General features: G+C 66.2%; 202 protein-coding genes, 3 tRNA genes and 6 pseudogenes (2 of these 211 cut by a window edge). 121 read left to right on the forward strand and 90 right to left on the reverse strand.

Features of this window, described 5'->3' with window-relative positions; genetic code table 11:
• The 16 genes from rpsB to KX816_09520 all read left to right on the forward strand — a co-directional run.
• A protein-coding gene (rpsB, locus tag KX816_09445) for a 30S ribosomal protein S2 (protein QXQ08167.1) crosses the window boundary here: on the forward strand, nt 1–78 show its end. The gene continues 834 nt to the left of window position 1, outside the view; only the last 78 of its 912 coding nucleotides appear in the window; its start codon lies beyond the left edge, outside the window; it ends in the stop codon at nt 76–78.
• Nucleotides 79–186: 108 nt separating this feature from the next.
• Nucleotides 187–1116: a translation elongation factor Ts gene (tsf, locus tag KX816_09450; protein QXQ08168.1), complete on the forward strand. Its 930-nt coding sequence runs from the start codon at nt 187–189 to the stop codon at nt 1114–1116.
• Between the two features lie 118 nt (nt 1117–1234).
• Nucleotides 1235–1948, forward strand: a complete 714-nt coding sequence (gene pyrH, locus KX816_09455) for a UMP kinase (GenBank protein ID QXQ08169.1) — start codon at nt 1235–1237, stop codon at nt 1946–1948.
• Between the two features lies 1 nt (nt 1949).
• Nucleotides 1950–2519 carry a ribosome recycling factor gene (frr, locus tag KX816_09460; GenBank protein QXQ08170.1) on the forward strand — a complete coding sequence of 190 codons (570 nt, stop codon included), beginning with the start codon at nt 1950–1952 and terminating at the stop codon, nt 2517–2519.
• Entirely contained in the window at nt 2516–3262 is a 747-nt protein-coding gene (locus tag KX816_09465; protein ID QXQ08171.1) for an isoprenyl transferase, read from the forward strand. Before frr ends, KX816_09465 begins: the two co-directional genes overlap by 4 nt.
• Nucleotides 3263–3287: 25 nt before the next feature.
• Nucleotides 3288–4061 (forward strand): phosphatidate cytidylyltransferase, encoded by a 774-nt coding sequence (locus tag KX816_09470; GenBank protein ID QXQ08489.1) that lies wholly within the window; start codon nt 3288–3290, stop codon nt 4059–4061.
• On the forward strand, nt 4058–5221 hold the full coding sequence (locus tag KX816_09475) for a 1-deoxy-D-xylulose-5-phosphate reductoisomerase (GenBank protein ID QXQ08172.1): 1164 nt from the start codon (nt 4058–4060) through the stop codon (nt 5219–5221). Before KX816_09470 ends, KX816_09475 begins: the two co-directional genes overlap by 4 nt.
• A gap of 5 nt (nt 5222–5226) precedes the next feature.
• Complete coding sequence (gene rseP, locus KX816_09480) at nt 5227–6357, forward strand: RIP metalloprotease RseP (protein ID QXQ08490.1); 1131 nt, start codon at nt 5227–5229, stop codon at nt 6355–6357.
• Between the two features lie 88 nt (nt 6358–6445).
• The gene (gene bamA / locus KX816_09485) at nt 6446–9013 is read left to right on the forward strand and encodes an outer membrane protein assembly factor BamA (GenBank protein ID QXQ08491.1); all 2568 of its coding nucleotides are present in this window, start codon (nt 6446–6448) and stop codon (nt 9011–9013) included.
• Nucleotides 9014–9021: 8 nt separating this feature from the next.
• Nucleotides 9022–9588: an OmpH family outer membrane protein gene (locus KX816_09490; protein ID QXQ08173.1), complete on the forward strand. Its 567-nt coding sequence runs from the start codon at nt 9022–9024 to the stop codon at nt 9586–9588.
• Nucleotides 9500–10090 carry a 3-hydroxyacyl-ACP dehydratase FabZ gene (gene fabZ / locus KX816_09495; GenBank protein QXQ08174.1) on the forward strand — a complete coding sequence of 197 codons (591 nt, stop codon included), beginning with the start codon at nt 9500–9502 and terminating at the stop codon, nt 10088–10090. The genes KX816_09490 and fabZ overlap by 89 nt, the downstream gene beginning before the upstream one ends.
• Nucleotides 10091–10563: 473 nt before the next feature.
• On the forward strand, nt 10564–11004 hold the full coding sequence (locus tag KX816_09500; GenBank protein ID QXQ08175.1) for a MerR family DNA-binding transcriptional regulator: 441 nt from the start codon (nt 10564–10566) through the stop codon (nt 11002–11004).
• A gap of 45 nt (nt 11005–11049) precedes the next feature.
• The gene (locus tag KX816_09505; GenBank protein ID QXQ08176.1) at nt 11050–12876 is read left to right on the forward strand and encodes an acyl-CoA dehydrogenase C-terminal domain-containing protein; all 1827 of its coding nucleotides are present in this window, start codon (nt 11050–11052) and stop codon (nt 12874–12876) included.
• A gap of 90 nt (nt 12877–12966) precedes the next feature.
• On the forward strand, nt 12967–14178 hold the full coding sequence (locus tag KX816_09510; protein QXQ08177.1) for an acetyl-CoA C-acetyltransferase: 1212 nt from the start codon (nt 12967–12969) through the stop codon (nt 14176–14178).
• A gap of 125 nt (nt 14179–14303) precedes the next feature.
• A complete protein-coding gene (locus KX816_09515) occupies nt 14304–16493 on the forward strand; it encodes an enoyl-CoA hydratase/isomerase family protein (protein ID QXQ08178.1) in 2190 nt (729 codons plus the stop codon).
• A gap of 25 nt (nt 16494–16518) precedes the next feature.
• On the forward strand, nt 16519–17355 hold the full coding sequence (locus KX816_09520) for a metallophosphoesterase (protein QXQ08179.1): 837 nt from the start codon (nt 16519–16521) through the stop codon (nt 17353–17355).
• Nucleotides 17356–17361: 6 nt separating this feature from the next.
• Here the strand turns inward: KX816_09520 and cysK are convergent, their stop codons facing one another.
• Nucleotides 17362–18282, reverse strand: coding sequence for a cysteine synthase A (gene cysK / locus KX816_09525; GenBank protein QXQ08180.1), 921 nt, complete (start codon nt 18280–18282; stop codon nt 17362–17364).
• Complete coding sequence (locus KX816_09530; GenBank protein QXQ08181.1) at nt 18279–19607, reverse strand: MFS transporter; 1329 nt, start codon at nt 19605–19607, stop codon at nt 18279–18281. Before KX816_09530 ends, cysK begins: the two co-directional genes overlap by 4 nt.
• A gap of 377 nt (nt 19608–19984) precedes the next feature.
• Here KX816_09530 and KX816_09535 point away from each other — a divergent pair, with 377 nt between their 5' ends.
• A complete protein-coding gene (locus KX816_09535) occupies nt 19985–20443 on the forward strand; it encodes a PEPxxWA-CTERM sorting domain-containing protein (protein ID QXQ08182.1) in 459 nt (152 codons plus the stop codon).
• A 49-nt stretch (nt 20444–20492) separates the two neighbouring features.
• Here the strand turns inward: KX816_09535 and KX816_09540 are convergent, their stop codons facing one another.
• The 7 genes from KX816_09540 to KX816_09570 form a co-directional block, all read right to left on the reverse strand.
• Nucleotides 20493–22769 carry a UvrD-helicase domain-containing protein gene (locus tag KX816_09540; GenBank protein QXQ08183.1) on the reverse strand — a complete coding sequence of 759 codons (2277 nt, stop codon included), beginning with the start codon at nt 22767–22769 and terminating at the stop codon, nt 20493–20495.
• Between the two features lie 95 nt (nt 22770–22864).
• Nucleotides 22865–23374, reverse strand: a complete 510-nt coding sequence (locus tag KX816_09545) for a PEPxxWA-CTERM sorting domain-containing protein (GenBank protein QXQ08184.1) — start codon at nt 23372–23374, stop codon at nt 22865–22867.
• A 152-nt stretch (nt 23375–23526) separates the two neighbouring features.
• Nucleotides 23527–24063, reverse strand: coding sequence for a hypothetical protein (locus KX816_09550; GenBank protein QXQ08185.1), 537 nt, complete (start codon nt 24061–24063; stop codon nt 23527–23529).
• Complete coding sequence (gene rsmD / locus KX816_09555; protein ID QXQ08186.1) at nt 24060–24644, reverse strand: 16S rRNA (guanine(966)-N(2))-methyltransferase RsmD; 585 nt, start codon at nt 24642–24644, stop codon at nt 24060–24062. The genes KX816_09550 and rsmD overlap by 4 nt, the downstream gene beginning before the upstream one ends.
• Nucleotides 24641–25822: a pseudouridine synthase gene (locus tag KX816_09560; GenBank protein ID QXQ08187.1), complete on the reverse strand. Its 1182-nt coding sequence runs from the start codon at nt 25820–25822 to the stop codon at nt 24641–24643. The genes rsmD and KX816_09560 overlap by 4 nt, the downstream gene beginning before the upstream one ends.
• A 151-nt stretch (nt 25823–25973) precedes the next feature.
• Nucleotides 25974–27395 (reverse strand): hypothetical protein, encoded by a 1422-nt coding sequence (locus KX816_09565; protein ID QXQ08188.1) that lies wholly within the window; start codon nt 27393–27395, stop codon nt 25974–25976.
• A gap of 425 nt (nt 27396–27820) precedes the next feature.
• Nucleotides 27821–28477 carry a response regulator transcription factor gene (locus KX816_09570; GenBank protein QXQ08189.1) on the reverse strand — a complete coding sequence of 219 codons (657 nt, stop codon included), beginning with the start codon at nt 28475–28477 and terminating at the stop codon, nt 27821–27823.
• Nucleotides 28478–28726: 249 nt separating this feature from the next.
• Between KX816_09570 and KX816_09575 the strand changes: the two genes are divergently transcribed.
• The 5 genes and pseudogenes from KX816_09575 to def all read left to right on the forward strand — a co-directional run bounded on the left by KX816_09575 (nt 28727) and on the right by def (nt 32323).
• Nucleotides 28727–29146, forward strand: coding sequence for a hypothetical protein (locus KX816_09575; protein ID QXQ08190.1), 420 nt, complete (start codon nt 28727–28729; stop codon nt 29144–29146).
• 54 nt (nt 29147–29200) lie between these two features.
• Nucleotides 29201–29341 (forward strand): annotated as a pseudogene (locus tag KX816_09580) (hypothetical protein).
• A gap of 27 nt (nt 29342–29368) precedes the next feature.
• Nucleotides 29369–31495, forward strand: coding sequence for a hypothetical protein (locus KX816_09585; protein QXQ08191.1), 2127 nt, complete (start codon nt 29369–29371; stop codon nt 31493–31495).
• Nucleotides 31496–31609: 114 nt separating this feature from the next.
• A tRNA-Leu gene (locus KX816_09590) sits at nt 31610–31694 on the forward strand.
• Nucleotides 31695–31774: 80 nt separating this feature from the next.
• A complete protein-coding gene (def, locus tag KX816_09595) occupies nt 31775–32323 on the forward strand; it encodes a peptide deformylase (protein QXQ08192.1) in 549 nt (182 codons plus the stop codon).
• 145 nt (nt 32324–32468) lie between these two features.
• Here the strand turns inward: def and KX816_09600 are convergent, their stop codons facing one another.
• Together KX816_09600 and purF are read right to left on the reverse strand one after the other, a co-directional pair.
• Entirely contained in the window at nt 32469–33179 is a 711-nt protein-coding gene (locus tag KX816_09600) for an SDR family NAD(P)-dependent oxidoreductase (GenBank protein QXQ08492.1), read from the reverse strand.
• A 167-nt stretch (nt 33180–33346) separates the two neighbouring features.
• Complete coding sequence (gene purF, locus KX816_09605; protein QXQ08493.1) at nt 33347–34804, reverse strand: amidophosphoribosyltransferase; 1458 nt, start codon at nt 34802–34804, stop codon at nt 33347–33349.
• 94 nt (nt 34805–34898) lie between these two features.
• Here purF and hisI point away from each other — a divergent pair, with 94 nt between their 5' ends.
• Nucleotides 34899–35267 carry a phosphoribosyl-AMP cyclohydrolase gene (hisI, locus tag KX816_09610; protein ID QXQ08193.1) on the forward strand — a complete coding sequence of 123 codons (369 nt, stop codon included), beginning with the start codon at nt 34899–34901 and terminating at the stop codon, nt 35265–35267.
• Here hisI and KX816_09615 read toward each other — a convergent pair.
• From KX816_09615 to KX816_09625, 3 genes are all read right to left on the reverse strand, one after another.
• Nucleotides 35264–35644 carry a VOC family protein gene (locus KX816_09615; protein ID QXQ08194.1) on the reverse strand — a complete coding sequence of 127 codons (381 nt, stop codon included), beginning with the start codon at nt 35642–35644 and terminating at the stop codon, nt 35264–35266. The two genes, hisI and KX816_09615, sit on opposite strands and share 4 nt — an antisense overlap.
• A 25-nt stretch (nt 35645–35669) precedes the next feature.
• Entirely contained in the window at nt 35670–36551 is an 882-nt protein-coding gene (locus KX816_09620; protein ID QXQ08195.1) for a DMT family transporter, read from the reverse strand.
• Nucleotides 36552–36629: 78 nt separating this feature from the next.
• On the reverse strand, nt 36630–37796 hold the full coding sequence (locus KX816_09625; protein QXQ08196.1) for an isovaleryl-CoA dehydrogenase: 1167 nt from the start codon (nt 37794–37796) through the stop codon (nt 36630–36632).
• Nucleotides 37797–37915: 119 nt separating this feature from the next.
• Here KX816_09625 and KX816_09630 point away from each other — a divergent pair, with 119 nt between their 5' ends.
• Nucleotides 37916–39151 carry an MFS transporter gene (locus tag KX816_09630; GenBank protein ID QXQ08197.1) on the forward strand — a complete coding sequence of 412 codons (1236 nt, stop codon included), beginning with the start codon at nt 37916–37918 and terminating at the stop codon, nt 39149–39151.
• Here KX816_09630 and KX816_09635 read toward each other — a convergent pair.
• From KX816_09635 to KX816_09650, 4 genes are read right to left on the reverse strand one after another with little or no spacing between them, the layout of a single operon-like run.
• On the reverse strand, nt 39148–41139 hold the full coding sequence (locus tag KX816_09635; GenBank protein QXQ08198.1) for a methylcrotonoyl-CoA carboxylase: 1992 nt from the start codon (nt 41137–41139) through the stop codon (nt 39148–39150). The two genes, KX816_09630 and KX816_09635, sit on opposite strands and share 4 nt — an antisense overlap.
• Nucleotides 41129–41440: a YbbC/YhhH family protein gene (locus tag KX816_09640; protein QXQ08199.1), complete on the reverse strand. Its 312-nt coding sequence runs from the start codon at nt 41438–41440 to the stop codon at nt 41129–41131. The genes KX816_09635 and KX816_09640 overlap by 11 nt, the downstream gene beginning before the upstream one ends.
• Nucleotides 41437–42213, reverse strand: a complete 777-nt coding sequence (locus KX816_09645) for an enoyl-CoA hydratase/isomerase family protein (GenBank protein ID QXQ08200.1) — start codon at nt 42211–42213, stop codon at nt 41437–41439. Before KX816_09645 ends, KX816_09640 begins: the two co-directional genes overlap by 4 nt.
• Before the next feature lie 4 nt (nt 42214–42217).
• Nucleotides 42218–43804 (reverse strand): methylcrotonoyl-CoA carboxylase, encoded by a 1587-nt coding sequence (locus KX816_09650; protein ID QXQ08201.1) that lies wholly within the window; start codon nt 43802–43804, stop codon nt 42218–42220.
• A 146-nt stretch (nt 43805–43950) separates the two neighbouring features.
• Between KX816_09650 and rpmE the strand changes: the two genes are divergently transcribed.
• On the forward strand, nt 43951–44187 hold the full coding sequence (rpmE, locus tag KX816_09655; GenBank protein ID QXQ08202.1) for a 50S ribosomal protein L31: 237 nt from the start codon (nt 43951–43953) through the stop codon (nt 44185–44187).
• A gap of 67 nt (nt 44188–44254) precedes the next feature.
• Here rpmE and KX816_09660 read toward each other — a convergent pair whose 3' ends face one another.
• On the reverse strand, nt 44255–45829 hold the full coding sequence (locus KX816_09660; protein QXQ08203.1) for an AMP-binding protein: 1575 nt from the start codon (nt 45827–45829) through the stop codon (nt 44255–44257).
• Nucleotides 45830–45906: 77 nt separating this feature from the next.
• Here KX816_09660 and KX816_09665 point away from each other — a divergent pair, with 77 nt between their 5' ends.
• Both KX816_09665 and KX816_09670 read left to right on the forward strand, forming a co-directional pair.
• Complete coding sequence (locus KX816_09665; GenBank protein QXQ08204.1) at nt 45907–46872, forward strand: NADPH:quinone oxidoreductase family protein; 966 nt, start codon at nt 45907–45909, stop codon at nt 46870–46872.
• Nucleotides 46873–47016: 144 nt separating this feature from the next.
• Nucleotides 47017–47460 carry an ester cyclase gene (locus KX816_09670; protein QXQ08205.1) on the forward strand — a complete coding sequence of 148 codons (444 nt, stop codon included), beginning with the start codon at nt 47017–47019 and terminating at the stop codon, nt 47458–47460.
• On the opposite strand, the gene KX816_09675 is transcribed toward KX816_09670, so the two are convergent.
• On the reverse strand, nt 47457–49271 hold the full coding sequence (locus tag KX816_09675; protein QXQ08206.1) for a DUF885 domain-containing protein: 1815 nt from the start codon (nt 49269–49271) through the stop codon (nt 47457–47459). The two genes, KX816_09670 and KX816_09675, sit on opposite strands and share 4 nt — an antisense overlap.
• Before the next feature lie 274 nt (nt 49272–49545).
• Here KX816_09675 and kdpF point away from each other — a divergent pair, with 274 nt between their 5' ends.
• Genes kdpF through KX816_09705 form a run of 6 tightly spaced genes read left to right on the forward strand, consistent with a single transcriptional unit; the run spans nt 49546 to nt 57338 of the window.
• Nucleotides 49546–49635 (forward strand): K(+)-transporting ATPase subunit F, encoded by a 90-nt coding sequence (gene kdpF / locus KX816_09680; protein QXQ08207.1) that lies wholly within the window; start codon nt 49546–49548, stop codon nt 49633–49635.
• 16 nt (nt 49636–49651) lie between these two features.
• On the forward strand, nt 49652–51355 hold the full coding sequence (kdpA, locus tag KX816_09685) for a potassium-transporting ATPase subunit KdpA (GenBank protein QXQ08208.1): 1704 nt from the start codon (nt 49652–49654) through the stop codon (nt 51353–51355).
• Nucleotides 51356–51368: 13 nt separating this feature from the next.
• Nucleotides 51369–53378 carry a potassium-transporting ATPase subunit KdpB gene (gene kdpB / locus KX816_09690; GenBank protein ID QXQ08209.1) on the forward strand — a complete coding sequence of 670 codons (2010 nt, stop codon included), beginning with the start codon at nt 51369–51371 and terminating at the stop codon, nt 53376–53378.
• Nucleotides 53379–53389: 11 nt separating this feature from the next.
• Nucleotides 53390–53983, forward strand: a complete 594-nt coding sequence (gene kdpC / locus KX816_09695; protein ID QXQ08210.1) for a potassium-transporting ATPase subunit KdpC — start codon at nt 53390–53392, stop codon at nt 53981–53983.
• The gene (locus tag KX816_09700; protein QXQ08211.1) at nt 53980–56664 is read left to right on the forward strand and encodes a sensor histidine kinase KdpD; all 2685 of its coding nucleotides are present in this window, start codon (nt 53980–53982) and stop codon (nt 56662–56664) included. The genes kdpC and KX816_09700 overlap by 4 nt, the downstream gene beginning before the upstream one ends.
• Nucleotides 56661–57338 (forward strand): response regulator transcription factor, encoded by a 678-nt coding sequence (locus KX816_09705; protein ID QXQ08212.1) that lies wholly within the window; start codon nt 56661–56663, stop codon nt 57336–57338. The genes KX816_09700 and KX816_09705 overlap by 4 nt, the downstream gene beginning before the upstream one ends.
• Nucleotides 57339–57492: 154 nt before the next feature.
• On the opposite strand, the gene KX816_09710 is transcribed toward KX816_09705, so the two are convergent.
• The 9 genes and pseudogenes from KX816_09710 to KX816_09750 form a co-directional block, all read right to left on the reverse strand.
• Nucleotides 57493–57798 (reverse strand): (2Fe-2S) ferredoxin domain-containing protein, encoded by a 306-nt coding sequence (locus KX816_09710; protein ID QXQ08494.1) that lies wholly within the window; start codon nt 57796–57798, stop codon nt 57493–57495.
• Between the two features lie 48 nt (nt 57799–57846).
• Entirely contained in the window at nt 57847–58425 is a 579-nt protein-coding gene (locus KX816_09715) for a DNA starvation/stationary phase protection protein (GenBank protein QXQ08213.1), read from the reverse strand.
• A gap of 169 nt (nt 58426–58594) precedes the next feature.
• Nucleotides 58595–58963, reverse strand: a pseudogene (locus tag KX816_09720) (hypothetical protein).
• A 4-nt stretch (nt 58964–58967) separates the two neighbouring features.
• Nucleotides 58968–60356: a DUF1800 domain-containing protein gene (locus tag KX816_09725; GenBank protein QXQ08214.1), complete on the reverse strand. Its 1389-nt coding sequence runs from the start codon at nt 60354–60356 to the stop codon at nt 58968–58970.
• 84 nt (nt 60357–60440) lie between these two features.
• Complete coding sequence (locus tag KX816_09730; GenBank protein QXQ08215.1) at nt 60441–60887, reverse strand: periplasmic heavy metal sensor; 447 nt, start codon at nt 60885–60887, stop codon at nt 60441–60443.
• A gap of 3 nt (nt 60888–60890) precedes the next feature.
• Entirely contained in the window at nt 60891–61289 is a 399-nt protein-coding gene (locus tag KX816_09735) for a hypothetical protein (protein QXQ08216.1), read from the reverse strand.
• A complete protein-coding gene (locus KX816_09740; GenBank protein ID QXQ08495.1) occupies nt 61286–61843 on the reverse strand; it encodes an RNA polymerase sigma factor in 558 nt (185 codons plus the stop codon). The genes KX816_09735 and KX816_09740 overlap by 4 nt, the downstream gene beginning before the upstream one ends.
• A 35-nt stretch (nt 61844–61878) precedes the next feature.
• Complete coding sequence (locus KX816_09745; GenBank protein QXQ08217.1) at nt 61879–62316, reverse strand: EF-hand domain-containing protein; 438 nt, start codon at nt 62314–62316, stop codon at nt 61879–61881.
• A gap of 70 nt (nt 62317–62386) precedes the next feature.
• Nucleotides 62387–62641, reverse strand: a complete 255-nt coding sequence (locus KX816_09750; GenBank protein QXQ08218.1) for a hypothetical protein — start codon at nt 62639–62641, stop codon at nt 62387–62389.
• 462 nt (nt 62642–63103) lie between these two features.
• On the opposite strand from KX816_09750, the gene KX816_09755 reads away from it, so the two are divergent.
• The 12 genes and pseudogenes from KX816_09755 (at nt 63104) to KX816_09810 (ending at nt 80913) form a co-directional block, all read left to right on the forward strand.
• Nucleotides 63104–63955 carry a helix-turn-helix transcriptional regulator gene (locus KX816_09755; protein ID QXQ08219.1) on the forward strand — a complete coding sequence of 284 codons (852 nt, stop codon included), beginning with the start codon at nt 63104–63106 and terminating at the stop codon, nt 63953–63955.
• 62 nt (nt 63956–64017) lie between these two features.
• Complete coding sequence (locus tag KX816_09760; GenBank protein ID QXQ08220.1) at nt 64018–64977, forward strand: beta-lactamase family protein; 960 nt, start codon at nt 64018–64020, stop codon at nt 64975–64977.
• A gap of 727 nt (nt 64978–65704) precedes the next feature.
• Nucleotides 65705–66793: a D-alanyl-D-alanine-carboxypeptidase/endopeptidase AmpH gene (ampH, locus tag KX816_09765; protein ID QXQ08221.1), complete on the forward strand. Its 1089-nt coding sequence runs from the start codon at nt 65705–65707 to the stop codon at nt 66791–66793.
• Between the two features lie 19 nt (nt 66794–66812).
• Nucleotides 66813–72926 (forward strand): hypothetical protein, encoded by a 6114-nt coding sequence (locus KX816_09770; protein QXQ08222.1) that lies wholly within the window; start codon nt 66813–66815, stop codon nt 72924–72926.
• A 100-nt stretch (nt 72927–73026) separates the two neighbouring features.
• Complete coding sequence (locus KX816_09775) at nt 73027–73497, forward strand: hypothetical protein (GenBank protein QXQ08223.1); 471 nt, start codon at nt 73027–73029, stop codon at nt 73495–73497.
• 30 nt (nt 73498–73527) lie between these two features.
• Nucleotides 73528–74970 carry a D-alanyl-D-alanine carboxypeptidase/D-alanyl-D-alanine-endopeptidase gene (gene dacB / locus KX816_09780; GenBank protein QXQ08224.1) on the forward strand — a complete coding sequence of 481 codons (1443 nt, stop codon included), beginning with the start codon at nt 73528–73530 and terminating at the stop codon, nt 74968–74970.
• A gap of 151 nt (nt 74971–75121) precedes the next feature.
• Nucleotides 75122–76333, forward strand: a complete 1212-nt coding sequence (locus KX816_09785; protein QXQ08225.1) for a beta-lactamase family protein — start codon at nt 75122–75124, stop codon at nt 76331–76333.
• 135 nt (nt 76334–76468) lie between these two features.
• Nucleotides 76469–76758: pseudogene (locus tag KX816_09790) on the forward strand (integrase core domain-containing protein).
• A gap of 221 nt (nt 76759–76979) precedes the next feature.
• Nucleotides 76980–78092, forward strand: coding sequence for a hypothetical protein (locus tag KX816_09795; protein QXQ08226.1), 1113 nt, complete (start codon nt 76980–76982; stop codon nt 78090–78092).
• Complete coding sequence (locus tag KX816_09800; protein ID QXQ08227.1) at nt 78089–79102, forward strand: phosphotransferase family protein; 1014 nt, start codon at nt 78089–78091, stop codon at nt 79100–79102. Before KX816_09795 ends, KX816_09800 begins: the two co-directional genes overlap by 4 nt.
• On the forward strand, nt 79099–79485 hold the full coding sequence (locus tag KX816_09805; protein QXQ08228.1) for a hypothetical protein: 387 nt from the start codon (nt 79099–79101) through the stop codon (nt 79483–79485). The genes KX816_09800 and KX816_09805 overlap by 4 nt, the downstream gene beginning before the upstream one ends.
• A gap of 138 nt (nt 79486–79623) precedes the next feature.
• Entirely contained in the window at nt 79624–80913 is a 1290-nt protein-coding gene (locus tag KX816_09810) for a cytochrome P450 (protein QXQ08496.1), read from the forward strand.
• Nucleotides 80914–81347: 434 nt separating this feature from the next.
• Here KX816_09810 and KX816_09815 read toward each other — a convergent pair whose 3' ends face one another.
• From KX816_09815 to KX816_09840, 6 genes are all read right to left on the reverse strand, one after another.
• On the reverse strand, nt 81348–81584 hold the full coding sequence (locus tag KX816_09815) for a DUF3253 domain-containing protein (GenBank protein QXQ08229.1): 237 nt from the start codon (nt 81582–81584) through the stop codon (nt 81348–81350).
• Between the two features lie 205 nt (nt 81585–81789).
• Entirely contained in the window at nt 81790–82026 is a 237-nt protein-coding gene (locus KX816_09820; protein ID QXQ08497.1) for a glutathione S-transferase C-terminal domain-containing protein, read from the reverse strand.
• A complete protein-coding gene (locus KX816_09825; GenBank protein ID QXQ08230.1) occupies nt 82002–82319 on the reverse strand; it encodes a glutathione S-transferase family protein in 318 nt (105 codons plus the stop codon). The genes KX816_09820 and KX816_09825 overlap by 25 nt, the downstream gene beginning before the upstream one ends.
• Nucleotides 82320–82663: 344 nt before the next feature.
• Nucleotides 82664–84118 carry a peptidase S41 gene (locus KX816_09830; protein QXQ08498.1) on the reverse strand — a complete coding sequence of 485 codons (1455 nt, stop codon included), beginning with the start codon at nt 84116–84118 and terminating at the stop codon, nt 82664–82666.
• A 59-nt stretch (nt 84119–84177) separates the two neighbouring features.
• The gene (locus KX816_09835; GenBank protein ID QXQ08231.1) at nt 84178–85284 is read right to left on the reverse strand and encodes an AraC family transcriptional regulator; all 1107 of its coding nucleotides are present in this window, start codon (nt 85282–85284) and stop codon (nt 84178–84180) included.
• 637 nt (nt 85285–85921) lie between these two features.
• The gene (locus KX816_09840; protein ID QXQ08232.1) at nt 85922–88099 is read right to left on the reverse strand and encodes a penicillin acylase family protein; all 2178 of its coding nucleotides are present in this window, start codon (nt 88097–88099) and stop codon (nt 85922–85924) included.
• A 49-nt stretch (nt 88100–88148) separates the two neighbouring features.
• On the opposite strand from KX816_09840, the gene KX816_09845 reads away from it, so the two are divergent.
• Entirely contained in the window at nt 88149–89402 is a 1254-nt protein-coding gene (locus tag KX816_09845; GenBank protein QXQ08233.1) for an amidohydrolase family protein, read from the forward strand.
• Nucleotides 89403–89570: 168 nt separating this feature from the next.
• Here KX816_09845 and KX816_09850 read toward each other — a convergent pair whose 3' ends face one another.
• A complete protein-coding gene (locus tag KX816_09850; GenBank protein QXQ08234.1) occupies nt 89571–90254 on the reverse strand; it encodes a PEPxxWA-CTERM sorting domain-containing protein in 684 nt (227 codons plus the stop codon).
• A gap of 236 nt (nt 90255–90490) precedes the next feature.
• Here KX816_09850 and KX816_09855 point away from each other — a divergent pair, with 236 nt between their 5' ends.
• The 7 genes and pseudogenes from KX816_09855 (at nt 90491) to KX816_09885 (ending at nt 95171) form a co-directional block, all read left to right on the forward strand.
• Nucleotides 90491–90739, forward strand: a complete 249-nt coding sequence (locus tag KX816_09855; protein QXQ08235.1) for a glutaredoxin — start codon at nt 90491–90493, stop codon at nt 90737–90739.
• A 7-nt stretch (nt 90740–90746) separates the two neighbouring features.
• Nucleotides 90747–91251 (forward strand): annotated as a pseudogene (locus KX816_09860) (DUF427 domain-containing protein).
• A gap of 43 nt (nt 91252–91294) precedes the next feature.
• Nucleotides 91295–92348: pseudogene (locus KX816_09865) on the forward strand (MBL fold metallo-hydrolase).
• A 239-nt stretch (nt 92349–92587) separates the two neighbouring features.
• Nucleotides 92588–93601 carry a hypothetical protein gene (locus tag KX816_09870; GenBank protein QXQ08236.1) on the forward strand — a complete coding sequence of 338 codons (1014 nt, stop codon included), beginning with the start codon at nt 92588–92590 and terminating at the stop codon, nt 93599–93601.
• 326 nt (nt 93602–93927) lie between these two features.
• Nucleotides 93928–94122, forward strand: coding sequence for a ribbon-helix-helix domain-containing protein (locus tag KX816_09875; GenBank protein QXQ08237.1), 195 nt, complete (start codon nt 93928–93930; stop codon nt 94120–94122).
• 22 nt (nt 94123–94144) lie between these two features.
• Entirely contained in the window at nt 94145–94654 is a 510-nt protein-coding gene (locus tag KX816_09880; GenBank protein ID QXQ08238.1) for a hypothetical protein, read from the forward strand.
• A 58-nt stretch (nt 94655–94712) separates the two neighbouring features.
• Nucleotides 94713–95171: a hypothetical protein gene (locus KX816_09885; GenBank protein ID QXQ08239.1), complete on the forward strand. Its 459-nt coding sequence runs from the start codon at nt 94713–94715 to the stop codon at nt 95169–95171.
• Between the two features lie 548 nt (nt 95172–95719).
• Here the strand turns inward: KX816_09885 and KX816_09890 are convergent.
• The 3 genes from KX816_09890 to KX816_09900 form a co-directional block, all read right to left on the reverse strand.
• Nucleotides 95720–97360 (reverse strand): IS66 family transposase, encoded by a 1641-nt coding sequence (locus KX816_09890; GenBank protein ID QXQ08240.1) that lies wholly within the window; start codon nt 97358–97360, stop codon nt 95720–95722.
• 70 nt (nt 97361–97430) lie between these two features.
• A complete protein-coding gene (gene tnpB, locus KX816_09895) occupies nt 97431–97778 on the reverse strand; it encodes an IS66 family insertion sequence element accessory protein TnpB (protein QXQ08241.1) in 348 nt (115 codons plus the stop codon).
• Nucleotides 97775–98128, reverse strand: a complete 354-nt coding sequence (locus tag KX816_09900) for a transposase (GenBank protein ID QXQ08242.1) — start codon at nt 98126–98128, stop codon at nt 97775–97777. Before KX816_09900 ends, tnpB begins: the two co-directional genes overlap by 4 nt.
• A gap of 487 nt (nt 98129–98615) precedes the next feature.
• Here KX816_09900 and KX816_09905 point away from each other — a divergent pair, with 487 nt between their 5' ends.
• The 7 genes from KX816_09905 (at nt 98616) to KX816_09935 (ending at nt 105278) form a co-directional block, all read left to right on the forward strand.
• On the forward strand, nt 98616–99239 hold the full coding sequence (locus tag KX816_09905; GenBank protein QXQ08243.1) for a terminase family protein: 624 nt from the start codon (nt 98616–98618) through the stop codon (nt 99237–99239).
• A complete protein-coding gene (locus tag KX816_09910) occupies nt 99230–99928 on the forward strand; it encodes a hypothetical protein (protein ID QXQ08244.1) in 699 nt (232 codons plus the stop codon). Before KX816_09905 ends, KX816_09910 begins: the two co-directional genes overlap by 10 nt.
• A gap of 201 nt (nt 99929–100129) precedes the next feature.
• On the forward strand, nt 100130–101623 hold the full coding sequence (locus tag KX816_09915) for a hypothetical protein (GenBank protein QXQ08245.1): 1494 nt from the start codon (nt 100130–100132) through the stop codon (nt 101621–101623).
• A gap of 183 nt (nt 101624–101806) precedes the next feature.
• Nucleotides 101807–102517, forward strand: coding sequence for a recombinase family protein (locus KX816_09920; protein ID QXQ08246.1), 711 nt, complete (start codon nt 101807–101809; stop codon nt 102515–102517).
• Nucleotides 102518–102706: 189 nt separating this feature from the next.
• Nucleotides 102707–102928: a transposase gene (locus KX816_09925; protein ID QXQ08247.1), complete on the forward strand. Its 222-nt coding sequence runs from the start codon at nt 102707–102709 to the stop codon at nt 102926–102928.
• The gene (locus KX816_09930) at nt 102925–104799 is read left to right on the forward strand and encodes an SAM-dependent methyltransferase (GenBank protein ID QXQ08248.1); all 1875 of its coding nucleotides are present in this window, start codon (nt 102925–102927) and stop codon (nt 104797–104799) included. The genes KX816_09925 and KX816_09930 overlap by 4 nt, the downstream gene beginning before the upstream one ends.
• Complete coding sequence (locus KX816_09935; protein ID QXQ08249.1) at nt 104796–105278, forward strand: hypothetical protein; 483 nt, start codon at nt 104796–104798, stop codon at nt 105276–105278. Before KX816_09930 ends, KX816_09935 begins: the two co-directional genes overlap by 4 nt.
• A 120-nt stretch (nt 105279–105398) precedes the next feature.
• Here the strand turns inward: KX816_09935 and KX816_09940 are convergent, their stop codons facing one another.
• On the reverse strand, nt 105399–106841 hold the full coding sequence (locus KX816_09940) for a site-specific integrase (GenBank protein ID QXQ08250.1): 1443 nt from the start codon (nt 106839–106841) through the stop codon (nt 105399–105401).
• Between the two features lie 243 nt (nt 106842–107084).
• Nucleotides 107085–107174, reverse strand: a tRNA-Ser gene (locus tag KX816_09945).
• 39 nt (nt 107175–107213) lie between these two features.
• On the opposite strand from KX816_09945, the gene KX816_09950 reads away from it, so the two are divergent.
• From KX816_09950 to mazG, 10 genes are all read left to right on the forward strand, one after another.
• On the forward strand, nt 107214–108329 hold the full coding sequence (locus KX816_09950; protein QXQ08251.1) for a lytic murein transglycosylase: 1116 nt from the start codon (nt 107214–107216) through the stop codon (nt 108327–108329).
• Complete coding sequence (locus KX816_09955; GenBank protein QXQ08252.1) at nt 108316–109182, forward strand: septal ring lytic transglycosylase RlpA family protein; 867 nt, start codon at nt 108316–108318, stop codon at nt 109180–109182. The genes KX816_09950 and KX816_09955 overlap by 14 nt, the downstream gene beginning before the upstream one ends.
• Before the next feature lie 3 nt (nt 109183–109185).
• A complete protein-coding gene (locus KX816_09960; GenBank protein QXQ08253.1) occupies nt 109186–110364 on the forward strand; it encodes a D-alanyl-D-alanine carboxypeptidase in 1179 nt (392 codons plus the stop codon).
• The gene (tmk, locus tag KX816_09965; GenBank protein QXQ08254.1) at nt 110361–111074 is read left to right on the forward strand and encodes a dTMP kinase; all 714 of its coding nucleotides are present in this window, start codon (nt 110361–110363) and stop codon (nt 111072–111074) included. Before KX816_09960 ends, tmk begins: the two co-directional genes overlap by 4 nt.
• 99 nt (nt 111075–111173) lie before the next feature.
• Complete coding sequence (locus tag KX816_09970) at nt 111174–112136, forward strand: DNA polymerase III subunit delta' (GenBank protein ID QXQ08255.1); 963 nt, start codon at nt 111174–111176, stop codon at nt 112134–112136.
• Between the two features lie 23 nt (nt 112137–112159).
• Nucleotides 112160–113713 (forward strand): methionine--tRNA ligase, encoded by a 1554-nt coding sequence (gene metG, locus KX816_09975; protein ID QXQ08256.1) that lies wholly within the window; start codon nt 112160–112162, stop codon nt 113711–113713.
• Nucleotides 113713–114492, forward strand: a complete 780-nt coding sequence (locus KX816_09980) for a TatD family hydrolase (GenBank protein QXQ08500.1) — start codon at nt 113713–113715, stop codon at nt 114490–114492. Before metG ends, KX816_09980 begins: the two co-directional genes overlap by 1 nt.
• Nucleotides 114489–115262, forward strand: a complete 774-nt coding sequence (locus tag KX816_09985; GenBank protein ID QXQ08499.1) for an MBL fold metallo-hydrolase — start codon at nt 114489–114491, stop codon at nt 115260–115262. The genes KX816_09980 and KX816_09985 overlap by 4 nt, the downstream gene beginning before the upstream one ends.
• 111 nt (nt 115263–115373) lie before the next feature.
• A complete protein-coding gene (locus KX816_09990) occupies nt 115374–115955 on the forward strand; it encodes an SAM-dependent methyltransferase (GenBank protein ID QXQ08257.1) in 582 nt (193 codons plus the stop codon).
• Nucleotides 115952–116713 carry a nucleoside triphosphate pyrophosphohydrolase gene (mazG, locus tag KX816_09995; GenBank protein ID QXQ08258.1) on the forward strand — a complete coding sequence of 254 codons (762 nt, stop codon included), beginning with the start codon at nt 115952–115954 and terminating at the stop codon, nt 116711–116713. Before KX816_09990 ends, mazG begins: the two co-directional genes overlap by 4 nt.
• Here mazG and gph read toward each other — a convergent pair.
• Nucleotides 116703–117377 (reverse strand): phosphoglycolate phosphatase, encoded by a 675-nt coding sequence (gene gph, locus KX816_10000; protein QXQ08259.1) that lies wholly within the window; start codon nt 117375–117377, stop codon nt 116703–116705. The genes mazG and gph overlap by 11 nt on opposite strands.
• A gap of 57 nt (nt 117378–117434) precedes the next feature.
• On the opposite strand from gph, the gene glmU reads away from it, so the two are divergent.
• The 9 genes from glmU to KX816_10045 all read left to right on the forward strand — a co-directional run bounded on the left by glmU (nt 117435) and on the right by KX816_10045 (nt 127680).
• Complete coding sequence (gene glmU, locus KX816_10005) at nt 117435–118784, forward strand: bifunctional UDP-N-acetylglucosamine diphosphorylase/glucosamine-1-phosphate N-acetyltransferase GlmU (GenBank protein ID QXQ08260.1); 1350 nt, start codon at nt 117435–117437, stop codon at nt 118782–118784.
• Nucleotides 118785–118787: 3 nt separating this feature from the next.
• The gene (glmS, locus tag KX816_10010; protein QXQ08261.1) at nt 118788–120611 is read left to right on the forward strand and encodes a glutamine--fructose-6-phosphate transaminase (isomerizing); all 1824 of its coding nucleotides are present in this window, start codon (nt 118788–118790) and stop codon (nt 120609–120611) included.
• Nucleotides 120608–122254 carry an FAD-dependent oxidoreductase gene (locus tag KX816_10015; GenBank protein ID QXQ08262.1) on the forward strand — a complete coding sequence of 549 codons (1647 nt, stop codon included), beginning with the start codon at nt 120608–120610 and terminating at the stop codon, nt 122252–122254. The genes glmS and KX816_10015 overlap by 4 nt, the downstream gene beginning before the upstream one ends.
• Nucleotides 122255–122263: 9 nt before the next feature.
• Entirely contained in the window at nt 122264–122635 is a 372-nt protein-coding gene (locus tag KX816_10020; protein ID QXQ08263.1) for a tRNA-binding protein, read from the forward strand.
• Between the two features lie 128 nt (nt 122636–122763).
• Nucleotides 122764–124101, forward strand: coding sequence for a glutathione-disulfide reductase (gene gor, locus KX816_10025; protein QXQ08264.1), 1338 nt, complete (start codon nt 122764–122766; stop codon nt 124099–124101).
• Nucleotides 124102–124214: 113 nt separating this feature from the next.
• Nucleotides 124215–125588, forward strand: coding sequence for a 3-deoxy-7-phosphoheptulonate synthase class II (locus KX816_10030; GenBank protein ID QXQ08501.1), 1374 nt, complete (start codon nt 124215–124217; stop codon nt 125586–125588).
• Nucleotides 125589–125630: 42 nt separating this feature from the next.
• Nucleotides 125631–125705: transfer RNA gene (locus KX816_10035), tRNA-Glu, on the forward strand.
• A 194-nt stretch (nt 125706–125899) separates the two neighbouring features.
• Nucleotides 125900–127156, forward strand: a complete 1257-nt coding sequence (locus KX816_10040) for an integrase arm-type DNA-binding domain-containing protein (protein ID QXQ08265.1) — start codon at nt 125900–125902, stop codon at nt 127154–127156.
• Nucleotides 127157–127431: 275 nt separating this feature from the next.
• Nucleotides 127432–127680: an AlpA family phage regulatory protein gene (locus KX816_10045; protein ID QXQ08266.1), complete on the forward strand. Its 249-nt coding sequence runs from the start codon at nt 127432–127434 to the stop codon at nt 127678–127680.
• A gap of 353 nt (nt 127681–128033) precedes the next feature.
• Here KX816_10045 and KX816_10050 read toward each other — a convergent pair whose 3' ends face one another.
• From KX816_10050 to KX816_10075, 6 genes are all read right to left on the reverse strand, one after another.
• Entirely contained in the window at nt 128034–128273 is a 240-nt protein-coding gene (locus KX816_10050; GenBank protein ID QXQ08267.1) for a hypothetical protein, read from the reverse strand.
• Entirely contained in the window at nt 128270–128446 is a 177-nt protein-coding gene (locus KX816_10055; protein ID QXQ08268.1) for a hypothetical protein, read from the reverse strand. The genes KX816_10050 and KX816_10055 overlap by 4 nt, the downstream gene beginning before the upstream one ends.
• Nucleotides 128447–128448: 2 nt before the next feature.
• Nucleotides 128449–129459, reverse strand: a complete 1011-nt coding sequence (locus KX816_10060; GenBank protein ID QXQ08269.1) for a phage major capsid protein — start codon at nt 129457–129459, stop codon at nt 128449–128451.
• A gap of 91 nt (nt 129460–129550) precedes the next feature.
• Complete coding sequence (locus KX816_10065) at nt 129551–129955, reverse strand: helix-turn-helix domain-containing protein (GenBank protein QXQ08270.1); 405 nt, start codon at nt 129953–129955, stop codon at nt 129551–129553.
• A 27-nt stretch (nt 129956–129982) separates the two neighbouring features.
• On the reverse strand, nt 129983–130990 hold the full coding sequence (locus KX816_10070; GenBank protein ID QXQ08271.1) for a YdaU family protein: 1008 nt from the start codon (nt 130988–130990) through the stop codon (nt 129983–129985).
• The gene (locus KX816_10075) at nt 130987–131334 is read right to left on the reverse strand and encodes a hypothetical protein (protein ID QXQ08272.1); all 348 of its coding nucleotides are present in this window, start codon (nt 131332–131334) and stop codon (nt 130987–130989) included. The genes KX816_10070 and KX816_10075 overlap by 4 nt, the downstream gene beginning before the upstream one ends.
• A 707-nt stretch (nt 131335–132041) precedes the next feature.
• Here KX816_10075 and KX816_10080 point away from each other — a divergent pair.
• The gene (locus KX816_10080; GenBank protein QXQ08273.1) at nt 132042–133067 is read left to right on the forward strand and encodes a hypothetical protein; all 1026 of its coding nucleotides are present in this window, start codon (nt 132042–132044) and stop codon (nt 133065–133067) included.
• A gap of 90 nt (nt 133068–133157) precedes the next feature.
• Here the strand turns inward: KX816_10080 and KX816_10085 are convergent, their stop codons facing one another.
• Complete coding sequence (locus KX816_10085) at nt 133158–133484, reverse strand: P27 family phage terminase small subunit (protein ID QXQ08274.1); 327 nt, start codon at nt 133482–133484, stop codon at nt 133158–133160.
• Nucleotides 133485–133760: 276 nt separating this feature from the next.
• A complete protein-coding gene (locus KX816_10090) occupies nt 133761–134060 on the reverse strand; it encodes a hypothetical protein (GenBank protein ID QXQ08275.1) in 300 nt (99 codons plus the stop codon).
• Nucleotides 134061–134216: 156 nt separating this feature from the next.
• On the opposite strand from KX816_10090, the gene KX816_10095 reads away from it, so the two are divergent.
• On the forward strand, nt 134217–135524 hold the full coding sequence (locus tag KX816_10095) for an ATP-binding protein (GenBank protein QXQ08276.1): 1308 nt from the start codon (nt 134217–134219) through the stop codon (nt 135522–135524).
• A 1060-nt stretch (nt 135525–136584) separates the two neighbouring features.
• Here the strand turns inward: KX816_10095 and ggt are convergent.
• The 4 genes from ggt to KX816_10115 form a co-directional block, all read right to left on the reverse strand.
• Entirely contained in the window at nt 136585–138297 is a 1713-nt protein-coding gene (gene ggt, locus KX816_10100; protein QXQ08277.1) for a gamma-glutamyltransferase, read from the reverse strand.
• Nucleotides 138298–138385: 88 nt separating this feature from the next.
• On the reverse strand, nt 138386–141070 hold the full coding sequence (locus KX816_10105) for a TonB-dependent receptor (GenBank protein ID QXQ08278.1): 2685 nt from the start codon (nt 141068–141070) through the stop codon (nt 138386–138388).
• Nucleotides 141071–141567: 497 nt separating this feature from the next.
• Complete coding sequence (locus KX816_10110) at nt 141568–142041, reverse strand: BLUF domain-containing protein (protein QXQ08279.1); 474 nt, start codon at nt 142039–142041, stop codon at nt 141568–141570.
• Nucleotides 142042–142354: 313 nt separating this feature from the next.
• Complete coding sequence (locus KX816_10115) at nt 142355–143851, reverse strand: SulP family inorganic anion transporter (GenBank protein QXQ08280.1); 1497 nt, start codon at nt 143849–143851, stop codon at nt 142355–142357.
• Here KX816_10115 and KX816_10120 point away from each other — a divergent pair.
• A complete protein-coding gene (locus tag KX816_10120; GenBank protein QXQ08281.1) occupies nt 143835–144191 on the forward strand; it encodes a hypothetical protein in 357 nt (118 codons plus the stop codon). The genes KX816_10115 and KX816_10120 overlap by 17 nt on opposite strands.
• A gap of 31 nt (nt 144192–144222) precedes the next feature.
• Here KX816_10120 and KX816_10125 read toward each other — a convergent pair whose 3' ends face one another.
• The 5 genes from KX816_10125 to KX816_10145 form a co-directional block, all read right to left on the reverse strand.
• On the reverse strand, nt 144223–145500 hold the full coding sequence (locus KX816_10125; protein QXQ08282.1) for a DUF2254 domain-containing protein: 1278 nt from the start codon (nt 145498–145500) through the stop codon (nt 144223–144225).
• A 10-nt stretch (nt 145501–145510) separates the two neighbouring features.
• Nucleotides 145511–146725, reverse strand: a complete 1215-nt coding sequence (locus KX816_10130; protein ID QXQ08283.1) for a hypothetical protein — start codon at nt 146723–146725, stop codon at nt 145511–145513.
• Between the two features lie 195 nt (nt 146726–146920).
• On the reverse strand, nt 146921–148639 hold the full coding sequence (locus KX816_10135) for an SLC13 family permease (GenBank protein ID QXQ08284.1): 1719 nt from the start codon (nt 148637–148639) through the stop codon (nt 146921–146923).
• Nucleotides 148636–149913: a sodium:proton antiporter gene (locus KX816_10140; protein QXQ08285.1), complete on the reverse strand. Its 1278-nt coding sequence runs from the start codon at nt 149911–149913 to the stop codon at nt 148636–148638. The genes KX816_10135 and KX816_10140 overlap by 4 nt, the downstream gene beginning before the upstream one ends.
• A complete protein-coding gene (locus KX816_10145) occupies nt 149910–151472 on the reverse strand; it encodes a DUF389 domain-containing protein (protein QXQ08286.1) in 1563 nt (520 codons plus the stop codon). The genes KX816_10140 and KX816_10145 overlap by 4 nt, the downstream gene beginning before the upstream one ends.
• Before the next feature lie 609 nt (nt 151473–152081).
• On the opposite strand from KX816_10145, the gene KX816_10150 reads away from it, so the two are divergent.
• Nucleotides 152082–153248 (forward strand): acyl-CoA dehydrogenase family protein, encoded by a 1167-nt coding sequence (locus KX816_10150; GenBank protein ID QXQ08287.1) that lies wholly within the window; start codon nt 152082–152084, stop codon nt 153246–153248.
• Nucleotides 153245–154021 carry an enoyl-CoA hydratase/isomerase family protein gene (locus KX816_10155; protein ID QXQ08288.1) on the forward strand — a complete coding sequence of 259 codons (777 nt, stop codon included), beginning with the start codon at nt 153245–153247 and terminating at the stop codon, nt 154019–154021. Before KX816_10150 ends, KX816_10155 begins: the two co-directional genes overlap by 4 nt.
• Here the strand turns inward: KX816_10155 and KX816_10160 are convergent.
• The gene (locus KX816_10160; protein ID QXQ08289.1) at nt 154018–155676 is read right to left on the reverse strand and encodes a Na+/H+ antiporter; all 1659 of its coding nucleotides are present in this window, start codon (nt 155674–155676) and stop codon (nt 154018–154020) included. The two genes, KX816_10155 and KX816_10160, sit on opposite strands and share 4 nt — an antisense overlap.
• A gap of 25 nt (nt 155677–155701) precedes the next feature.
• Nucleotides 155702–155905, reverse strand: a complete 204-nt coding sequence (locus KX816_10165) for a hypothetical protein (GenBank protein QXQ08502.1) — start codon at nt 155903–155905, stop codon at nt 155702–155704.
• 63 nt (nt 155906–155968) lie between these two features.
• On the opposite strand from KX816_10165, the gene KX816_10170 reads away from it, so the two are divergent.
• Complete coding sequence (locus KX816_10170) at nt 155969–156646, forward strand: peptidylprolyl isomerase (GenBank protein QXQ08503.1); 678 nt, start codon at nt 155969–155971, stop codon at nt 156644–156646.
• Nucleotides 156647–156766: 120 nt separating this feature from the next.
• On the opposite strand, the gene KX816_10175 is transcribed toward KX816_10170, so the two are convergent.
• From KX816_10175 to KX816_10185, 3 genes are all read right to left on the reverse strand, one after another.
• Entirely contained in the window at nt 156767–157495 is a 729-nt protein-coding gene (locus KX816_10175) for a PEPxxWA-CTERM sorting domain-containing protein (protein ID QXQ08504.1), read from the reverse strand.
• Between the two features lie 196 nt (nt 157496–157691).
• Entirely contained in the window at nt 157692–158837 is a 1146-nt protein-coding gene (locus tag KX816_10180) for an acyltransferase (GenBank protein ID QXQ08290.1), read from the reverse strand.
• Entirely contained in the window at nt 158834–160297 is a 1464-nt protein-coding gene (locus tag KX816_10185; protein ID QXQ08291.1) for an undecaprenyl-phosphate glucose phosphotransferase, read from the reverse strand. Before KX816_10185 ends, KX816_10180 begins: the two co-directional genes overlap by 4 nt.
• A gap of 170 nt (nt 160298–160467) precedes the next feature.
• On the opposite strand from KX816_10185, the gene KX816_10190 reads away from it, so the two are divergent.
• Entirely contained in the window at nt 160468–160734 is a 267-nt protein-coding gene (locus tag KX816_10190) for a hypothetical protein (protein QXQ08292.1), read from the forward strand.
• 69 nt (nt 160735–160803) lie between these two features.
• Here KX816_10190 and KX816_10195 read toward each other — a convergent pair whose 3' ends face one another.
• The 6 genes from KX816_10195 to KX816_10220 form a co-directional block, all read right to left on the reverse strand.
• A complete protein-coding gene (locus tag KX816_10195) occupies nt 160804–161502 on the reverse strand; it encodes an EpsI family protein (GenBank protein QXQ08293.1) in 699 nt (232 codons plus the stop codon).
• Nucleotides 161499–162413 carry an exosortase V gene (gene xrtV / locus KX816_10200; protein QXQ08294.1) on the reverse strand — a complete coding sequence of 305 codons (915 nt, stop codon included), beginning with the start codon at nt 162411–162413 and terminating at the stop codon, nt 161499–161501. The genes KX816_10195 and xrtV overlap by 4 nt, the downstream gene beginning before the upstream one ends.
• 2 nt (nt 162414–162415) lie before the next feature.
• Complete coding sequence (locus KX816_10205; GenBank protein QXQ08295.1) at nt 162416–163282, reverse strand: P-loop NTPase; 867 nt, start codon at nt 163280–163282, stop codon at nt 162416–162418.
• 30 nt (nt 163283–163312) lie between these two features.
• A complete protein-coding gene (locus KX816_10210) occupies nt 163313–164707 on the reverse strand; it encodes an exopolysaccharide biosynthesis protein EpsF (protein ID QXQ08296.1) in 1395 nt (464 codons plus the stop codon).
• Nucleotides 164708–164810: 103 nt separating this feature from the next.
• On the reverse strand, nt 164811–165677 hold the full coding sequence (locus tag KX816_10215) for a polysaccharide export protein (protein ID QXQ08297.1): 867 nt from the start codon (nt 165675–165677) through the stop codon (nt 164811–164813).
• On the reverse strand, nt 165677–167035 hold the full coding sequence (locus KX816_10220) for an outer membrane beta-barrel protein (protein ID QXQ08298.1): 1359 nt from the start codon (nt 167033–167035) through the stop codon (nt 165677–165679). The genes KX816_10215 and KX816_10220 overlap by 1 nt, the downstream gene beginning before the upstream one ends.
• Before the next feature lie 202 nt (nt 167036–167237).
• Here KX816_10220 and KX816_10225 point away from each other — a divergent pair, with 202 nt between their 5' ends.
• From KX816_10225 to KX816_10285, 13 genes are all read left to right on the forward strand, one after another.
• Nucleotides 167238–168611: an AAA family ATPase gene (locus KX816_10225; GenBank protein ID QXQ08299.1), complete on the forward strand. Its 1374-nt coding sequence runs from the start codon at nt 167238–167240 to the stop codon at nt 168609–168611.
• Nucleotides 168612–168637: 26 nt separating this feature from the next.
• Complete coding sequence (locus KX816_10230; GenBank protein QXQ08300.1) at nt 168638–169573, forward strand: glycosyltransferase; 936 nt, start codon at nt 168638–168640, stop codon at nt 169571–169573.
• The gene (locus tag KX816_10235) at nt 169570–170580 is read left to right on the forward strand and encodes a glycosyltransferase family 2 protein (GenBank protein ID QXQ08301.1); all 1011 of its coding nucleotides are present in this window, start codon (nt 169570–169572) and stop codon (nt 170578–170580) included. Before KX816_10230 ends, KX816_10235 begins: the two co-directional genes overlap by 4 nt.
• A gap of 50 nt (nt 170581–170630) precedes the next feature.
• On the forward strand, nt 170631–171599 hold the full coding sequence (locus KX816_10240; protein ID QXQ08302.1) for a hypothetical protein: 969 nt from the start codon (nt 170631–170633) through the stop codon (nt 171597–171599).
• A gap of 22 nt (nt 171600–171621) precedes the next feature.
• Nucleotides 171622–172791 (forward strand): polysaccharide pyruvyl transferase family protein, encoded by a 1170-nt coding sequence (locus tag KX816_10245; protein QXQ08303.1) that lies wholly within the window; start codon nt 171622–171624, stop codon nt 172789–172791.
• Nucleotides 172788–174041, forward strand: coding sequence for a Coenzyme F420 hydrogenase/dehydrogenase, beta subunit C-terminal domain (locus KX816_10250; protein QXQ08304.1), 1254 nt, complete (start codon nt 172788–172790; stop codon nt 174039–174041). The genes KX816_10245 and KX816_10250 overlap by 4 nt, the downstream gene beginning before the upstream one ends.
• 11 nt (nt 174042–174052) lie before the next feature.
• Nucleotides 174053–174934 carry a 2OG-Fe(II) oxygenase gene (locus KX816_10255; GenBank protein QXQ08305.1) on the forward strand — a complete coding sequence of 294 codons (882 nt, stop codon included), beginning with the start codon at nt 174053–174055 and terminating at the stop codon, nt 174932–174934.
• Nucleotides 174931–175815: a glucose-1-phosphate thymidylyltransferase RfbA gene (rfbA, locus tag KX816_10260; GenBank protein QXQ08306.1), complete on the forward strand. Its 885-nt coding sequence runs from the start codon at nt 174931–174933 to the stop codon at nt 175813–175815. Before KX816_10255 ends, rfbA begins: the two co-directional genes overlap by 4 nt.
• A gap of 139 nt (nt 175816–175954) precedes the next feature.
• Nucleotides 175955–176497 (forward strand): dTDP-4-dehydrorhamnose 3,5-epimerase, encoded by a 543-nt coding sequence (gene rfbC / locus KX816_10265; protein ID QXQ08307.1) that lies wholly within the window; start codon nt 175955–175957, stop codon nt 176495–176497.
• Nucleotides 176494–177354: a dTDP-4-dehydrorhamnose reductase gene (gene rfbD / locus KX816_10270; protein QXQ08308.1), complete on the forward strand. Its 861-nt coding sequence runs from the start codon at nt 176494–176496 to the stop codon at nt 177352–177354. Before rfbC ends, rfbD begins: the two co-directional genes overlap by 4 nt.
• Nucleotides 177347–178435: a dTDP-glucose 4,6-dehydratase gene (rfbB, locus tag KX816_10275; protein QXQ08309.1), complete on the forward strand. Its 1089-nt coding sequence runs from the start codon at nt 177347–177349 to the stop codon at nt 178433–178435. Before rfbD ends, rfbB begins: the two co-directional genes overlap by 8 nt.
• Before the next feature lie 45 nt (nt 178436–178480).
• The gene (gene nhaA, locus KX816_10280; GenBank protein QXQ08505.1) at nt 178481–179626 is read left to right on the forward strand and encodes a Na+/H+ antiporter NhaA; all 1146 of its coding nucleotides are present in this window, start codon (nt 178481–178483) and stop codon (nt 179624–179626) included.
• On the forward strand, nt 179623–180252 hold the full coding sequence (locus KX816_10285; GenBank protein ID QXQ04710.1) for a DUF1345 domain-containing protein: 630 nt from the start codon (nt 179623–179625) through the stop codon (nt 180250–180252). Before nhaA ends, KX816_10285 begins: the two co-directional genes overlap by 4 nt.
• A gap of 323 nt (nt 180253–180575) precedes the next feature.
• Here the strand turns inward: KX816_10285 and KX816_10290 are convergent, their stop codons facing one another.
• The 4 genes from KX816_10290 to KX816_10305 form a co-directional block, all read right to left on the reverse strand.
• Nucleotides 180576–181331 carry a TlyA family RNA methyltransferase gene (locus KX816_10290; protein QXQ04711.1) on the reverse strand — a complete coding sequence of 252 codons (756 nt, stop codon included), beginning with the start codon at nt 181329–181331 and terminating at the stop codon, nt 180576–180578.
• 39 nt (nt 181332–181370) lie between these two features.
• Complete coding sequence (gene dxs, locus KX816_10295) at nt 181371–183299, reverse strand: 1-deoxy-D-xylulose-5-phosphate synthase (GenBank protein QXQ04712.1); 1929 nt, start codon at nt 183297–183299, stop codon at nt 181371–181373.
• 95 nt (nt 183300–183394) lie between these two features.
• Nucleotides 183395–183856, reverse strand: coding sequence for a transcriptional repressor (locus tag KX816_10300; protein QXQ04713.1), 462 nt, complete (start codon nt 183854–183856; stop codon nt 183395–183397).
• A gap of 37 nt (nt 183857–183893) precedes the next feature.
• Nucleotides 183894–184259, reverse strand: coding sequence for a MerC domain-containing protein (locus KX816_10305; GenBank protein QXQ04714.1), 366 nt, complete (start codon nt 184257–184259; stop codon nt 183894–183896).
• Nucleotides 184260–184370: 111 nt separating this feature from the next.
• On the opposite strand from KX816_10305, the gene KX816_10310 reads away from it, so the two are divergent.
• From KX816_10310 to KX816_10330, 5 genes are all read left to right on the forward strand, one after another.
• Nucleotides 184371–184790 carry a low affinity iron permease family protein gene (locus KX816_10310; protein ID QXQ04715.1) on the forward strand — a complete coding sequence of 140 codons (420 nt, stop codon included), beginning with the start codon at nt 184371–184373 and terminating at the stop codon, nt 184788–184790.
• A 71-nt stretch (nt 184791–184861) separates the two neighbouring features.
• The gene (locus KX816_10315) at nt 184862–185890 is read left to right on the forward strand and encodes a COX15/CtaA family protein (GenBank protein ID QXQ04716.1); all 1029 of its coding nucleotides are present in this window, start codon (nt 184862–184864) and stop codon (nt 185888–185890) included.
• Nucleotides 185891–185986: 96 nt separating this feature from the next.
• Nucleotides 185987–186502, forward strand: coding sequence for a 50S ribosomal protein L13 (gene rplM / locus KX816_10320; protein QXQ04717.1), 516 nt, complete (start codon nt 185987–185989; stop codon nt 186500–186502).
• Nucleotides 186502–186999 (forward strand): 30S ribosomal protein S9, encoded by a 498-nt coding sequence (gene rpsI, locus KX816_10325; protein QXQ04718.1) that lies wholly within the window; start codon nt 186502–186504, stop codon nt 186997–186999. Before rplM ends, rpsI begins: the two co-directional genes overlap by 1 nt.
• Nucleotides 187000–187197: 198 nt before the next feature.
• On the forward strand, nt 187198–189261 hold the full coding sequence (locus KX816_10330; GenBank protein ID QXQ04719.1) for a thioredoxin family protein: 2064 nt from the start codon (nt 187198–187200) through the stop codon (nt 189259–189261).
• Nucleotides 189262–189356: 95 nt separating this feature from the next.
• Here the strand turns inward: KX816_10330 and KX816_10335 are convergent, their stop codons facing one another.
• The 4 genes from KX816_10335 to KX816_10350 all read right to left on the reverse strand — a co-directional run bounded on the left by KX816_10335 (nt 189357) and on the right by KX816_10350 (nt 193943).
• Nucleotides 189357–191105 carry an amidohydrolase gene (locus KX816_10335; protein ID QXQ08506.1) on the reverse strand — a complete coding sequence of 583 codons (1749 nt, stop codon included), beginning with the start codon at nt 191103–191105 and terminating at the stop codon, nt 189357–189359.
• 191 nt (nt 191106–191296) lie between these two features.
• Complete coding sequence (locus KX816_10340; protein QXQ04720.1) at nt 191297–192187, reverse strand: NAD(P)-dependent oxidoreductase; 891 nt, start codon at nt 192185–192187, stop codon at nt 191297–191299.
• A gap of 76 nt (nt 192188–192263) precedes the next feature.
• Complete coding sequence (locus tag KX816_10345) at nt 192264–192893, reverse strand: PEPxxWA-CTERM sorting domain-containing protein (protein QXQ04721.1); 630 nt, start codon at nt 192891–192893, stop codon at nt 192264–192266.
• A 36-nt stretch (nt 192894–192929) separates the two neighbouring features.
• A complete protein-coding gene (locus KX816_10350) occupies nt 192930–193943 on the reverse strand; it encodes a hypothetical protein (GenBank protein QXQ04722.1) in 1014 nt (337 codons plus the stop codon).
• A 241-nt stretch (nt 193944–194184) separates the two neighbouring features.
• Between KX816_10350 and KX816_10355 the strand changes: the two genes are divergently transcribed.
• Complete coding sequence (locus KX816_10355; GenBank protein QXQ04723.1) at nt 194185–194358, forward strand: hypothetical protein; 174 nt, start codon at nt 194185–194187, stop codon at nt 194356–194358.
• An 87-nt stretch (nt 194359–194445) separates the two neighbouring features.
• Nucleotides 194446–195720, forward strand: a complete 1275-nt coding sequence (locus KX816_10360) for a threonine ammonia-lyase (protein ID QXQ04724.1) — start codon at nt 194446–194448, stop codon at nt 195718–195720.
• Nucleotides 195721–195781: 61 nt separating this feature from the next.
• Here KX816_10360 and KX816_10365 read toward each other — a convergent pair whose 3' ends face one another.
• The 3 genes and pseudogenes from KX816_10365 to KX816_10375 all read right to left on the reverse strand — a co-directional run bounded on the left by KX816_10365 (nt 195782) and on the right by KX816_10375 (nt 197034).
• On the reverse strand, nt 195782–196297 hold the full coding sequence (locus KX816_10365; protein ID QXQ04725.1) for a PEP-CTERM sorting domain-containing protein: 516 nt from the start codon (nt 196295–196297) through the stop codon (nt 195782–195784).
• 221 nt (nt 196298–196518) lie between these two features.
• Entirely contained in the window at nt 196519–196821 is a 303-nt protein-coding gene (locus KX816_10370; GenBank protein QXQ04726.1) for a hypothetical protein, read from the reverse strand.
• 114 nt (nt 196822–196935) lie between these two features.
• Nucleotides 196936–197034, reverse strand: a pseudogene (locus tag KX816_10375) (PEPxxWA-CTERM sorting domain-containing protein).
• Nucleotides 197035–197813: 779 nt separating this feature from the next.
• Between KX816_10375 and KX816_10380 the strand changes: the two are divergent.
• The 3 genes from KX816_10380 to nudC all read left to right on the forward strand — a co-directional run bounded on the left by KX816_10380 (nt 197814) and on the right by nudC (nt 200375).
• Nucleotides 197814–198416 (forward strand): DUF1772 domain-containing protein, encoded by a 603-nt coding sequence (locus tag KX816_10380; protein ID QXQ04727.1) that lies wholly within the window; start codon nt 197814–197816, stop codon nt 198414–198416.
• A gap of 110 nt (nt 198417–198526) precedes the next feature.
• Nucleotides 198527–199261, forward strand: a complete 735-nt coding sequence (locus KX816_10385) for an arginyltransferase (protein ID QXQ04728.1) — start codon at nt 198527–198529, stop codon at nt 199259–199261.
• A 211-nt stretch (nt 199262–199472) separates the two neighbouring features.
• Nucleotides 199473–200375, forward strand: a complete 903-nt coding sequence (gene nudC, locus KX816_10390) for an NAD(+) diphosphatase (GenBank protein QXQ04729.1) — start codon at nt 199473–199475, stop codon at nt 200373–200375.
• Between the two features lie 195 nt (nt 200376–200570).
• On the opposite strand, the gene KX816_10395 is transcribed toward nudC, so the two are convergent.
• Entirely contained in the window at nt 200571–201221 is a 651-nt protein-coding gene (locus tag KX816_10395) for a hypothetical protein (protein ID QXQ04730.1), read from the reverse strand.
• Nucleotides 201222–202499: 1278 nt separating this feature from the next.
• On the opposite strand from KX816_10395, the gene KX816_10400 reads away from it, so the two are divergent.
• A complete protein-coding gene (locus KX816_10400) occupies nt 202500–202610 on the forward strand; it encodes a PEPxxWA-CTERM sorting domain-containing protein (GenBank protein QXQ08507.1) in 111 nt (36 codons plus the stop codon).
• 7 nt (nt 202611–202617) lie between these two features.
• Here the strand turns inward: KX816_10400 and KX816_10405 are convergent, their stop codons facing one another.
• Nucleotides 202618–204951, reverse strand: a complete 2334-nt coding sequence (locus KX816_10405) for an EAL domain-containing protein (GenBank protein ID QXQ04731.1) — start codon at nt 204949–204951, stop codon at nt 202618–202620.
• A gap of 220 nt (nt 204952–205171) precedes the next feature.
• Here KX816_10405 and KX816_10410 point away from each other — a divergent pair, with 220 nt between their 5' ends.
• The gene (locus tag KX816_10410; GenBank protein ID QXQ04732.1) at nt 205172–205579 is read left to right on the forward strand and encodes a BLUF domain-containing protein; all 408 of its coding nucleotides are present in this window, start codon (nt 205172–205174) and stop codon (nt 205577–205579) included.
• A gap of 43 nt (nt 205580–205622) precedes the next feature.
• On the opposite strand, the gene KX816_10415 is transcribed toward KX816_10410, so the two are convergent.
• Nucleotides 205623–206513 (reverse strand): prephenate dehydratase, encoded by an 891-nt coding sequence (locus KX816_10415; GenBank protein QXQ04733.1) that lies wholly within the window; start codon nt 206511–206513, stop codon nt 205623–205625.
• A 207-nt stretch (nt 206514–206720) separates the two neighbouring features.
• On the opposite strand from KX816_10415, the gene KX816_10420 reads away from it, so the two are divergent.
• On the forward strand, nt 206721–207377 hold the full coding sequence (locus KX816_10420; protein QXQ08508.1) for a cytochrome c family protein: 657 nt from the start codon (nt 206721–206723) through the stop codon (nt 207375–207377).
• 205 nt (nt 207378–207582) lie between these two features.
• On the opposite strand, the gene dnaE is transcribed toward KX816_10420, so the two are convergent.
• Nucleotides 207583–211062, reverse strand: coding sequence for a DNA polymerase III subunit alpha (gene dnaE, locus KX816_10425; GenBank protein ID QXQ04734.1), 3480 nt, complete (start codon nt 211060–211062; stop codon nt 207583–207585).
• 91 nt (nt 211063–211153) lie between these two features.
• Between dnaE and KX816_10430 the strand changes: the two genes are divergently transcribed.
• The gene (locus KX816_10430; GenBank protein QXQ04735.1) at nt 211154–212158 is read left to right on the forward strand and encodes an ATP-dependent DNA ligase; all 1005 of its coding nucleotides are present in this window, start codon (nt 211154–211156) and stop codon (nt 212156–212158) included.
• A 25-nt stretch (nt 212159–212183) separates the two neighbouring features.
• Nucleotides 212184–212960, forward strand: a complete 777-nt coding sequence (locus KX816_10435; protein QXQ04736.1) for an NUDIX domain-containing protein — start codon at nt 212184–212186, stop codon at nt 212958–212960.
• Here KX816_10435 and KX816_10440 read toward each other — a convergent pair whose 3' ends face one another.
• Nucleotides 212961–213821, reverse strand: coding sequence for a class I mannose-6-phosphate isomerase (locus KX816_10440; GenBank protein ID QXQ08509.1), 861 nt, complete (start codon nt 213819–213821; stop codon nt 212961–212963).
• Between the two features lie 200 nt (nt 213822–214021).
• Between KX816_10440 and KX816_10445 the strand changes: the two genes are divergently transcribed.
• Nucleotides 214022–214699 (forward strand): extensin family protein, encoded by a 678-nt coding sequence (locus KX816_10445; protein ID QXQ04737.1) that lies wholly within the window; start codon nt 214022–214024, stop codon nt 214697–214699.
• Between the two features lie 19 nt (nt 214700–214718).
• Here KX816_10445 and KX816_10450 read toward each other — a convergent pair whose 3' ends face one another.
• Together KX816_10450 and KX816_10455 are read right to left on the reverse strand one after the other, a co-directional pair.
• Complete coding sequence (locus KX816_10450; protein ID QXQ08717.1) at nt 214719–214988, reverse strand: hypothetical protein; 270 nt, start codon at nt 214986–214988, stop codon at nt 214719–214721.
• 75 nt (nt 214989–215063) lie between these two features.
• Nucleotides 215064–217145 carry an acyltransferase gene (locus tag KX816_10455; GenBank protein ID QXQ04738.1) on the reverse strand — a complete coding sequence of 694 codons (2082 nt, stop codon included), beginning with the start codon at nt 217143–217145 and terminating at the stop codon, nt 215064–215066.
• Nucleotides 217146–217193: 48 nt separating this feature from the next.
• Between KX816_10455 and uvrA the strand changes: the two genes are divergently transcribed.
• From uvrA to KX816_10475, 4 genes are all read left to right on the forward strand, one after another.
• Nucleotides 217194–220061, forward strand: a complete 2868-nt coding sequence (gene uvrA, locus KX816_10460; protein ID QXQ04739.1) for an excinuclease ABC subunit UvrA — start codon at nt 217194–217196, stop codon at nt 220059–220061.
• A gap of 193 nt (nt 220062–220254) precedes the next feature.
• Nucleotides 220255–221412, forward strand: coding sequence for an ATP-binding protein (locus tag KX816_10465; protein ID QXQ04740.1), 1158 nt, complete (start codon nt 220255–220257; stop codon nt 221410–221412).
• The gene (locus tag KX816_10470; protein QXQ04741.1) at nt 221402–222073 is read left to right on the forward strand and encodes an RloB family protein; all 672 of its coding nucleotides are present in this window, start codon (nt 221402–221404) and stop codon (nt 222071–222073) included. Before KX816_10465 ends, KX816_10470 begins: the two co-directional genes overlap by 11 nt.
• A 95-nt stretch (nt 222074–222168) precedes the next feature.
• On the forward strand, nt 222169–222927 hold the full coding sequence (locus tag KX816_10475) for an SOS response-associated peptidase family protein (protein QXQ04742.1): 759 nt from the start codon (nt 222169–222171) through the stop codon (nt 222925–222927).
• 194 nt (nt 222928–223121) lie between these two features.
• On the opposite strand, the gene KX816_10480 is transcribed toward KX816_10475, so the two are convergent.
• Nucleotides 223122–224471, reverse strand: a complete 1350-nt coding sequence (locus KX816_10480; protein ID QXQ08510.1) for an FAD/NAD(P)-binding protein — start codon at nt 224469–224471, stop codon at nt 223122–223124.
• A gap of 377 nt (nt 224472–224848) precedes the next feature.
• On the opposite strand from KX816_10480, the gene KX816_10485 reads away from it, so the two are divergent.
• Together KX816_10485 and KX816_10490 are read left to right on the forward strand one after the other, a co-directional pair.
• Nucleotides 224849–227254: a TonB-dependent receptor gene (locus KX816_10485; protein ID QXQ04743.1), complete on the forward strand. Its 2406-nt coding sequence runs from the start codon at nt 224849–224851 to the stop codon at nt 227252–227254.
• A gap of 98 nt (nt 227255–227352) precedes the next feature.
• Nucleotides 227353–228261, forward strand: a complete 909-nt coding sequence (locus tag KX816_10490) for an aliphatic sulfonate ABC transporter substrate-binding protein (protein QXQ04744.1) — start codon at nt 227353–227355, stop codon at nt 228259–228261.
• Between the two features lie 3 nt (nt 228262–228264).
• Here the strand turns inward: KX816_10490 and ligD are convergent, their stop codons facing one another.
• On the reverse strand, nt 228265–230686 hold the 3' portion of the coding sequence (gene ligD, locus KX816_10495) for a DNA ligase D (protein QXQ04745.1). It continues 164 nt past the right edge of the window; 2422 of the gene's 2586 nt are visible here — the last part of the coding sequence; its start codon lies off the right edge, out of view; it ends in the stop codon at nt 228265–228267.

Consider the following 230686-nt stretch of genomic DNA (forward strand, 5'->3'; position numbering starts at 1 on the left):
AACCTCGTTCTCGAGACCCCGCCGGTTGTCGAGGCTGCGGTTGCCGCCGATGCGCCTGCCGAAGACGCCGCAGCGTAACAAAACATCGTCATCCCGGCGCACGCCGGGACCCATCACCCGCATTTCGAGAGATGGGTCCCGGCTTTCGCCGGGATGACGCCGCTTATTCGAATAAGGACAACGACCATGGCCGAGATCACCGCCAGCATGGTGAAGGACCTCCGCGACCGTACCGGCGCGGGCATGATGGACTGCAAGAAGGCACTGTCCGAGACCGCCGGCGAGATGGAGCCGGCCGTCGACTGGCTGCGCACCAAGGGCCTTGCTGCCGCCGCCAAGAAGGCCGGGCGCACCGCCGCTGAGGGCCTCGTTGGCGTTGCCGTTTCGGGCACCCGCGGCGCTGCGGTCGAGGTCAATTCCGAGACCGACTTCGTCGCCAAGAACGAGCAGTTCCAGGGCTTCGTCAAGACCGTCACCGACATCGCGCTGGCGAGTGGCGACGACTTGGCAGCGCTTGCCGCCGCGCCCTATCCCGGCAGCACCGGCAGCGTGCAGGACCAGTTGACTCACAACATCGCGACGATTGGCGAGAACCAGTCGCTGCGCCGCGCCAAGCTGATCGAGGTCAACCAGGGCATCGTCGTCAGCTATACCCACAATGCGATCACCCCGGGCCTCGGCAAGATCGGCGTGCTCGTCGGGCTCGAGTCGGAGGCGGATGCGTCGGCGCTCGAGGCGCTCGGCCGCCAGATCGCGATGCACATCGCCGCCGCCAACCCGCTGGCGCTGGACGAGAACGGCCTCGATGCCGAGACCGTCGAGCGTGAGCGCAACATCGCCCGCGAGAAGGCCATTGCCAGCGGCAAGACCCCCGAGATCGCCGAGAAGATGATCGAGGGCGGCGTCCGCAAGTATCGCCAGGAGAACAGTCTGCTCACCCAGGTGTTCGTCATCGACGGCAAGTCGAAAGTCGGGGATGTCGTTGCCGCTGCCGCCAAGGCAGCGGGAAAGCCGATCGTCGTCACCGAGTTCGTCCGGCTCCAGCTTGGCGAAGGCATCGAGCGCGACGAGAAGGACTTTGCCGCCGAGGTCGCCGCTGCAGCCGGACAGGCTTGAAAATAACCTCCGCCGGTTCGGGTTTCACGGGCCGGTGGGGGATGACGGCGCGCAATTATGGCCTTAGGACAGGTCTGAATGGCGTTCGGGTCGCGTCATAAAAGGGAAAGCCCGACACATGCCTGAGCGATTCCGGCGCATCTTGCTTAAATTGTCGGGCGAAGCCCTTATGGGCTCGGGATCTTTCGGGATTGATCCGCTAGAGACCTCGCGCATCGCCGGCGAAGTCAAGCTGGCGCGCGATGCCGGCTTCGAGCTGTGCGTCGTGGTCGGCGGCGGCAATATCTTCCGTGGCCTGTCCGCCGAGAAGGCCGGCTTCGACCGTGCCAATGCCGATTACATGGGCATGCTGGCGACGGTGATGAACGCGCTGGCGGTTCAGAACGCGCTCGAGAAGCTCGGCGTCGACACCCGCGTCCAGTCGGCGATCCCGATGCCGAGCGTCTGCGAGCCCTACATTCGCCGCCGCGCCGAGCGCCACCTCGAGAAAGGGCGGATCGTGATCTTTGCCGCCGGCACCGGCAATCCATACTTCACCACCGACACCGGCGCGGCGCTCCGTGCCGCCGAGATGAAGTGCGATGCGTTGTTCAAGGGCACCAGCGTCGACGGCGTCTACGATGCCGACCCGAAGAAGGTGCCGGGCGCCAAGCGTTACGAGGAGGTGAGCTTCTCCAAGGTGTTGGCGGACGACCTCAAGGTTATGGATGCAAGCGCGGTGTCGATGTGCCGCGACAACGACATACCGATCGTGGTCTTCAACATCCGCGAGGAGGGCAATCTGGCGCGGGTATTGGCGGGCGACGGCGTCTCGACGATGGTAAGGAACTAGGATGGCGGATTTCGACCCTGCGGCCTTCAAGACCGATCTCGACCGCCGGATGGCGGGTGGCCTCGACGCGCTCAAGCACGACCTCGGCGGGCTGCGCACCGGGCGCGCCTCGGTGTCGTTGCTCGATCCGGTCCAGGTCGAGGTCTACGGCTCCAACATGCCGCTGAACCAGTTGGCGACGGTGAGCGCGCCGGAATCGCGGATGCTGTCGGTGCAGGTCTGGGACAAGTCGAGTGTCAATGCCGTCGACCGCGCCATCCGCGCCGCGGGGCTCGGTCTCAACCCGATCGTCGACGGCACGACATTGCGCCTGCCGATCCCCGACCTGACCGAGGAACGCCGCAAGGAACTCGCCAAGCTCGCCAGCAAGTACGCCGAGGCCGCCCGCATCGCGGCGCGCAACGTCCGCCGCGACGGCATGGAGACGCTGAAGGCGGCCGAGAAGAAGGGCAAGATCAGCCAGGACGACCAGAAGCGCCTCGAGACCGAGGTCCAGAAGCTGACCGACAAGTCGGTCGCCGACATCGATGCGACCAGCGCCGCCAAGGAAAAGGAAATCCTCGGCAAGTGAGCGTCGCGCGCGCCAGCACTTCGGGGGTCGGCTCGACCCGGGCCGTCAAAGCCGGTTCCGAAACCGGGGCGCGCCACGTTGCGATCATCATGGACGGCAATGGCCGGTGGGCGAAGTCACGTCACCTGCCGCGCGTCGCCGGGCACCGCGCCGGGGTCGAAGCGGTCCGCAAAGTCGTCGAGGCTGCGCCTGATCTCGGCATCCAGTTTCTGACGCTCTACGCCTTCAGCTCCGAGAACTGGAAGCGCCCGGCCGACGAGGTCGGTGACCTGATGGGCCTGCTCCGCCACTACATACGCAGCGAGATCGCCGAACTCGACGGCAACGGTGTCCGCCTGATGTTCATCGGCAACTACAAAGCGTTGAAGCCCGATCTTGTCGCGATGCTCGAGGATGCCAAGCGCCGGACCGAGCACAACACCGGGCTGACCCTGGCGATCGCGCTCAATTACGGCGGGCAGGATGAGATCGTCCGGATGGCGAAGGCGCTCGCCGCCGAGGTCGCTCCGGACGCCATCGACGCCGCCGCAATCGAGGCGCGTCTCGACACCGCCGGCATGCCCGCCCCCGACCTGGTGGTGCGCACTTCGGGCGAGCAGCGGCTGTCGAATTTCCTGCTGTGGCAGGCCGCTTATGCCGAATTCGTCGTCACTGAGCGGCTGTGGCCTGACTTCGACGGAGCCGCGCTTGCCGAGGTCGTCGCCGAGTTCGCAACCCGGGAGCGTCGATTTGGCGGACGCTAGCGCGCTGCCCGGCGGCGGCAGTCGGATGACCGCCCGGGTCCTGACCGGGGTGGTGCTGATCGCCGTCGCGCTCGCCGCGGTCTGGGCTGGCGGGCTGGTGTTCAGCGCGCTGGTCGCGGTCGCGGTGCTGCTGATGTTCGCCGAATGGTCGGTGATGCACGATATCAGCCGGCGTTTCCGCCTCGCCGGCCTCGCCATCGTTGGCGCCTCTATCTTCTTCGCGATCTACGCGGCCGTCGACCGGGCGCTGCTCGTGGCCGTCGGCGGCGCGATCCTGCTCGGCATCTTCGCGCGTGGCTACGACCGCCAGCGCGCGGCCTGGATCGCGGGTGGCGTCCTGTATTGCGCGCTCCCCGGCATCGCGCTGATCGTATTGCGCGGCCTGCCTGGCGGTCTCGAACTGACTGCTTGGACACTCGCCATCGTCTGGGCGACCGACATCTTCGCGTTTTTCGCCGGACGCACCATCGGCGGCCCGAAGCTCGCCCCTGCGCTCAGCCCGAACAAGACCTGGGCGGGTCTGGCAGGCGGTGCGATCGGTGCGGCATTGACCTCGTACATCGTCGCAAGGATCGCCGGCATCTCGCTGGCATTGTTCGATTATGCTCTGATAGCGGGCCTTGTTCTCGCGGTTGTCGCGCAGGGCGGTGATCTGTTCGAAAGCTGGATGAAAAGATTGACTGGCCTCAAGGACTCCGGACGCTTGCTGCCCGGCCACGGCGGTATCCTCGACCGGCTCGACGGGCTCGTCCCGGTGGCGATCATCGTCGCGCTCGGCGCCGTGGCGATCCCACGATGAGCCCGCGTGGCATCACCGTGCTTGGCAGCACCGGCTCGGTCGGCAAGTCGACGCTCGACCTGCTCCAGCGCGCGCCGCAGGACTGGCGCGTCGACGCCCTGACCGCGAACCGCGACGTCGAGGGCCTCGCCGCCCAGGCGCGCGCCGTCGGAGCGCGCATCGCCGTCGTCGCCGACGAGAGTGCCTACGCCGACCTCAAGGCCGCGCTTTCAGGCAGCGGCATCGAGGCGGCCGCCGGCACCGCAGCCGTGCGCGACGCCGCCGCGGGTGATTCCGACATCGTACTGACCGCTATCGTCGGGGCGGCTGGCCTCGGCCCGACGATGGCGGCCGTGGAGCGCGGCGCGACCGTCGCCATCGCCAACAAGGAGACCTTGGTCTGCGCGGGTGATCTCGTCACCTCGACCGCGGCACGCACCGGCGCGACGCTGCTGCCCGTCGACAGCGAGCACAATGCGATCTTCCAGTGCTTCGACCACGAGCGCCCCGAGCGGGTCGCGCGGGTCATCCTGACCGCAAGTGGCGGGCCGTTCCGCACCGCGACCCACGCCGAGATGCGCGACGCGACCGTGGCGCAGGCCTGCAAGCACCCGGTCTGGTCGATGGGCGCCAAGATTTCGGTCGATTCCGCGACGCTGATGAACAAGGGGCTCGAACTGATCGAGGCGCACCACCTGTTCCCGGTGACCGCGTCGCAGCTCGAGGTGCTCGTTCATCCCCAGTCGGTGATCCACAGCCTGGTCGAGTACATCGACGGCTCGGTACTGGCGCAGCTCGGCACGCCCGACATGCGGACGCCCATCGCCTATACGCTGGCGTGGCCCGAGCGGATGGCGACGCCGTCGGCGCGCCTCGACCTCGCCGCGATCGGCAGCCTGACTTTCGAGGCCCCGGATTTCGAGCGTTTCCCGGCGCTTGGGCTGGCGTGGGACGCGCTCAGGGCAGGGGGCGCGGCGCCCTGTATCCTCAATGCCGCCAACGAGATTGCCGTCGCCGCGTTCATCGCCGGTCAAGTGTCTTTCCTCGATATCGCCGCAATCGTGGGGGAAACACTCGAACGGCTATCGGTCGGCCCGTGTGGATCGCTCGAGGAAGTCATCGCGGTAGACGGCGCAGCACGCGCGGCAGCAAGAGCCGCCATCGGACGGAGGCTCCACTGACGACGCTGGCGCAACCCGGACTGCCCTTCACGGTCGGCGTGTTCCTGTGCGTCATCGGCGTGCTCGTCTTCATTCATGAGGGCGGCCACTATCTGGTGGCGCGCTGGTGCGGTGTTCGCGCCGAGACTTTCGCGATCGGTTTCGGGCGTCCTATTGCCAGTTGGACCGACAAGCGTGGCACGCGCTGGCAGATCGGCTGGTTGCCCCTGGGCGGCTATGTGAAGTTCGCCGGCGACGCCAACGAGGCGAGCCAGCCTCGCACCGACATCGATGACATACCCGTGGCCGAGCGCGCCGGTCTGTTCCATTTTGCACCGTTGTGGGCGAAGGCCGCGATCACCGTCGCCGGTCCGCTGACCAACATGCTGTTCGCGATCCTGATCTACGTCGGGTTCTTCGTCACCTACGGCGCCCCGACCACACCCTCGGTGGTCGGCAAGCTCGATCCTGCCGGGCGGGCTGCGGCGGCGGGTGTGCTGCCCGGCGACCGCATCGTCGCTGTCGACGGGGCGCGGGTCGAGCGCTTCGACGAGCTGATCACCCACACCGCGTCCTCGGTCGGCGGCCCGCTGGTGCTGCGCATCGAGCGCGCCGGATCGATCCGGGTGATCGAGCTCACGCCGCGCGTAAGCCTCGAGAACGACGGCTTCGGCAACCAGGTCAGGGTCGGTCGCCTGGGGATTTTCAGCGGCCGTGTGCGCTATGAACAATTGCCGATGTGGCGCGCCATTCCCGAGGCAGTCTCGCATACCGGGACGGTGATCCGGTCGCAGGCGATCGGGTTGTGGCAGATCGTCAGCGGCCAGCGTTCGGTGAAGGAGATGGGCGGTCCGGTGAAGATGGCGCAGCTGACGGGGCAGGTCGCCTCGGTCGGTTGGCCGAATCTGATCGAACTGGTGGCTTTGATCTCGATTAATCTCGGTTTCATCAATTTGCTGCCCGTACCGATGCTGGACGGCGGCCATCTGTTCCTCTACGCGCTCCAGGCGGTGCGCCGACGACCGCTCGCGGCACGCGTCCAGGAATGGGCGTTCCTGTCGGGTTTCGCGGTGCTCGTGTCGCTGATGGTCTTGCTGACCTGGAACGATCTCGGGTCGATCGGGGTGTGGAAGCACCTGACCGGACTGCTCGGCTGAGGGGGTCCCTGAAGGGGTCTCGGCTGGGCGGTAAATGAAGCGACGGGGTTGAAGGGCGGGATAGCGCGTGAGTCATTTGTCTGGGTCGATGCTGCCGCGCCGGCTGGCCCCCATCTTGCTGCTCGGCACGGCTTTGGCCGGCATGCCGGCGTTCGCGCAGGACCCGGCACCGCCGGCGCCCGGCGCTGTCGCTGCGCCTGCGACCGAGGCACCGGCCGCCGTATCGGCGGTGAGCAGCACCGTGCGCGCTATCATCGTGCGCGGCACCGAGCGGCTCGAGCCCGAGACGGTGCGTTCGTATATCGAGCTCAATCCGGGTGACGCCTACGACCGCGAGCGCCTCGATAAGGCGCTGAAGGACCTCTACGCCAGCGAACTGTTCGCCGACGTCACCATCCGTGACGACGCGGGTACGCTGATCGTCGAGGTCAAGGAAAACCCGGTCATCAACCGGATCGTCATCGAGGGCTCGAAGCGGGTCAAGGAAGACAAGATCCGCGAAGAAATCCGCGTCGCGCCGCGCCAGATCTTCACTCGGTCCAAGGCCCGCGCCGATGTTGCGCGAATCCTCGAGCTGTACCGCCGCTCGGGGCGCTTTGCCGCCTCGGTCGAGCCCAAGATCATCCAGCTCGACCAGAACCGCGTCGACCTGGTGTTCGAGATCAACGAGGGTGCCAAGTCCAAGGTCCGCCAGATCAACATCCTGGGCAATTCCAAGTTCAAGGACGGCCAGCTGCGCGCCTCGATGGCAACGCGGCAGGCGCGGCCGTGGCGCTTCTTCGCCTCGAACGACACCTACGACCCCGACCGGCTGGCCTATGACCAGCAGAAGTTGCGCCAGTTCTACCTGACCCAGGGCTATGCCGACTTCCGCGTCGTCTCATCGACGGCGGAGCTGACGCCGGACCGCAAGGACTTCATCGTCACCTACGTCGTCGACGAGGGCGAGCGCTACAAGTTCGGGCGCATCGAGCTGGACAGCCAGATCCGCGACATCAAGGACAAGGAGTTCAAGCCGCTCATCAAGATCACGCCGGGCGACTGGTACAACGCCCAGAAGATCGAGACGACGGTCGACACCCTGTCGGAAACCGCGGGCCTGCTCGGCTACGCGTTCGCCGAAGTCCGCCCGCAGTTCGACCGCGACAAAGAAAAGCGCGAGATGAACGTGACCTTCGCGATCAACGAAGCGCCGCGCGTCTACGTCGAGAAGATCAACATCAACGGCAACACGCTGACCCGCGACAGCGTCATCCGCCGCGAGTTCCGGCTCGGCGAGGGTGACGCCTTCAACAGCTTCAAGGTCAAGCGGACCCGCGACCGCATCCAGGGCCTCGGCTTCTTCCAGGAGAAGTTCGACATCGAGCAGAAGCCCGGCTCGGCCCCCGACAAGGTCATCCTCGAGGCCAACGTCCAGGAGAAGCCGACCGGTGAGCTCCAGGTTTCCGCCGGTTTCTCGAGTCTCGAGCGCTTCATCCTCAGCCTGTCGATCCGCCAGCGCAACTTCCGCGGGCTCGGCCAGGAGTTGCGCGCGTCCGCAAACATCTCGAGCTACTCGAAGTCTGTCGAGCTCGGCTTCACCGAGCCGTATCTGTTCGGACGCAACCTCGCGCTCGGCGTCGACCTGTTCCGCCGCGACTACAATTCGTTCCAGTACACCGGCAACGGCAACGACCGTAAGACGACCTATTCGCAGACTACGACCGGCGGGCAGGCGCGCGTCGGCTTCCCGATCACCGAGTTCTGGGCCGCGTCGTTCCGCTATGGCCTGAGCCAAGACAAGATCTCGCTGGACGCGCAGTACAACGATCCGGCCACCGGCAAGTGCAGCCCGCTGATCGCAGGCCGTTACCTGTGCGACTCGATCGGCAACCGGACGACGTCGTCGGTCGGCTACAGCATCATCTTCGACAACCTCAACAACCGCCTGCGCCCGAGCGCCGGCCAGCGGATGACGTTCAGCCAGGACTTCGCCGGCGTCGGCGGCGGCGTCCAGTACCTGCGCTCGCGCGGTACCTACGACCATTATTGGGCGCTGTTCGGCAGCGGCTTCATCCTCAACCTGGGCGGCGAGGCCGGCTACATCTGGGGCTACGGCAAGGACCCGGGCAACGGCATCGACAAGATCCGCATCAACGACCGCTTCTTCCTTGGCGAGCCCGAACTGCGCGGCTTCGGCATCCGCGGCGTCGGCCCGCGGGTCATCCGCCGCTTGCTCGATGCGACCGGGACTGTGCTGCTGGACAACAACAGCAAGACCGACGACGCCATCGGTGGCCGCGCGTTCTACCGGGCCCGCGCCGAGGTGCAGATTCCGCTCGGCGCGGCCGGGGCGGAGCTGGGCTTGCGACCGTCGGTGTTCGTCGACACAGGTGCCGTGTTCGGCGTCAAGTCGCCGACCCTTACCTGCCAGCAACCGGCGGCGACGGCGACGCAACTTCCGGCATCGCTCAACTGCGCGGCAAACACCGCCGGGGCGTCGGGATTCCAGGAGTTCTTCCTGGGCAATTCGGCGAAGCCACGTGTCTCGGTTGGTGCCGGCGTGTCCTGGAATTCGCCGTTCGGGCCGTTCCGCTTCGACGTCGCGAAGGCGCTCGTAAAACAGCCGGGCGACAACACCAAGATCTTCCAATTCAACGTAGGGACTCAATTCTAATGACTAACATGCTGAAAGCCGTGGCATTCGCCACGGCGATGCTCGCCGCTCCGGTCGTCGCGCAGACACTGCCGCCGGCGGTCATCGTGATCGTCGACATGGACCAGGTGTTCCAGACGTCGACTGCCGGCAAGCAGGCCGCCGCCGAGCTCAAGACCCGCGCCGACGGTATCCAGGCGCGCGTCCAGTCGCTCCGCACCCAGTACGGCACCGAAGAGCAGAACCTCCAGAAGAGCGCCCCGCCGCAGACCGCGACGCCGGCGATCATCGCCGCCTTCCAGGCGAAGGTTAAGGACTACCAGACCCGCCGCCAGCGGGACGAGGCCGATCTCGAGAAGCGCAACACCGACTTCCAGGCTTCGCGCCAGGCGGTGCTGAAGCAGATCAACGACGCCGCCCAGCCGCTCATCACCACGGTAATGCGCGAGCGCGGTGCCTCGATCGCCCTCGCCGAGGGTGCGACGCTGCAGCATTCGAATGCGATCGATGTCACCACCGACATCGTCTCGCGCCTCGACAAGTCGCTGCCGCGCGTCTCGACCGCGACGCCGGCCGCCGCCGCTCCTGCCAAGTAAGGCAAACGGCGACGTGAACGACACGCCCGACACGTCGACTCCGCCTGGGATTAACCTGGGTGCAGTCGATGTGCGCGCGGTGATGGCGCTGATCCCGCATCGTTTCCCGATGCTGCTCGTCGACCGGGTCGAGGACATCGTCCCCGACAAGTCGGCGCGCGGCATCAAGGCGGTGACGATCAACGAGCCGTTCTTCGCCGGGCATTTCCCCGGCCGCCCGATCATGCCGGGCGTCCTGATCGTCGAGGCGCTGGCGCAAACCGCCGGCGTCCTCGCGATCAAGTCGATGAACCTCGAGGGTTCGAACAAGCTCGTCTATTTCATGGCGATCGAGGAGGCGAAGTTCCGCGCTCCCGTCGAGCCCGGCTGCTTGATGGAACTTCACGTCGAGTTTATCCAGCGCCGCGCCACCGTCTGCAAGTTCGCCGGGCGGGCCGTAATCAACGGCAAGACCGTTGCCGAGGCGAAGTTCACCGCGATGATCGCCGACGCTCCCGCCTGAGCCTTCCGGCGTTCCCGGTAATTTCCTTGACATTACGAACCTTTTCGGTTAGTCTTGGTGCTGGGTTTCGTATCCTTTGGTGAGGGCCCACCGGCGGACAGGGAGCGCTACCCTGGAACTCCGGTTACGCGTTCGCTGCATGGGCACCACGGGAAGCCGCCGCCGACAGGACACCACGCCGCCGATCCTGGCCTGTGAAGCCGGGATTGGGTGGCACCCTTCGAGTTTCAACACCAGCCGTTCCGTCGACGCCCGCCCCATGCAGCGATCACACGCCTCGCATTCAGCCTCGCGGCCCCACCCAGTTAGCGCCGGGCGGGAACCAGCCGGAGGCCGGACGGGCCAAGATTATCGCCCCCACGGTGTTGGAACACCGGAGGGGGCTTCGGCGCGCCCTGCAGCCTTCCCGAAGGCCGGCGCGGATCAAGCTCCAAGCTTGCACTTGACGTAAGCGTCAACTAAACTGTCCCTCCATGAACGATCACGTCCACGCCTTCGCCCACGCGCACGTTCCGGCCCATGCCGATGACGCTGAAACCTACACCATCACCGAGCTCGCGTCGGGCTTCAACGTCACCCCGCGCGCCATCCGCTTCTACGAGGACAATGGCCTGATCGCGCCCGAGCGGCAGGGGCAGAACCGGGTCTATTCCCGCCGCGACCGCGCCCGGCTGGCGTGGATCCTGCGCGCCAAGAATGTCGGCTTCAGCCTCGCCACGATCCGCGAGATGATCGACCTGTACGACGTCGGCGACGGCCGCGAGACCCAGCGCCGGGTGACTCTCGAAAAATGCCACGACCGCATCCTCGCGTTGCAGGAACAGCGTAACGATATCGACGCTACGATCGAAGAACTGCAGACATTCGTTGCGGTCGTCGAGAAGGAACTCGCCGACCACCCCGCGCAACACTAGGCCCGCGAAACACTAGGCCCCGCGAAACACTAGGACCGCCCACCGATGCCGAGCTACCGCGCGCCCGTGAAAGATACCGCCTTCGTCCTGTCGGCGATCGTCGGGCTCGACAAATATTCGAACCTGCCGGGCTTTGCCGACGCGACCCCAGACCTCGTCCAGGCGATCCTCGAGGAAGGCGCCAAGTTCTGCGAGAACGTGCTGGCGCCGCTCAATCTCAGTGGCGACCAAGAGGGTTGCACCCGCGCCGACGATGGTTCGGTGACGACGCCCAGGGGCTTCAAGGCCGCCTACGACCAGTTCGTCGAGAGCGGCTGGGGGACATTGACCGCGTCGCCCGAATACGGCGGCCAGGGCCTCCCTCATGTCGTCGGCACCGCGGTCGCCGAGTTCCTGTCGAGCGCCAACATGGCGTTCTCGATGTACCCGGGCCTGAACGAGGGCGCTCAGGCGGCGATCATGGCGGTCGGGTCCGACGCCCAGAAGCAGATGTACCTGCCGAACATGGTGCACGGCCGCTGGACCGGCACGATGAACCTGACCGAGCCCCAGTGCGGCACCGACCTCGGCCTGATCCGCACCCGCGCCGAGCCGCAGGATGACGGCACCCATAAGATCACCGGCACCAAGATCTTCATCTCGGCGGGCGAGCACGACCTCAACGACAACATCATCCACCTGGTGCTGGCGAAAACCACCGGCGCGCCCGACAACGTCAAGGGCATCTCGCTGTTCATCGTGCCCAAGTTCCTGGTCAACGCCGACGGCTCGCTGGGCGCGCGCAATGCCGTCAAGTGCGGCTCGATCGAGCACAAGATGGGCATCCACGGTAATTCGACCTGCCTGATGAACTACGACGGCGCCACCGGCTACCTCATCGGCGAGGAGATGAAGGGCCTGCGCGCGATGTTCATCATGATGAACGCGGCGCGCCTCGGCGTCGGCGTGCAGGGCCTCAGCCAGGGCGAAGTCGCCTACCAGAACGCCGCGATCTATGCCCGCGACCGGGTGCAGGGCAAGGCGCTCAGCGTGGCGGGCTCGGCCACGGTCGCGCCGGGCCCCGGTGCCGACGTGGTCGCCTCGAAGGCCGACCCGATCATCGTCCATGCCGACGTCCGCCGCATGCTGATGGACGGCCGCGCCTTCAACGAGGGTGCGCGCGCGCTGATCCTGTGGGGTGCGCTGCAGGTCGACCTCGCGCACAAGGCCGAGACGCCCGAGGAGCGGCAACTGGCCGACGACCTGATCGGGCTGCTGACCCCGGTCATCAAGGGCTATTGCACCGACAAGGGCTACGAGATCGCGACCAAGTCCCAGCAGGTCTATGGCGGCCACGGCTACATCGTCGAATGGGGCATGGAGCAGTTCGTCCGCGACGCGCGCATCGCCCAGATCTACGAGGGTACCAACGGCATCCAGGCGATGGACCTGGTCGGCCGCAAGCTGGCGATGAACGGCGGCCGGGGGCTGCGCGCGTATCTCGCGCTGGCGGGGCAGGCGGTCGCCGATGCCGCCGCCGATCCGCGCCTCGACGTGGTCGCCAAGCCGCTGGAGAAGGCGCTCGGCGAGCTGCAGACGGCGACGATGTGGCTGATGCAGAACGGCATGGCGAACCCGAACAACGCCGGGGCCGGGGCGGCCGCGTACCTCGACATCCTCGGCATCGTCAGCCTCGGCCACATGTGGCTGCTGATGGCGAAGGCCTCGCACGAGGCGATCGACGCCGGCACCACCGACCGCGAGTTCTACGACGCCAAATTGATCACCGCGCGTTACTACGCCGAGCGCTATTTCCCCGATGCGGGGGCGTTGCGGCGGAAGCTCGAGGCGGGCAGCGAAGCCATGATGGCGTTGCCCGCCCATTTGTTTTGACCGTCATCCCGGCGAAAGCCGGGACGCAATCGATGCGGAATAGGTCCCGGCTTTCGCCGGGATGACGAAACGAGAAGTAGGAGATCGACCATGGCCGAAGCCCTGATCTACGATGCCGTCCGCACGCCCCGCGGCAAGGGCCGCAAGGACGGCGCGCTCCACGAAATCAGCCCGATCCAGCTCGCGACTCAGGTCCTCCAGGCGATCCGCGACCGCACCGGCATCGACACCGCCGATGTCGACGACGTTGTGCTCGGCTGCGTCGCTCCCGTCGGCGAGCAGGGCAGCGACATCGCGCGCGTCGCCGTCCTCAACGCCGACTATGCGGAGACCGTCGCCGGCGTGCAGATCAACCGCTTCTGCGCTTCTGGGCTCGAGGCCGTGAACATGGCCGCCGCCAAGGTCATCTCCGGCGAAGCGATGTTCGCCATCGGCGGCGGCGTCGAGAGCATGTCGCGGGTGCCGATGGGGGCCGACGGCGGCGCCTGGGCGATGGACCCGGCGGTCGCCTACAAGACCTATTTCACCCCGCAGGGCATCGGCGCCGACCTGATCGCGACCAAGTGGGGCTTCAGCCGCGCCGACGTCGATGCCTACGCCGTCGAGAGCCAGAAGCGCGCCGCCCGTGCCTGGAGCGAGGGTCGCTTCAAGAACTCTGTAATCGGCGTCAAGGACGTTATCGGCGAGGTCGTGCTGGCCCATGACGAGCACATGCGCCCGCAGACCAACATGCAGTCGCTCGGCAGCCTCAACCCGGCGTTCGAGGCGATCGGCGAGGGCATGCCCGGCTTCGACGCCATCGCCCTGATGCGCTATCCCGAGATCGAGAAGATCAACCACGTCCACCACGGCGGCAACTCGAGCGGCATCGTCGACGGCGCGTCGGCGGTCCTCGTCGGCAACCGCGAGATGGGCGAGAAATACGGCATCAAGCCGCGGGCCCGCATTCTCGGTATGGCCTCGATCGGCTCCGAGCCGACGATCATGCTGACCGGCCCGAGCTTCGTCACCGAGAAGGTCCTGAAGCGCCTCGGCATGACCACCGCCGACATCGACCTGTTCGAGCTGAACGAGGCGTTCGCGAGCGTCGTGCTGCGCTACATGCAGGCGATGAAGATCGATCACGATAAGATCAACGTCAACGGCGGCGCCATCGCGATGGGGCATCCGCTGGGGGCGACCGGCGGCATGATCCTTGGCACGGTGCTCGACGAGCTGGAGCGCACCGGCAAGTCGACCGCGCTGGTGACGCTGTGCGTCGGTGCCGGGATGGGCACCGCGACGGTGATCGAGCGGATCTGATTTACTTCACCCCTCCCCATCAGGGAGGGGCCGGGGGTGGGGACTTGAGGCGGAGATGACGCCCGTACTCCCCACCCCTAACTCCTCCCCTGAAGGGAAGGGGGACCAAGATAGAAGGGCCACAAATGACCGACACCGCCATCCGCTCAGAGCTCGACGCCGACGGTATCCTGCTGCTCACTATCGACGTGCCGGGCCTTTCGATGAACGTCATCACCCCGCAGGTCACCATCGACCTGACCGCCGCGATCGAGCGGTTGAAGACCGACCCCGAGGTCAAGGGCGCGGTGCTGACCAGCGGCAAGGCGTCGGGCTTCATGGCGGGTGCCGACCTCAAGGGCATGGGCGGCATGACCGGCGGCGGGCGCGGCGACGCTGACGGCAAGTCGCGGATGGCCCGGCTGTTCGACAACGTCTACGGCCTCAACAAGATGCTCCGCGCGCTGGAGACCTGCGGCAAGCCGGTCGCGGCGGCGATCAACGGCCTCGCGCTCGGCGGCGGGCTCGAGTTCACGCTGGCGTGCCACTACCGGGTCGTCGCCGACAATCCGAAGATCCAGCTCGGCCTGCCCGAAGTCTTGGTCGGCCTGTTCCCCGGCGCTGGCGGCACGCAGCGGCTGCCGCGCCTGATGGGCGTGCAGCCGGCGCTGATGTACCTTCTGCAGGGCAAGAGCATGAGCCCGCAGGAAGCGCTCGGCCTCGGTGTCGTCCACGCGGTCGTGCCGGCGGACCAACTCGTCCAGGCCGCCAAGGACTGGGTCAAGGCCAACCCGACCAAAAGTGTGCAGCCGTGGGACGAGAAGAGCTTCAAGTTCCCCGGCGGTGTCGGGCAGTTCAATCCGGGCTTCGCGCAGACCTTCATGGCCGGCACCGCGATGACCGCCAAGACCACCAACCACAATATGAACGCCCCGATCACGATCCTGTCCGCGGTCTACGAGGGCTCGCAGCTGCCGATGGACACGGCGCTGAAGCTCGAGAGCAAGTACATGGCGAAGCTGGTGAGTGACCCGCAGGCCGGCAACATGATCCGCTCGCTGTTCGTCTCCAAGCAGGCGGCGGAGAAGGGCGCGCGGCGTCCCAAGGGCGTCGCTGCGGCTCCGGTCAAGAAGCTCGGCATGCTCGGCGCGGGGCTGATGGGCGCGGGCGTCGCGATGGTCAGCGCGCAGGCGGGCATCGAGGTCGTGCTGCTCGACCGCACCGTCGAGAATGCCGAGAAGGGCAAGCAGTACACCGCCGACAGGCTGGCCAAGAAGCGCACCAGCCCGGAGAAGACTGCCGAGTTGCTGGCGCGCATCCACCCGACCGCGGACTATGCCGATCTCGCGGGCTGCGACCTGATCATCGAGGCGGTGTTCGAGACGCGCGACATCAAGGCGGGCGTCACCAAGGCCACCGAGGCCGTCGTCGGTGCCGACACGATCTTCGGCTCGAACACCTCGACGCTGCCGATCACCGGGCTCGCCGAGGCATGGTCGAAGCCCGCCAATTTCATCGGCATCCACTTCTTCTCGCCGGTCGAGAAGATGCCGCTGGTCGAGATCATTGTCGGCAAGCAGACCGGGCCCGAGGCCATCGCGAAGGCGCTCGACTATGTCGCGCAGATCCGCAAGACGCCGATCGTCGTCAACGATTCCCGTGGTTTCTACACCTCGCGCTGCTTCGGCACCTATATCCAGGAGGGCCTGGCGCTGCTCAGCGAGGGCGTCACGCCGGCGTTGATCGAGAACGTCGGCAAGCACATGGGGATGCCGGTCGGCCCGCTCGCGGTCAACGACGAGGTCGGGCTCGACCTGTCGTACAAAGTCGGCCAGCAGACCAAGGCCGACCTCGGCGACAAATACGTCGAGCAGCCCGGCATCGTCGTCATCGAGACGATGCATGAACTCGGACGCCTCGGGCGCAAGAATTCCAAGGGGTTCTACGTCTATCCTGAAGCGCCGGGTAAGAAGTACCTCTGGCCCGAATTGTCGGCGACTGTCGCCGGTGGCGGCGAGCATCACCAGCCAACCCCCGAGGCGGTCCGCGAGCGACTCCTGTACCGGCAGCTCGTCGAGTGCGCGCGGTGCTTTGCCGAAGGTGTGCTTGAGACGCCGCAGGACGGCGACCTCGGCGCGATCTTCGGCTGGGGCTTCGCGCCGTTCACCGGCGGGCCGTTCAGCCACATGGACACGCTCGGGCTGGCCAACGTCGTCGCCATCCTCGACGGCCTGGCGCAGCGTCACGGTGAGCGTTTCACCCCGCCGCAGCTGCTGCGCGATATGGCGGCGCGCGGCGAAACCTTCTACGGGCAGGCCATGAAGGCGGCTGCCTGAGGCTCGCCACCCCGGGGTGCCCCGAATGAAGCTGCTGCGGATACTGGCGACGGTGCTGATGCTCGTCGCCGGCCTTGTGCTGGCCCTCGTTGTCTATGGCTATTACGAGGCGACACGCGATCCAGTCGTAGCCCATTATTCGGTCGGGTTTGCTAAGTGGCCGGCGGGCGCGCCGCCGCTTCGTGTAGTCCAGCTCACGGACATCCACGTCGCGTGGCCCGACATGCCGCTCAGCCGGGTCGCGCGCATCGTCGACCAGGTCAACGCGCTCCATCCCGACCTCGTCGTCATCACCGGGGACTTCGTCGGCGGCAAGCTGTGGGACCGCCAGGTCGCCAACTTCGACGAGGCGCTGGTGCCCCTGGTCAAGCTTTGCGCGCGCTACGGCGTCATCGCGGTACGGGGTAATCACGACAGCCCTTATTGGACGCCGATCGTCTTTGCGCGGACGCCGATCCGGATGCTGCAGAACCGCTGGATTTCGGTGGGGCCGATCACGGTCGCAGGCGTCGACGACCCGACCAGCCTGCACAATCCGGTGACCGACGCGCGGCTGGCGGTGGCGGGTGCGCCGACCGATCGCCCGCTGGTCCTGCTGTCGCACGTCCCCGACTTTTTCCAGTGGATCCCGCGCTCGGTCGACCTGCTGATCTGCGGCCACACCCACGGCGGCCAGATCGTGCTCCCGCTGCTCGGGACGCGGAGCACCGGCGGCGTGTTCAACGACCACCACCTACGCGGGCTGTTCAGCGAGCACGGCCAGCGCATGATCGTCTCGTCGGGCCTCGGCACCTCGATGGTACCGCTGAGGATCGGCGTGCCGCCCGAGGTCGCGATGATCACCCTCGGGCCGCAACGCTAGGCCGGCTTACTCCGTCGGCAGGAAGTCCGGGACCGACAAATAGCGCTCGCCGGTATCGTAGTTGAAGCCGAGCACGCGCGCCCCGGCGGGCAGCTCGGGCAGCTTCTGGGCGATGGCCTGCAGGGTCGCGCCGCTCGAGATGCCGACCAGCATGCCTTCCTCGGCCGCGGCCCGCAGCGCCATCTTCTTGGCGTCCGCGGGGTCGACCTGGATGACGCCGTCGAGCAACTGCGTGTGCAAATTGGCGGGGATGAAGCCCGCGCCGATGCCCTGGATGGCGTGCGGCCCGGGCTGGCCGCCCGAGATCACCGGCGACAGCGTCGGCTCGACTGCGAACACCTTCATTTCGGGGAAGTGGGGCTTCAGCGCCTGCGCGACGCCGGTGATGTGGCCGCCAGTGCCGACGCCGGTGATAAGCGCGTGCGGCGGGCTGTCGGCAAAGTCGGCAAGGATTTCCTGCGCCGTGGTGCGGACGTGGACGTCGATGTTGGCGGGGTTCTCGAACTGTCCCGGCGTCCAGGCGCCCGGCGTCGCGGCGACGATCTCGGCGGCGCGCTCGATGGCACCCTTCATGCCCTTCTCGCGCGGGGTCAGGGCAAAGCTGGCGCCATAGGCCAGCATCAGGCGGCGGCGCTCGAGCGACATCGATTCGGGCATGACCAGCACGAGCTTGTAGCCCTTGACTGCCGCCACCATCGCCAGACCGATGCCGGTGTTGCCGCTGGTCGGCTCGACGATGGTGCCGCCGGGCTTCAACGAGCCGTCGGCCTCCGCGGCCTCGACCATCGCCAGCGCAATGCGATCCTTGATCGACCCGGCAGGGTTGGCACGCTCCGACTTGATCCAAACCTCGGCGTCGGGGAACAGCTTCGACATCCGGATGTGCGGGGTGTTGCCGATAGTGGCGAGGATATTTGCAGCTTTCATCGTGTCGCTCCGGCTTCACATTGTTCGTCGGCAATAGCGGCTTTGGCGGCAGGATTCGAGTCGGGCGGGGCCACGAAGCGGTCGGCCTTGCGGAGCTGCGGAAAACCCCACGCCCAGATGACGGTGACCAGCACCGCACCGATGCCGCCGAGCACGACCGCCTCGACCGGGCCGAGCCATGCTGCGGTCAGGCCACTTTCGAACTCGCCCAGCTCGTTCGAAGCGGAGATGAACAGCATCGACACCGCCGACACCCGGCCGCGCATATGGTCGGGAGTGTGGAGCTGGATCAGCGACGAGCGTACGTAGACCGACATCATGTCGGCGGCCCCCAGCACGAACAGTGCGCCGAGCGACAGATAAAGGTTCACCGACAGGCCGAAGACGATGGTAGCAAGGCCGAACACCCCGACGCAGGCGAACATGATGACGCCGACGTTGCGGCTCAATGGCTTGCGGGTCAGGAACAGCGCGGTCAGCGCGGCCCCGGCGGCGGGCGCGGCGCGGAGCGGGCCGAGGCCCTCGACGCCAACGTGCAGCACGTCGCGCGCGAACACCGGCAGCATCGCGGTGGCGCCGCCGAGCAGCACCGCGAACAGGTCGAGGCTGATCGCGCCGAGAACGATCTTGTTGCGCCGAACGTAGCCGAGGCCCTCGACGGTCTGCGCCCAGGGTGACAATTCGGAGCGCGGCGGGCGCGGCACCGGTCCGATCAGCATCAGCGCGACGAACGATCCCGCGAACAGCACCGCCGCGACGAGATAGGGTGCCGCGCTGCTGGCGGCGAACAGGAACGCGCCGAGGGGCGGCCCAAGCACCGCTCCGGTCTGCCAGCCGATCGAGTTCCACGCGATCGCGGTCGGCAGCATCGCGCGCGGCACCAGGTTCGGGGCGAGTGCCTGGAGCGACGGGCCCGCGAACGCGCGGCCGACGCCGAGGAGCACCGCGACGGTGAACAGCGCCGGCAGGGTGACGGTACCGGTCAGCGACATGAACCCGAGCGCGCCGGCGCACAGCGTCTCGAGCGCGATCGCACCGCGCGCCAGGTAACGCCGATCGACCCGGTCGGCGACGTAGCCGACGACGAGCGTCAGCAGGAACAGCGGCAGGAACTGCGCCAGCCCGATCATCCCGAGCAGGAACGCCGCGTCCTTCGGCACCATCGTCTCGCGCGCGATCGCATAGACCTGCCAGCCGATGACGATGACCAGCATCATGCCGCCGATGGTCGACGCGAACCGCGCCAGCCAGAAGGCGCGGAAGTTCGGGATCGCGAAGGGGGAGGTCGGGGCGGCGGGGGCAGGGGAGGTTGGGACGGAGGCCATGCCCGGTGCTAGGGGGCGGGGCAGGGAAGGGCAAGCAAGCCCGCGTGTCCTCGGCGATAGCGACCCTATCCTGTCGGCGTGCGGGCGGCCCCACAGCGAGGCCGTGTTCAGACACGGCTTTCGAAATTGCAGCCGCTACCATCACCCGACATTTCTTTACGATTCCGAAATAAAGCTGATAGCTTTCTCTCCGCGAATGATCGATAGAAGCCAGGTTGTGTCGCTTTTGCGTAGAAAACACGCCGATTGGTTGGGGCCTGATCACCGGACCAGACTATCGGCCGCTTCCGAGAGGCATTTTAATGCGAACGCGCACTTTATTCTTGGTGGCCGCTGCGGCCACCCTATCCCTCGTCGCACCGGCGTCAGCGACTTTCGTGCTGGCGAATTCGGCAGGCGGCAACGGCTATGTCGGCCTCGGGCCGTCACCGTACCAGGTCACGCTTTATGGCTCGAACAATGGTGTCGCTCGCAACATCGTGACGTTCACCAATCTGGCGACCACGCCGCGTCTTTTCGTCGTCAACTATCGCTACCACACCGACGACACCGGCGGTGCCGCGTTCGACCGGGCCGGCGTCTTCATCAACGACATATTGTACGAATTCTCACCGGTCGAGTCCGACCCGGGCTTCACGTCCTACGGCAGCTTTACCTATGCGATTGCCGCTGGTGACAGCTACGGACTTTACATCAACAGCACGGACGGCGGTAACGGCGGTGCAACGCTGTCGCTCGGTGGCGTTCCGGAGCCCACCACCTGGGCCCTGCTGATCGCGGGCTTCGGCATGGTCGGCGTCACGATGCGCCGCCGGAACGCCGCGCTCGCGGCCTGATCCCCTTGCCCGTCATCCCGGCGAACGCCGGGATGACGGGCGTAGGTCCTCAGACCACTTCGATGAAGCTGTCCAGCACGCGCTTCTGGCCGGCCTTTTCGAAGTCGATCTCGAGCTTGTTGCCCTCGATCGCGGTCACCGCGCCGTAGCCGAATTTCGAGTGGAAGACCCGCGCGCCGATCGCCACGTCGGGCCGGCCCTTCATGCCGACTGAAACCGCGCTGGCGCGAGCCTCGATGACCGGGCCACCCCGTCCGGGGATGCCCGAGACACCGCTGCCCCTGGCGTTGAGGTACGAGGCGCGCTGCCAGCCCGGGCCGCGGCCGGTGCCCCGCTCGACATCTGCGAACGGGTCGCCGCCGCCGAGCGCGGCGCGCCACAATGACGGTCCGCCGCTCATCGTGCTGGTCACCTCGACGTTGTCCGCTGGCAATTCGCTGACGAAGCGCGAAGGGATCGAGCTTGTCCACTGGCCGTAGATGCGCCGGTTGGCGGCGTGATAGATCGTCGCCTGCCGCTTGGCGCGGGTGATCCCGACGTACGCAAGGCGGCGCTCTTCCTCAAGGCTGGCGTTGCCGCCTTCGTCGAGCGCGCGCTGCGAAGGGAATACGCCTTCCTCCCAGCCGACGAGGTTGACGTGGTCGAACTCCAGCCCCTTGGCGGCGTGGAGTGTCATGATGGTCAGGTATTCGGCCTCGTCGGACTGGTCGTTGTCCATGACCAGGCTGACATGCTCGAGGAAGCTGCTGAGCGATTCATACTCCTCCATCGCGCGCGTCAGCTCGGTGAGGTTCTCCAGTCGGCCATCGGCCTCGACGGTGCGCTGGGCCTGGTACATGCCGACCATGCCCGACTCCTCGATGATGATGCGCGCCAGCTCGGGGTGGGGCAGGGTGTCGACCTGGCCCCGCCACCGTGTCAGATCGGCGACGAAGTTGGCAAGCGCACGGCGGGCGGCGGCGGTCAGCTCGTCGGTCTCGATCAGCATCGCGGCCGCAGTCGACAGCGGCACGTCCCGCGCACGGGCGAGCGCGTGCAGGCTCGCCATCGCCTTGTCGCCGAGGCCGCGCTTGGGCAGGTTGACGATGCGCTCGAAGGCCAGCCCGTCATTCGGCGAGACGACGACGCGGAAATACGCCAGCGCGTCGCGGATTTCGGCGCGCTCGTAGAAGCGGAAGCCGCCGACGATCTTGTACGGCAGGCCGATCGCGATGAAGCGGTCCTCGAACTCGCGGGTCTGGAACTGGGCGCGGACCAGGATCGCCATGTCGTTGAGGCTGGCGCCCTGCCGCTGCAGGCGTTCCGCGCCCTCGCCGACGAGGCGGGCTTCCTCGGGGCCGTCCCAGACGCCGACGACCTTTACCGGGTCACCGAAGTTGCGCTCGGTCCAGAGCGTCTTGCCGAGGCGGCCGGAGTTCTTGTCGATCAGGCCGCCCGCAGCCGCCAGGATGTGCGGGGTGGAGCGGTAGTTCTGCTCGAGGCGGATGACCTTGGCACCCGGGAAATCCTGCTCGAAGCGCAGGATGTTGGCGACCTCGGCGCCGCGCCACGAGTAGATCGACTGGTCGTCGTCACCGACGCAGGCGATGTTCTTGCGCTCCTGCGCCAGCAGCCGCAGCCATAAATACTGGCTGACGTTGGTGTCCTGGTACTCGTCGACGAGGATGTACTTGAAGCGCCGCTGGTACTCGGCGAGCACGTCGGGGTGCTGCTGGAAGATCGTCAGCATGTGCAGCAGCAGGTCGCCGAAATCGCAGGCGTTGAGCTGGATCAGCCGCTCCTGGTAGCGCGCGTACAGCGCCGGGGCCTTGCCGTCGGCGTAGTCGCGGCCTTCGGTCGGCGGCAGCTGATCAGGCCGCCAGCCGCGGTTCTTCCAGCGATCGATCAGCCCCGCCAAACCTTTGGCCGGCCAGCGCTTTTCCTCGACCCCGGCCTCGCTGAGCACCTGCTTCAGCAGCCGCAACTGGTCGTCGGTGTCGAGGATGGTGAAATTGCTGTTGAGCCCGACCAGCGCCGCCTGCCGCCGCAGCATCTTCGCCGCAATCGCGTGGAAGGTTCCGAGGAACGGCATGCCCTCGACGACATCGCCGAGCAGCGCGCCCATTCGGTGCCGCATCTCGCGCGCTGCCTTGTTGGTGAACGTGACCGCCAGCACCTCCGACGGCCACGCCAGCCGGGTGAAGATGATGTGCGCGAGGCGGCTGGTCAGCGCGCGGGTCTTGCCGGTGCCGGCGCCCGCGAGGATCAGCACTGGACCCTCGGTGGTCAGCACGGCATCGCGCTGGGGGGCGTTCAATCCGTCGAGGTACGCGGGTTCGGCGGTCATGGCGGGGGCAGGGTGCACCGGGAACAGGTAAGGAACGCGGAGGCGTTTGTCACCTGCCCGGTGGAGTTGTTTCGGCCCTGCAATAGGCTGCTTCGTCAGACCGCGGCGGTCGCCGTCGTGCCGATGCGACGGCGGAGGGTGACGCCGGTGAGCCCGAAGCCGACGATCATCAGCGCCCAGCTGGCGGGCTCGGGTACCGTCGAGCCAGCGCCGCCATCCGACACCGCAGCGATGGTCAACGTGCTGCTGCCCGAGACGATGCTGGTCAATTGGTAGGTACCGGGCGTGAACATCGGGTTGTCGTTGGTGCCGGTGTAGAGAGCGGGCCCTGAAAACTGGGTGAAGCCGAGCGTCGTCCAGACGATGTTGAGGTCGGCGATGAACGATGTTGCGCTGAAATTGATCAGCGAGGCGGTCTGCGTCGTGCCGTCGAAGGTCCCGGTAACATTGGCGAAGTTGGTCTGGAAAAAGCTCGACGTGGCGTCCGCGGTGTCGAGCTGGAAGCTGGCATTGCGCGATCCGCTGAGATCGAAGCTGTAGACCGCGGCGCTCGCCGAGGAGACGGAAACGACCGCGGCAGCTGTAACAGCGAGAATCTTGAGCATTATGGCAACCCCTTGGCACGGCTTTCGGCGCGTTCGCCCAAGCCTTGCGTTAAGATACGTTGCCAAAAATCCATCGGTTGCGGCGGGTGCGAAACAGTTCGTCGAATATCAATGAGATGAGGACCGTGCCGAGCGGTCGCGGCGTGGCGATGTCAGCGGATCGGCACGACCGCTGGCGTCGCGACGCGGAGCGGGCCGGCGCGCACCATCAGGGCAGGCAGGCGGGCGAAGGCGAATTCCGCCGGTTTCACCGCTTCGACAATCAGGCGGAGCGGCGTCGCCGCGGCCCCGGAGGCGACCTTGATCGCGGCCTCGATAGCGCGGTCGGTGGGACGCGCCTCCGGGGGCATCGGCAGCAGCGGCGACTTGGAAAGCGCCTCGACGGCGACGCCGATCATCAGGTGCGCGAACAGCGGCAGGTCGGACTCGGCGGTGAGCAGCAGCGTCACTTCATAGGGCACCGTGGTCTCGCGGGCGCGGCGCGCGGGGGCGGCGTTCGCGGCGCTCGCATCGGGGTCGATGCCGACCATCCACAGCGTCAGGCCCTGCCCGGAAATCACCGAGTACGGCTGGACCTGGACCGCCGCAGGAAGCCCGGTCAGCTGCCAGCCGGGGTCGGCGACGAGCGCGTCGAACAGCATGTCGCGCAACGCGAGCGTGACCTGGCCGACCGCGATCGACAGGCTCACGGCGGCGTCACGGCAGGTGGTGCTTCGGCGGGCGCGGGTGCCTCGGGGCGGAGCAGGTGGATCGCCGCCTTGCCGTGGCGGCGGGTGACCTCGACGACATAGCCGGGGACTTCCAGCGCCTCCTTCGCCCCGGTCTCGACCGAGATCAGGGCGTGGGGAGCGATCCAGCCTTGCTCGTGAAGACGGGCGAGGGCGGCGGCGGCGAGGCCCTCGCCGTAGGGCGGGTCGAGGAGGATGAGGTCGCACGGCTGGCGGGACCGGCCGACCGTCGCCACCGAAGTCGCGGCGACGTCGGTCGCGGCCTCGGCCCCCAGCTTGGCGATGTTGGTGCGCAGGACCTTCACCGCATCGGCATCACTCTCGATGAAGCTGGCGTGCGCGGCACCCCGCGACAACGCCTCGAGGCCAAGCGCTCCGGTGCCGGCAAACACATCCGCCACGCGCAGGCCCTCGAAGCTGCCGAGGCGGCTGGTCAGCATCGAAAACAACGCCTCGCGGACCCGGTCGGCGGTGGGGCGGGTGGCGTCACCCGCAGGCGCGACGATCGCCCGGCCGCGCCATTTGCCCGCGATGATCCTCAAGTCCGGTCGGAGCTCTTGCCCAGACTCTTGCGGAGCGTGGCGATGGCATCGGCCGGGATCTCGTCGGCATCGCGCGGCGCCAGTTCGCCGAGCTCGAACGGCCCGTAGGCGGTTCGGATCAGGCGCGACACCTGCAGGCCGAGGAATTCGAGGACGCGGCGGATTTCGCGGTTCTTGCCCTCGGTCAGGCGCATCGTCAGCCACAGGTTCGCGCCGGTGCGGCGCTCGATGTCGGCATCGATCGGGCCGTAGCGCATGCCGTCGATGGTGATGCCCTCGATCAGCGATTCCAGCGCATTCTGGGAAATCTCGCCATAAGCGCGCACCCGGTAGCGGCGCGACACGGCGTTGACCGGCAGTTCGAGTGCGCGCTTCAGGCCACCGTCGGTGGTCATCAGCAGCAACCCTTCGGTGTTCATGTCGAGGCGGCCGACCGGGACCAACCGGGGCAGGCCCGGGGGCAGGGCATCGAAGATCGTCGGGCGGCCCCCGGGGTCGCGCGCGGTAGTCAGGAAGCCAGCCGGCTTGTGGAAGCGGAACAGGCGCGCGGCCTCGATCGGCTGGACTTCGCGGCCCTCGACGGTGATGCCGTCGAGCGTCGTGACGATGGTCGCCGGCGTCTCGAGGACCTTGCCGTGGAGGGAGATCTTGCCCTCCTCGATCATCCGCTCGATGTCGCGGCGGGAGCCGACGCCGGCGCGTGCGAGCAGCTTGGCGATGCGCTGGGGCTCGGCCTCGCCGGGCTTGAGGCCGGCGGCGGCGGTCGCGGCACGGACCTGGCCGCGGGCGCGGCGACCGGTCGGCATGTTGGGGTCGCGCGCGGCGGGCACCTTGGGCAGGCGGCCACCGGGAATGTGGCGGCGGACGTCGCGGGCATTGGTGCTGAGCTCGTTGAGTTCCAGGGCGCGGCCGAAGCGGGGTCCGGTCGCGGCTGGACGGCGGCGGTCACCGGCTGCTCCGGCTGCAGGGCGCGGGCCGAACGAGTTCGCGGGCGGGCGACCGCCTCCCGTGTTGGCGGGCGGGCGGCTGCCGCCGGCGCTGGCGGGAGAGCGCGCGCCGGGCGACTTGGCGGGGGGGCGGCCGGCGGGCGGGCGGGCTGGCGGGCGGTCCGAGCCGCGGCCGCCGGGTGGCCCGTCGGAGCCGCGGCCGCCGCTGCCGGGAGTACGTGGTGGTCTCATGCCATTGCCTTGGCGACATGAACGCAAAATGGCAAGTCGCGGCGTTGATTGTCATTCCGGCGAACGCCAGAACCCAGTTGCGCCAGGAGCTTGGAAATCGGAGCGCTGGGGCCAGCTGGGTTCCGGCATTCGCCCGAATGACAAGGGGGTCCTAGGCCGTTTCCACCGTTCCGATGACCAAGGGCAGCCATAACAACAGCTTGGTGCCCGACCCTAGCGCGCTCTCGTAACTGAAATTGGCGTTCAGGGCCTCGGCGCGCGCGGCGATATTGGCGAGGCCGCGGCCCTGGCGGCCCGATCCGTCGAAGCCGCAGCCATCGTCGGCGATGGTCACCAGCACGCCGTCAACGCCGTTGCGCGCGGCTCCGACGCAGTCGACCTCGACCTTGCTGGCCCCGGCGTGCTTGAGGACGTTGCCGATGCCCTCCTGCAGGATGCGCAGGATGTGGAGTGCGCCGACCGCGTCGAGCCACGGCAGCGGGGGCGCGAGCATGGTCTTCCAGACGAAGACCAGCCCCGCGTCGCCGAGTTCCCGGTCCATGCGGTGGCGCAGGCTGGCGAGCAGCATGACGACGTCGCCGTTGATCGGCTCCAGCGAGTCGACGCCGATGCGCAGGTCGGAGATCGAGCGCTGCAGCGTCGCGATGGTGTTGGGCGATTGGCGCTCGCGCTGTGCCACCGCCAGCGCGGTGATCAGGCTGGAGCCGATGCCGTCGTGGATCTCGCGCATCATGCGCTCGCGCTCGAGGTCGACGGCGTTGCCACCCTCCAGCCGGCGGCGCGCGGCCTCGCTCTGGCCGAGTTTCTCGGTGGCGTCGCGGACGCGGAGTTCGAGGGTCTCGTTGACGTCCTCGACCGCGGCCAGCGCGACCAGCACGCGTTTGCCGATGGCGAAGCCGAAGGCCAGGAACACCAGCAGCCCGCCATAGGGCTGGAGCTGGAAGGTGACGCCGCGCCACGTCGTCGAGAGCAGGATAAGGTCGGGGAAGCCGAACGCCGTCGACACGGTCATCGCGCTGAACATCGCGACGTTCTCGATACTCGGTGAGCGACGGATCGCGCCGCCGAGCAGGTACAGCGTCGCGAACGCCAACGGCCACATGATCAGGTAGCTCGGGGCCGGGTTGTTGCCGGTCGCGATCAGCCCGTGGCGAATGGCGATCGCGCCCGCGCAGACTGCCGCGGAGGCCAGGATGATGCGCCGGCGGTGGGGAACGTCGAGGAAGGTCGCGGCGAAACCGAACGCCGCCCAGAACACCGCGAACATCGAGTCGGCGTTGAGGGTCCAGAACACGCCGTCGTCGAACGGCACCGAGTCAGCGAAATACTGGAGGTTCCAGAAGCACCAGAACAGCCCGACCAGCGCCAGCCAGCCGAACACGCGCTCGGTGGGGCGCGAGATCCAGAACAGCAAGGCTCCCAGCGACAGCACCGCGATGACCCCGGAGATCAGCTCCGGCCCGGCAACATTGAGGAACCAGCGCAGCCGGTATTCCTCGCGAAGCTGCTGGTCGCTGCCGACGAGCATGCGGCCGACCGTGGTCGAGCGGCCGTTGTCGGCCTCGACCCGCATGGTGATTTCGTTGACCGGGGCCGCAGCAGCGTCGTCGGCAGACCGATGAACACCGGCCGGTGCCAGCCGAACGAGCGATCGGCCTCGTTGGCGTTGCTGCGGAAGATCTCGGTGCCGTTCAGGAAGACCGTGTAGCGCTCGCGGACGCGGTCACTGAACAGCGCCAGCGGTGCGTTGCCGGGCGGCCGTTCGAAGGGCAGGCGGACCCACGCCGAGGTGCCGCGCGCGTGGCCCGCCGCGCGCCCCCAGGTCATCGGCACCGTCACCGGCTGCCACCCTGAAAGCGGGATCGTCGCGGCAGCGGAGCGCGTCATCACGCCCCGATCGAGCTCGACCGGCTCGGCCGCCCGCGCCGCAGCGATGGCGATCAGCCCGGCCAGCAGCAGCAGCCCCGCGCCGATCATCCGCCATCGCCCCGGCACCGCCTAGTGCACGCCCATGATGCCGCGGCTCGACGCCTCGAATACCGCCTCCGAGCGCGAATTGACCTCGAGCTTGCGGTACAGGTTCTTGACGTGGGTACCGACGGTCTGCGGCGACAGCGTCAGCAACCCGGCGATCTCGGCATAGCTGAAGCCGCGCGCGAGAAGCCCCAGCACTTCGGCCTCGCGCGGCGACAGGCCCTCGCCCTCCGACACGCCCTTGCCGGTTCGCGACGGCTGCAGCTGCTGCAGCAATTGCCGCGCGATGATCGGGCTGATCGGCGAGCCGCCGCGGCGGATCTCGCGGATGCCGGCGACACAGTCGTCGAAGCGCTCGTCCTTGAGGATATAGCCGCGCGCGCCCGCCTTGATGCTGGCCAGCACATTGGCCTGGTCGGCGAAGATCGTGATCACGATGATGTCGGTGTCCGGATAGCGCCGCGAGGTCTCGGCGATCAGCGTGATGCCGGTGCCGTCGGGCAGGCCGAGGTCGCACAGCAGCACGTCGAAGCCGCCCTCCTTGACCAGCAGCAGGCCGCTTTGCGTGCTGCGCGCCACCGCGACGACGGTGATGTCGTCGGCGGCGGCGATCGCGGACGTCAGCATCTCCACGGTCACCGGGTCGTCTTCGATGATGGCGACGCGGATCATGTCGTTCATGTGGACACGCTTTCCCCCGGAATAGCGACTGCGGCTCCCGGCAGCGGGACAGTGTTTCGGCCGCCGATCAGTCGCCGCCGGCCCGGATATACCGGCAGGTCGTTACGGAGGCATACCCGATTCCCGGTAGGCGGGTCGCGCGTTCGCGGGATGCCCAGCCCTTAATGCCGCTTCTATCAGGTCGTTACGCCTCCAGACCGGAGGACCGCCCGGACCGGGCGGTGGACCACAGCACTCAGGGGCACTGCAATGAACATTTCCATGACCAATGGCCGGCGACTGCTGGCGATGACCGGTGCCAGCGTGCTGGCGATGACCGTCGGCACCAACGCCTGGGCCGGCTCGACCGCAGCGTGCGTCGTCGGCGCGGGCACCGACTCTACCGAGTGCGGCGTCGGTTCACAGGCGCAGAGCGCCGACGCAACGGCCATCGGTGACGATGCTCTCGCCAGTGCCAAGAACTCGTCGGCCTTCGGCTCCAGTGCACAGGCGACCGGGGTCAATTCGACGGCCACGGGCATGGTTGCGAACGCCGGCGGGACCGGTGCCTCCGCTTATGGTGCGGTTTCGACCGCGCAGGGCAACGACTCGTCCGCTTTCGGCTTCAACGCGGGGGCCTTCGACATCGGCGCTTCCGCATTCGGGTCTTCAGCGACTGCAAGCGGATAGGGTTCCTCGGCTTTCGGCTTTGAAGCAACGGCCGGCGGGTTCAATTCGGTCGCAATTGGCAGGGCAGCACTTGCAGACGACACCGGCGCGATCGCCATAGGCGAACAGTCGACCGCCAGCGCCGAATTCTCGTCGGCGATCGGCCAGGAGGCGTCCGCCACCGGTGCAGGCGCCGTCGCGATCGGTTACCAGTCGGCGGCCGGCGGCCAGCTTTCGACCGCGATGGGCTATCAGAGCACCGCAAGCCAATCGGGCGCGACAGCGGTCGGCGCGTCGTCGACCGCGATCTCCGACGCATCGGCTTTCGGTGTCTTCGCTTCGGCAAGCGGGGTCGAGTCGGCGGCGTTCGGTCACGAGGCTGCTGCCAGCGGGATTGATTCGTCGGCCTTCGGCAGCAACGCGCACGCCCTCGCCGAATACGCCACCGCGGTCGGTAACAGCGCGCAGGCCACCGGCAGCAGCGCCTCGGCCTTCGGCGACCTTTCGAAGGCGGCCGGCATCGAGTCGACGGCACTCGGCGGATCGGCGTTTGCGGAAGACAATTTCACCATCGCGATCGGGGCTGCCCATGCCGCCGGGCTCAACTCCTTCGCCGCCGGGCTCGGCGCGACGAGCACCGAACTCGACTCGATCGTGATCGGGCACGATGCCACCGCCTCGGGCGTCGGCTCGATCGTGCTCGGGCGAAATGCCGCCGCAATCGCTGCCGGCGGTATCGCCTTTGGCGACACTGCGAGCTCCAAGGGCCCCGGCTCGACCGCGGTCGGTCACAACACCAAGGCCGAGGGCGACGAAGCCACCGCGCTCGGCGACGGTGCGGAGGCGACACAGGACTTTGCCTTGGCCATCGGCGCCGGGGCAGCGGCTTCGGACGTCGACGCGATCTCGATTGGCCGCCTGTCCGTTGCCAGCGCCAGCAACGCGCTGGCATTCGGTCACGGCAGCCTGTCCACCGCTCAGTTTGCCACCGCCGTCGGCCACAACAGCCAGGCACTCGGGGAGAGCAGCGCGGCGTTCGGCGACGGGGCCTGGGCGACGGGCGTCCAGTCGACCGCCGCCGGTGCCGGCTCGCTCGCCTCGGGTGACCGATCAGCCGCCTTCGGCCTGAACGCCACGGCCTCGGCCGACAACGCCTATTCGTTCGGCGGCATCGCTGCCGGCAAGGGATCGACCGCACTGGGCTCGGAAGCGCAGGCACTCACCGATAACTCGACCGCCATCGGCAATAACGCGATCGCAAAGGGCGGCGCCGCAGTGTCGATCGGTTTCGGAAATATCGCCAACGGTGACGGCGCGGTCGCAATCGGTGATCCGAACTCGGCCACTGGCCTCGGTGCGGTCGCGATCGGCAAGGACAACACCGCGAACGGCATCGGCGCAGTCGCGATCGGCAACTTCTCGGCCGCGGTCGGGGACTCGGCGATTGCGCTCGGCAACGCTGCGGTCGCCATTGCGGACGGTGCGGTTGCGATCGGTAAGGGCACCAGCGCCAACTTCACGAACGCCGTCGCGCTCGGAGCCGGCGCTGCGGCGACCCGCGCCGGGCAGATCGTGCTGGGGGGGACCGGCAGCTCGGTGACCATCGGCGACCTCGCGTCCAGCACCGCGGCGCAGACCGGCGCGCTATCCATCATGAAGGTCGATGCGTCCGGAACGGTGGGCAGCAACAGCACCATCCTCGCCGACTTTGCGGCCGGGCAGGCGGTACAGGACGGTCGCCTGACCTCGATCGAGGGCGTCAACACCACCCAGGACACGCGCCTGACCGGTGTCGAGACCAAGAATACCCAGCAGGACACCCGCCTGACCGGTGTGGAGGCTAGGAACACCACGCAGGACACGCGCCTCGACGGTGTCGAAGGGGTCAACACGACGCAGGCGACGCAGATCGCCGCGATCCAGACGCTCGACACCACGCAGAACCAGCGGATCACGGCGACCGAGGCGGTGACCACGACGCAGGGCACCCAGATCACCGCGATCCAGGCGCTCAACACGGTGCAGGACACCCGCCTGACCGCAGTCGAGGGCGTCAACACGTCGCAATCGACCCGGCTGACGGCGCTCGAGGATGCGCAGGCGTCGACCTTCAACCTGATCGACCACAACCGCAACGAGGCGCGCCGGGGTATCGCGGCCGCTGCGGCGATGACCACCGCACCGCTGCCGTCCGCTCCGGGCAAGACCAGCTACGCCGCCAACACCGCGGTCTATCGCGGCAAGGTCGCCTTCAGCCTGTCCTTCGCCCACGCCATCGACATCGGCTCGCCGTTCGCTCTGACCGCGGCCGTCGCGCACAGTGGCGGCAGCGACACCGTCGGCCGCGTCGGCATCGCCGGCGAGTTCTGATCAGCCGGGGGCACTGATCGGAAATCTCCGCTTCAGGGGAGGGCTGGCCGGGTCGGGGGAGTTCCCTGGCCCGGCCATTTCCTTGCCGGAAACTGCAGTCTATAGGGGCGCGGCGCGGGCGTGGTGAAACTGGTAGACGCGCGGGACTCAAAATCCCGTTCCGCAAGGAGTGTCGGTTCGATTCCGACCGCCCGCACCATTTTTCACACGGCCAGCGTTCCCTCTCGCACGAAGCGCGGCTCCCTTGAGTTGCAAGCAACCGGATATTATCTGAATACCATGGCGATCCGCGACATCATCGAAGCACCCGACCCCTACCTTAGAACGATCTCGACTCCGGTCGAGGCGGTCGACGATGAGGTGCGTACGCTCGTCGCCGACATGTTCGAGACGATGTACGACGCGCCCGGCATCGGCCTCGCCGCGATCCAGGTCGGCGTCGCCAAGCGCGTGCTGGTCATCGACCTCCAGCCCGACCCGGAGCCCGTCGAAGGAGTCGAGCCCGCAAACCAGGAGCGCATCCGCGAGCCGCGGGTGTTCATCAACCCGGTGATCACCTGGGAATCGGACGAGTTGTCGAGCTACAACGAGGGCTGCCTGTCGGTCCCGGAGCTTTACGGCGACGTCGAGCGTCCCGCCAAGGTCCACGCGACCTGGCTCGACGAGACCGGCGCGGCTCACGACGAGGACATCGACGGCATGCTGGCGACCTGCCTCCAGCACGAGATGGACCACCTCAACGGCGTGCTGTTCTACGACCATCTGTCGAAGCTGAAGCGCGATATGATCGTCAAGAAGCTGACCAAGGCTCAGCGTAAGGCGGCGTAAGTCTTAACGCGTCGTCGGCCCGGCGATCCTACCCCGACATCCCGGGTAACCTCCCCCGTGATCCCGGCGAACGCCGGGACCTATCTCCCGGACTCAGGTGATGGGTCCCGGCGTTCGCCGGGATGACGGGGTAAAGGTTTGCCCCTCAGTTCCTCAGGTCGATCACCGCTCCGCTGGCGAAATCCCGCTCCAGCAGCCCGACCAGCGCCGCCGCGACGACCTCGGGCCCCTTCAGCGTCGACGCGTCCTCGCCCGGATAGGCGCGCGCCCGCATCTTGGTCGCTGTCGCCCGCGGGTTGACCACGGCGACCCGCACCGGCGTCGTGCCCGCGACCTCCTTGCCGTAGGTCTGGACGAGCATGTCGAGCGCCGCCTTGGTCGCGGCATAGGCACCCCAGAACGCCCGCGGCTCGCTGGCGACGGTCGAGGTCAGGCTGAGCAGGCGTCCGGCCGCGCTCGACCGGAGCAGCGGATCGAACGCGCGGATCAGCCGGAAGCTCGCGGTCAGGTTGAGGCTGACGACCTGGTCCCATTCCTTCAGGTCGATGTGCGGGACCGGTGTCAGGCTGCCGAGCGTCCCGGCGTTGATCACCAGCACGTCGAGCCGCCCCCAGCGCGTCGTCAGCGCTCCCGCCAGCCGGTCGATAGCATCGAAGTCACGCAGGTCGAGCGGCGCGATGGTCGCCTTGCCGCCCGCGGCATGAATGCGGTCCTCGACCTCGATCAGGCCCGCCTCGGTGCGCGCGGTCAGCACGACATGCGCGCCCGCCGCTGCCAGCGCTTCCGCCGTCGCCGCGCCGATACCGCGTGATGCCCCGGTGACGAGTGCGACTTTACCAGCGAGGAAGTGCGGCATCTTGCTAACCTTCTGCGTCATGCTGGCGAACGCCAGGTCGACGCCTCATTGTCATCCCGGGCTTAGCCCGGGACCCAGCCAACGCCGGGTGGTCCCTGTGGGTAGCTGGGTCCCGGGTCGAGCCCGGGATGACAAAATCATCCAGAAAATGGATCCGGCAGGACCCGTTAGATCATCCGCTCCGACAGCATCGACAGTTGGTCGGGAACCTCGAGGTCCTCCTGGTCGGTCAGGCGCGTCGGATAGTCGCCGGTGAAGCAGGCGTCGCAGTATTGCGGCGCATCCTCCAGTCGCATGTCCTCGCCGAGCGCGCGGTAAAGGCCGTCGGTGGAGACGAAAGCCAGGCTGTCGACCTTGATGTATTCGCGCATCCGCTCGACGTCCATGTTGGCAGCGAGCAGCTTCGAGCGGGCGGGGGTGTCGACCCCGTAGAAACAGCTGTGCCGGGTCGGCGGCGAGGCGATCCGCATGTGGACCTCGGCGGCCCCGGCATCCCGCATCATCTGGACGATCTTGAGGCTGGTGGTGCCGCGAACGATCGAATCGTCGATCAGGATGATGCGCTTGCCGTCAATCATCGCGCGGTTGGCGTTGTGCTTGAGCTTGACACCGAGGTTGCGGATCTGGTCACCCGGCTGGATGAAGGTCCGCCCGACATAGTGCGAGCGGATGATGCCGAGCTCGAACGGCAGGCCCGATTCCTGTGCGTAGCCGATCGCGGCAGGGACTCCGGAGTCGGGCACTGGCACGACCATGTCGGCCTCGATCGGGCTCTCGCGGGCCAGCTCGACACCGATCTTCTTGCGCACCTGATAGACGCTGGAGCCGTCGACGACCGAATCGGGACGGCTGAAATAAACGTGCTCGAAGACGCAGGGGCGAGGCCGCACGGTGCCAAACGGGCGCAGCGAACGCAGGCCGCGGCCGGTGATGACGATCAGTTCGCCCGGCTCGACGGCACGGAGGAACGTCGCGCCGACGACATCGAGTGCCACCGTCTCCGACGCCAGGATGTACGAGTCGCCGAGACGCCCGAGAACCAGCGGCCGCACGCCGAGCGGGTCGCGGCAGGCGATCATGCCCTCCCCGGTCAGGCAGAGCAGGCTGTAGGCACCCTCAACCTGCTTCAGCGCGTCGATAAACTTGTCGAGCAACGTCCGGTAAGTGCTTGTCGCGACGAGGTGGATGATCACCTCGGTATCGCTCGTCGACTGGAAGATCGAGCCGCGGCGGATGAGTTCGCGGCGCAGCTTCACGGCGTTCGAAATATTGCCGTTATGGCACAAGGCAAAACCGCCTGACGCGAGTTCGGCGTACAGCGGCTGGACGTTGCGCAGCGCCGTCTCGCCCGTGGTCGCGTAGCGGTTGTGGCCGATCGCGATCTTGCCGCGGAGCGTCCGGATAACCTCGTCCGAGTCGAAATTGCCGGCGACATGTCCCATCGCGCGGTGGGTGTGGAAGTCCTGGCCATCGAAGGTGGTGATGCCCGCCGCCTCCTGGCCGCGATGCTGGAGCGCATGCAGCCCGAGCGCGGTCAGCGCCGCCGCGCCGTCTGAACCATAGACGCCGATGACCCCGCACTCTTCGTGGAGATGGTCCTGCTCCCAGGGGTCTGTGGTCAGCATGGTGTCCATGGGGAGACTTTCGCGCAGCGGCCTGCGGCGGCATATAGGGACAGGTGGGCGGCTTGTCGCCCCTACGTTACGATTTGAGGACTCCATGAGCGACACGGCGCGCGAGACCTCGTTGGTCCTCGACCCGAAATGGGACGAACGCGGACTTATCCAGGCGGTTGCCGTCGACGCCGACAGCGGTGCGGTACTGATGGTCGCGAACATGAATGCCGCGGCACTGGCGGCGACCTTGGCCACCGGTGAGGCGCATTATTGGTCGCGGAGCCGCGCCGAGATCTGGCACAAGGGCGCGACCTCGGGGAATATCCAGCGCGTCCGCGAGGTCCGCATCGACTGCGACCAGGATGCCGTCGTGCTGTCGGTCGAACCCGCCGGCCCGGCCTGCCACACGGGGGCGGCGTCGTGCTTCTACCGGGTCGTGGGCGTCGATGCGCGGCTGGCGCCCGTCACCTAGGCGGGCGGCTGCCAGAGCTCGATGGCGTTGCCCTCGGGGTCGTGGATGCGCGCGAAGCGGCCGGTTTCGGGCGCGTCCCATTCTGCGCGGGTCTCGACGGCGATGTCGGCGGCCTGAAGCTTTCCAAGGAGTTCGTCGATGCCGCTGACCCGGAGGTTGAGCATGAACTGCTTGTCCGCGGCGAAATAGTCGGTCGTTGCCTTGAACGGCGCGAAGATCGTCGGGCCGCCGACGGTGCTCCACTCCCATTCCCCGGCTTCTCCGGCACCTTCGGCCCGGCAACCCCCGCCGACGCCGAGATGGGTGACGTACCAGGCGCTCAATGCGTCGGGATCGCTCGCCCTGAAGAAGATGCCGCCGATGCCGAGGACGCCCATGCCCAGTTCTCCCTTGGGGGAGAGGCTACGTCGCCAGTGGCGCGGCGTCCATCGCGCGGCGGTCGGCCCGTGCCGCCCACAGGCACGCGCCTGCGATGATCGCCGCCCCGGCCCAGACCTGTAGGCGTACCGCCTCGCCGAACAGCGTCCAGCCGAACAGTGCCGCCCACGGCAAAGCGGTGAATTCGAGCACGCCGAGCACCTGGACCTCGACCTTGGCGTAGGCCCGCGCCAGTAGCTGGATGCCGAGGTTGCCGAACAGCCCGGCGGCGGCGAACCAAACCCAGCTCACCGGCTCCGGGAACGGCTGGCCCACCGCGAACGGGCTGAGCAGCAGCATCGGAATGACGGCGCCGGTCAGCGTAAGGAGGGTGGAGCCGTCACTGGCGGCCCGGGCCCGCATGACGATCGCGGCGAGGGCATAGGTCAGCGACGCCGTGATGATAGCGGCGAGGGCAGGACCGCGCTCGCCGGAGAACGAGGGTGCGCCCTGGACCGTGACCAGTACGCCGACAAAGCCCAGTGCCGCAGCGGCGAATACCGGGCCGCGCATCTTCTCGCCAAGGAACAGCTGTGCCAGCGGCGGGATCATCAGCGGCGCGGTGAACGACAAAGTGATCGCCTCGGCGAGCGTCAACCGGGTGATCGCGAAGAAGAACAGCGAGGCCGTGGCCGTGATCAGCACGCCGCGCAGCAGGTGCGCGCGGATCATCTCGGCCTTGAAGCGGGGCCGCCCATTCGCCCACCAGACCGCCAGCGCGATCACGCTCCCGGTGGCGTAGCGACCGAACACCACCAGCAGCAGCGCATGGCTCAGGCTGAGGTGTTTGACCGCCGCATCGAGCGCACACAGCGCCGCAATGCCCGTCGCGGCCTGGAGATAGGGAATGGCGGCGCGCGAAGACACCACCGGGGGTTAGCCCGGCGGTGTGATCAGCGCTAGTCGGCAGGCGGAGATCGCGCCCCTGGACTTTACCAGTCGCTTTCAGGCGGTCTCGGCAAACATCTCACGACCGATCAGGAACCTCCTGATTTCGCTCGTTCCGGCACCAATTTCATACAGTTTGGCGTCCCTGAGCAGGCGCCCCGTCGGATAGTCGTTGATATAGCCATTGCCCCCCAGCGCCTGGATCGCCTCGAGGGCCATCCAGGTCGCCTTCTCGGCCGAGTAGAGGATGCAGCCGGCGGCATCCTTCCGCGTCGTCTCGCCGCGGTCGCAGGCTTGCGCGACCGCATAGACATAGGCCCGCGCCGTCGAGGCGGCGACGTACATGTCGGCCAATTTGGCCTGCATGATCTGGAACTCGCCGATCGGCTGGCCGAACTGCTTGCGCTCGTGGACATAGGGCACGACCGCGTCGAGGCACGCCGCCATGATGCCGAGCGGGCCGCCCGCCAGCACGACGCGCTCGTAGTCGAGGCCCGACATCAGCACCTGTGCGCCGCGGCCGACGTCGCCGAGGACGTTCTCGGCCGGTACCTCGCAGTCCTCGAACACCAGTTCGCAGGTGTCGGATCCGCGCATGCCGAGCTTGTCGAGTTTCTGCGCGGTCGAGAAACCCGCCATGCCCTTCTCGATCAGGAAGGCGGTGATGCCCTTCGGCCCGGCCTCGGGGTCGGTCTTGCCGTAGACGACAAGCGTCTCGGCGTGCGGCCCGTTGGTGATCCAGAACTTCGAGCCGTTCAGCACATAGGCGTCGTTTCCCTTGCGCTCGGCCCGCAGCCGCATCGAGACGACGTCCGAGCCCGAGCCGCTTTCGGACATCGCGAGGCTGCCGACATGCTCGCCGCTGATCAGCTTCGGCAGGTACTTCGCCTTCTGCACGGGCGTGCCCCAGCGTGCGATCTGGTTGATGCAGAGGTTGGAGTGCGCCCCGTAACTCAAGCCGACGCTTGCGGAAGCCCGGCTGATCTCCTCGACCGCGACGACGTGCGCGAGATAGCCGAGGCCCGCGCCGCCGTCCGCCTCGCGCACCGTGATGCCGTGCAGTCCGAGCGCGCCGATCTTCTCCCACAGGTCGCGCGGGAAGGTGTTGGTCGCGTCGATCTCGGCGGCGCGCGGTGCGATCTCGGCCTGGGCGAAGGCGCGGACGCTGTCGCGGAGCATGTCGATGGTCTCGCCGTGGTCGAACTTGAGTGCGGACAGGGTCATTGGTCGCTTTCGTTGGGCGTATCTGGCGGTCTTAATGACTTTCGCGCAGGTCAGCCACCGGCGCTTGACGCGTCCTGTCGTCGCCGCTCTGATCGCCGTAGGGCTAGCCGGGGGCGACGATGCACACACCACTCCCGCGCCGACAGGTCGCCGCGGTCGTCGCGGGCAACGCGCTCGAGTTCTACGACTTCGTCACCTACGCGTTCTTCGCCGCACAGATCGGGCGGACGTTCTTCCCCGCGGCGACGCCCGCCGGCAGCCTGCTGGCCTCGCTCGCGACCTTCGGGGTCGGGTTCCTGACCCGGCCGCTCGGGGCGCTGGTGATCGGGCGGATGGGCGACCGCGTCGGGCGCAAGCCGGCGATGCTGCTGTCGTTCACGCTGATCGGCATCGCCATGGCGGGGATCGCGCTGACCCCGTCCTACGCCGCGATCGGCCCGCTCGCGCCGGTGCTCGTCGTTGGCTTCCGGCTGCTGCAGGGCTTCGCGCTCGGCGGCGAGGTCGGTCCGAGCGCATCCTACCTGATGGAGGCGTCGCCGCCGCTGCGGCGCGGGTTCTACATCTCGCTCTGGTCGATGAGCGCCGACCTCGCGGTCATGGTTGCCGGGCTGGTCGGGGTCGGGCTGAGCAGCGTCATGAGTGCCACGACGCTCGACGACTGGGGCTGGCGCGTCGCCTTCCTGATCGGCGTGGCGATCCTGCCGCTTGGCCTGATCCTGCGCCGCAGCCTGGTCGAGACGCTCCACAAGCCGGAAATCGCGGTGGCGCCGTCGACCGGGATCGCGCGCATCGTCGTCCTCGGCATTGCGCTGCTGGCGGCGGCGACGACGACCAACTACGTCCTCGAGTACATGACGACCTACGCCGGCCAGACGCTCGGCATGCGTGCGACACTCGCGTTCGGCGCGACCGCGGTGCTCGGGCTGTGCAGCGCCGCCGCCGACGTCGCGGGCGGCACGCTGTCCGACCGCTTCGGACGCAAGCGTGCGATGATCGTGCCGTGGTGCTTCCTGCTCGCGGCGGTGCTGCCGGCGTTCTGGGCGATCGCGCACTTCCGCAACGGCGCGGCGCTGTTCGCGGCGACCGCGACGCTGGCCGTGGCGAGTTGCCTGTCGAGCTCGGTGGTGCTGGTCGCGATCACCGAGTCCCTGCCCCGCGCGGCGCGGTCGGGTTCGCTGGCGCTGATCTATGCCGTCGCGATCTCGATATTCGGCGGCTCGACGCAGTTCATCGTGACGTGGCTGATCGCGGCCACCGGCAACCCGCTCGCGCCGGCATGGTACATGGGCGGCGCGGTGCTGGTGGGTCTCGTGGCGATGATCGCGATGCCGGAGACCGCGCCCGCGAAAGCCTAGGCGTCGATTTCCACGAGCAGAGTGCCGTCACCGACCTGGTCACCCTCGGCGATGTGGACAGCGGCGACGGTACCCGCGAGTTTCGCCACCAGCCGATGCTCCATCTTCATCGCCTCAAGGACCAGCAAGCGATCCCCGACAACGACTTGCTGCCCGACCTGGACGTCGAGCGCGAGGACGCGGCCCGGCATCGGGGCGGTGACCTTGGCATCGCTGGCGAGCCCCTTTGCATCGGCTCGGGGCGGGCGGGTCGACAGATGCGCGACACGGCCACCGAGGCGAACCTCGACGGCATCGCCCGCGATCAGGACAACGGCGCGGACCATGTGCCCACCGAGATCCGTCTCCAGGGTGATGTCGTCCAGCCAGCGGGCTTGCGCATCGGCGGGCTCGGCGAGACCTTCGATTAGCGTCCTGCCAAGCTCGTTCGAGACCATCAGCGAATGGCGGGTTTCGCCGGCGTAGAGCTCGAGGCTGCGCTCGGCCTTGAGGTTGAGGCGGAATCCGGCATGGCGCTCGAACATCGTCGCCGCCGGGCGGACGCCGTGGGGAGTGGTCAGCGCCAGCGCGGCGAGGATGACCGCCTCGTCCGACACCTCAGCCGGTGGGGCCAAGTCGTTGGCATGGCGGGCGATGAAGCCAGTATCGATCTCGGCGGCACGAAAGGCGGGGTGGCCGACGAGGCGCGCCAGGAAGGCCCGGTTCGACTTGACGCCCTCGACGACGCAGCCGTCGAGCGCCGCGACCAGCCGGTCGATCGCGGTGGCACGGTCGGGACCGTAGGCGATGACCTTGGCGATCATCGGGTCGTAGTTGACGGTGATCTCGCTGCCGGTCTCGACGCCGCTGTCGATGCGGATGCCGGGGCCGGCCGGGAAGCGCAGGCGGGTCAGGGTTCCGGTCGCGGGCAGGAACCCGGCGTCGGCGTCCTCGGCATACAGCCGCGCCTCGACCGCGTGGCCGGTCTCGGTGATCGCGATCTGGCTGGCGGGGAGCATCTCGCCGCGCGCGACGCGGAGCTGCCACTCGACGAGATCGAAGCCGGTGATCGCCTCGGTGACCGGATGTTCTACCTGAAGACGGGTGTTCATCTCCATGAAATAGAACGCCGGATCGCCATGCTTGTCGACCGCGTCGAGGTCGAGGATGAACTCGCAGGTGCCGGCGCCCTCGTAGTGGATCGCGGTGGCAGCGGCGACCGCGGCGACGCCCAAGGTGTGGCGCAGGCGGTCGCTTAGGCCCGGGGCAGGCGCCTCCTCGATGACCTTCTGGTGGCGGCGCTGGAGCGAGCAGTCGCGCTCGAACAGATGGACGACGTTGCCGGCGCGGTCGGCGAAGACCTGGACCTCGACGTGACGTGGCCGCGCGATCAGCTTTTCGAGCATCACGCCGGCGTTGCCGAAGCTCGCCTGGCCCTCGCGCTGCGCCGCCATCAAATTCTCGGCGAAGTCGGCCGGTGCCGTGACACTTCGCATACCCTTGCCGCCGCCGCCCGCGACTGCCTTGATCAGCAGCGGATAACCGATCTGCTGCGCCGCGCGCTCGAGCCGCACGAGGCTCTGGTCGCTGCCCTGGTAGCCCGGCGTGATCGGCACGCCCGCCTTCTTCATCGCGGCCTTGGCGGTGTCCTTGAGGCCCATGACCTGCATCGCCGCGACCGGCGGCCCGACCCAGGTCAGGCCGGCATCGATGACGGCCTGCGCGAACGCCGCATTCTCCGACAGGAAGCCGTAGCCCGGGTGGACCGCGTCCGCCCCGGTCTTCGCCGCAGCGTCGAGCAATTTGGCGACGACCAGATAGCTCTCGGACGCCGCCGCGGGTCCGATATGCACCGCCTGCGTCGCCTCGCGGACGTGCGGGGCCTGCGCGTCGGCGTCGGAATAGACCGCGACGGTCTCGATGCCCATCGCGTGAGCGGTGCGGATGATCCGCCGGGCGATCTCGCCGCGGTTGGCGATCAGGAGCTTTTTCATGTGGTTATTTGCCATGCATTACGTAGAGAATGGCACCGCTGCGTTGATCGATGCGCATCGTCATCACCCCGCCAACACCGGTGCCGTGGAATGTCCCCTCTACGGTCCAGATGCCCCTCTTTAGCGTCCCAAAAAGAGGCATCTCGCTTGATAGCGTCGCCGCCCCATAGATTGGAAGAGCGACCGCATAGGCTATTGCGACGGCCGCCTTGGCATCTGGCACATAGCCGATGGCAGGCTTGTAGCTCGCGGGTTCCGACGCGTCTGCGACGCACGCGATTGCAGTGAAGACGGCCGCTACAACCAGTCGATTCATGGGGTTGTCCAGGCCGGCTTGCGGCGCTCGATGAAGGCGGCGAGGCCCTCGCGGCCTTCGGGGGAGGCGCGGCGGGCGGCGATGCGCGCGGCGGTGTCGGTGCGGAGCTCGTCGGTGACTGGGCGGTCGGCGACGGCGCGGATCAGAGCCTTTGCGTCGGCGATTGCGCCCGGGGCACCCTGTGCGAGGGCGCCGAGCCAGGTGGCGATCTGCGCTTCGGGGTCGTCGCTCTCGACGTGGGCGAGCCCCATCGCGACGGCATCCGCGGCTCCGAAGTCCTCGGCGGTGAGGAAGTAGCGCCGCGCCGCGCTCGCGCCGATCTTGGCGACGACGAACGGCGAGATGGTGGCGGGGGTCAGCCCGAGCCGGACCTCCGAGAGCCGGAACTGCACCGATGGCCGGACGACCACGAGGTCGGCGCACGCGACCAGCCCAACGCCGCCGCCGAAGACGAAGCCGTGCGCGACGACGATCACCGGCTTGGCGCAGGTGTCGACCGCGAGCAGCATGTCGGACAGGCGGAGCGCATCGGCGGCGTTGTCCGTTTCGCTCAGGTCGGCGGAGGCGCGCATCCAGGCGGCGTCCGCCCCGGCGCAGAAGCTCGGGCCGTTGCCGGTCAGGACCACGGCGCGGACGCCGGTGTCGGTGCTCGCGGCGGTGAAGGCGGCGGTAAGTTCGGCGATCGTCGCGGCCTCGAAGGCGTTGTGCTTATCGGGCCGGTTCAAAGCGATACGGCGCGTTCCCGCGTCATCGGTGGAAGTCTCGAGGGTCATCCGGTTACATCCGGAACGTGCCGAAGCGCGTTTCCCGAACCGGTTGCTGGAGGCTCGCGGCAAGGCTGAGCGCGATCACGGCGCGGGTGTCCTCGGGGGCGATGACGCCGTCGTCCCACAGGCGGGCGCTGGCGTGGTAAGGGTGGCCCTCGCGGTCGTACTGCTCGCGGATCGGCGCCTTGAAGGCTTCCTCGTCGGCCTTGGTCTTGAAGCCACCCGACTTGACCGTGGCCAGCACCGACGCCGCCTGCTCGCCGCCCATGACGCTGATCCGGGCGTTGGGCCACATCCACAGGAAGCGGGGCGAGTAGGCGCGGCCGCACATGCCGTAATTGCCCGCGCCAAAGCTGCCGCCGACGATCACCGTAAGCTTCGGGACTGCGGCGCACGCGACAGCCGTGACCAGCTTTGCGCCATGTTTTGCAATGCCTTCGTTCTCGACCTTGCGACCGACCATGAAGCCCGAGATGTTCTGCAGGAACAGCAGCGGGATCTTGCGGGCACACGCCAGCTCGATGAAGTGCGCGCCCTTGAGTGCGGACTCCGAGAACAGGATGCCGTTGTTGGCGATGATCGCGACCGGCATCCCCTCGATGTGGGCGAACCCGGTGACCAGGGTCTCGCCATAGAGCGGCTTGAACTCGTGGAGCTGGCTGTCGTCGACGAGGCGCGCGATGATCTCGCGGACGTCGGAGGGGTGGCGGGTGTCGGTCGGGATCAGGCCGGCGAGATCGGTGGCCGGGAACCGCGGCGGGCGGCTTTCGACGGTCTCGGCGTGAGCTACCGGCGCGGGGAGGGTGGCGACGATGCTGCGGGCGATCCTGAGCGCGTCCGCGTCGTCGTCGGCGAGATGGTCGACGACCCCGGACAGGCGGGCGTGGACGTCGCCGCCGCCGAGGTCCTCGGCGCTGACCTCCTCGCCGGTCGCGGCCTTGACCAGCGGCGGTCCGCCGAGGAAGATCGTGCCCTGGTCGCGGACGATGATGCTCTCGTCCGACATGGCGGGCACATAGGCGCCGCCGGCGGTGCAGCTGCCCATGACGACGGCAATCTGCGCAATGCCTTGCGATGACATGTTCGCCTGGTTGAAGAAGATGCGGCCGAAGTGATCGCGGTCGGGAAACACCTCGTCCTGGCGCGGCAGGTTGGCGCCGCCGCTGTCGACGAGGTAGACGCAGGGCAGGCCGTTCTGCGCGGCGATTTCCTGGGCGCGCAGGTGCTTCTTGACGGTCAGCGGGTAGTAGCTACCGCCCTTCACGGTCGGGTCGTTGGCGACGACGACGCACAGTCGCCCCGAAACCTGGCCGACGCCGGCGATCATGCCGGCGGCGGGGACGTCGTCGTCATAGACTCCGTGCGCCGCGAGTTGCCCGATTTCGAGGAAGGCGGTGCCGGCGTCGCACAGCCGCTCGACGCGCTGGCGGGGCAGCAGCTTGCCGCGGGCGACATGGCGGTCGCGCGACGCCTGCGGGCCGCCGAGCGCGACTTTTCCGACGAGCGCGCGCAAATCGGCCACCAATTCCGCCATCGCGGTGCTGTTACGGCGCGTTTCGGGGGTGGCGAGCAGCGGCGAGCCGATTGTCTGGGGCATGAGCGAGGCTATAGGCGGGGCCATCGCCGACCTCAACAGCGCGCCAGCCTTGCTGCGCCCAAACCTTGCCGTAGAGGGCCGTGCCGTGTAGAGGCCGCGCTCTCCAAGGCTGGTCGGAACCAGCCGCCAAGGCAGGAACCGACGTCATGAAGCCCAATATCCATCCCGACTATCACGCCATCACGGTCCAGATGACCGACGGCAGCACCTACGAAACGCGTTCGACGTGGGGCAAGCCGGGCGACAAGATGACCCTCGACATCGACCCCAGCGTCCACCCGGCCTGGACCGGCGGACGCGGCACGATGCTCGACGCCGGCGGCCAGGTCGCGCGCTTCAACAAGCGCTTCGGTGGCATCGGCGGACTCGGCAAGAAGGCCTGAGGCCTCCCGAATTGTCATCCCGGGCTTGACCCGGGCCCGGGACGACATTTTAGCGGGTGGCAGTGCGCTACCCCGCCATCTCCTTCGCACGCGCGTAATCGGCCTTGCCGTTCGGCGCGCGGGGGACTTTTCGGACGACGACGATGCGTTTCGGCGCCTTGTAGGCCGCGAGGCACCCTCGGACGTGCGCGGTCAGCGCGGCGGTGTCGACATCGTGACCCTCGACCACCGCCGTCACCGCCTGTCCCCATTTCTCGTCGGGCGTGCCGAACACCAATGCGTCCTCGACCGAGGCGTGGGTCTTCAGCGCCTCCTCGACTTCTTCCGGGAAGACCTTTTCGCCGCCGGTGTTGATGCAGTGGCTGAGGCGACCGAGCAGCACGATGCTGCCGTCCGCGTCGACCGTTGCCCAGTCGCCCGCGATCGAGAAGCGCCGGTCCCCGACCTGCACGAAAGTCGCGGCGCTCTTTGCCTCGTCCTTGTAATAGCCGCGCGGGATCAGGCCGCTGCGCGCGACCCGGCCCATGGTGCCGGAGCCCGGCAGGACGGGCCGCATGTCCTCGTCGAGGACGACGGTGTTCTCGTCGATCATGAAACGCGTCGGGGTGCCGGCATCGGTCGCGGTTCGGACCGCGGCGCCCATGCCGATGCTCTCCGACGAACTGAACGCGTCGATGGTGATCAAACTCTGGTTGTGGGCGATCAGCCCGGCCTTGACTTCGGGGGACCACATCGTGCCGCTGGAGATCATCACGCCGATGGACGCGATCGAGCCACCGCCGGCATCGAGGGCACGCAGCAGCGGGCGGGCGAAAGCGTCGCCGACGATGGTCGCGTAATCGGGCGCGTGTCGGGCGCAGGCCTCCAGCGCCTCGACCGCGACGAAGCCGGGAGCGGTCAGGGTGACGACGCTGCCGCCGCGCGCCAGCGTGTAGATCGCGGTCAGGAAGCCGGTGCCGTGCATCAGCGGCGGCATGATCAGGCTGCGCAGCACGCCGACGCCCCCGCGGACGTTCGCGAACAGCGCGTCGAGGGTGGCGGTCGGGGCGATGCCGTGGACTGCCGAGCCGCCGCCGCCCGACAGCGCCCAGATCGCCGACTGGTCCCACATCACGCCCTTGGGCATGCCGGTGGTGCCGCCGGTGTAGATGAACATCATGTCGTCGGGGCGGTGGTCCTGCGGGGGCAGGGCGGCTCCCGAGGTCGTGGCGGCTTCGAACGAGCGGAAGGGCGCTGCAGGTTTGCCGCCGACCTGGAGGAACAGCCTGACCTTCGGCAGGTCGAGCGAGGCGACAAGGTCCGCGAACTCGGCATCGAAGACGACGACGGCAGCGTCGCTGTTGTCGAGGATGTAGTGCAGCTCCGGCCCAGTGTAGCGGTAGTTGACGTTGACGTGGACCAGCCGTGACTTGAACGAGGCGATCGTCGTCTCGAGGTAGGCGGGGCCGTTGCGCATCAGGTGCGCGACCTTGTCGCCGGGCTCGGCACCGGCGCCGAGGAAGGTGGCGGCGAGCGCGTCGGTGCGCCGGTCGAACTCGCCCCAACTGGTCGTGCGGTCGTCGTGGATCAGCGCCTCCGCGTCGGGGTCGACGACCTCGCCCAGCCGCGCGAAGATGGCACCGAAACTGAATCCGTCGGTCATTGCGACTCTCTCCCCACAGCCTTGATAGGCGCAATCCGGGTTGCCATGGTAGCCACCAGCAAAGCTTGGGGATGCGAATGCGCGCGCTTGTCTGCCACCGGCTCTCCGACGACCGCTCGGGGACGCGCGTCGAGACCGATTGGCCCGAGGCGGCGGTGCCCGGGCCCGACGAGATCACCGTGGCGATGACCGCAGCGGCGCTGAACTATCCCGACCTGCTGATGCTGTCGGGCGGCTACCAGATGAAGCCGGAGCTGCCGTTCGTGCCAGGCAGCGAGGGCGCGGGACACATCGTTTCGGTGGGGGAGGGCGTGTCGGGCGAGTTGATCGGCGAGCGCGTCGTGGTGGGCGCGCGGCTCGGCACGCTGGCCGAGCGGATGACGCTACCTCTGGCGGCGGTGCGCTCGCTGCCACCGGGAATGCACGACGAGCAGGCGGCGGCGTTTACCATCGGCGGGCTGACGGCGTGGGTCGGGCTGGTCGAGCGCGGGCGGCTGGCGGCGGGCGAGCGTGTGCTGGTGCTCGGCGCGGGCGGCGGCATGGGCTGGGCGGCGGTGCAGGTCGCGAAGGCCCGGGGCGCCTATGTCCTCGCGGCGACGAGCGATCCCGCGAAGGCCGAGTTGCTGCGCGGGTCAGGGGCGGACGAGGTGCTGCTCATCGACCGCGCCGCTCCCGATTTCGGGTTCAAGGACATCGACGTGGTGTTCGATCCCGTCGGCGGCGCGCTGGTGATGCCGGCGCTGAAGACCTTGTGCTGGAACGGGCGCTACCTGGTGATCGGGTTCACCGGCGGAGCACCGGTGCGGGTGCCGCTCAACCGCATGCTGATCAAGGGCATCGAGGTCGTCGGCGTGCGCGCCGGCGAGGCCGGGCGGCAGGATCCGGCGGCGGGGGTCCGCCACCTGCGCGAGATCGATGCGCTGGCGGCGGCGGGCAAGGTGACGCCGCATATCGGGATGGCGGTGCCGCTGGAGCGGGCGGACGAGGCGTTCGCGGCGATGGCTGCGGGGCGGGTGACGGGCAAGGCGGTGGTGGTGTTTTAGCGGGCGCGCCGGTCCCCTCGCACCCTGTTGTCATTCCGGCGAAGGCCGGAACCCGGTTACCCCAGCACTCGACGTTCAGAGTGTGTAGTGCAGCTGGGTTCGGGCCTTCGCCGGAATGACAACCAAGGGAACGGGACCGATTCAATGATCCTCGGCGAACGCAAGCGTCGGCTGGCCGAATTCCTGGAGACCGTGTGGTCGCTCGGCGACGTCGAGGCGTGCGACCATTTCGTCGGCGCGAACTACACCGTCCGGCACGATCCGGGCGATCCCTGGCACGGCAGGACCCTCGACCGCGAGGGCTTCAAGGACCGCGTCCGCACCTCGCGCGCGCCGTTCCCGGACCAGCGCTTCCATGTCGCCGCGCTGCTCGAGGACGACGGCAAGGTGGCGGTGGCGTGGACGTGGACCGCCACCCACCAAGGCGACATCCCCGGCTTTCCCGCCACCGGCCAGCCGCTCGCGATGTCGGGCCTGACCGTCTACGACTTCGACGCCGAGGGCCTGATCACCGGCCACTGGCAGGTGTCCGACCGGCTCGGCGTCTATGGCCAGCTGCAGGCGGCGCGGCAGGCCGGCCCCGCCTAGGCCGTCCCGAACCGCCGCTGCACGACCTTTGCCAGCACCTCGAGCGGCACGCCGCCCGTCATCACGACGGTGTCGTTGAAGTCCCGCACGTCGAACGCCGCGCCGGCCTTGGCCTTCGCCAGTTCGCGCAGGCGCAGGATCTCGTTGTGGCCGATCTTGTAGCCGCAGGCTTGGCCCGGCGAGGCGCAGTAGCGGTCGATCTCGCTGGTCACCGCGGCCTTCGAGCGGCCGGTGTTGGCGACCATGAAGTCGATCGCCTTGTCGCGGGTCCAGCGCTTCGCGTGCAGCCCGGTGTCGACGACCAGCCGCACGGCCCGGAAGCGCTGCGCCTGCAGGTAGCCGAGGCGGCTCCACGGGTCGTCATCGTAGGACCCGCTCTCGTCCACCAGCTGTTCGGCATACAGTGCCCAGCCCTCGACGAAGGCGTTGAAGCCGAGCAGCGAGGTCATGAGCGGCAGTTCCTTGGCGTGCTCGGCGAGGTAGGCACCCTGCCAGGCATGGCCCGGGATGCCCTCGTGCGCGGTCAGGGACGCGAGCTGGAAGCGCGGCCAGACGCTCATGTCCTTGAGGTTGATGTAGTAGATCGCCGGCCGTGAGCCATCGAGCGAGGCGAAGTTCATGTAGCCCAGCGCCGCGCCGTCCTGGATGTCGGGCGGCACGCGCTTGACCTGCACGTCGGCCTTCAACTTCAGCTTCGACAGCTTGGGCATCAGCGCGTGGACGATGTTCACCCGCTCCTGGCAAAAGGCGATGACCGCGGCGCGCCCGGCGTCGGTGGCAGGGTAGGTGAAGCGCGGGTCCTTCGCCAGCGTCGTCATGCGGTCGCTCACCGAGCCCTGGCTCAGACCCTGCGCCTTGAGCAGCGCGTCCATCTTCGCGTCGATCTCGGCATTCTGGCGCAAGCCGGTCTGGTGGATCGTCTCGGGGTCGAGGTCGGTCGTCGTCGAGGCCTTGAGCAGCCAACGGTAATAAGCGTCGCCGTTCGGCAGCTTCCACACCCCCGCGCGGTCGTCGGGCTTGAGTGCTGCCAGCGCCGCGGTCTGGCGGTCGAGGGCGGGGTAGATCAGCGTCGCGACGATCTTCGTCGCGCGCGCCGTCGGGTCGGGGGCGCCGACCTTGAGCGCGCGGGTCTTGAGGTTGGTGACGACACGCTGCTCGCCCGCGGGCACGGCCCGAAATCCGCGCTGCTGGGTCAGCGTGTTGGTCATCAGGAAGTCGGGCATGACGACGCCCTTCGCGGCATCGGCCTTGAGGGCTTCGGTCTCCTGGTCGAGTTGCTTCGCGACGCCGGTGAGGCGGGACAGGTAGGCCTCGACGTCGGCGGGGACCTCGATGTGCTGCTCGGAATCGAGGAACTCGGCGAACTGCGAATAGGTGCCGTTCTGCTGGCTGACGACGTACGGTCCGCCCCCGCTGATGCTGGAACTGCCGTAGCCGAAGCGATGGCCTTCGAGAGCGAGGTCGAGCGCGAACAGCAAGGTGTCGTAGCGGGTCTTGTCGATGTCCGAGAGCTTGGCTCGGTCGACCGCGACGAGATGCTTGCGGTAGCCGGCGGTGCGCGCGGCATCACGGGCGCGCTCGGCCAGCGACAGGTCGCTCGACCGGCCGGCAAGCGCCGCCAGCGCCCCGCGGTCGAGACCGAGGTTGGTCGCAGCCTCGGGTGAATTGAGCAGGATGTCGTCGGCGATCTTCTGGACCACCGGGGCCAGCGCCGAGGCGTTCGCCGTCGCGGCACGGGCGAGGCCGGGCAGGGTGGTGACCGCTCCGGCGGCGACGAGGGTGGCAAGCAGTTCGCGGCGGCTCGGCGTCATCGAATATCCTCATGGAATTGCGGCGCGACGCTAGCCGATGCCGCGCCCGGTGCAAGGGCGGTTAACGCACAAATCGCCGGCTGCGGTCCTTACGCGATCCTTACGCCTGCCGGCGCCCGCCGCATGGAACGCTTACGCAACGAGGCCTAGCTAGGAGGCTCAATGTTGGAGTGTTCATCATGCAGGATTTGATCGCAGTCGGGGCCATCATCGGGCTGACGCTCGCGACCCTGGTTTACATCGCGCTCGCCGACCGGGCCTGAGGAACCATCACATGACCCTCGATCTCTGGCTCGGCGCGCTGACCGCCGCCGGCCTTCTCCTTTATCTCGTCGCCGTGCTCGTCCGGCCCGAGCGATTTTGACCTCGGGACCCCGCACATGACCGTTCAGGGCTGGCTGCTGATCGCAGTCTTCACAGCGCTGGTGATCGCCATCACCAAACCGATGGGAGCGTGGCTGTTCGCGCTGTATGAAGGGCGTCGAACGCCGCTCCATGTCGTGCTCGGCCCCGTCGAGCGGGGCTTCTATGCGTTGTCCGGCGTCGATCCCGAGGCCGAGATGAGCTGGCGGCGCTACGCCGTGCACGTCATCCTGTTCAGCGTGTTCGGCGCACTGACGCTGTACTCGCTGCAGCGGCTGCAGGCCTTCCTGCCGCTCAACCCGCAGGGCTTTCCCGCGGTCAGCGAGCATTTGTCGTTCAACACGGCAGTCAGCTTCGTCACCAACACCAACTGGCAGTCGTACTCGGGCGAGTCGACGATGAGCCACCTGACCCAGATGGCGGGCCTCGCGGTCCACAACTTCCTGTCGGCCGCGACCGGCATCGCCATCGCGTTCGCGGTCATCCGCGGTTTCGCGCGCAAGGAAGCCAGCGGCCTCGGCAACTTCTGGGCCGACCTGACGCGGGTGACTTTGTACCTGCTGCTGCCGGCCTGCATCGTCTATGCAGTCGTGCTGGTCGCGCTCGGCGTGCCGCAGACGCTGGCCGGGTCGGTCACCGCGACGACGCTCGAGGGCGCGAAGCAGGTGCTGGCGCTCGGGCCGGTGGCCTCGCAGGAAGCGATCAAGATGCTCGGCACCAATGGTGGCGGCTTCTTCAACGCCAACTCGGCGCACCCGTTCGAGAACCCCAGCGCGCTCAGCAACCTGCTGCAGATGCTGTCGATCTTCTCCCTCGGTGCCGGCCTGACCTGGACCTTCGGCAAGGCCGTCGGCAACACCCGGCAGGGCTGGGCGATCTTCGCGACGATGCTCATCCTGTTCCTCGCCGGCACCACCGTTGCCTACATGAGCGAGGCCGCAGCCAACCCGCAGCTCGCGCACCTCGGCGTCGCCGGCGGCAACATGGAGGGCAAGGAGGTCCGCTTCGGCATCGCCGCGTCCGCCCTGTTCGCGACGATCACAACCGATGCCTCGTGCGGAGCGGTCAACGCCATGCACGATAGCTTCTCGGCGATCGGTGGCATGGTGCCGCTGTTCAACATCCAGCTCGGCGAGATCATCTTCGGCGGCGTCGGGTCGGGCCTGTACGGCTTCCTGCTTTACGCCATCCTCGCGGTGTTCGTCGCCGGGCTGATGGTCGGGCGGTCGCCGGAATACGTCGGCAAGAAGATCGAGGCGCGCGAGGTCAAGCTCGCGGTGCTGGCGATCGCGGTGTTGCCGCTGGTCATCCTCGGCTTCACCGGCATCGCGGCGGTGCTGCCCGACGGACTCGCGGGTCGCGCCAACATGGGGCCGCACGGCTTCTCGGAGATCCTCTATGCCTTCACCAGCGCAGTCGGCAACAACGGCTCGGGGTTCGCCGGACTGACCGCCAACACGCCATTCTACGACGGCTTGCTGGCAGTCGCGATGTGGCTCGGACGGTTCTTCGTGGTCGTGCCGGTGCTCGCCATCGCCGGGTCGCTCGCCGCCAAACGCGTCGTGCCGCAGTCGTCGGGGTCGTTCCCGACCACTGGCCCGCTGTGGGTCGGGCTGCTGATCGGCATCATCCTGATCGTCGGCGGTCTGACCTTCCTGCCGTCGCTCGCCCTCGGACCCGTGGCCGACCAGTTCGCCACCGTCCGCGGCCAGTTGTTCTAAGGGAATCAAGACCATGTCCCGCGCCACCACCCCATCGCTGTTCAACGCCGCCCTCGTCGGGCCCGCGCTGGGCGATGCCTTCAAGAAGCTTGCGCCCAACCAGCTGGTCCGCAACCCGGTGATGTTCGTCACCGCGGTCGTCGCCCTGCTGCTCACCGTCCTGCTGTTCACCGGCGGGGCCGGGCCGAGCTTCCCGTTCCAGGTCCAGATCGTCGTCTGGCTGTGGCTGACCGTATTGTTCGGGAATTTCGCCGAGGCCATCGCCGAAGGGCGCGGCAAGGCCCAGGCCGCCTCGCTCCGCCAGACCAAGGGGGAGCTCACCGCGACCCGCCAGTCCGGCGAGACGGTGGCCGCGTCGGAGCTCAAGGTCGGCGACATCGTCATCGTCGGCACCGGCGACCTGATCCCCGCCGATGGCGAAGTCGTCGAGGGCGTCGCCTCGGTCAACGAGGCCGCGATCACCGGCGAGAGCGCTCCGGTCATCCGCGAGGCCGGCGGCGACCGCTCGGCCGTCACCGCGGGCACCCGCGTCATCTCCGACCGCATCGTCGTGCGGGTCACCGCCGGCCCGGGCGAAGGCTTCCTCGACCGCATGATCGCGCTGGTCGAAGGCGCCTCACGCCAGAAGACCCCGAACGAGATCGCGCTGACCATCCTGCTCGTCGGCCTGACGATCATCTTCCTGATCGCGGTCGGCACCGTGCCGATGTTCGCCGCCTACGCCGGCGGCGCGGTCCCCGTCGTGCTGCTTGCGGCGCTTCTGATCACGCTGATCCCGACGACGATCGCGGCCCTGCTGTCCGCGATCGGCATCGCCGGCATGGACCGGCTGGTGCGCTTCAATGTGCTCGCCAAGTCGGGGCGGGCGGTGGAAGCTGCGGGCGACATCGACGTGCTGCTGCTCGACAAGACCGGCACGATTACCGTCGGCGACCGCCAGGCGACCGAGTTCCGCGCCGTCACGGGCGTCTCGATGAACGAGCTCGCCGAGGCCGTGTACCTCGCCAGCCTCGCCGACGAGACGCCGGAGGGCCGCTCGATCGTCGTCCTCGCCCGCGAGCAGCACGGCCAAACCGCAATCATGCCGATAGGCGCCGAAGTCGTACCATTCTCGGCCTCGACGCGGCTCTCGGGCCTGCGGTTCGACGACAGCTTCATCCAGAAGGGTGCGGTCGACTCCGTCCTCAAGACCGTCGGCGACAGCGCCCAGGCGACCGAGCTGCGCCGCATGACCGACGAGATCGCGCGCTCGGGCGGCACGCCGCTCGCCGTCATCCGCGACGGCCGCCTGCTCGGCGCGGTCCACCTCAAGGACATCGTCAAGGCCGGCATGCGCGAGCGCTTCGCCGAACTCCGCCGCATGGGCATCCGCACCGTGATGATCACCGGCGACAACCCGTTGACGGCCGCGAGCATTGCCGCAGAGGCCGGGGTCGACGACTTCCTCGCGCAGGCGACGCCTGAGGACAAGCTTGCCTACATCCGCAAGGAGCAGGTCGGCGGGCGCTTGGTCGCGATGTGTGGCGACGGCACCAACGACGCCCCCGCGCTCGCCCAGGCCGATGTCGGCGTGACGATGAACACCGGCACGCAGGCCGCGCGCGAGGCCGGCAACATGGTCGACCTCGGCAGCGACCCGACCAAGCTCATCGAGATCGTCGGCCTGGGCAAGCAGCTGCTGATGACCCGCGGCGCACTGACGACGTTCTCGATCTCGAATGACGTCGCCAAGTACTTCGCCATCCTGCCGGCGATCTTCGTCGTGCTCTATCCCGGCCTCGCGGCGCTCAACGTCATGCACCTCGCCAGCCCCGAGAGCGCGATCCTGTCGGCGGTGATCTTCAACGCGCTTATCATACCGGCGCTGGTGCCGCTGGCGCTCAAGGGCGTGAAGTACCGGCCGGCGGGGGCGGGCGCTCTGCTGTCGCGCAACCTCGCGGTCTACGGCCTGGGTGGCCTGATCGCGCCGTTCGTCGGCATCAAGCTCATCGACCTCGTCGTTTCCGGCGCCGGCCTCGCTTAAGGACCCCGCACATGAACTCCGATATCTCCAGCGCCCTGCGCCCCGCCGTCGTCATGCTGCTGCTGTTCACGCTGCTGACCGGCCTCGCTTATCCCGCGGTCATCCTCGGCATCGGGCAACTGCTGTTCCCGGCGCAGGCCAACGGCAGCCTCGTCCGCGACGCCAAGGGGGCCGTCGTCGGGTCCGAATTGATCGGGCAGGGCTTTGCCGCGGCGAAGTACTTCCACGGCCGGCCATCGGCGGCGGGCAAGGGCTATGACGGCCAGTCGTCGGGCGGCTCGAACTTCGGGCCGAACGCAAAGGGCCTGATCGACCGCGTCAAGACCGACGCCGCCGTGGCCCGCAAGGACGGCGCTACCGGTGCCTTTCCCGCCGACATGCTGACCGCATCGGGTTCGGGCCTCGACCCGCATATCTCGCCCGCTACCGCTTATGCTCAGGTCGATCGCGTCGCCAAGGCGCGCGGACTGGAGGCAACCAAGGTCAAGGCGATGGTCGACGCCGCGGTCGAGGGCCCGCTCGCCAACATTCTCGGCGAACCGCGCGTCAACGTACTGAAGCTCAATCGACAGCTGGACGCAGCCGGGGCACAATCGGCCGGGTGAGTAGTCCCGACCCCGACCGCCCAGCCCCCGAGGCGTTCCTGAAGGACGCGCAGGCGGAGGGGCGTGGCAAGCTCAAGGTGTTCCTTGGCGCGGCACCCGGGGTCGGCAAGACCTACGAGATGCTGACCGAGGCGTCGCAGCGCCAGGCCGCCGGAGTCGACGTGGTGATCGGCATCGTCGAAAGCCACGGCCGCGCCGAGACCGAGGCGCTGGCGCGACCGTTCGAGACCATCCCGCGCCGCGTCACCGAGCATAATATCCGCGCCCTCGACGAACTCGACCTCGACGCGATCCTGGCGCGGCGGCCCGGTTTGGCGCTGGTCGACGAGCTGGCCCACACCAACGCCACCGGCAGCCGCCACCCCAAGCGCTACCAGGACATCGAGGAGATGCTGGCGGCGGGGATCGACGTCTATTCGACGATCAACGTCCAGCACATCGAGAGCCTCAACGATGTCGTCGCCTCGTTCACCCGCGTCCGGGTCCGCGAGACCGTGCCAGATCGGGTCCTCGAGAACGCCGAGCTCGAGGTCGTCGACATCCCCCCCGACGAACTGATCGAGCGGCTCAAGGCCGGCAAGGTCTACGTCCCCGCCGAGGCGACCCGGGCGCTCGGGCATTTCTTCTCCAAGACGAACCTGCAGGCGCTGCGCGAACTCGCGCTGCGGCGGGCCGCGCAGGCGGTCGATGCGCAGATGCTCGACCATCTCAAGGCACACGCGCTCGGCGGCAGCTTCGCGGCGGGCGAGCGGGTGCTGGTCGCGGTCAGCGAGCTTGCGACGGCACCTGAACTGGTGCGGTCAGCCAAGCGGCTGGCCGATGCGCTCAAGGCACCGTGGACCGCGCTCCACGTCGAGACGCAGCGCAGCCGCGCCCTCGGACCCGCCGAGCAGGCGCGCCTGTCCGCGACGCTGGCGCTGGCCTCGCAACTCGGCGGCGAGACCGCGACCATCCCCGCGGTCACCGTTGTCGACGGACTGCGCAGCTATGCGATCGACTCCCGCGCGACCCAGATCGTCATCGGCAAGTCGGCCCGGTCATGGTGGTTCGAGCTGCGCCACGGCTCGGTCGTCGACCGCCTGGTGCGCGGCATGGGCGACGTCGCAGTCCACGTGCTGCCCTCGGGCACCGTGCTGGACAAGGCGGCCCGGCAGCCACGGATGCCCGCGACCGCACGGCCGATGGTGGCGGGCGACTATCTCCGCGCGACGCTGATGGTTGCGGCAATGACCGTGGCCGGGCTCGGCGTGGCGCGCTGGATCGGCTTCAACAGCGTCGACATGCTGTACCTGGTGCCGGTGTTCGCCGCGGCCAGCCTGTACGGCCTGCGCGCCGGGCTGTTCTCCGGCGTGCTGTCGGCTCTGGCCTACAACTTCTTTTTCCTGCCGCCGCTCTACACCTTCACGATCAATGATCCCGAAAACGCCGTGACCGTGATGATCCTGCTCGGCGTGGCGGTCGCGGCGAGCCAATTGGCAGCGAGCGTCCGCGTCCAGGCCGACCTCGCGACCCGCAGCGCCCAGCACAACGCCGCGCTCGCGGGTTTCTCGCGTCAGCTGACCGGGGTCGCGACGCTTCAGGAGCTGGGGCAGGCGATGTGCGCCGAGTTCGCTCGGCTGTTCGAGGTCCGCGCCATCCTGATGAAGGTGACCGATGGCGAACTGGAGATCGTTGCGGCGAGCCCTCCCGAGGACAAGCTTGGCCCTATCGAGATGGCAGCGGCACAATGGGTCGCCGACAAGGGGCGTCCGGCCGGCCGCGGCGCCGACACATTGCCCGCTGCCGACTGGCTGTTCCAACCGCTCGTTGCAGGCGGGATCACCCGCGCCGTGCTCGGTTTCAGCCGCGACGACGGGCGTGATCCGCTGCGCGCCGACCAGATGCCTTTGCTGTCGAGCCTGCTCGACCAGGCCTCGCTCGCGGCCGAGCGTATCAGGCTCGAGGGCGAGATGGTCGGCGTGGCGCAGCTCGAGCAGCGCGACCGGCTGCGCGCGGCACTGCTGTCATCTGTCGGCCACGACCTGCGTACCCCGCTGACGACGATCCTCGCCTCGGCGAACGAGCTTCGGCGCCGATTCGGCAGCCAGGACGATGCCGCGTTCGAGGCGCTCGAGGCGGAGACGCTGCGGCTGTCGCGGTTCGTCTCGAACCTGCTCGACATGGCGCGCATCGAGGCGGGTGCGTTGCGGCTGGCGGTCGAGCCGATCGACCTCACCGACGCCGTCGCCAGCGCCGTGCACGATGCGCGGGCAGCACTCGCCGGCCATGCGATCAAGCTCGAGGTGCCCTGCGACCTGCCGCTGGTGCGCGTCGACCCGCAGCTGTTCCACCACTGCCTGCTCAACCTGCTCGACAATGCGGGCAAGTACGGCGAGCCGGGGACGCCGGTGACGATCGCCACCAGCCGCAACCCGGATGAACTGGTCCTCAAGGTCCTCGATGTCGGCGACGGTTTGCCCGACGAGGCAACCGGGCGCATCTTTGAGACATTCACGCGTCTCGAAGGCTCGGATCGCGGTAAGACCGGCACCGGCCTTGGACTCGCCATCGTCAAGGGTTTTGCAGAGGCGATGGGTTTGAAGGTCAGCGCCGGCAACCGCGACGACGGCAGCGGCAGTTGCTTCGCGCTCCACATCCCTGCCCAGCTTTTGGTTCGCGTCGCGACCCCGGTGGCGGCATGACAGCGATCGGCAAGATCCTCGTCGTCGACGACGAACCCGCCATCCGCCGGCTCGTGCGTGGGGCGCTCGAGCGTGGCGGCTATACCGTCGTCGAGGGCGCGACCGGGCGCGATGCGCTCAACGCGCTGCCGATCGACAAGCCCGACCTGGTACTGCTCGACCTCGGGCTGCCCGACCGCGACGGGCTCGAACTGGTGCCGCTGATCCGCGCACGGTCGACGGCGCGGGTGATCATCATCTCGGCGCGCGACCAGACATCGGAAAAAGTCGCGGCACTCGACCTCGGCGCGGACGATTTCGTCACCAAGCCGTTCGACACCGAGGAACTGCTGGCCCGCATCCGGACCAGCCTGCGCCATCAGTTATCGAGCGAGTCCGATGCGCCGGTGGTCGAGGTCGGGGAAGTCCGCATCGACCTCGCCATGCGCCGGGTCGAGCGAGCTGGGGCAGAGATTCGCCTGAGCCCGAAGGAATACGGCTTCCTGGCCGAGCTTGCGAAAAGGCCGGGTCGGGTGCTCACCCACGTCCAGTTGCTTCGCGGGGTCTGGGGGCCGGCGCATGACGACGACGTCGAGTATCTGCGTGTCGTCGTGCGCAGCCTGCGCCAGAAGCTGGGCGAGGGCGGCATGGCGCTGATCCGGAACGAGCCTGGGGTGGGGTACCGGCTGGGGTAGGGTGCGGTGCATCCAATTTGACATCCCGGGTTTGACCCGGGACCCAGCTTACTTTGAGCGCAGAAGACGGGGTTAGCTGGGTCCCGGGTCAAGCCCGGGATGACAATTCGGGTTCCCGGGGTGGCAGTAAGCTCCCGCCAGTACAGTACAGCGCTTACCCGCTCTCACTAAGCCCCAACCGCGCCGCAACCACACTCACCGGGGTTTCTTTCACGACGACCAGGAACTCGTTCGGGCTATCACTGTCCACCAGCGCGACCGCGCCCTTCGGGCACAGGTCCATGCAACGCGTCTCGACAATGCGGATACGCCGTCGCTTGCCCTTGGTGTCGGCCACCCCGACACGAAGCGTCTTGACGAGCGACTTCTTTGAACCGCTGCCGAAGCCGCCGCCGAGCTTCTTGCCGCACTTGCCGCAGACCGCGATCAAGCGTTCTGCGGCAGTCGGCACAGTCCGGATGGCGACGCCGGGATCACGCTCGTTCTCGCTCACCCGACGCGCAGTCGCTTACTTGTCGCCACGAAGCAGCGGCGTCTCGGCCAGATGCTCCGCGATGAACCAGACCTGCGGCTCGTTGGTGCGGATAATGTTGCTGACCAGCAGGTCGTTGGTGCCGTCGTCGCCATTCTCGTTAGCGGCCTCGGCACCCTCATGCGCCTGGCGCAGGATGATCTCGTGAGCTTCGAGGAGCCGCGACAGCTGGGTTGGCACGTCCTCGCGCCCCTTCGGCGGGCGGGGAATCTTGGTCATCTCGGCGACATCTGGAGCCATTGCGATGCTGACACCGCCCAACGCCATGATGCGCTCGGCGATCATGTCGACGAGCGCGGCCTGTGCCTCGTAGTGCGTGTCGAGCAGCAGGTGGAGTTGGTAGAAGGTGACCCCCGACATCTGCCAGTGATGCTTCTTGTACAGGTCGCGGATCGTCATCGTGTCGGCGAGCATCTGGTTCAACGTCGCGACGCTCTGCGTGCGTGCATTGTCCTCAAGCGCGATCGGTAGCGACTTCAGCGTCCCGTAGGGCTGGATCTCGCGGTAATCGACCTTGTATTTCGGCTGTGCGGAATCGACTGGTTTGCGCGCCATTTGGTAATTCCTGTTGTGTAGCGTGATCAGATGATCGTGCGGTACCGTATCGAACGCCATGTTGCCACCGATGTTCCGGCCGTCAGCGACGCATGGCAGGCATGTCGCAATAGCGGAGAGGGTGTCCTCCATATCATCGACCTTCGGTACTGAGCTGTATCAGCAATGTGCCGCCGGTCTCGAGAGCGTACTGGCCGTCAAAGTGCGAACGATCGCGGTAGGGCGAGGCGACAGCATGGACGAACAGTGCCTGTCCCCGGCCGTACATCCTGCCGATCTCCGCCAGCGCCGGATGCAGGGTGAACATCCCGTCGAGCTTCGTGCCCGCTGCTGCATCGTCGATGAGTTGTCCGCGCAGGCCGGCGAACGCCGGATCGCCGGTCGGGCGCAGGATGTCGAGGCCGTCGGCGGCACCGCGCTGGATGATAAAGACGAAACGTCGCTCGGTCGGCACAGTCGCGAGAGCGAGGCTAGGGGCGACGAACAAGGTGCCGGCATCAAGCGCAGCGGCGGACAGGAACTGACGGCGCGGAATCATCGGATCATCTCCTCAGGAAGTCGGGAGAAACCAGCATCAGCGCGATGGCGCCTGCCGGACTTTCGGAGCGGGCAATCTGGTCCGCTGTGGCCGGGCTGAGCGCAGCCGGCATGATCTTGGGCGCGAGCAACCGCGCATCGATGCCGCCAGCTAGGGGTGCGGCCAGCCGCTGGGCTATCTCGACCCGCCGCAGCAGGGCGTCGGACCCCGACCAGCTAGCCGCGACATCGTCCCAGCCGGCAGGCGAACCCGGCTTCCACACGCGCTGGCCAAGCTGCGTCTGGAGACCGGCGACCTGGATGCCACCGACCGCGCGGTGACCGACGCCGCGCAGCGACGAGATCGTCCATTCCCATGGCGTCTTGAACTTGACCGGTGTCGCCACCCACGCCTCGGGTGAAGCGATCAAGGTGCGGTAGACCGTCGGCAGGTCGCCGTCGCTGCGGGTGAAGCTCTCTGCCAGTCGCGCGACCATCGCTGGCGGCGGATCATCACCGGCGAAGTGCCGTGCGAGCTTGGTGGCGACATGCGTCGCGGTTGCAGGCGAACGCCAGAAGTCCATCAACGCCGTGCGCGCCTGCATCTCGCCATCCTGCGGATAGCGCCGGCCGAGGATCATCCGGACGCCCGGCTCGTGCTGTCCCGGCCGGAAGGCAAACCGATCGGGATTGCCCTCGCCGACTTTACCGCCACCAAGACCATCCACCGTCCAGCCGGTGAGCGCTCGTGCGAACTCGGTCACGTCAGCCTGAGTGTAGCCCGAGCGGACGCCGAGCGTGTGCAGTTCCATGATCTCACGCGCGAGGTTCTCGTTGAGCCCGCGCTTGCGGTCGGGATTGCGCATCGCGGCCTGGCTGCCGGGACCGATCGACTGGACCTGGTTGAGATAGATCAGCATCGCAGGGTGCTGCTCGACAGCTAGCAACATGTCCGAAAACTTGCCCAGCACATGCGGGCGGATCGCGTCGCGCTCGAAGGCGGCGGCAAACGCGGTGACCTGGGGGTTGTCGGCCGAGACACAGAAATGGTTGGACCAGAGGTGGACCAGTCGTTCGACGAACGGTGCCTCGGTGGCAAGGGCGCTGTCGGCGCGTGCCTGGACGCCGGCACGATAGAGCGCCTGTACGTCCTGCCGGAAATCCTGCCGACCGGTCTTCAGCTCCGCGGTTGAGCCGGCTGCGCCGTCCTGCTTCGCCATTTGCCGCCTGGCTTGCTGCTCCTCCCGATACCGCATAACCGCGGTGCCGGGATCGTCGAGCGCAGCGAAGCCGGCGGGGCGTGGATCGAACAGCGTGAACTGGTCGACCAGCCAGCGCTTCGGATCAGTCGGGACAGCGTCGTCTGGCCGCACGCCCAGACCAAAGCGGTTCAGCGCAATTGCGGGAGGCGACATCGCGGGCTGGACGGGCAACGATCATACCTCGGTGGTGATCCACCTCCCGTTAAACGCCGACCCGCCGAATTTCCGTCGCTTCGCTCACGGCGCGACGGGGGACGCCGTGTCGGCACGCCTCTGCACCGCGTCGGCAAGCTTGGCGCGATCGGCGGGCGGCAGCGTCGCCGCAAAAGCCACGGCGCGCCGTTCGACCGCCGCGCGGACAGCCATATCGGCGAGGCGCGCCCGGTCGAGCGATGCGTTGACTGCAGCCTGGTCGACGTCGGATCGCCGCAGCAATGCTGCCGCTTCGACCTTCGCGGCACGCGCCTCGACGATCGTCGGTCGCATCGCGGCGCGCGCCTCGCGAAGCGCCATCCGAAACGGCCGCCGTTCGGACATCGGCAGTTCGGCACCGGCGACCCGCAGCGAACCCGCGTTGATCATGCGGGCTCCCGAACGGACCGACACGACACCGGCGACGAGCGCGCCGGCGAGGAACAGATTGAGGATGAGCGAGACGGCGAGCGCGACATGAAACTTGCGCATCGATCAGCGCTCCTGCTGGCCGACGTCGCCGAACGACGTACTGCTGGCTGATGTGTCGACTGGAGAAACCACCGCGACCGCCGCGGTCCCGGTAGCGGCACCGGCGAGCGCGGCCACGATACCGATGCCCGACCACCAGAGCCTTGCCCGGATCGCCCAGCCCCGCGACGGAGCCGGCGCATCACGGATCACGTTCTGGCGCAGTGCGTCGGTCGGCAACGGCACCGTCCAGGTGTCGAGTGCTTCGTCGAGCGCCGACGCCTGGGCGAGAATCCTCGCCGCGTCCGGCTGTGCTGCCATCCGCATCGCTGCCTCGCGAAACTGTTCGGGCCAGTGCGCGATGACACCACCGTATGCATCGGCGAGTGCCTCGAACCGGTCGAGGGTCAGGAATTCGTTCATGCGTCACCCTCCTGCGGCTGGACGAGTTGCCGACGCAACGCGCGTCGCCCCCGTCCCAGCAACGACTCCAGCGCCTCGACGCTGACGTCCAGCGCCGCGGCCGCCTCGGCTCCTGAAAGATCCTGATAATGGACCAGCAGGATAGCTTCGCGCTGGCGTTCGGGCAGCGCTGCGATCGCGTCGATAACCGCCGTTCCGCGTTCGGCCTCTATCAGCGCGGCTTCCGCATTCTGGGTCGGGTCGATCACCTCGTGGACCGCATTGCTCGCCACCTCGCGCCGCCGGCGCAGGCGGTCCCGGCACAAATTCAGGACGACGGTGTGCAGCCAGGTGTCGAAGCGCGCCCGGCCCGGCTGCCACGCACCGGCGGTTCGCCAGACGCGGACGAACGCCTCCTGCGCGACATCTTCCGCTTCCGACGCGTCGCTGAGCATGCGCGTCGCCAAGCCGAGGATGCGCGGCAGCTTCGCCGCGACGAGCAGTCTCGTCGCCGCCGGTTCGCCGCGACCGACCCTCTGGATCAGGCGTGTGTCGGGATCCTGATCGCTTAACAGCGTCTATTCCTACGCCCATCTCGACCGGTCCGGCATCAGAGCGTCGACCCGTCGTCGGCGGCCGGGGCCTGCTTCGCACGCGCTGCCGCTCGCTCATCGGCGCTGGCCACCCCGTCGCCATCGGTGTCGAGACGCTTGAAGCGACGCGCCAGCATCGCATCGATCTCGGACTTGTCGAGCATGCCGTCCCCGTTCGCGTCCATCTTTGCAAAGCGCCTGGCCGGATCGCCCTTGCCGGCCTTGGTGCCGGCAACAAACTCTGCCTGGCTGATTTTGCCGTCCCCGTCGGTATCGTTTGCCAGCAATCTCTTCTCGTTTCGCCGGATGAAATCCTGAAGCGTCAGTCCGGCGCTCGCCGTCGCGCGTGGCCCCGACGCCGCCTGATCGACCGGTTGCGCACACGCTCCGACGGACGACAGCAACAGCCCCAAGGCAATGGTCCGCAGCGCCGTGCCGGGCAGCATCATCGTCATCGTAGCACCTCTATGTTACGAGGATGGAGCCGGCAGGGACACCATCGTGCAGCCCTGCCGGCGGCAAAGACTAGCGGTAGCGCCAACCGCCATGCCAACGTTCGCGATGCCCCCAGTAGCGGCGGCCATCCCAATAGCCGCGGCCGGGATAGAATACGCCGACCCGCACGACGGGGGCGACGACCACCGCACCGCCGCGATTGGGCCGGCAATAGCCGGCTGGACCCCGGTGGCCGCCGACGCCGCAGCCGTCTCGTGCCTCGGCGGGCGTGACCGCCGTAAAGGCCGCTCCTGCGGCAATCGCGGCAAGCAGGATTACTCTCATGATACTCTCCTCGAATAACTGCCTGACGGCCTTTCTCAACCGCCAGGTCATCATTGAACGCAGGCCGCCGGTAATTCCGTCGCGAGATACGGAGATACGGAGATTGGACCATGGTTGCCATCAGTTTGCGGCCTGTGTCGCACTGCCGCCGAACAGGAAAGACTGCTTGTCGGACACTTGGCGCAGCTCCTGAACGACGTCTTTGGGGTGACAGCCGACCGGCAGCTCCGCGGTGGCACGGACCCACAAGTCGCCGTTAGGGATTCGATTTCAGCTCCCGAACTTCGGTCGCTCATTCATATCGGCCTAGCGCGGGTTTCGCGATTCTGACTCTGCTCGTTCTTGGAATTCGATCGAGGCGGGATTGGTCGGGCGGCTCTGAGCAGAGACGCCGCTAGCCGCCACTCGCCCGAAGGACCCTTATAAATGGCGCGTTGATCGCAGCCGGTGCAAATAACCCCGATGGTAGTCCGGCGCGCAAGGAAGGACTTTTGGGGTAGTGGCCCAGAGGGCAGGCAGGCCGGGGGCTTCAGCTTCCACCTGCTGAACGCCAATGCCCCCGAGGACGAGGTTCAGCGACATAGCCACGATGAAGCGCATTTTGTCCTGGTGCTCGCCGGTGGTTACATGTCGTCGGCCGTCGGCGCGCCGCTGGTGTCCGATACACCGGTCTTGATCTATAATCCGCCCGGTACCACCCATCAGGATCGGTTTCATCGTGGCTGGGGCCGCTTCCTCGCGGTATCGGGTGGGACCGGATCCGAAGCCACTGCACTCTGTCTGCGCGATCCCTATGCGCACCGGCTTGCCCACGGCATCGCGCACGCGCTCGATGAGGCACCCTTCAGGCTGGAAGCCTGCGCACTGCAGCTTCGTGGCATTGTGCTGCCGCTGTCGTCAGACGAGGCGCGGGGGGCACAACAGCCGCCCGGCTGGCTCAACCGCGCTGTCGAGATGATCGCGACCAGCGACGATCCCGACATGTCAGTCGCCATGGTTGCCGCAGACGCCGGGGTCCATCCGGTTCATCTCGCCCGCGTGTTTCGACTTTTTCTTGGCTGCTCGCCCGGCGAATATTTGCGCGGTCATAGATTGGAGCGAGCGGCGGCAATGCTGGGAAAGGGGGTAGCGTCGCTTGTCGACGTCGCGCAATCGGCAGGTTTTGTCGATCAGGCGCATCTGAACCGAACCTTCCGGTCGCGTCTCGACACAACGCCTGCGAAATGGCGAAAAGCTCGGAATGTTGCGCGGATGCAAGACGCGGACGCCAGCGCGCGTCAGGAACCGGCTGCATTCCCTAAGGAACCCAGCTAGTGATATCACTTAAAGCAGTCAGCATCGCGATCGGGACTGTCGCATTATGCGCTGCGGCTCCAGTGCCGAAGATCGATCTTGCCCTTGTTCAAGTTCTTGCGACCTTCGATCACGACGAGCATCCCGATCTGCGCGGCGTCGTCGTCCTTCGCGACGGCCAGGTCGTCGCGGAACGCTATTTCAACGGCGAGACGGCGGACGCCCTTCATGACATTCGGTCGGCCGGGAAAAGCGTGACCTCTCTGCTGGTAGGAATAGCGATCGACCAGGGCAAGATACATGGGGTCGGCGACACTGTGTCGACCTACTGGCCCGACGCTAACGGCACCGCGATCGGTGATGTCGCCATCAGGGATGTGTTGACGATGCGGTCCGGGCTGGCCGCTTTCGACGCGGACCCCGCATCGCCGGGCAACGAGGATAACCTCGACGCGGCAGCCGATCCGCTGGCGTTCCTCCTCGCCGTCCCGCGCGCCGATCCTCCGGGATCGCGCTATCGCTACAATTCGGTGACTGCCTACACCGCCGGGGTAGTGGTTGCGAAAGCGACGGGTCGAACGATGGCCGACTTCGCGCGATCGTCGCTGTTCGAGCCGCTGGGGATCGATCGCTGGCGCTGGGCACCGGATCGCGCGGGTTATACCAAGGGTCAGGGCAACCTATACCTCACCGCGCGCGATCTCGCGGCGATCGGCGAGTTGGTGCGCGGCGACGGCCTGTATCGCGGACGCCGGGTCGTCAGCGCAGCTTGGTTGCGCGATGCGCTCGCCCCGAAGGTGGCGATCTCCGACAGCGACACCTATGCGGACGGATACGGCTATTTCTGGTATTCCAAGGTCCAGCAGATCGATGGCAAGCCCGTCGCGGTGTCTTTCGCCTCGGGCAACGGCGGTAACAAGATATACGTCGTTCCAAGCCGCAATATGGTCGTTGCAGTTACCTCGAGCGCCTACAATCACGGCTATGGCCAACGGCGTTCGGAAAATATCCTGAAAGCGATTCTTTCCGCTGATCACTGGTAGTAGCAGGGCGTTTTGCATCGGGGTTTGGGAAGCCGATCACGATCGCCGAGGGAACGAAAGGAGTGGCCCGTCCTCGACCACTCGCCAACAGCGACGACCCAGAAGTGGACGCTGAAGCTACCTCGGCGACGGCCTAACACCGGACATTATGGGATGGCCCGCCCTTTTCCCCGGCATCGGATATGATGCCGGATTGGAGAGGAAGGAGCTGACCTATGTCTTTCGCGATCCTTGGAGTTGACCTGGGCAAGAACTCTTGCAGCATGGTTGGGGTTTATGAGCGCGGTACGGTTGTCATGCGTCGATCGCTGCGACGCCAGACGTTGATCGACATGTGGCGAAGCTGCCGCCCTGCGTGATCGGGATGGAAGCCTGTTGTGGCGCGCATCATCTTAACCGCATGTTTGCCACTCTGGGACACGAGGTACGGCTCATGTCACCGGAGTATGTTCGCCCCCACGTAAAGGCATAGAAGAACGATGACTCCTCGGATCAATGGGTCCTGTCCCTAGGATCGCGATGACCGGCAGCTTGCAGACCAGCGGCGTAGAGATGTCCGGTGAGGTGATGAAGGGGTCAGCGAGGTGTCAGAAACGATCACCAATAAACAACCACAATTCCGAGGTCGTCAGATAGATTATTTACAAACGGCTAATAATATGCGTCCGTGATCGCTCAATTTGGGGGGTGGATCATGACTTGGCGTTCGGATTTCCTAACATTGGCGATGTTAATATTGACGGCGCCGGTAACATCCTACGGCGCGGAGGCGTCCGATCCTGTCATCGAAGCCGCTGCGCTATCCGGCGATGTGATGTTCATGGAATCGGGCGCCCCCGGCATGGTGCTGACGATCGTGCGCAACGGGCAGAGCACCGTGCTCGGTTATGGTGAGACCGAAAAAGGCAATGGCAAGCAGCCGGATGACAAGACGCTATTAAGGCTCAACTCGATCACCAAACTGTTCCTCGGCGAAGTTGCGGCGGCGCTGGCGGCCGAGGGCAGGCTGAGCCTTAGCGACCCGCTGCAGAAATACAGCGGCAATATGAAGGTGCCGGCATCGGGTGGCCGCCAAGTTACCCTGCTCGATCTGGCGACGCACACGGCTGCCATGCCCCGCGAACTGGACGGCATGCCCGAGGGGGCCAACCCGCGCGCCTGGCCGACGCGGCTCGACCGCTGGAAGTGGCTGCCGGGGTATAAGCTGCCGTGGGTGCCGGGGAGCATCGCCTCCTATTCCAACGTCGGTTTCGACCTGCTGGCGGATGCCGTCGAGACTGCGACCGGCAAGCTCTATCCCGCCCTGCTGAGGCAATATGTGACCGGGCCGCTCGGCATGGCCGACACGGTGCTGACACCGACCGCCGAGCAATGCGCGCGGCTGATGACCGGATCGGGCCTTGGCGGGACCTTCCCGTGCGGGGACACCCGGGCGACGGGCGGCAGCGGCGGGCTGTACAGCACCGGCAGCGACATGGGGCGCTGGCTGGTGCACGAACTCGCCAATAGCGACGGCGCGCTGGATGTCGGCCACGCGGTGTATCGCCAGCGCCAGGCCCTGAAGGCGGCGATCGGTTTCGATGAGGCGGGGCCGATGGCGGGGCTCGGCATGGGCTGGGTCATGGTGGCGGGCGACGGGATCAACCCGATGCTGCTGGCCAAGAGCGGCGGTGGGCTGGGCTTCATGAGCTACATGGTGATGGCGCCCAGGCGCGACGTGGCGGTGTTCGTCGTCGTCAACCGCGCCGACTTCGTGATGTTCGGCGACATCACCCGGATGGTGAACGGGCTGGTCGCCAGTCTCGCGATACGCTGAGGCACTTGGGGGAAGCGTCATGAAACAGCGTCGCGGATCGCAGCGCGGGTATATGTTGGCACTGGGCGGCTGGGCGCTGGCGCAGCTATCGGTTCCGGCGGCCGCGAGCGCGCAATGTATTGGGACCGCAAATCCGGCACCGCCGCCGACGCTGACTAGCCACTATGCCAACCAGAGCTTTGGCGCGGGCGTTCCGTATGACCTCGTCAACGGCGGCACCATGGGCTGCGGTGGTGTCGACAACGAAGATGGCTTGGATGTCGACGGCGGTCCGGGCTTCGCCGGCCAGCCGGGCGGGGCGATCGCCAACACTGCCAGCGATGTCACCATAAGCGGCGCCTCGGTGTCATCGGAGGGTCTTCAAACCTTCGGCCTGCGGGTGTTGACCGCGGGCGGCAAGGGCGGCGGCGGCGGTCAGTCCGGCGAGGCGATCGGAGCCGATGTCCATGGTGGTGCGGGCGGCGCCGGCGGCGCATCGGGGCGGGTGGATGTTACCTTCAGCGGCATGATCGTCCCCGACGCGGCAAATGTCTCGCCAGACTATGGCATGGACATCGAAGCGCGCGGGGGCGATGGCGGCGGCGGTGGAACGACCGACGGTAGCTGGGGCTTTGACAAGACCGGCGGCGGCGGGGGAACCGGCGGCGCGGGCGGAACGATTGTCGTTGCCGGCAACGGCAATCTGACGGCTTTCGGCCAGGGCGTGCTGGTGCTGGGGAACGGCGGCAAGGGCGCCGATGGCGGCGGTGTCGACACCAGCGACAAGCTGAGCAGCATCTTTGGCGGCGGTGGCGGCGGCGGCGGTGCGGGCGGCAACGTCACGGCCAGCTGGAACAGCGGCGCGCTCAAGGCTGGATACGGCGGTCTTTTTGCCAGTGCCGATGGCGGCACTGGCGGCACTGGCGGCTATGTCGGCAGCGCCAACGATAACCAGGGCGGTAATGGCGGTGCGGGCGGTAACGGTGGCAGCACGGCTGTCTTGCTTGGCGGTGGCAGTATCACGATTTCGGCCGCCCAGGGCGCGACCGGCGGCGGCATCGTCGCCTCGGCCCTCGGCGGGGCGGGTGGCGTGGGTGGTTCCGACGGCTATGCCACCGGGGCGACGGCCGGTAGTGGCGGCAATGGCGGTGCCGGCGGCACCGCCACCGCGACGGTGCTCGGGGTGGTGGATGTCAGCGGGATGGTCGCTGTTGTCGGCCCCACGCCCCCCGCGCCGGTCGCGGCGGTGTTCGTCAATGCCAACGGCGGCGCCGGCGGCGCGGGCGGTAATGCCAACGCCTTGACCGGGAGTTCGGGCGGTGGGGGCTACGCCGGCGCGGGCGGCAGCGCGTCGCTGACGGTGGGTAGCGCAACCCAGGCCGGCCGCATCACCACGCACGGCGTTTCGACCAACGCGGCGCTAGTGCAAAGCGTTGGCGGCGGCGGTGGCAGCGGCGGGCAGGCGAGTTTCAATACCCAAGGCGGTGCGGGGGCGGCGGGCGGCAACGGTGGCGTGGTCAGCGCCAATATCGTCAACGGCATCCTGGTCGCGCATGGGGCATCGAGCAGCGCGCTGATCGTGCAGAGCATCGGTGGCGGCGGGGGGGTCGGCGGCGATGCCACCGATATCGCCCTTGGGTATAGCGTCGCGATCGGCGGCAATGGCGGGCTGGGCGGGGACGGCAATGCGGTGACGCTGAACCTCGGTGCCCACAGCATCTATGGCTCGCTCGACGTGCTGGGCGATGGCGGCGTCCTGGCGCAGAGCATCGGCGGCGCCGGCGGCGCCGGCGGCAGCGCGACCTCGACGGGTACCGGGTTCGTGATGACCATCGGCGGCGATGCGGGCAGCGGCGGCATCGCGCACGATGTGGTGGTCAACAGTGCGGCGCTGGTCGGTACTTACGGAGACCATGCGGCGGGGATCGAAGCGCAGTCGATCGGCGGCGGTGGTGGCAAGGGCGGTTCGGCAACGTCGTTCAGCCTCACGCTGGCGGTGCCGGCCGTGGCGATTGCCGTTGGCGGGCGCGGCGGCAGCGGCGGCGTCGCGGGCAATGCGACGATCATCAATTCGGGCGAGGTGACGACGTTCGGGCCGGATGCCTATGGGTTGAAGGCGCAGTCAATCGGCGGCGGCGGTGGCAGTGGCGGCGCGGCGGTGGCGCGGGCGATATCGATTTCGCCCGACAAGCGCATTCCGGCGGTCTCGATCTCGGTCGCGATGGGGGGCTCGGGGGGCTCGGGCAACCTCGGCGGGACGGCGTCGATTACCAACAGCGGCATCGTGTCGACGGCGGGCGACGGTTCGCATGCGATGATGGCGCAGTCGATAGGTGGCGGTGGCGGCACGGGCGGGGACAGCACGGCAGCGTCGTATTCGGGCGGTAATAGCGGCGCGGTCAAGATTTCGGTGGCGGTCGCTGTGGGCGGCACCGGCGGCGACGGCGGTATCGGCGGCCAGGCGAAGGCGACCAACAGCAATTTGCTGCTGACCTTGGGGACCGATGCCTATGGCTTGGTGGCGCAAAGCGTCGGTGGCGGCGGCGGCATCGGTGGCGGCGGCGACGCGACCGCGACGGCAGGCAAGGCCAAGGCGGGGTTCAGCCTAGCGATCGCGGTGGGCGGCGGTGGCGGCAAGGGTGGCAATGGCGGTGCTGCGACCGCGGACAGCAGCGGGGGCATCGCCACAGGCGGTGACGGCGCCGATGCGATTTTCGCGCAAAGCGTTGGTGGCGGCGGTGGCGCCGGCGGCGGCGGCGTGGGTACGGCGAACGGCCCGACCCTGTCGATCAGTGTCGGCGTGGGCGGATCAGGCGGTGCCGGCGGCGATGGCGGCCTCGTCACCGCGACCAATAGCGGCGGCATCGTCACGCGCGGTGCGGACGCGGTCGGGCTGTTCGCACAAAGTGTCGGCGGCGGTGGCGGCAAGGGCGGCAAGGGCGGCGCGACCTCGGGCGGGATCAATCCCACGAACCAGGCCAATGCGCTGTTCAACACACTGGCCGGCGGGTTCAATCTGGGCGGCAATGTCACCCAGCCAGTGGACGGAATCTTCAAGATCGCCGGCATCGGCAACGAGATATTGAAGTCGGCGGCGGAGCTGGAGGCGATCGCCAAGCAGCTGGCGGGCGGGCCGTTCAATGTAGGTGCGGCGGACAATCTCGACGTCGGCGTGTCGGTGGGCGGCAAGGGCGGCGCGGCGGGAACTGGGGGCGCCGTGCAGGTGACCAACACCGGGCAGATCTCCACCTTCGGGGCGCAATCCGACGGCGTGTTCGCGCAAAGTGTCGGCGGCGGCGGCGGCAAAGGTGGCGCTGCCAGCTCTACCGACAAGTCGGCGGACGATGGCCGCAACCAGGCAGCCATTGGCGTCGGCGGATCGGGCGGCGCTGGCGGTGACGGCGGCGTCGTGAACGTGAGCAATGCGAGTGGGTCGCTGGTCAAGACGGCCGGGGTGCTGGGCTTTGGCATCGTGGCGCAGTCGGTCGGCGGTGGCGGTGGTTCGGCGGGACTGGCGGGGACGGTGGCGGGATCGCTCAAAAGCCTGTCGGTCAGCGTCGGCGGCAGTGGCGGGGCGCAAGGCAGCGGCGGCGCGGTTACTATCGAGGACGCCGGCGTCATCAGCACCGGCGGCAAGCACGGCATCGGCATTTTTGCGCAGTCGATCGGCGGCGGCGGCGGGCTGGTGCGGACGATGACCACCGACATGACGTTCGATCCTGCCTTGATCGCCAGAAATCCGCAGGGCCGCGCCGGCGATGTCCACGGCCTGACACTGTCGTTCGGCGGGAGCGGCAATCCCCTAGGTAACGCCGGCGCGGTGGTGGTCGACGTCGCAGGCAGCATCACCACGACGGGACGCACCGCCCACGGCGTCGTGGCACAATCGATCGGCGGCGGCGGCGGCGCTGAATTCGGCGGGCAATTGCTGGACAACGATGCCGCTGCGAACACCGGCAACGGCAATGGTGGCACCGTTGGCATTAGCCTGACCGCCGGCGCCAGCATCTCGACGACCGGCGACGGGGCCTATGGCATCTTGGCGCAATCGATCGGCGGCGGGGGCGGGCTGGCGGGTGACCTAGCCAATGTCGGCAACGGCAGGGACGGGGTCGACGACAGCGGCATCATCGTGGCGGGCACAGGGTCGGGCGCAAATGTCACGGTCCACCTCACAGGTTCGAGGCTGAGCACCACGGGCAGCTTTGCGCCGGCCGTCTTCGCGCAGTCGGTCAGCGGCGGTGGCGGCTTACTGGGCTTCCAGGACGCGGTCTGGTTTGGAACGGCCGGCGGCAGCGGCGCGCCAGGGGGGACAGTGACGGTCAAGCTGGTTGGCACGACCATCACCGCCACGGGCGTACGTTCGCCGGGAATCATGGTGCAGAATGCCGGTTCGACGAGCGGCACCTCGGTGATCGACATCGATGCGGCAAGCGCGGTGACTGGCGGGCTGTCGAACGTCGCGGGGCCGCTGCAGCCGATAATGGGCGGAGCGATCTTTGTTGCCGGCGGCACGACCAATCTCATCAACAACGCCGGGCTGATCGCGGGCATCGACGGCACGGCTGCGGCGATCGCCGTCAATTCGATCGGCGGACCGACGACGCTCAACAACACCGGCAGTATCATCGGTTCGTTCCTGAACGGGGCCGGCGCCGGCATCGTCAATAACCAGGCGGGCGGCGTTTTCGATGCGCGCGACCTGATCAGCCTGGGCGTCGGCGGGCGGTTCAATAATCTGGGAACGCTCGAGGTCGGCGGCGCGGGACGGAGCGCGACGACGGTTCTCACCGGCGATTTCGTCCAGGGCGCGGGCGGCCGGCTGGTCATCGCCGCCGACCTGGCGGGCGGCAAGTCCGACCTGCTGGCCATCAGCGGGCGTGCCGATATCGCCGGGACCATCATCGTGCAGCCGACCAATTTCGGCAATCGCACCGTCACCGTGCTGACCGCGGCGCAAGGGTTGACGCTCGCACCGGACATGGTTGCCGCCCCGCGCCTTGCGCTTTACGACCTGCCGGTGACGGTCGTCGGCAACAGCTTGCAGATCACGCCAAAGGCCTTTTTCAGCGAAGGTGCCGCCGGCCTCGGGCGCAACCGGCAGGTGGTGGCGGACAATCTGCAGGCCCTGTTCGACGGCGGCGCCAGCTTCGGGGCGGGTTTCGGCGCCATGGGCAAGGTCAGCGACGCGGCCGGCTATGCGCGGGCGCTGACCAGCCTTTCGGCGGCGCCGCTGGGGGCCATCGCGGCGTTCCGGTTCGCCACCAGCCAAAGCTTTGTCGGCAACATGGCAAGCGGTTGCGCGGCGTCGCACGCGGTGGCGGAAGACTGCGCATGGGCCCGGGCGCTGGGCAGCACGACGGCGCAGGACAGCACCGCCGACGCGGCGGGATATGCAGTTCGCTCCTACTCGCTGCAGGCCGGGCGGCAGTTCCGTGTCGGCGATGACTGGTCGATCGGCGGGTCGCTGGCCTATGAGCACAGCCGTTTCAATGGCGACGGCAGCGATTTCCGGATCGACGGGGATAGTGCGCTGGTGGGCGCCCATGCGCGGTATCGTGCCGGGCCGTGGCAATTGTCCGGGGCGCTCGACGCCGGTTATGGCTGGTATTCCAGCACGCGCACGATTGCGGTCGCGACTACCAGTGCGACGGCAATCGCCTCGCCGCGCGCCTGGCATGTCGGCGTGCACGGCAATGCGGCCTATGAGCAGCCCGTGGGCGCGTGCGCGTTCGTCAAGCCCTTTGCCGACGTGCATCTGGTCTATGAGCGCAGCGGCAGTTATTCGGAAAGCGGTCCCTCGCCCTTCAATCTTGCCGTGCTGTCGCGCGGCCAGGTTGCGCCGGGCGGCGCGGTGGGGATCGAGGCTGGCGGGCGGGTCACTATCTCGGACGACAAGGTGCTGCGGCCCTTTGCCAGCGCCGCGGTGGCATTTCTCGGTAACGATTGGGCGGCGGCGGCGCGCTATGCTTCCCTGCCGGATTCGGCGCCGACATTTCAGGTCCGTACGGTGACCCCGGCGACGCTGGGCAGGTTATCTATCGGCGCCGAACTGTTTGGCAAGACTATGGATTTTCGTGTGGAGTACATGCCTGAGGTCGGAAACCACTACCTGACGCACGCCGGCATGATGCGTTTGTCCTTTTGGTTTTGATCGAAGCATTCGAGATTGCGCGCCTGGCCTACGGCGTGTGGCAACTGCCTGAGCAGCATAGCCTGTTACCGACGTTCACGCGTTCAACCGGGGGTCATCAATGCGAAGCCTGAAGCTCCTGCTGGTACTGGCTTTTGTCGATGCGTCGCCGGCTTTGGCTGATACGTTGCATCTTGTCTGCCGGGGCAGCGGCGTCGCCAGCGACAGCGACTATGTCCGTACCGAAACGCGCAACCACAACGGCAGGACCAGAGACTCCCGCACCTTAGTCGACACGTCGAAGAGCTTCAGCGGCGAATTGAAGATCGAGATTACCGAAGGCGCCGGGCGCGCCTTCCTGCCGCGCGTGTTCCTGCCGGCCCTAAGCCATGGCAAGGATGGCTGGTTCGACCTCAAGAACTTAAACGAGAGCGACAATCTCATTACCGCCAAGATCGCCGTCGGCATCATGTCCAAACCCGATCTGCGGATCGACAGGCTGACCGGATCGATTACCGTCAACGGCAGCATGGGGAACTTTGCCGGCCATTGCCGAAAATATGATCCGACTTCGTCGAAGCGCGCTTTTTAAGTGGCGCGACCCCGTGTTCCAGCTTGGCGGATGCATCTGGCCGCCCTCATTGTTGCGTTTGCGCTACCGGCTGCGCCGGCCGCAGGGTTGCCGTTGCAGACGGACATCGAGGCAATGCTGGCCAAAGGGCCGGCGGGTACACGCTATGGGCTCGTCGTCTCCACGTTGGATGGCACGGAACTGCTGGCGATCGCTCCCGACGAGCGCTTCATCCCCGCCTCCAACACCAAGATGTTCACGACCGCCACCGCCTATGCCGACCTGGTTGCCCTGCAGCAGGCAGCGATGGGAACCGGGGTGCGGCTGGCCCTGGAGCACAATCCGCCCGATGTCGTCCTCTACGGCCGCGGTGACGCATCGCTGTCCAGCCGGCCGGGGTGCACCACCAACTGCCTGCAGACGCTCGCCGATGCGGTCGCTGCAAAAACGCGACAGGTCGGCGACGTCATCGGGGACGATAGCTGGTTCCCAACCGAGCCCTGGGGCCAGGGGATGAGCTGGAACAATATCCAGTCCCGCTACGGCACCGGGATTTCTGCCCTGACGCTCGACGACAATGAAATGGCGATGATGGTCACACCCGGCTCATTCGGTGCGACGCCCGGGATCGCGGCGTCTGCCTATTACAGGATCGACAACCGCATCGTCACGGTGGCAGGCGCGTCGAACACCATCACAGCGGAACGCGCGCCCAACAACAACCTTGTCAGACTTGCCGGCACCATCGGGGCTCAGTCCAAGGCTGTCACCTTGTATTTCAGCATCGATGACCCGGCTTATTATGCCGCCTGGCGGATGCGCGATCTGCTGCGCGATCGCGGCGTCCGTGTGACCGGCGATGTCGGCACAGGGCATCGGCTACTGGGCCCATCCGATGATCCCGCCGTTCGCAGCGGGGCACCGCCGGCGCGACCACCGCTGCCAGACATGCTGATGGAGCTGCCGGCTCCGTCGCTGGCGGCCGACATGTCGGTCACAAACAAGCAGAGCCAAAACCTCCATGCCGAATTACTGCTGCGCCGCATCGCACGGCAAGCGGGTAGTGGCTCGGTCGCCGACGGCCGGGCGGCGGTGCGGAAAATGATGGCGCAAGCTGGCATCGCTGCCGAGAGCTACACCCTTGCCGACGGTTCCGGCATGTCGTCTTACAACCGTATCACGCCGCGCACGGCTGCCAGCCTGCTTGTATGGATCGCCCGGCAGCCCTGGGGTGAGGCTTGGCGTAAGACGCTGCCAATCGCCGGCGAGGATGGGACGCTGCGCGGCCGCTTCAAGGGCACCATCCTGAACAGCAAGCTGTTCGCCAAGACCGGTTCGCTGAACGCGGCGCGGGCGTTGTCAGGCTATCTCACTAGCAAAAGCGGGCGCATTCTGATCTTTTCAGCGCTCGCCAACGACATGCCCGACGGCACCGATGGCCAAGCCAGCGCCGCCGTCGACGAGGCGCTCGTCGCCGTCGCGGAGGCGTTTTAAGCCCGACGCTGTCGGTCGCGTTGAAGCCGTCAATTCTTGCGTTCATGATTTCCCATGGGAACCATAGCCATCCGATCGCTTGTCCTGCCTCCTTGCATAAGAGCGGCTGGTTGCTACCACAGATGACAATAAACCATCGAGAGGATCGCCTGTGAGAGCCTTCGCCGTTGTGGTTTGTGCACTGCTTGCATTCTCGGCACCCGCGCTGGCCCAGCCCGATCCGAAGGAGCAGGTCGAGGCGGCGCTTGCGCACTGGCTCGCCGAGCGCGGTCCGATCGAGAAAGCGACCGGGATATCCGCTTACGTCAGCTTCGGGGACGACGGACCGGTGGTCCAAGCGTTCGCGGGGAAGGTGGGCCGCGATCCGGGTGATGCGCCGATCACCGATACCACGCTGTTCCAGATGGGCAGCACGACCAAGTCGTTCACCGCGGCGGTGATACTGAAGCTCGAGGCCGCAGGCAGGCTGTCGCTCGACGATACGGTGGGCAAGTGGCTCCCCGAATACCCGGCGTGGAAGAACGCCACGATCCGCAGCCTGCTCAACATGACCAGCGGCATCCCGAACTATTCGGAGACGCAGGCGATGTCGCGGATCTGGATCGAACAGCCCAACCGCACGCTGAGCGCCGAGGACCTCGTCGGGCTAGCTTATCCTGCCCCGACCAACAATCTTCCGGCACCGGTCGGCTACGGCTACTCGAACACCGGCTATGTCCTGGCGAGCATGATCGCCACACGCGCGGCCAAGACGCCGTTTCGCGATCTCGTACACAAGCTGGTGATCGAGCGGCATGGGCTGGGGGCGACGTATTACGAGGAGGGGCCTTATCCGACCTCGGTGATGGCCCGGCTCGCGCACGGCTACTTCGCCAACCCGGCTTGCACCGACTTCCAGCCCGGTTGCAAGGTCAGCTGGAACCAGCGGCTGGTCAGCCGCGACGTGCGCACGCTGAACCTCAGCTGGGCGCAGGCCGCGGGCGGCGCGATCGCCACCGCCAGCAACGTCGACCGCTGGACCCGCGCGGTCTTCCAAGGGAAGGTGGTGCCGCCCAAGCAGCAGAAGGAATGGATGGAGCTGGTCTCGACGAAGACCGGCAAGCCGATCGGCCACGTCACGCCCGCCGATCCGGGCGGCTTCGCGCTCGGGCTCGGCCAAGCGCTGCACGGCTCTCCGCCCGCGCATTGGTTCTACGAAGGTATGACGCTTGGCTACCGTACGCTCTACGTGTGGTATGCCGAGGAGAACATCCTGATCACCGTCCAGACGAACTCGCAGCCGCCCGAAGGCGAGGACCGCATCGGCGCGGTGGTCGAGACGATCCATGACATCGTTTCGAAGGCGCGGCCTGTGGCGAAGTGATCGCATGGGTCCTTGGATAAACGCCTTCACGCCACCTTCACACGATCCTATTAGCAACACGCAGGCGTTGGTGGTGGACCCCCCGACGGCGGGGCGGTGCGTCTACAACTGTGCTCGACCTCAGGCTGCGACCAGGCCCACGTCCGCGGTGCGCCGTGTCATCCCCAGACCAGGCCGAGATCGAGCGCTGGCACCAGACCCTCAAGAACCGCACCTTGCGAAAACTACGTCCTTCCAGGCGACTTCGAAGGGCAGATCGACGTGTTCGTCGCGCACTACAACCACCACCGGTACCAAGAGAGCATCGACAACGTGACGCCAGCAGACCCTACTTCGGCCGCCGCCCCGCCATCACTGCCGAACGCGCCCGCATCAAGCCAAACACCATAGGTCGTCGGCGCTTGCTTCACCGCAAGCTTGCTGCCCAAAGCGCAGCCCTAGACGAGACCAGTACTACGCAAATCTCAGCTCGCAATTGTCCGAAATATTCTGACGACGCACACCGACTAGGGTTCGATCGGGGCTCGGCTGGCAGGCCCCCGAACCGCTTCTCCTGTTACTGTCATTGTTGACATGTTGCCTTGCCCGGGTCCAACCGCATGCACAGGCGGTGGCGCAAGACCACCCGTCGAGGGAGCAGTCGGCGATGGTTTTGACCAGGGGCGATGACTATCCGATCCACCAGACCGCGGACCCGATCGCCTATGCCGGCACTGACCGGAATTTCTACGATCGTTATTATTTCAACGGCTACGCGCCTGCCGTCGGCGTCGACGGCTTTTTTGCCGTCGCGTTCGGAGTTTACCCGCATATCAATGTGATGGATGCGAGCTTTTGCTGGTTGAAGAATGGCCGACAGGTCAATCTTCACACCAGTCGCGGGCTTGGTATGGAGCGAATGGACACCCAGGTTGGCCCGATCGTGATCGAGGTCGTCGAGCCGCTTAAGACGCTCAAGATCAGCGTCGACTCCCCCGAAGATAAACTGCGTGCCGAACTCGTTTTCACCGGCCGGGCCTTCCCGCTGGAGGAGCCCCGATTCACGCGGCGCAACGGGCCGCGCGTGCTGATGGACGTGACGCGGTTAACGCAAAATGGCCGCTACGAGGGCTGGGTTGAGGTCGATGGTGAGCATACCGACGTGACCGGCTGGCTTGGCACGCGCGACCGGTCTTGGGGCGTTCGCCCGATCGGTGCCCCGGATGCGCAACCCCCGAGCCCGGCGATCAACCCACAGTTTTTCTGGCTGTGGAGCCCGTGTGCGATGGAGGGTGGCGACCTGTATTTCCACACCAACGATGATGACCATGGTCGCTTCTGGAACCGCCGGGCTGCCTGGCGCCCGGAAGGCGGCGGCATCGCCGACGAACATCATTACGATGACGCTGCATTTACGGTCGAGTGGCAGCCCGGCACACGCTATGCCAAAACCGCAGCACTGACACTGACCGACGAGCACGGCGATACGACGGTGGAGTTCGATATCGGGCACAGATTTATGATGATCGGGCTGGGGTACGGTCATCCGCGTTGGGGGCACGGCGTCAGTCACGGCGAACAATTGAGCGTCGAGCGCGAGGACTTTGCCGTCAACGAACTCAATCCGATGTTGCCACACCATCTGCATATTCAAGCCTCGGTCGGCGTGACGATGACCGCTCCCGACGGCACGGTGCGCCGCGGCAAGGGGGTGCTCGAACAGCTTGCGATCGGTGCCCATGCACCGTCGGGCTTCACCGGTCTGCTTGATCCGGCATGACTGGGACACCGCTCGAGGCGGAGCAGGTCTCGGCCTATCTGTCGCGCATCTGGGGAGTGCCCGTAGCGGTCGCTGCGCTCGCCCGCATTCCGGGCGGCGCGAGCCGTGAAACCTATCGCTTCGATGCGACTGCCGACGGAGCCTTTCACCGGCTGATCCTGCGGCGCGACCCTGGCGGCGGCCTGATCGATACCGAGACCGAGACGGAGTTCTGCGCATACCAGAGTGCCTGGGGGGTCGTGCCGGTCCCTCGCGCGGTGGCACTTGAGCGTGACGGCGCTGAACTCGAACGACCGTTCTTCATCATGGAGCGGATCGAGGGCGGGGAAGTCGCGTCCCCTTTTGCGCAAGCACCGTTCGGGGAGCATGGCGAGGCCTTGGGTGGCGTGTTTTTCGCCGCGTTGGGAGGGCTTGCAGCGTTTGATCCCACCGGCACGCCGATCGCGGCGCACCTGCCGGCGCCCGCACCCGAAGCGGCGTGGCAAGTAGCGCTCGATTATTGGGAAAATGTGCTCGACGAAGACGAGCAGCGCCCGATGCCCGTCGTGCGCGCCGCAATCCGGCGACTGCGCGCTTGCCCACCGCCACCGGCCCAGAAAATTGCGATTGTCCACGGCGACTATCGCTCGGGTAATGTCATGCATGACGGGCACGGTGGCATGCTCGCGATATTCGACTGGGAAATGGCGCACCTCGGCGATCCGCTCGAGGATCTTGGCTGGGCACTCAATCCAATCTGGGATCACTTCGAAGCCGGCAAGGTTTGCGGCATGACCGACCGCGCAAACGCGCTCACGTCGTGGGAACGTACCAGCGGACTGACCGTCGATCCGCAAGCGATGCGCTGGTGGTCGCTGTTCAATTCAGTGAAGGGGCGCGCCATCTGGACTTCGGCGTTCAAGGCATTCGTCGAAGGCGGTCACACCGATCCGGTGCTTGGCGTGTCGGGCTGGTACACTGCGGTGCGCCAGGACGCGATCATCGCGGCACAGCTGGAGCCGTTCTCATGAGCGATTTGAAAGCCATTCTGACCGGGGCAGGACTTGTCGGCATGGGCGCAGGTGAAGCGGCTGCCGAGCATGATGCCTTTGCCGGTTCGACGCTGCTGGTCGCCGGATTGCTAGCGATACTTGGCGCCCAGGAGGCAGAGAAAGCAGCGGCTTGGCGCGTTGCCGATATCCGCGCGATGCAGGAACTGCTTGGTGACAGCGCGCCTGAGGTCGGCACCGGGTTGATGATCGGAGAACTCGACGCGGCGTGGGCAACGCTTTCCGCAGCGCTGATCCTGCACCATGCTCGCATTGAGACCGATGGCGATCGCGTCTCAGACGCCAATATCCTGAGCTTCTACCGCGACAGCTGCGCGCGACGGGAGTTAGTCTGGCCCATCTAGACGCGTCGGGAAAGCCGCCGGCACCAATATCCCATATCGCCACGTCCGGCGCCGGCATGGCGCGAGAAGCGATCGGGCGACGGTCGAAATCGTCAACCTGAGGAAGTCACAATGGCCACCGCCTTCGCCGATCCCGTGATGCCCTTCCCGGGTTTCGATCGCCTGAGCGACGACAATATTCTGGTCAACCCGGCGGCGACCGCCGACGACAGCGTCCACGAGATCTATACGCGACTGCGTAATGAGGACCCCGTCCACTGGTGCGAACCGACCGGGTATCGCCCGTTCTGGGCCATCACCCGCCATGCCGACATCACGACTGTCAGCAAGGCCAACAGCCGGTTCATCAACTCGAAGCGCACTTATCTCGCTCCCGCCGACGTCGAAAAATGGACACTGGACACGGTCGGCGACACGCATCTGCTGCGCACCCTGGTCGATCTCGATGACCCCCAGCACATGAAATTGCGCCGGCTGACCCATGACTGGTTCCTGCCGGCCAATCTTCGCAAGCTTGAACCGATGATCACCGCGGTCGCGCGGGACCATGTCGACCGCATGGCAGCGCTGGGTGGTGCCTGCGATTTCGTGAACGAGGTTGCGCTGTTTTATCCACTGCGGGTTATCATGCGGATCCTCGGCGTACCTGAGTCTGACGAAGCAGTGATGCTGCGGATGACGCAGGAAATGTTTGGAGCGCAGGACCCCGACGTGGTGGCGCGTTCGAAACTGCTGACCCAGGGTGCCGGCGGCATCGTGAATACCCAGGTCGACCTGTTCCAGCTGGTGCAGGAGTATTTCGCCTATTTCGGCGCCATCACCGCCGATCGCCGCGCAAATCCACGCGACGACCTGTCGACGATCATCGCCAACGGCATGATCGACGGCGCGCCGATCGGTGAACTTGAGGCGATGAGTTATTACATCATCATCGCTACTGCCGGCCATGATACCACGAGTTCCACCGCTGCCGGCGGCTTTGAACAGCTCATTCGCAATCCTGCCGAGACGGCCAAGCTGCAGGCCGACCCGTCGTTGCTGGGCTGCGCCGTCGAGGAGATGATCCGCTGGGTGACGCCGGTGAAGCATTTCATGCGCACGGCAACCGAGGACACCGAGTTCGGCGGCAAGACCATCCGCGCCGGCGATGGCCTGTGCCTGTTTTACGCATCCGGTAACCGCGACGAGCGCGCTTTTGCCGATCCCTTCCAGTTCAAGGCCGACCGCAGCCCCAACCAGCAGGTCGCCTTTGGCAACGGCGTCCACATGTGCCTCGGTCTGCACTTGGCGCGGCTGGAGCTCCGGCTTCTGTTCGCCGAGCTTTTACCGCGCCTCATATCGGTAACTCTGGCCGGCGAACCCTTAAACTCAATCGCCAATTTCGTGTCGGGTCGTAAGACGCTGCCGATCCGCTACGAAATGCGCTGAGGCAGGCGACACGCTCACTAGCGCGAGACCAAACCCGCGCGGACGGATGGCCCGAGGTCCTGCGCTTTCTAGCTGCTGGCGGGGCTCTGTCGACGAGCTGTGATCCCGCTTGCGCCCTGCTTTGTCTGATGAGGGCGCAATTACGTTTGTGTCCCATACGGATGCAACATCGTCCGGTTCGGTCGAGACGCTACCTGAAAGCAGCCGGACTGTTAGCGCCACTCCGTGCCATTCAGCCGGCACATTGGAGCGCCCGAAACTAGCCGTAGGACCGAGATGAACAGGCGTTCGGTTCAGAGAAACGACATAGCACTTCCGAACGTCGGCAACAGGGTCGTAATCACCTGCGACATCGTCGCGGTTAGGTACGCTTCTTCCCTGCCGTCACCGCGCGATAGCGCAGTGACGACGGATGCCGGATTGGTGGCCTGGCTTCAATCATCGCCGAGACGGCCGATCCTGTACGGTCCTGATCGCGTTGACAGAGGTCGTCCCTTCCAACTCAGCCGTACCAGCCCGTCGCGGACCAGCCCGTCGATCGCGGCGTGCACCACTGGCATCGCGTCGTGCCAGTCCAGCGCGATAGCGCGCGCCACCTCGCTCGGGCAGATCGTCGCGTCCGGTCTGCGGCGCGCGAGCAGAGACAGCGTCGCGGCCCTTGGATCGGTCATTCGAATTACGTCAGCCCCGCACATCACCCAGTCAAGCCGCGGAAGCAGCTAGCTGCCTTATTTAGTTGGTTCGTGTGACGCGATTTGACTGAAGGGGCTTGGCGGCCGCGTAGGACCAACATGAATGAGCGTCCGCTTGCACCGATCGCAAAGGCGATTTGACCGGCCGAATGTGGGTCTTCGTCGCCGCAGGACTGCTGGTTCGCTATCGGCCCGTTCTTCCGTCCGAACGCCTTATGGCGCGCTGGTAGGCGTCGCGCGCCGTGGCTTGGTAGAGGTAGGCCTGTTCAGCGTCGCCGAGGGTGATGCCACAGCTCCTTTGACCGAGACTCAGGGCGTAGGTTACTGAGATGTCGGCAGCGGTGAATGCATCGCCGGCGAGATAGAGTGAGCTGGCAAGCCGTTGGCTAACCAGCTTCAGCCGCTTCTTGAACGATTGCAGACACCAAGCCGCACCCCAGCTTTCCTCTCGGTCTCGGGCGCGGGGAAACGGCTGACGACGACGGGCATCATGAGGGTCGCCAGGCCGGCTTCACCCAAGTGCAGAAACTGCCGGTCGGCGGCGAAGCTCGGATCGTGCGGCGGTGGTGCCAGCGGCGTCGGCCCATAGCGCCGCATCAGATGCTCCATGATGGCGATCGACTCGACCATGACGACGTCGCCGTCCTCGATTGCTGGGATGTAGTCTGCAGGATTAACCGCCAGAAACGCGGGGTCCTGCTCGACGGCCAGCATGTCAACCTGCCGCACGCGGTAGGGAGACCCATCTCCTCCAGCACCCAGATGACCCGGATCGATCGCGAAGCCCGTCCGCCCCAAACGGTTATCACGCGCTGGGCCCTTCCGGGTTTGATTTAGGATCGAGTGTAGCGAAGCTTTTTGCTGTTGGCCGGTCAGACATACGAAGCTCAGCTTCAGGGAGGTCCGCTTGTCGCCCACAGCCGACGTTCAGGGCGTGCGGGCTTTCCCTAGAAAGCAGTCAGACCCACATTAACAAGTGTCGGCTTCAGAGCGCCTGCAGGGGGCCTTTCGACGTCTACTTGTGGGTCGTCCGCTGTTCGGTTTTCACTTGGATAAATTCATCGCCTCTCGATCCATTCGATGGCGCTCTGCAAGGCAGGGTCGCGGCCGGCGGCACTGTCGGCAATAGTCGGCTTGACCAACACATCCGGGAGCACGCCTCGGTCGGGTTGCGGGGTCTGGGCGAAATTGCCGATGATCGGGATATCGAACTCCAGCCCGCTGCCCGGCAGCCGCACGAAGAAATAGCCGTTGCCGTTGATGCCGCGTAAATTGCCGCCGCTCGGCTCGCCGAACAACCGGACCAGCCGCGACTCCTGCGCCCGGCGGGCGAACGAGAAGGTGGCGGAGCTGCAGATCGGTCCGATCAGCGCGGCAACGGGAAGGCCCAGGCCGGGGCCGACAGCGGGGATCGTGTCACTGTCTTCCCTACCGAGTTCGTAGAAACCGTTGCCGACGTCCGCGGCTGTCTCGCCGATCGTGCGGAAGCTCTCGTCCCAGGTATCGAGGTAGCGATCGAGAGCCTTCGATGTCCGGCGGTAACGGACCAACTGGCGGTACCCCTGGAAGGCGATGTCCTTGCCGGAGAGCCGAGCGAGGATGGCGTTCCCGCACTCGTTGCCGCCCTCGTTCTCGCGCAGGTCGATAACCAGGCCCGCAGCGCCTCCGAGCGAGTTCAAGCGTTCCGCCAGCCACGGCTCCCAAGCCCATTTGCTGTTGTACATGACCCAGCTTGGCATCGTCAGCACGGCAATCTTGCCGCGCATCTCCCAAGTCCAGAAGGGTTCCGAGGTACCGTCGGTCTCGAGGGTATGGCGGGTCGAGCGTCGCTGCTCCGGTGTTAGCGCGGCGACGGTGACGTTAGCTTTGCGTCCTGAGGTGGTGCCGTATCCGATGTGGAACATGCCGCCCTGCGGTGGATGCAGCAGCGACTGAAAAATGTCGAACGTCTCGAACTTGTCGCTGTTCTGCATCGCCATTTGCGCGACACGCTTGGCGTCGTTGCTGCCGTCGGCCCGTGCGTAGCCAACCAGCTTCTTCAGCAGATGCACGGGCGCCTCGCCGTCGATCGAGCGAATCTCGGTGCCGGGCTGCAGGCCGAGGCCGCTGCGATCCGCGCGAGCGACCATGCGACCGTCGATCCATTCGAACTCGAACGGCATCCGGGTGGGACGTTCGAACAGCGCCTGCACCACCGCCTTCTTCTGGTTGTACGGATTGCACTGGGTGTGCCCGCAGCGGATCGTCGCGGTGAAGGCAGAGAGCAGGAGGAACTGCTCGTCGAGCGTCGTCGCGGCAGCATAGTCGCGCTTGAGTTTCCGCACGCGCGCGTCCGCCTCGCGCGGGGTCTGGTAGCGATAGAGACCGGGATGGAGCGCCAGCGCGTCCCGGACGATATCGATATCGTCCGCCAGTTCGCCAGCGGACGGAGCGGCCCGCAGCCCACTGTACGGCGTGAGCATCGCGGCGGTGCCGCCCGCCAGTAGGCGGCGTCGTGTGAGGATCGTGTTCATGAGGGCGGTTGCTGACACGACCGGACCGTCCAATCGCCTCAAATTCGGCAAACCCGCGACTATTTCGGTTTTGAGCCGTGTGTTTGCCGATAGGCGGACGGGCTGCAGCCGAAGGCCGCACGAAAGGCCCGGTTGAAACTCGCCTTCGAGCTGAACCCGCAATCCAGCGCGAGGTCGAGCAGGTCGTCGTCGGTGCCGGCGCGAAGGCGGGCGGCGACTTCCTCGGAGCGAAGCCGGTTGATGAACGCCGCGAAGTTCTGGCCCAGGCCCTCGTTGAAGGCGCGCGAGATGTAGGCGCTGTTGGTGCCCAGTGTCCGCGCCAGGCTCGAGACGCTGAGCTCCGGGTCGGCATAAAGGCGCTCGCGGCGAACGCGCTCGGCCCACGCGTCCGCGCGCGTCTTCCAGCTGGGGGACGGAGGCAATGATGGCTCTGCATCCACCATCTGGGGAAACGGCAAGGCAGCATGCCGCCAGCCTTCGATCGCGATGAACAGCGCAATCGCCGCGATCCCGACATACAAGCCCATCAGGCCGCCATATCCTAGTGGCCGGACAAGATCGGTCACGCCATAGGCCGCCCATACCGCCAGCAGGACGAACAAGGCTGCGACCGCGCGGCTGAGCCAGGCCAGCGCGAACCGGTGGTCGTCGCTGCGCTGCCGGGGCAGCCAGGCGTCGTAGCGCCGGATCAACGACCGGCTTGCCGCGCCGTAGATCACCAGCCCCGCTACGACGCCTATGCCGGTGATGGCGTCGTAAGCGATCGACGATCGGTCGAGCCATTCGTTCTTGAACGGCTGCCGCAGCGAGACGAACGCCCCGCCGAGGTACGCAAACTGGACGCCGGCGGGCATGACATGGCGCCATCCAGCGACGGGCCACCGGCCATGTATCAAGGCATGGTTATAAAGGTAGGCGAGTGGCGCGATCGCCAGTGAAATGGCGAACGGCGCAAAGCTGAGCCAGCGCCACTTATCGTAAAATCCGGCAAAGCCGATCATCCAGGGCGTGATCATGCCGGCAAGAATGACGAGTAAGGCCGCCAGCGTGCGATTGGCTGGCCGGTTTCTAGTCTGCCGAGCTAACGCCGTGGCGAGCAGTACAAGCTGAATGGTGACGACTGCCAACAGCGCTGTCCGCCAACCGAAGACAAGCAAATTCTCCATGGCGGACGACTAGCATGACGATCGCTTACGGACGCAAGTATCATTGGTCGCCGAGCTGACGGCCACGCTCTGGCTGCTGCTGATTAACGAACGTCTGGAACTGGAAGCGGAAAACGACTGGTGGATGACTGCATTTGGGTCGTCGCAGTCGCGAAGCTGCCGGTTCGCAAACGCTCCAAACTCGGACGCTCAGGTTGGCGATCTGGGCCCTCGAAAGCCGCTATTCGTTGAGCGCGATCATTCCCGTTTTTCCATCTCCGAGCGGCAATTTCGGGAAAGAGCTACTGGGAACAGATTTCGGGAAAGCGGATGTCTTGGACGGCTGTCAGCGCGACCGACGAGGCAACGGTCTCGCTAAGGGTTCGTTTTCGGGAAAGCTGGTCACGCGGCCGACCGAGCGCCATCGTCTAGGTGTCGGCGCGCAGCCAGCATGAATGTATGACCGAAGTTGGGAAGCTGGGAACGGGACGCGGATGTCCGGCTATGGGGCTTGCCAACTTGAGTGCCATCCAACATGAAACTTGCTTGTCACTCTAGTCGGTCTCGAAGCACCCTGTGAATGGGGATTCATCTCGGACCACGATGCGGTGACAGCCTCATCCTACGCCAATTTGCCGCGATCCGCGATCACTCAGGATCATTCGCCGGGATGATAGCGGCGCTCGATATGGCCGTTCAGCTCGTCCGGCCAGAAATAGACCGGGCGCAGGTTGCCGGTGGCGTAGCGTTCGGCCTGGTCCGCGAAATCGCGCGAGGTCGGGTCGCCACTCTCGCCCCCAGCGGTGACCGCCCAGGCTCTTACCCTGTCGCCGAACTCGACGATCGCGACGAAGCTGTTGCCGCTGGAGCCATAGTAGTTCTTCGTGCTCGCGTACGGCCGCGCGCCGAACGAGGCGAGCGAGCCCCATTGCGCTGACGTGAAGCCGACGGGGATGCTTGGACGAGCATCGTCGAAATGCGGCTCGATGCTGTCGTCAAGGCGCTGGAAGCGGTTGATCCGGCCCCATGGCACCTGCCAGCCGCCGAAGTCGCGAGTCAGCCGGTCCGCCGCCCGCTGCAGCGCCGCGAGCTTGGCGTCGGGTGACACGCGGGTCAGGATGTAGTCGGGGACGTTGATGCGCTCCTGCTTGGCGAACGCACCGACCTCGCTCCACAGCGTGTCGCCCCAGAATACCGCCAGCGAGGTCGCGGCGCTGTCCGTCGCCCATCGGTCATCCCAGCTGCGTAGCAGCGCCACGGGTCCGGCCAGCGACGCGCGGCGCCGATCGGTCGCGGGCAGCGCGTCGAACGCGGCGATCAGGGGCGGGAGCAGGCGCGCGAAGCCCGGCAGGTAGCTGTCGTAGGCCGCGAGGCGAAGGCCCTCGGGAGTGAAATCGTGCTTGCCGGTCAGCAGCAGTGTCGCGTGGCGGCCTCGGTCGTTCTCACCTGCCTCGTCCATGTATTTCGGGAAAGCCGCGCGCTTCGGACTGTCCGGACCGGCCGCGCCCCACGGCTCGTTGTTGGAGTTAAAGGCCCAGCCGACCGGCGGGCGGATCGCGTTGGGCAGGGTGGCGACGTCGTGCAGGCCCTTCCAATCGGTCGCCGGATCGGCACCGTCGACGGGATGCGTGTAATCGAAACGGTCGGGCCGAACCGGCACGAACTGGGGATGGAGGTAGGCAATCTCGCCCTTGCGGTCAGCGAACAGCGTGGCGTTAGAGCTGTTGGCCTGCAGCGCGGCGACCTTCATGTACGAGGCGAGATCGGTCTGCTTGGTGCGCAGGAAGCTCTGCTCCAGCGCCGGGATCGGGCGCCACATCAGCGCCGCCGCGATCCATTTGCCGCCCTCGACGCGCACGACGGGGCCGTGATGCGTGCGGTAGGTGATGAAGGTCCGCGTCGCCATGGTGCCACCGGGAGTGCGGTAGCCGATGGTGACCGGTACGGCGACGACCGGGCGCAGCGCCTTGCCGTAGCGGTAGGAGCGCTTGCCGCCCGCTGTGACGATGGTCTCGGCGAATTCATCCACGTTATCCACGCCTGACGAGGTGTGCATCCAACCGGTCTGCGTGTTCCAACCCTGGTAGATGAAGAATTGCCCCCAGGTCGTCGCACCATAAGCGTTGAGGCCCTCGCCGCTGGTCATCTGCAGCTCGGAGCGGAAGTAGAAGCTGGTGTGCGGATTGATCAGCAGCAGTGCGTGGCCGTTCGCGGTGTTCACGGGCGCAATGGCGATGCCGTTCGAGCCCCGCGGCTCCTGCGGGCGCGCGCCGGTTTCTTCGGCGGATGCGGTCACCGGCGTCGCGCCGTAGAAGCTTTGCAGGCCGGACAGCGAGATTCGCTCGATGTCGCCGCCGATGCTGCCCTCCGTGAAGCTCAGCGCCATCCAGGGCTCGAAGCGGGTCAGGACTTTGGGATGCACCGCTGGATGCGTCGCGAGGTAGAAGTTCAGGCCGTCCGCCCAGGCATCCATCAACTTGCGCAGCCACGTGGGGCTCGCAGCGTACTGACGCTGCAGCTCGGGCGGATTGACGTACAGGCGCTGGCGCAGGTCCGCCCAGATCGCGCCCTCGCCCTCAGCCTCGGCAGTGCGGCCGAGCGCGGTCAGGTAGTTCGCCTCGATCCGGCTGAAGTCGTCCTCCGCCTGCGCGTAGATCGCCCCGAACACGACCTCGGCATCGGTGGCGGCTGCGACGTGCGCGATGCCCCAGTCGTCGCGGGTGATAGACACCGCTGCTGCCTGCCGTGCCAGGTCCGGCGGCGGCGCGGCGTGAGCAGCGGTAGCGGCCGTGCCGAGCAAGAGGCATTCCGCGACACGCCGGGCCAGTCTATTCATGGCCGCGACGATATCCGCCGCCCAGCGCGCTCGCAAGGAATCACCCGGTATGAAGTGGACCGCGCTCGCTGCCGCGCTGCTGATCACAGCCTCCCCCGCCACGGCGACGACGATCCTGTTGCGCCCGGCGCAGGTTTTCGACGGCGTCAACGCAACGCCGCATTTGGGCTGGCAGGTGCTGGTCGCCAATGACCGTATCGTCAGTGTCGGACCAAACCTTACCGCGCTTCCCGGGACCCGCATCATCGACCTGCCAGGTGCCACCCTGATGCCGGGCATGATCGAGGGGCACAGCCACCTGTTTCTCCATCCTTACAACGAGACACCGTGGGACGATCAGGTGCTGCACGAGGCACTCGCGCTGCGGACGGCGCGCGCGGTGGTGCAGGCGCGTGCGACGCTGATAGCGGGCTTCACCAGCGAGCGCGACCTCGGCACCGAGGGCGCGGGCTATGCCGATGTGGGCCTCAAGCAGGCTATCGACCTGGGAATCGTGCCCGGCCCCAGGCTGACCGTCGCGACCCGCGCCATCGTGGCGCGCGGCGCCTACGGACCGAAGGGTTACGAGCCCGGTGTCGCGGTGCCTCAGGGCGCGCAGGAGGTTAGCGGCGTCGACGAGATCGTCCGCGCCGTTCGCGACCAGATCGCCGGGGGTGCCGGGCTGATCAAGCTTTACGCCGACTATCACTACCAGGGCAGCGACGGCAGCCGGCCGACGCTGTCCCTGGCCGAGATGAGCGCCGCGGTCGCCGCAGCGCACGACGCCGGGCGGCTGGTCGCCGCGCATAGCGTCACCGAGGAGGGGATGCGCCGCGCCATCGCTGCCGGGGTCGACACGATCGAACACGGCTACGGCGGCACGGTCGCGATCTTCAAGGCGATGCACGATCACGGCATTGCGCTGTGCCCGACACTGGCGGCGTCCGACGCGGTGGCGCGCTATCGCGGCTGGAATGGCGAGGAGCCTGCACCGCCGGGTGTCCTGCTCAACCGCCGCTCGTTCCAGATGGCGCGCGCCGCCAGCGTGCCGATCTGCATGGGCGGCGACGTCGGTGTCTTCGCGCACGGCACGAACGCGCGCGAGATGGAGCTTATGCAGGCGGCGGGCATGCCCGCCGCGGCGGTGCTCGTCGCCGCGACCTCCGGCAACGCGCACATTTTCGGGCTTGAGAGCTCAATTGGCAGTATCAAGCCGGGTCTGGTCGCAGACCTTGTCGCCGTCGATGGCGATCCGACGCGCGCTATTGCAGCGGTTCGCAACGTCAAGCTGGTCATGAAGGGCGGATCGGTCATTGACCGCTAAGCCTTGGCAAGGCGGCTCTGTTCACTGAAAGCGCGCGCCGCTAAATTCGCGTGGTCAGCTGGGGAGGGAAAAGTCACATGAACGAACGACGGAAGTTGGGAAGCTAAGATGCGACCGTGAACGTCTGGATCTGGGTCAAAAGGTCATCAGCGCTTCAGACCGATCGGCTCAGGCTGCCTGCCCCATAAGGGGTTCGCCAGCAGTCGCCGGCATTGAGAAATAATGTCGGCGACGCAGACTGCTACCAGCTAGTCCAAAGCCCACGATGAACATTGTCCACAGCGTAGGCTCGGGAACGCCGGGTGTTGCGAAATCCTCATCATACATGGTGTCGGAAAATGCCGAGACCTGATACGCGAATGGCTCATCAGCAGCACCGACGCTGTTGAACACGAGCCGAAGCGCGCCGCCAGCAGGAACCAAGATGTCGAAGAAACTGGGATCGCCGGGGAAATAGTTTCCGGAGGATCCTTCGTCACCAAGATACCCCGCCTCGGGTGTGGCCGGATCGTAGGTTCGGCTGTACGCGGATGCGAAGATTACGGCGTCGGGGTCGTCGATCGTAATTTCATAGTAGACGTCTTGCGACGCATAGACCGCATCGACAGTACGGAATTCGTAGGTGACGCCGGGGTTCGTAATTCCAGGAAAAGGCGTCATTGTCGACCAGTCGCTAGGCGGCCTCGCCCGGGTCAGCCGTCCCTGCTGTGTCGCGTCCGAACCCGTCAGCGATATCGTGGTGTAAGGCAGCACTTCGGTGGCCCCTGCAGGTCCGACCGACAAGATCGCTGCGATGGCAGCACTCAACACCGCTGAACGATTCACTATCAAATCGCTGATTTTGAACGACAATAGACAACAGATTTAGAATGGCAACGGTCGGACGACTTCGCTGGGTCATCCTTTGATGGTCTTTGGATAGGCCCGCATTGGGGATCGCGATTGCCTCCCGCCTCCACCTCGCAAATCTGTACCAGGTGGCAGAGGCACCCGTAGCTCGTACTGATTACGTTTACAGTCGAGGTCCGGAACGCCCGGCCACGTGACGCGCTGTAGGCGGCTGGCGGGAAGCCCCAAGGAGATCCAGCATGACAGAAGACAATCGGGCGACGCTCTACCGAATGATCCTGCCCGACCACACCTGCCCATTCGGCGTCCGGGCGAAGGAGCTGCTCGAGGAGCGCGGGTTCGAGATCGACGACCGAATCCTGCGCTCGCGGCCGGAAGTCGATGCGTTCGAGGCAAAGCACGGGGTCGACACAACGCCGCAGGTTTTCATCGGCGATGAGCGTATTGGCGGCAGCGACGCTCTCGAGCGCTATCTCGAGACCGCCTGAACGATCGATGTTGGGGGTGGCCGATACCTTCCCCGAGGTTGCCGGTCCTGATCGCGAGAGCGTCTGGGCCTATCCCCGCCCCGCGATCGCCGAGCCGACGTCGCGGCATCTTCCGATCCGGCAGCGGGGTGTGGTCGTGGCGGACACCCATGCTGCCGTCCGGACGCTCGAGACAGCCATCCGCTCAGCTATTACATCCCGCCCGCCGATATCGTGATGACCGCGCTGCGCCGTTCGACGCGCCGCTCGTGCGCGAATGGAAGGGCGACGCGGTTTAGTACGATCTCCAGATCGACGGCGAACGGCTTGCCGATGTCGCCTTGAGCTATCCGGACTCGACACTGCCGTTCGCGATGATCCGTGACCACATCGCCTTCTATGCCGCGCCGCTCGAAGGCTGCTTCGTCGAGGGCGAGCGCGTCGTGCCGCAGCCGGGCGGCGTGTATGGCCGCTGGATCGCGTCCGATCTCGCCGGACCGTTGAAGGGAGTTCCGGGCAGCCGCTTTTGGTGAGTGTGCGCTCTACACGGTCGCGCCGGCCGCAGATGGGGTCGTGATGGCGACAAACCCATACTACCGAGGCCCTGTCACCGATCACTTCGACGGCACCCGCTTCTTTAATCCTAGACAGCCACCACCGACCGAACGCTGCGCGAGCTGCGCGGTTCGGTCCGCGGGGCGAGCAATGGCCGGTGTTGGTGCCGGTTACCCAGGCTAAGCCGGAGCATTGTATCGAGGCTCTCCGCATCACCATGGTCGGGCATGCAACGCTGCTGATCCAGGCGGCGGGCGTCAACCTGCTGACCGATCCAGTGTGGTCCTCGCGAGTCAGTCCGCACAGCTGGCTGGGTCCGCAGCAGGTCACGGAGCCGGGCATCGCCTTCGAAAATCTGCCGCCGATCGATGCGGTCCTGCTCAGCCACAACCACTATAGCCACATGGACCTCGCGACGCTGGCCCGACTCCACGCGGTGCACGCGCCACTAATGGTCATGCCCCTCGGCAACGACACGATCGTCCGCCGTGCTGTGCCGGGGGCACGGATCGCGATCGGCGACTGGCATGACCGGATGCTACTTGCCGGCGGCGTGGCGACGACGCTGACCCTGGCGACGCACTAGTTGGCGCGCGGTATGCGCTACCGCCGGATGGCATTGTGGGCCGGCTTCTACGTCGAGACACCCCCCGGCAGCGTCTGGTTCGGCAGCGACACCGGCTACGGCGACGGTGCGATCTTCCGTGATCTGCACGCGCGACACGGGCCCCCCGACGTCGCGTTGCTTCCCATCGGGACTTATGGTCCCCGCTGGTTCATGGCCCCGCAGCACACCGATCCGGCCGAAGCGGCCCAGATCATGCAGCACGTCGGTGCCCGGCACGCGCTCGGCATTCACTGGGGGACATTCCCGTTGAGCGAAGAGCCGCGCGAGGAACCGCCGGCCCTGTTGGCAACGGCGCTGGTTGCAGCGGGGTTGCCGGGCCGACGCTTCGTCGCGGCCCGGCCAGGCGAGGTATTTCATTATGCACTCGATACCGGACCGGACGTCGGTCAGCATGCGATGCCCCAGTTGCGCGGATCGCTGCCCCAAATCTGCCCCGAGTGGGCATGACATCGGCTGACACGGCCTGCTACTTCATGACGGCTTCATACCGCAAAAATATAGCAAAACCAACGTGGCGTGGCTCCGCCTGACACCCCCTGAGAGGGCAATTTGGCGGAGAGGGTGGGATTTTCCCGCAAAATTCTCAACCGCCTGAAACCAGAGACTTAAATTGCTGCTGCTACACCGAGGGGACTGCTGTTGTGTAACAGCGCTCTCGGGGAGCGACGAGGCGTTGTCAACATTCTGTGTCTTCCAACCAGCTCGTCGAGAAACCGGCGGCTGTCGGCGGCGTGGACTCTGCGCCGAATATCCGCAACAAATTGGCGCGGGTAAGTTTACGGCGGTGTCCTCGTCCAATGCGCAGAGGCTATCGGTACTTCGTTCTTGCGGCTTTCGGATGGCTGAGCCTCGGTGCTTCACCAAAGGAACAGACGCCCAAACCCCATCAGCCCCAAGCCGCCAAACAGGCTCAGAAGCCCGTCAAGCCTAGTCCTGCTCCAGCCGTCAAGGCCGTCGAAACCCCTAAATACCAGCCCCCGTGCCGCGAGCCACGAGACAAGGACCGCTGCGACCTTGAGGCTCAATGGGAAAGCGCCGATGCGTCGCGCGACGCCGCAAAGTGGGCCTACTGGCAATTCGTCGCGTCGACAGCGGGCATACTGGGACTCGGCTACAACCTGTATTTGACCCGGAAGGCCGTCCTGCTTGCTGGGGACGCCACGAAGGACGCCGATAATGCTCTCGCGATCGCGGCCAAGAGCGCCGATGCATCGGTTAAGCTGGCAGAGATTTCACAGTCGACTAGTGAGCGCCAACTTAGAGCGTATGTTTATCTTGACAGCGCCGATCTCACCCACGGTGAGATTGTCAAATCCGCTACCGGCGCTGGGCTCAACATATCCATAGTGATGAAGATCAAGAACTATGGCCTTACACCGGCAGTTAATGTCAGGATTAGCGTAGCTTTGGGAGTTGATACGTATCCTGAGCGATCGCTGGCTGTAAAATATGCGGAGGGCACGTCCGAAATTGATGTTCCTCCCCGTCATCACACCTTGAATAATCAGATTTTGAATCTTGCGGACAGGGATGTTGGCGAAATAAGGTCCGGTAGCGAAGCGGTTTACGTCTATCTTAGGGTAGCCTACGTCGATACCTTCGGGAGCGACAGGCTGCTGGAAACTTGTTTGGTCTGTAATAGGGGCGATTTCGATAAAGGCGTGATGCGTCCTTACCCGCAGGGACAGTATGCTGACTAGAATACTGTTAATCACACCCTGCACTCCGAACGATGACATGGGCCATCGCGGGCGGCGGTAAAAGCCTGCACGTTGGTGCGTTTGCTACATAATACAGTAAGTTTGGCCTTTTCCAAAAATGCTGATGCTACCTTTTGAACGAAAGAACTAACGCCAAGGTAGTCCTGGGCTAAATACTATAACAAACACTCAGCTAGCACCAGTAATCGATTGCACTGGTCAACGCAAAATGCACCAATTAACCATGTGTTATTAGGTTGTTGCGCTTCGCAATCAATTGACATATAAGTGTCTGCCTAGTCAGAATAGATGAGATGGTGACATAGATGGTTTTCGGCGTTTCAATCACGGCATCACTGCTGCAGGCGGTGGATACCGAAGTTGTTCGTCGTAATCTGGCCGTGGATGATGGAATGCATTTTAGCCGCAGTGCCTTTGTTCGAGAGGCGCTGTTGTCGCGCTTGCGAGAGCTGCAACGGGTTGCACCGGCCCCGGTTATCGTCATCGACCGCTGGATTTAACAACCCCCCAAGGATTACTTACATGGCCAAGCTATTTGACGACGGACACCGCTTGAAAGGTGACGACGGACCCAATGCCGCAGACCTCCGCCACGCCGATGCTGTCCGGCGCGCCGCAAATGTCGCTGCCGCCGGGAATGCCTTCTCGACGTCGCCCGCGCAAAAGGCTGAGGCACGCGCCGCAGCCAAAGCGAACTCTGGAACCACACACATACTGCTGAGCGATCTGCAGCGCGCCGCGCCCCTTGCTCGCAAAGCTGATGTCATTCCGCTGCACCCGAGCGTTGTAGCGCTAGCGCCGGGCCTGACGCCCAACGCCGAGCGCTTGCTCTCCCTCTTCCTTGAGGTCGAAGCTCAACATCCCAAAGGGGAGCTTCTCGACCTACTGCAGAACGATATCGCGGAGGCACTCAAAATTACTACCATAAAAGCGACGGAAGCGCGGAAAGAGCTGGTAGCCTCCGGCCTTATCGAACGACGTGACAATTTCTCTGGGCATTCCGGCTACGTCACCAAGCTCGGCAAGCGATAGGGCGCGTCGCGTCAGCTCGTCGCCCGTTAGCCCACGACTTACACCGAAAGCGACACCCATGTCCGACCATGACAGTGAAGATCACGACGATGCTACTTCAATGTATTCGCTTGGCGCGGAGGGCGGCATTGGCGGGGCGGGAGGCCCGCTGTTCAATCCGCATGTTGCGCGGCTATTCGCGGTTGCGGATGGCACTGACGCCGTCGCGGCTGATCCCATCGGTGTTGACGACGCTGATGTGCTCGAAGGCTTCATGTTGGATGAGGTGCTAAGATTAATGGCCGATCTGGCGGATTTCATGGTGGCCTCTAACGCAGCCGCTGAGCTTGGTGCGACTAACGTCCATCTGCTGCCCGCCAACCGCCGGGCCTTTCGCGCCACTGAGGCAGAACTGTCGAACGTACTAATCTCCATTGGCGCGGTAGCGGCGACACGACGCCTTCTGATGGCCAGCTCAACGGCAGTGGAAGCCTCATTCGTCGCCGCTGACGTTCGTCCTGACAACATGGCCCTCTAGCAACCCCCGAAGTGCGTCGCGGTTAATCCGCGACAATCTTACCTATCCACCCCCGCAACCTCGCTGAAGCCGCGACAGCAAACCGCGACAATCGAAACAGGCTCCTGAAATGTCGCGTGAATGCTCCATCTGCAGTTCGGAGCGTGTCGCGGCCATCGACGCTGCGCTTGTCGTCGGCGGGTCGTCGCGCTCTGTCGCAAAACAATTTGCTATCAATCATCATGCAGTGAATCGGCATGTCAAGAACCACCTCCCGGCGGCGTTGCGCCGAGCTGCCGAAGCTCATTTAGCAGAGGTGGACGGTATCCTGACAATAAGCCGCTCATGCCGTGTCTTGGATTTAGGCGACCCGCAGGCTGAGCCGCCTGTTCCTGTTGCCGTCGCCATTGTCGCGGCACCACCCATTGCACAAGCCCAGAGTGTGCCGGTGCTGCCAGTCCCGCCAGTCGGTCTGCTAGCTCTGGCACGCGATCTTCGTGACAGGGCCTTAGCAATCCTCAGCACATCCGTACGCATCCGGTGAGGGCCGCAGGGTCGCTGCGACACGCTCAGGCGGCTTGAGCGAGCGGCACGTCTGAGGTGTCGGGTCGCCAGTTCCACGGGAGCAGTTCGGCGAGGCGCTGCTGTGGGAGGTCGGCGATGCGGGCGAGGACATCGGCGAGCCACGCTTGCGGGTCGATATCGTTGAGCTTGGCGGTGACGATGAGCGAGTACATGAACGCAGCGCGCTGTCCGCCGCGGTCGGAGCCGGCGAACAGCCACGACTTCCTGCCGAGGGCGACACCGCGCAAGGCTCGTTCGGCGGCATTGTTGGTCAGGCAGATCCGTCCATCGGCAAGGAACCGGGTGAACGCGGGCCAGTCCTTGAGCATGTAGTTGATCGCCACCGCGACCGGATTATGCCGGGCAAGCGTCGCACGCTGCTGGCGCAGCCAGTGTTCGAGCTCGGTTACGATGGGCGTGACGAGTTCCTGACGCACGGCGAGCCGCCCTTCGGCGGTCTTGCCGCAGATCGCGCGTTCGATGTCGAAGATACGGTCGATCCGCGCCACCGCCTCGAGCGCCAATGGCGAGATCACCGGGGCAATGTCGGGCTTGCGCTTCACCTGGGTGGCGACGTCGGCGAGAACGAAGAACTTGCGCCGTGCGTGTGCCCAGCACAGCGCGCGGGTGACCTGCCCGGCTGAGCGCCCCGGCTTGAACAGCTCGTTGTACCCGGCATAGGCGTCGGCCTGCAGGATGCCGTTATAGTGGGCCAGATGATCACGCGGATGCTCACCGCGCCGGTCGCGCGAGTAGTGGAACAGCGCTGCTGGAGGGGCTGGGCCACCGAATGGCCGGTCATCGCGGATATAGGTCCAGATGCGACCGATGTCGGTCTTGACCTTGGCCAGCACGGGCACCGTGGTATCGTCGCCGTGCAGGCGCTCGGCGGCGAGGACGTGGGCCTCGATCAACCGATGCAGTGGTTTAAGCGCGGCGGTGCAGGCGCCGACCTGGTCGGCCAGCGTCGACAGGCTGAGATCGACACCTTCATGCGCATAACGGTCGCGTTGCCGGTTTAACGGCTGGTGCTGCCCGAACTTCTCGAACAACAGCATCGCCAGCATACTTGCGCCGAACAGCCCCCGCGGGGTGCCGTGGAACGGTGCCGGCGGCTGGCTGACGCGCTCGCAGGCCCGGCAGGCGAAGCGCTCGCGCACCGTCTGGATGACCTTCCACCGGCGCGGGATCACCTCAAGGGTCTCGGTGACATCCTCGCCGAGCTTCGACAGGCGGTCCGAGCCGCAGCCGGCGCAGCAGGTCGGGCTCGGGATCACGACACGCTCGCGCGGCAGGTGCGCGGGCAGCGGTTGCCGCGACGGTAGGGCGCGGACGAACGCGGTGACGGTCGTGGTCTTCGCGGCAGCACGTGCGGCGGCGGCTTCGTCGGCAGCGGCGGTCGCCTCGGCCTCCTCGAACACCAGCTCCATCTGGTCGATCAATCGCCGGCTGCGCTCCGAACGCTGGCCGAACCGGTCGCGCTTGAGCATCGCGATCTGGAGCGCCTGAAGGGCGATGCGGGCCTCAAGGTCGGAGTTGATCGCGCGAGCGTTGGCGGCGTCGGCCCGGGCGACGGCGGCATCGCTTCGTGCCTCGTCAAGCGCCTGTCGGAGCGCAATAATATCGGCGGGAGACAACGCTTCCATCGCCCCACAACCTAGCAAAATCGCGAGGAACCGTGAAGCGTTTTGGCGTCGTCTGGCTTGGGAAAAGACCCTATCCCGCAGCGCTTGGCCGCCATGTATGCTGCGGGTTACGCCAGTCGATGCCCTCCAACATGCACGCCATCTGCGACGCCGAGATCGCGACGACACCGTCGGTCGCGGAAGGCCAGACGAAGCGACCGCGGTCGAGCCGCTTCGCATAAAGCGACGTGCCGAGGCCGTCGTGCCACAGGATCTTCACTAGGCCACCGGTGCGTCCGCGGAAGATGTACAGGTCGCCCGCGTGCGGGTCGCGGCGCAGCCCCTGCTGCACCTGCAGCGCCAGCCCGTGCATGCCTTTACGCATATCGGTGTGACCGGTTGCGAGCCAGATCCGGACGCCACCCGGGACCGGGATCACCGCGCCAGCGACCGCAACACCGCCGTTACCAGCTTTGCCGGCGCGTCCGCCGCGATCCGCACGACCGAGCCACCGATCTCGACCAGCATCGCCGGCGGCGGTGATGATGCTGGCGCGACATCGCGGGGGTCGGCGCTGACAACGACCGGCGCAAAGCCCGCGCCCGCGTGGCCAGCGCCGTACAGGTCGCGACGCCACCGATAGATCTGGCTCGGTCGGACATCCGCGGCCCGCGCCACCTCAGCGACAATCGCGTCGGGCGCAAACGCCGCATCGATCAAGGCCCGCTTCTGCTCGTCGCTCCACTGGCGACGACGCTCGACACCCGAATATACCGTGACCTGGCCCATCGCACCGTCGCTAACACTGGTGCAAACACCGTCGCTTGCACCAGTGCTACGTCACCGCAGCCGTCAAATCACTCAAGGCGGCCCTCACCGGAAGCGTACGCACATCCGAGGCTACCGGTGACAACAAGGTGGCACTGGCGGCCATAAGGGAAGCCCGCGCGACATTAGACACGCTCGCGCGCCTTGAACCTCCAGTGGCTACCGACAACACCTCATCGCTGGCGTCGAGTACGGAATGGGCAATGACCCGCGCGGCAATCCTGGAGGCGCTTCAGCCTTTCCCCGACGCCCGTGTTGCGGTCGCAGCAGCCTTGCTCACAGCTTGCGCCCTATGACGCTCAGTCATGACCTTGCCTGCGCGTTAGACCCGGCCACATTCATGGTGTCGTCCAACTTCGCCCCGGACCCGTGGCAAGCGAAGTTCGTTCGCTCAGCCGCGCGGCGCTCGCTGATATTATGCGCTCGTCAAGCGGGGAAAAGCACTGTCGTGGCAGCGCTGGCCTCGCATGTTGCTGTCTACGGTGCGGGGTCGCTGGTGCTCGTGCTAGCGCCGTCCCAAAATCAGTCTTTCGAGCTGTATCGCAAAATCACTGCGTTCTATCGGCTCGCTGCGACGCCTGATGCAGACGCTGAAAGCGCCCGGCGAGTTGAGTTGGCCAACGGCTCGCGTATCGTCTGCCTCAGCGGCAACCCGACGACGGTCAGAGGTTACAGCGCCCCGGCGCTCATCATTGTCGACGAAGCCGCCTTCGCCGAGGATGACCTGTTCGGGGCAATCACGCCCATGCTCGCGAACGGTGGGCGGCTGGTGCTGTTATCCACGCCGAACGGGAGGCAGGGGTACTTCTTCGATCAATGGGAGCACGGCGGCACAGCTTGGGAGCGAACCAAGGTCACGGCCTATGACACGCCGCGCCTGCCCACCAGTCATATCGAGCTGGAGAGGGCGACGAAGCCGGACCGCGATTTTCGGCGCGAGTATCTTTGTGAGTTCGTGGACGTCGATGAACAGCTTTTCAGCTCAGCGCTCATCGATCGCGCCTTTGCCACTCCCGCCGCGCCGCTATTTTCCGCACCGTTCGAGTGGACTGGGATAACGACATGCCCTTGAAGATCGTCCGCGACCCTGAAGACCCGTTTCGGCCCCGCGTTGTATATGTGCCCGACAGCCGCGACCGACTGCATGGCAGCCGTCCGCAGGGCAGCTACTACCGAGACCGGACGGGACGAATGATGGTGCGCGAGCGCATCCGGCCTGAGCGCGAGTTTTTCGTTGGGCTGGACCTTGGGCAGGCTAATGACTTCAGCGCCTTTGCCATCGTAGAGCGGGCACCAGCGGGGCTTAGCGTGTCCTACCTGTCCCGTGTTCGCGGGAGGCCCTATCCCGATATTGTCGCATCGATTGCGGGATTGATGGCACGGCCCGAGCTGAGCGGAGCGACGCTGATCGTCGATGCAACCGGCGTTGGGCGTCCGGTAATGGATATGCTTAGATCGTCTGGCCTGTCGCCACTGGCTGTGACGATCACCGGAGGTGCGAAACTGAGCGGCGGACGGGGGCGCATCTGCGTGCCCAAGCGTGACCTCATCAATGCGGTGTTGCTCGCGATGCAGTCGGGCACGCTCGCTATCGCCGCTCAGATTGATCACGCGGACGTCCTGCGAATTGAGTTGGCCGACATGCGAGCCCGCATCTCTCCAGCCGGGAATGACCAATACGGCGCAAGGCCCGGCGCGCATGACGATTTGGTGCTCGCGCTGGCGCTTGCGGTTTGGGCAGCCGATCGGAGAATTCGCTGAGGCAGCTTCATGACATGGCAAAGTGTTTGTCAATGATTGCAACGGGTTGCAGGCGAAATTAGTGGTCGGTCCTCTTGGGCCGTGCTAGATAGAAACGGTCGGGGGTTGCTCCTTGACTTGAAACGTCACCGACCGGGCTTTGGCATCCCCCCAGTGCTCGCTCGGTCGGTGATTTTCAAAGCTGGGCACTGGGAAAAAATCATGAAATTAACACTGCAGTCTGCGGATAGCGATTTCCGCTCGCCACACGGCCGATCTGACCGGAATATTGCTCAAGCCTTTTCCTTTGGCGAGAAATGCGCGCTCCGCAACCTCGTGTTGCGCGAGTGGCGGCCACACTTGTCTCCCGAACAGCACCATCTGGTGACCTACTTTTTTGACGCGTCAATCGAATGGGGACGGGTGTGCCTTGAAGCCACCTTTGGCCAGATGACGGACGGCATCCGTGCAGCGACGCAGTGGGTGCTGCCCCCGGTCATGGTCAAGCGCACGCAGTTCTACGAGATCACGGCGGCCTTGAAAGCTCGCGGCGTGCTCCTGATCGAGAGTGTTCTCCGCAAATTTACCCGCTTCACCATCAACTTACATTGGTCCCCGGCAGAAGGTGTCCCGACGATGGCTCTGGTATTATCGAAGGCGCGACGCGCAGCTATGGAAGCACCGAGCGAAGATTTATTCGCTAACGAAATGGGTACGTTGTCCGGCTCGCGGACTACCGAAGCCAATAGGTTGTCCGCCACGCGGACTACGGTAGTCCCGAATGCGGACACCTATAAACATACAACTAAACACACAGAAGAAAGTAAGAAAGAAAACAACCTACGGCCTTCGGCCTCGGAGGCGGTTGTTCACCCGTTTATCCGAAAGCGCGAAAGACCGACCCCGATCTCGTCGAGCGAAGCGAAGACGCAAGGGACTTCATGTATCCGCCCGGCGACCGAACCGGCCCCGGAACGGACTGCCCGTGAGGCGGTGCTCGCCGTACAGGCCAGCGATACCGAGCGGCGCAACGCTGCGGCGGCCAAGGCCAAGACCCTCGACACCTTCACAGCCTATCAGGCGACGTGGCGGGCAGCGTGGGCGGAGAGCTACGATACGGCGGTGCCGACGTGGACCCAGCACGAGGGGCACATGCTCCGCGCCGTCCTGAAGGCCCGGCTCCATGGCAACATCCCGGCCCGGCACGACTTCCTCGACTTCGTGACGCGCAACTGGCGGGCTATCCTCGCGACCAAGTTCGCTTGGATGACGAAGGGTGCGCCGCCGACCCTGCCGACCGTGCAGTTCCTCTGCGCTGGCAAGTTCGTGACGGTGTTCCTCGACGCCTATGCCGAGCGCAGCCAGTTCGAGGCAGCCGCGATGCAGGGTGGCGACATGGTCGAGCTGAAGCGCCTGCTGGCACAGGGCCTCACCCGCGATGCCGCCATGGTCAAGATCGGCGAGCGCCGGGCCTTGAGCGTTCAGCGCACCAAGGACACCGAGACCAAGGTGCTCAACGCCGATATGATCCACCGTGCCGAGGCAATCCGCGCCGAGGTCATGGAGCAGCGCAAGGCGATGATGCGCGAGCGGGCCGGAGTGCAACCCGTTGCAATCGAGCCGCCAGCCCGTGCTGCGGAGCCTTTTGAGGAACTGGCGGGCTACACTCTTGAGCCTGTCGTGCTCCCAGAATTCGACATCATCAGTTGGCGATGAAAGTGCCGAAAGCGGCCCGAACTAAATCCGGGACACGGCTACGCGCCATATTGCCAGCGGCAACGACATCCGATGCTACAACGTACTTGCCGCCGTCGCATTCGCTGCCGTGCCCGCCACAATACCCTTGCGTATCATTCCTAGACGTCCGTATAGGACTGTAACAACGGGGCGGAGCGTGGAATGAAGCAGGCGGTCGCATACATCCGGGTTTCGACTTTGCAGCAGGGCAAAAGCGGGTTGGGCATGGAAGCACAACGCGAGGCGATAGAGCGCTTCGCCGCTGCAGAGGGTTTTGAGATCGTCGAGTATTTCAATGAGGTCGAAACGGGCAAGGGTGCGGATGCCCTCGATCGTCGCCCGGTCCTTACTGCTGCACTTGCCAAGGCGCGTCGTCTGAAAGGCCCGGTGATAGTTTCAAAGCTGGATCGGCTAAGTCGGGACGTGGCATTCATCGCAGGCCTTATGGCGCAGCGCGTGCCATTCATCGTGTCGGAATTGGGCGCAGATGCGGACCCGTTCATGCTTCACGTATATGCGGCGCTGGCCGAAAAAGAGCGCGGGCTGATCTCCTCGCGAACGAGCGCAGCCCTCCAAGCTAAGAAGGCAGCAGGGGTACAGCTTGGTAATCGTACCAATCTTGCCGATGCGCAGCGGCTTGGTGCGGCCTCGCTCGTAGCGACCGCCAACACCTTCGCAGCCAACGTGCTTCCGATCATTCGTGACGTTCAGTCCGCTGGTGTTAGATCGTTGCGCGGCGTCGCGGCGGCATTGAACAGCCGAGGGGTAAAGACGGCGCGCGGCGGAGATTGGAACGCGGTCACTGTGGCCCGCATCATCGCTCGCGCTGACAACAGTGCAACTGGTTGCAAACCAACCGGTATTGGCTGCTAGAGAGCGCGATGGGAAAATTTGGGGCTAGCGTCATCAAAAAACTTATGACGCGACGTCGCGGGGCTTCGTCCATGAGAGCGCCGAGGCCGGAGCAATGATCTTTACCGACGATCACAAGGGCTATAGCGCATTTCAAACTCGTCCGGCCTTCGATCGGTCAGGCACAACGTTGGGGAGTATATGAACAGGGTGGCTCACACGACCGGCATCGAGAGCTTTTGGGCGATGCTTAAGCGGGGGTATGAGGGCTTCTATCGCCAGATGAGCCCCAAGCACGTTTCCCGCTACGTCACCAAGGTCACCGCGCGTCACAACGCGCGGAATTTCGACACCTTCGTTCAGGCGAGGACGCTAGCGAGGGGGGTGGGCGTTGAGCGTTTGCGTTACATCGATCTGGTTGCCGGGTCGTGACGACAGAACGCGTTACCGAAGATTTCGTGCGGGATCATTTCAAGACTGACCCCCTCTTTAATGCGGTTCGGTTCGATGAGCAAAAGACCAGCATCGCGAGGGCGAAGGGGTGCCTCGCCAAAGCGTCAAAGAATATGACAGGCAAAATAGGCTCGCCAGAATTTATTATCAGTTTTCCATCGCTTCCCGATGACATAATTGTCGTGGAATGCAAGAAGGATCCCAAATTCCATAGAAGCGTCGATCTGAAATCCCCGGCCGCCTACGCCGTTGATGGGGCACTGCATTATTCTTCGTTTTTGGCCCATGAATATAATGTGATCTCCATCGCAGTTAGCGGACTCCAAAAATCGAAACTAAAGATATCGAGCTTTTATCAGAAGCGCGGTGAGTTGGCGGTCACTGAGGAGGACGGCGACCTTCTGGATATATATTCTTATATCTCTCGCCTTAAAGGTGAGGTGGAGGCCAAAAGTATCGAGAGCACCGAGATTACAAAGACAGCTATCGATCTCAATAATGAGCTGAATGACTATTCCATTGTTGAATATGAGCGTTGCACGTTGGTGAGCGCTATACTACTTGCACTACAGGATGAAGCATTTAGAAAATCCTATAAAAGTCGAGCTGTATCGAAGAAGCTCAAGCCCACACCAGAGAGACTTGCAGAAGAAATCGTAAACAGCATTCATAGTGTACTTGAAGATAATAAGATCGACGCTTACCGCGTTCAGTCAATGATAGGCGAGTTCAAAAAGATTGAAAATCACGCTATCGCCAAATCCGAGAAGATAAAGAAAAAGAAAGCTGCGGTTCTGGAAGATAATTACGTGCTTCGTGGGATCACGGAGCGCCTCGAAAGGTCAATTCTGCCTCTTATCACTTTGGGAGATAAAGGTTATGATGTCCTTGGGCGGTTCTATCGTGAATTTATCCGTTATGCTGGTACTGATAAGAAGTCAGGTCTCGTGCTCACGCCGCAGCACATCACCGAGTTTTTTTGCGACATTGTAAATTTGAACGTGAACGATATTGTGTTTGACTCTTGCTGCGGAACAGGCGGATTCTTAATCGCGTCCATGAAACGGATGCTGGAATTGGCCGGTAATGACCAAGCTAAGCGGAAGCAGATCAAGGAAAGCCAGCTTATCGGCATTGAAAAGCGCACGGACATGTTCACATTCGCTTGCGCTAACATGATGATGAGTGGCGACGGCAAATCGCATATCTATCAAGGCGATTCCTTCTCTCAAGATAGCGTCGTGCAGGTCAAGGCGCTCGGCCCCAACGTCGCGTTTCTCAATCCCCCATATGACGTCGGAGAGGATGGACAGCTTGAGTTCGTGGAGAATGCGCTCGCCTGCCTATCGCCGGGCGGGCGGTGTGCGGCGATCCTTCAAATGAGCTGCGTGACCTCCACCAGTGCGCCGACTAAGGCCGTGCGTGACCGGCTGTTGAACAAACACACATTGAGGGGCGTCTTTTCGATGCCTGATGACCTGTTCTATCCTGTTGGGGTCATAACCTGCATCGTTGTCTTAGAGGCACACAACCCGCAGCCAGCGGGCTATAAGACCTTTTTCGGATATTTCAAAGACGACGGCTTCCAGAAAACGAAACACTTGGGCCGCATCGATCGTGGACAGTGGCCAGCCATCAAACAGCACTGGCTTTCCGTGTATCTCAATCGCGAAAGCGAGCCGAGCCTGAGCATTTTGAAGGAAGTGACCGGTGTGCAGGAATGGTGCGCTGAGGCGTACATTGAGACAGATTACAGTGTGATGGGCGAAAGCGTTTTTAGCGACGTTGCCAAAAAATTCATCGTATTTAAGTTGTTAAATGCCTTCGAGATAGAAGGGGAGATGCCATGACTAAGCTTGTGAAAGTCTCCGAACTATTCGATGTAATATACGGAACCAACCTTGAGCTGAACTCGCTGGAGATCGACCCGGAAGGCGTAAATTTCGTTTCACGCACAGCCCGAAACAACGGCGTGTCGGCGAAAGTAAAGTTGGTCGATGGAATTGAACCGATAGAGGCCGGGGTACTGACCGTTGCTGGCGGTGGCTCTGTGGCTGAGGCCTTCCTCCAGCCCGACCCGTTCTACAGCGGGCGCGACTTGTTTTTCCTGCGTCCTAAATTCGCAATGACGGTTGAGCAGAAGCTGTTCTTTTGCATGTGCATCCGGGCGAACAAGTTTCGTTTCAATTACGGCAGGCAGGCGAATAAAACCCTGCCCGGGTTGCTAATCCCGGGCATGGATGATGTTCCGCCTTGGGTCGACGATGCATTTCAGGGCATACTCCAGAAGTGGTCGCTTCGCCTGAACAGCCTGACCGCCGCCGCTTGAGATAGGCTTCCGCACGTAACTGACAGCCGTCGAGAGATCGCCCGACTACCAACTACATAGATCAAATTGCAGCAGCCCCCGAGGAGATCGCGAAGGATATGTTTCGGCGGACGAACGGATTTATATCAAGATTACCCCGTCAAATTTCAGCTTGGCAACCTCCGCCGCAAGCACTCTTGCCAGCCGATCTCGCCCGTAATCATCCATGGCTCCCCGCCCGCCACGTAATTCCCAACCGCCAAGAGCAGCAACCATGTCGCGCGAAATATTTGAATTCATCGCGGCGTCCTTGAACGTGTGCCGAAGTGAATGGAACACAATAGCGCGATCTGGGATCAGCTTGCGCAAAGCGAGTCCAACTTGCTTGTTTCGCGCGGTAACCATGTTCGCTGGACCAGCTGCTTCTGGAAACAATAGACCGTCTCGTGGCAGAGAGCGAACATAGGTCAAAAATCCTATGTCGGCGAGCGCAGGATGGATGGGAACGATGCGGCGACTGACCTTATTCTTGAGCCCTCGCACCTCATTTGGAACTATGTCCAACGCATTTATACCATCAACGATAATGATATCGGCCACTTTCAGTCCAAGCAGTTCGGCAAAGCGCGCTCCTGTGAATAGCGCAATGCGTGGCAACCAAAAAAGCCAACCTTGCGTATCCGTCGCGTTGAATGGGGCGGAGGCAAACATCAAATTAAGTTCCGAAACTGTAAATGACCGCCGATTGACTGTATCTGGAAGTGATGGCCCCTTTATACCAAGGGCAGGATTTTTGGGTGCCAGCTCTTCGACATTTAGCCACCGGAAAAGGCTGCTCAGACATTCCAAATAGAGCTTTGCTGACTTTGCCGACATTGGGGCAACGCCGGTAGTGGACGCATTCTCGACAACGGTACGCAGCGACTTGCACGGAAAGCGTTTGCGTGCATTAGGCGGCAGCCGAAGTAAGATGTCTCTGACGTCCCTGACGTCGCCACGCGTGATCTCGCCCACGGGCTTCTCCGCACCGATGAGTTCCACCAAAACTGAAAAGCGAAATCGGTACGCTGCTTTGGTCTTCGTTGCGGCTCCCAATCGCTCTGGCGAGGCGACGTACATCTCGACGGCCTTGGCCATCGATAGCTTCGCAATCGGGGGCGGCGCTGAACTGGAAACTGCGGCAAATAAAGGGTCGTAGGCCTTCTCAGCCTTGAGTGCCGCTCGGTCTCTCTCGCGTCTATAGTGCTCGATGAGCGACCGCTGGACCGCTTCAATCAGCCTGAAAAATTCTGGTGTTCTTGTGTCTACTGCTAGTCCGGCGTCCCTCCCCAACTTCACTGCAACCTGTTGCAATCCCGCATCCTCGGTAGATCGCCCAACATCGGCGGCATTATCCTCGGCGGCGTGACCTCGCTGTCTCCGCTCGGCATCATTGAACGGCATGGGGTGGGACGCGACCTCAAGCTGGTGAAGATAGCGTCTGGCCAAATTTTCGAGCGCTGCATCTGTGATTTCGATGGCTGTGCTGTTTTCTCTACCCGACGCAGTCTCTGCAAATAATGCATCGACGCGGACGCTTTCCAACCGAGCGAGCCTTACAGCCTCAGCGTAAGAGGCTGATCCAAAGGATTTCGTGATCTCAAGCCTGCCAAGGGCGTCGCGTAAAGCAGTCGGGACTCGCGCCCGAAAAGTCCATTTTCCGTTGCGCTGAACGAGCCGATTTTGCTGTGTCACATACTGCCCCTGTGTAGCAGTCCTGTGTGCCAGTGAGGCCTTATGTCTCTGTCTTTTGGGCATTATTCTTACTTTTCAATGCCCTTAAGAGCTTGGCGGAGAGGGTGGGATTCGAACCCACGGTGAAGTCACCCCCACGACGGTTTTCAAGACCGTTGCCATAGACCACTCGGCCACCTCTCCGGCACCGCCCGTTTCGGCGATTGCGGGGCGGTTCGCAAGATGTTGGTTGCCAGGTGGGGTTGGCCGGTGGGGCAGGGGTGTGGCACTAGCCGCGGGGTGAAGACCCTGTTGATTTACCTCGCGCTCGTCGCCGCGCCCACCGCCGCCCAGGTCCTGAAGGCCGATCCGGTGCCCGACGAGGAGGTCGTCGACCCGAGCGCCGAGACCGGGTTCGAGGCGTGGCTGTCGACCTACCGCGCCACCGCCCAGGCGCAGGGCATCAAGTCGTCCACCCTCGACGCGACGTTGACCGGCCTGACCTATTCGTCGCGCGTCGTCGAGCTCGATCGCGGTCAGCCGGACGATTCGAGCCCGCTGCCGGCCGCGCGCTTTACCGACTATCTGGCGCGTCGACTGGAGCCGGTGCGGGAGTCGCGTGGCATGGCGGCGAAGGCCCGCTACCAGGCGAGGCTCAGCACGCTCGAAGCGACCACCGGCGTGCCGCAGTCGATCGTGCTCGGCATCTGGGGGATGGAGTCGAGCTACGGCGCCGTCACTGGCAACTTCGACGTGCTGCGCAGCCTCGCCAGCCTCGCCTACGAGGGCCGCCGACGCGAATTGTTCACGCGCGAGCTGACAGCGGCACTGACGCTCGTCGACCGCGGCGTCGCCGACCGCGTGCAGCTGCGTGGCTCGTGGGCGGGCGCGATGGGCCAGCCGCAGTTCCTGCCGAGCTCGCTACTCGCCTACGGGGCGGACGGCGACGGCGACGGGCGCGCCGACATCTGGAACTCCGGCGAGGACGTCGCCGCCTCGATCAGCCGCTATCTCAGCGTGAAGGGCTGGAAGCGCGGCGAGGGCTGGGGGGTCGCGGTGCTGGTGCCGCCCGGCCTCGACCGCGAGCGCATCCGCAACCTGGTCGCGCCGTCGACGTGCTCGCGCGTGCTCTCGAAGCACAGCCGCTGGATCAGCCTCGGCGAATGGAAGACGCTCGGGATGACGCGGGCCGACGGCAATCCGTGGCCCGCCGACGCGACTCTGGCGACGCTGGTCGAGCCCGACGGCCCCGGCGGTCCAGCCTACCTGACCTTCGCCAATTACCGGCGCTTGCTCGATTACAATTGCTCCAACTTCTACGCCCTGTCGGTGGCGCTCCTCGGCGATGCGCTCAAGTAGCGCGGTCGCCCTCGCGCTGGTGCTGGCGGGGTGCGCGGGGCAAGCGCCGCGCCCGGCGGCGACGCGTGCGGTGACGGGCGCAGCCCCTGGCGTCAAGATCGGCCAGCCCTACCGGGTGCTCGGCAAGACCTATTACCCCGCCGACGACCGCGCCTACGACACCACCGGCATCGCCAGCTGGTACGGCCCGACCTTTCACGGCCTCAGCACGGCGAACGGCGAGACCTACGACCAGGACGGCCTGACCGCGGCGCACAAGACGCTGCCGATGCCGAGCTATGTGGAGGTCGCCAACCTCGACAACGGCCGCGTCCTGACGGTGCGGATCAACGACCGCGGGCCGTTCGTCGACGGGCGCATCATCGACCTGTCGCGCAAGGCGGCGCAGTTGCTCGGGGTCGACCGGCCCGGGACCGCGCGTGTCCGGGTGCGGCGGGTGTTTCCGGGGGCGGTGCAGGTGGCGGCGCTGGCTCCCCCGCCAAAAACTCCGGTCACTCCAGTCGTCGCGTCCGTTCCCGCTCCGCCGCCGGGCGAGACCGCCGGGCTGCCCGCGCCCGTCGAAACGGTAACCCCACCCGACGCCCCCGTCACCACTGTTGCCATCCCCGGAGCCCCGGCCGGCACCGTCTACGTCCAGGTCGCCGCCCTCGCCGACGCCGGTCGCGCCGCGTGGCTGTCGGGCTTCCTCGCTCCGATCGGGCCCGTCGTGACCGAGCGCTTGCCCAGCGGCCTGACCCGCGTCCGCCTCGGGCCGTATATCGACGCCGCGAGCGCAACTCCCGTACTGGCGCGCGTGCAAGGCGCGGGCTACACGACGGCTCGACTGGTTACCCCCAAGCCCGGAGCTCCCTGATCCATGCGTCTGCCCGCCGCGTTGCTGCTTATCGCCACGTCGTCCGCCACGGCTCTTGTCCCGGCGAGTGCCCAGACGCCGATGCCGACGTTCACCACGACCGCGACGTCGGCCTACATGAAGGACCTGTCGAACGGCGCGGTGCTGTACGCCAAGGGTGCCGACACGCAGATGCCGCCCGCCTCGATGGCCAAGATGATGAGCGTTTATGTCGCCTTCGACATGTTGAAGCGCGGTGACGCCAAGCTCGAGCAGAAGGTCCGCGTCCGGCCCGAGACCTGGGCCAAGTGGCACTCGCAGGGCTCGACGATGTTCCTGTCGGCGAACGAGGAGGTCAGCGTCTCCGACCTGCTCCACGGCATCATCACGCTGTCGGGCAACGATGCGTGCGTCGTGCTCGCCGAGGGCCTTGCGGGCACCGAGGAGCAGTACGTCGCGCTGATGAACGCCAAGGCCAAGCAGATCGGCCTGACCGGCAGCCACTTCGCCAACACCAACGGCTGGCCCGATCCGACCGAGCACGTCACGCCGCGCGACCTCGCCAAGATCGCCGAGCGCACGATCAACGATTTCCCGGGCCTCTACACGCGCTTCTACCCGGTCAACCAGTTCACCTGGGGCAAGACGCTGGGCAAGGGCGACGACATCACCCAGCCCAACCGCAACCCGCTGCTCGGTCGCGTTGCCGGTGCCGACGGCCTCAAGACCGGTCACACCGAGGAGGCGGGCTTCGGCTTCACCGGCTCGGCGGTACAGAACGGCCGGCGGCTGGTCATGGTCATTGCCGGCCTCAAGTCGTTCAACGAGCGCATCGCGCAATCGGTCGCCTTCATGGAATGGGGCTTCCGCGCCTGGACCCAGCAGCTGATCGCACCCGCGGGCAAGGTCATCGACCGCGCCCCGGTGTGGATGGGATCCGCCGATACCGTCGGGCTAATGGGGCCGATCGACCTTGCAGTCACCGTACCGCGCGGCTTTGGCGGGCAGCGCGTCGTCAAGATCGTCTACGACGGCCCGATCAAGGCACCGATCAAGCGCGGCGCACCCATCGCGACTTTGGTCGTGACCGTGCCCGGCATGCCCGCGACGCGGATCCCGCTGGTCGCCGCGGAGGACGTCGACAAGGCCGGCTTCTTCGGCCGCATCGGCAGCGCCTTCCGGACCCTTGTACTGAAGAAGTGAGCGGGCGCTTCATCACGCTCGAGGGCGGCGAGGGCGCGGGCAAGTCGACCCAGGCGCTCCGCCTTGCCGAGCGGCTGACCGCAGCGGGCAAGCAGGTCGTGACGACCCGCGAACCCGGCGGCACACCCGGCGCCGAGGCGATCCGCGCGCTGCTCGTCGAGGGCGATGCCGACCGCTGGAGCGCTGCCGCCGAGGCCTGCCTGGTCAACGCCGCGCGTGCCGACCACGTCGAGCGTCTGATCCGTCCCGCCCTCGGCGCCGGCAAGTGGGTTGTCTGCGACCGCTTCATCGATTCGACGCTGGCCTATCAAGGCGCGGGCAAGGGCCTCGCCGATTCCGCGCTCCGGAACCTCCACCACATCGCGGGCGGCGACCTGTGGCCCGACCTGACCCTGATCCTGGCGGTCACCGTCGAGACCGGACTGGCGCGAGCTGCCGGCCGCCGCGGCGGGGAAGGGCGGTTCGAAGACCACGCGCTCGCCTTCCACCTCCGGGTCGCACAGGGCTTCCGCGAACTCGCCGAGACCGAGCCGCACCGCTGCAAGCTGATCGATGGATCGCTCGACGCAGACACCGTGTCCGCCGCGATCTGGGCCGAGGTCGAGCCGCTGCTTCATCCGACGCCACCCGCGCACCCCGGCGGCGACTTCCGCGCACCGGCCGCGGGCAGCCTCGATTCGCACATGCACGTCGACAGCGGCGATGATTGAGCGGCACTATTGTCATCCCGGCGCACGCCGGGACCCAGCTTCGCCAAGCGCCGTGAATGTCCGAAAGCTGGGTCCCGGCGTGCGGCGGGATGACAACCGGTGCTGATCGGCCACGCCGAACAGGCCACCGCCTTCCGCGCCGCTTTCTTGTCGGGACGCCCGCACCACGCCTGGCTGCTCGCCGGACCGCCCGGCGTCGGCAAGGCGACCTTCGCTGCCGCCGCCGCAACCTGGGCGCTCGCGACCTCCGCTGGCCCGCCCGTCGGTGACGACAGCTTCGATGTGCCCTCGACCCATCCGATCAGCGCGCTCGTCGACGCCGGCAGCCACATGGACCTGCGCAGCCTGCGCCGCACCGCCGACGACAAGGGCAAGCTCCGCACCGTCATCCGCGTCGAGGAGGTCCGCCAGCTCCAGCCGCTGTTCCGCAACCGCCCGGCACTCAGCGACTGGCGCGTCGTCATCGTCGACTCGGCCGACGAGATGAACACCAACGCTGCCAACGCGCTGCTCAAGAACCTCGAGGAGCCGCCCGCTGGGACGCTGTTCCTCGTCGTCAGCCACTCGCCCGGCCGCCTGCTGCCGACGATTCGGTCGCGCTGCCGGACTCTGCGTTTCCAGCCGCTCAGTGACACCGAGGTCGCGATCGTCCTCCAGACCGCACGCCCTGAACTTCCCGCCAGCGAAATCGCCGCGCTCGTCGCCGTCGCTGAGGGGGCCCCCGGCCGCGCGCTGCAGCTCGCCGAAGCCGGCGTCGAGGGCCTGACCCGCGACATGGACGCGCTCGCCATAGCACGAGGCGGGGAGGGCACCGCCCGCGCCCTGGGCCTGGCGCGGACGCTGGCGGGCAAGACCGCGGCGGTGCGCTACTCGGCCTTCCTCGACCTCGCCCCCGCCTACATCGCTCGCGCCGCCGCTGCGCGCTCAGGGCCGCGCGGCGCTCGTGCCGTCCTGCTGTGGGAGCGCGCCAACGACCTCGCCGCGGGTGCCGTACCGCTCGCGCTCGAGCCGCAGGCAGTGGCGTTCGAGTTGGCGACGCTCGTCGCGGGGTTGGCGGACTAGCCGCACCCGCATAAGAGCGGGCGATGAAGCCCGCCGATCATTATTACGTCACCACCGCGATCTCGTACCCCAACGGCGCGCCGCACATGGGCCACGCCTATGAGGTGATCGCCACCGACGCGATCGCCCGCTTCCAGCGGCTGTGCGGGAAGACGGTGCTGTTCCAGACCGGCACCGACGAGCACGGCCTCAAGATCGCGCAAGCGGCGCGCGCCGCGAACCTAAGCCCGCGCGAATATGTCGACGGCACGGTCAAGGCGTTCCAGGAAATGGCCGCGACCTTCGGCATCAGCTACGACCGCTTCATCCGCACCACCGACGTCGACCATTATGCCGCGAGCCAGGAGCTCTGGTGCCGGATGGCCGCCGCGGACGACCTTTACCTCGACCGCTACGAGGGTTGGTACTCGGTCCGCGACGAGGCCTATTACGACGAGTCCGAATTGATCGACGCCACCGACGCAGACGGTGCGGCGCTGCGCCTGTCACCGCAGGGCACGCCGGTCGAGTGGACCGTCGAGGAGAGCTGGTTCTTCCGCCTGTCCAAGTACCAGGACCGCCTACTTGCGCTGTTCGACGACCCCGGCGCCGTCCGTCCTTCCAGCCGCGTCAACGAGATGCGGTCGTTTGTTGCCGGCGGACTTCGAGACCTGTCGGTGTCGCGGACCAGCTTCGACTGGGGCGTGCCGGTGCCCGGATCGCCCGGCCACGTCATGTACGTCTGGGTCGACGCGCTGACCAACTACCTGACCGGCGCGGGCTTCCCGAACGGCTTCGACGCTGCCGGCGAGAGCGACTGGTGGCCTGCCGACCTTCACATCGTCGGCAAGGACGTCGTGCGCTTTCACGCCGTCTATTGGCCCGCGTTCCTGATGTCGGCGCGCCTGCCGATCGCCAAGACGGTATTCGGGCACGGTTTCGTGCTCGATCGCGGCGTCAAGATGTCGAAGTCGGTCGGCAATGTCGTCGATCCGCTTGAACTCGCCGGCACGCTCGGTGTCGACCGGCTGCGCTGGTTCCTGCTCCGCGACGTCGCCTTCGGTGACGACGGCAACTACAGCCACGAGGCCATCGTCGAGCGCACCAACGCCGACCTTGCCAACGGCATCGGCAACCTCGCCCAACGCGCGCTGTCGATGGTCGCCAAGAATCTCGACGGATGCCTGCCGATTGACCCGCCCGCGGACCTTCCTGCCGATCTCGTCCTGCGGGACGAACTCGCCGCCAAGACTGATGTCTACATGGCCGAGATGCACAATCTCGCCCCGCACCGGGCTCTCGCAACGGTCATGGAGATGGTCGCCGCCGCAAACCAGTACTTCGCCGACGCAGCGCCGTGGGGCCTCAAGAACAGCGACTTCCCGCGGATGACAAAGGTGCTTTATGAGGCGCTGGATGCCGTGCGCCGCATCGCGATCTTGATCCAGCCGGTGATCCCGGTGTCGGCTGCCGCCGTCCTCGACCAGCTCGCCGTCGCCACCGACCGGCGCGGGTTCGACAGCCTCGACGTCGCCCTGACGATGGGCGCGACGCTACCGGCTCCCCAGGGGGTTTTCCCGCGTTGGGTGGACGCATGATGCTCGTCGATTCCCACTGCCACCTCAATTATCCGGGCCTTGTCGAGGACCAACGCGGCGTTATCGACCGCGCACGCGTTGCCGGCGTCGGCACCATGCTGGCGATCTCGACGCGGGTTTCGGAGTGGGACGAGATCACCGGCCTCGCCGCGCGTGAACCCGACATCTGGGCGACCGTCGGCGTCCACCCGCACGAGGCTGATCTTCACCCCGACACCGACGCCGTCCGCCTGATCGACGCAGCCTCGCATGCTCGCGTCATCGGAATAGGAGAGACCGGCCTCGATTATTATTACGACAAGAGCGACCGTGACCGGCAGCGCGCCAGCTTCCGTGCCCATATCGCTGCGTCACGCGACACCGGCCTACCGATCATCGTCCACACCCGCGATGCCGAGGAGGACACCGCCGCGATCCTGCGCGATGAGATGGAGCAGGGCGCCTTCACCGGGGTCATCCATTGCTTCACCGCGAGCCAGCCCTTTTCCGAACAGGCACTTGCATTGGGTTTCTACATCTCGCTGTCAGGCATCGTGACCTTCAAGAACGCCCGCGATCTGCAGGCCAGTGCCGCGCTGGTGCCCGCCGACCGGCTACTGGTCGAAACCGATGCGCCGTTCCTCGCGCCGGTCCCGATGCGCGGCAAGACCTGCGAGCCGTCGTTCGTGGCGCACACCGCGGCGTTCGTGGCAAACCTGCGCGGGCAGGGCGTCGACACCCTCGCCGAGACCACCACCGACAATTTCTTCCGCCTGTTCAGCAAGGCGACACGGCCCTGAAGATCACGATTCTAGGCTGCGGCACGTCGAGCGGTGTGCCGCGCATCGGCAACGACTGGGGCAGCTGCGACCCGGCCGACCCCCGCAACCGCCGCACCCGCGCATCGATCCTGGTCGAGGCGGACGGTACCCGAGTCCTTGTCGACACCGGGCCCGACCTGCGCAACCAGCTCCTCGCGGCCAATGTCGGGACCGTCGACGCGGTCCTCTACACGCACGACCACGCCGACCACAGCCACGGTATCGACGACCTGCGCCAGCTGTTTCACAACAGCGGCAAACCCGTCGATTGCTATGCGGCCGCCGCGACGTGGAGCGTCCTCAAGCGCCGTTTCGACTATGTCTTCGAGGGCACCTCGTTCTACCGGGCGACCGCGGTCGCGCACGACTTGCCCCAAATCCTCCGCATTGGGCCGCTCGTCATCACCAGCTTCCAGCAGGACCACGGCAACATCGAGTCTACCGGGTACCGGTTCGAGCACGCCGGCCAGGCCTTGGTTTATTCCACCGACGTCAAGGCCTTGCCGTCTAATGCGGCCGTTGCGCTGGCCGACCTCGATCTCTGGATCGTCGACGCCCTGCGCCACAATCCGCATCCGACGCACAGCCACCTCGACCAGACGCTCGCATGGATCGAGCAGTATCGGCCATCGCGTGCAGTCCTGACGCACATGGACAACTCGATGGACTTTGCGACGCTCGCCAACGCGCTGCCGCCCGGTGTGGAGCCGGGCTACGACGGGCTGATCGTAGATTTCACACCGTCGTAAGCTCCATAGAAAATGACATCATTTAACATAATATAGATTATCGGACTGGAATGTCGGCTTACGAAGATGCTGGCAGCCTGCCCCGCGCAGTGGCATGGAGACACTGTGAGCATGACCCAGCAAGCCCGGTCGTCCGACAATGGCGCATTTCTGCGGGAGTGGTTGTCGGACCCGCTGCGTGTTGCCTCGGTGTTGCCATCGGGACGCGCCCTGGCGGCGATGATGACCCGGGAAATCGATGCCTCGACCGGGCCGGTCATCGAGCTCGGGCCTGGTACCGGGGTGTTCACCGATGCCTTGCTGGCGCGCGGTGTGCCCGAGGAAAAATTGATCCTCGTCGAGATGGGCGCAAACTTCGTGAACTTGCTGCGCTACAGGCTGCCGAAGGCGACCATTTTGTCGATGGATGCGACTCGGCTTGGACGGCTCGAGCTGCCGGGCGGCGAGAAGGCCGGCGCTGTCGTCAGCGGCCTGCCCGTGCTGGCGATGCCGCCGCGTGCCGTGCTCCAGATCTTCAAGGGCGCATTTGTTCACCTTCGCGAAGGTGGCGCGTTCTACCAGTTCACCTATGGCCCGCGCTGCCCGGTGAAGCGGCCGATCCTCGACCGGCTCGGTCTTGAGGCGAAGCGCGTCGGCGGTGCTTTCATCAACCTGCCCCCGGCCTCGGTCTACAAGATCACGCGGGTCGCGTGATCGAGCCTCTGGTCGAACTGATGGCGCGGCTGCGCGACCCCGTTACCGGTTGCCCATGGGATGTCGCGCAAAGTTTCGAGACGATCGCGCCCTATACAATCGAGGAGGCCTACGAGGTCGCGCAGGCGATCTCCGACGGCGACATGGCCGAACTCAAGGACGAACTCGGCGACCTGCTGCTCCAGGTCGTGTTCCATTCGCGGATCGCCGAGGAAGCCGGGCTGTTCGCCCTCCCCGATGTCGTCGCAGCGATCGTCGCCAAGATGGTGCGGCGGCACCCGCATGTCTTCGGCGATGCCACCGCGGACGTTGACGCAGTGACTCAGAAACTGACGTGGGAGACCTTGAAAGCGCAGGAGAAAGTCCGGAACTCGGCGCTCGACGGGGTGACCCTCGCCCTGCCCGCGCTGATGCGTGCCGACAAGCTGCAGCGCCGTGCTGCACGCGTCGGCTTCGACTGGCCCGATGCCGCCGGAGCGCGTGCCAAGGTCGACGAGGAAATGCAGGAGTTCGAGGCCGCGACCGCCGCCGCCGACCTCGCCGAGGAAGCTGGTGACCTGCTGTTTGCGGCGGTCAACCTGCTCCGCAAGCACGAGATCGACCCCGAGGCCGCGCTGCGCGCCGCCAATGCCAAGTTCGAGCGGCGTTTTCGCGGTATGGAGGCCGACGCCGGCGCAAGCTTCCCGGGGCTGGACCTCGAGGCAAAGGAGCGCCTGTGGGAGGCCGCCAAGCGGCGCGAGCGAGCCGTCAGCTCTTAAGCTGGCGCACAGTGTCGACGAGTTCGTCAAAATGCTGGATCACGACATCAGCTCCCAGGTCCGCAGACGCTGCGCCGGCGAAGCCGAATGCAACGATGATGACAGGAACCCCTGCGTCACGCGCAGCGGCCACGTCGACCGATGTGTCACCGACGAAAATCGCGTCGCTGAGGTCGTAGCCCGCAGCTTGCGCCGTCGCTTCGATGTGGCGGCCGTCGGGTTTCCGCACCGCGATGCTGTCGCCGCCGAGCACCGCAGCGAAGCGGTCGCTCCAGCCGAGTGCGGCAATAAGTTGCACGGCTAGCGCAGCCGGTTTGTTGGTGCAGACCGCAAGCGTGACACCGCCGGCCGCGAGTCGGTCCATAGCTTGCTCCGCGCCGTCGAAGGGTACTGACCCGTCCGCGATATGGGCGGAGTAGAACTCCATGAACGCGGGCATCGCCTGGTCGACGACCGCTGCGTCGACGTTCCCCGACAAGGCCAGGCCGCGTTCGATCAGGACACGGGCACCGTGACCGACAAGGTGCCGGACGGTGCCGGTCTCGACGGGAGGCCTGCCAACGCTTGCCAACGCGTGGTTGAGCGAGCTGCCCAGGTCCGGCGCAGTGTCGACGAGGGTGCCATCGAGGTCGAAGATGACAAGTTCAGGAAGATCGAGGCTCATCGCTCCAACTCACCGCTGGCGCTGGAAAAGACAAGTCCGATATGCGAGGAGCCGATCGTGAACCTGCCCCCTTCCCGCCCCGTCGCCGTGATCATCCTGGCAGCTGGCAAGGGTACGCGGATGAAGTCCTCGCTGCACAAGGTATTGCACCCTCTGGCAGGTCGCCCGATGCTGCTGCACCTGCTGGCGAGCGTTGCCAAGTTGACGCCTGCGGCTACGGTCGTGGTTGTCGGATCGGGCCGGGACCAGGTCGAGGCAGCGCTTGAGGGTACCGGCGCGGTCGTCGCGCTGCAGGATCCGCAACTCGGAACCGGGCACGCGGTCCAGCAGGCGGAGACGGCGCTGGCGGGCTTCGACGGCGATATCCTGATCCTCTACGGTGATGTGCCACTGGTCGAGACGGCCACCATGCACACGATGCTCGATGCGTTGGACGACGCTGTTGCAGCAGTCGTGCTCGGCTTCCGGCCTGTTGATCCAGCGGCTTACGGACGTATCCTCGCTTCGGATGGGATCATCGAGAAGATGGTCGAGTTCAAGGATGCGAGCGCCGCCGAGCGCGCCGTGACGCTGTGCAATTCCGGGTTGATGGCGGTTCGAGCGCGCGATTTGTGGCCCTTGCTCGGACGGGTCGGCAACGACAATGCGGCGGCCGAATATTACCTGCCCGACATCGTCGGGCTGGCCGATCGCCCTTCCCGCGTCGTCGAGACCGATGCCGACGAGGTCGCGGGCATTAATTCGCGCGGCGAACTCGCGGTAGTAGAGGCCGGCTGGCAGCAGCAGCGACGTTCGCGGGCGATGGCGGACGGTGTCACCCTCATCGCACCGGAAACCACCTGGTTCGCCTTCGATACGGTGATCGCCGCCGACGTCACCGTCGAGCCCAACGTCTGGTTCGGGCCGGGCGTGACGGTCGCGTCGGGCGCGACGATCCGCGCCTTCAGCCATATCGAGGGTGCGAGCATCGGCGCGGGCGTCGAGGTCGGGCCGTTCGCACGGCTGCGGGCGGGCACGATCCTCGACGACCACGCCAAGATTGGCAATTTCGTCGAGGTCAAGAATGCCCACCTCGGCATCGGCGCCAAGGCCAACCATCTCAGTTACCTCGGTGACGCCGAGATCGGAGCACGAGCCAATATCGGAGCAGGCACGATTACCTGCAATTACGATGGCTTTCTCAAGTATCGCACGAGTATCGGTGCTGGCGCTTTCATCGGCTCCAACAGTGCCTTGGTCGCGCCGGTGACGATCGGCGATGACGCTATTGTCGCGGCCGGCAGCACCATTACCTCCGATGTCGAAGCGGGCGCTCTGGCGCTCGCGCGCGGTTCACAAGCGATCAAGCCGGGCTGGGCGACACGCTTCCGCAGCGTCATGGCGGCGCGCAAGGCAGGGAAATCCTAGAGCATGTGCGGCATCATCGGCATCCTCGGCACGAATGACGTCAGCGAGCGGCTGCTCGACGGCCTGCGCCGCCTCGAATACCGCGGCTACGACAGCGCTGGGATCGCGACGATCCATGATGGCCACTTTGATCGCCGTCGTGCCGAGGGCAAGCTCAACAACCTCGCCGCAAAGCTGGCGGCGGACCCCCTGCCCGGCCGCATCGGCATCGCCCACACCCGCTGGGCCACCCACGGCGCGCCGACCGAGGACAACGCCCACCCGCACATCGTCGGCCCGGTGACGATCGTCCACAACGGCATCATCGAGAACTTCAAGCCGCTCCGTGACGAGTTGCTCGCCGAGGGCCGGGTGTTCCGCAGCCAGACCGACACCGAGGTCGTCGCGCACCTGGTCGCGCGCGAGGTCGAGCGCGGCGCCACGCCCCGCGAAGCCGTCGCCGCCGTGCTGCCCCGCCTCCAGGGGGCGTTCGCGATGGCCTTCATGTTCGAGACCGAGCCCGACCTGCTGATCGGCGCGCGCCTCGGTGCGCCGCTGACCATCGGCTACGGCGTCGGCGAGAACTACCTTGGCTCGGACGCCCTCGCCCTTGCCCCGCTGACCCAGCGCATCGCCTATCTCGAGGAAGGCGACTGGGTCGCGCTGAGCCGCGAGAAAGTCGAAATCTACGACCGCGACAACCAGCCGGTGAAGCGCCCGGTGACGATGTCGGGCTTGACCGGCGCGATGATTACCAAGGGCAATTACCGCCACTTCATGCTCAAGGAGATCCACGAGCAGCCCGTGGTGGTGGCGCAGACGCTGCGCTCGTACCTCCGCGGCGTCGAGTCCAAGGTCGCCCTGCCCCAGATGGACTTCGACCTGTCGGCGATCGAGCGCGTCGTCATCGTTGCCTGCGGGACTTCGTCCTACGTCGGCATGGTCGGCAAATACTGGATCGAGCAGATGGCGCGCGTGCCCGTCGACGTCGATGTCGCGTCTGAATTCCGCTACCGCGACCCGGTGCTGACCGGGAACGTCCTCGGCGTCGTGATTTCGCAGTCGGGCGAGACCGCCGATACGCTCGCCGCACTCCAGCATATGAAGGCCGCGGGCATCACCACCGCGGGCATCATCAATTCGCCGACCAGTTCGATGGCGCGGAGCGTCGACCTGCTGCTGCCGACCCACGCCGGTCCGGAGATCGGCGTCGCCTCGACCAAGGCGTTCACCTGCCAGCTGGCGGTCATGGCGGCGCTGTCGGTCAATCTCGCCCAAGCCAAGGGTCGCTTAACCGCCGAGGCCGAGGCCGAACTCGTGCACCAGTTGCAGGAGGTCCCTGCCGCGATGAACGCGGCACTGGGCCGTGAGGACGCCATCCAGGCGGTCGCCCACCACATCGCGGCTGCGCGCGACGTACTTTATCTTGGTCGCGGCCCGGATTATCCGATGGCGCTCGAAGGTGCGCTGAAGCTGAAGGAAATCAGCTACATTCACGCCGAAGGCTATGCGTCGGGTGAGATGAAGCACGGGCCAATCGCGTTGATCGACGACACCGTGCCGCTGATCGTTCTCGCGCCTGCCGGGCCGCTGTTCGACAAGACCGTGTCAAACATGCACGAGGCGCAGGCGCGCGGTGCGCAGGTCGTGCTGATCTCCGATGCCGAGGGTATCGCGCAGGCGGGCCAGGACTGCATGGCGACGATCGAGATGCCGACCGTCCATCCGCTGATCGCGCCGCTGGTCTATGCGGTGCCGATCCAGCTGCTCGCCTACCATGTCGCGGTGATCAAGGGCACCGACGTCGACCAGCCGCGTAACCTGGCGAAGTCCGTGACGGTCGAATGACCTCGTTTCCCGCCGAGCCAGCCGGTCTCGACGCCGACGACCCCTATGCGCGAAGCGCGCAGACATTCCCGACGCTCAACGACGAGATGGCAGCGCGGATTGCTGCTTACGGCCACGCCGAGGACGTCCCGTCCGGGGCTCATATCTACGAGCGGGGGCAACGCGGTGCCGACTTTTTCCTCGTTCTCGACGGTGCGGTCGAGGTCTACGAGGCCGGCGAACACGGCAGCGAGCACATCATCACCGTTCACGGCCCACGCCAGTTCACTGGCGAACTCGACCTGTTCAACGGTCGCGGGATTCTTGTCTCGGGCCGCGCGCGTGGACCGACGCGTGTCGTGCGCATCGACCGCAGCACCTTCCGCCATATGGTCGCGACCGAGGCCGACCTCGGCGAGATCATCATGCGGGCCTATATCCTGCGCCGCGTCGGGCTGATCCGCCACGGCCAGGGGATCGAACTGGTCGGACCCGGGCATCGCAGCGACACGCTGCGGCTGGCGCGCTTCCTGACGCGCAACGGCTACCCGCACCGGCTGCTGGACACCGACACCGATGCCGACGCGGGTGGCTTCCTCGAGTGCTTCCACCTCGACGCGACGCAGTTGCCGGTGATCATCCTCAGCGACCACCGCGTGCTTCGGAACCCGAGCAACGCCGAACTTGCCGACGCGCTCGGGCTGACCGAGGACTTCGACCCCACCCACGTCCACGACCTGATCATCGTCGGGGCGGGTCCGGCGGGGTTGGCGGCGGCGGTCTACGGAGCCAGCGAAGGCCTCGACACCATCGTTGTCGAGTCGATGGCGCCTGGCGGCCAGGCCGGCACCAGCAGCCGTATCGAGAATTATCTCGGCTTCCCGACCGGCATCTCAGGACAGGCGCTGGCCGGCCGCGCGCAGGTCCAAGCGCAAAAGTTCGGCGCGCAGCTCGCCATCGCCCGCGCGGTCTCCGGATTAGACTGTAGCACCCACCCCTATGCGGTGATCATCGACAACGGCGCCCGCGTGCAGGGCCGAGCCGTCATCGTCGCGACCGGCGCGCGCTATCGCAAGCTCGACGTCGCCAACTACAACCGCTTCGAGGGCTCGGGCATCCACTACGCCGCGACAGCGATGGAGGCGGGCCTGTGCGGCGGCGAGGAGGTCATCGTCGTCGGCGGCGGCAATTCGGCGGGCCAAGCGGCGGTGTTCTTGTCCCGGACGGTCAAGCAGGTCCACATCCTCGTCCGGGGCTCGGGCCTCAAAGCGACGATGTCCGACTATCTCGTCCAGCGCCTCGAGAGCAGCGACAAGGTCACCGTCCACCCCGCGACGGAGATCACCGGTCTTGATGGCGACGCCGCGCTGGAACGCGTCACCTGGATCGACCGCGACACCGGCGAGTCCGAAACCCGCCGGATTTCCAACGTGTTCGTGATGATCGGCGCAGTACCCAACACAGACTGGCTCGACGGCTGCCTCAAGCTCGACGATGGCGGCTTCGTCTGCACCGGGAGCCCCGACAGTGCCTATGCCGCATCGAAGCCGGGCATCTATGCAGTCGGCGATGTCCGCTCCGGCTCGGTCAAGCGCGTCGCGTCGAGCGTCGGCGAAGGCTCGGTGGTGATCGCTGCGGTCCACAAGTTTCTCGAAGTCGAGTAGGCGGCGCGCATGCACATGGTTCACGATCCGCACGCACCGGCCGCGCCGCCGATCACCTTCGACGATTTCCTGAAGGTCGACATCCGGACCGGCACTGTCCGTACCGCGTCGCGCTTCCCCGAGGCGCGAAATCCGTCCTACATCCTGATGATCGACTTCGGGCCGGCCATCGGCTTCCGCAAGAGCGCCGCGCAGATCACCGGGCGTTACATGCCGGAGGATCTGATCGGTCGCCGCGTCCTCGCCGTCGTCAACTTTCCGCCGCGGCAGATCGGCCCGATCCGCTCGGAGGTACTGGTCCTGGGCTTCGCCGATGCTGCCGGCGCCATCGTGCTGGCGACGACGGAGGACGATATACCCGACGGTGCCCGGCTCGCTTAGCGGCTTGGATAGTCTCCTGCCCGCCCATCGCATAGCTGCCCGCCAACGCGCCGCACTCGTTATTCACCCCGTACGCACCTAGATGGTCATCTGTCCCGGTGCGGACCGTCCAGCCCGAAAGCTTCTTCATGTCCTACGACTACGACCTCTTCGTCATCGGTGCTGGCTCGGGCGGGGTGCGTGGTGCGCGGATCGCCGCCGGTCACGGTGCCAAGGTCGCGGTCGCCGAGGAGTTCCGGGTCGGCGGCACCTGCGTGATCCGTGGCTGCGTACCCAAGAAACTGCTGGTCTACGGCTCGCACTTCGCCGAGGACTTGGTCGATGCGCGCCGGTTCGGCTGGACGCTCGGCGAGCGCAAGTTCGACTGGCCGACGTTGCGCGACAATGTCCTAGCCGAGGTCGACCGCCTCAACGAGATCTACCAGACCAACCTCGACGCGCAGCAGGTGACCACGCTCCACGGTCGCGCCGTCCTGATCGACGCCCACACCGCGGAGGTCGACGGTGCTCGCATCACCTTCGACAAGCTGCTGATCGCCACGGGAGCGCGTCCCTTGGTCCCCGACCTCCCCGGCGCCGAGCACGGCATCACCTCGAACGAGGTTTTCCACCTTGAGACACTGCCGAAGCGCCTGGTCATCGTCGGCGGCGGCTACATCGCCAATGAATTCGCCGGCATCTTCCACGAGCTCGGGGTTCACGTCACCATTGCCAACCGCGGCGACACCATCCTGCGCGGCTGGGACGCAGCGTTGCGGGACCGGCTGCTGACGATCAGCACGTCCAAGGGCATCAACTTCCGCTTCAATTGCGGCTTCGAAAGCATCGAGAAGACAAACGAGGGCATCCGCATCCATGTGAAGGGTGATGATCCGATCGACACCGACCTGCTGCTCTGGGCGGTCGGTCGCCGACCCAACATCGAGGGGCTCGGCCTCGAGGCCGCTGGTGTCGAACTCAATGAGCGCGGCGCGGTCGCGGTCGACCCGCACAGCCGCACAAACGTCGAGAACATCTACGCGGTCGGTGACGTTACGGACCGCATCCAGCTGACCCCGATCGCGATCCGCGAGGCCCATGCGTTTGCGGACTCGGTATTCGGCAACAAGCCGTGGACGGTCGACTACGACTGCGTGCCGAGCGCCGTGTTCGCCAACCCTCCACTAGGCAGTGTCGGAATGACCGAATCCCATGCGCGCTCGGCGTTCGGGACGGTGAAGGTGTTTACTTCCGACTTCCGCCCGATGCGCAACGTGCTCGCAGGCCGCCACGAGCGCGCGCTGTACAAGCTCGTCGTCGACAGCGCGTCGGACCGTGTCGTTGGTGCCCATATGATCGGCCCCGATGCGCCGGAAGTGCTCCAGGCCGTCGCCATCGCGATCAAGGCGAAGCTGACCAAGGCGCAATTCGACGACACCGTCGCACTCCACCCGACGATGTCCGAAGAGCTGGTGTTGATGCGCTAGGTCGTCTGGCGCTGGTCAATTAGTGGGATCGAGCGCCTAAGGATCGAGAACTGGTCAGTCGACTGACGCTTGCATCGTTCCACAAACGGACGCAAACCGCGCAGATTATGACGATTGCCCACAACTGGACCCCTGATGACTGGCGCTCGCACGAGGCCCGCCAGCTCCCGATTTACTCCGACCTTGCAGCAATCGGGGCGGCGGAGGCCGAGCTCCTAACGTACCCGCCGCTGGTTTTTGCCGGCGAGGCGCGCGACCTGACCGCGGCGTTGGCGGAGGTCGCGGCGGGCAAGGCTTTTCTGCTCCAGGGCGGCGACTGTGCGGAAAGCTTCGCCGAATTCCACCCCAACAACATCCGCGACACTTTCCGCGTCCTGCTGCAGATGGCGGTGGTCCTGACCTTCGCGTCGAAGCTGCCGGTGGTGAAGGTCGGGCGCATGGCGGGGCAATTCGCTAAGCCGCGGTCAGGCGATTTCGAGGTCATCGACGGCGTCTCGCTGCCGAGCTACCGCGGCGACAATGTCAACGGCATCGAGTTCACTCCCGAGGCCCGCGAGCCCGATCCGGCGCGGATGATGCGCGGCTACATGCAGTCGGCGGCGACGCTCAACCTCCTCCGTGCCTTCGCCAGCGGCGGCTATGCCAACCTGCACCAGGTCCACAAGTGGAACCTCGACTTCACCGGGCGCTCCTTGTGGTCGGCGCAGTACCAGGAGGTCGCTGACCGGATCGGCGAGGCGCTCGACTTCATGGAGGCGTGCGGGATCTCGCCCGACACCGTCCCCCAGCTCAAGCAGACCAGCTTCTTCACCAGTCATGAAGCGTTGCTGCTCGGCTACGAACAGGCGCTGACCCGGCAGGATTCGCTGACTGGCGACTGGTACGATACTTCGGCCCACATGCTGTGGATCGGTGACCGCACCCGCTTCGAGGGATCGGCGCACCTCGAGTTCCTCCGCGGTGTCGGCAATCCGCTCGGCCTCAAGTGCGGGCCGTCGCTCGAGCCCGATGAGCTGCTGCGCCTGCTCGACCTGCTCAATCCGGCGAACCAGCCCGGGCGGATCACGCTCATCACCCGGTTTGGCCACGACAAGGTCGAGAACGCCCTGCCCCGCCTCGTCCGCGCCGTCCGCCGCGAGGGGCGCAACGTCGTATGGTCGTGCGACCCGATGCACGGCAACACCGTCAAGGCCGGCAACGGCTACAAGACCCGGCCGTTCGACCGGATCCTGTCGGAGGTCAAAAGCGTCTTCGCCGTCCACCGCGCCGAGGGCACCTATGCGGGCGGCATTCACGTCGAGATGACCGGCCAGAACGTCACCGAATGCACCGGCGGCGCGATCGCCATAACCGACGAGGGGCTGGCCGATCGCTACCACACGCAGTGCGATCCGCGCCTCAACGCGTCGCAATCCCTCGAACTCGCGTTCCTCCTCGCCGACGCCCTGAAGGGGGCCCGTGTCGATCAAGCCGCTGCTGCGGCTTGACTTGGCGGGTCCACACCCATATCCCCGCGCTTCCGCTTGCGCGGCCCCTTCGTCTAGCGGTTAGGACGCGGCCCTCTCACGGCTGAAGCACGGGTTCGATTCCCGTAGGGGTCACCACGCGACACTCCAGTCTTGTCCCATACGTTTTATTTGGGCGTCGGAAACGGCGGAATTCCGCCGTTCCCAGGCTCTGAACCGGTTCCGGCACCTTGCTGCGCTCCGGTGGACTCCATTAATATCCGGCACGCGCTGGGGGGGTTTTCGGGGGTATGCCTCTCGGACCCCCGGCCCGGGTCAGGATTGATACCCCCATGCTCACTGTCACAGCCATTCGGGCTGCCAAAACGACGACTCGCAAAATTCGACTCTTTGATAGTGGCGGTCTCTATCTTGAGGTCACCACCACCGGGGCAAAGTACTGGCGGCTCAAATATCGTTTCGGGGGTGCGGAGCGCTTGGCCGCCTTCGGCGTCTACCCCGAGGTCAGCTTGCCCGAAGCCCGCGCACGCCGCGATGCCGCCCGCGCGCTGCTTCGCGACGGCCTCGACCCGAATACGGTGAAGCGGTCCCGTGCGGCCGAGCAGGCCACCGCCGACGCCGCTGCAATAGCCGCGCAGGAAACGTTCGGCACCGTGCGCAAGGCATGGCTGGCGGATTTTCAGGCGCGAGAGCATCTCCCGCGCGGCGGCGGCCGTATTGCGGCCATCACATCACGCACCGCTAAATTTCATCTCGATAAGGCGGCAAGCCTCGATGGCAAACCTATCGCAACGATTACTGCGACCGAGATCATTGCCGTCATCAAGCCACTTGAACAAGCCGGACTGCTAGAAACCGCTAAGCGGGTTCGCCAGCGTCTCGGCGACGTCTTCGCTTATGCAGTGCGCCGTGGCCTCCGAGCGTACAACCCGATGGGCGACCTTAAGTCCGAATTCCTTCCACCCAGCCCGCGCAACCATCCCGCAATCATCGACGCCGATCGGCTGGGCGGCTTGCTCCGCGCCTGCTGGAATTATCAGGGACAACCATCCGTCACGGCGGCCTTAAAGCTTGCCGCACTCGCCTTCGTCAGACCTAGCGAACTTCGCGGAGCGCTCTGGTCCGAGTTCGATCTCGACGCCGCACTCTGGGTTATCCCATCCGAGCGCATGAATGGCGGCCGGCACGATCACCTCATCCCTTTGCCGACACAGGCAGTAGCCATTCTGCGCGAGCTTCGGGACCTGACCGGCGATGATTGCACCTTCCTGTTTCCCTCGATCCGTACAGCTCAACGGTGCATGTCGGAAAACACGATCAACAGCGCACTGCGTTCAATGGGCTATAGTAAGGAGGAAATGACCGGCCATGGCTTTCGAACCATCGCCAGCACAATCTTGAACGAGAACAACTTCCCGAGCGATTACATTGAGCGGCAGCTTGGCCACATCAATAAGGACGGGGTACGGGGTGCCTACAATCGGGCGCTGTGGCTCAGTCAACGGAGGCTCATGGTTCAGTGGCTCGCCGACCACTACGACCACTTGCGTAGCAGTATCGGTCTCGACGTCCTGACCAAGGACGGCTGATCGACGACGCTTATGCGCACGCCTTTCAGCAACTTCGAAAAAATAATCGCCTTTGAACCGAAGTCGCTAAACTTGCGGAATTTACTAACAACCTCATTGTCTAATCGTTTTGCGACTAGTCGCGAAAACGAATAAAAATATGCGTGCAAAGAATAATCCAAGGCAAGCTTTGCCAAAGACCGCGGGAGATGGGCTTGTCTGCCTTCGAACTGGCAGGCTAATATCCAGTACGCCCCAATCTGATACTGGACTACCCGCTAATGTCCATTGTGCTCATGAAGCCTGTCGAGCCCAAGAAGCCGACCGCCCCCAAGCCGATCTTCCTAGAAAGGCCGACTTTTAATGGTGAGGTCTGGCGCATGAAACAACTTGTCGCGGTGTTGAATCTGTCCGCGAGCCGTATCTACGAGATGGTTCAGAAGGGAGAGTTCCCGAGGCCATTTAAGCTATCGACTAGGGCAAGCGCATGGCCTGCCGCACAGGTGCGGGCATGGCTCGACGCCCGCATAGCGGAGCGCGACTGACGCTGGCATCCGGTCCGAGACAGTTCTGCCAAAAATGCTATGATGCGGTGCCTGCTCGGCAGGGGCCATCCCGGGTGACGACCCTCTCAGGGCTGGGGTGGTCCCAATCAGGCCCGCAGGCGTGTCAGAATGACTCAGGACGTGCGGCCAGGGCGGATGTGCCACCGACCCCCGGAGGACCACAAACGGCGCTGTACGAGTCTTAAATCCATTGCAGGCGTCAGCGGCTTTAAAGCGCCTCGGCACCGCCAAAGTTGAAAAGAAGTTCCGCTACGACAGGTTGAGCCGGGCGACCGGGGGGCCGCTGCGGACTCGTACCCCCGACACCGGGGTGGCCCCAAAATTGCGCCAAGCTAGACGAGTTCGGGCTCGGGCGGCGGATCGCCCCGATGCAACGGCAGTAGCTCGCCGTCGACTTCGAGAACGCCGACCATGTACGGCAACATGGCGGCAGCGGCGTCGGCGATGATCAAGTCGAGGATTTCGGGCGGCAGCGCGATCGGCAGTTGCGCGACGATGTGTCGGCGCACGAAACCCAGCGTCACCCTGATGAGCAGCTGATAGTCTTCGTCCTGGTCGATCCAAGGTATCATGGTCGGGGTTGCGGCCGGGTCGCGTGGTCGGTCAGCGCGCGGACTTGACCCTCGAGATCGCCGACGCGGTCCAGCGCCGCCCGCAGTTCGAGGCGCAGGGCGGCGGTCTGGGCGTCGACGTACCCCCTGACCGCCTTCACGACCGACAGCCCGAACGCTTCACCGTCGACCATCGTCAGCTCCCCGCGATGAAGGCGACGCTGCCGGGCTTCGCGATCCAGTTGGCCGACTGGATCCCCCGGAGCGCGACAAGATTTGCCTGCCACAGGCTGACCAGTTGGCTCTCACCCGCCACCGGGGAGTCGTCCATCTGGATCGACGCCGCACCCGATTTGTCGAGCGTCAGCAAGTCGGAGCCGTAGGCGATGCCGGTCGGATCGACCATGATCAGATTGCCCTCGGCCGCTTTGGTGGCGATGACCGGGAAGCCGCCGAACGAGCCACCGCGCACCGACAGGTCTGGCCACGCGGCCCCGACCATCGTCGCCAATTTTGCGGGCGAGGTGACGATGTAAGCCGCGCCGATGTCGCCCTGAAACGCTGCGACTAGCGCGGCAAGGTCGGCAGCATCGTCTGCACCGCCGGGCGTCGGAGTGACGCCGAACGTGATCGACGCTGGCTCGATTTCGGGCAGGCCCGGGTTGGTCGGATCGAGGAACGACCGGTCGAGCCGTTCCGAAATTGCGTTGACCATCGTCGTGCGCAGCAGCGGCTCAACCGCCGGGCTGGTCGACCTTGCCAACTCCTCGGACAGCACGATCAGGCTGCCCAGCTTGAGCGGGTCCAGTGGCGCATCGGTGAAACCCATAGCGCTGACCGGGATCGCGACGCCTTGGCCGATCCAACTCGCGTTCGGTCCGCTGACCGCAATGCCGACGCGGGTTCCCAACGGTATCCTGCGTAGGTTTGAAAGTTGGCCGACGACCGACTTTTGCTCGATCAGCCCGATCATCTCGACCGCGAGGGATTGGTAAGCGGTGTACAACGCGCCGCCCCATTCATCCGGATAAATGCCGCCGAACGCTGCCGCAGCCCGCAGTACCGTCGTGGCCGGCGCAGTCGCGCCGTTGTGGACTTCGGACCATGCCGCAGATTCAAGCAGATCGCCGCGGCCGGCGATCATCGCCATCGCCATTTTGACGAAGCCAGATCCGCGCGGGTGCATGCTGACGATGGGTGCGGACATGGGGCGGTGCCTTCGATTGAAGGCCGGACGATCCGCTCCGGCGCCTGCGCGGGCCAGCGGGGTATGAGGGGGTTTGAAGGGGTTTGGGCAGTCACTCGAACGATTGTTCGCCGCCAGCGTCGAACCAGTCGGCGATTGCCTGCAAGCGGTAGTAAATCTTGGTGCCCCGCCGGAGCCAGGGCAGCGGTGGTTGCGTTCCTTCGCGCCGCCAGCGTTCGAGTGTCGACACCGAACGGTCGACCAGCTGGGCGGTGTCGGCTTGGCAGACCGCTCCATCGGCGGTGATACGCATCACTGGATCGTGGTCGCGCGCCGTCCTCACCAGTCCTTCTAAAGTCGTCTCGGCGTCGGTAGCGGTTTGGCGCTGGGAAGTAGAACCGTGGCCGCCCACGGTTCTACTTCCTGCCCAATGTTCACCCTGCCCGGCGAGCGCCTCGAGCAGCTCGCCGAGCCGACGGTGCTGGGCGATGGCCTCGGCAAGGATCGCGTCAGTCACAGTTAGGCATCTCGGCGGCGGCGGTCATCACTGCTCGGACACCGCCGCGCCGTTTAGATCGCGGGCATAGTCAGGGTTCGGGCCGCGCTGTGCCTTGAAGCACCAGTATTGCCATTCAGCGTACCAGTCGGTCGTGGTGCCAGTGTTGGCATCGGTGGGGCCGGGCTCCCTCCCGTAGCGACTGCTGAAAGCGTCGGCCTCGCTTAGCGCGTCGTCGGGGGTCCAGCGGTATCTCTTAGCGGCCCAGCGCAGCCACTCGTCTTGAAAAACAAAATCGTCAGGGAGGCGGATCGCGTCCCTCCTCGCTGCTTCCGTCTCATCGTGTGTGTCAGGACCGGGAGCCGGATCCACGCTCGCGCCGTAGTCTTCGGACGGCGGACGCGTTGAATTGCGGCACCAGATTTGGAATGTCGGCATCCAGTTGGGACGGCTTGCACCGTTGGCCTTGGCGGAGACGAAGTTCGCGGCCTCGACCTCGGCGTCGGTGATCGACCATTTGCGCTCGGCCATCGCCCAGGTCTTCCAACCAAGTGGAACCTTAAAATCCAGAGCGAGGCGACCGGCTTTGCCGGTTGCAGTTGGCCCCGACGTTGCGCCGTTGTGCCTCTCTCTAATCTCCTCTGCTCTAATCTCCTCTCTCTTAGGCTTGAGGCTGCCTGGATTTAAGTTGCTGTTTTCCTTGGCCCGAGCATTGTTTTCGGCAGTCGTTCGTCCACCCTTCGCACCTGTTTCAGCTTGGGTTCGCGACCGGTTCGCGATGTTTTCGATCTCTTTTTCGACGCGAATGATCGTCCAATGGTCATCGACCAGCTCGATCTTTCCGGCCTTGATCAGCCGGTCGACAAGGCTGCGCGTCAGCCGGGGCGAGGAGCCGAGGACGCCAGCAAGGTGCCGGTAATCGGCAGCCACCGGACCACCGCGCGCAAAGATCATGTCGGTCAGGACCGAGAGCGCGCCGATTGCATCGGCACCCAGCCCTTGCACCTCGGACAGATGATCGATTGGATTGCGGCGATACCAAGCTGGCCCGCTCATGACCCGGATCCTGTCGTTGCCCACCAGGCGGCGCAGCGCCGGCGGATTCGGCGAAGGCAATCGCTCTGCTTGGCGCTGATCCGGTGACGGCGGCCGATGCCGTCGAGGAAGGCGCGTTCCCACGGCGACAGCACCGACGAACAGCGGGCGAGCAGCTCGACCGGGTGGGCGTCGGCGGGATCGAACCGGCGCGCGGGCGGCACGTACTCGTGGGTCACCTCATGGACGTTGAGCAGCGCCTGCCACGACGTGTTCATCGCTAGCCGGATGCGTTCGGCCTGCAGACCGGCGGCGGCGCGCTCGCCGACATGGGACGAGCCCAGCAAGCCGAGGACCTTGGCCAACTTGGCGACCTGATCGGAGCTCACCGGGCGATGCCGACGGTTGCGCAGATGGCGGTGGCGGTGGTATTTCGTTGTCCGTGCCCTGCGCCCGCTTGGCCGAATGTCGCCCCCGGACCGATTGACGTCGGTGCGGGGGCTTTTCGTTTGGGCGGCGGTCGAACCCGGCTCATGCTGCCACCGACTCGGCGGGCACGCGCGCTAGATAGTCCCGGACCTCTTGGGCGGTTTTCGCATAGGGACGCGGCTCCGCACCGAATACAGCGTCGCGCGACTCCGGACGGACGACCATGTAACGATCGTAAGTAACAGCGTGCGGATCACGCACCGGGGACCGCATGACGCATAGCCCTTTCCGCATCGCCAGCCGGCGGAGCTTCATTTCCTCAGCTTTCGTCACGGTGCCTCACCTCAGCGACAGGAGAGTCGAAGAATCTGCGTTCCCATACACTTTGTCAAAGGACAAACGGTCAGAGATCAAGAGAGCGAGTAGGCATAGCCATTGGCGCACAAGCGAATATATCCGCAGCACTGATATTTTGAGAGCGCGAAACAGGCGTGCCGCAACCTATCCACTGTGGTAAATTATGCATTCAGGCGCATATTACCTAATAGTCAAATAAGTCGTCTTACGCCTATTTGCCGGTTGCTTGTGCACCGCCTACCGTTGGTCGACTCTCTCCAGGAGTGCGCACGATGGCGGAGAGACGGTGACCGAAGCCTTCAACACAGCCCGCGCACGTCGGCTTTCGCCCAAATTGCAACTATACCTGCCGGGATCCACGACCCCCATCCTCACTGCGCTGGAACAGGGCTGCAAAGGTTGGCAGTGTGAAAACAGATCAACTCCGGGGGGCGTAATGATACATTGGTGGGCCACCTTGAGCGCGGACCTGCAGGCTGCAACCGTCGGTGCCGTCGCAACTGTCATATCGACCTTCATCGGTGTCGGGCTGGTGCTAGCGCAGATCCGTAGCAGCGCTCAGCAGTCGCGCGATTCAACGAGGCGAGAGCATCGCGAGGCGATCAGGATAGAGCTTTACCGCGACGTCGCCGGTGGGGTGGCGAAGGCTCACGAGGCAGAAGGCGACGTGATCGTGGCGGGTCAGCATGTGTTGGACCGCCTTCAAGAGAAGCCTTGGGCTCAACCGATGCATGGACCGGCGGCTGAGATCGGACAATTCTTTGAACTTATTCAGAAGAGCTACGCTCTGTGCCGCATGATGGCAGAGTTGATGATAGCGATCGAGAAATGGGAAATCGCTGACCCAGCATTGTCCTTGTTCCAAGCTGCGTTCGCCTCGGTCGCGCACGACATTAGATCGGAGGCACAGCGGTTGACGGCCATTTCGATGTCTGTGGCCGACACTCGGATGGCCACGGCGCGAGAGTTGCAACCCGAAGGCGAGCTGCACGAATTGCCGCCGTTTGACCGTCAGCAAGTCGAGGCGCTGGAGTTCGGCGTGCGGCAGCTACTCCGTGCCATCTCGGAAGCCGGTGGTTATGTGCACGACACCAGAATTGGTCTCCAGAACCTGCTACTCGCCGACATATTCCAGAACAAACTTCCGTCCCGGGAGCCCCTAGACCCGACGATACTGCCGCTCAGCCTAGAGCGCGCAGCGGAGCAGAAGGATTACTTCCTGAACCGTTCGCCATGGGCCATTGAGAGGGCGGCCGTGAACGAGAGGACCAAAGCGGAGATTGCCAAGCGGACCGAGCCGGCCGACCACTGAGCCGTTGCCGATCCTGATTGAGAGCACGTCGGGATCGGTGCCCTCTGTCCTGCCGGTCGCGGCAGATCGCGATATCCCTGCCCTAGCCCGTCAGTCGAAGAACTCATCACGCGGCAGGGGCGGCTCGCCCATGACCACGCGGCCTCGGCTGGTCGGGGTAAAGCCGAGTTCGGCGCTGGCACGGAGCATGATATCCGATTGCCGGGCGACGATTGTCACGTACGGCGACGGCACCGGCGTCCCATTGCCGGCCTTGACCAACAGCCCGATGCCCTCCTGCAGCTTCAGGCTCGCCTGCCGCTGGAGATCGGCCGCGATGACGAGCGTCGCCAGCGCGGGAAGATCGCACAGCTTGAGCATGCCGGCGGGGGCAGCGTCGATGTAATACCGCCACCCGATCTTCTGGTCGGCGCTCAACCAGTCAGGGGCCGCGAACAGGTCGCCGGCTGGCTTCGGCTCGCGCTTGTTGATGGGTCGCTTACCGGGACAGCCCGTGACCAGTTTCAGGTGCGTCGGGGTGGGTTTCCGGCCTCGCATAAGGGTGATCTTCCAGTCGGTTCGCCGACGATTCTACACCCTAAATCCAATTCCTATAAACGCGTTCGAGCGTATTCTGGGATGGACGCGGTGACTTCGAGGTCGTTACGGGAATGTTTCGACACCCCCCCCCGTCACGACCTGCCCTGACGCCTGCTAATTAGGCCAGAACATCCTGTTGAGCACCAAACCCACCGCGAACACCACAAGGGCCGACAGACCGCCGAGCGCCATCACCACGCCGGGGTGGCGCTGCATCCACGTGAGTTCGTATGGGCTCGGGGTGTACGACGTCAGCAACCGCTTGAGGCTGTCGCGCTCGACGGTGACCATCTGTAACCGAGCTACCAGCGTCTGCTCCCGCGCCAAGGACGCAGCCAGACGGGTCTCGGCGTCATCCGCTTCGTCGATGGTGGGGTGGTCTTCGATGGCCGGTCTCCCTGTCAGCGTGGACATTACCTCGGGCGCGGTGTCGGACCTAACCGCTTCTGACTAGGTGGTGCCGATCAAGCTAGACTACAGCGACGGTAGCACTGCGATGCGTCTGCCTCAGCAATCGATCGTTGGAGTTGAGAGCTTGCGCCTCGCGGTCGCTGGGTGATAGAATTTACTATGGCCCAGACATTCAATGAACTTGCGTTTTCACCTACCATACAAGAAATGATTCAGTCTCGACCAGACTCAAATATAACCATTTTGACTGGTAGCAATAACTCAGGCAAATCGGCTTACTTGAAGAAGACGATAGCGAGCCGTTCATTTCTCTATATTGGTGTTAATAGGTTCTTCTCGTTTCATCATCTTCCGCTTTACACTGAGAACGCCACGGAGCTTGACCAGTGGTTTCAGCAACAACAGAATACTGCACATCAGGCATTTCAGAACTTTGAAGGTTCATATTTCAATTGTTCGACAGCTATAACTCGACTTTCTAATGACAGACGAAAAATACTTTTTGAAATATTTTTAGAATTATTTGGGATTTCGGTCGAGGTGCGCGCAGAAGATGTAGGTAACGACTTTAGTAATCGGTTTGTTTCTGTGGGCGGAGAAAGTCTTAGTGTCACGTCGAGTGGCACAAGGTTGTTCCTCGGAGTGCTTGCGGCATTGATGGACGAACGATTTTCTTCTGTTGCGATTGACGAGCCTGAATTAGGACTTTCGCCGACGCTTCAAAGGAAATTAGCGGATATAATCATTAGAGGTGAAAGACGAGATAAACTTTTCCCGCACAACCCTCATATCATTCTTAGTACCCACTCGCATTTATTCCTTGATCGCAGCTTCCCAGAAAATAATTATGTCGTCAGCAAATTGGGAAATCTGATTACCGCCAAGCCCTGTTTAAGTATCGTCGAGTTGCATGACATTCAGTTCCGTCTTCTCGGAAATGACCTGAGTGAGTTATTTCTTCCAGATGCAGTCATTTTTGTCGAGGGTGAAACCGACAAAATATATTTGGAACGAGTTTTAGGAATACATCTCGCTCCATCTCGTATTGTGATAGAGTCGTGTAACGGTGATATTGCCAGAAGACTCAGCTTCTGGGCGTCTTCTCTAGGGAATATTCAATTGAGTCCATATCGGGCACGGACTTTGGTTGTCTATGATAAAGTCAAGCAGGCCGGGCTTGAGACTCTCTGCGCGAGGGTGGGTTTACCCCTACAAAACATGATTGAGTGGGATGATAATGGCATCGAGTTTCTTTATCCGGATGCTCTCGTATCCTCCATCTATCGCAGGCAAGGCGTTAAAGCGGAAAGCCTGACGATCAACGGCGACTTTGTCAGCTACGGCGACATTTCCTACAAAAAAATGGAGCTTTGCAAGTTAGTGACCGACGGCATAACCGAAACCACGGCGCTCCCAGTCGAGCTTACTAATAAGCTCATTGAACCGTTGCGAAACCTCATGCGCTAGCATGTAGGCGAAATCTGTTTCCCGGCAGAATCGGCCCGACTTGCGCCCCCGCCCCTCTCCGGGCATCCCGGCGCTCGCGTCGCCCTTGGTTCAATCCGATTCGACCTTGGGGGTACATTTGGGGGGACTAGATCACGGATAGCTAAACTGCCTATAGCGTTATCAATATTTTATGGCTAGTTCGCGGTTCCCGTAGGGGTCACCATCCGTTCCGATCGGAACGGATCTGCAATAGTCTCCCGTTATCTTGAACCTTTGCCGCCGCCCACTGGTACAAACGGGTGGTACAAATGAGGTTGCGGATGGCAAGTCCGACAAGGCGGCCCGGAACGTCGCGGTTCTGGTTTCGCATGAGCGTTCCGGCACGGTTGAAACTTCTCCAGACATCGGCAGGCTCCTGCCCAGTGTAAGCTCGATTACCGTCGCGATCGCGTCGTGCGTTGCTTTCTTTCAATCGTCGACATGCGCTGCGAGCGGGACCAACGGGGCAGCATCGCTGCTGACAGCGGCATCGAGATAGGCATCTCTGATCGCCATGAGCGGCAGACGGGCCTCGAGCAGCATCTTGATAACATCTGGAGATTGCGACTTGACTGCCGTCTCTAGCGAGGTGTCGCCTCGCCGGGTGTTGCGGAATCTGCTGGCGTAGTCGATGCGCCATCGCGCCGACCATGAGCAATGTTGGGTGCCAAGGCCTGGGAGCGCTTGGACACGTCGTGTCCCGGCTCGCCGAAAAGGACGAGCTGGCGCAGACCGGCCGCCACTGCGTTATCGCATGCATGCTGGTTCCGAACCCCAGACGGATCGGTACGACCCGCATGCGGCGCCGTCGGCGGAAACCGAGACCCTGTTCGATTTCTACGCTTCGGTTCTCGCCGGCGTCGCCGCGCCGGACCGGGGAGACCATGTCCGCTTCTGGAAGCTGTGCCGACGAGCAACGCAAGCCTCCGGTCGCATAAGCGGCGTCGGAGGGGGCTTCTTGGCAGGGAAAGCCCCCAAAGCGCAGGCGAAATGGTATGGAAGTGCTCGCCATTTGCCGGACTTTACCGTGATTCTGCGCTCAATATCCGGCGACAGTCCCGACCGGCAGCCGAGGATCGATTGCACCGTATAGAAAATCACGCCCGACTTTTGACGCGCCGATCGCCGGCGCCCCCACCAGGATCGCCGCGGTCTGGTTCTCATAGCCCATGAGCTCCAGCTTGTGGCCCTTGGCCGCCAGAGCCGTCATCGTGTCAGGGCTGAGCGCGTTGCGCTCGTAGTAGAGGATATCGGGCAGCCACTGCGCGTGGATACGCGGCGCATCGGTGGCCTCGGTGATCGACATGCCGTGATCGATGACGTTGATGATCACCTGCAAGACGCCCGTCGGGATATGGCTGCCCCCGGGTGTCCCGATTACCATCGTTAGTTGGCCGTCCTTCGTAACGATCGTCGGGCTCATGGAGGACAGCGGCCGTTTGCCCGGCGCAACGGCATTATTGGCACCCTCGACCAGCCCGAACATATTCGGGACGCCCGGCTTCGACGAGAAGTCGTCCATTTCGTCGTTGAGCAGGACGCCGGTGCCGGCAGCGGTCACGCGCGCGCCGAACCAGTCGTTCAGCGTATAGGTCAGCGAGACCGCGTTGCCCTGCGCGTCGACGATCGAGAAATGGGTTGTGCTGCGTCCTTCTTTGCCCACGCCGGGGACACCGAGCGACGTCGAGACAGTGGCCTTGTCGGCGGCGATGCCGGCACGCAGCCGTGCCGCATAGCCGACGGAGATCAGCTTCGCGACATCCGCCCTGACGAAGCCAGGGTCGCCGAGGTTGACGTTGCGGTCGTGATAGGCGCGGCGCAGTGCCTCGACCGTGTAGTGGACACCTTGGGCCGAGTGAAAACCCAATGCTGCCAGCGGGTAGCCGCTGAGTATGTTCAGCGTCTCGCAAATGACGACGCCGCCCGAGCTCGGCGGTGGTGCCGCGACGATGTGATAGCCGCGGTAGTCGCATTCGAGCGGCGCGCGCTCGATGGCCTTGTAGCCGGCAAAATCCGCCATCGTGATGATCCCGCGGTGGGATCGGCTTGCCGCGACGATGCGCTGGGCCGCGAGGCCCGTGTAGAACGCCTTCGGCCCATCGGTTGCTATCGCCTTGAGCATGCGGCCGAGATCGGCCTGAACCAGCCTGTCGCCCTTTTGCCAAGGCCGGCCCTGCTTTAGGAAGATCGCGGCGCTCGGCGCGTCCTTGGCGAAGTCGCTGGCACCCTGGTCCAGGAAATCGGCGTCGCCCTGGTCGAGGACAAAGCCCTTCGAGGCCAGCCGGATCGCCGGCGCCATCAGGACGGGGCGCGGCCGTGTGCCGTACCTGGCTCGTGCCAACTCGAGCCCGGCGACGGTCCCCGGGACCGCGACGGCACGATAACCGCGCGTCGAAAGCCCGGGGACGACGTTGCCGGCGGCATCCTGGAACATCGTCGCGGTCGCGGCTGCGGGCGCGGTCTCGCGGAAGTCGATGAAGGTCTGGTGACCGTCGCGCAGGCGGATCGTCATGAAGCCGCCGCCGCCGATATTGCCCGCCTCCGGGAAAGTCACCGCCAACGCATAGGCTACCGCAACCGCCGCATCGACGGCATTGCCGCCGTGCCGGAGGATATCGACCCCCGCGTCGCTGGCCAGATGGTGCGCCGACACGACCATGCCGTGTTCCGCGCCGATCGGCACCGGCGACGCCGCCTCGGCGCGCGCGGTCACCAGGCCCAGCGCCATTAGTGCCACCAAGGCTGCTCGCATGCTCGACTCCCCGCGTTTATCGATTTCAGGTCAACGACGGGCGGAGGCGTCGCAGCGCCTCCGCCCTGTGCCAATCGGGTTGACTAGCTCAGTATTTTACGCGGACCCGGGCGTACCAGAACCCGCCGTTGATCCCGAACGGGCCGCCGCTGCGCGGGTAGATCTGGCCGTCCGCGGTGCTGTTGGTCAGCGCGTAAATCGGGTTGGCGCTCGTCGCCGAAATCCTGTCCGGCTTGGTGTTGAACAGGTTGATCGCGCCCAGGGTCAGGGTGAAGTGCTCCTTGAAGGTGTAGCTGAGATCAAGGTCGGAGGTGAACTTCGAGCCGAACTTGTCACCTGGATAGTCAACCTGGACACTCCACGCGCTGTAGTAATTTTCCCGGACGTTCAACGTGAAGTCGGCTATCTGCCAGTTGCCGGACAGGATCACGCGATGCTTGGGAGCAAAGTTCGATATGTCGGAAATCTGCGCGTCGCTGATTACCGCCGGGTCGAACTTGGTTACCTTGCTCTTGTTGTAATTGTAGGCGAGCGTCAGGTTGAGCTTACCGTCGAGCAGTGGCGTGCGGTAGCTGCCGACCACATCCACGCCATCGGTCTTGGTGTTGAAGCCGTTGGTGAAATAATTGACGTTGCCGCCAACACCGACAGTCGAGAGCGCCGGCAACGCCGCGATATCGGCCGCCGTGACATCGAACGGCTGGGTGATGCCGATCCGGTTCCGGACGCGGATCGAGTACGCGTCGACAGTCAGGGTCAGGGCGTCGGCCGGCTTGATGATCGCGCCGAGGCCGAAGTTCGTCGACTTCTCGGGCTTGAGCGGCTTGGCCCCGTAGAACTGCGAGATCGGGTTGCCGACCTGATAGGTACCGGTCTGGACCTGGTTTCCGGCAACGAAGTTCGTGGTCAGGATCTCGACGTTGCTCTGGCCCGGCGACGGCGCATGGAAACCGGTGCCGACCGTGCCGCGTAGCGAGAACGCGTCGGCGAACTTGTAGATCGCATTGAACTTGACGACGAAGGCATTGCCGAAGGTGTTGTAGTGCTCGTAGCGCGCCGCGAGGCCGGCACTGAGCGCCTTGGTCAGGTCGGTTTCGGCGTCCCCGTAGATCGCGTAGTTGGTCTGCTTGAACTTGCCGGCCGAACTGGGACTGGTGCCGCCATAACCGCTCGCAGCGGGGCTGAAGCTGACGACCTCGGGGACAAACCCGCCCTTACCGTCCGAGACCAGCGACGGCGTGTAGACCCCCGGCGCCGTCTGGACATAAAGGCTTTGCGAGGCGAACGGGCCGGCGCTGTACGACTGCAGGTCGCCAACCGTCGCTTCGTACTGTTCTCGGCGATATTCGGCGCCCGCCGACAGCGTTAGTGGCGCCGCTAGGCCGATCTCGATCGGGTAGCTGAGGTCGAGATTGGCATCGAATTCGGTCTGGATCAGCTTGCCGAACTTGAAGTCGGTCTGGGTATCCGGACCAAAGGAAGCGTTCAGCGAATTTGTCATCGACAACTCGAGCGCGTTGCGGCTGAGCGTTCCCGACAGATCGTAGGTGAAGCCGCCCTCCGTCGAGCCCTTGTAACCAAGGGTGCCGTAAGCTTCATCGGTCTTGCCGATAAAGCGCGGTGTAAAACCGGCCGGATACAGCGAAGTGAAGTTGTAGACATTGCCGTCCTTGACGAAACCGCCATTCGGGCAGGTCACGTTCCCGGTTGGGCAAGACGTCAAATAAGCCGGATGTCCGAACGCGCCGTTGGCGCCGGGGCTGCTGAAGGCCGGAACCCCCGAGCCATCGTCGATCGCCAGCGGAGTCGGCGCGGAGATCGGCGAACGGTAGTTGAAACTCTCGTTGCCCTTGTTGTGCGCGATGTTGACGAACAGGTAGATCTTGCTGTTGTCGGTTACCTCATACGCAGAGTTGAGCAGCAGCTTGTAGCCTTCACTGCGCGAGGAGCCCCAGTTCTGCACCGGTCCCGGGTAATTCGGGAGCTGCGGTGCCAGCGCAGGAAATTGCTGCGCAAAGACAACCGCGATCGGCCGCGTTGCGCCGCGGCTGGTCTCGCCGTCCTTGTCGTATTCCGCCGAGACATTGATGAAGCCCCGATCACCGAGCTTGACGCCGGCGTTACCGGCGACCTGCTTGCTGGCACCGTCACCGTGATCGTAATACTGGCCATAGCGCGCCTGCAGCTCGAAGCCCGCATCGTCGCGGAGCCCGTAGTTCAACACGCCGCCGATCGCGTCGGAACCATATTGGGCAGTGGCACCCTCGCGTAGAATCTGCAGGCTTTTGACCGCGATCGACGGGATGGCGGAAATATCCGAGCCCTGCGAACCATAGCCCAATGCGGTGTCGCCGCCGCTGTAGACCTGAACGAGTGCCGAGCGGTTGTACCGCTTGCCATTGAGCTGGACCAGGATCTCGTCGGCTGGCAGGCCTCGCAGTGATGGTGCCCGCACGAACGACGAGGCGTCCGAGATGGTGTTCTGGCTGACGAAAAACGACGGTACGATGTTCTTGATGACATCCAGCATGTTGGCCGCCGGCTGAGCGGCAATCTCATCGGCACCAATGATGTCGACGGGCGATGGGGAATCCGCCAGCGACCGGTCGGTCCGCCGCGTTCCGGTAACGATGATGTCCTGGGCGTCTTCGGTGCTGCTCGCGGCGATCTTGGTCGCGGTTTGCGCCCAAGCTTGCTGCGTCCCGCAAAGCGCCGCACCGGCAACACTGCCAACGAGTATAGCTCTGAAAAGCCTCAGATTGGGCATCTTCATATATCCATCCCCATGTTTCCAGGCGGCTGATACCGCTCAAGAGATCGACATTGTTAGGGTGTGACCCGTTGGAAACAATCGTGGACCCCGACGGCTTTGTCCGATTCCAGCCATCTGTGACCCAAATAACGCTTTTCTTGCCTGCCGAGAGGACGCTGCGCTCACAACCCGACAGCACTCGGCCCTCGGCGCTGGCGGTGTCTCTACGTCGCAACGCCCGAGAAGGCGCCAGTCGCTGCACTTTATCGCCTATTCAACTCTGACGATTGGTTTATCGTCCTTAAGCGATGGCATCTTGCTGCAAATCCGCGGGTTCAATGACGCAGTTTGGGACTTTGCGGTCATTGCCACCCGGATCGGCGAACGGCTGCTTCCAGCAGGATCGGACGGTCGCGCATTTAACTCTACGTCATGATTGAACGAGCAAGGCTAGCCGGGCGCCGGACGTTCGTTCTGCGCGGGCCGAGAGAACAGCGCGCTGCAAGTTGCCGACGTGATCAGCTTCGCCCAAGCGAATCTAGCGGCCCCGAATCGAGGTGCTCGAGAATACGCCTTAGTGCCGCGACGTTGTTCTCGTCTTCAGTGCTCCCGAGCGCGTCCTGCAGCACCGCGCGAATGTCGTCGGCCTTGACCTGCTCCATCTCCCAATCCGGATACAGACGCTCGCGCTTTTCCTCACTCCAGTCCAGCGGCACGACATCGTAATGGCGCGGATCGTCACCCAGGCTCGCGATCAAATTTTGCATCTGGACGGCCGGCCCCTCGATCCATTGGAAGAAGACGCCGCTGCCGAAAACCAGCACCCCGGTGATACCACGGGCGAGATTGCGGCGTTGAGCGGACTCGACGATCCGGCCGACCTCAACATCGTCCACACCTTCGGCGGCACGACTGCAATAGACGAAAGTATAAAGCATGGGCGCGGCGTCGTCCGGGTCAGCGCCGCTTGGAAAACCGGGTTCGTCGAACATGGGTTGGCTCGCTCTGTCTATGCAAGGCAGGCGGCATCGCCCGGTGAATAAGGGTCAGGTTAGCGCATCGATCTTATTTGTGTAAGGCAGCATTGGATCACCATCCCCTCTGTCACGCGCGCTGAAAGCACTGGGAGGCAATGCGAATTTCTGGCGAGGATTCAAGACGTTCAAAGGCGATTGGTGGCTCCCCGTGAAACGGAAGCTTGTTCGCCTGGTTTCAGGCGCGCCCGTGCGCCGGCTAAACGTCTCGGCGTGGCGGTGTAGCGGAAGGGCCGCTTCCAGTCGTTGCCGCCTAGTGGCTGCCCACAGCTCAATGCGGTGCAAGCCCCATCTCGACGCCAGTTTTGTCATGAAGTGCGAAGCGGTCGATGATGTCGGCACTGGCACGGTTGTATCCGACTACCTCGACCTCGCGCCCGTCGCGTCGAAGGCGCGCAACGATCTTGTCGAGGGCGCCAACGCCGGAAATGTCCCAGAAATGGGCGCCGGTCACGTCGATGAGCACCCGGCGAGCGCTGCTTTCGGTTTGGAAAGCCCGCGTGAAGCGATCAACGGACGCGAAGAAGATCTCGCCCGTTACGCAATATGTTGCCTGCTCGCTGTCGCCCGACACGTTGCGCTCGACCGAGAACATTCGCTGCACCTTGCCAGCGAAGAAAATTCCGGACAGCAACACGCCGGCGAGCACGCCAAGCGACAGATCGTGCGTGGTGACCACCACCAGGACGGTGGTCAGCATCACCACGGACGAGCTGGGTGGATGACGGCGCAGGTTCGGAATCGAGTTCCAGCTGAAGGTGCCGATCGAGACCATGATCATCACGGCGACGAGCGCTGGCATGGGAATACGCCCGACAAAAGGGCCGAGTACCGCCAGCAGGAAAAGAAGAAAGGCACCTGCGACGAAGGTGGAGAGGCGGCCGCGCCCGCCGGAAGTCACGTTGATGACCGACTGACCGATCATGGCGCAGCCGCCCATGCCGCCGATTAGCGCCGCGACGATGTTCGCGCCGCCCTGGCCGGCGCATTCCTGGCGCTTGTTGCTGTCCGTATCGGTCATGTCGTCCACGATCTGGGCCGTGAGGAGCGATTCCAGCAGGCCGACCGCCGCCATGGTAAGCGAATAGGGAAGAATAATCCGCAGCGTGTCGAGCGTCAGGGGGACCTCCGGCAGCGCAAGGCTCGGCAGCCCCTGGGGAAGCTTGCCCATGTCAGCAACCGTGTTGACGGAAAGGCCAAGGCCGATGCTGATCGCGCTCAGGATCAAGATCGCCACCAGCGGAGACGGCACCGCCTTGGTGATGCGAGGGAAGCCGTAGATGATCGCCAGGCCACCAGCGACCATGGCGTAGGTCTCCCAGCCCACGTTGGTGAATTGTGGCAGTTGCGCCATGAAGATGAGGATGGCGAGCGCGTTGACGAAACCGGTGATGACTGAGCGCGACACGAACTGCATGACGAGGTCGAGCCGGAGCAGCCCGGCAACGATCTGGATGCAGCCCATCAGGATCGTTGCCGCGAAAAGATACTCGACGCCGTGATTGCGCACCAGCGGGATCACCACTACCGCAACCGCCGCCGTGGCGGCCGACACCATGCCAGGTCGACCGCCGATCAGCGCAATGGTCATAGCGATTGCAACCGACGCATAGAGACCGACGCGCGGATCGACACCGGCGATGATGGAAAAGCCAATCGCTTCAGGGATGAGCGCGAGAGCAACAACGATGCCGGCCATGACGTCGCGGCGGGCGGCAGGGCCGTCTGTGAACCACTGGCGCCGATAATCGATGGATTTGAATTTCATTGATGATCCACAACAGGGCACATACGCCAGACGGCGCTTCAGGATTGCGTGCGTGTTGCTGTCCGGCGGATCGGCGGCCGGAATAGCCACCCGGATTTACACCGGGTCCTTGCGAATGCCGGACCTATACGCGACCATTCATAGAGAAAGCAACAACCTGAACAACGGCCGCTATCGAGAGGCGCAGCTTTGCCCGGTTACCGTCCTGCCGCTTCTCGGTAGCCATGACATACAAGCTAACGCTCGACCTTCCGCGGGAGCCTATAATTTTCTCATCCGTCAATTTGGCATGATTCACACAATCCTGATTTGTAAGATCCAGACACTCGCTGACGTATGAACGGGATATTGGACGACTTGGCCTAGATAGGTCAGGCCAGCGCGGAAGCCGAGTGGCGCTCGAGCAGGTCGGCCAAGTCGGCGCGTGATGCGATCGTCCGCGTGGCGTCCTCAACTACCAACCCTGCATGGCGTCGAAGCGTTGCCATACGATTGGGGTCGCTCTCGCACGAGGCAACGGCAGCTAGCACTTCGATAATTCGTATCAGAACAGCCGGGCTGCCGGCGGCGTTCTGCCGGATCATGTTGAACATCACATCGGATAGTCCATCGTACGACGTCGCCGGTGTCCGCAGTGCCAAAGCCCCATTTTTCAAGGTGATACCGGTCTGGAGATGCCGAGGGGCGATAGTGCACAGGGTAGCGCCCATTCGGTCGAGCACACTGATCGCAGTGTGCGGGTCGTTGATGCCCGGCGACAGGGCGCGAACCGCGATCTCGACCAGCTGCCGTACCGGATATTCAAGATCCGCCCGGCTGACCCGCTGACCGCCGAGCGCCGTCGCCCGCCGGATCGCAGCATAGATACCGTCGACCTCTGGTTCGGCGCGGGCGATGGGCGCCCCCGGAAACACGAAGTCGCCCGGGCGAACCAGCAGATCGATCCGCGTGCCGTGCGCGGCCGCCCAGCCAGCGAGCGCATCGTGGTCGAGCTCCTGCAGATAGCCTTGGCGCGGGTCGGTTACGACAACGGCGGCGCTTCCTAGTTCGCGCCAGTCCGCACCGGAAGGCGCTTCCGGCAAGGTCAGCGATTCCACCGCGTCGCTGACGTCCTCGCTGACCAATTCGATAACCGTATCGACGTTGATCCGGCCTGCCATGTGCCCGACAAAATAGACCAGCACGCCGACGCACAGGAACGCGAGCAGGATACCGACCGTCATGGAGGCGTGCGGAACGAAGACGCCCTCGTCCTGCGTCCGGACGCTGCGCAAGACCATCAGCGCATAGGAGAACGTGCCGAGGAAGGCTCCGAGCGTGAACTGGTTGCCGCGGTCACTGACGAAGTTGCGGAGCAGCCGCGGTCCCATCTGGCCCGCCGCGAGCGACAGCGCGGCGATGGTGATCGAGAACACCGTGCCGGCGACACCGATGGTCGACGAGGCGACGGCGCCGAGCAGCGTCCGGGCACCGGTGCCGCCGCCATTGTAGAGCCAGGGGCTGTCGATAAGCGCCTGCGGCACCAACAAGCTGCGATCGAGCGCCACCATGCCGAGGGCGAGCGCGATGCCGGAGATGACGAGCAGCGCCGGCAACAGCCAGAACGTGTCGGCGAGATTGCCAAGGAATTGTCGAATGCGGGCGTTCATGGCTTGCGACCTATCCTTCGGCCGGAGCGCCGACGAGCGCCGCAACCACACAGACGACGCCGACCGCGACAAAGCCGGCTTGGAGCAGCGGCGACCCCGCGCCTGTCCGACGCGAAACCCACACCGCCAGGCCGGCCTGCACGGCGTAGAACAGCGCGAAGGCGCGCGACGATAGCGCGATGACCTGGAACGGGTCGGTCAGCCAGACCACCCCGATGGCCAGCGCGTTGGCCACCAGGAACGCGGTCTGCACCCCAAGCTTCTTGCGCGACACCTCGATGATCAGGCCGCCCGAACCGATCGAGTCGGCAATCGCTGCGCTCAGCTGGCTGGCCACCGCGCCGACGAGGACGAAAATGCCCATGATCGGTGCAATGAGCGCCATGATATCGAGAATGCCCGCGACCCCTTCCGCGTGCGCCGCCCGGTCCAGGAATGGCGTCAGCAGGGCGAGGAACGCGAGGTAGATCGCCGACGACAGCCATTGTGCGTAGCGCATGGTGCGCACCCGCGTCGCCTGGTCATAGCTGGCGCCGAGGTAACGCGACGTCTCGAAGCCCTGCACGGTGATCAGCAGGCCGAGCAGCATCGGAATGCTGGCGATCGAGACCGCTGCGGGCGGCAGCGCGACCGGCTCCGCGGCGTGGCTCAGCCACCACACGCCGAGGCCGGTCAGCAGCCCGGCGATGATGCCGATCTTGATCGCCACGGTCGCATGCGCGGCGTGCTCTATGCGCTTGAGGTCACCCGACATGGTGAGCAGGGTCAGGACGGCGATGATCGCCGTGACCAGGCCGTTGGCGACGAGGCCGTGGTTGCCGACCGTGAACGGCACCGACTTCAGCACGAACTCGGCGAGCAGCTTCAGATAGTAAGCGACCGAGACCGAGTAGGCGACCGCGAGCAGGAACTGGCCGACGCGCATCGCCCAGGCGAAGGGATCATTGAGGGTCAGCGTCGGCGCGTGGTTTTCGACATGGATGATGTTGAATCGCACCACCGCACCGACGGCATAGGCAAGCGCCAGCAGCACCGCCATCGCCGGCAGCGCCGCCGCGCCGAACTCGCGGGCCAGCAGGGGACCGCAGATCAGGAAACCGCTGCCGATGATCGAGGCGAGCGGGGTCACCGTCGCCTTCCACCCCGTCGAGCGGGCCAGTCGCCCGAAACTGAGCAGTGCAGTCACGGCAAGCGCGGCGATGCAGGCAAGGATCGCAATCAGCATCGACGGGCAGCCTTTCGGTGCGAGACCTGTTTAGGTCGTGAATGGGAACGCCTTGCCACTGGGCTGGCATGCAACGTGCCAAACCGCCATCGGGAGACATCGTGGATCTGTTGCCCACCCTTCGCGCGCTCGGCCTGCCGTTGCCGGCGGTGTTGCAACTGCACAGCGCGACATCAACATTCGCAGCCTGCCGTCTCAGCCATAGCCGAGCGTCAGCACGAGGCCGGTGATGACCACTACCAGCACGACAAGCGGCGCGCCCATCCTGGCATAATCGGTGAATCGGTAGCCGCCCGGCCCCATCACCAGCAGGTTGTTCTGGTGTCCGATCGGGGTCAGGAAATCCGCCGATGCGCCGACCAGCACGGCGAGGAGTGCCGCATCGGGGCTGACCCCCAGCAGCCCGGCCGCATCGATGGCCAGCGGCCCCATGATGATCGCGGTGGCGACATTGTTGAGGAAGATCGACAGCAGGATGGTCACCGCGCAGATCGCCATCAGCACCAGCGGCAGCGGTGCGCCCGCCAGCAGGTCCGCCAGCAATTTCGCTGCGATCGCCGCGGCGCCGCTGGTCTCGAAGCTCTGGCCGACGGGTATCATCGCGGCGAGCAGCACGATGACGCTCCAGTCGATTGACCGGTAGATCTCGCTCGATGCGATCAGCCGGGTCGCCGCCAGGGCGACCGCCGCGCCAAGGAAGGCCAGCGCCGGGGAGACGTGCCCGAAGACGATCGCGGCGATCGCACAGAGAAATACCCCAAGGATGGCAAGTGACCGCCGCCGATCGACCGGCACCGGATCGAGCCGATCGATCTCGAGCAGCCTGGCGCTGGTCGCGAAGCGGGCGATGGCGTCAGGCGCGCCACGCACGAACAGCTGATCGCCGGCCTCGATGCGCAGTGTTTCGAGCGGTACCCGCTGGCGCGCGGCACGCGGACCCGCTGCCACGACTGCCAGCGCATGTCCGCTGCGGATCCGTACAGCTTCGTGGCTGAGGCCGATCAGGAATGAGCCGTGAGCGACGGCGACGCGGGCGGTGACACCGTCGGCGACCAGCGCCGGATCGACGGCGCTGGTCAGGCCGGTCGCCTCGGCAATGCCCCATTGATTGCCACGCGACAGCAGGAGCAGTGTATCGGCCACGGCCAAGTCTGCGGTTGCCGGCAGCCTTGCGTCGTGCCGGAACGCCGCGAGCAGCCGGGCAGAAGCGCCGCGCAATTCGGCCAGCACGGCACCCCGGCGCAACGGGGTGGGAACGGTCAGCTCGAACACCCGCCACGGTGCGCGGGCCAGATCTTGCGCCGACTGGCGTATCGGCAGCAACCGCCAGCCGATCGCCGCCAGATAGACGAGGCCGGCCACCGCCACGGCACCGCCAACGGGCGCCATCTGGAAAAAGCCGAACGGCGCGCCAAGTTCGGTTTCCCGCACCGAGGACAGGATCAGATTGGCCGGCGTGCCGATCAGCGTCGTCATGCCGCCGAGGATCGTCGCGAACGCCAGCGGCATCAGCGTCGCCGCCGGGGCGCGCTTGCTCTGCCGCGCGATCTCGGTGGCGATGGGCATGGTGATCACCAGCGCCGCGATATTATTCATAAACGCCGACAGGACCGCGCCGACCAGCAGCAGCGCCGACAACCGGACCGCAAAGCCGGCGGTCGCCGGGACGATAGTCCGCGCGAACGCGGCCGCGATGCCCGACAGTTCGACCGCGCGCCCGACCACCAGCACCGCGGCCACGGCGATGACGGCGGGGTCGGCGAACCCCGCCAGCGCCTTCATTGGCGTCGTCAGGCCGGCGAGCAGGCACGCGAACAGGGCCAGCAGCGCGACAAGGTCGTGGCGGACCTTCTCCGACACGAACAACGCCAGGCTGAAGATCAGGATCAGCGTGCTGAGTAACGCCGGACTCAAGTCTGGGCCGCCTCGACGCGACGTGACTGCCAGCGCAGGAGGCGCTCGATGCTGCCACCCTGAACGATCACCGAAAACAATACGATGATGTAGGTTGCCGCCAGCGCCGTGCTCCGCGCCGGGCCCTCGGGAAGACTGAGCGCAAGCGCGACCGAGATGCCGCCGCGCAGGCCACCCCAGATCAACGTCGTGGGCGCCAGCGCGCCGAGCTTGAGCCACGGCAACAACGCCGTCAGCGGCAGGAATACCGACACCACGCGGGCCAGGAGCACCAGCGGAATCGCCGCGAATCCGACGATCAGCAGCCGAGGATCGGACGGGATGGCGACCACTTCGAGCCCGATCAAAAGGAACAGCACGGCGTTCAATATCTCGTCGATCAACGACCAGAATTTGAGCAGATACTCGCTGGTCTTGTCGCTCATCGCCTCCTCGACGCCGCGGTTGCCGATCAGCAATCCGGCGGTTGCCATCGCCACCGGGCCGCTGATCTGAAGCCAGCGCCCGAGCGTGTAGCCGCCCATGACGACGGCGAGGCTGATCAGCACCTCGACGTTGTAATCGTCGATCGAACGCATCGCGACGAACGCCACCCAGCCGACCGCGAGACCGAGAAGCAATCCGCCGCCCGCCTCCCGCACGAACAACAGCGCCGCGCGGCTCGGCTCGAAGGCCTCGGTGCCGAGCGCTGTCGCCAGCAGGATCGAGAACACCACCACGCCGACACCGTCATTGTAGAGGCTCTCGCCCGCCACAGTCGCCTGCAACGTGGAGGGCACGCTAGTGCGCTTGAGTACCGCCATCACCGCGACGGGATCGGTCGGGCTGATCAACGCGCCGAAGACCAAACACCACGCCATAGGTACCGGCAGCCCGATGGCGGCGGACAGAAGCTGGAAGCCACCGCCGACGATCAGCGTCGAAATCAGGACACCGGCGGTGCTGAGTGCGAGGATCGCCAGCCGGCCGCGCTTCATCGCGGTCCAGTCCACATGCAGCGCGCCCGCGAACAGCAGGAACGACAACATGCCGTCCATGAGCGTCGCCCGGAAATCGATGGCCCTCAGGAAGCGGACGATATCAGCGTTGATGGTGACGCCCGGCAAAATCCGGTCGACCCCGATGACCAGGAGCGATGCCAATGCACCCATGATGGTCAGCCCGACCGACTGCGGCAATCCGATGAAGCGCCGATTGATGTAACCGAGCACCGCGGCGAGCACGATCAGGATCGCGGCCGCATCGAATGGGGTGATCGTGACGTCGCCGATCATGGCTGATCGAGCCCGGACGGCGCAACGCCCAAAGTGACGACCTGTCCCTGCGACGGTGCGGCGACCGCGGCGATGTTCAGTGACTTGAGCAGCGCCGCGATCGCCAGCGCCCGGCGCTCGTCGAGTTTGGGCTTAGCGGGTGCGATCCCCCGCGCCGGCAGGCCCGGCACGACCAATGCCGGCGCGTTCCAGCGTCTCGCCGCCCATGCCGCCAGCGTCACCGCGGCACGGGCGGGGTCGTCGAGCACATCGACATTGTCGGCAAAGCGGACCGGCGGCAGCGCGATGAAGGGCGGGACGATGGCGATCTCCCAGCCGTTGGCGGCGGCAGCGGCGCGCGCTTCGAGCGCGCGATAGGTTGCGAGATTGGCGCCCGGCAGCGGCATCGCGGCCGCGGTCGCACGTTGATGATCACGGTCAAGCGTCACGCTCGCCGCGGTGGATCCAGCCGCCAGCGCGACTAGTCGCGCGACATCGGCTGCACCCTGCTCGGCGGCGTTCGCGGCCTGGGCCTTCTCGACTTCGGCGCGCTGGGTCGCGAGTGCGTCGGCACCCGGCGCGAGCAGCACCCGGTCGAGCTGCAGGTTGATCGGACGTCCCAGCTTCGCGGCAAGCGCGGTGCGCAGTTCGCTATTGCTGACCTGTTGCGCCCGCGGCGCGATCACGACTGCGCGAACGACCAGAGGGTCGCGGGCGAAATCGACATCGAGCTGGCTCACCCGCGCCTGCGAGCCGAAGCGATCGATCAGCAGCGTTCGCGCCTGGTTGACCGCCACAGCCTCGCCCGCGATCTGGCGGAGCGCGAAGCCGAGCGGTACCGCCAGCACGACGAACGCCGAGATCAGCAGCAATGTCTGCATCAGGCTCTGCCGCACCGACAGCGCGTGACCGAAGCCGTAGAAACGCGCCATCGCCGTGGCGGTCAGAGCGATCGCCACGAAGTTGGTCGCGAACAGCTCCAGCGAGCCGACGAACACCGGCATGTTCCACGTCGCCAGCCCATAGCCGACGACGGCAAGCGGCGGCATCAACGCGGTCGCGATGGCGACGCCGACGATCGTCTCGCCGCGCCCGCGGATGATGGCGAATGTGCCCGCGAGGGCTGCAAACAGTGCAACGAGCAGGTCGAACAGGTTGGGCCGGGTCCGCGCCAGAATCTCCGCCGTGGGCGCCTTGAGCGGCGACGCCAGAACGATAAGCGCGGTGAACAGGACGGCCAGCGCCGCGCCACCAGCGAGCGCGATCGACGACCGACGCACTTCGGCGAAATCAAAGGTCGCCAGGCCGAACCCGAGGCCAAGGATCGGGCTCATCAGCGGCGAAATCAACATCGCGCCGATGACCACCGCCGGCGACGACAGCAACAGCCCGAGCACGGCGATGCCCGCCGACATCAATGTCATGAAAATGAAGCGCGCCGACCAGCCGCTGTCGCCTTCGATCCTGGCGACGACATCTGCATGGTCGATCCCTGCAATGAGCGGCGCGCGAAGTGTCCCAAGGGGGCCGGATGCTACCGGCACCGCAGCTTGTTCCTGCGCAGCGTTTTCGCCGGCCATCAAAAGGGATCGCTGATCATCATCGTCTTTATCATCTAAAGCGATCTGCGCACCCGACCAACCACCAGCGGCCGCAAGAGACTGCGCCCCAGGCAAAAGGGACCGCGTGTTCACGTGATCCGCAGATCGTTGCGCGTCTGCATAGCGATAAACGAATTGCCGCTTATCATGGTTGGACGCTCCAAAGCGACCTCGCCGGTTTCCACCACAAAGCCCGCGCTGGTTTGCGTACGATAAGCATGCCGATCGGCGCGTTGGTGACCACCCCACCTTCGCTGTCGGTTATCTGGCGGTTAAGAGCCATTAGCGAGATACCGGCGGGCTGACCTTAGATCGTAAAACCTGCGGCGACGAGTCGTGGTGGTGGGATCTGCTGAATGGAGGCGGCCTTGGTCCGAGGAAGGATGGCTCGATAAATTGAGGCGGTGCGGGCCAACTCTCGGTCAGTTGACTTCCAAACACCGTCGAATCCGTTCGACCAGCAGCTAACGAAGGTGCTACGAGGAGCTGCAATCGGTTAGTCGGGCGACCTTCGCAGCGTTGATTTTGCTGGAAAATTTGAAACCACGATCCCTCCCGTAGGGGTCAACATTTGATGCGCAGGTCCACATGAACTTCGAACTTTCTGAAGAGCACCGGATGCTCAAGGACCTGGTCGCGCGCTTCGTGACCGACGAGTTGCTGCCGCTCGAGGCCGCGACGCTGGCGCGCGAGGCGGCGGGTCAAAGTATCGAACTTCCCCCAGCCGACCTTGCCCGCGTCGACGCACGCTCGCGCGACCTTGGCCTCTGGGGCCTCGATGCACCCGAGGACGTTGGCGGCTCCGACATGCCCGCAGTCGCGATGGTCGCGGTCAACGAGGAACTGGGCCGGACGATCACGCCGTACACGATCCCACCCGACTCGCCGAACCTGCGGATGTTGGCCGCGACCGTCACCGATCGCCAGCGCGAGGCCTATCTGGCGCCCTACGCCCGCGGCGAGACGATCTCGGCGATCGGGATCTCCGAGCCCGGTGCCGGCTCGGACCCCGCCGGTATGCTGACCCGGGCCGTGCGCGACGGCGACGACTGGATCCTCAACGGCCGCAAGATCTGGATCACCCGCGCCGCGGAGGCCGACTTCACCATCGTCATCGCGGTCACCGACCGCGAGCGCGGCGCCCGTGGCGGCATGTCGGCATTCCTCGTTGACCGCGGCACGCCGGGCTTCAACGTACTCCGCCCGATCCCGATGGTCGGCGGCCACGTTACCTACGAAGTCGCGCTCGAGGATTGCCGGGTCGAAGGCTGGAAGTTGCTTGGCACGGAGGGTTCGGGCTTCGCGCCGATGCAGCTCAGGCTCGGTACGCGCCGCATGGAGATGGCGGCCTGGTCGCTCGGCATGGCACAGCGCGCGCTCGAGATGATGATCGAGTACGCGCCACAGCGCACCACCTTCGGCCAGCCATTGTCGGAGCGTGGCGGTGTCCAGAACTGGATCGCCGAGGCCGCGACCCGCATCCACGCGGCGCGCTTGATGACCTACGATTGTGCCTGGAAGCTCGACGAGGGACGCGACGTCCGGCTCGAAATCTCGATGATCAAGGCGGACGCGACCGAGATGGCGTGGACGATCGTTGACCGCGCCATGCAGCTCCACGGCGCCATGGGCATGACCCGCGAGCTGCCGCTGCATCTGATGGCATCGAAGCTGCGGACCATGCGAATCTACGACGGCCCGACCGAGATCCATCGCTGGGTGGTCGCACGCAACCTGCTGGGAACACGTAAATGAGCGATGCTGGCGCAGTGACGTGGACGATTGACGGGCACGTCGCGACGGTGTTGCTCGACCGACCGCCGCACAATCACGTCAACCTCGAGGTGATGACCGCCCTCGCCGACACGCTCGCCACCCTGGATGCCGATGAGCGCTGCCGAGCGGTCGTGCTGACGACCGCGGGCAAGGTGTTCTGCGGCGGCGCTGACCTCGCGTCGCCGGACGGGCTGCTCAGTGGCGGCGAAGCTGGGCTTGCGCCCTTCTACGGACAGGCGGCGCGACTGTTCGGCACCCGCAAGCCGATCATTGCCGCGGTCCAGGGCGCCGCTGTCGGCGCCGGACTCGGTCTCGCGCTGGTCGCCGACTTCCGCGTCGCATCACCCGAAGCGCGGTTCACCGCAAATTTCGTCAAGCTCGGCTTCCACGCCGGCTTCGGCATTACCCACACCCTGCCCCGCGCCATTGGCGTCCAGCGCGCCGGGCTGATGCTCCAGACCGGTCGTCGGATCAAAGCCGACGAGGCGCTGGCCTGGGGTCTTGTCGACGTCGTGGCGTCGGGGACCGAACTCGTCGCGGCGGCGCAGGCACTCGCCGCCGAAATCGCCGAGAATGCACCGCTCGCCGTCGAGGCGACCCGCGCCACCCTCCGTGCCGGGCTTGTCGAAGCCTTCCAAGGCCAGACGCGTCACGAGCTTGCCCAACAAGCTCGGTTGATGGCCACGACCGACTTCGCCGAGGGCGTTCGCGCCGTCACCGAGCGGCGCGTGGGCGCTTTCACGGGGCGCTAGCCGCTCTCGGTCTCAGACTCCGGGTCGGCCATCCGGTCGCCCGTGGCACTTTCCAGCGCGTGGCGGTTGCGAGCATCCTCGAGGTCGAGCTCGCGCTCGATGCGGCGGCGGGCGTCGTCGGTAATCGCATCCCTGGCATAAGCGCCGGCGACGGCGCGACGCTCGGCGTTGATCAGCCGGGCCTGGACGTTGGCATCCTCAGCGACCGGGCTGCCGTCGATGGTATCGTCGGCGGTGCCGCGGTATTCGGCGAGGCGAGTCTCGTGGCGCTGGCGCAGGCTCGCCACAGCCCCCGACGGCGCACCGAGACGCTCGCAATTGTCGAGTTCCGCGAGCACCGCCTCGACGCCGGCGATGCGAGCCTGGACCTCGCGCGCCTTGGCGTCCGCCGCTTCCTTTTCCCCGGCATTGTTGAGGCCGAGCCGGATGATCACCCACGGCAACAGCGAGCCTTGCCCGACCAGGGTGACGATGATCACGCAGAAGGTGACGAACAGGATCAGGCCGCGCTCCTGGAACGGCGCGCCGCCGACCGTCACCGGGATCGACAACGCCGCCGCCAGCGAGACGACACCGCGGATGCCGGTGAAGCCGACGACGAAGGGATACCCCCACGGCGGATGGGGTTCGCGGCGACGAATGCTCGCGAACAGGACCCGCGGCAGGTAGGTCGCGGGAAACACCCAGATGAAGCGGACCACGATGACCAGCAGGCTGATCACGACGCCGGCCTCGGCCAGTCGCACCCAGCCGCCGCCCGCCAGGCCCGCGATGACTGTGTGCGCCTGCATGCCGGTCAGCAGGAACAGGATGCCCTCGATGCCGTGGGTGGTCAGGCCCCAGACAAAATAGCCCTGGAGGCGGGTCGCCGGTGCGATCAGGCGTGGGCCGGTCCAGCTGGTGTAGAGCCCCGCTGCGACCGCCGCGAGGACGCCCGAGCCGCCGAGCGCGTGCGGCAGCCAGAAGGCGAAATAGGGCGTCAGCAGCGCCAGCATGATCTCGGCTTGCGGGTTGCGCGCCCAGCGGCGGACACGCAGCATCGCCCAGCCGATAGCAAGCCCCCAAACGAGCTCGCCGCCGACGATCATCGCGAAACTGCCAAGCGCCGCCGTGACCGAGACGCCGCCGGCGACGACCGCCGCGACCGCGAAACTGAACAGGATCAGCGCCGTCGCATCGTTGACCAGGCCCTCCCCTTCCAGAATGGTGAGCAGGCGCTCGGGCATGTTGAGGCGGCGCGCGATCGCCATCGGCGCGATCGCGTCGGGCGGCGATACGACGGCACCGAGCACCAGCCCGACGGCCCACGACATGCCGAACAGATAATGCGCGACCGCGGCGACGACGACGGCGGTGAACAGGACGCAGCCAATCGCCAGCAGCAGGATCGGCCGCAGGTTGTCACGGAAACCGCGCCAGCTCATGCCGACGCCCGCCGAATAAAGCAGTGGCGGCAGCATCAGCAGCAGCACGACGTCGGGATCGATCGACACCGTCGGCACCCCGGGGATCAGGCTGATCGCGACACCGACGATGACGAGCAGGATGGAGTGCGGCAGCCGCAGCCGTCCCGACCCCGCATCGGCAAGCGCGGTGATCGCGACGAGCGCGGCACCGATGGTCAGGCCGGGCAGGAGGTCGGGCGTGGCCGTCAAAATTCGGGTTCCGCTGCGGCTGCGGTCAGCGCGGCAGTCGGCGCGAGGCGAGCACGAGCGCTGCCCCGAACAGCGCAACCACTGCGCCACGCCAGATCCAGCCCGATTGGGCAATCATGAAGCTCGATCTTGGATATGGGAAGACACCGCTGCCCTGTGCCATGAACAGCACGCCGGACAGGATCGCGAGGACGCCGAAAATCAGCGTTGCGGTTCGGAGGAGCGGCATCATGGAATCCCGATGGACGGCGGTGGCGCAGCATGGCGGATTTCAGCTAGGCTGCCCAGCATGATGAACCGCCGCACGATAACGTCATTGTTGGCCTCGGCCGTCGCCGCGTTGGCGCTGGGAGGCGCTACGGCACAGGAGGCGACGCCGAACCCCGCATCCGCCGCCCTGCCCGCACCGCTACCTCCGTCGCCACCAACCCATGTCTATGCAACGACGCGAGTGGTGCTGCAGACCACGGTCGGCAAGATCGTCATCGCGGTCGAGACCGAGCGGGCGCCGGTCACTGCTACGAACTTCCTGCGTTACGTGACGGAAAAGCGCCTGGACGGCACCAATTTCTACCGCGCCCTCAACCTCGCGCCCGGTATCGGGCTCATTCAGGGCGGCGTGCGCGGAGATCCGAAGCGCTCGCTGAAGCCGATCGCGCATGAGCCGACCTCGAAGACCGGCATCCTGCACACCGACGGCACGATCTCGATGGCCCGGGCCGCACCTGGGACCGCCACCGGGGACTTCTTTATTCTTGCTGGCGACATCCCATCGCTGAACGCGCAGCCCGACAGCTATCCGGCGGGTAAGGATCCGGGCTTTGCCGCCTTTGGGCATGTCGTCGAGGGCATGGATGTGGTCCAGAAGATCCTGGCGGCTCCGGTGTCGCCGACGGCGGGCACCGGTGCGATGAAGGGCCAGATGATCGTTGCGCCGGTTCGCATCCTGACCGCAAAACGGCTCGGCTAGCCAGCTTCGGGTGGAGCCCCCATCGACACGAACGAAAGAGCGCGCCCCGAGGGACGCGCTCTTCGCGTGTTCGTGAATTGCCTGGCGCCGGCGGCTCTCGATTGACCGCGCCCGGCAGCCCTAGGCCGCGACGGCGCGACGAGTGCGGCGGCGGGACTGGACGCCAACAATACCGAAGCCGACGATCATCATGCCCCATACGGCGGGCTCAGGGACCGCGGCGGTCGGCGCCGGATCGGACGAGAAGCTGCCGGTGCTGAGCGCACGGAAGCTGCGCAGCGCGTGCAGCGGGTCGCCGTTCGTCGGGGTGGCCTGGACGACCGACAGGATCGACGTCAGCGACAGCGAGAAGTCGAGTGTCGATGCCGGATCGAACGTCAGGAAGTCCGAGGTGTAGACGATCGATGTCGTCGCCGAACTCGAGCCCGAGAACCCGCCGGACGAGCCGTTGCGCGAACCGAAGACCGCCGAGTTGGTGAAGACACCGTGAAGCAGGTTGGAGCCGATCGCGTAGGTTGTCGCGCCGATGGTGATCGGCGCAGTCGTCACGAAGCTGAAGCTCCCCGAGATGCCGGGCTGAATGAGGAAACCGGAGTTGAGCGTCGCGATGCTACCCGACGGAGTGGTCGCATCCAAGGTGAAGCCCGCGACAACGTTGGTCACGAACGGCGAGATCGACGGCTGCAGGAACGAGAAGCTGACGTTGCGGGTGGCGACGACCGACGTCGCATTTGCGTTGGCGACCGTGAAGAGGTGTCCACCGGTGCCGTTGACGCCGTTGGCACCGCTATTGGTCCAGCGGATGTTCGAGACCGTGCCGATTGCCTGATACTGTGCAAAGGTCACCATGACCGCCTGCGCGGGCGTTGCAGCAGCAACGATCGTCCCGACCGTAAGGGCAGCGGTGGCTAGCAACTTGAGCACGAACATTAACGTCTCCCTAAACCCGACCGGTTGAACCGGTCGCGAGCCTGTAAAGGATCCGTGAAGCCCCGAATCCTGTTTACAATTTAGAAGCAAACATCGTGCCAAGTCTGAAACGACTTTAAGCGACTGTTTTCTTTACGGAGCCGGAAGGACCGGTTTGATCGAGTGTAAAGTTATCCGACAGTTTCGGACCCGTTACGCGTGTAAATCTTGGTTTGAGCCCCAGCGCCGGCTTTTCGATGAGGTGCCAGGATGCCGCTGCAAACGGCAGGAGGATCAAGAATCCCAGCCCAATATTGGCCATCGGCGTCGTCCCGTAGCCAAGCGCCTGAGCCGCCTGCTGGGCCGGAAACGCGTAGATGTAGATACCGTAGCTATAGTCCGGCAGCCGGCGGCTGATCGCGGTCAGCCACGCCGGTGCGCGGAACGCGGCAACGCCGGTCACGTAAGCGAACGACAGCTGCAGCCCGAACAAGCCGACCGTCTCCGGCACCGGCGCGCGGACCAGGGCGAGCGCCGCCACGACCCCCGCGAGTGCCAGCGGCCACGACCAGCGCAGATCATCCCGCCACTGGTAGGCGACCACGCCCAAGGCGAAGGAGACCGCAAGGCGGCGCGGCCGGTCGAGCACCGGGACCAGATCAAGCGGGACGACCAGATGGATGAGGATCAGCACGATCAGCGCGAGGGCGACCCACCGGCGTGACCGCAGTGCGCCGACGGCGCCGAGCACGCCGAGCACGATGTAGCAGCGCACCTCCTGTGGGATCGTCCACAGCGAACCGTTGACACCCGCGACCGGAAGATTCTCGAACACGCCTGGCAGCTTGTAGTCCGACACCAACAGCGAGGCATTGCGCGCCACGTACAGCCAGGTCTGCGGATCGGTGACGAAGCGCGCGAACGGCAACGTGCCCAAAACCGCACCGAGTCCGAGGGTGGTAACCAGCAGCATCACCCACAAGCCGGGGACGAGCCGGAGCGCGCGGGCGAGGGCGAAGTCGCGCGCGCCTCGTTTAACCAGGCTGCCGGTGACCAGGAATCCGCTGAGGCTGAAGAACAGGAACACCGCGAGTCCGCTGATCGGGATGCCGATGATCGGCACGCTCGGATCGAGCCCCGCCCGGTACTGGGTCAGGTCCCAGCCGTGCGAGAACATCACCGACGTCGCGAGAAGCCAGCGCAACGCCGTGAAGGCGTTGCCATCGGCGGTCAGGTCGGCTGGCGTCAGCCGCCGGCCGAGCAGCCAGTCCGGCAAGCTCAAAATGCGTTCCGGGGCACGAGCAACGCCACGCCGGTTCGCAACATGATGTACAGGTCGAACCAGATCGACCAGTTCTCGATGTAATAGAGGTCGTGCTCGAACCGCTTGACGAGCTTGTCCTCGGTGTCGGTCTCGCCGCGCCAGCCGCAGACCTGGGCCCAGCCGGTGATGCCGGGCTTGACCTTGTGGCGCGCGGCATAGCTCAGCACGACGTCGGAGAACAGCTTGCCGCCGGCACGGGTCGAGGCCGCATGCGGGCGCGGTCCGACCAGCGACATGTTGCCCTGCAACACATTGAACAGCTGCGGCAGCTCGTCGAGGCTGAGCGCACGCATGACGCGACCGACACGCGTAACACGCGGGTCGCGGCGCCGGGCCTGCTGGATGTTCTCGACCTCCTGCCGGCCGTGGTACATCGAGCGGAATTTGTAGACGTGGAAGGGACGGTTGTTGAACCCCTCGCGCGGCTGGCGGAACAGGATCGGCCCCGGGGATTCGAGGCGGATCGCGATTGCGCAGAGCAGCATGACCGGCAGCGATACGATCAGCGCGATGGCCCCGAGCAGCCGGTCCTCGGCCGCCTTCAGCCATGCGTCCATTCCCGAGATCGGGCGCTCGAACAGCGTCATCACCGGCATCTCGCCGAGCAGCACGACCGGTCGCGAGGCGAAGGCGAAGCTCGCCAGATCGGGCGCGAGGCGGATTCGCACCGGCGTCAGTGCGAGTTGCGAGACGATCTGCTGGAGGCGGATATCGGCGGACCACGGCAGGGCGACGATGACCTGGTCGATATCGCCGGTCCGGATGCGGCTGATCAGTGCCGCGATGTTGCCGAGCACAGGCAGGCCCGATGCAACCGCCGGGACGCGGCCATCGCGGCGATCGTCATAGAAGCCGACGAGCGAGATCGTCAGCTTGTCGTGGGTCTGGATGTAATGCGCCAGTCGCGCGCCCTGCGAGCCCGCGCCGAAGATCGCGACGCGCTGATCGAAGATGCCCCGGCGCTTGAGCCGGCGGACCCACACCGTCATCATGCCGCGGGTCGCCAGCAGCGCGGTTCCGCCCGACGCGAACCAGCCGATCACCCAAGCCCGCGAAACCTGGTCCGAAGCCTTGAGCAGGAAGCCCAGGGTGAGCATGAACAGCGCCGTCGCAACCCAGCTCGAGACAACCCGCTGCCAGGCCCGGCGCAGCGAGAATTGCGCGTCGATGTCATAGCAGCCGACGGTCTCCGCGAGCACCGCGAACGACAGCGCGGCCATCGCAACGACGCGGTGATAGCCGCTGATCTGGCTGGCGGTCTGGACGTCGAGGAACCAGCCGATGGAGAGCAGGCCCGACCCGATGACGACGACGAATTCGACAATGCGCACCGTCCAGACGACGACGTCGAGCGGCAATCCCTGCCGGCCCGGGGCAGCAGCCTCGACCGCGTCGGGAGGGAAACTCAGGTCGTTCATGGAGTCGGGGCGGCCTCTGGCTGGATCAGCGATTTGCGGCGCATATGCCCGGTCAATATTGACGTTTTACTCGCCCCTGGTTGCGAATTACGATCAACCAATGGGAGTAGCTTGGTAGAGACTTTGCGGTATACGGAACTCGACGCGACAAGCAACCGGGGACGATCGCATTGCAGACTGTCTACGACTGGGCGACGATGGTGGTTTTCGCGGGGCTGGTGGTGCTTTTCCTGCAGCGCTCGCAGGGCGAGGCTCGCGACGAGTTGTGGCAGTATCTGGTCGCTGCCGTCGGCTGCGCGGGGACCAATTACATCGGCAACGAAGCGCTGCGGCTGGAGAGCAACCTTTACCACGCCGGGGCAGTTGCGCTGTTCGTGGCGACGCTGGCTTTCATCTGGGTGGTGCTCAAGCCGTTCGATGGTCTGGGCACTCAATAGCCCCTGCATCGCTTCGGCCGGCTTCGAGTATGGTCGCTCCGTCGGCACGTCGCTGATCCCGGAATCCGGCTAACCGCGCAGCATTCGGTTGCTGAGGGTGTGCCCGACCAGGACCGGACGATTCGCAGGTGCGACCGCGGCGACCAGCGCTGCCCCAAACTCGCGCAGAGCCTGGAACGTCGCGGGTTCCGCCGGCGCGACGGTCGAGAGTCGAACCAGGATGCCGTCGGGAATTATGCCCGCGAATTGCTGCTCGAGCTTGGCAACGCGCTGCTCGCTGCCGGTCGTCGGCAGGGTGTCGCCGATCCGGGTCCAGTAGACGATCGGCTCGACGCGGGTGTCGGTCGAAGCAATTAGCTCGCGAACCGGCAGTGAAGCGTGGTTGCCGAGGCCGACCGCAGCGACTTCCGATCCGGAGATCTGGAAGCCGACTGCGGCGTAGCAGGTCTCGGGCCGGTGCAGCTGGAGCGTGTCGTTCTGGGTCTGGCCGTAGGCCATCACCATCATCACCGGAAGCGACGTGCTGGACTGGTAGAGCCGCGTCAGGGTCTGGTTGTACAACCGGTCGCTGAGACTGCCCGGTGTCTTGGGAAGCACGAATTGGTCCGACGGAACCGTATCCCACTTGCCGAACCGCTTGGGCACCATGTTCGCGAGCTCCTGGCCTGGGCCGAGCAGCACGACGTGGTGGCGCGGGGTCAACGCGGCGGCACCGGCAGCCGCCACCAGCAGCCCGCCCCCGAAGACGGCATCGCGGCGAGAGATCATGTCGGAATTCCATCGCCGGGCTGTGCGAGGCGGTTTCGCACTGGGGTTAGCAGCGCATCGACGAGGAACAGCAGCAGGAGTGCCGAGGTGAAGGTCACCATGCCGGCAAACTCGTGGAGATAGCCCTGCGCGACCGCATCGCCGTAATAATAGGTCAGCAGCACCAGCGCCGCGACACGCACGCAGTTTGCCGCGATCGCGATCGGCACGACCAGCGCGAGCAGCAGCATCGAGTAGCGCCAGTTCGTGTTGCGCAGGATGTAGACGTAAAACAGTCCGATCGCCGACAAGCTTATCAGCGAGTTGAGGCCGGCACAGGCGTCCTCCACGAGGAGTTGATATTGGGCGACGAAGATCGTCACGCCGACCCGCACGACCGGGTAGCCGGCCATGCCGAGGCCGTTGGTGACCACTTGCGAAACCAGTAACTTGAGCGGCGCCGTGACCTGGTCGAGCAGCCAGCCGGGCAGCGGGATGACGAAGCCGAGGTAGAAGATCGGGAACCACATCATGCGCAGCACAGCTGCCCCAACGTAGGCGTAGGCGATGGCGAGCAAGGCAAGCATCAGCGCGGCGACCTCGATGCTGATGAAATCATAGGCGCGCCCGAAGATGTAAAGCGCTACCGCGGGCACCAGCACCGCAATCGCGAGGCCGAGGCTGCCGGGTTTTGCCAGGGCGCGGATCTGCGGCATCCGGCGGATCACCAGCCAGATCCCGGTCGCCACGACGAGCGGACCATGAACCCCCGACTCGGTCGACCACGGACCGGCGCCCAGTGCTCCCAGCGTCGGCACCAGCGTCGCGAGGAACCCAGCCAGCAACAACCAGTGCGCGCTGACTTGAGGCCAAATGCGGCTACGCGCGGGGCTCGGGGATACCGGACTTGGCGAAGGAGCGAGTGTCGCCATCTTCAGAATTCGCTCAACACCGAGCCGATGACCGCGCAGCGCGCGGCCTTGAGCTGGTCGGCGAGCGTCGCGACGTCGCTGACAAACGTGTTGTCGCGACGGGCGACGATCAGCGAGTGCCCGACCGCCGCAGCGACCGTCAGCGCATCGGCGCTGGTGTTCGCGGGCGGGGTATCGAACAGCGCGATGTCGTACTCGCGCAGCAGCATGTTCATGCCGTCGCGAAAGCGTGCACTCGACAGCAGCTCCTGCGGCCTCGCCACCGGCTGGCCAGCGGTCATCACCGACAGGTTCGGCAGCACGTTGGCGCTGACCACCCGCTCAGGCCGCGCGACCTGGAGCGACAGATAGTTCGACAGGCCGGGTGTCTGCGGGTCGATGCCGAAGATCTGGTCGATGCGCGGGCTGCGCATGTTCGCGTCCACTAGCAGCGTCTTGGTACCGATCTGCGACAGAGCAGCTGCGAGATTGGCGGCGAGAAAGCTGCACCCTGCACCCGCCACGGGCGCGATCAGCGTCAGCGCGCGGCGGCCGGGCTTGATATGTTGGGCGATGATCTGTGTCCGCAGCAGGCGGATCGCCTCTGCCTTGGCGCTGCCCGGATCGCTGAGCACGATGATCTCGTCGGAGACGGCGCTGCGGTAGTCACCCTGCAGCGCAAGGCTGTTGATGAGCTGCTCGCGCGCGCGGTCCAGTTCATCGGAACCGATGAAGCCGAGTTCGAGCGCAGCCTGGTCGAAGTCCAGGTTGCGCTCGGCCTGGTGTGCTTCGACCCGCGCGACTTCCTCGTCGGTGAGCAGGCCAAGCCGCTGCAGCGCATCGCGAATCGGTGCATCGGCGTCGGCGCGGCCGTCGTCGACGCGCGGCATTTGACTATCGCTATCCACAGGTTCTTTGCCTTATTGCGCCGGTAGCAGGGCGTCGTTGTTGCGCCGGCGGGTCAGGCGCTTGCGCACCCAGTCGCGGAACGGCGAGCGTGCAGCATCGGCGATGATCGCCAGGACCGGCACCTTCGCCGCGGCGATCAGGTCCTCGCTGCCGCGAACCCGTCGACCGAGCAATTCGACCCCGATCGCCGCGATCAGCCCGAGCGCCAAGCCACCGAATGCGGACAGCAATGCGATCATCGGAATGTTCGGGAACGACGGCGAACCGCTGGAGACCGCCGCGCCGAGCGGCACCAGGCCAGTCTCGTCGACGTCGGCCTCGAGCTTGAGGTCAGCGGTGCGGGCGGCGGCTCGCTCGTACTGTGAGCGGCGCAGGTCGACCTCGCGCTGCAGGGCGCCGAGCTTGTCGAGCTTGTCCTTCGACGACAAGACCTTGGCCTTCTGGGCGTTATACTCGCTCTCGAGTTCGGCGACGTTGCGACGCGACGCCGACTGGGCACTGCCGCCGGTCGCCCGCGACACCGCGGTCTCCTTGGCGAGCTGGCGCTGGAGCAAGGTCCGCCGCTGCAGCAGGGCCTGATAGTTCGGGTTGGCCGAACCGAGGCGCTCTCCCGCCAACTGGATCTGCTCGTCGGCGGCAGCAAGCTGCATCTTCAAGCTTTCGACCATGCCCGAATTGCCCATCGTCTGGGCAAGCTGGAAGTCCTGCTGGCCGGCAGAGCTTCGCGCCGACAGCAGCGCCGACTGCAGGCCCTGCAGCTTGGCGGTCTCGGCATCGACGCCGCCCGCACCCATGACGAGGCCGTTGGCGCGCTCGAAGTTCGACTTGGTGGTTTCGGCGGCGACCAGCGATACCTGGGCCTTCTCGGCCTGCTGGCGATACCAGTCGGCGGTGCGGCCGGCGGAGTCGGTCCGGAAGCGCAGGCTGGCGTCGATAAAAGCGTCGCGGATCGCGCTGACGGTGTTCTTGGCGACCATCGGATTGGCAGCTTCGTAGGTGATCTCGAGAATGTTGCTGTTCTCGACGAGCTTGGCATCGGTGTGGTCGATGACCTTCTGCGCAAAATAGCGCCGGATATCAGTCGAACCGTCGGACTTGGCGTTGAACTCGGCGATCGCTTCCGGTCGGGTGGCGATGCCGAGCTTGTCGACGACCTCACCAGCGACGCGGTAGTCCTTGATCAGCTCAGTCTGGGTCTTCGTGTAGCCGCGCACGAACTGGGTCGCGATGACGGCACCGCTGACCGGATCGGGCTTGATCACGTCCATCATGACGCGCGCAGCACCGGGGTAGCGCTCGGGCAGGCGCGACGCGACTGCCATCGCGATGACGGTCACGCTGAGGAAGCAGCCCAGGATGATCCACCGCCGGGCGATGAGAATGCGCAGGAACTGAATCAAACTCATGAAATCTTGGCTCCGCTCGCCCACTGCAACGGGCGCCGACTTCTGCTTGCCCGCGCATACACGGTGAAACGACCGCCGTCATCAGCGCTATACGTGCGGTGCCTCAGAACAGACGCTCCTTGATCACCAGGATGTCGCCCTTTTGAACGAGGGCATCGAGCGGGATCGTCGCCTTCTTGTCGGTGGAGCCGGCGCGGAACAGGCCGATCTTCTTGCCGTTCCCGGTCGCGGTGACACCGCCTGCCATCGCCAGCGCCTGCCGGACGGTGAGCCCGGGCAGCACGGGCATCGTGCCGGGCTTGGCGATCTGGCCGGTGATGAAGAAGGTGTCGGCGTCGGGAACGTATAGCGTGTCCCCCGGCAGCAGGATCGGGTCTTGGTCGGCGGCACCGCGGACCAGCGCCTCGGTCTCGAGGCGGATCTCCTTGTTGTCGGCGCGGCGCAGGAAGACGTAGTTCGCACCTTGGTCCTTGACCCAGCCGGCCTTCAACAGGACTTCGAGGGCGTGATAGGTTCGGTCGAGCGGATAAACACCCGGCTGGCCGACCTTGCCGGCGACGTTGACGGTCTTGCTGGCGAATGCACCGACCTCGACGTTGACGACGGGAGACTTGAAGTAGTTGCCGGCCACCAACTTCTTGGTGATGAGGTCGGCAAGGCTGACCACGGTCTGGCCCGCCGCCTGGACGTTGCCGATGAGCGGCATAACGATCGTGCCATCGGGCTTGATGCGGGTCTGCACACCGGCATCCGACTGGCCGTAGACGGTCACCGAAATCGTATCGTCCGCGCCGAGCACATAGGCGCGGTCGGTCGTGGTCGTGGCTGCCGTGGCAGTCGCCGACGCGGCCGCGGGCTTGGCAGTCCCGGTCGTGGTCTGGGCCGCGGCCGGCAGAGTCAGCAGGGTTGCCGCCAACCCGGCCATCAGCATGGCAATCAACCAGCGCGCCATCACGTTGAGCAAGCGCATCAGCCTCTCCCGAACTTGACCCGGAGCGTCACCGACCCCGAGGTACTGCTGAAATTATAAAGCGACGGATTCGAACTGCGGTTCTCGTGTCCGACCTCGAAGTCGATGCCGTAGAGCGGGCGCGGCTGGAACGACGCCTGGGCGAACACGCGCTTCGTCGAGTCGCGCTTGCGGGCGAATGGCTCCTCGACGGTGGCGAAACCACCTTTGTACTGCCGGCGATCGTAGTTGGCGCCGATGCTCGTCGTGATCGCCGCGCCGATCCGGTAGTTGATGATCAGGCCGAGGTCGTCGTGAATATCCAGCCGGGCCGCGACGTTGGGCGACGAGGTGATGTTGCGACCGCCACTGAGCTGCGCGCTCAGTCGTCCACCGGGGTGATAGTCGACCGCGAGATTGTAGCTTGGGCCGCTGTATCCGGCGCGGGGCGACAGGATGGTGACGATGTTGCCGCTGTCGTCCTGGACGAGGTTCAGGACATTATCGGGCTTCGGCTTGACCTTTACGTACGATCCCGAGGCGTTGAGACTCAACCGCGAGCCGACAGCGCGCGAATAGCCGATGCGCGCCGAATACAGGTTGAGCTTGTCGGTCGTCTGCATGACGCCACCGTTCCCATCGGGCGTGAACAGGCTCCGCCTCGGATAGTTGAAGCGCGACACCGCGACACCGGCCGAGAAGGTTCCGATGGCCGGGGCGCCGAAGTTCAGGTGAGCGTCGAGATTCGTCTCGCGCGCATCCTGCACCCGGCGGTCGGGATTCTGGTTGTTGGTCACCGACCGGTTGGCGCTGCCGCCGAAGCCGATGCCCGAAGACGGCGCGCAGTCCGCCACCGCGCCGTAGTCGATGATCTCCTGGGTATTGTCCCGGCTGACCGAGCTTTCCGACAGCAGCGACTGGCGCCGCTTGTATTCGCCGGTGATGCTGCCGGTGCAGGCGCGTCCGGCCCGCAGAATCGCGCCGCCGCCGACCGAGTAGCGGTTGCGGTCGAGCTTCGAGTTCTTGGCGTAGATGTCGCGGCCAAGCGACGCGCCGATGAACAGCTGCTGGCGTCCAACGGGCTGGCCGGCCGCTACCTCGACGGACGGCGTGAAGCGGAAATCCGCCTTCGACCGGCCCGGCTCAGGGGTAAATCCGTTGCCGAGGCGCAGGATGTTGCTGTCGTAATAGCTGCGCAACGACGCGCCGATCCGGAACCCCTGCCCGTCGATCGGGGACACCGAGGTCGAGGTCCGGGCGGGACGATCGTCGGACGACGAACTCTGCGCGGCGGTGCCGGTCGGCACGACCGTTGCCAGCAGAAACAGCGTCGTTGCCGCGCCGCCGACCCTAGTCCATTTGACGATTAGCAAGCCCATGCCCCTGTTGTGTCGTCGCGTCTTCGTCTCGTCTCGTCGCGAGCACTGCAGCGCGCTTCATGACGATCGGCGTTAGCATGGCGGGGCGCGGCGCGGCAACCATCGGAGGTTGGGCAGTCATCGTTCGTGCAGCTTTGGTGTGGTATTTACGTATCATTCCAGACTATCAGCGCGGGAGAACTGCCGACATGAAAGAGTTACGATGATCTGGAAGCGCTGGTCGCGCGGTGGCCGCACCGAGGACGACACGGCCGATGCGCCCCGCGGCACGCCGTTTGCCGCTATCGACCCGAAGCTGCGCCAGCGTCCCGCGTTTCTCGATGCACTGTGGCGGGAACCGGCCAACCAGCGTCCGACCGCCGAGCTGCCGCGCTTTGCCGCGACCGCGTCCGACGACATCGAGTCCAGCGGCGAGCCGGTGCTGGCCCGCCGGCGCCTGGCGCTCCGCGATGCGCTTGGTGCCTCGCAGCCGGTCGTCGCTCGCGAGCGCTTTGCCGGGCGCCACGATGCACTCGCGCAACTGATTGCCGCCATCGAGCAACAGCGCGTCCACGTCGTCGTCTACGGTGAGCGCGGTATCGGCAAGACCAGCCTAGTCCACGTCTTCGCGGACACGGCACGCGAGGCCCGCTACCTGGTGGTCTATGGCAGTTGCGGGACCGAGGCGCGCTTCGACACGATGTTCCGCGCCTTCGCCTCCAAGATTCCGATGCTGTACCACCGCGCCGTGCTGCCGACCTCGGTCGACAACGATGCGGCGGCGACCTTCGACAGCCTGCTGCCAGCCAACGAGTTTGGTCCGCGCGAGGTCAGCGATCTTTTCGCGGACGTCGTCGGCACCCGTGTCGTGCTGATCCTCGACGAGTACGATCGCGTTCTCGACCCGGGCTTTCGCCGCGACGTCGCCGAGCTCATCAAGAACCTCTCCGACCGCGCCGCGCGGGTCCAGCTGGTGCTCACCGGCGTCGCCCAGAACCTCGACGAATTGGTCGGCTACGCGCCGTCGATTCGACGCAACATCATCGGACTGCCGATGCGCCCGCTAACCTCGGGCGAAGTGCGCTCGGTACTGGCCTTGGGCGAGGAAGCGGCTGAGCTGTCGTACGACAACGACGCCGTCGACATGATCTCAACGATGGCGGGCGGCTCGCCCTACCTCGTCCGCCTGCTCGGCCACCGCGCCGGCATGGTCGCACTCGAATCCGGCAAGTCGACCGTCGACGGTGTCCACGGCCGGGCCGCGGTCGAGCGCGTCCTGACCGACTGGAACGCCTCGCTACCGCGCCGCATCCAGACCATTTTGGCGCGCGACGATGCGCGGGCGCAGTGGCCGCTGCTGGTCGGCGCAGCGCGCGCCGGCAGTACCGCGGACGGCTGGTTCAGTGTCGACGACGTTCACACGGAACTCGCGGGCGCCCTGCCCCACTCGGCGATCGAGCGCGACCTTCGGCACTTTGCGCACGCCCACGAACTGCTCGAGGTCGAGGATGGGACCGAGACGCGCTTCCGCTACCGGTATCCAGGCGTCTCGTCGCTGCTGCTGATGTCGGCCGCGATGGCTAAGCTCGCCGCCTGAACCGCATCAGGGGGGTTGATCGGGTCATGGCCGACGGGCCGGTGAAGGACGAGCGCGGCGGCCCCCGGGTTGCCGTGATCATTCCTCACCTCAACCAGCCCGAGGCGCTGGCGCGCTGCCTCGCGTCGGTCATGGGCCAGCAGCTCGACCACGGCTGGTTCGAGGTCGTCGTCGTCGACAACGGCTCCCGCACGCTGCCCCATGAGGTACTGGCTACCTATCCGGACGTGCGCCTGCTCGTCGAGCCAACACCCCGGCCGGGCCCGGCACGCAACACCGGGGTCGCTGCCACCACCGCCCCGCTGCTCGCCTTCATCGATGCCGACTGCCGCGCCGAGGCCGGGTGGCTGCAGGCTGCGGTGGATGCGGTCGAGCCCGATCCAGAACAAAGTGTCGTCGGCGGCGATGTCCGCATCGACTTCGGCGACATTCGGAACCTATCGCCAGCAGAGGCTTACGAGGCAGTCTTCGCGTATCGCCAGAAGATGTACATTCGGAAACTGCGGTTTTCGGGCACCGGCAATCTTGCGATGGGGCGCTCGGTGCACGCGCGGGTCGGGCCGTTCGGCGGCATCGGCATCGCGGAGGATCGCGACTGGGGCCAGCGCGCCTGCGCCCTCGGTTTGCCCGCCCGCTATGTTGACGCGATGCGGATCTACCATCCGGCCCGACCCGATTTCGACAGCCTGGCGACGAAGTGGCGGCGACAGGTCGCGCACGATCTCGCCGAGCACCGCGGCCACGGCCGGCCGATGTGGAAATGGTACGCCCGCGCCGGTGCCGTCGCTGCATCGATCCCGGTAAGCGGCGCTCAACTGCTGGTCTCGGAACGGCTGAGCGGGCTATCGAACCGTTTCCGTGGCCTCGGCATGCTCGCGCGCACGCGCCTGTTCCGCACCGCCGAGATGATCCGCGCCGTCTCGGGCCCGTCGCAGGCCGACGGCTGGAACCGTGGCGCATGAAAGCTGCACGGCTGGGCATCGTCCTGGTCAACTGGAACCGCTGGGCCGACACCATCGAGTGCCTTGAATCGCTGCGCCGGGCGTCAGGGGACTTCCGGGTCGTCGTCGTCGACAACGCGTCGGCGGATGGCTCGGCGGACCGCATCGAAGCGTGGGCACGGGGTGAGCAAATGGCCGAGGCGGCAGAACCCGAGATGGCCAGGTTCAGCCAGCCGGCATGCGCCAAGCCCGTTCCTTGCCGTCGCCTGACGGTTCCCGACCCGTCGAACGCCGGCGATGAATGGCTGACCCTGATCGACTCGGGTAGCAACCTGGGATTCGCCGGCGGCAACAACGTCGGCCTGAGGCACCTGTTCGCCGACCCGAACATCGGGCCGTTCTGGCTGCTCAACAACGACACCGTCGTCGAGCCCGCGGCTCCGGTCGCGCTGTTCGACTACCTGTCCGGTGCGCCGAAGATTGGTATCTGCGGCACGATCGTGCGCTTTTATCACCGTCCGGAGACGGTCCAGGCGCTCAACGGCAGCCGCTTCAACCGCTGGACCGGGACCTCGTCCGGGATCGGCGCCGGGACAGCGGCGAAAGCCTCCTTCGACGCCGCAGACGTCGCGCGCGACACCGACTTCGTCCTCGGGGCCTCGCTCGCTGTCTCGCGTGCGTTCCTCGAGACGGTCGGGCTGATGGAGGAAAGCTATTTCCTCTACTTCGAGGAGATGGACTGGTCGTGGCGCAACCGGGGGCGTTTCGCTACGGGTTTCGCCGACCGCGCCGTCATATACCACAAGGAGGGCGGCTCGATCGGCTCGTCGAGCGATAAGGGCGGCCGCAGCCTGTTGTCGGAATATTACCTGATGCGCTCCAAGCTCAAACTGGTGGCGCGGCATCGGCCGTGGCTGCTGCCCGTCCACTGGGGCGTCGCGGCGGCGCAGATCGCGTTGCGCGTGGCGCGTGGGCAACCTGACAAGGCGGTAGTGATGACGCGCGCGTTGTTCGGGCTTAGAGGTTGACGCGGGCGCGCGGCCACGGTCTATCCGCGCCAATAACGAGGGAGAGTTCTATGTCGATGAAACGGCCGGGGGCGGCGACGAAACGAGTGGGGCTGATCGGCAGCGTTGCGCTGCTGGCCCTGCTGGGCGCGTGCAACGACAAGAACAAGGCTCCGACCGGACAGGTCGTGGCAACCGTCGACGGCGAGGACATCACCGTTCACGAACTCAACGGCGAGCTCCAGCAGCTGCGCGTGCCACCCGACGCACCGAAGAAGCAGGTCGAGCAGTTCGCGCTGCAGCGGGTCGTCGAGCGCAAGATGCTCGCCGACGTCGCCCGCAAGCGCGGTCTCGACAAGAATCCGCAGTTCCTGCTGGCGCAGCGGCGCGTCGACGAGGGCCTCCTCGTCCAGGCACTGCAGAGCGACATCGCCAAGGCCGTGCCCCGCACGACCCGCGAGGCGGCGCAGAAGTTCATCGAACAGAACCCGCAGCTGTTCGCCGAGCGCAAGATCTATACGCTCGACCAGATCCAGTTCCTGAGGCCCGCCAACCTCGCGTCGCTGCCGCTCGCACCGGCGAAGACGCTGGGCGATGTCGCCACGGTGCTGACCAACGCCAAGATCGAGTTCCGTCGCGCCAACGTGCAGTACGATGCGCTGACGGTGAACCCGCAGCTGACCGGCGAGATCGGCAAGATTCTCGCCCGCAACCCGGACGAGGTCTTCGTTTTCGCCGACCAGCCGCAGGGCGCGCCGGCCCCGGTGATGTACGCCAACCATGTCGTCGGTTCGCGCACCGAGCCGTTCATCGGCGAGAAGGCGATCGCCTTCGCCCAGCAGGTGCTCCAGCGCCTCGAGGTCCAGAAGGCCCTGCAGACAAGCCTCAAGAAGTTCACCGACGACGCCAAGGCCAACATCAAGTACGCCGCCGGTTACTCCGCGCCGCCGCCGCCACCCAAGCCGGGCGCGACCCCGGCGCCGGCAGCCACCGGCAGCGCTCCAACCACGGCCGCGCCGGCAGCCCCGCCGCCGACCTGATCCCGCGGCGGGAGCGGCATTCATGACACGGCGGATTCGCGTCGGGCTGCTGTGGCATTCGGCGCGCTCGGGTAACCTTGGCGTCGGCGCGCTGACGATCGGCAATATAGCCCTCGCCACGAAGGCGGCGGCGCGCGTCGGCCTGCTTCCCGAGTTCATGATCTTCGGGACCCGCGAAGTCGGCGCGCTCTACGTCACCGACCCCGATGTCGGCGCACGCACGATCACCGGCCGCTACATGACCTCGCTCAAGGGGTTCTGGCGCGACCTCGGCGAGATCGACGTAATGCTCGACATCGGGGCCGGCGACAGTTTTACCGACATCTATCCGGACAAGCGCTTCGCCTACATGTGGGGCAGCAAGCTGTTGACGATCCTGCGCCGGCGGACGCTGATCCTGTCGCCGCAGACCATCGGGCCGTTCTCGCGCCAGCCGCACAGCGCGGTAGCGGCGTGGGCCTGCCGCCATGCCGAGGCAGTGTTCGCGCGCGATCCACTGTCGATGGCGGCGATGGCCAGGCTCGCCCCGACTGCACGGACCATCGAGGTCGTCGACGTCGCCTTCGCCCTGCCCTTCGACCCCGCCCCGCGCGGCACCAGCGGCAAGCTCCGCGTTGGCCTAAACGTCTCCGGGCTGCTGTTCAACGGCGGTCACACCGGCAACAACGAGTTCGGCATCGAGGTCGACTACACGGCGCTGACCCACGCGCTCCTGAAGGCCTTCACGGCTCGCCCCGACGTCCAGATCGAGCTGATCAGCCACGTCTATTCGAAGACCCTGTCCCACGAGGACGACGGCCGCGTCGCCGACCGCCTCGCGGCCGAATACCCGGGCGTCGTCCGCGTCCCCGACTTCGCGGGGCCGAGCGAGGCCAAATCGTACATCTCAGGCCTCGACTTCCTCGTCGGCGGCCGCATGCACGCCACCATCGCGGCCTATTCGAGCGGCGTGCCGGTCGTGCCGATCTCGTACAGCCGCAAGTTCGAGGGCCTGTTCGGCGGCCTGGGCTATCCTTGGCTGGTACCCGTGCGCGGCCACAGCACCGAGGAAGCCGTGGCCTTCGTCCTCGACGCCTTCGAGCGCCGCGCCGAACTCGCCGCCGACATCGAGAGCGGCAAGCCGATCGTCGAGGCCGGGCTGGAGCGCTACGTCGCCGAGCTCGCGACCAGCTTCGCCGCAGCGATCCGGTGAGCGCGGCCTACGCCTCCCCGACGCTCGAGCGTGTCGTGCGCGGCCGGCTGTGCTCGGGGTGCGGCCTGTGCGCCTCGCTCGGCGACGCGGCGGTCACCATGACGATGCGCCCACCCGGCTTTGCCCGGCCAGTGCAGTCGGCACCGCTCACCCCCGACGCCGAGCGCCGCATCGCCCTCGCCTGTCCCGGATCGGTCGTCGCGCCGTGGCGGACCGACATGGCCGTCGATCCATTGTGGGGCCCATATCTCGCCGTCCACACCGGCAATGCCACCGATCCGGAAGTGCGCCACGCCGGATCGTCGGGCGGTGTCCTGTCGGCGCTGGCAATCCACGCGCTGGATACCGGCATCGCCGACCGCGTCGTCCACGTCGCGATGGACGAAGCCGCCCCGACCCTCAACCGCCTGCAGCGCAGCCTCACGCCGGCCCAGGTCATCGAGGCCGCCGGTTCACGCTATGCCCCGGCCTCGCCGCTCGCCAGCATCGTCGCCGAGGTCGAGCGCGGCGGGCGCTTCGTGTTCATCGGCAAGCCCTGCGACGTCGGCGCGCTCCGCCAGCTGGCAAAGCTCGATCCTCGCATTGACGCCGCGGTGCCGCTGATGCTGTCGTTCTTCTGCGCCGGCACCCCGAGCCAGGCCGGCACCGACCGGGTCCTCGCCCATCTCGGTGCCGACAAGACCCGGTTGACGAGCTTCCGCTATCGTGGCGACGGCTGGCCGGGCTATGCCACCGCGACCGAGACCGATGGACGGATGACGCGCATGAGTTACGCCGCAAGCTGGGGCGACATCCTGTCGAAGGAAGTCCAATTCCGCTGCAAGATCTGCCCCGACGCAGTCGGCGGCGTCGCCGATATCGCCTGCGCCGACGCGTGGTACGGCGACGCCTCGGGCTATCCGAGCTTCGACGAAGCGGAGGGACGGAGCCTGGTGATGGTGCGATCCGACGCCGGGGCTGCGCTCCTCGCGGCAGCGACGATTGCAGGCTCGATCCTGACGCAGCCTCTGGCGATCGGCGAGATCATCAAGATGCAGCCGCATCAGGCGCGCCGGAAGCGCCTCGTCGCCTCGCGGCTGGCGGCGGCAACCGCGACCTTCCAGCCGCGGCCGGTGGTCACCGGCCTTGCGGTCGGTACCGCGGCGCGCCAGGCGAGGCCCGCCGAACAGTTGAAGTCGTTTCTCGGCGCGGCACGGCGTATCGTCAGGCAATTGGCGGCGGACCGTACCGTTGCCGAGGCGAGCAATTGAGGAGCTTGGAGATGGCAACACTCGAGGCAGCGACTTTGGGAAGGGCAGCGCCGGGGCCGGCAGCGCTGCAAGCGACACGGTTGTCCGACGACGTCGTGATCTTCGACCGCGACCAGTGCATCGCCGCAGGTGCTGCACTCCACGACCAGTATGCGGCCGCCAACCCCTTTCCGCACATCGTCATCGAAAACTTCATCGACGCCGACGTGCTGCGCTCGCTGCTCGAGGAATGGCCGGCGACCGGCCAGAAGGTCGCCTACGACCGCGCCCAGGAGCGCCTCAAGTACGAGTGGCAGCCGGTCCAGCTGCGTTCGCCGCGCCTCCGCTCCTTTCTCGCCGAGCTCAACGCCGAGCCGATGCTGCGCTTCATCGAAGCCCTGACCGGGATCGAGAAGCTGATTGCCGACCCGTATTATACCGGCGGCGGGCTGCACGAGACCCGGGCCGGTGGACACCTCGGCATCCATGCCGATTTCAACGTCCACGCGGGGCTTAACCTGCTGCGCCGAGTCAATTTGCTGATCTACCTGAACGACGACTGGCAGCCCGAATGGAACGGTAACCTCGAGCTGTGGAACAGCGACATGACCGAGCGGCGCGTTACCGCGCCGCCGACGATGGCGAGCGCGGTGGTCTTCAACACTGACCTCGACAGCTTTCACGGGGTTCCCGATCCGGTCGCCTGCCCGCCCGACCGCAGCCGGCGCTCGATCGCGATGTATTACTACACCGCCGCACCCGAAGGCCTCGGGTCGATACCGAAGCGCACCACGACTTTCAAGAACCGCCCCGCCACGACCGACCGCACCGACTGGAAGGTCGGCGCCCGCCACCTGATGCACGACCTGTTGCCACCAGCCCTCTACCGCGTCCTGAAACGGAGGAACCGATGACCGTGACGCGGCGCGGCATCATTCTCGCGGGCGGCTCGGGTACGCGGCTGTATCCGCTGACCAAGCCGGTCTCGAAGCAGCTGATGCCGGTCTACGACAAGCCGATGATCTATTACCCGCTGTCGGTGCTGATGCTGGCGGGCATCCGCGAGGTGCTGATCATCACGACACCCGCCGACAGCGCGGCGTTCCGCGGCCTGCTTGGCGACGGCAGCCAATGGGGCATACACATCGACTATGCCGTCCAGCCCGAGCCCAAGGGCCTGGCCCAAGCCTACCACATCGGCGCGGAGTTCGTCGGCGACCGGCCCTCGGTGCTGATCCTTGGCGACAACATCTTCTACGGCCACGGGCTGCCCGAACTGCTGACCCGCGCCGACGCGCGCACCGTCGGCGCGACGGTGTTCGGCTATTACGTCAAGGACCCGCAGGCCTACGGCGTGGTCTCGTTCGACGCGCACGGGCGCGCCGCGACGATCGAGGAGAAGCCCGAAAATCCGCGCTCGAACTACGCGGTCACCGGACTGTACTTTTATGACAGCGATGCGGTCCGGCTGGCACGGGACATCGTCCCATCCCCACGCGGCGAGCTCGAGATCACCGACCTGAACCGCGCCTACCTCAATGCCGGCAAGCTCGACGTCGAATTGATGGGGCGCGGGTTCGCCTGGCTCGACACCGGCACCCACGGCTCGCTGCTCGATGCCGGGCTCTATGTCCGCATCGTCGAGGAGCGTCAGGGCCTCAAGATCTGCTGCCCCGAGGAGATCGCGTGGCGCCAGGGCTTCATCGATGCCGAGCAGCTCGCGCGGATCGCGGAGCCTTTGCGCAAAAGCGGTTACGGCGAGTATCTGCTCGACCAGTTGAGGATCGCCGGGTGAGACTTGCCTCTCGTATCGCCGTTGTCATTCCGGCGAACGCTGGAACCCGGTTACATCACGCACTCGCAACTAGGAGTGCTGCGGACAGCTGGGTTCCGGCGTTCGCCGGAATGACAATGGCGGCTGCGGTGCACGGCCTGTGATCGTCACCGACACCGACCTCCCCGGCGTCAAGCTGATCGAGCCCAAGGTCTTCGGCGACGACCGCGGCTTCTTCCTGGAAAGCTGGAACGCCCGCGCCTTCGCCGACGCCGGCATCGACGTGCCGTTCGTGCAGGACAATCACAGCCGCTCGGCGCGTGGCGTGTTGCGCGGGCTCCACTACCAGATCGTCGAGCCGCAGGGGAAACTCGTCCGCGTCGTCGTCGGTTCGGTGTTCGACGTCGCGGTCGATATCCGCCGGTCGAGCCCGCACTTCGGGCGCTGGACCGGGGCCGAGCTTAGCGCCGACAACAAGCGCATGCTCTGGGTTCCGCCCGGCTTCGCCCATGGCTTCATCGTGTTGAGCGAAGCCGCTGATTTCCTGTACAAATGCACGACTCTCTATGCTCCTGTGCATGAGCGAAGCATCGCGTGGAACGACCCGTCGATTGGCATCGACTGGCCTCTCAAGGGCACGCCATTGCTGTCCGCCAAGGATGCTGCCGCGCCGCGCCTCCCCGACGCCGAGGTATTCGCGTGAGGGCCCTTATCGCCGGTAGCGGCGGCCAGCTCGGCCGGGCACTGCAGGCCACGGTCCCGGAAGGCACCGAGATTATCGCGCCGCCCGAGGGCGAGTTTAACATCACCGACGCCGACGTCGTCGCGCGGGTCGTCGCGGACGCCCGGCCGGACGTCGTCATCAACGCCGCCGCCTACACCGCCGTCGACCGCGCCGAGAGCGACGAAGCCGCGGCACGCGCCGTCAACGTCAATGCCGTCGGCCTGCTCGCCGCAGCCGCCCGCAACGCCGGTGCCGCCTTCGCCCACGTCTCGACCGACTTCGTGTTCGACGGCACCGCGCACTCGCCCTACCCGCCCGATGCCGCGCCCAACCCACTCGGCGCCTATGGCCGCACCAAAGCCGACGGCGAGGCGGCAGCCCGCGAGTTCCACCCCAGCCCGCTGATCGTCCGCACCGCGTGGGTCTATGCGGCACAGGGCCAGAACTTCGTCCGCACCATGCTCCGCCTGATGGCCGAGCGCGACGAAATCCGCGTCGTCGCCGACCAGATCGGCACCCCGACGCACGTCCCGACGCTGGCGCGCACGCTATGGACGCTGATTGGGCACGGCGCGACAGGCAATTTCCACGCCACCGACGCCGGGGTCGCCAGCTGGTACGACTTCGCTGTCGCTATCCACGACGAGGCGCTGGCGGCCGGAATCCTGGCGCGCCCGGTCGCGGTAGTCCCGATCCGCACCAGCGACTACCCGACACCCGCCAAACGCCCGCCCTACGGCGTCCTCGACAAAACTACTACGTGGGAAATCACAACGCAGCCAAGGCATTGGCGCGTAGAACTCAACCACTGCATCAGCGAGATCGCCCGTGGCTAACATGATTGTTACTGGTGGTGCAGGCTTCATAGGCGCAAACTTCGTACAGTTCTGGGAGGCGGCCCACCCCGACGATACCGTCATTGTCCTCGACAGCCTGACCTACGCCGGCAATCGCGCAAACCTCGCCGGCACCCGCGCCGAGCTCGTCGTCGGTGACATCCGCGACACCCCGCTGGTCGAAAGCCTGCTCCGCGACCGCGCCGTCGACACCCTCGTCCACTTCGCCGCCGAGAGCCACGTCGACCGTTCGATTCACGGCCCCGACGCCTTTATCGACACCAACATCCTCGGCACCCACAGCCTGCTCAAGGCGGCGCGCACTGTCTGGCTCGGTGCGGAGGCGAAGCCCCACCGCTTCCACCACGTCAGCACCGACGAGGTCTACGGCAGCCTCGGCCCCGACGACCCGGCGTTCAGCGAGACCACACCCTACGCCCCGAACTCCCCCTATTCCGCCTCGAAGGCCGCGTCCGACCACCTGGTCCGCGCCTATCACCACACCTACGGTCTGCAGGTCACCACCTCGAACTGCTCCAACAACTATGGCCCGTACCAATTCCCCGAGAAGCTGATCCCGCTGTTCCTTATCAACGCCCTCCACGGCCGCGCCCTGCCGATCTACGGCGACGGCATGCAGGTCCGCGACTGGCTCCACGTCGAGGATCACTGCCGGGGCATCGCCGCGGTGCTCGAGCGCGGCCGTGTCGGCGAGACCTACAACATCGGCGGCGGTGCCGAACTCCCCAACCTCATGGTCATCGAGACGCTGTGCGCCGCGGTCGACTCGGCCTTCGCAGCGGACCCGAAGCTGACGGAACGCTTCCCCGATGCGCCAGCCGCAAAGGGCGTCCCCACCGCATCGCTCAAGACAACCGTCACCGACCGACCCGGCCACGACCGCCGCTATGCGATCGACGAGACCCGTGCCCGTGTCGAGCTCGGCTACGTTCCGGCGCGAGACTTTCCAACGGGTTTCGCCGAGACCCTCGCCTGGTACCTCGACAACGAGGCGTGGTGGCGCGGCGTCCTCGACGGCAGCTACCGCGATTGGGTGGCGACCAACTACGCCGTCCGTTGACCGATTAGCGTGAAGCCAGTCGGTCGTCTCACCCCGCTTACGGCGATCCGTCAGTTCCTGCGCGACGAGGCGGCGGGCGGCTACCTGCTGATGGCGGCGGCGGCCGCTGCGGTGCTCGCCGCCAACACTGCGCTCGCGGTGCCTTACCACGCCCTCTTCGACTGGCACTTCGCCGGGCATACGCTGGTTCACTGGATCAACGACGGCCTGATGGCGCTGTTCTTCCTGCTCGTCGGCCTCGAGATCAAGCGCGAGACACTCGACGGCGAACTGTCGACCTGGTCGCGCCGCCTGCTGCCGGGAGCGGCCGCGCTGGCGGGCATGATCGTACCGGCGCTCGTCTACATCGCGGTCAACCACGGCAGCCCCGCCAATTTGCGCGGTTGGGCGATACCGGCTGCTACCGACATCGCCTTCGCGCTCGCCATCCTGGCGATGCTCGGGTCGCGGGTCCCGGCATCGCTCAAGCTGCTGGTGACCGCGATCGCGATCATCGACGACCTCGGTGCCATCGTCGTCATCGCGGTGGCCTACACCGACGCTATCCACTGGGTCGCGCTCGCCGGTGCCGGTGTCGGGCTCGCCGGACTGGCGCTGCTCAACCGTTCAGGCGTCCGGGCCGTGTGGCCCTACCTCGTCGTCGGCGTCCTCGTCTGGTTCGCGGTTCTGCAATCCGGGGTCCATGCGACGCTCGCAGGCGTTGCAGTCGCGATGACCATCCCGATGAACATCACGCCCGGTGCGCCAGAGGACCGCCACTCGCCGCTGATCCGGCTGGAGCACGGCCTGTCACCGTGGATCGCGTTCGCGGTCGTACCGCTGTTCGGGTTCGCGAACGCTGGGCTGGACCTGCGCGGCGTAACGCCAGCGAGCCTGCTCGAGCCCTTGCCGCTCGGCGTTGCGCTCGGCCTGCTGCTCGGTAAGCAGTTCGGTGTCTTCGGCGCAATCTGGGCGCTGGTCCGCTCCGGCGCAGCGGCACGCCCCGCTGGGGCCTCGTGGCGGCAACTTTACGGCGTCGCACTGCTGTGCGGCATCGGCTTTACCATGAGCCTGTTCATCTCCGGACTGGCCTTCGGCGACAGCGCTGCGGCACGCGAGCAGGCCAAACTGGGCATTATAGCGGGTTCGCTGCTCGCCGCGCTGGGCGGCTGGCTGGTACTCGCGGGCGGCACTCGGGAGCGACGCACATGAGCTGGTATCGACGCTATGCCCGGTTCGCGATGTTCTTCGCGATCATGATCGTTGCCACAGGCGCCCTGTTTGCCATCGGCGCCAAGATCGTACCCGCGGTGCTCGGCGGCTTCGATCTCGGCGCGATCGCCTTCCTAGGGGCAACCCTGTGGGCGCTGAGCGACGACGAGGCGGATGAAATGCGCAAGCGGGCTGCCGAGAACGAGCCGGACCAATACATCCTGCAGATTGTCGCCGCGGTCATCATCGTCGTCATCGTGACCGCCGTAGGGTTCGAGCTGACCAGCGGCTCGGGCCGCAGCTTGGCGCTTGCCGGCGGCACGCTGCTGCTCGCGTGGTTGTTCGGCAATGTGCTGTATGCCATTCATTACGCGCACAGTTATTATCTCGACGACGGCAAGGGTGGCGATTGCGGCGGGCTCGAATTCCCCGGCGAGGACGAACCCGTCTATTGGGATTTTGCCTATTTCTCGTTCGTCCTCGGCATGACGTTCCAGGTCTCGGACGTCGAGATCAAGCGGACAGGGCTACGGCGCACCGCGCTGATCCACAGCCTGATCGCCTTTCTCTTCAACCTCGGTGTCATCGCCCTGACCGTCAGCCTGGTCGGCAATCTGATCAAATAGGCGCTTGAAGTACCAAGAACGGCCGGTCCCACGCAGCATCCGCGGACAGGCTCCGGTCTCCGAATATGAACGAGAGTTTACAGAGTAAGTGCCCTCGCGAACCCTGCGATGGGGGCGACGGAGGACGGAAACCGCTAATATCGAGCAATGGCGCGTAGCTGCCCGGTCTGTGACTCAGCGATGAGAAAGATCATGCGCCAGCACGTCGGGATCAGCTGATTGTACCAGACAGGTGGTTTGTAGGACAGCGCCGCTTTTAAGGGTCGATTCTCGAGGGGCCATGTCGCATACGATACTGGCGCCTGCGCGCGGTCGAGCCCGGTCTAGTCGGCCGGATGGGTCGTTATCCCGGTTCGCGCGGCGATCAGGAACTCGATATTGCCCTCGGGGCCGGTGATTGGCGACGCTACAATCCCCTCGACCCGCCAGCCCCGGCTTTCCAGCCAGACGGCGACCTCGGCGCAGACACGAGCGTGAACGTCGGGGTCGCGGATCACCCCGCCCTTGCCGACCTCGCCCCGCCCCGCCTCGAATTGCGGCTTGATCAGCGCCAGCAGCCGGGCCTCGGCCTTGGCGAAACTCAGCGGCGTTTCCAGTACCTTGGCGAGACCGATGAAGCTGGCGTCGCAGACGATGATGTCGACCGCGACCGGGATATGCTCGTCGGTGAGGATGCGTGCGCTGGTCTGTTCGAGCACGGTGACGCGCGGGTCCTCGCGGATCTTCCACGCCAGCTGATTAGTGCCGCTGTCGACCGCGAAGACATGCGTCGCGCCGCGGGTGAGCAGTACGTCGGTGAACCCGCCGGTCGACGAGCCGACGTCGATGGCGGTTGCACCCGCGACGTCCCAGCCGAAATGGTCGAGGCCGTGTGCGAGCTTGATCCCGCCGCGTGACACCCAGGGGTGGTCGCGACCCTTGACGGTCAGCGGCGCATCGACGGCAAGCACCTGCCCCGCCTTCTCGACCTTGCGGTCGCCGACGTAGACGAGGCCGGCGAGGATCAACGCCTGCGCCCGGGTCCGGCTCTCTGCGAGGCCGAGCTCGACAAGGCGCTGGTCGGCTCGCGGCTTTGCCATCAGGTCAGCAGGCCGCGCGGCACTGGACGGTGCAGGCGCTCAGGCCCGCGCGCCCTCGTGCATTCCGAGCGAGTTATGCCGAAGCGCCTCAAGCACCGTCGCGACGATTGCCGGAGCATCCAGCGCGGCGGTGACGTACTGCGCTGCGGGGCCATCGTGCTCCTGGAACACGTCAGGCAGGCGCATGGTGCGAACCTTGAGGCCGTTGTCGGTCAGGCCCTCGTCGCTGAGCCAGGTCAGGACGTGCGCGCCGAAGCCGCCGATGGCGCCCTCCTCGATGGTGACGAGCACGTCATGGCTGATCGCCAGCTTGCGGATCATGTCGTGGTCGAGCGGCTTGGCAAAGCGCAGGTCGGCGACCGTGGTGGACAGGCCGCGACCTTCGAGATCATCGGCGGCGGCGAGTGCCTCGGTCAGGCGGGTGCCGAGCGACAGGATCGCGACGGTCTTGCCTTCGCGGATGATGCGGCCCTTGCCGATCTCGAGGCGGATCGGGGTCTCTGGCAGAGCGACGCCGGTGCCTTCGCCGCGCGGGTAGCGGACCGCACTCGGCCCGTCGTCGTACATCGCGCAGGTGTGGACCATGTGGACCAGTTCGGCCTCGTCCGCCGCCGCCATGACGACAAAGTTGGGCAGGGTCGCGAGGTAGGTCACGTCGAACGAGCCGGCGTGGGTGGCACCGTCGGCTCCGACCAGCCCGGCACGGTCGATGGCGAAGCGCACCGGCAGGTTCTGGATGGCGACGTCGTGGACGACCTGGTCGTAGGCGCGCTGCAGGAAGGTCGAGTAGATCGTCGCGAACGGCCGCATGCCCTGCGCGGCGAGGCCGGCCGCAAAGGTGACGGCGTGCTGCTCGGCGATGCCGACGTCGAACAGGCGCTCGGGGAACTCGGCCTCGAACTTGTCGAGACCGGTGCCCGACGGCATCGCGGCGGTGATCGCGACAATGGTCGGATCGCGGCGCGCCTCGTCGATCAGCGCCTTGGCAAAGACATTGGTATAGCTCGGCGGTCCGGCCTTGCCCTTGACCTGTCCACCGGTAACGACGTCGAACTTCTGGACGGCGTGGTACTTGTCGGGCGCTGCCTCGGCATGCTCGTAGCCATGGCCCTTGCGGGTGACGACGTGGACCAGGATCGGGCCCTCGGCGGCGTCGCGAACATTCTCGAGCACCGGCACGAGGTGGTCGAGGTTATGGCCGTCGATCGGACCGACGTAGTAGAAGCCGAGCTCCTCGAAGAGCGTGCCGCCGGTGGCCAAGGTACGAAAATACTCCTCGGCGCGCTTGGCGGTGCGCTGCATGTTCGGGCCGAAAGTGCGCTTCGCCAGCTGCTTGACCGCGTCGCGTAGCTCAAGGAACGGCCGCGACGAGTAGATCCGCGCCAGATACGCCGACAGCGCGCCGACCGGCGGCGCGATCGACATGTCGTTGTCGTTCAGGATGACGACGAGACGGTTGCCCGCGGCCTGGGCGTTGTTCATCGCCTCATAGGCCATGCCCGCCGACATCGCGCCGTCGCCGATGACCGCGATCGCCTTGCCGGGCTGGCCCTTGAGCTTGTTGGCGACCGCAAAGCCGAGCGCCGCCGAGATCGAGGTCGAGCTGTGCGCGGCGCCGAACGGGTCGTACTCGCTCTCGCTGCGCCGGGTGAAGCCGCTGAGGCCGCCCCCCATCCGGAGCGTGCGGATGCGGTCGCGGCGTCCGGTCAGGATCTTGTGGGGATAGGCCTGGTGGCCGACGTCCCAGATCAGGCGGTCGTTGGGCGTGTCGAAGACGTGATGGAGCGCGACCGTCAGCTCGACGACACCGAGGCCGGCACCGAGGTGCCCGCCGGTGACGCTGACCGCGTCGATCAGCTCGGCGCGCAGCTCATCCGCGACTTGCCTGAGCTGGTGGGCGTCGAACCCGCGCAGGTCGGCGGGGAGGTTGACTTGGTCGAGTAGCGGCGTCTGGGGGCGTTCGGTCACAGGGCGTAGCCAATCTTCCGTGATACTTTGTCACGAATTAGCCGTCTGGAGACGACTTGTCGATTGTTGCGTGGGCCGCAAGCGGTGCCGCGACGTCAGTCGCAGTCCGTGCAGCGCCCCTGAACCTCGAGGATCGGGCGGATCGGGCGAAAACCGGTGGCACTTGCAGCGGCGCGAACCCCGGCTGCCAGCTTGTCATCGTCGAGATGTGTGGTGCGCCCGCAACTGTCGCAGACTAAAAAGATGCAGTCGTGCAGGCAGTCCGGGTGGGCGTTGGCGACATAGGCATTGCTGCTCTCGACGCGCATCGCGACGTTGTTGGCCACGAACAGGTCGAGGATGCGGTAAACGCTGTTGGCGGCGACACGGCGACCAGCGGCGGTCGAGACCGCATCGGTGACATCGTAGGCGCTGGCTGGCCGGTCGAAGTCGGCAAGGGCCGCAAAGACCTGCGCGCGCAGGTCGGTCCACTGCTCACCGGCACGGAGCACCGCCGCACGCGCCGCGCTGGTCAGGGCCGGACCGGCCGGCAATACGTGGGAATGAGAAACGGGCATCGATACGAATATGGGGCGGGTTTTCCCCCGCGGCAAGTCAGTGACGCGACCACCGCATGTTGAGCAGGTGCGCGCTGGCCAGCAGCAGCACCCCGGTGATCGACACCGCGATCTCGGTAACGCTGCCGTGCGCGAACATCAGGGACGCCGCCATCAGGGCGAGGCCGACGCCGCCGAGGACCGTCACCACATAGCGCTGGTGGATCCGGACGCCGCGCAGCAGCGCAAACGCCGCGAGGGGCAGCGCCAGCGCGAGGCCGATCGCGTGAAATTCGTGGTTCCAGAGGCCGCCGGTAACCGAAAGGCCCGCAAGCAGCACGCTGCCGGCGAGGCAATGCACGACGCACAGGCCCGACAGGCCCATTGCCGAGCGGTCGATCCAGGTGCGGTTTGGCTCACTCACTACGCTATGATATGTTGTTACATCGGAGAGTGCAAGTACTAGACGCGCCGCGCTGGCTTAACAGCTCGATACGGTGCATCGCAGGGTCGCGACTGTTTCGGGGGAAACTTTATGGACCGCTTCTTCACGACGCTGTCGAGCCGTATCGCCGGCTTCGTCGGCCAGCCCCTGGCCTTCGTCATCGCGCTCGCAACGATTATCCTGTGGGCGGTGACCGGGCCGGTGTTCGATTTCTCCGACACCTGGCAGCTGGTCATCAACACCTCGACGACGATCATCACCTTCCTGATGGTGTTCCTGATCCAGAATTCGCAGAACCGCGATGCCGCTGCGATCCATGCCAAGCTCGACGAGTTGGTCCGCTCGATCGAGGATGCGCGCAACGCCTTCATCGGCATCGAGCACATGAGCGCCCACCAGCTCGAGGAAATCCGCGCTGCACTCGAGAAGGAGTGCGAGGAGATCGATCAGGAGCTCACGCACCGCGAGACCGCGCCGAGCACGGTGGCGCGGCTGCTCAAGCGACTCTGACCCCCGCCGTCTCCCGGCTCCGCGACGCCGCGTCGCTTCACGAAGGCACTACGCTGCGGCATAGGACGCGCATGCTCGCGACCCTCACCGCCGTCCCCACCGCTGCCACGACCACCGCGAAGCGTGAACGCCCGCGTGCCATCGCGACCTGGCTGCTCGCGGTAGCCGTCCTCGTGTTCGCGATGGTCGTCGTCGGGGGCATCACCCGCCTCACCGAGTCCGGCCTGTCGATCGTCAAGTGGGAGCCGCTGAGCGGCATCGTGCCACCGTTGAACGATGCGCAGTGGCAGGCCGAATTCGCCCAGTACCAAGCCTCGCCGCAATACACCAAGGTCAACGCCGGCATGGGGCTCGATGCGTTCAAGGGCATCTTCTTCTGGGAGTATGTCCACCGCTTGCTCGGGCGGGTCATCGGCTTTGCCTTTGCGCTGCCATTGCTGTGGTTCGCGCTCACCCGCGCGATCCCCAAAGGCTACGGCTGGCGGCTGAGCGGCATATTGATGCTGGGCGGGCTGCAGGGTGCGATCGGCTGGTGGATGGTCGCTTCGGGCCTCGTCAACCGCCCGTCGGTGGCACACGAGCGGCTCGCGGTGCACCTCGTGACCGCGCTGCTGATCATGGCGGCGTGCATCTGGACCGCACTCGACCTGACCGAGGGCCGGCGCCGGTTGCCGCGCTGGGGCGCGCCGGTGCTGGCTCTGCTCGCGGTACAGATCGTCTGGGGCGCGTTCACCGCCGGGCTGCGGGCGGGCCATGCCTCCGACACCTGGCCGCTGATGCTGGGGAGCCTCGTGCCGCCGCTCGCGAGCCCGTTCGACGATCCGCTTACCGTGCAGTTCATCCATCGCAGCTTCGCCTGGGTAGTCGCGGCGGCAGCGATCGCCGCGGTCTGGGCATCGCGCCGGTCAGGCCACCGGGCGGGTCTGGTCGTCGCCGCGCTGGCGCTCCAGATCGCGCTCGGCATCCTAACCATCGTCAACGGCGTGCCGATCCCGCTGGCAGCGCTGCATCAGGCCGGGGCCGCGATCCTGCTCGCCACGCTGCTGTGGCTCGCACATTGGCAGGCTTCTAGCGTGCGGTATTATAATACCGTCCCGTAAACCCGCCAAAAACCTTGCGTTGCGAGCCGGTATCGGCGATATAGCGCGCGTTCCGGTCGGCGCTCGCTGGCCGGTTTTTGTATTCAAGAGGGCATCATGCCAACCACACTCTCCCGCACAACTGCGGCGATGAAGCCGGCGAACGTCGAGAAGCAATGGCTTCTAATCGACGCCGAGGGCCTTGTCGTCGGCCGTCTCGCCTCGATTATCGCCGACCGTCTGCGCGGCAAGCACAAGGCGACCTTCACGCCCCACGTCGATTGCGGTGACAACATCATCGTCATCAACGCCGAGAAGGTGAAGTTCACCGGTCGCAAGGCTGGTCAGAAGATCTATTATCGCCATACCGGCCACCCCGGCGGTATCAAGGAAATCACCGCCGCCAAGGTACTCGAGGGTCGCTTTCCTGAGCGCGTCATCGAGAAGGCCGTCGAGCGCATGGTCCCCCGTGGTCCGCTCGGCCGCCAGCAGATGCGCAACCTGCGCGTCTTCGCCGGCACCGACCATCCGCACGCCGCGCAGGACCCGCAGGTCCTCGACATCGCAGCGATGAACCCCAAGAACTCTGCGGTCCGCCCGAGCGCGACCGCCAGCAACCAGGCGGGCGCATAATGGCCGACAACATCCAGTCTTTCGCCGACCTCGGCGTCGCCCTCGACGCTGCGCCGCCGTCCCATGACGGCGTCTCGCCGGCGCCGCTGCGCGAGCAGCAGATCGACGCGCAGGGCCGCGCCTATGCGACCGGCAAGCGCAAGAACGCCATCGCCCGCGTCTGGATCAAGCCCGGCAGCGGCAAGATCACCGTCAACGGCCGCGACCAGCTCGTTTACTTCGCTCGTCCGACCCTGCGCCTGGTGATCAACCAGCCGTTCGACGTCGCTGAGCGCCTCGAGCAGTACGACGTCGTCTGCACCGTCGCCGGTGGTGGTCTTTCCGGCCAGGCCGGTGCGGTCAAGCACGGTATCGCCCAGGCGCTGACCCGCTTCGAGCCGACGCTCCGCACCGTCGTCAAGCACGCCGGCTTCCTGACCCGCGACCCGCGCGTCGTCGAGCGCAAGAAGTACGGTAAGGCGAAAGCCCGCCGTAGCTTCCAGTTCTCGAAGCGCTAAGCGGCCACGACGAAGCGGGAATTTGGCACTTCGCCGAATTCTCGCTTCGACGCGGACTCGCGTCGCTTCCGGCCGGCGGCTGAGCGGACCTTCCCCGCTCATGCCGTCCGACGGCGCGGCTTTGCCGCGACCCTTACTACCTTCCTCCGACACACGCCCCGGTGTATCCCCGCCCCCGTCCCTGACGAACAAGGCGCGATGACCCGGTTCCTGACACTGCTGTTCGCCCTGCTGCTCGCCGCGCCGGTCCTGGCCGCGCCGCACGTCCAGGTCGCGATCGCTGCCGAGAGCGCGACCCCCGCGCCCGGCAAGCCCGTCACGCTCGCGCTGACCTTCACGCCGCAGCCCGGGTGGCACACCTATTGGAAGAACCCCGGCGACGCCGGCCTCGAGACGCAGGCCAAGTGGACCCTGCCGAGTGACGCGACCGCCGCCCCGCTGCGCTATCCAGTGCCGGGCACGCTGCTGATCGCAGGGCTGATGAACTACGTCTACGAGCGCCCCTCGACATTGCTCGCCGACGTCGCGGTGCCGGCTGGCTTGGCTGCGGGCAGCGCGTTCCCGGTGTCGGTCAAGCTCGACTACCTCGTCTGCTCCGCCGAGATGTGCGTGCCCGAGAGCGCCACCGTCAGCACCGCCGCGACCATCGGCGATGGCGCACCGGACCCCGCCCGCGCAACGCTGTTCGCCGCCGCTCGCCGTGCCTTGCCGACTCCACTCGCCGAGGCCGCGCACTACAGCGTCAGAGGCGGGCGCCTGGTGGTTGCGGTCCCGCTCGGCGCGCTGGACCGCGTCCGCTCCGCCTACTTCTTCCCCGCCGCCGACGGGATCGCCAAGTACAGCGCCCCACAGACCGTGACCGTCGACGGTGACCGGCTCCGGATCGAGACCGCCGTCAGCGGCACCCCGACCGGGGCGATCTCGGGCATCCTCCGCATCGACCGCGCCGGTGAGGAGGAGCCCCGCGGCTTCGCGGTCAGCGCCACCCCAGGCGCGGTCCCGCCCGCCGGAGCGGCGCTGGCCGCGGGCGCCGGCGACGTACCCCGCGGCTCGGGCACGACCTTCCTCGCTGCGCTCCTCCTCGCGGTCGCGGGCGGCGTCGTGCTCAACGTCATGCCGTGCGTGTTCCCGATCCTCAGCCTGAAGGCGCTGAGCCTCGCCAAGGGCAACGTCGACGGCGAGACCGCGCGCCGGGACGCGCTCGCGTATGCGGCGGGCGTCGTGCTGGTCTGCACCCTGCTCGGCGGCGCGATCCTCGGGCTGCGCGCGGCGGGGACGCAGGTCGGCTGGGCGTTCCAGCTGCAGGACTCGCGGGTCATCCTGCTACTGCTGCTGCTGACCACCGGCATCGCCCTCAACCTCGCGGGGCTGTTCGAGTTCGCGACGGTCGATGCCGGCGGCGCGCTCGCGAGCAAGCCGGGCATCGCTGGCAGCTTCTGGACCGGCGCGCTGGCGGCGTTCGTGGCGACGCCGTGCACCGGGCCGTTCATGGCGGGCGCGCTCGGCGCGGCGCTGGTGCTGCCGACGGTCGCTGGCCTTGCGGTGTTCGCCGGCCTTGGGCTCGGCCTCGCCCTTCCCTTCCTCGCGGTCGCGTTCATCCCCGCCATCCGCAGTCGCTTACCCCGGCCCGGCGCGTGGATGGCGACGCTGCGCCGCCTGCTGAGCGTGCCGATGTTCCTGACCGCGCTGGCGCTGGCGTGGGTGCTCGGGCAGCAGTCGGGGACGGATGGGCTGATCCTCGGCGTCGGCGGCGCGCTGGTGCTCGGGCTGCTGCTGTGGTGGCTGGGGCGGTCGCAGGCAGCTGGTCGCCCGTTCTGGCTGTCGCTCGGCGGAGCCGCTGTCGCTGCCGTGGTTACCATCGCCCTGCTCCCCCCCGCCGGCAGCGCACCTGCCGCCGCCCACGCCACCACCGCCCTCGCCGCCGAGCCATTCAGCGAGGCCCGCCTCGCCCAGCTCCGCGCTGCCGGGACCCCCACTTTCGTCTACTTCACCGCCGACTGGTGCCTGACCTGCAAGGTCAACGAGCGTGGCGCGCTGGCCGATGCCGATGTCGCCCGCGCCTTCCGCAGCGCCGGGGTGCGGACCTTGGTCGGCGACTGGACCAGCGGCGACGCCGCCATCGGCCGCTTCATCGAGGCGCGCGGCGCAGCGGGCGTGCCGCTCTACCTGTTCTACAGCGCGAGCGGAGAACCGGCGCAACTGCCGCAGATCCTGACCGCCGGCCGGCTGATCGAGGCGGCGCGGCCTCCCGCTGCTTCCTGATCGTCATCCCGGCGCACGCCGGGACCCATCACCTGAGTTCGGGAGATGGGTCCCGGCGTCCGCCGGGATGACGGCGTAGGAAAAGCGGGCGCGCCCTACCGCTTGAACACCCGCTCGCCGCCGACCCAGGTCTCGTCGACCTTGATCTTCCATAGCTGCGCCGGCGCGACCTTGAACGGGTCCTGGTCGACGATGATGAAGTCGCCCCATTTGCCCGGCGTCAGCGCGCCCGCGGCGATGCCGTTGGCGGCGGCGGCCCCGGTGGTGAAGGCGGCGAAGGCTTGCTCCATCGTCAGCTTTTCGGCCGGGCGCCAGCCGCCGGCGGGCTGGTCGCTGCGGTCCTGCCGGGTGACGGCGGCGTGGAGGCCGTAGAAGGGATTCGGCGGCTCGACCGGGAAGTCGCTGCCGCCCGCGAACGCTGCGCCGCTGCGGATCAGGGTCTGCCACGCATAGGCCCCCGCCAGCCGGGCGTCGCCGAGCCGGGCCTCGGCCATGCCCTTGTCGGAGGTGGCGTGGGTCGGCTGCATCGAGGCGATGACCCCGAGGCTGGCGAAGCGCGGCAGGTCGGCGACGTCGACGACCTGCGCATGCTCGATGCGCAGCCAGCGGCCGGCGCGCGGCGGCAGCGCGGCGTAGGCATCGAGAACCTGCGCGTTGGCGGCGTCGCCGATGGCGTGGACGGCGATGGCGAAATGCCCGGCGTCGGCCTTCTGGATCATGCCGCGCATCTCGGCGTCTGTGCTGAACCGGAGTCCACGGTTACCGGGCGCGTCGGTGTAGTCGGCCTTCAGCCAGGCACCGCGCGAGCCGAGCGCACCGTCGGCGTAGAGCTTGACCCCCGGCATCGACAGGCGGCCGTCGGGCGTCCAGCCGATCGGGCCGGCGGGCGCGATCGCCGCGAGCGCGTCCATGCCGCCGGCCCAGGCGGTGATGCGCGCGGTCAGGCGGTGGCTCGCGTCGAAGCTGCGGTACAGTTGCCAGTCTTCGGGGGAGACGCCCATGTCGCCCGCGCCGGTCAGGCCGACTGAGGCCATGATCGCCAGCGACTTGGTCAGGCGGGCGGTCGCCTCGGCGGCGGTCGCGGCGGGGATCTTGTTCTCGATCAGCGCCTTGGCGGCATCGACGAACAGACCGGTCGGGTTGCCCTGCGAGTCGCGCTCGATGCGGCCGCCGGTCGGATCGGGGGTTGCCGCGGTGACCCCGGCGGCTTGCATCGCGGCGTGGTTGGCCCAGCCCGCGTGCCCATCGATGCGGCTCAGGTAGACCGGGCGCGTCAGTCCGGCGACGTCGAGGTCGGTCGCGGTCGGGAAGCGCTTGTCGGGCCAGCGCTCCTGGTTCCAGCCGCCGCCGACGATCCAGGCGCGAGTGTTGGTCCCGGCATACGCGACGACCGCCGCGACCGCCGCGTCGCGTGACCGGGTGTCCGACAGGTCGACCGCCAGCGCGATCTGCCCGAGTTCGTTGACGTGGCCGTGCGCGTCGATCAGGCCGGGCAGCAGCGTCCGGCCGCCGGCGTCGAGGCGCTGGTCCTTGGCGGTCGCGGCGGGCGCCCTGCCCTTGGCGTAGGTCGCGACGACCTTGCCGTCGTCACCGATCACCAGCGCGTCGAAGTGGTGGATCTTGCCGCCCGCGAGGGTGTAGCCGTTGGCGTTGGTGACGATCAGCCGGGCGGCGGCCGGAGTAGCGCTCAGTCCGGCCAGGATGGCGGCGGCGAGAGCGGTGCGGGCGGGCGAAGTGGTACGAACTTTCCGCTTATATTGTATATTTTCGGCCTGTCCCGCGGGAGTGCCGGGTGCGGTGCGGCCAGTCGCCCCGGAGGCGCGCGGGGCGTGGCGTTGTGACATCGGTGTGAGGGCTGCGATCATGCAACCGATATGGCACAGCGTAGGGAAGTAGGACAGTATTTCGAACGCGCGGCGGGATTGCGAGCGGGCAGCGGACGGCATTTCGCGCGGCCTTAGCCTCACGCTCGCCTCTGTCATTCCGGCGATAGCGCCTTGTCTCAAGACAACGCCGTGCCCACGCCCTGCACGTCCTACCGCACCAACCGCCGGATCAGGCTCGACGTGTCCTGCCGTCCGCCGCCCATTCCCTGCACGTCGGCGTAGAACTGGTCGACCAGCGCGGTCAGCGGCAGGCCGAGGCCGTGGCCCGAGGCTTCGGCGAGGACCAGCCCGAGGTCCTTGCGCATCCAGTCGACCGCGAAGCCGAAGTCGAACTCGCCGCGCGCCATCGTCGCGGCGCGGTTGTCCATCTGCCAGCTTTGCGCGGCACCCTTGGCGATCACATCGACGACGGCGTCGGAGTCGAGGCCGGCGGCCTTGGCGAATGCGAGCGCCTCGGCGAGGCCCTGCAGGACGCCGGCGATGCAGATCTGGTTGACCATCTTGGTCAGCTGGCCGCTGCCTGACGGTCCCATGTGGCCAGTGCGCTTGGCATAAGCCGCGAGGACCGGGGTCGCCGCGGCAAAGGCGGCTTCGGTGCCGCCGCACATGATCGTCAGCGCGGCGTTCTCGGCGCCCGCCTGCCCGCCCGAGACCGGCGCATCGAGCACCAGCAGCCCGCGCGCCTCGCCCGCGGCGGCGATCTCGCGGGCGATTGTCGCGGAGACAGTGGTGTGGTCGACGAACAGCGCGCCGGGCCGCATCGCGGCGATGACCCCGGTTTCGCCGAGCGTCACGGCGCGCAGGTCGTTGTCGTTGCCGACGCAGGTCAGGACGACGTCGGCACCCTCGGCGGCAGCGGCGGGGGTCGGGGCGCTGCGGCCGCCATTGGCCGCGACCCAGGCCTCGGCCTTGGCGGCGGTGCGGTTGTAGACGGTGACGGCGTGGCCCGCTGCGGCGAGGTGGCGCGCCATCGGGCCGCCCATGATGCCGAGGCCGATGAAGGCGATTTTGGCCGATGCGCCAGGGGCGGTTTTGCTCATGGCGAGGCTTCTAGAGCGTCTTTCGCCGAGGTCGAAGCGGTTAGTGAGAGCGGGGTATGGGCTCCCCCCCGCTGCGTCAGGCGATAACATGTCCCCGGCGGCGACGGCGCAGCGCCGTGCCGACCGCGCCGAAGCCGGTGATGAGCAGGGCCCACGTCGTTGGCTCGGGGACAGCGCCGAGGCCGATCGCATCGGTCTTGAAGTCGGTGATATCGATCTCGCCGAACTCTGGGCTGAACAGGATGCCCGACAGCGGCTCGAGGTCGGTGAAGCCGATGAACGACAATGCGCCGTGATCACCGGTCGAAAGGAGACCGAGGAAGTCGTCGTTGACCGTGATGGCGACATCCTGCGCGCACGAGATTTCGCCGTCCGGCTCGCAGTAGCTGCCGATATGGAAACCAATGCTGCTACCGCCGAAGATGATGGCAGCGAGGTCCAGCGGTGATGCGATGTAGGTCTGGCCCGGACCAAACGCGCCGTCGTCAAAGAGGCTTAGTGAGTCAGCAGCGAAAAACACCGGGCCGACCTGGTAAAACGGCGCGACGTTGGTGGATTCGGTGCCCCCCGGGAAGCCGTAATTGGTCAGCCCCGACGTCGCTGCGTCGAACGCGGCTTCGTCGTACCAGATGGTCACCGCTTGAGCCGGAGCCGCAGCGGCCCCGATCAACAAGGCGGTAGCGGCGAGCAGGCCACGAAAGTTCATACGATTCCCCCGACCGGACACGCCCCCGCGATCAAGTCATTGCGATAAGGCAACGATCCTGGCCGATTCGTCAAGGACTCGTTCCGGCGGCCGCACGATCAGCGCCTCCAACGCCCGCGCCAGGATCGCCACGCCCGCCAGCTTCTCGCGCAGTGACAGCGCGACGATCGGCCCGGCGTCGGTCTTGTTGACGTCGACGACGTAGATACGTCCGTCGCGATCGCGCAGGATGTCGAGGCTGGCCCAGTCGGCCCCCATCGCGCCCAGGAAGTCGGCGATCTGCGCCTGCTCGGTGGCGGAGAAGATCTCGGCAGGGGCGAAGCGCGCGACCGCGGTGTTCGGCGCCAGGAAGCGCACCGCCGCCGGACGGCGCTTGACCCACACCACGACCGGCCGCCCGCCGATGCAGTGCGTACGCAGGTCGACCGCGTCGCCGTTCGCGTCGATGGTGTCGATCAGCCGCTGGTACGCCTTGCCGGGGGCGGGCTCGCACGGACACTCGACGATGCGGCCATCGTGGGCGCCGTTGGCCTCCGCCTTTTCGACCGCGGGGCCGGAGTGGCGACGCGGGTCGAGCGCCAGCGGGTAGCCGAAGGCGGCCTCGAACATCGCCGCGACATGGCTTTTCGAGATGTCGGTGCAGGCGAAGTTGAAGCCGCGCGTCGCCGGGACGGCGGGAAACGCCGCGGTGGTCGCGTCCTCGAAGTAGAACGCGACGCTCGCCGACGCCGGTGACCGGGCGACGCGGATGCCGGCCCAAAGTGCGGCGGCGCGCACCATGTAGCGCGGATGGGGCACGTCGGGCGTGAACCAGATCGTCGTGCGGCTGCGGCGGTGGCCCAGCCGGCGGACCTGCAACGCCGCCTGGAAGACCAGCCAGCCGGCGACCTCCGCGAACAGCCGGCGGTCGAGCGGCACCGCGTTCCCGGTCTTGCGGAGGGTCACCATGCCGCCGCCGATCCGGTAGTCGCCGAAGCGGATGCCACGGCGCGGCGTCGGTGCCGGGCGGGCCGGGCGAGGGTCGGTCGCTGCGACGGGATGGACGGTCAACGCCGGGTGCCTCGGGACGAACGGTGGGTGTCTAAGCCACGATGCTGTTGCACGTCATTTTGCGGCGTGACCAGAGCTCCAATGCAGACGATAGTTTAGGTACGGTCCAGAAACGACTGATGTCGGCCTAGAAATTAAGTTATAAACATATCGTTAATTGTACGCTGCGGGTCTGTACGCATCTGTTAACAAGTGTATCGTCCATCAATCTGCAAACGCCGGACAATCAGCGAGAACCGCGATGGCACAGAACGAATATGATTATTGCAGTCGCCGCGCCCAGCAGGAGCGAGTGCTCGTCCGCGAGGCGTCGAACCCGGTGGTCGCGGCCGCGCATGGCGAGCTTGCCGCAGCGTACGCCGAGCGGCTCGCGAGGCTGTCGACGACGGGCAACGGCAGCAGCCGGCCGGACTGATCGCCCGGTCCGACACCGAACCGGTGGTCGACCGCAGGACACCCCGGGGGTTTGCAGGCCGCAGTGGGGTCGTTACAGGCTTGGTCGATGACCGCCCTCGCTCCCACGCTCGCTGACGCAGCGACCCCTCCAGTCGCAGCCCCGGCCGCCCTGCCGATCTCGATCGCCGACGTGATTGCCGCGCGCGACGCGATTGCCGGCGCGGTGATCCGCACTCCCTGCCTGCACAGCCGGACGCTGTCGGAGCTGACGGGGGCGCAGGTCTGGATCAAGTTCGAGAATTTGCAGTTCACCGCCGCCTACAAGGAGCGCGGCGCCCTCAACAAGCTGCTGACCCTGACACCAGAGCAGCGCACCCGCGGCGTCATCACCGCGTCCGCCGGCAATCACGCGCAGGGCGTCGCCTATCACGCCGCCCGCCTCGGTATCCCGGCGACGATCGTCATGCCGCGCTTCACGCCGATGGTGAAGGTCCAGCAGACCGAGGGCCACGGCGCGCATGTCGTCCTCCACGGCGAGAAGTTCGAGGAAGCCAGCGCCGAGGCGTACCGGCTCGCGGATCAGCGCGGGCTGCTGTTCGTCCACCCCTTCGACGATCCGGCGGTGATGGCCGGCCAGGGCACCGTCGCGCTCGAGATGTTCGAGGACGCGCCCCAGATCGACACGCTGATCGTGCCGATCGGCGGCGGCGGGCTGATCTCCGGCATGGCCACCGTCGCCAAGGCACAGGACCACCCGGTCGAGGTCGTCGGCGTCCAGGCCGAGCTCTACCCGTCGATGTACGGCAAATTGCGCGGCGAAAGCGTGTCGTGCGACGGCGATACGCTGGCCGAGGGCATCGCGGTCAAGACGCCGGGCGTGCTGACCTTCCAGGTCGTGCAGGCGCTGGTCGACGACATCGTCCTCGTCGGCGAGCGCGACCTCGAGCACGCCGTTTCGATGCTGCTGACCATCGAGAAGACCGTCTGCGAGGGTGCCGGCGCGGCCGGCCTCGCGGCGCTGCTCGGCAATCCGCGGCGGTTCCGCGGACGGACGGTCGGCCTCGTGCTGTGCGGCGGCAACATCGACACGCGGCTGCTGGCCAACGTGCTACTCCGCGACCTCGCGCGCGCCGGTCGGCTGGCGCGGCTGCGCATCCGCCTAAAGGACCGGCCCGGCCAGTTGTTCGAGGTGGCGCGCATCTTCGACCAGCAGCAGGTCAATATCCTCGAGGTCTATCACCAGCGCATCTTCACCAACCTGCCGGCGAAGGGCCTGATCACCGACATCGAGTGTGAAACCCGCGACCGCGACCACCTCAACCGGCTGGTCGAGGCGTTGCGCGGGTCGGGCTACGAGGTCCGGCTGGTCGAGGCGGACTGAGTAGCGACGGCAGCGGCCTGGCAAATCCTGGGCGTCAGGCGCTCCGCATCCGGTCCGGTGATCAGGCGGTCATGACCGCGGGCCGGCGTTTCGCCACGCCGACGGCGACGAAGCCGGCAATCATCAAGATCCAGGCCCCCGGCTCAGGGACCGCGACCGTGAAGGTGTTCAGCGTTCCGCCATAGTTCGACTGGACCTGGTAGGTGCCAAGCTTGAAAGTGGCGTTGCCCGGACGGCCCCAGGTCGACAGCGGGCCGACATACGTGAAGATCGGCACGCCGGTGTCGGCAAACGCTGCATACGGCTGGTTCGGGCCGCCGAGGCCGATCTGGGTGCCGGTCGAAAGCGGGTTGCCGAAGGTCCCGGTCGCCAGATTGGCATAAGGATTCGTGCCGGGCGCTACCTTGCTGAACACGATCGTGCCCTGCGGATCATTTGCAGTGATCGTCGCCGGCATCTGCCAGAAGAAATTTCCGCCTGGTCCGCTGATGGTGAAATTATACGTGGCCATCGCCGGAGCCGCCGTAGCCAGCGCCATCGACAGGGCTACGGGGAAAGCGAGCGGGTGCCAGTTCAAGGGTTTCTCCAGTTCTTATCGCGGTCGAAACGCTAGCCACCGTCGCAGACATGGCACGCCGGCGATATTGGCGGTTTTCGGACCAGTTTCCCGGGCTTTCCGGCAAAAATCAGGTCTGGCCGAGCCAACAATCCCGTTTTTACGGCGCAGGACGGGGCTAAAAGCGGAAATCGCCGCCACGACCGGACGGTCCCCGACTGGCACCGCAACCTGGGCGTGGACTAGGGTCGAGGCCGCGATGCCGCGTCGGGGTCAGCCTCGCCCGGGTAATCCTCGAGCGAGATCACGCCGCCTACACTCTCGACGCGTTGCGCGTCGGGCACCGACAATGCGTCCGCGAAGACGTCGAGTCGTTTCCACGCCGGGAACGGCTGGTCCCCGCCCTGGTCGGGCACGTGCGCCGACAGTTTCGAGCCCTGGCTCTGGTGGATGTAACGGCCGCAGTTCACGAAGATCTCGGACGCGGTGACCCGGACGATGCCGTCGCTCCCTGGATAGAGGCTCGTAAGAACGTCGTCGTTCACAAGCTCAGCCGTGCCGTGCACGCGCAGGCGGTGCGACCGCTCGGCCTTGCGTGGCTCTGCAGAATGAAAAAGAGCGGCCCTCCCCGGGCCGCCCCTCGATCGTCGGTTACCGGCTCAGGCGGCGAGCGCGGACCTGCGGCGGCGCAGCGCCGCGCCGGCCATTGCGAAGCCGGCGATCATCAGGCCCCAGGTCGCGGGCTCGGGCACGGCCGAAGGTGACCCTGACGTCGTGTACTCGAACGTCATCGTGCCGGCCGTGTAGAGGCCGTCGCGGCCGGGGTCATCATACAACTCGCAGAACTCGAGCCTCAGGATGCCGTCCGGAGCGAGGTTGAAGGCCAGGCCCAGGTCGGCGAGATGGAAAGACCGGGTAACCGTCACCGAGCCGGGATGTTGATAAGGAACCAGCGAGATCCTGACACCGTCGGTCTGGGCGCTGTTGGTGAAGAGCACCTGCATCTCGTTTAACCAGCTTGGGTCAATAGCGGTCATGCTGATGCTATAGCTCCAACCGGTGATGGCGGCGTTGGCCCCGAGCAGATAGGTTCGCACCACGTTCCCAGCTGAACCCTCCAAACCATTGCTGGCGATGCCGGCCATGGGGATGATCAGCGTCGCGGCGCTGGCGGTGGTTGCCGCGATCGGCGACAGCACGAGTGCGCCCGCCATTAGGGTGGTTTTCAAGCAACTGTTCATCGACGATCCCCGAGCGCCTGGCAGTGATCTGCTGCGCCGCTGACTGCCACGCAATTTACATGCCAGATCGTTTAATCAATTATCTCGATGTCGTTTCGTAGACGTTGTCCGGAATGTGTAAAATTTGTCGACATTATTTCTAGGTCGCAGGTGCCGATACCGGAGAACGGCTCCACCCCGATAGCCCTGTTTGCCGCGGAGCTTCCGGTCGACTTCATCGTCAGCTACGGACAAGGCCTGGAGTACGCAGTAGGCGACCGACCAACAGGGTCCTTGCCTGACGGACGGGGGACATCATGAGCGGCCGCGAACGAACCACCCGCGCCTTTCTCTGGCTCGCCGTGCTGTGCGGCGGGCCGCTGGTCGGGGCCAAGCTGTTCGACCTCGTCGTGCTGGCCGGCGCGTGGAGCGCGAACCCGCCGGCGTCGCTGCGGCTGATGCCCTACGGCAAGGCGTGGCCGGTCGACACGGGCGTGTTCTTCATCCCGTTCTCGGCGGCGCTGCTGGTGGCGGGGTTCGGGGCGCTGGTGGCGGGGTGGCGGACGCCGTGGCGCTACCGCTGGCTGTTGTGCGTGCCCTCGATCGGGATCCTGGTGCTGCTGGTGCTGACGGTGACGGCGTTCTGGCCGATGAACGCGGCGCTCTGGTACCATGGGCAGGGGTCGCCGAAGGACGTGCTCAGCGACGCCGGTTCGGTGGCGATGGCGCGGCTGTGGGTGCAACTCGACTGGGTCCGCGTCGCCGGTGCGAGCGCCGCCTTCGTCGCCGCGCTGCGCGCCCTCACCCTGCCCTGGCCGCACGACGTCGCGCCGCCGGACTCGCCCACGGTGCGCATCGTCCTTGTGCTCGCGCTCGCGGGGGTCGCCGGGTTCGTCGCGTGGTTCGTGTCGGGCCTCTGATCCGCGACCTCACGGACCCCTCCCCTATCTTAATTAACCCTATTCCCCGTGTAGGTTCCGGTCCACATTGCCGTCATCAACGGACGAGGCCTGGAGGGGCGGATGCCGCAGTGACCGACCAGAGCTTCAAGTTCCCACGCTTCTTCGTGACCGCTCCGGCGCCGTGCCCGTACGTGCCGGGCCGTTTCGAACGCAAGGTCTTCGCCGAGCTCAAACGCCGCGACGCCCCCGAGATGAACGAGGCGCTGGCTCGGATCGGTTTCCGGCGCTCCCAGAACATCGTCTACCGGCCGTCGTGTGACGATTGCCAGGCCTGTGTCTCGGTCCGGGTCGTGGCGGCGGAGTTTGTGCCGGGTGCATCGCAGAAACGCCTGCTCAAGCGCCACGCCGACCTCGTCGTCTCGGCCTGCGAGCCGTGGAGCACGCAGGAGCAGTTCGACCTGCTGACCGACTATGTCGGCATCCGCCACCCGCGCGGCGGCATGGCGATGATGGACGCCTATGACTTCGCCGACATGATCGAGCAGACCCCGGTCGACACCGTCGTCGTCGAGTACCGCGAGCCTTCTGTAGACGGCAAGCCGGGACGGCTGGTCGGGGCGTGCCTGACCGACAAGCAATCGGACGGCCTGTCGATGGTCTACAGCTTCTACGCGCCCGACTATCCGACGCGTCCGGGCCTCGGCACCTTCATCATCCTCGACCACATCGTCCGCGCCCAGCGCGCCGCGCTGCCGTTCGTCTACCTCGGCTACTGGATCGATGGCTGCGACCGGATGGCGTACAAGACGCGCTTCAAGCCGGTCGAGATGCTGACACCCAAGGGCTGGGTACGCGCCGCGTGATTGCCGGCCTGCCCTGATCGTCGTCAAGGCCCCTGATTGTCATCCCGGCAAACGCCGGGACCCAGCTTCCGAGGTCCGAGCGTTGGGTGAACCTGGGTCCCGGCGTTCGCCGGAATGACGGAATGGCCTGTCTGATGACAAAGCGGGCTATCGGATGACAAGTGGGCTGTCTGGTGACAAGCAGGCCGCCGCACTCTCTTCAGGACATTGCATGACCGATTTCTTCGCCGGCTGGGCCACGCCGACCGTGGGCTTCACCGGCTCCAGCTACGACCGCGCCGACGCCCTGCGCAAGGACCAGGGCGCGATGGTCGCGGCGCGCTCAGATCCCCGCGCCCGCTGGCTGGTGTTCGACGACCTGCGCCCGGTGATGAACCGCGCCGGCGACGACCTGTTGTGGGCCTATCGCTCCGACGTGCCCCATGACGCGCCCGTGGTGTTCCTCGGCTTCGACGACGACGCGCCGCGGTTTGCGGTGGCGGCGAGCGCGGCCGACCTCGACGGCGAGCCGATGGATGCACGTGCCGCCGGATCGCTGCTCGCCGCGAGCGCCGATCCGGGCCGCGCCGGCATCGTCGCGCACGGCCGCTCGCTGCTCGACTGGCATGCGCGGCACCGTTTCTGCGCCAACTGCGGCGCGGCGACCGATGCCCACAAGGCGGGACACGCCCGCAACTGCCCGGTCTGCGGCACCGAGCATTTCCCGCGCACAGATCCCGTGGTGATCATGCTCGCGCTGCATGGCGACCGCGCGCTGGTCGGCCGCCAGCCGCGCTTTCCCAAGCGCTTCTTCTCGGCACTGGCGGGATTCGTCGAGCCGGGCGAAAGCCTGGAGGCGGCGGTGGCGCGCGAGCTGTTCGAGGAAGCCGGCATCCGCACCGGCCGTGTCCGCTACATCGCCAGCCAGCCCTGGCCCTTCCCGTCGAGCCTGATGATGGGGGCGTTCGCCGAGGCGCTGACCGACGAGATCACCGTCGACGGCGAGGAGATCGAGGAGGCGCGCTGGGTCACCCGCGACGAGGTCCGCGCCGCGATCGACGGCACCGGGGGCTGGCTCGCACCGCCGCCGATCGCGATTGCGCGGACGCTGCTGGAGACGTGGGTCGCGAGCTGAGTGGGCTGGGGCGCAGCGGGCAAGTTGTCATCCCGGGCTTGACCCGGGACCCAGCTAACCCCGGGGTCCGAGTGCTGGGTTAGCTGGTGCCGGGTCAAGCCCGGGGGGACAACGTCGATAGACCGATGCGAATAATACGCCGCCGCCATTCCCCGGGAGGATGGCGGCGGTCGTCTGTTCGAGCTTGGTGCCCGCTTACTGCTGCGGAGCTGTCGTGACCGTGGTCGTGGTCTTCTCGGTCGCGGTCGCCGGGTGGGTGACGCGCTTGGTCGCGTACTTCACGGGAACGCGCTTGGTGGTGGTGTGCGCCGGGGTGGTGACGACCTGCTTCTCGACGGTGGCGACGGTCGTGGTTGCGGGAGCCGGCGGCGCGGCGACGACGACCGGCGGGGCATTGCGCGCAGCCTGGGCATCGGCTTCGGCAGCGGCGGCGGCGCTCTCGGCACTGGCGGCGCGGGCGTTGGCGTCGGCCGCCGACTGCTGGGCCTGCATCGCCGACGACTCGGCAGCGGCGCGGGCACCCTGCTCGGACTCGGTCTTGCGCTGGTTGGCGGTCACGAGCGCGGCATCGGCGAGCTGCGACGCATGCTCGGCCTCCGAGCGCGCCAGCTTCTTGTCGCCGTGCGAGAGGCGCTCCTCGGCGGTGCGCAGCGCGGCGCGGGCCTGAGCCTGCAGGCCGGCGGCATCGTTGCTGGCACCGACCTTGTCGCCGGCCTCGATCTTGCCGCGCGCCTCGGCGATGGCGGCCTTCGCCTTGGCGGCGTCGTCGGCGGCATGGGCCGTCGTCGACAGCGCGAGCAGCGATGCGACACCGACGGCGCGTGCGAAGTTGTTGAAATTACGCAAAGAGTGAACTCCTGAAACAAACTCAGAGCCGCCGTAACGACGATCCCGGCGCATAGTTCCAGAGGCCGCCAGCGTCGCGCGCTGCATGTACATTCCATGAACATCGAGTCCGTTACTTAAAAGTAACGACGCTAAGATGATCGTAACCTTTGATTCAATATAGTGGAGATGTTACGAATCGCAGGCCCGGTCGGCGCGGGGGTGGCGCGGTCAGGTACGAAGCAAACGGGGGCGTTTTAAATGAACACTAAGGTTATGTTTCGCGAGCGCGATGTTATTGGGCGTAGCGTGCCGGGGGGACGCGGCGTGCCGGGGGGACGTGGCGTTCCAGGGCGAGATCTTCGCAGGCTTGGCTACCCGGCGCTGGTGGCGCTCGCAGCCGTGTTGGGGGTGCCGGCAGCCGCGACGATCACGAAGCTGCAGGCGGATGGCTCCTACAGCCTCAACGACGTCGCGCCGACGATCCTGCACCAGGGCTTGCCGACCGACCCCGTGGATGTCGTCAATTTCAGCGATAACGGCATCGACGGTTCCGGCCTGCACAGCTACGGCTCGTCATCGGGCTTTTTCGGCACGCGGTCGTCGGGCGGCGGCACCTACGATGTCGGTTCGTCCTTCCACATCGCCGAGACGATCACCAACGACAGCGCCTATGCCCAGACCGCGACCTTCAATTTCGTGATCGCGCCGGGCCTGCTGATGAACGCCATCGGATCGCCGCTGACCGGCAGCGATTTCGTCAGCTCGGGATTGGTGTTCTCGATCAAGCGCGACGGCCACTCGGTCTTCGACAGCGCCGCGACGCTGACCACCAACCTCGGCGGCACGACTTTCGACACCAGCGGCACCAACCTCTACGCACCGTCGGGCAATGGCGGTGCCTACTACACGATCAACGGGATCAGCCTGGTCATCGACCTCGGGACCATCGCTGCGGGCGCGTCGTTCACGCTGAGCTACGACCTCAGCAGCTTCGCGCGCGGTTCGTCGGTGATCAGCAACTCGGGCTTCAACCCGGGCGGCGCGTTCTACGTGCCGGACCAGTTCCGGGAAGTCGCTGCAACCGGGCCAACGGCTCGCGGCGGCCCGACCACGAACGCCACGACCGGTCCCGTCGTCGAGTTCATCGCCAATCATGTCGTCGACGTGATTCCGACCGACATCGGGCCGGGCGTGAGCCAGTCCTTCGCCAGCACCGGCGATCCTTTCGACATCGGCCTCGACGGCCTGCCGATCTATACCCACAAGGGTGCCGGGCCGAGTGCGGCGTACATCCTCATGGTCCGCGCCGTGCCTGAGCCCGGCACCTGGGCGCTGATGGTCGCCGGCTTCGGCCTGACCGGCGTGTCGCTGCGCCGCCGCACGGGGCTGCGCACCGTCGCGGCCTGATCACCTCTCACGCCGCCCGCCGGATCTCGACCAGCGCGGTCGCGTCCTCGGGCGGCATCGGGCGTCCGAACAGATAGCCCTGGACCTGCAGGCAGCCGAGCGAGCGGCACGCCTCGAACTCGGCGCGGGTCTCGGTGCCCTCGGCCGTGGTGGTCATGCCGAGACTGGTCGCCAGCGCCACGATCGCCTGGATGATCGCGGTCGACTCGGTCTCGCAGGCGGCTGCCCGCTGCACGAAGCTGCGGTCGATCTTGATCCGGCTGAAGTCGGCGCGGCGGAGGTAGCCAAGCGACGAATAACCGGTGCCGAAGTCATCGAGGGCAAAGCGCACCCCCATGGCCTTGAGCTGGGCGATCATCGCCGCGGTCGCCGGCGTCTCGTTGAGGAAGATGCTCTCGGTGATCTCCAGCTCCAGCCGATCCGGCGCGAGGTTGTTGTCGGCGAGCGCGGCAGCCACGATCCGCGGCAGGTCGGGGTCCTCGAACTGCACCGCCGACAGATTGACCGCGATCCGCACATGGTCGGGCCATCGCGCCGCCCAGGCGCACGCCTCGCGCAGCACCCAGGCGCCGATCCGCACGATCATCCCGGTCTCCTCGGCAACGGGGATGAACTTGACCGGCGGGATGCTGCCGAGCACCGGGTGGGTCCAGCGCAGCAGTGCCTCGAAGCCGACGATGGTCTCGTCCGAGGCCTCGACGATCGGCTGGTAGGCGAGGCTGAGCTCGCCCCGGTCGAGCGCTGCGGCCAGGTCGACCTCGAGCGCGCGGCGTTCCTCGGCGCGTTGCTGGAGCAATGGCTCGAAGCGGCAGGCGGCCCCGCGTCCGCTCGCCTTGACCTCGTACAGCGCGAGATCGGCGCAGCGCAGCAGGGCGTCGACGCTGGTGGCGTCGCCGGGGCCGAAGGCGTAGCCGATGCTTGCCCCGATGGTGACGAGCTGCCCGGCGACGGTCTGCGGCTCCGACACTGCCGCGACGATGCGCTCGGCGAGTGCGGCGGCGCGGCGCGGCGAGCCCTGCGGGATGACCACCGCGAACTCGTCACCGCCCAGACGCCCGATGGTGGCGCCCTGCCCCGCCACCGCCCGCAGCCGGTCGGCGACGCTGCGCAGCAGGCTGTCGCCGGCGACGTGCCCAAGCGAATCGTTGACCTGCTTGAAGCGGTCGAGATCGACGAACAGCAGCGCGCAGCCGCCGGTCCGCAGTGCCTCGCCCAGCGTCTCGCGGAGCAAGGCACGGTTGGCGAGACCGGTCAGCGGGTCGTAGCGTGCCAGCTGGGCGATGCGGTCGGCGGCGCGCCGCGCCTCGGTGACGTCGCTGCCGACGCCGCGGTAGCCCGAGAAACGCCGCCCCTCGAACCGCGGTGTCCCCGCGATCGACCACCAGCGTAGCTCACCGCGCACCACGACCGGAACCTGGAGATGGCGGAACGGGGTCTGCGTGGTGAAGTGTCGCCCAAGCTGCCGGATCGCGCCGCGCACCGCCGGGTCACGCCGGTCGGGCCCGATCAGGCCGATCAGCGGTGCGTTGATGAGCGCGGTGTAGGGGCGGCCGGCGGCCTCGCACAGCCGCGGCGAGACGTGGGTCAGGCGGCCGTGAGCATCGACCTCGATCAGCCAGTCGCTGCCGTGCGCCTCGAACTCGTTGAGCAGGAGGCCGATTGTTGCGCTGGCCTCGGCATGGTCGGCCTGGATGCGCATCCGGACCATCAGGCTGAGGCTGGTCATCGTCGTGCCGCGGATGATCAGCAGCGCAAAGCTCGCGAAGGCCAGCCACACGAGCGGCGTTGACAACGGCGACCATGCGGGCAGCCCGGCAACCGTCGCCAGCGCGATCATTACGGCCAGCGCCGCACCGCACGCCGGCAGCATCGCGGTGGCGAACCCGCAGGCCGCCAGCGTGATGCCCGACAGCAGAACGAGCACCATCTGGTCCTCGACCGCGATCACCGGCAACAGGTGGAGGACGAGCGCACCCCAGGCGACGCCGAACCCGATGACCTCCGCGTTGACCAGCCAGAAGTCGCGTGGGCTCGCTTCGCGAACCTCCGCAAAACCCCGCGAGCGCCACCAGCGCGCCAGCCAGATGCTGCCGAGCCCGGCGATGACTGCCGCCCAGCCGACCATGAACCTGGGGTCGTAGACCGACCGCAGCAGCCACGCGAGACTGCCGAGGTTGACCGCCATCACCGCGACGTTGAACGGCGCATAGCGATTGAGCATCGCCAGCTGAGCGCCCCGCACCCGCGCCCAGAACGGCGTCGGTGCCTGCCGCAGTCCGAACGCCTGCCGCCAGCCGATGGTCTTTGCCGCCGCGATCGGGGGCCGGAACAACGCCGTCATGTCCTGCTCCGCCCGCGCCGCCGGGGTGTGCAGCGTAGAACGGCAGGCGGCGGGCTGGGCTTAGCGAGCCATCCCGCGTCAGCGTTTGGCCACCTTGATCAACGGTCGGCTGAGATCCCGCGCCGGGTTATCGACTGTTTCGCAGCCGACGATCCATGCCGGGGTAAGTAGTTGCACCGATAGGGAATCGGGCGCAGTTTTCGCGACGGGGAGACGGTCGATGGCGCTTGAATTCCTGATTTATGCTTCACATCCGTTCGGATTCGACGAAGCGATGCTGGGCGGGCTGCTGCGACAGGCGCGGCGCAATAACGCCCGCGACGGCATCACCGGCGCGCTGATCGTCCGCCAGGACCTCTACCTGCAATGGCTGGAAGGACCGCCGGAGGCGCTCGCAACGCTGTACCGGAATATTGTCCGTGACGATCGTCATCTGGACGTCCAGCGGCTCGATGGGGGGCCCGCTACCGAGCGACGTTTCGCGGACTGGGCGATGCGCGACGACCCGGCGCGAACGTGGCTGTGGAGCCGCGCCGAGATCGCCGACGGGGCCCTGACGCGGGCTGGCCCCGCAGGCGTTCGCGCGGTGTTCGACCGGATGGCGGCAGAACCTGAACTGGTCGGCTGATCCGCGCGTAAGCGCCCTCCCCGTTTACCGGCGAGATCACTGCTCAGGCGCGCGGTCTTGCCTGGACGTAGGTCCCCAACAGCCGCAGCCAGTTGGTGTGATAGCGCAGCTCGTCGAGGGCATTCGCCACCGCCTGCTCGCTCGGCGCGCCGACGATCTCGGCATAGAATTCCGCTGCTGCGAAACCGCCGTCGCGCAGGTAGCTCTCGAGCTTGGTGATGTTGATGCCGTTGGTCGCGAAGCCGCCGAGCGCCTTGAACAGCGCCGCGGGCCGCTGCCGCACCTCGAAGTTGATCGACGTCATCACCGGCACCCCGGGCGGCGGCTCGACCGCGTCGCGCGCCAGCACGACGAAGCGCGTGGTGTTGTGGGCCGCATCCTCGATGCCCTCCGCGTGGATGGTCAGGCCGTAAAGCTCGGCCGCCAGCGTCGAGGCGATGGCGGCGATGCCCGCCTCGCGGCGCTCGGCGACCATGGCCGCGGCCCCGGCGGTATCGAAGCTGCCGACCGGGGTGATGCCCCATTCGCGCAGCCGCTGGCGGCACTGGCCGAGCGCCTGAGGGTGGCTGGCGGCCTCGCGGATCGCGTCGCGCGGGCCCGCCGACATCAGGCAATGACTGACCCGGACGAAATGCTCGCCGACGACGTGCAGCCCGGACTCCGGCAGCAGGAAATGGATGTCCGCAACGCGGCCGTGGAGCGAATTCTCGATCGGGATGACGGCGCGCGCCGCCGCTCCGGTCTGCACCGCCTCGATGGCGTCTTCGAACGACAGGCACGGCAGCGGCAGCCCTTGCGGGAACATCTCGCGCACCGCCTGATGCGAATAGGCACCGGGCGCACCCTGGAACGCCGTCGCGCGGCGCGGTTCCGCGTCGGCGGCGTCGGTCATCGCAGTAACGAGGCGCTGCGCGGGGGCGGGATAATTGTCCATCGGCGCGAGCGGTTATGGCACGTGAACCGCTGTGACAAGCAAAGCCTTGCCGCACTGCACCCTTCGCCCCTATAGCCCGGCATTGTTAATCGTCGGGCGCAGCGCCCTTTGCCGGAGGTCCGGGTGGACAGTTTCGAGTGGAACAAGATCGCGGGCTGGGTGCTCGCCGCGGCTATCGCCGTGCTCGGCCTGACCATCGTCACCGGCATGATCTATAAGCCGGAGGTGCTGAAGAAGCCCTCGTACGTCGTCGAGGGCGTCGAAGCCGAGGCCGCCGTCGGTGCAGTCGCCGTCGCGGACAAGCCGATCGAGGCGTTCCTCGCCACCGCGTCGGTCGAAAAGGGCGCGGCGATCTTCAAGAAGTGCGCCGCCTGCCACACCATCGAGAAGGGCCAGCCCGCGGGCATCGGCCCCAACCTCTATGGCGTGCTCGGTGGCCCGCACGCCCATATGGTCGGCTTCGGCTATTCGGAGGCGATGCAGGCGACCCACGGCGAGACCTGGGGCTGGGACAACATCAACAAGTGGCTGACCAGCCCGAAGGCGTACATCCCGGGGAACAAGATGGCCTTCGCCGGCCTCAGCAAGCCCGAGGACCGTGCCGACGTGGCGGCGTACGTGAACTCCAAGAGCGACAAGCCGCTGCCGATCCCGGCCGTTCCTGCCGAGGCGGCCGCAACACCGGCTGCCGCTCCCGCTGCGGGCGCGACAGCGGCTACGCCTGCGACGACCGAAGCCGCGCCCGCTGCGGGCAAGGCGCCCGACGTGCCGGTCGCAGACGCGAAGACTGCCGCCGCACAGCCGGCGAAGGTCGGCGGCCCGGCGTCACCGACGGCGGGGGCCGGGGCGAAGGATACGAAGTAAGGGCTGCCCACTCTACTCTCTCTACAGGGCTGGGCTGGATTGAAATTGACGCAATAATTTCTGTCATCCCCGCGCACGCGGGGACCCATGAACACCCAGTTTCATTGACGGTCGGACGTTCGAGCATCGAAACCTTGGCCGGTGTTCATGGGTCCCCGCCCTGCGCGGGGATGACAGTTCAGAGACCGGGCCCGCCAGCCTCAGGCTAGCCTGCGCCCAGTGCCACCCGCTCGACCCCACCAAGCCGCCCGACCCGGCCCTTGAGCTCGTTGTCGATGGCAAAATCCCGCCCCAGCGACAGGCTGGCGATGCGCCCGCCCGACAGCGCGATCCGCGCCAGGACCTCGCCCCGCCCGCCGCGCGCCGGGGCCAGTGCCGTCGCTAGCGCCCCGATCGAGCCGGGACCGAGGTCGACCGTCAGCCGGCACCGCGTCCGCAGCGCCATCTCGGCGAGCGGGGTCAGGCCGGCGACAGCGACGCGCGGACTCTCGTCGCTGTCGCGCCACTGCAGTTCGACCTGGAGCAGCACCGGCTGTGCCGCCGCGACCGCGGACTCGATCAGCGCCTGTGCCTCGGCATTGAAGCAGCTCGCGACGAACTGCCCGCTCGAATCGCTGACCGTCAGCAGCAGATACGGATCGCCGCCCTTTTGCGGGGTGCGCCAGCGCATTTCCTCGATCAATCCGGCCATCACCGCGCCGAAGCGCCCGCCCTCGCGCGGTGCCGACATGCCGCAGACCTCAGCCCAGGTCTTCGCTCCGTTGGCCTCGAGGACGTGCGCGAATGCATCCGCGGGATGGCCGGAGAAGTAAAACCCGAAGGCCTCTTTCTCGAACCCCATCGCCTCGGCCAGCGTCCAGCGCACCGCGGGCGGCACCAGCATTGCGGTCGAGCGCTCGGGGGCATCGCCGAACAGCGCGACCTGCGCACTCTCGCGCGCCGCCGCCGCCGCCTGCGCGGTGCCGAGCAGCGCTTCCGCCAGCCGGTGTACCCCGGCGCGATTCGCCGCGATTCCGTCGAAACCACCGCCCGCGATCAGGCTTTCGAGCTGGCGTTTGTTGAGCAATTTCGGGTCGATCCGGTGTGCGAAGTCGGCGAGCGTCGTGAACTTGCCACCCGCCGCGCGCGCCGCGCAGATCGCCGCCATCGCCTTCTCGCCGACACCCTTGAGGCCGGCCAGCGCATAGCGGACCGCAAGCGTGTCGCCCGTCGCCTCGACCGAAAAGTCCTCGGAGCTTGCATTGATACACGGCGGCAACACCTTGACGCCGCTGCGCCGCGCGTCGTCGACGAAGATCGCCAGCCGGTCGGTGTTGGTCAGGTCGTACGCCATCGAGGCGACGAAGAACTCGGTCGGATGGTGCGCCTTCAGCCACGCGGTCTGGTAGCTGAGCATGGCGTAGGCGGCCGCGTGCGACTTGTTGAAGCCGTAGTTGGCGAACTTGAGCACCAGGTCGAAGATCGCCGTGGCGGTCTGCTTCGGGATGTCGAGCGCCGCCGCACCTTCGGCAAAGCGCTGCTTCTGCGCATTCATCTCGGCGAGAATCTTCTTGCCCATCGCGCGGCGCAGCAGGTCGGCCTCGCCGAGGCTGTAGCCCGCCAGCGTGCGGGCGATCTGCATCACCTGCTCCTGGTAGACGATGATGCCGTAGGTTTCGGCCAGCACCGGTTCCATCGCCGGGTGGAGCAGCTGGATCGCCTCGCGCTTGTGCTTGCGGTTGGCGAAGCTCGGGATGTTCTCCATCGGGCCCGGCCGATAGAGGGCGCCGAGCGCGACGATATCGGCGAAACAGTCGGGCCGGACCTGGGTCAGCGCGCGGCGCATGCCCTCCGATTCGAACTGGAAGACGCCCACCGTGTCGGCCCGCGACAGCAAGGCATAAACCGCGGGATCGTCGAGCGGCAGCGCGTTCCAGTCGACCTCGACGCCGCGCGCCGCGAGCAGCTTCTGCGCGCGGTCGAGCACCGACAGCGTCTTCAGGCCGAGGAAGTCGAACTTCACGAGGCCGGCCTTTTCGACGTACTTCATGTCGAACTGCGTGACCGGCATGTCGGAGCGCGGGTCGCGGTACATCGGCACCAGCTCGGCCAGTGGCCGGTCGCCGATGACGACGCCCGCGGCGTGGGTCGAGGCGTGGCGCGGCAGCCCTTCCAGCTTGAGCGCGATGTCGAACATGCGCTCGACCTTGGGGTCGCGCCGCCGCTCGGCCATCAACTCGCCGATGCCCTCGTGCTTCTTGCCGTCCTTGTCGGCACCGACGCCGAGCGTGCGCGCCAGTGTCCACGGGTCGGTCGGGTGGCTCGGCACCTGCTTCGCCAGCCGGTCGATCTGGCCGTAGGGCATCTGCAGGACGCGGCCGACGTCCTTGATGACGGCGCGCGCCTTCAGCCGCCCGAAGGTGATGATCTGGGCGACGCGGTCGCGGCCATAGCGCGCCTGGACGTACTGGATCACCTCGTCGCGGCGGGTTTCGCAGAAGTCGATGTCGAAGTCGGGCATCGACACGCGGTCGGGGTTGAGGAAGCGCTCGAACAGCAGGCCGTGGACGATCGGGTCGAGGTCGGTGATGGTCAGCGCCCAGGCGACCACCGAGCCGGCGCCCGAACCGCGCCCCGGGCCGACCGGAATGCCCTGCAACTTGGCCCAGACGATGAAGTCGGCGACGATCAGGAAGTAGGCGGCAAAGCCCATGTCCTGAATGACTTGGCACTCGAAGTTGAGGCGCTGGATGTAAGCCTCGCGGTCCTCGACACCCGCCGCATCGAGGCGCGCGTCGAGCCCGGCGCGGGCATCGGTGGCGAGCGACAGTTTCTCGGCCTCGGCGTCGCCCGCGAGCAGGCTCGGCAGGATCGGCTTGCGCGCCGGCGCAGCGACCGCGCAGCGCCGGGCGACAACGAGCGTGTTCGACAGCGCCTCGGGCAGGTCGGCAAAGCGCATCGCCATGTCGGCGGGGGACTTGAGCCAATGCTCGGCGTTCGAGCGGCGGCGGGTCTCGGCGTCGACATAGGCGCTGTCGGCGATGCACAGCATGGCGTCGTGCGCGGCGTGGTAGTCGGGCGTCAGGAAGCGCACCGGGTTGGTTGCGACCAGCGGCAGGTCGCGGTCGTGGGCGAGCGCCACGAGGACGTGTTCCGACTTAATCTCAATGGGATCGGCGGTGCGGCTAACCTCGATATACAGCCGCTCGGGGAACGCTGCGACGAGGCGGTCGGCGTATTCGGTGGCGTCCTGGCCCTCGGAGATGAGCCGCGCCAGCGCACCCTCGGCGCCCGCGGTCAGGCACAGCAGGCCGTCACTGCGAGCTGCGATGGCGTCGAGGGTCAGCTTCGGCTCGTCGGTCCCGGCGCTGCCGAGATGCGCCTCGCTGACCAATGCGATGAGGTTCGAATAGCCCCCCGCATCCTGGGCGAGCAGGACCAGCCAGTCGGTCACCGGCTTCGACAGGATCGACCGCGCCCCGGGCCGCTCGACCGCGACCAGCGCCCCGACGATCGGCTGGACCCCCGCGTCGGCGCAGGCCTCCGAGAACTCCATCGCGCCGAACATGTTGTTGCGGTCGCCGAGCGCGACGGCGGCGAACCCCATCGTGCGGCACGCCTTGGCGATGTCCTTGGGCAGGCAGGCGCTTTCCAGCATCGAGTAGGCGGACTGGACGCGGAGATGGACGAACGGCGCGTGGGACATGGCGGCTAGATGGGGCATCGGGGCGGAGTCGGGCAAGGCGGCGCGGGAGATTGGTGGGGGTAAGTGTCGAGCCCCGCGCGTTGCACCCCGCATGGATACCACCCTCGCCCCGATGGAAGCCAAGCTCGTGGCGGTCCTGCCTGACGAATCTGGCTGGCAGTTCGAGCCGAAATGGGACGGCTTCCGCTGCCTCGTCTTCCGCTCGGGCGACGACATCGTGCTGATGTCCAAGTCGGGCAAGCCGCTCGGGCGCTATTTCCCCGAGGTGACGGCACTGGTCGCCGCCCTGCGCGCCCGGCGCTTCGTTCTCGACGGCGAGCTGCTCATCGACGTCGAAGGGGCGCTGTCGTTCGACGCGCTGCAGGCCCGGCTGCACCCGGCCGAAAGCCGCATCCTCAAGCTGTCGGTGGCGACGCCGGCGCGGCTGATGGTGTTCGACCTGCTCGACGACGGAGAGCCGCTGGCCGGGCTGCCATTGAGCGAGCGGCGCACCCGGCTCGAGGCGTTCGTCGCGGCGAACCCGTCCGACGGCATCGCGCTGTCTCCCGCGACGACCAAGCTCAAGCAGGCGCAGGCGTGGCTCGAACGATCGGGCGCCGCGCTCGACGGCGTGGTCGCCAAGCGGTTCGATCAGCCCTACCGCTTCGGCGAGCGCGCGATGCTCAAGGTCAAGCGCCAGCGGACCGCTGACTGCGTCGTCGGCGGCTTCCGCTACGGCGCGAACAGCACGACCGTCGCGTCGCTGCTGCTCGGGCTGTACGACGACGCCGGGCTGCTCAACCACGTCGGCTTCACCTCGGGGCTGGGCGGCATGGACCTCGCGGCGCTGACGAAGCAGCTCGAGGCGCTGCCGGGCGAGGGCTTTACCGGCAAGGCTCCCGGCGGGCCGTCGCGCTGGTCGACCGAGCGTTCGAGCGAGTGGGTGCCGCTGGCGCACGATCTGGTGGTGGAGGTGCGCTTCGACCAGGTGACGGGTGACCGCTTTCGCCACGGCACCGGCTTCCTGCGCTGGCGGCCCGACAAGGCGCCCGGCCAGTGCACGATGGAGCAGCTCGGGCCGCCGCTCCGCCCCGGCGACCTCGGCGTGGCGTTTTGAGCGCGGCGCGGATAGACCAGCAAACATGAACGAAGCCAGCCCCGCCGCGACCGTCGTCGTCCTCCGCGATGCCCCCGGCGGTGTCGAACTGCTGCTCACCGAGCGCCACGGCAAGCTCGGTTTCGCGGGTGGCGCGATGGTGTTCCCGGGCGGCAAGGTCGATCCGGGCGACCTCGGGGTGGCGCGGGACCCGATGCTGGCGACGGGCTTCGAGGCGCTCGACGACACCGACGCGGCCGCCCGCATCGCCGCCGCCCGCGAGGCGCTCGAGGAGGTCGGGATCGTGCTGTCGGCGGGCCCGCCCCTCCCCGCCGAGACGCTGGCCCTCTGGCGCGCGCGCTTTGCCGAGACTGCGGACGAGGCCGGGACCTATGCCGCCTTTCTCGCCGCGACCGGGCACCGCGCCGATGCCGTGCGGCTGACGCCGTATGCGCACTGGGTTCCGCCGATGGGGCTGCACCGGCGCTTCGACACCTTGTTCTACGTCGCGGTCGTCGCGTCGGGAAGCGAGGTCACGCCCGACGGGGTCGAGGCGGTCGCGGCGCACTGGACGACTGCAGCGAATGCGGTGGCGCAGGCGACGAACAAGGAGATCAGCGTGGTCTTCCCGACGCTCCGCAACCTCGAGCGGCTGGCGCAGTATCCGACCAGCGCGGCGCTGCTCGAACGGCTGGCGACGACAACGATGACCCGCATCCAGCCCGAGATCGTCGAGCGCGACGGCGAGACCTGGCTGACGATCCCGGCGAACTGCGACTACCCGGTCACCGAGGAGCGGCTGAACAGCGTCCGCCGCCAGTAATCAGGCGGCGACGTCGACGCGCGCTGTGGTCCAGAGCGCGGGGACAACGTCAGCTCCCGGATAGGCGACCAGCACTTCGGACGGCTCGTCGAACACCGCGTCGCAGGCTCCGGTGGTCATCCAGACCTCGCCGCCGGTGCAGCGCTGGCCGTCGAGGGTGCCCTGCCCGCTCAGCAGTACCAGTGTCGCCGGACGATCGGCGGCCGGCTCGAGCCTGACCGCGCCGTCGACGGCGATGCGCTCGATGACGAAGCTTGGTCCCTCGACCAGCGCCACCCGCCCCGCACCGAGCGCCCGTCGCGTTGCCAGGTCTCGCCAAGGCGCGACGTCGGCGACCGCGACGCCCGCGGCGAGGTGAAGTTCGCGCGGCCGCCCGTAGTCGAACAGCCGGTAGGTCAGGTCGAGGTTCTGCTGGATTTCGACCAGCGTGATGCCGGCGCCGATGGCGTGGATGGTCCCGGCGGGCGCGAAGATCAGGTCGCCGGCCTTGACCACCCGCCAGTCGAGCAGATGCTCGATCGAGCCGTCGAGCGCCGCCGCGGCCAGCGCGTCGGCAGCGAGCGGCTCGCGTAGCCCCAGCGCGATCGTCGCCCCGGGCACCGCCTCGAGGATCAGCCACGCCTCGTCCTTGCCGCGCGGGTAGCCGCTTGCTAGCGCCGCAGCCTCGGGGGGATGGACCTGGACCGACAGGCGGTCGGCGGTGAACAGGATCTTGACCAGCAGCTCGGCGGCATCGCCCTCGGGCGCGGAATAAACCATCTCGCCGATCGACGAGGCGGGCACGATGTCGGTCCACGGCGACAGGTCGCGGCGGCCCCATGGCTTTTCGAGCGCTTGCGAAGTCAGTCTGGTCGCCACAATCTACACCAAGAGCCGCGACGCGGATCGAGTCCGCGCCTTTACCCGCCTATAACGCCTCAACCATGCTGCGGCTACGGTGATGGTGCGCCGCAGCATCGAGTTGAAGCGCATTACTCGATGCGCAAGCGGCACGATCCCGCCCTGATGGCACAGGCGACGCCGGCGCGGGTTGAGCTGCCGGAACCAGTACGGAGACCACGTTGCGCGTCCTGTTGTCGATCGCGCTGACGGTCGCCTTATGCTGGATCGTGGTGCGCGGCCTGGAACTGATCGCGCCCCTTCACCGTGCGTGGACACCGAGCGATTTCGCCACCGTCGGGGGTCGTGCCGACACCTGGGCACTCGCGAGCGTGCGCGACGATCCGCGCTGGTGCCGGAGTGTGCTCGCCGCCGCCCACGTGCAGTTCACGCCGATGCCCGACCGGGTCACCGGCCCCGGCTGCGGGTTCAAGGGCGCGGTGCGGCTGACGGGGCCGGAGCTGTCACCACGCGGCCCGGTGCTGACCTGCCCGCTCGCCGTCGCGTTGACATTATGGGAACGCCGCGTGGTGCGGCCGGCAGCGCGCGCCGGGCTGGGCAGCGATATCGCGGCGCTCGAACACTTCGGCACCTACAGCTGTCGGGCGATCGCCGGCAGCGACCGCCGCAGCCAGCACGCCACTGCGAACGCGATCGACATCGCCGGGTTCAGGCTGAAGCGCGGCGGCATGGTGTCGGTGCGGCGCGACTGGAAGGGCGAGCCGGCACGCGCTCAGTTCCTCCACGATACCCACGACGGCGGTTGCAGGCTGTTCGGGACAGTGCTCGGTCCCGGCTACAACGCCGCGCACCGCGACCACCTCCACCTCGACATGGCGAACTGGAGCTATTGCCCCTGAGGCGGGGAGATCCGCGCAGCTACTCGCCGTCGAGCGTCGGCGGCTCGGCGGCATCCTCCTTGAACCCGCTCGACGGTGCGGGATCGAGGCCGCGGCCGGGCTGGGTATTCGACGGCGGATCGCTGGTCGGGAAGGTCTCGTCGAGCGCGACATCGAGCTTGGCGTCCTCGCTCGACGGGTCGCGCTTCAGTCCGGCGTGGCTCTCGGCGTCGAGCGCGTCGCGATGCTCGGAATTGGGCGGCGTGTCGGCGTGGGCGAGGGGGCGCTTTTCGTCTTCGGAACCGGACATGGCAGTGGCTCTCCTTTCCGACAAAACGGATGGGGCGGGTACGGCGTTCCGCTGCCCTCCCCGCCACCGGGTCGATCAGGGTGTGGGGAGATATGGTGCCAATCCCGCCGCCACGATGCGCGCACCGGCGACGCTGAGATGGTGGCGGTCAAAATACAGCACCTGCCCGCCGCGATAGACATCGCACCGGCCCGAGCGGCAGAGCAGGTCGCTGGGCTCGACCACCGTCACCCCATCGGCGCGCAGGCCGGCGAGCGTCGGAGCCAGATAGCGGGTCATCGCCGTGTGTTCGGCCAGAGTCACGCCATCGGGCTCGCTGAGCACCCCGCGTTGCTCCAGATGCGCGAGGTGGCGCGGCACCGGCCAGGCCTGCATCGGGACCCCGCCGAGCAGCACGACCGTACGCCCTCCGGTCCGCAAGCGTGCGATCGTCGCGGCGAGTGCCTGCGGAAGGCCCGGGCGCCGCTGGTTTGCCGGGTTGGCCCAGAAACCGACGATGAACAACGTGCGGATGCCAGGATGAGCGTCGAGGTACGACACGACCTCGCGGTTCCGGGCCGCGCAGGCATCGCCGAGCGAAACCAATCCGAGGACGGGTGTGCAGTCCGAGGTCGTCTCGGACACCAGCGACTGGCCGCGCACCCGGGCAAGTTCGCCCAATGCATAGCTCATCTCGACACCGTGACTGTCGCCCCACAGCAGGGCCGCAGGCGGCACATCCGCTCCGAACCGGCACGGCGGTATGCCGGGCGGGTCGTCCTGCTGGCGGTGGCAGGCGTCGCGTCGCGGACTCACTCCCTTAGATGCCGCGTCGAGGGCCAGCACCTCCGGGGCGAAGCGCTGCGGCCACCCGCGGGCCGCAACACCCGCGATCGAGACGACGACGATCGACGCCGCTGCCACGCCCGCGAGCTTGAACAGCCGGGCTTGCGGCACCCACTGCGAGTTTCGAAACGGCCGCTCGACGGTGCGCCACGACAGCGCCGCCAGCACGAACGACACGGCAATGGCGGCCACCGTCCAGCCGCCCGTCAGCCGCCGGTCGGTCGCGTATTCCGCGAACACGATGACCGGCCAGTGCCACAGATAGAGCGAATAGGAGATCTGCCCGACGAACACGACGGGCCGCAGGCTCAGCAGGCGCCCGACCGCCGTTCCCTCTGCGGCGTGGATCAGCGCCGCGGCCCCCAGCACCGGGAGCAGCGCGGCGGCACCGGGGAAGGCGGTTGCGGGGGTGAACGCCACCACTGCCCAGCCGATCGCAGCGAGCCCGGCGACCGCGACGACCTCGCGCGCCCGCCGGTCGGTCACGGCCGGCACCGCACCGACCGCCAGCAAGGCCCCCGCCATCAACTCCCACGCGCGGGTCGGCAGCAGGTAAAAGGCGAACTCGGGGTGAGTCCGGGTCAGCACGATGCACAGTGCCAGCGACCCCACGAAGATCGCTGCAAGCACATGCAGGAGCGAGCGCGCGCCGTAGCGGTGGAGCAGGATCAGCAGCAGCGGGAAGACGATGTAGAACTGCTCCTCGACCGCCAGCGACCAGGTGTGCAGCATCGGCTTGCTGTGCGCGGCGGCGTCGAAATAGCCCGCCTCCGACCAGAACAGGATGTTCGAACCGGACAGCAGCGCCGCGATCACCGACCGCGGCACCATCCGGAAATCACCCGGAAAATACAGCCACGCCGCTCCCGCCAGCACCGCCACCATCACCGCGACCAGCGCCGGCAGGATGCGCCGGATGCGACGTTCGTAGAAGCGCACGATCGAGAAGCGCTGCTCGTCGACCTCGCGCGCGATGATCCCGGTGATCAGGAAGCCCGAGATCACGAAGAACACGTCGACACCGACGAAGCCGCCCGGCAGTCCGGACACGCCAGCGTGAAACAGCAGCACCGGCAGGATGGCGACCGTGCGCAGGCCGTCGATCTCGGGGCGATACGCGCGGCTCACCGGCGAGCCGGGCGGGATGCGCCTGTCGATCCGAACTCGACCACGAACGCCCTCCTGTCGCTGGAGTGGGTGATCGTTCGATAGTTCATCGATCTTAACGCTTTGCCTATTGGCGGTACTGCCAGGCCCGGCACCAGCGCGCGGCAAGCGCCGGACCTTCCGCCGCGCTTGCGAGTTGGGCCTTTCCTCCCCATCTAGCGACATCCGCAGGGCGCTTGCGCGACCCGAACAAATCTGGAACAAACTCTTCTTATGCTGACCCACATCAAGGTGCGCGGCGCGCGCGAGCATAATCTCAAGGGCGTCGACGTCGACCTGCCGCGCGACAGCCTGGTGGTCATCACCGGGCTCTCAGGCTCGGGCAAGTCGTCGCTCGCGTTCGACACCATCTATGCCGAGGGCCAGCGCCGCTACGTCGAGTCCCTGTCCGCCTACGCGCGCCAGTTCCTCGAGCTGATGTCGAAGCCCGACGTCGACCACATCGACGGCCTGTCGCCCGCAATCAGCATCGAGCAGAAGACCACGTCGAAGAACCCGCGCTCGACGGTCGCCACCGTCACCGAGATCTACGACTACATGCGCCTGCTGTGGGCGCGCGTCGGGGTGCCGTACTCGCCCGCCACCGGCCTGCCGATCACCGCCCAGCAGGTCAGCCAGATGGTCGACCGCGTCCTCGACCTGCCCGAAGGCACCCGCCTGCTGTTGCTCGCCCCGATCGTCCGCGGCCGCAAGGGCGAGTACAAGAAGGAGCTCGGCCAGCTCCAGAAGGACGGCTACCAGCGCGTCAAGATCGACGGCACCCTGTACGACATCGACGACGCCCCGGCGCTCGACAAGAAGTACAAGCACGACATCGACGTCGTCGTCGACCGCATCGTCGTCCGCCCCGACGCCGCCTCGCGCATCGCCGAAAGCTTCGAGGCGGCGCTCAAGCTCGCGGACGGCCTCGCCATCGTCGAGTTCGCCGACCCGCCGCTGACCCCCGACGGCGAGCACGTCGCCGACGCGAGTCCTGAGCGCATCACCTTCTCCGAGAAGTTCGCCTGCCCGGTCTCCGGCTTCACCATCGCCGAGATCGAGCCGCGCCTGTTCTCCTTCAACGCCCCGCAAGGTGCCTGCCCCGCCTGCGACGGTCTCGGCGAGAAGCTTTACTTCGACCCCGATCTGATCGTCCCCAACCAGGCGCTGACCATCGCTCAGGGCGCCGTCATGCCCTGGGCCAAGTCGCAGCCGCCCTCCCCTTATTACATGCAGGTCCTTGCCTCGATCGCGCGCGCCTACGACTTCACCCTCAAGACCAAATGGTCCGACCTCACGCCCGCGCAGCAGGCCGCCGTCCTCACCGGCACCGGCCCCCGCGCCATCGCGCTCCGCTTCGAGGACGGCCGCAAGTCCTATGAGGTCACCAAGCCCTTCGAAGGCGTCATCGCCAACCTCGACAAGCGCTTCCGCGCCACCGAATCCGCCTGGATGCGCGAGGAGCTGTCGCGCTACCAGTCGTCGGCCCCGTGCGAGGTCTGCCACGGCGCCCGCCTCAAGCCCGAGGCGCTCAGCGTCAAGATCGCCGGCGAGTCCATCGCCGACGCGGTCCGCCGTCCTGTCTCGCAAGCCTATGCCTGGGCCACCACCCTAGCGGACAAGCTCACCCCCAAGGAGCGCCAGATCGGTGAGCGCATCCTCAAGGAAATTACCGAGCGCCTCGGCTTCCTCAACAATGTCGGCCTCGAATACCTCAGCCTCGACCGCAAGTCCGGCACGCTGTCGGGCGGCGAGAGCCAGCGCATCCGCCTCGCCTCCCAGATCGGCTCCGGCCTGTCCGGCGTCCTCTACGTCCTCGACGAGCCCTCGATCGGCCTCCACCAGCGCGACAACGACCGGCTGCTCGTGACCCTGAAGCGCCTCCGCGACCTCGGCAACACCGTGCTGGTGGTCGAGCATGACGAAGACGCGATCCGCACCGCCGACTACATCGTCGACATGGGCCCGGGCGCGGGCGTCCACGGCGGCGCGGTCGTCGCCGAGGGCAGCCTGCAGGACATCCTCGACAACCCGAACTCGATCACCGGCGACTATCTCAGCGGCCGCCGCAGCGTCCCCGTGCCCGCCAAGCGCCGCAAGGGCAGCGGCAAGAAGCTCACCGTCAAGGGCGCGCGCTCCAACAACCTGCAGAACGTCACCGCGAGCATCCCGCTCGGCACCTTCACCTGCGTCACCGGGGTCTCGGGCTCGGGCAAGTCGACCTTCACCATCGACACGCTCTATGCGTCGGCCGCGCGCACCCTGAACGGCGCGCGCATCCTCAGCGGCGCGCACGACGAGGTCACCGGCCTCCAGTATCTCGACAAGGTCATCGACATCGACCAGTCGCCGATCGGCCGCACGCCGCGCTCCAACCCCGCCACCTACACCGGCGCCTTCACCAACATCCGCGACTGGTTCGCCGGCCTGCCCGAGTCTCTGGCGCGCGGCTACAAGCCCGGGCGCTTCAGCTTCAACGTCAAGGGCGGGCGCTGCGAGGCGTGCACCGGCGACGGGCTGATCAAGATCGAGATGCACTTCCTCCCCGACGTCTACGTCACCTGCGACGTCTGCCACGGCCACCGCTACAACCGCGAGACGCTGGAGGTGAAGTTCAAGGGCAAGTCGATCGCCGACGTGCTCGAGATGAACGTCGAGGACGGCGTCGAGTTCTTCAAGGCCGTCCCGCCGATCCGCGACAAGCTCGCGATGCTCCACGAGGTCGGGCTCGGCTACGTCAAGATCGGCCAGCAGGCGACGACCCTCAGCGGCGGCGAGGCCCAGCGCGTCAAGCTGGCGAAGGAGCTCAGCCGCCGGGCCACCGGCAGCACGCTCTACATCCTCGACGAGCCCACCACCGGCCTCCACTTCGAGGACGTCCGCAAGCTCCTCGAAGTCCTCCACGCCCTCGTCGACCAGGGCAACACCGTCGTCGTCATCGAGCACAACCTCGAAGTCATCAAGACCGCCGACTGGGTCATCGACCTCGGCCCAGACGGCGGCGACAAGGGCGGCGAGATCGTCGCGGTGGGGACACCCGAGGCGGTGGCGAAGTGCGCGCGGAGCTGGACGGGGGGGTATTTGAAGGGGTTGTTGGGGTAGTAACTGGGATAAGCTTTACAACAAGGCCCGGTTTGAGCATAAAGTTTGCCAGAATCGTTATTTATGGTTGGGCTAAGCGATGCTGGTACGGTTTTCAATCAGAAATTTCCGATCGTTTCGCGACGAGCAGACTCTAACCCTTGAGGCCGGGAGGCAGACGACCGCACGGCGTGGAAGAAGTTTTGCAACGGGCTTGAAGACTGCGCCTATGCTACTGAAAGGTGCGGTAATCTACGGTGCCAACTCCGGTGGAAAATCCAATCTTGTCCGCGCGATGTCATTTTTGCAGCTGTTTGTAGCAAACTCCGCTAGAAGTGGACAGATTGGAGATGTGTTGGACGTTGACGCATATCGTCTCGATCCAGCACTTTTAGATGAGCCCAGTCAGTTCGAAATTATTTTTATCGTTGATAGAACAACCTATCAGTATGGGTTTGCAGTCGATCAGCAGAAGATTCATCATGAATGGTTGTACGAGACAGCATTTGAGGGGCGTCTTAGGCACATTTTTAGTCGAGACATAAGGTCTGATGGAAATTATGATTGGTACGTTAATTCACGCGTACGCGGAGAGCGTAAACTGTGGCAAGAATCTACACGGCCTAATGCTCTTTTCCTGTCTGTAGCAGTCCAGCTTAACTCAGTCGAATTTCAAGAACCATTTGAGTGGCTTAGTGGAAAGTTTCGCGTTTTGCTTGGACAAGAACAGATAAGTCAATCTGTCACTTCTTCTATTTGTCATGCTGCGGAAGGTAAAACGTCTGTCTTGGATATCTTGCGTTCGGTGGATCCGGGTGTTTGTGATGTCATAACAACTGAAGAAGATTTTCGCGAAAGCGACTTACCAGAAGATCTTCCAAATGAGGTGCGCACAGAAGTCATAAAGAACATGAAGGGGCGCAAATTATATCAGGCAGAGATCGCGCGTAGATCGATCAACGGGGATCTTGTGAGCTTTGATATGGAAGACGAATCCACTGGCACGAATATTTTGTACAACTTAGCTGGTCCTTGGCTTGAGACCCTTAAGCGTGGTTATACTTTGGTTATTGATGAACTAGATAGCGGATTACATCCTCTTGCGCTGAAGGCGTTAGTTTCAATGTTTTTTGACTCGAGCAAAAATACTAGTAACGCTCAGCTTATTATAACCTGTCATGAGGCGACACTTCTTCGAGAAAACATGCTGCGCTCAGATCAAGTTTGGTTTATCGATAAAACACCTGAGGCTGGGTCTCGTTTGTACCCGCTTTCGGAGTTTAAGCCGAAGCAGAACGAGTCATTCTTGCGGGGTTATCTAGGAGGGCGATATGGTGGGATACCCGTAACGCGTTCGTACCATGACGCGTAGTAGGCCTCAGCTGAGTTACAGAGGGCCTGCGCTCCTTGGACGTCGGCAAGAAATATATGCCCCGCAGCGTCGGATTGCTATTGTCTGTGAAGGTTCGTGTACTGAACCCTATTATCTCGATGGGTTGCGGCAGGAATTCCTGTTGAGCAATATTCGAGTTTACGGAGAGGAGTGTGGTAGCGATCCGCTAAGCGTTGTGAAATACGCTCTGGCAGTATATCGTGAAGACTCATCAATTGATACTGTATATTGCGTTATTGATAGGGATGAGCATACGACGTTTAATCCTGCTCTTCAGCTTGCTCGTCAGGAACGTAGGAACGGGGTTCCGATAACTACGATCGTGTCTCATCCAACGTTCGAGTATTGGTATCTCCTGCATTTTCGATTCTCAAGAAGGACGATTGTGCGAACAGGAGGCCGTTCACCTGGTGACAATATGATTCGATCTTTGAAGGCCGAGATTCCTGCTTACGGTAAATCTGACAAAGGTATTTTTGCTCAGCTAAAGGATCGATTGCCGCAAGCTCTGACCCATGCGCGGAGGGCGCGCCAACAAGCGCGAGCTGATGGAGAGCCTAAGCCTTCGACCGACATGGACTTGCTAGTTTCATCTTTGATAAAACTTAAAGAAGAACGAGACCGTCTTGGTCGATATTAACTGCATGGAAGCTTGGGCTATAGAGTGTCGTTTATCTGTCGCTAGTTTCGGCACAAGTCGCCGTGTAACTGTACTAAACCGTTAGGCCGCCTTCGATGTGCAACGAAGCCGCCCGCCGCACCGCGCTCAACCTGATCCGCGATGACTTCCGCAAGGTGCGGATCGAGCTGACCTTCCCGGAGGGGCTGCCGAACCTGGCGCCGCTCGACAGCATCCGCATCACCGACCCCGCCGCCATCGTCCGGCTGCGCGGCGCCGCGCACGAGCTGGTGCAGCGGCGGTGGAGCTGGGTCGGGCCGGGTTCGGGCAAGGGGGCCGGCAAGCCGGTGTACAACTTCCGCTCCGAAGGGCGGAGCTTCACCAACACGAATACCGGCGGCCGCTGCCTGATCCCGCTCGACGGCTTCTACGAGTTCACCGACGCCGAACCGCTGCCCGGCGAACCCAAGCCCAAGCGCAAGGACAAGTGGCTGTTCACCATGCCCCCGGAGCCGGACGGCGACCACGGTGCGGAGCCGGACGGCGACCACGGTGCGGAGCCGGACGGCGACCACGGTGCTGAGCCGGACGGCGACCACGCCAGCGGCCCCGACGCGGCCGACCCCGACTCCCGCCCCCTGTTCTGCGTCGCCGGGCTGTGGCGCGCCGGGGTCAGTCTCGGCAAGGACGGCACCGGCGAGGCGTGGACCATGCTGACCTGCGATCCCGGCCCCGACATCGCCCCCTACCACTCCCGCCAGATCGTCCTGATGCCGCGCGAACACTGGGCCGACTGGCTCGGCGGCACCGTGCCCGCCGCGGACCTGATCGCGCCGACGCCCGCCGGCACGCTGCGGGTCGTGCCGGCGCGCTGAACCGCCCAGCCGTCATTCTGGCGAACCGCGCGCGAGGCTGTCCTACAGCGCACCGATCCGGTACACTGCGGTCGGGCCAGCGTCCGTCTCCGCCAGCTCCGCACGTCTAAGCCGTTGTTAAGTCATTCGCTCCCGCACGGACCTGCCGTATTCGAGGACGCCACCTGGGTGTAAACTCTCAGTAATCTGGGCCGCTACAGCCCCTCGCCCCCGACCCAATGCGCCTGCGCCAGCCGCCGCGCCACGGTCCACACCTGGGTCCGGATGTCGGGGACGGCGACGATCTCCCAGAAGGCCCCGCGGGTCATCGGGCCGAGGCCGAACAGGCGCGGGTGGGGCTGGCCGTCCGCCCCGATCAGCCGGCTCTGGCTGTCGACGTCGAGCCCGAGCCGGTTGGCGTCGGCGCGCGCGTGGCCGCCGGCGATCAGGCCGCGCAGCAGCGGCTCGGTCGAGCGCGCCAGGTCGCCCTGCGGCCCGGTGCAGTTGACCACCCGGCGCGCCGCCAGCGCCTGCGTCGCGTCCGCCCCGCGGGGCCGCCACTCGACCTCGATGCCGGTGCCCGACCGGGCGAAGCGCGACGGTTTGCCCCCGACGATGCTGAGCCGCCCGGCGGCGCGCATGGCCTCGACCTTGGCGGCGACGGCGGGGGCGAGGCGGTGGCGATGGACATCCCACCATGGTCGCAGGTGGCGCATGAAGCGGGTGCGCTCCTCGACCGTGGCCGACAGCCACAGGCTCTGGGTGAAGGGCCTGAGCTCGTCGACCGCGGCGCGCCAGCCGATGGCCTCGGCCCGCTCGCGCACCTCCCGCAGCAGCGCCGACGCGCGGCTGGTCGGCTTCTCGTTGCGGTCCCCCGGCGGTCCGGGCGGCACGTGCGGGCGCGGCAGCAGGCCGCGACGGCTCATCGCGACGACCTTGCCGCCGAAGCCGGCTGCATCGAGCGACAGCGCCACGTCGACCATGGTCAGCCCGGTGCCGATCAGCAGCACGGTGTCGTCGTCGGTCAGCCCCTCGACGACGGCGGGGTCCCACGGGTCATGGGCGTAGACGTCGCCGTCGAAGGCGTCGGGATCGAGCCCCGGCGGCGCGTGCGGCGGCAGGTTGCCGACCGCGACGACGACCGCGTCGAAGCTCTGCGGCGGGCCGTCGGCGAACCGGAGCGTGACGCCGGCCTCGCTCACCTCCGCCCCGACGACGTCGTCGCGGACCAGGTGCAAGCGCTCGCCGGCGCGGGCGCTGGAGCGCTCGAGCAGCTCGCCGAGGTACTCGCCGTAGACCTTGCGTTGGGCGAAGTCGCCGCCGCCGCCCAGCCCCCGCGCCGTGCACCACTCGGCGAAGTGCTGCGGCCGGTCGCTGAGCGCGCTCATGTTGCCGGCGCGGACGTTGAGCAGGTGCGACGGATGCGGCGCGGTGTAGGCGGTGCCGCGCCCGAACACCGGCCGCCGCTCGACCAGCGTCGCCTCCGGCCCGGCATGGCGCAGGATGTTGATGGCAAGCAGCGAGCCCGAGAACCCCGCCCCGACGATGGCGACCGACTTGTAGATCACCGGCCCGGCGACCCATGCCCGAGCGTCGCCGGCACGCGGCGCGACGGCTTTGCCCCCACCGCTGTGAGGGCGCGCGGCTCGTGGAAAAGTGCAGGCTCGGACATAAGCCAGGTGAATGGCACAAGGCTCCGTCGAATGGGAGGGGCGACACGTGGCGGCACGCCGCGCCGGGGCATCGGTGCGGCGGGCATGACGACGTCGCGCCCGCGGAAACCGCGCCTCCGGCTAACACCCTGATAACGGCTCTGTCTCTTTTATATCCCAGCAGCCTGATATGATTTCGGTGCCGGCGCAATTTTAATGCCTCGACGGCTTTGGCGGAGTATTGGGGGACGCAACAGGCCTGACGGTCGAAACGATCCTTTGGGGGATACATGATCCGTTCGTTGACGCTCGCCGGAACCGCGCTGTTCGCGCTCGCCGCCTCGACCGCATTTGCCCAGGCACCCGCGGCGCCGAACGCCCCGGCGGCGACAAGCTCGCCGGCCGGCGAGGCTACGGCCGATGCGGGCGATACTGGTGATATCATCGTCACCGCTCAAAAGCGTTCGGAGCGGCTGCAAGACGTGCCGGTGGCCGTCTCGGTGATTAGCGGCGATGCGCTCGCCGCCCAGGGCAAGGTCAGCCTCGAGGGCGCCCAGTACCTGGTGCCGTCGTTCAACTTCCTGAAGTCGGGCACGACCCTGAACCAGTCGCTGTTCCTGCGCGGCGTCGGCACCGCGACGTTCTCGATCGCCGGCGAGCCGTCGGTGTCGACCGTGCTCGACGGCGTCGTCTTCAGCCGCGCCGGTGAGGCGTTCAGCGACCTCGTCGACATCGAACGCATCGAGGTGCTGCGTGGGCCGCAGGGCACATTGTTCGGCAAGAATTCGTCCGCCGGCGTCATCAACATCGTCTCGAAGCGCCCGGGCAAGGAACTCGGTGGCTATGTCGAGGGCGGTTACTACTTCGGCAACGGCAACGAATACCGGGTTCGCGGTGCGCTCGACGTTCCGCTGTCGGCGAACATCCGCAGCCGCATCACCGGCTTCTATGACAAGTACGATGGCAACATCCACAACGTCGCGCCCGACGTCGACCGCCGCGTCAACGGTTTCAAGCACTACGGCGCGCGCGGGATCATCGAGGCGGACGCCAGCGACACGGTCAAGCTGACCTTCATCGCCGACTATCACCACAACAACGACGATTGCTGCGCCGAGGTCATCGCCGGACCGCCGCTGAACGCCAACGGCACGGTCAACACCGCCGCGCTGGCGCTGATCCAGACCGTGCTGCCGACGATCAAGGGCACCGACACGCGCTCGATCAGCCAGAACCTCGTCACCCAGACCAAGGAGACCGGTTACGGTTTCTCGGGCCAGGCCGACGTCGAGCTCGGCGACCTGACCGTCACCTCGATCACCGCCTACCGGAACTACAAGAACACCGAGATCCGCGACGGCGATTTCCTCCCGCAGGCCTATGTCGGGGTCAACCAGCTCCACGACTTCGGCCCGCAGACCGGCAACACGTTCAGCCAGGAACTGCGCCTGACGTCGCCGGGCCACCAGTTCTTCGACTACGTCGCGGGCTTCTATTACTCGCGGGCTGAATCGGAGCGCATCTTCACGCGCAACGACCAAGTCTGCACGGCAGCGCGCGGTGCCGGCCTGCCGGCCGGCGTGCTGACGCCGTGCACCAGCCCGCTCGCCGCGCCGTCGACCTTCCCGACCGGCACCGCCGACTTCGGCTCGGTGTTCAAGAACGTCGCGCTGTTCGGCCAGGGCACGCTCAACATCGCGACGCGCTTCCGGCTGATCGGCGGCGTCCGCTACACGATCGACCAGCTCGATGTCTTCCACAGCCGGGTCACGACGCTGGCCGGACCGGGCATCAACGGCAACTTCGACGCCGGAGTCTACAACAATGGCCTGGGCGGCGGCGTCTCCAACGGCGTGCCGTTCCGGGCGCGCGCCACCAACGACAACTGGTCGGGCAAGGCCGGCGCCCAGTTCGACGTCAGCGAGGCCAGCACCGCTTATGCGACCTACTCGCGCGGCTACAAGGGCCCGGCGTTCAACGTCTTCTACAATTTGACCTATACCGGCACCAACGAGATCGCGCCGGAGACCTCGAACGCCTACGAGATCGGCCTGAAGAACACGCTGTTCGACGGGAAGCTGACGCTCAACCTCGCCGGCTATTACGCCAAGTATCACAACTTCCAGGCCAACAACCCCGACCTCGCGGCGGGCGTCGTGGTCACCCGCTTCACCAACGCCGGCGACGTCTCGACCCGCGGCGGCGAGCTGGACGCGGTGTTCCGCGCCGGGCGCGACCTGAACTTCTCGGGCGGCGTCGCCTACACCGACGCGCACGTCGACAAGTTCAAGGTGCCGAATGGTAATCCCACCGGGGTTATTCCGTCGGGTACGCCGCTCGGCTTCGCGCCCAAGTGGAAGGGCAATGTCGGCGCCGACTACCGCTTGCGCACCGGCGGCGCGGTCGACTTCGGTGTCGGGGCACAGGCGTCGTACCAGTCGAAGGAGCTGTCGCTGTTTTCCGCCGACCCGGTCCAGCGCGCCGCCGGGACCATCCAGGGCTACGGCCTGATCAACCTCAGCGCCTCGGTCATGGACAAGGACGACCACTACAAACTGACCTTCCAGGTCCGCAACCTGACCGACAAAAGCTTTGCCGCATCGATCATCAACGGCGGCCCAAGCGGCGGCTATCGCTACCAGATCCCACGCGATGCTGATCGCTACTACGGCGTCACCGGGCGCGTCAGCTTCTGACCTGGGACGGGTGGCAGGGGCTGGTCCTCCGCCGCCCGTAGCCGGGACTGGTCCAACTGTGCCTTGCGGGCGCGTGGGTCATCGGCGACAGTCTGACGATGATTGACCGCCGCACCCTGCTGATCGCATCGGCGGCGCTGGCGGCGTGCTCGAAGCGCCCTCGCATTCGTATCGGCTACCAGAACGGCCTGCTGCTGATCGCCAAGGCGCGCGGTGATCTCGATGATGTTGCCAAAGTGGTGTGGCATGGCTACGCCGCCGGGCCGCCCCTGCTCGAGGCGATGAGCGTCGGCGGGATCGACCTTGGCGGCACTGGCGACACCCCGCCGATCGTTGCGCAAAGCCAAGGCGCACGAATCGTCTACGTCGCCGCCCAGCCGGTCAGCGGTGCGGCCGCTGCGATCCTCGTGCCCGCCGGGTCGAAGCTGCAGACCGCCGCCGAGCTGCGAGGCAAGCGCGTCGCCTGGCTGCGCGGCACGTCCGCCGAGCGCTTCGTCCGTACGGCACTCGCCGCCGCCGGGCTGACCCCGGTTGATGTCGAGGCGGTCAACCTCGCCCCCGACGATGCCGCCGCTGCCTTTGCAGGTGGCAGCCTCGACGCCTGGGCAGTGTGGGATCCGTATTTCGCCAGTGCCGAAGTCGAGCACCGTGCCCGTGTCCTCGTCGGCGGCGCATCGCTTGCGGCAAGCCTGTCGTTCCTGACCGCCAACGCCGATTTTGCCAAGGCACAACCCGACACGCTACGCGCCGTCCTCAGCGCCCTGAAAGCGACCGCGGCATGGGCAACGACGAACCGCAAGGGTCTCGCCGATATCATGGCGACGGCGGCTGGGCTGACGCCTCACGTCGCAGCGCGGGTTGCGGCCCGGCAGGACCTTGCGCTGGTCCCGCTCGACGCCGCGATCATGGCGGCCGAGCAGAAGGTCGCCGACGCGCTGCTGGCGCAAGGCACGATCCCGGCGCGGGTCGACGTGGCGACGCTGCGCTGGAACGGCTGGCGAGGATAGCGGCTACGCCTTCGGCAATGGCCGCGCCTTCGCCGGCTCGCGCTTGCGGGCCGCCTGTGCCAGCACCGCCGCCGGATCGGCCGCGCTGAAGAGGTTCGCCGCCTTGACCTCGCGCAGCTCCGCCCACGTCACCGGCACCGCAACCCCGGCACCCGCACGCGCCCGCACCGAGTAGGGCAGCACCGCGGTCGCGCCGCGCTGGTTACGGAGATAGTCGACGAAGATGCGGCCCTTGCGCTTGGCCTTGCTCATCACCGCGACGAAGGCATCGGGAGCTTCAGCCTCCAGGCTCTCGGCGAAGGCCTTGCACCACGCCTTGACCTCGGGCCACTCCGCACGCGGCACTAGCGGCGCCACCACGTGCACGCCCTTCCCGCCGCTCAGCATCGGGGCGCTGTCGAGGCCGCGCGACTTAAGCCGGTCGCGGACCAGTTCGGCCGCCAGCTTGACCGCCTCGAAGCTGACCGCCTCGTCGGGATCGAGGTCAATGACCAGCCGGTCGGGGCGCTCGATGTCGTCGACGCGGCTGCCCCAGCCGTGGAACTCGATGGTCCCCATCTGGACGCAAGCGAGCAGTCCCGCGGAGTCCTCGACGTAGAGGTAGGGCTCGGTCTTGCCGCCGCTCTCGGCGATCTCGACCGAATGGACGCTGTCGGGGAACATGCCACTGTCGTGCTTCTGGAAGAAGCACTGCTTGGCGCGACCCTGCGGGCAGCGGACGAGGCTGATCGCGCGCCGGGCGAGGTCGGGCATCATCGCGGCGGAGACGGTCTCGTAATAAGCGGCGAGCGCGCCCTTGGTCATGCCGAGTTCGGGGAAGACGATGCGGTCGGGCGAGGAGATGACGACGCCGCTGCCTGTGGAAGCGGGAGCGAGCTTTGGTGCCGCCTTGGCCTTCGCGGCAGGCTTCCCCTCGGGGACGGTCTCGCCTTGCGTCAGCTCGCGCACCACCTCCCGCGCCGGCTTATCCGCGCGCAGCCCCAGAAAGCTTGGGTGGCGCAGGTGGCCGTCGCCCGTGAACTCGGTGAAGGCGACCTCCGCGACAAGCTCGGGCCGGACCCAGTTCGCGCCGCGTCGAGCCAGCGCGGGCAGCTTGTCGGCGTAGGCGGGCTTGTCGGCCTTCAGCGCCGCAAGCTTCGCGGTCAGGTCCTCGAGCGTCTTGTCGTCGAAGCCGGTGCCCACGCGGCCGGCATAGACAAACTTCTCGCCCTCGTAGATGCCGAGCAGCAGGGACGCGAAGCCCCTGCCCTTCTCGCTGGTCGACCAGCCGCCGATGACGAACTCCTGGCGGTGCAGGCACTTCGACTTGAGCCACGTGCCGGCGCGGCCTGCCCGGTAGCGGACGTCGGCCTTCTTGCTGATAACGCCCTCGTAGCCGCCGGCGCACAGGGCAGCGAACAGCTTCTCGCCGCCGCCCCGGACGTGCTCCGAATAGTGCAGCGGCGGGTCGATGCCTTCAAGCAGATGAGCGAGCCGCGCCTTGCGCTCGACCAGCGGCAGCGCGGCCACGTCGGTGCCGTCGAGCTCGAGCAGGTCGAAGGCGAAGGCCAGGATCGGGCCGCCATCTTTGAGCGCGTTCTGGAGGGCCCCGAAGCTCGGCTTGCCGGCGTTGTCTAGGGCGACGATCTCGCAGTCGATCAGCGCCGTTGAGCATGGCAGCTTGGCGGCCGCATCAGCGACGACGCGGAACTTGGTGGTCCAGTCGAGGCCGGAGCGGGTGTAGGCGATGCACTTACCGCCGCCGACCGCGACGAGCGCGCGGTAGCCGTCGTACTTGGTCTCGTGGAGCCAGTCGTTGCCGGTCGGCGGGGTGTCGACGAGGGTGGCGAGTTGGGGGTCCTGGAAGGCGGGTGGTTTGGCGGAGTCCTTCGCACGCGGCTTCGGAGTACCCACCCCGAGCCCCTCCCCTTCAGGGAGGCGGACCCGCTTGGCCGGATTACTCTCCTCATTAGCAGGAACCCGCTTGGTCTTGCTGCTCCCCTCCCTGTTCAGGGAGGGGGTGGGGGTGGGTGTGGCGCCCTTCGCGGCGCTTTTTTCCCCGTTCGTGATCGCCTCCATCGTCCGCGCACTCTCGACGCTGGTCATGTGCTCGGCCCCCAAGTCACCGGTCGCGAACTCGTCCTCGACCTTCCGCATCAGCCAGTTCTCGCGCTTGCCCTCAGGCTTGAGCCGGACGAGCACCCACTCGCCCTTCATGCGCTCACCGTGCAGTGTGAAGTGCAGCTTGCCCTTCTTCAGGCCGACGCGAGGATCGTCCTGCGGCTCCCAGGTGCCGCGGTCCCACAGCATGACCGTGCCGCCGCCGTACTCGCCCGCTGGGATCGTGCCCTCGAAGGTCGCGTAACTGAGCGGGTGGTCCTCTGTCCGGACCGCGAGGCGCTTGTCCTCCGGATTGGTCGACGGCCCGCGGGTCACGGCCCAGCTC

Source organism: Sphingosinicellaceae bacterium (genome assembly GCA_019285715.1).
Classification (GTDB): domain Bacteria; phylum Pseudomonadota; class Alphaproteobacteria; order Sphingomonadales; family Sphingomonadaceae; genus Glacieibacterium.

Bases quoted from the DNA above. Each gene is read 5' to 3' on its own strand.
- tsf (QXQ08168.1), top strand. From the start codon at position 187: ATGGCCGAGATCACCGCCAGCATGGTGAAGGACCTCCGCGACCGTACC.
- pyrH (QXQ08169.1), top strand. From the start codon at position 1,235: ATGCCTGAGCGATTCCGGCGCATCTTGCTTAAATTGTCGGGCGAAGCC.
- frr (QXQ08170.1), top strand. From the start codon at position 1,950: ATGGCGGATTTCGACCCTGCGGCCTTCAAGACCGATCTCGACCGCCGG.
- KX816_09470 (QXQ08489.1), top strand. From the start codon at position 3,288: ATGACCGCCCGGGTCCTGACCGGGGTGGTGCTGATCGCCGTCGCGCTC.
- KX816_09475 (QXQ08172.1), top strand. From the start codon at position 4,058: ATGAGCCCGCGTGGCATCACCGTGCTTGGCAGCACCGGCTCGGTCGGC.
- bamA (QXQ08491.1), top strand. From the start codon at position 6,446: ATGCTGCCGCGCCGGCTGGCCCCCATCTTGCTGCTCGGCACGGCTTTG.
- KX816_09490 (QXQ08173.1), top strand. From the start codon at position 9,022: ATGCTGAAAGCCGTGGCATTCGCCACGGCGATGCTCGCCGCTCCGGTC.
- fabZ (QXQ08174.1), top strand. From the start codon at position 9,500: ATGTCACCACCGACATCGTCTCGCGCCTCGACAAGTCGCTGCCGCGCG.
- KX816_09500 (QXQ08175.1), top strand. From the start codon at position 10,564: ATGAACGATCACGTCCACGCCTTCGCCCACGCGCACGTTCCGGCCCAT.
- KX816_09505 (QXQ08176.1), top strand. From the start codon at position 11,050: ATGCCGAGCTACCGCGCGCCCGTGAAAGATACCGCCTTCGTCCTGTCG.
- KX816_09510 (QXQ08177.1), top strand. From the start codon at position 12,967: ATGGCCGAAGCCCTGATCTACGATGCCGTCCGCACGCCCCGCGGCAAG.
- KX816_09515 (QXQ08178.1), top strand. From the start codon at position 14,304: ATGACCGACACCGCCATCCGCTCAGAGCTCGACGCCGACGGTATCCTG.
- KX816_09520 (QXQ08179.1), top strand. From the start codon at position 16,519: ATGAAGCTGCTGCGGATACTGGCGACGGTGCTGATGCTCGTCGCCGGC.
- cysK (QXQ08180.1), bottom strand. From the start codon at position 18,282: ATGAAAGCTGCAAATATCCTCGCCACTATCGGCAACACCCCGCACATC.
- KX816_09530 (QXQ08181.1), bottom strand. From the start codon at position 19,607: ATGGCCTCCGTCCCAACCTCCCCTGCCCCCGCCGCCCCGACCTCCCCC.
- KX816_09540 (QXQ08183.1), bottom strand. From the start codon at position 22,769: ATGACCGCCGAACCCGCGTACCTCGACGGATTGAACGCCCCCCAGCGC.
- KX816_09545 (QXQ08184.1), bottom strand. From the start codon at position 23,374: ATGCTCAAGATTCTCGCTGTTACAGCTGCCGCGGTCGTTTCCGTCTCC.
- KX816_09560 (QXQ08187.1), bottom strand. From the start codon at position 25,822: ATGAGACCACCACGTACTCCCGGCAGCGGCGGCCGCGGCTCCGACGGG.
- KX816_09565 (QXQ08188.1), bottom strand. From the start codon at position 27,395: ATGCGGGTCGAGGCCGACAACGGCCGCTCGACCACGGTCGGCCGCATG.
- KX816_09570 (QXQ08189.1), bottom strand. From the start codon at position 28,477: ATGAACGACATGATCCGCGTCGCCATCATCGAAGACGACCCGGTGACC.
- KX816_09575 (QXQ08190.1), top strand. From the start codon at position 28,727: ATGAACATTTCCATGACCAATGGCCGGCGACTGCTGGCGATGACCGGT.
- KX816_09585 (QXQ08191.1), top strand. From the start codon at position 29,369: ATGGGCTATCAGAGCACCGCAAGCCAATCGGGCGCGACAGCGGTCGGC.
- def (QXQ08192.1), top strand. From the start codon at position 31,775: ATGGCGATCCGCGACATCATCGAAGCACCCGACCCCTACCTTAGAACG.
- KX816_09600 (QXQ08492.1), bottom strand. From the start codon at position 33,179: ATGCCGCACTTCCTCGCTGGTAAAGTCGCACTCGTCACCGGGGCATCA.
- purF (QXQ08493.1), bottom strand. From the start codon at position 34,804: ATGCTGACCACAGACCCCTGGGAGCAGGACCATCTCCACGAAGAGTGC.
- hisI (QXQ08193.1), top strand. From the start codon at position 34,899: ATGAGCGACACGGCGCGCGAGACCTCGTTGGTCCTCGACCCGAAATGG.
- KX816_09615 (QXQ08194.1), bottom strand. From the start codon at position 35,644: ATGGGCGTCCTCGGCATCGGCGGCATCTTCTTCAGGGCGAGCGATCCC.
- KX816_09625 (QXQ08196.1), bottom strand. From the start codon at position 37,796: ATGACCCTGTCCGCACTCAAGTTCGACCACGGCGAGACCATCGACATG.
- KX816_09630 (QXQ08197.1), top strand. From the start codon at position 37,916: ATGCACACACCACTCCCGCGCCGACAGGTCGCCGCGGTCGTCGCGGGC.
- KX816_09635 (QXQ08198.1), bottom strand. From the start codon at position 41,139: ATGGCAAATAACCACATGAAAAAGCTCCTGATCGCCAACCGCGGCGAG.
- KX816_09640 (QXQ08199.1), bottom strand. From the start codon at position 41,440: ATGAATCGACTGGTTGTAGCGGCCGTCTTCACTGCAATCGCGTGCGTC.
- KX816_09645 (QXQ08200.1), bottom strand. From the start codon at position 42,213: ATGACCCTCGAGACTTCCACCGATGACGCGGGAACGCGCCGTATCGCT.
- KX816_09650 (QXQ08201.1), bottom strand. From the start codon at position 43,804: ATGCCCCAGACAATCGGCTCGCCGCTGCTCGCCACCCCCGAAACGCGC.
- rpmE (QXQ08202.1), top strand. From the start codon at position 43,951: ATGAAGCCCAATATCCATCCCGACTATCACGCCATCACGGTCCAGATG.
- KX816_09660 (QXQ08203.1), bottom strand. From the start codon at position 45,829: ATGACCGACGGATTCAGTTTCGGTGCCATCTTCGCGCGGCTGGGCGAG.
- KX816_09665 (QXQ08204.1), top strand. From the start codon at position 45,907: ATGCGCGCGCTTGTCTGCCACCGGCTCTCCGACGACCGCTCGGGGACG.
- KX816_09670 (QXQ08205.1), top strand. From the start codon at position 47,017: ATGATCCTCGGCGAACGCAAGCGTCGGCTGGCCGAATTCCTGGAGACC.
- KX816_09675 (QXQ08206.1), bottom strand. From the start codon at position 49,271: ATGACGCCGAGCCGCCGCGAACTGCTTGCCACCCTCGTCGCCGCCGGA.
- kdpF (QXQ08207.1), top strand. From the start codon at position 49,546: ATGACCCTCGATCTCTGGCTCGGCGCGCTGACCGCCGCCGGCCTTCTC.
- kdpA (QXQ08208.1), top strand. From the start codon at position 49,652: ATGACCGTTCAGGGCTGGCTGCTGATCGCAGTCTTCACAGCGCTGGTG.
- kdpB (QXQ08209.1), top strand. From the start codon at position 51,369: ATGTCCCGCGCCACCACCCCATCGCTGTTCAACGCCGCCCTCGTCGGG.
- kdpC (QXQ08210.1), top strand. From the start codon at position 53,390: ATGAACTCCGATATCTCCAGCGCCCTGCGCCCCGCCGTCGTCATGCTG.
- KX816_09705 (QXQ08212.1), top strand. From the start codon at position 56,661: ATGACAGCGATCGGCAAGATCCTCGTCGTCGACGACGAACCCGCCATC.
- KX816_09715 (QXQ08213.1), bottom strand. From the start codon at position 58,425: ATGGCGCGCAAACCAGTCGATTCCGCACAGCCGAAATACAAGGTCGAT.
- KX816_09725 (QXQ08214.1), bottom strand. From the start codon at position 60,356: ATGTCGCCTCCCGCAATTGCGCTGAACCGCTTTGGTCTGGGCGTGCGG.
- KX816_09730 (QXQ08215.1), bottom strand. From the start codon at position 60,887: ATGCGCAAGTTTCATGTCGCGCTCGCCGTCTCGCTCATCCTCAATCTG.
- KX816_09735 (QXQ08216.1), bottom strand. From the start codon at position 61,289: ATGAACGAATTCCTGACCCTCGACCGGTTCGAGGCACTCGCCGATGCA.
- KX816_09745 (QXQ08217.1), bottom strand. From the start codon at position 62,316: ATGACGATGATGCTGCCCGGCACGGCGCTGCGGACCATTGCCTTGGGG.
- KX816_09750 (QXQ08218.1), bottom strand. From the start codon at position 62,641: ATGAGAGTAATCCTGCTTGCCGCGATTGCCGCAGGAGCGGCCTTTACG.
- KX816_09755 (QXQ08219.1), top strand. From the start codon at position 63,104: ATGGTAGTCCGGCGCGCAAGGAAGGACTTTTGGGGTAGTGGCCCAGAG.
- ampH (QXQ08221.1), top strand. From the start codon at position 65,705: ATGTTAATATTGACGGCGCCGGTAACATCCTACGGCGCGGAGGCGTCC.
- KX816_09770 (QXQ08222.1), top strand. From the start codon at position 66,813: ATGAAACAGCGTCGCGGATCGCAGCGCGGGTATATGTTGGCACTGGGC.
- KX816_09775 (QXQ08223.1), top strand. From the start codon at position 73,027: ATGCGAAGCCTGAAGCTCCTGCTGGTACTGGCTTTTGTCGATGCGTCG.
- dacB (QXQ08224.1), top strand. From the start codon at position 73,528: ATGCATCTGGCCGCCCTCATTGTTGCGTTTGCGCTACCGGCTGCGCCG.
- KX816_09795 (QXQ08226.1), top strand. From the start codon at position 76,980: ATGGTTTTGACCAGGGGCGATGACTATCCGATCCACCAGACCGCGGAC.
- KX816_09800 (QXQ08227.1), top strand. From the start codon at position 78,089: ATGACTGGGACACCGCTCGAGGCGGAGCAGGTCTCGGCCTATCTGTCG.
- KX816_09805 (QXQ08228.1), top strand. From the start codon at position 79,099: ATGAGCGATTTGAAAGCCATTCTGACCGGGGCAGGACTTGTCGGCATG.
- KX816_09810 (QXQ08496.1), top strand. From the start codon at position 79,624: ATGCCCTTCCCGGGTTTCGATCGCCTGAGCGACGACAATATTCTGGTC.
- KX816_09815 (QXQ08229.1), bottom strand. From the start codon at position 81,584: ATGACCGATCCAAGGGCCGCGACGCTGTCTCTGCTCGCGCGCCGCAGA.
- KX816_09825 (QXQ08230.1), bottom strand. From the start codon at position 82,319: ATGCTGGCCGTCGAGCAGGACCCCGCGTTTCTGGCGGTTAATCCTGCA.
- KX816_09830 (QXQ08498.1), bottom strand. From the start codon at position 84,118: ATGAACACGATCCTCACACGACGCCGCCTACTGGCGGGCGGCACCGCC.
- KX816_09835 (QXQ08231.1), bottom strand. From the start codon at position 85,284: ATGGAGAATTTGCTTGTCTTCGGTTGGCGGACAGCGCTGTTGGCAGTC.
- KX816_09840 (QXQ08232.1), bottom strand. From the start codon at position 88,099: ATGAATAGACTGGCCCGGCGTGTCGCGGAATGCCTCTTGCTCGGCACG.
- KX816_09845 (QXQ08233.1), top strand. From the start codon at position 88,149: ATGAAGTGGACCGCGCTCGCTGCCGCGCTGCTGATCACAGCCTCCCCC.
- KX816_09855 (QXQ08235.1), top strand. From the start codon at position 90,491: ATGACAGAAGACAATCGGGCGACGCTCTACCGAATGATCCTGCCCGAC.
- KX816_09875 (QXQ08237.1), top strand. From the start codon at position 93,928: ATGGTTTTCGGCGTTTCAATCACGGCATCACTGCTGCAGGCGGTGGAT.
- KX816_09880 (QXQ08238.1), top strand. From the start codon at position 94,145: ATGGCCAAGCTATTTGACGACGGACACCGCTTGAAAGGTGACGACGGA.
- KX816_09885 (QXQ08239.1), top strand. From the start codon at position 94,713: ATGTCCGACCATGACAGTGAAGATCACGACGATGCTACTTCAATGTAT.
- KX816_09890 (QXQ08240.1), bottom strand. From the start codon at position 97,360: ATGGAAGCGTTGTCTCCCGCCGATATTATTGCGCTCCGACAGGCGCTT.
- KX816_09900 (QXQ08242.1), bottom strand. From the start codon at position 98,128: ATGGGCCAGGTCACGGTATATTCGGGTGTCGAGCGTCGTCGCCAGTGG.
- KX816_09910 (QXQ08244.1), top strand. From the start codon at position 99,230: ATGCCCTTGAAGATCGTCCGCGACCCTGAAGACCCGTTTCGGCCCCGC.
- KX816_09915 (QXQ08245.1), top strand. From the start codon at position 100,130: ATGAAATTAACACTGCAGTCTGCGGATAGCGATTTCCGCTCGCCACAC.
- KX816_09920 (QXQ08246.1), top strand. From the start codon at position 101,807: ATGAAGCAGGCGGTCGCATACATCCGGGTTTCGACTTTGCAGCAGGGC.
- KX816_09935 (QXQ08249.1), top strand. From the start codon at position 104,796: ATGACTAAGCTTGTGAAAGTCTCCGAACTATTCGATGTAATATACGGA.
- KX816_09950 (QXQ08251.1), top strand. From the start codon at position 107,214: ATGTTGGTTGCCAGGTGGGGTTGGCCGGTGGGGCAGGGGTGTGGCACT.
- KX816_09955 (QXQ08252.1), top strand. From the start codon at position 108,316: ATGCGCTCAAGTAGCGCGGTCGCCCTCGCGCTGGTGCTGGCGGGGTGC.
- KX816_09960 (QXQ08253.1), top strand. From the start codon at position 109,186: ATGCGTCTGCCCGCCGCGTTGCTGCTTATCGCCACGTCGTCCGCCACG.
- metG (QXQ08256.1), top strand. From the start codon at position 112,160: ATGAAGCCCGCCGATCATTATTACGTCACCACCGCGATCTCGTACCCC.
- KX816_09980 (QXQ08500.1), top strand. From the start codon at position 113,713: ATGCTCGTCGATTCCCACTGCCACCTCAATTATCCGGGCCTTGTCGAG.
- KX816_09990 (QXQ08257.1), top strand. From the start codon at position 115,374: ATGACCCAGCAAGCCCGGTCGTCCGACAATGGCGCATTTCTGCGGGAG.
- gph (QXQ08259.1), bottom strand. From the start codon at position 117,377: ATGAGCCTCGATCTTCCTGAACTTGTCATCTTCGACCTCGATGGCACC.
- glmS (QXQ08261.1), top strand. From the start codon at position 118,788: ATGTGCGGCATCATCGGCATCCTCGGCACGAATGACGTCAGCGAGCGG.
- KX816_10015 (QXQ08262.1), top strand. From the start codon at position 120,608: ATGACCTCGTTTCCCGCCGAGCCAGCCGGTCTCGACGCCGACGACCCC.
- KX816_10020 (QXQ08263.1), top strand. From the start codon at position 122,264: ATGCACATGGTTCACGATCCGCACGCACCGGCCGCGCCGCCGATCACC.
- gor (QXQ08264.1), top strand. From the start codon at position 122,764: ATGTCCTACGACTACGACCTCTTCGTCATCGGTGCTGGCTCGGGCGGG.
- KX816_10040 (QXQ08265.1), top strand. From the start codon at position 125,900: ATGCTCACTGTCACAGCCATTCGGGCTGCCAAAACGACGACTCGCAAA.
- KX816_10045 (QXQ08266.1), top strand. From the start codon at position 127,432: ATGAAGCCTGTCGAGCCCAAGAAGCCGACCGCCCCCAAGCCGATCTTC.
- KX816_10050 (QXQ08267.1), bottom strand. From the start codon at position 128,273: ATGATACCTTGGATCGACCAGGACGAAGACTATCAGCTGCTCATCAGG.
- KX816_10055 (QXQ08268.1), bottom strand. From the start codon at position 128,446: ATGGTCGACGGTGAAGCGTTCGGGCTGTCGGTCGTGAAGGCGGTCAGG.
- KX816_10060 (QXQ08269.1), bottom strand. From the start codon at position 129,459: ATGTCCGCACCCATCGTCAGCATGCACCCGCGCGGATCTGGCTTCGTC.
- KX816_10070 (QXQ08271.1), bottom strand. From the start codon at position 130,990: ATGAGCGGGCCAGCTTGGTATCGCCGCAATCCAATCGATCATCTGTCC.
- KX816_10090 (QXQ08275.1), bottom strand. From the start codon at position 134,060: ATGTCCACGCTGACAGGGAGACCGGCCATCGAAGACCACCCCACCATC.
- KX816_10095 (QXQ08276.1), top strand. From the start codon at position 134,217: ATGGCCCAGACATTCAATGAACTTGCGTTTTCACCTACCATACAAGAA.
- ggt (QXQ08277.1), bottom strand. From the start codon at position 138,297: ATGCGAGCAGCCTTGGTGGCACTAATGGCGCTGGGCCTGGTGACCGCG.
- KX816_10105 (QXQ08278.1), bottom strand. From the start codon at position 141,070: ATGAAGATGCCCAATCTGAGGCTTTTCAGAGCTATACTCGTTGGCAGT.
- KX816_10110 (QXQ08279.1), bottom strand. From the start codon at position 142,041: ATGTTCGACGAACCCGGTTTTCCAAGCGGCGCTGACCCGGACGACGCC.
- KX816_10120 (QXQ08281.1), top strand. From the start codon at position 143,835: ATGGATTTGAATTTCATTGATGATCCACAACAGGGCACATACGCCAGA.
- KX816_10115 (QXQ08280.1), bottom strand. From the start codon at position 143,851: ATGAAATTCAAATCCATCGATTATCGGCGCCAGTGGTTCACAGACGGC.
- KX816_10125 (QXQ08282.1), bottom strand. From the start codon at position 145,500: ATGAACGCCCGCATTCGACAATTCCTTGGCAATCTCGCCGACACGTTC.
- KX816_10130 (QXQ08283.1), bottom strand. From the start codon at position 146,725: ATGCTGATTGCGATCCTTGCCTGCATCGCCGCGCTTGCCGTGACTGCA.
- KX816_10140 (QXQ08285.1), bottom strand. From the start codon at position 149,913: ATGATCGGCGACGTCACGATCACCCCATTCGATGCGGCCGCGATCCTG.
- KX816_10145 (QXQ08286.1), bottom strand. From the start codon at position 151,472: ATGGCCGGCGAAAACGCTGCGCAGGAACAAGCTGCGGTGCCGGTAGCA.
- KX816_10150 (QXQ08287.1), top strand. From the start codon at position 152,082: ATGAACTTCGAACTTTCTGAAGAGCACCGGATGCTCAAGGACCTGGTC.
- KX816_10155 (QXQ08288.1), top strand. From the start codon at position 153,245: ATGAGCGATGCTGGCGCAGTGACGTGGACGATTGACGGGCACGTCGCG.
- KX816_10165 (QXQ08502.1), bottom strand. From the start codon at position 155,905: ATGCCGCTCCTCCGAACCGCAACGCTGATTTTCGGCGTCCTCGCGATC.
- KX816_10170 (QXQ08503.1), top strand. From the start codon at position 155,969: ATGAACCGCCGCACGATAACGTCATTGTTGGCCTCGGCCGTCGCCGCG.
- KX816_10175 (QXQ08504.1), bottom strand. From the start codon at position 157,495: ATGGTGACCTTTGCACAGTATCAGGCAATCGGCACGGTCTCGAACATC.
- KX816_10185 (QXQ08291.1), bottom strand. From the start codon at position 160,297: ATGAACGACCTGAGTTTCCCTCCCGACGCGGTCGAGGCTGCTGCCCCG.
- KX816_10195 (QXQ08293.1), bottom strand. From the start codon at position 161,502: ATGATCTCTCGCCGCGATGCCGTCTTCGGGGGCGGGCTGCTGGTGGCG.
- xrtV (QXQ08294.1), bottom strand. From the start codon at position 162,413: ATGGCGACACTCGCTCCTTCGCCAAGTCCGGTATCCCCGAGCCCCGCG.
- KX816_10205 (QXQ08295.1), bottom strand. From the start codon at position 163,282: ATGCCGCGCGTCGACGACGGCCGCGCCGACGCCGATGCACCGATTCGC.
- KX816_10210 (QXQ08296.1), bottom strand. From the start codon at position 164,707: ATGAGTTTGATTCAGTTCCTGCGCATTCTCATCGCCCGGCGGTGGATC.
- KX816_10215 (QXQ08297.1), bottom strand. From the start codon at position 165,677: ATGCGCTTGCTCAACGTGATGGCGCGCTGGTTGATTGCCATGCTGATG.
- KX816_10220 (QXQ08298.1), bottom strand. From the start codon at position 167,035: ATGGGCTTGCTAATCGTCAAATGGACTAGGGTCGGCGGCGCGGCAACG.
- KX816_10225 (QXQ08299.1), top strand. From the start codon at position 167,238: ATGATCTGGAAGCGCTGGTCGCGCGGTGGCCGCACCGAGGACGACACG.
- KX816_10230 (QXQ08300.1), top strand. From the start codon at position 168,638: ATGGCCGACGGGCCGGTGAAGGACGAGCGCGGCGGCCCCCGGGTTGCC.
- KX816_10235 (QXQ08301.1), top strand. From the start codon at position 169,570: ATGAAAGCTGCACGGCTGGGCATCGTCCTGGTCAACTGGAACCGCTGG.
- KX816_10240 (QXQ08302.1), top strand. From the start codon at position 170,631: ATGTCGATGAAACGGCCGGGGGCGGCGACGAAACGAGTGGGGCTGATC.
- KX816_10245 (QXQ08303.1), top strand. From the start codon at position 171,622: ATGACACGGCGGATTCGCGTCGGGCTGCTGTGGCATTCGGCGCGCTCG.
- KX816_10255 (QXQ08305.1), top strand. From the start codon at position 174,053: ATGGCAACACTCGAGGCAGCGACTTTGGGAAGGGCAGCGCCGGGGCCG.
- rfbA (QXQ08306.1), top strand. From the start codon at position 174,931: ATGACCGTGACGCGGCGCGGCATCATTCTCGCGGGCGGCTCGGGTACG.
- KX816_10285 (QXQ04710.1), top strand. From the start codon at position 179,623: ATGAGCTGGTATCGACGCTATGCCCGGTTCGCGATGTTCTTCGCGATC.
- KX816_10290 (QXQ04711.1), bottom strand. From the start codon at position 181,331: ATGGCAAAGCCGCGAGCCGACCAGCGCCTTGTCGAGCTCGGCCTCGCA.
- KX816_10300 (QXQ04713.1), bottom strand. From the start codon at position 183,856: ATGCCCGTTTCTCATTCCCACGTATTGCCGGCCGGTCCGGCCCTGACC.
- KX816_10310 (QXQ04715.1), top strand. From the start codon at position 184,371: ATGGACCGCTTCTTCACGACGCTGTCGAGCCGTATCGCCGGCTTCGTC.
- KX816_10315 (QXQ04716.1), top strand. From the start codon at position 184,862: ATGCTCGCGACCCTCACCGCCGTCCCCACCGCTGCCACGACCACCGCG.
- rplM (QXQ04717.1), top strand. From the start codon at position 185,987: ATGCCAACCACACTCTCCCGCACAACTGCGGCGATGAAGCCGGCGAAC.
- rpsI (QXQ04718.1), top strand. From the start codon at position 186,502: ATGGCCGACAACATCCAGTCTTTCGCCGACCTCGGCGTCGCCCTCGAC.
- KX816_10330 (QXQ04719.1), top strand. From the start codon at position 187,198: ATGACCCGGTTCCTGACACTGCTGTTCGCCCTGCTGCTCGCCGCGCCG.
- KX816_10335 (QXQ08506.1), bottom strand. From the start codon at position 191,105: ATGTCACAACGCCACGCCCCGCGCGCCTCCGGGGCGACTGGCCGCACC.
- KX816_10340 (QXQ04720.1), bottom strand. From the start codon at position 192,187: ATGAGCAAAACCGCCCCTGGCGCATCGGCCAAAATCGCCTTCATCGGC.
- KX816_10345 (QXQ04721.1), bottom strand. From the start codon at position 192,893: ATGAACTTTCGTGGCCTGCTCGCCGCTACCGCCTTGTTGATCGGGGCC.
- KX816_10355 (QXQ04723.1), top strand. From the start codon at position 194,185: ATGGCACAGAACGAATATGATTATTGCAGTCGCCGCGCCCAGCAGGAG.
- KX816_10360 (QXQ04724.1), top strand. From the start codon at position 194,446: ATGACCGCCCTCGCTCCCACGCTCGCTGACGCAGCGACCCCTCCAGTC.
- KX816_10380 (QXQ04727.1), top strand. From the start codon at position 197,814: ATGAGCGGCCGCGAACGAACCACCCGCGCCTTTCTCTGGCTCGCCGTG.
- nudC (QXQ04729.1), top strand. From the start codon at position 199,473: ATGACCGATTTCTTCGCCGGCTGGGCCACGCCGACCGTGGGCTTCACC.
- KX816_10400 (QXQ08507.1), top strand. From the start codon at position 202,500: ATGGTCCGCGCCGTGCCTGAGCCCGGCACCTGGGCGCTGATGGTCGCC.
- KX816_10405 (QXQ04731.1), bottom strand. From the start codon at position 204,951: ATGACGGCGTTGTTCCGGCCCCCGATCGCGGCGGCAAAGACCATCGGC.
- KX816_10410 (QXQ04732.1), top strand. From the start codon at position 205,172: ATGGCGCTTGAATTCCTGATTTATGCTTCACATCCGTTCGGATTCGAC.
- KX816_10415 (QXQ04733.1), bottom strand. From the start codon at position 206,513: ATGGACAATTATCCCGCCCCCGCGCAGCGCCTCGTTACTGCGATGACC.
- KX816_10420 (QXQ08508.1), top strand. From the start codon at position 206,721: ATGATCTATAAGCCGGAGGTGCTGAAGAAGCCCTCGTACGTCGTCGAG.
- dnaE (QXQ04734.1), bottom strand. From the start codon at position 211,062: ATGTCCCACGCGCCGTTCGTCCATCTCCGCGTCCAGTCCGCCTACTCG.
- KX816_10430 (QXQ04735.1), top strand. From the start codon at position 211,154: ATGGATACCACCCTCGCCCCGATGGAAGCCAAGCTCGTGGCGGTCCTG.
- KX816_10435 (QXQ04736.1), top strand. From the start codon at position 212,184: ATGAACGAAGCCAGCCCCGCCGCGACCGTCGTCGTCCTCCGCGATGCC.
- KX816_10450 (QXQ08717.1), bottom strand. From the start codon at position 214,988: ATGTCCGGTTCCGAAGACGAAAAGCGCCCCCTCGCCCACGCCGACACG.
- KX816_10455 (QXQ04738.1), bottom strand. From the start codon at position 217,145: ATGTCGCTAGATGGGGAGGAAAGGCCCAACTCGCAAGCGCGGCGGAAG.
- uvrA (QXQ04739.1), top strand. From the start codon at position 217,194: ATGCTGACCCACATCAAGGTGCGCGGCGCGCGCGAGCATAATCTCAAG.
- KX816_10470 (QXQ04741.1), top strand. From the start codon at position 221,402: ATGACGCGTAGTAGGCCTCAGCTGAGTTACAGAGGGCCTGCGCTCCTT.
- KX816_10475 (QXQ04742.1), top strand. From the start codon at position 222,169: ATGTGCAACGAAGCCGCCCGCCGCACCGCGCTCAACCTGATCCGCGAT.
- KX816_10485 (QXQ04743.1), top strand. From the start codon at position 224,849: ATGATCCGTTCGTTGACGCTCGCCGGAACCGCGCTGTTCGCGCTCGCC.
- KX816_10490 (QXQ04744.1), top strand. From the start codon at position 227,353: ATGATTGACCGCCGCACCCTGCTGATCGCATCGGCGGCGCTGGCGGCG.